Here is a 225,366-nt window from a genome sequence, read left to right on the forward strand (position 1 = left end):
GCGCCCACCGACCGCTGGAGCCAGTCCCTGACGCCCACGCTCCACATCGCCCTGCCGGACGGCACCCGCGTGCGCGGCCGCGCGCAGCAACTGGCCGCGACAAAGACCCCGGACATGGTGATCCGCGCGAAAGGCCCCCGGGAGATGCGCCTGACGATGTCCCTCTCCGCGTCCGGCCGGGCCCTGCTGCTGCGCCGCTGGGGAGACGAGGCGGCCGAAGAGACGCTGATCGTCGACAATCGCCCGGGCCGCTGCACCGGCCATGCCCAGCTTCTCGCGGAGATCCTGCGCGGCTGACACGTGATGCATCGCTCCCACACCCGCGCGCCTTGACGTCGCGCGCGGGCCTGCGCAAGAACGCTGAAAGCCGTACATTAAGCGGCGGGACCGGCCAAGACGACGCCGGGGGGACAAGGGAGCGACATGGATCTCGTGAACGCGCTGGTCGCGCTGACCAATTTCGTGCTCATACCGGGCGCGGCCTACGGAGCGCAGCTCGCGCTCGGGGCGCTCGGGGTGACGCTGATCTACGGCATCCTCCGCTTCTCCAACTTCGCCCACGGGGACACGATGGCGTTCGGCACCATGGTCACCATCGGAGTGACATGGTGGCTTCAGTCCGTTGGCGTTTCGCTCGGCCCCCTGCCGACCGCGCTTCTGGCCATGCCCGTCGGCATCGTCGCCACGATCCTGCTTCTTCTGGCCACCGACCGCGTCGTCTACCGCTTCTACCGCAAGCAGCGCGCGGCGCCGGTGATCCTCGTCATCGTCTCCATCGGCGTGATGTTCATCCTCAACGGCGTCGTCCGGATCTTCATCGGCACGGACAATCAGGTCTTCGCCGACGGCGCCCGCTTCGTGATCTCCGCGCGGGACTTCCGGGAGTCGACCGGCCTCGAGGAAGGGCTGGCGCTGAAGGTGAGCCAAGTCATTACCCTCGTCACCGCCATCGTCACCGTCGCCGCGCTCTTCTGGTTCCTGACGAAGACGCGGACCGGCACCTCCATGCGGGCCTATTCGGACAACGAGGACCTCGCGCTTCTCTCCGGCATCTCGCCCGAGCGTGTCGTCATCATCGCATGGGCCCTCGCCGGCACCCTGGCGACCATCGCCGGCGTCCTTTACGGGCTCGACAAGTCCTTCATGCCGTTCACGTATTTCCAGCTGCTTCTGCCGATCTTCGCCGCCGCCATCGTCGGCGGTCTCGGCTCGCCCATCGGTGCCATCGCCGGGGGCTTCGTCATCGCGTTCTCGGAAGTCACGCTGACCTATGCCTGGCTTAAGGTGCAGGGGTATCTCCTGCCCTCGTGGCAGCCGGACGGCCTTCTCCAGCTGCTCGCGACCGAGTACAAGTTCGCGGTCAGCTTCGCGATCCTCGTCACTGTTCTGATCTTTCGGCCGACGGGCCTTTTCCGGGGGAAATCGGCATGAGAGCGGGTCTTCTCTTCGCGCTGGTCGCGCTGCTCTACATCGCCACCGGATTCCTGCAGAGCTGGTCCCTGGCGCTCACGATCTTCAACATGGGCCTCGTCTCGGCGATCATGGCGCTCGGGGTGAACATCCAGTGGGGCTATGCCGGCCTCTTCAACGTGGGCGTCATGGGGTTCGTCGCTCTGGGCGGGCTTGGCGCCGTGCTCGTCGGCATGCCGCCCGTTCCGGATGCGTGGAGCGCCGGGGGCGTGCGCATCCTCGCCGCTTTGGCCGTCGGTGCGGCCGTCCTCGTCGCGGCGGTCCTTGCATGGACGCGGATGAAACGAGGATGGGGCCGCACGCTCGCCACGCTCGCGATCCTCGTCGTGGGCTTCTACGTCTACCGCATGGTCTTCGATCCCGCGCGGGACGCGATCGAGGCGATCAATCCGGCGGCCACCGGCTATCTCGGCGGCCTCGGCCTGCCGATCCTCCTGGCCTGGCCCGTGGGCGCGCTGATCGCCGCCGGGGCGGCCTGGCTCATCGGCAAGACGGCCCTTGGCCTGCGGTCGGACTACCTCGCCATCGCGACGCTCGGCATCGCCGAGATCATCATCGCGATCCTGAAGAACGAGGACTGGCTCAGCCGCGGCGTGAAGAACGTGTCCGGCCTGCCCCGTCCGGTTCCCTTCGAGGTGGATCTGCAGCAGGACCCGGACTTCCTCGCCCGCATCGGCTCGCTCGATCCCGTCACGGCCTCGTCCATCGCGGTCAAACTTGCCTATACCGCGCTCTTCCTCGTCGTGCTCGCGCTCGTGCTGTGGCTGTCGCAGGCTGCGCTCGCCTCCCCCTGGGGCCGCATGATGCGCGCGATCCGGGACAACGAGACCGCCGCCGAAGCAATGGGCAAGAACGTCGTGCGCCGGCATCTGCAGGTCTTCGTCATCGGCTCGGCGATCTGCGGTCTCGCGGGCGCCATGATGACGACGCTCGACGGCCAGCTCACCCCGGGCACCTACCAGCCGCTGCGCTACACCTTCCTGATCTGGGTTATGGTGATCGTCGGCGGGTCCGGAAACAACTGGGGCGCGGTCCTCGGCGGCTTCCTCGTCTGGTGGCTCTGGACGCAGGTCGAGCCGATGGGCGCTTTCATGATGTCCCTGCTGACCTCCCCCCTGCCCGAGACCTCGCCGCTCCGGATGCACCTGATGGACAGCGTGCAGTACACGCGGGTGCTCCTGATGGGGGTGGTTCTGCTTCTGGTTCTGCGGTTCAGTCCGCGCGGCCTCGTCCCCGAAAAATAGCGGTCGGGGCGCTTCTGGCGCCCCAACGCTCAGAACCCGTAGAGCGCGCCGAACTTCTCTTCGAGATAGGCAAGGAGCGGCTCCTCGCTGACAGGTGCGCCCGTCGCGCGCTCGATCAGGTCCCGCGGCGCGTGGAGCCCGCCATGGCGCCGCACCTTTTCCGCCAACCAGTCCGTCGCCGGAGCCGCACTGCCAGCGGCAAGCGCCGAATCGAGTTCCGGCAGATCACGACGCATCGCCGCGTGAAGGCATCCGGCATAGACGTTGCCGAGCGTGTAGGTCGGGAAATAGCCGAAGAGCCCGAGGGACCAGTGCACGTCCTGCAGGACGCCCTGCGCATCCGAACGCACGTCCAGACCGAAATCGCGGGCGAAGCGGGTATTCCACGCCTCCGGCAGATCGGCGACGGCGAGCCGCCCGGCGATCAGTTCCCGCTCCAGGTCGAAGCGCATCAGGATATGGAGGTTGTAGTGAACCTCGTCCGCCTCGGTCCGGATATGCCCCGGCGCCACGCGGTTCGCGGCGGCGTAGAACGCCCGGGCATCTGCAAGCCCGCCGGTGCCGGTCAGGCCCTCCAGACGTCCGAAAAGCCAGGACGTGAAGGCCGCCGAGCGACCGAGCTGGTTCTCGAAAAGCCGGCTCTGGCTTTCGTGGACGCCCATGGAGGCGCCGCCGCCGATCGGGGTCAGAAGATAGGCGGGATCGACCTGTTGCTCATAGGCGGCGTGGCCGACCTCGTGGATCGTCGAGTAGATCGACTCGAGCGGTGCATCCGGACTGATCCGGGTGGTGATCCGGACGTCCAGACCGGACCCTGAGCTGAACGGATGCACGGACCGGTCGATCCGCCCGCGTGTCATGTCGTAACCGAAGCCCGTCGCAACTTCGGCGGTTAGCTTCATCTGGACGTCTTCAGGTATCTCGGACGCCATCACCGGCGCCTGCCGCTCCGATCGCACGATCCTGTCCCTCAGCGCAACGAGCCGCGGTCGCAGCGCGCCGAACATCTCGTCCAGCTGCCCTGCCGTCGCGCCCGGCTCGTAGAGATCGAGCAGCGCGTCGTAAGGATCGCCACCATCGGCGAGCGCCTCGGCCTCCTGCCGGCGCAGGGCCACGACCTTCTGAAGAGTTGGCGCGAAAGCGTTGAAATTGCTGGCCTCCCGCGCTTCCGCCCAGATGCCCTGGGAGAGCGACGTGACGCGCGCCAGTTCGGCGGAGAGCGCCGCGGGAACTCTCGTCGCGTGATTCAGGTCGCGCCGGATCTGCCTGATCTGCGCCTCCTGAACATCACCCTCGGGGACCGCGTCAGCAAGCCAGTCCGCCAGTCGGGGATCGCTGCGACGGGCGTGAAGCACGGACTCCATCGCTGCCATCTCCTCCGCGCGCTGCGCCGCGGCGCCACGCGGCATCATGGTTTCCTGGTCCCATCCCAGTCGTCCCTGCACCTCGGAGAGCGCACGGGTCTCCCGGACGAACGCCATCATCGCGTCATAGCTCATGCCGGTGCGCCCCGGAGCGAGGTCACCGCCGGATAGCCCGCGAGGAACCTCAGCCGCAGGATCGAGACGAAGAAGGCGACCGCGCAAAGCTGGTGCAGGATCGCCAGCTGCCACGGTGCGCCGTAGATCACGGTCAGAATGCCGAGGAGGACCTGCACCGCCATGACGCCGGCCATCAACGCTCCGGCTCCACGGGTCCTTGGGTGCGGCGACCTTCGGGCGCGGAGCCAGACCACCACGGCGAAGGCGGCGACGAGATAGCCTACCATGCGATGAATGAACTGCACGAGGCCCGGATTCTCGAGGAAATTCCGCCAGACCGGTTCGAGATCGAAGGGATAGGGCGGGAGGAACCCACCGGCCATCAGCGGCCAGTCGGTATAGGTCCGCCCCGCATCGATTCCCGCCACGAGGGCGCCGATCAGGATCTGGACGAAAGCGAGGTGCATCAGGCCGGTGGACATGCCCCAAAGCTTGCGTTCGCGCGCCCGGCGCGCCTGCAACAGGTCCGTCCTCCGCCGCCCGAGCCGGAGGACGAACCAGGCGATCGTGCCGAGGATGCCGAAAGCGAGGCCGAGATGGACCGCCAGCCGGTAGGACGCGACGCTGAGCGCCTCACCGCCAAGCCCGGAGGACACCATCCACCAGCCGATGGCGCCCTGAAGACCGCCGAGTGCGCCGATGCCGATGAGGCGTCCGGTCCAGCCCGGGGGAATGTTCCGCGTCAGAAGGAAGCCGAAGAATCCGAGCGCCCAGACGAGACCGATCACCCGCCCGAGCTGCCGGTGACCCCACTCCCACCAGTAGATCGTCTGGAACTCGGAGAGGGTCATCCCCTCATTCATCAGCTCGTATTGCGGGATTTGCTGGTAGAGCTCGAACTCTGCCTCCCAATCCTCGGTATTCATGGGAGGAATCGCGCCCGTGACCGGCTTCCATTCGGTGATCGAAAGCCCTGAATCCGTCAGCCTGGTCATTCCGCCGATGGTGATCATCAGCGTCACGAGCAGGAAGAGCAGGAGCAGCCAGATCCGGATCCCGCGCGGCGCGCCCGGTCGGGCGCGGTCGATGAGCGAGCCGGGCGCGGTCGCCGCACCCTCGTCCTTCCGATTGACTTCTTCGAAGATGCTACGCTTCACAGCCATGCCGGCCCCCCGCTTCTCGTCCGCCCAAGAGCTATTCCGCGCCGCCATCTTCATCAATGCCGCGCCGCCGGGCCAGTTGACGCAGCATCCCGTGGAACAGCTGCACGTCGCCCTTGGTCAATGCCAGGCGCGAGAGCATGTTGCGCAGGTTCATCTTCATATGCGGCGCCTTGGCCGGCGGAAAGAAGAAGCCGGCCTGATCCAGCTTCTCCTCGAAATGATCGCCGAGCCGCTCGACATCAGCTCCTTCGGCACGCTCCGGAGTGTCTACCGCAGGCGTCTCGCCGGTTTGCCGCCGCCATTCGTAGGCCATGAGCAGCACGCATTGAGCAAGGTTCAGCGAGAAGAACTCGGGGTTCACCGGCACGGTCACGATATGGCTTGCGCGCGAGACATCCGCATTCTCGAGGCCCGCCCGTTCGGGGCCGAAGAGGAAGGCGACCTTGGCCCCCTCGCCCGTCAGGCGCCGCGCCTCGGTCATCGCGGCCTCGGGTGTCAGGACCGGTTTGGACAGCTCCCGTCCCCGCGCGGTCGTCGCGAAGACATGGGTTCGGTCCGCGATGGCGCCGGGAAGATCGTCGTAAAGGCCGGCCTCGTCGAGCAGACGGCCAGCGCCCGAGGCGAGCGCCACGGCACGCGAGTTGGGCCAGCCGTCCCTGGGATCGACAAGGCGCATGCGGTCGAGCCCGAAGTTCCACATCGCCCGCGCGGCACCGCCGATATTCTCGCCCATCTGCGGGCGGACGAGGACGAAGATGGGCTGTGACGGCGTGTCGGTCATGACGGGGCTCCGGCGGGCAAGGCGCGGGAGGGATAGGCCGCAGACGTCCGGCCGGCAAGCCCGTGCTCCGTCAGATGAGGATCGTGAGCGAGGTGTCCGTCGCCTCCGTCTTCGCCTCGCGCCTCGTTTCGGCAAGCGCGGCCGCGGCCATGGGAAACTGCACCCGGTCCGCTCCGAGCTCCGGCGGCATAGGCGCGCCTCCCAGAATGGACCAGGTCTCGGGCTCCATGGCGAGGCGTTTTCCCGTCGCGCTCAGTCGGTACCCGCTCTTCGTGGCCTCGACGGTTGCGGTTCCGCCGACGGGGAACGCGGTCTCGACGCAGAGCAGCATGAGAAAGACGAGGCGCGCCATGGGGCGCGGCAGCGGATCGCGGATCTGCCATCGGACGCAGAAACGCCCGCCGTTCCACATTCCGCCGAGGATCGCCGCCGCCTCCCCGGCCCCGAGCGCGGGCCCGCCGCCATGGGTCCGACCGAAGGCGATGCGGAAGAACCTGAGCCGTGCCTCCGCACTGGCGACGGATGCGGTGATCAGGTCGATCTCCGAGGTCGCCTCGTTCTCCATGGTGAAAAGCTCCATGCCATTGGCGATAGCCCCCACGGGAGAGATCAGATCGTGGCAGAGCCGGGAGCCAATCAGGCCCGCAAGCAGCGTCGCCTCTGGATTCGCGTCAGACATGCGCCATCTCCTCCGGCATGAGCAGCGATCTTCTCGACATCTTCGAACCCGGCATGTTCGTGACCAATCCGGACGCACCGGATTGGGGGCTCGGCCAGGTGCAATCCCGCATCGGCCACAGGATTACGGTGAATTTCGAGCAGATCGGGAAGGTTGTCATCGATGGCAGGCTCGTCTCCCTGATGCCCGTCTGGGAGTAGGACGGGCGCCCTGACCGATGATCGCCGTATAAAGTTAACGTAAGCTTAAGGCCGGCGCGACAATCCGCTTCACCGTTTGTGTTGCCAAGTGCGGCCCGTGCAGGGTACGCGACATCACCATGACGCGGTCCTATCGATCCCTGGTTCCGGGCGAGATGCCCTTCACGATCCGCCTCGCGACAAGCGAATCGGATCTCCTGGGTGCGCAGCGGCTGCGCTACCGCGTCTTCGTCGAGGAACTTGGCGGCGACGGCGATCTCGTCGATCACGAGGGCCGATTCGAACGCGACATCTTCGATCCCTATTACGATCACATGGTCCTCATCGATCCTCAGAGGGACGAAGCGACGCTCGATCACGTGATCGGGGTCTACCGCCTGCTGCCCGGCGATCGGCGGGCCCGGATGGGGCGCTTCTACTGCGAGAGCGAGTACGATCTGTCGCCGCTCGAGGCGTCCGGTCGCAAGCTGCTCGAACTCGGCCGGTCCTGCGTCGAGCCGGCCAATCGCGGCGGCGCGGCCCTGTTCCAGCTCTGGCAGGGCCTTGGCGCCTATGTCACCGAGCGCCAGATCGAGGTGCTCTTCGGTGTGGCCAGCTTCCACGGCACGGATATCGATGCCCTGCGCGCCCCGTTGTCGCTGCTGCACCATCGCCACCTGGCGCCGGAGGAGCTTCGCGTCCGCGCCATCGGGGACGGCGCCGTCGCGCTCGACCTCATGCCCGAGGCGGAGATCGACCGGCCCGCGGCGATGCGGACCGTCCCGGCGCTGATCAAGTCCTACCTGCGGCTCGGCGGATGCATCGGCGAAGGGGCCTATGTCGACCGGGCATTCAACACGACGGACATCTGTCTCGTAATGGATGTTTCGCATATCGGTGAGAAACAGCGTGCCGTCTACGCCGGCGCACCGGCCGGGCGGCGGGCTTGAGCGGACCGACCTGGGAGGGCGACGGACCTGGCGGGGTACCCACGGGGCCTCGCGGGATCGCCGGGTGGCTCCGGGTCCTCCTGCGGGGCAGTGCCCTGGGTCTCGTGACCTTCGGTGGCCTGGCCCTGCTGCTTCTCATCCGTCTGGCCGAACGCCCGCTCTGCGGCCTGCGCCGGCCCGTGACGCCCCATATCACCCAAGGTGTCTGCCGCGCCGCCCTGGTGATCCTCGGCCTGAGGCGAACGCAGTCAGGGGAGCCCATGCCGGGGCCCGGCGCGATCGTGGCCAACCATGCAAGCTGGCTGGACATCTTCGCGCTGAATGCGGGACAGCGCGTCTATTTCGTGTCCAAGTCCGAAGTCGCCGCATGGCCCGGGATCGGCTGGCTCGCGCGGGCGACGGGAACGCTCTTCATCAAGCGCGACAGGCGCGAGGCGAGAGCGCAGGCGAATCTCTTCGCGGAGCGATTGGCCGCCGGGCATCTCCTTCTGTTCTTTCCCGAGGGGACGAGCACGGACGGGCGCCGCGTCCTGCCTTTCAAGACGACCCTGTTCCAGGCCTTCCTCTCGGACGCGATCCGGGATGACATGGCGATCCAGCCCGTCACGCTGAGCTATCACGCTCCGGTCGGAGAAGATGCCCGCTTCTACGGCTGGTGGGGGGACATGGAATTCGGGGGCCATCTGTTGCAGACGCTGGCCGCGCGCAGGCAGGGACGCGTCCATGTCACCTACCATCCGCCCGTCCGTGCCGCGGATCATGCCGGTCGCAAGGATCTCGCCCGAAGCTGCGAGACGGCCGTGCGGGGGCCGGTCACCGCGCTCGTGGATGGCGCGGCCGACCGGGACCCGGCCTGAGGCAGGCGGCCTGACATTCGCCGCCCGGAGGCGCCGGTTCTCCTAGAAGAGTTCGACACGGCCCTGGTCCCTGGGGCGTGGTGGCGGCGCCTTGACGGGGACCGGCTCGCTGATGCGCTTCTGCTGCAACTTTCCCGTGACCGGCCAGAAGCGGAGGCGCCGGCCGGACGTTCCGCCGGTACAGGATGACCGGCAGACGATCCCCTCCCGTGCGAGAAAGTCCGTGGCGAAGGCGACGTTCCGCTCACCGATGTCGCTCAGCCCGGCCACCATCCTTGCGCCTCCGAAGAGCTTTGCCTCGAGCCGGTGCTTTGCTGCGCCTTTCCGAAGGAGAGCGTTGATCAGAACCTCCATCATGCAGGCCCCGAGGCGCGCCCCGTCATCACCCTGCTGCTCCGGCAGCAGGATGTGGTTCAGCCCACCGACCCCGGCGAGCGGATCGTGCAGGCACGTGGCGACGCAGGAGCCGAGGACCGTCGTGATGATAGCGCCCGGATCGGAGGACACGGCATGCCCGCCCTGCACCACCGTGATGAGCCGACCGGGCGACGCGGCGAGGCTCATGTGAGGCTTCGGCGACGCTGGGCGGGTCCGGCCGCGGCGCAGTTGCCGGTCAGGTCCATGAGGCGCCTCGGGATGCGGTCGAGAGGGATCTCTTCGATCGCCGCGCCGAGGGCCATGGCGGCGCCGGGCATGCCCGCCACGACGCAGGTGCTCGCGCTTTGCGCGATGGTGTGAGCGCCCGCTCGGCGCAGCCGTGCCATCCCTTCGGCCCCGTCCTTGCCCATGCCGGTCAGGAGCGTGGCGACGACGTACGGCCCGTACGGCTCGGCGGAGGTGAAAAGAGCGTCCACCGAGGGGCGGTGGCCTGATCTCTTCCCCCCGGACTGTAGGTCCAGCGTCAGCACGCCGCCGGACTGTCCGGCAACGACGAGGTGATGTGCCCCGCCGGGTGCGATCCAGACATGTCCGGGGCGAAGCTCGGCCCCCGGATGGGCGAGAGAGACGCGCACGGCACTTAACGCACCCAGGCGCTGTGCGAAATTCTCCAGGAAAGGCTTCGGCATATGCTGGACGATGGCGATCGGGGGGGCGTCCGCCGGAAGCGGTGCGAGAAGCCGCTCGATCGCTCTGACGCCGCCCGTCGAGGCACCGATCAGGATCGCACGGCCATCCCATCCCCTGCCGCGGCCGAGCAAGGGCTGGTTCGCGCGCGGCAGGGCATGGAGCTGCGCCGATGCGGCGGCATGGATTCGCGATGGCAGCCGCGCCCGGCCGATATCATGCGTGATCGAAGCCTTGTCGATGCAATCGACGGCGCCGAGGGACAGCGCCTCGACCGCGGCGCGACTTCCCGGCACCGTCAGACTGGATAGCATGACGACGGGCATAGGACGCAGGGACATCAGCTTGCGGAGGAAGGAGATCCCGTCCATCCGCGGCATCTCGATATCGAGTGTCAGAACGTCGGGAGAGGTGTTCCGGATGACCGCCCGCGCCTCGTAGGGATCGCCCGCTTCGCCAACGACGTCGAAGCGGCCGTCGCGCTCGAGCTCCAGGCGCAGGATCCGTCGCATCGCGACCGAATCCTCCACGATCACGACGCGGACGGGCGGCTCTGCCGGAAGAGGGGGCATCTTTTCGTTCATTCACACACGGATCGGATCTGGCATTCGCCACCGGTCTCGCAGAGGGCCGTGAAGAAGTCGTAAATCGGCTCAAGCCAAGCTCATCTCCTCGTGAGGAAACTTTCCCTTAGGGGTAGATGTTGTAAGAGCAGCTTGGGGAAGCACACCCAGAACGAAGAGGCACCGATGCAGACCAGACGCCAGTTCGCCGCCATGATGGCCGCGATCCCAGCCGCAGCGCTTCTGCCGGCCGCCGCGCGCGCCGCGGAAGGCCAGCAGGTCGCTCCCGAATTCATGCCGCGTTCCGTACGCGTCTCGAGCGACATCGCTCCGGGACAGATCGTCGTCGCGCCGCAGCAGCACTATCTTTACTACGTTACCCAGCCCGGTCAGGCGACGCGGTATGGCGTCGGCGTCGGCCGTGCGGGACTTGCGTTCCATGGCGATGCAGTGGTCGGCCGGAAGGCCGAATGGCCGTCTTGGCGACCTACGGACGAGATGATCGAGCGGGAACCGCAGCAATACGCCCAGTTCGCGGACGGTGTGCCCGGCGGGCCGGACAACCCGCTCGGCGCGCGCGCGCTCTACCTCTACCAGGACGGGGTGGATACCTATTTCCGCATCCATGGCACCACCGATCCCGGCTCCATCGGGCGGTCCGTGTCGAACGGGTGCATCCGGATGCTGAACGATCACGTCAAGGCGCTCTACGAGCAGGTCGCCGTCGGAACACGGGTCACCGTTCTCTGAACCTGCGGCTTCACGACTGCTTCAGAGGCGCCGGCGGATCTGTCTCCGCCGGCGCTTTTGTTATATCGCCGGTGGCGATGCGGATCCTCATGAGCCTCACGCGTATCATCGCCTGGACCGTCCTTCTCGCAGGGCTGGCCGTGCCTGCGGCTGCCGCGGAGACAGATGCGATCGAAGGCGATGGCGCCTCGATCAGGCTGATCACGGCGGAGGACGGGGTCGCGCCGGGAGCAACCACCCTCTCGGCCGGTCTCGACGTCGTCCTGAACGAGGGCTGGAAGACGTACTGGCGCTCTCCCGGCGAGGTCGGATTGCCGCCAGAGATCGACTGGTCAGCCTCCGAGAACGTCGCCACCGTCGAGATGCTGTGGCCCGCGCCGCATCGCTTCCGCGCCTTCGGGATCGAGAATTACGGCTACGACGAGCGGGTCGTCTTTCCCTTGCGCGTGACGCTCGAGGATCCCGGTGCGCCTGCGCGGCTTGAGGGCCACGGTAGCCTTCTCGTCTGCTCGGAGGTCTGCATCCCGCAGGACGTCTCCCTCGCGCTCGCCATAGAGGGCGGCACCGGGATCGACGACGCATCGGCGGCGCTCATCGCGGATCATGCCGCCCGCGTGCCGACGGAGGGAGAGGCATCCCCCTGGAGGATCGGGGCCGCAGCGCTGTCAGCGGATGGAACTGACTTCGTGATCACGGCGACGGGGCCTGGGGGCTTCGCGGCGCCGGAGGTCTTCCCGGAATGGGACGGCGCTTACCCTGCATCCTTCGGGGCGCCGGATCTGCGGCTGACGGAGAACGGGCTCTGGGCCGCGTTTCCGGTCCTCTCCCCGGGCGATCCGGGCGCGCCGATCCGGGTCACGCTGACCGATGGAACGGCCGCGGCGGAATTCGCGCCGAGCTGGGATGCCGCAGCGCCGCCGGGCCCAGATAGCGCGGTCGGTACAGGAACGGACTGGGCCGAGCTGGCCGTCTTCGCCGGAATCGCGCTTCTGGGCGGGCTTTTGATGAATGTCATGCCCTGCGTCCTGCCGGTCCTTTCGATCAAGCTCGGTCACGCGATGAAAGCGCGCGGCCACGGTCCGGCGCGGGTGCGGCGGGGGTTCCTCGTGTCCGCGGCCGGCGTCATCTCCTTCTTTGTCGCGCTTGCGGCCGTGACCCTGACGGCGCGGGGTGCGGGACTGTCCATGGGCTGGGGCCTGCAGTTCCAGAGCCCGGCCTTCCTTGCCGTCCTGATCGTCTGCCTCGCGGCGCTTGCGGCGAATCTCGCGGGGCTCTTCGAGATCGGCCTGCCGTCAGCCTGGCAAACGCGGCTGGCGCGGGCGGACGGTGCGCCCGGCTATGGCGGCGACTTCGCGACCGGCGCGCTGGCGGCGGTTCTTGCGACACCCTGCACCGCGCCCTTTCTCGGCACGGCGGTGGCATTCGCGCTCGCGGGGAGCGCGGTGGATGTCATTGTCGTCTTCATCGCGCTCGGCATCGGGCTCGCGTCGCCCTACCTCGCCCTTGCCGCGGCGCCCGGCCTTCTGACGCGTCTGCCGAGACCGGGGCGCTGGATGCTTCTCGTCAAGGTCGCCCTCGGCGCGGCATTGGCACTGACGGTGATCTGGCTTCTGGCCGTTCTTTCGGCGGTGGCCGGACCGGCGGCGGCGGCCGTCGTTGCCGCTCTCGCAGCGCTCTTCGTCGTGGTGCTCTGGAGGGGCTCGCGGATCCTGCCGCCATCCGCGATCGCCCTCGGCCTCGCGGCGATCCTCGGAGCGGGCATCGTCCTTCCACCGCGCCTCGTGACGGCCGCGCAAGGGCCGGAGGTCGCCTCCGGGATCTGGTCTGAATTCGACCGGGGACAGATTGCGCGGCGGGTTTCGGAAGGCGACGTGGTCTTCGTGGATGTCACGGCCGACTGGTGCCTGACCTGCCAGGCGAACAAGCGACTGGTTCTGGACCGGGCGGAGATGGTCGAGGCGCTGTCGGCGGAGGGAATCCTCGCGATGCGCGCCGACTGGACGCGACCGGATCCCGCCATTTCGCAATATCTCGAAACATTCGGCAGATACGGAATTCCGTTCAATGCCGTCTATGGCCCGGGTGCGCCCGAGGGGATCGCCCTGCCGGAGCTTCTCACACGGGATGCCGTCCTGTCGGCCCTCGATGCAGCGTCGGGCGGGCGAACGCAGGCGTCGAACTAGAGCGCGGCGCGGACCAGCTCGGGCAGGTCGGCCTCCAGCCTGTCCCAGCCGCCGGGACGCCAGCCAAGATCGCGGAGGCGGGAGCAGTCGGCTTCCGAAACGCGGCTCCTGTCGGCCTCATCCGGAAGCGGCCCGTCGATCCCGGTCAACTCCGATACCCGCCCCAGGAGGTCGCGCCTGTCGAGGACGAGGTCCGAGACGTTGAGCGGACCGGTCGCGCGCAGGTTCAGACAGGTGAGAACCGCAGCGGCGAGATCCTCCCCGTGAACTTCGGTCGCGACTCGCGGCGAAATGGGCGTCCCGGCAGCGAAGTCTCTGAAAAGCCCTGTCCACTTGTGCTCGAGACCCGGCCCTGCGGGGCCGTAGACGCCTGTCGCGCGAAGGCTCGCTCCCCCCTGCCCCAGGGCCTCCTCGGCGGCGAGCTTCACCTTGCCGTAGAGCGTGTCTGGACGCGGCGGCAGGTCTTCGGTCAGGCGGGTGCCGGGGGCGTAATCCCCGTAGACGGCGCGGGTGGAGAGAAAGGCGACATGCGCCCCGGCGCGCTCGGCCGCGTCCCAGAGGCGAAGCGTGCCATCGAGGTTGGCCCGTGAGAACCCTTCGGGATCGTCTCCCTCCCCGCCGCGATACCGGCCGGGTTCGTGACGGAAGGCGGCATGGATCAGGGCGTCGGCGCCGGAAAGGTCGGGGCGCTGGCCGAGCTGCCATGGCATGTACTGCGCTTCGGGGAACAGCTTCCCGGGTGGCGTGCGACCGAGGAGAATCACGTCGTGCCCCGCGTTCGTCGCCGCGCGTGTCAGGAAACGCCCGACGAGGCCGGTCCCTCCCGTGATCGCGATCCGCATCAGCGAGCGGGGTTCGGCAGGGACGCGATGTCCGGGATCCGGGCGCCGTCCGCGAACCGCGCCCAAAGGTCGATCAGCGGGCGGAGCTGGTCCGCCTTGGCATGATCCTGCCACGGCTTTTCGTACTGGAAGTGCAGGATGCGGATCGCGCGCCAGTCCCAGAGCTCGGGCATCGCGAACCAGACATATTGCAGCATGTTCCAGAACACCGGCAGGCCGTGCCAGTCCGGAAAATGACTTTCGAGGAACGTCTGGTCCGTGCGCCGCCAGAACGCGCCAGGCGCATCGAGCGCGCCGAGCATCGCCTCGAAGGTCGCGGGGTTCGGCCGCGCCGTGAAGACGCCGCTATTCATGCGATGAAAGTCTGCGACACTTTCGTAGACGTTGGGCGCGGCGCAGAACTCAGGGTATCCGAAGAGCTTGTCGCAGGGCGCCAGCATCAGCGTATCGGCATCGATGAAGACCGCGCGCTCGTAGTCGAGCTGCCAGAGCCGAAGCTTGGCGAAATTGTCGAGCGGTGTGTGGAAGGGCGGCTTCTCCCCCTTCGTGAACGGCGCGGCGCCGTGGAGCCTTGCCTTGGCGTGGGCCGCGTTGAAGGCGTCCGACGTGGGCAACAGATCCGCCTGGACGAGCCGGGCGCCGAGCGACGAAAGCTCGGACAGATCTCCCGCCTGACCGGTATGAAGGGCGACGAGATCGGCGTCCGTGCCGGCATGTCGGATGGAGCGCAGGAGCGCCTTGGCGCCAAGAGCGTAATCGGGATTCGTGACGAGGGTGACGAAGGCGCAGGACCCCCGCGCCTTCCGATCCGCGACAAGACCGTCGGGCAGGCTCACGAGACCGAGCGGATCCGGTTGCCCTCGGGGTCCTTCTCGGCTCGCGCGGCCAGGTCCTTGGTCCAGCCGGACACGGCCGGGATGCGCTTGCGATCGATCCGGTGCTCGTATCGCTTCGCGACCTCGACGACCTCCTCGAGGAGCCCCTCGGCCAGCGTGGTCGGCTCCAGTCCGAGCGCAAGGAACTGCTTGTTGTCGACGATCAGGTCGTTCTCGGCCGCTTCCTTGCGGGGGTTCGGCAGGTAGGCGATCTCCGCGCCAGACAGCTTCGCCACCAGCTCGGCCAGGTCGCGAACCCGGCGCGTCTCGGTCATCTGGTTGAAGATGCGGACCCGGTCTCCCCGCTCCGGCGCGTCTCCGAGCGCCAGCTCGATGCAGCGCACGGTGTCCTGGATGTGGATGAAGGCGCGGGTCTGCCCGCCCGTGCCGTGGACGGTGAGCGGATAGCCGATCGCCGCCTGGATCAGGAAGCGGTTGAGAACGGTGCCGTAGTCGCCGTCATAATCGAATCGATTGATGAGCTGTTCGTGGCGCTTGGTCTGCTCGGTATGCGTGCCCCACACGATGCCCTGGTGCAGATCCGTGATCCGCAGCCCGTCGTTCTGGGCGTAGAACTGGAAGAGGATCTGATCGAGGGACTTGGTCATGTGATAGACCGAGCCGGGCTTCGTCGGGTACAGGATCTCCTGCCCCTTCTTCCCGGAGGGCGTATCGATCTCGACGTCGAGATAGCCTTCCGGAATCGGCGCGCCGACGGAGGAATAGCCGTAGACGCCCATCGTCCCGAGATGCACTAGGTGCGCGTCGATCCCGGTTTCCGCCATGGCGGCCAAAAGGTTGTGCGTGCCGCGGACGTTGTTGTCGACCGTGTAGACCTTGTGGGAATCGGACTTCATCGAATAGGGCGCCGCGCGCTGCTCCGCGAAGTGTATGATCGCGTCCGGCCTCTCCTCGCTCAGCCAGAGCCGCAGGCGGTCGTACTGCTTGGCGAGGTCGATCTTGTGGAACTCGATGGTGCGTCCGGTAACCTTCTTCCAGATCCGAACCCGCTCCTGAATGCTGTCCATCGGCGTCAGGGATTGCACGCCAAGCTCGGCGTCGATCCAGCGGCGAGACAGGTTGTCTATGACATGCACATCATGCCCCTGATCGGACAGGTGCAGGGCCGTCGGCCATCCGCAAAACCCGTCTCCGCCTAAAACAGCGATTTTCATGAGCGAAACTCCTCAACTCTCGTCCGGCACCAGCCGGCTGGGTCACCGCCTATGACGACGCGGTGACGGTCATGTGACAGGCGCCGAGCCGGCTCAGGAAACGCCCAGTTTCTTCAGACGGGCATCGCGCAGGCGGGCGAAATCGTCGCCGGCATGATAGGACGAGCGCGTCAGCGGCGTGGCGGAGACCATGAGGAACCCCTTGCCATAGGCCGACCGCTCGTAGGACGCGAATTCGTCTGGCGTGATGAAGCGGTCCACACCGTGGTGCTTGGACGACGGCTGGAGATACTGGCCGATGGTCAGAAAATCGATATCCGCGGCGCGCATGTCGTCCATCACCTGCCGAACCTGCTCACCGGTCTCGCCGAGGCCGACCATGATGCCGGACTTGGTGAACATCGTCGGGTCGAGCTCCTTCACCCGCTGCAGAAGGCGCAGCGAATGGAAGTAGCGCGCGCCGGGGCGCACCGACGGGTAAAGGCCCGGCACGGTCTCGAGATTGTGGTTGAAGACATCGGGCCTCGCCGCGACGACCACCTCGAGCGCCTCGGGGGCGCATTTGAGGAAGTCCGGCGTCAGGATCTCGATCGTGGTCTCGGGCGAGCGCCGGCGGACGGCGCGGATCGTCTGGGCAAAATGCTCCGCCCCGCCATCCTCGACGTCGTCCCGGTCCACCGAGGTGATGACGACATGCGACAGTCCGAGCTTCTGAACCGCATCGGCGACGCGCCCGGGTTCGAACACGTCGAGAGCGTCGGGACGGCCGGTGGCCACGTTGCAGAAGGTGCAGCCGCGGGTGCAGATCTCGCCCATGATCATCATGGTGGCGTGACCCTGGCTCCAGCATTCGCCGACATTCGGGCAGCCGGCCTCCTCGCATACGGTGGAAAGCCGATGCGTGCGCATGATGTCGCGGGTCTTCTTGTAGCCCTCGCCGGTGGGGGCCTTGACCCGGATCCAGTCAGGCTTCTTGGGTTGCGCGTTGTCCGCGCGGTGCGCCTTTTCTGGATGGCGCTCTCCGGGGATCTTGAGATCGCGTGGCATCGGTGCCCTCTTCGGTTTCCCTCCACATAGGGACTTTCGGACGGATTGTCCAAAGGCGTTCGCACGGTGCGGCGGGCGCCTGCCGTGCGCTGCGTGCATGGCACGCGGCAAAGAGTGCCGGATCGCATCGTTGCGGTGAGCGCCCCATTCGCCCGCGCTTGAAGGTGGGGCGGAGGAGCCGCATAAGTCTCTCGGTATTTTCTGGACCGGACATCATGACCGAGACCGCCCCTCCCCTTCTCGACGCCGCCTTCTGGATCACGGCATCCGCCATTCTGGTGCTGCTGATCTGCTCGGCCTTCTTCTCGGGATCCGAGACCGCGCTCACGGCCGCCTCCCGCGGCAAGCTGCGCTCGATGTCCGACAAGGGCTCCGCCGGTGCGGGCCGGGCCCTTGCGCTGAAGGAAGACGACGAACGCCTGATCGGCGGCATCCTTCTTGGCAACAACCTTGCCAACATTCTGGCCACCTCGCTCGCGACGGCGCTCTTCACTCGCCTTCTCGGCGATGGTGGCGTGGCGCTGGCAACGCTGGTGATGACGGCGCTCGTGCTGATCTTTGCAGAGGTGCTGCCCAAGACCTACGCGATCACCGATCCCGAATCCGCGGCCTCCAAGACCGCGCCGATCATCCGCATCGTCATCCTGGTCCTGTCTCCGGCCGTCTCCGCGGTGCGGGCGATCGTCCGCGGCGTGCTGCGGATCTTCGGCCTCAGGATCGACCCGGACCTCGCCTTGCTGTCGGTGCGGGAGGAAATCGTCGGTGCGCTTCAGATCGGCCATTCCGAGGGCGTCGTCGAGAAGGAGGACAGGGACCGGCTCCTGGGCGCCCTCGACCTGGGCGACCGAACGGTGGAGGAGATCATGCTTCACCGCTCCAAGATCGAGATGATCGACGCGGATGATGAGCCCTCCGCGATCCTGTCGCAGTCCCTCGCCTCGCCGCATACCCGCCTGCCGGTCTATCGCGGCGATCACGAGAACATCGTCGGGGTCGTCCATGCCAAGGATCTGCTCCGGGCCATGCACAAGCTGACCACCTCGGAAGCCGGCGCCGAGGCGCTTGCGAAGTTCCGCGTGCTCGACGTGGCGATGAAGCCCTACTTCGTGCCGGAGACCACCACGCTGGATGACCAGATGCGGGAATTCCTGCGCCGTCACACGCACTTCGCCCTCGTGGTGGACGAGTACGGCGCGCTGCAGGGCCTGATCACGCTGGAGGACATTCTCGAGGAAATCGTCGGCGAGATCACCGACGAGTTCGACGTCTCCGGCGAGCGCCCGATGAGGCGCACCGAGACGGGCGACTGGCTGGTGGACGGAGCGATGACGATCCGCGACCTCAACCGCGCGCGCGACTGGAACCTGCCCGACGAGGAGGCCAACACCGTCGCGGGTCTCGTCATCCACGAGGCGCAGACAATCCCGACGCAGGGCCAGGTGTTCTCGTTTCACGGCTTTCGCTTCGAAGTGCTGGCGCGAAAGGACAATCGGATCACGCGGCTGAAGATCAGGCAGCTCTAGCGCAGGGCCCGCGCGAGGCGCCTTGATTCCGGCGCCCGTTCGGATGCAGGCTAACGATCGGCCGTAACGTCAAGCGGCCGGTCGCCGGAAGAATGCGATGCCCGAAGGCTTCAGCAGCAGGTCCGCGAAGACGCTCACCGAAGCGCCGGAGGCGGTGAGACTGGTTCCGCTCCAGCGTCTGACCCATGGCGGGCGCTGGCGGTCCGAGGCGATGCGCTCCCGTCGCGAGACGCTGCTCCTCTGGGTCACGCGCGGTCAAGGGCGGATCACGGTCGCCGGCACGACGCGGGGCTACGGCGCCCATAACGCGATCTACATCCCGGCCCGCACCATGCACGGCATCGAGGTCACTGCGCCCACCTTCGGCTCAGCACTTCGTTTCGGGGCAGATCTGTCGTCCCTGCCCGCTTCCCCGCATCATCTGAGGATTAGGGATGCCGGCGCGCAGGGCGAGATGACGAGCCTGATCGAGGCCCTGCAGCGCGAGATCGACGCCGATCGCCCGGAGCGGAAGCGCGCCATAGCGCTTCACGGCAGTCTCGTCGCTCTCTGGCTGGAACGGCAAATCATGAAGGACCACGGTGAGGCGCGAGACGGCGCTCGGCAAAAAGCCTCCGCCCTCGCCCGGGCCTTTACCGCACTTGTCGAAGACAAGCTCTATACCGGCCAGACCATCGCCGATTACGCCCTGAAGCTCGGCGTCAGCGCGGACGAGCTGACCCGAACCTGCCTCGAGACCTGCGGACACACGGCGGAAGATATCCTGGCGGACCGCACCGCCTTCGAGGCCCGCCGGCTTCTGGCGCAGACCGCCCTGCCGCCCGATCACATCGCGCTCATGTTGGGCTTCCGAAGCCGGGACGACTTCGCCGACGCTTTCCGGGCCCGAGCCGGGATCGGCCCGTCGGAATTCCGCGAAAGCAGCCGGTCCCGGCCCCTCTCGCCTGACTGGTGAGCCCGGGCGCGCGTCATTCAAGGGAACGTGAACCGCTTCCCGCGCATTGGTCCGCCAGAAAATTCTGAACGACGGGCAGGACAGACGCTATGTCACACAACGATTTCTCGTGGGCCATTCCGGTCATGCGGGCCGGTTATAGCGGCCGCGGGCTGATCTACACGGTCGTCGGCGGCTATTCGGCCTACGCCATCTGGCGCGGTGGCACCGCACAGGGAACGAGCGAGGCGCTGGCCCAGCTCGAGACGACGACATGGGGCGGCATCGTCCTCGCGCTGATCGCGATCGGCATGATCTGCTACGCCGCCTGGCGCGTGATCGACTGCATCTGGGACCTCGAGGATTACGGCTCGGACGGCAAGGGAATGATCGCCCGCACGGGCATGATCGTGACCGGCGTCATTCACCTCGCCTTCGCCTTCGTCGCGATTTCGCTCCTGTTCACCGGTGGCACGGGTGGAGGCTCCGGCAGCGGTAGCGGCTCTGGCAGCGGAAGCGGCGGCGGAGGCTCCAGCATCGTCGAATGGGTCGGCAAGATCATGGAAGCGCCCGCGGGCCGGTGGATCGTCGGCATCGGCGGCGTGATCGTCATCGGCGCCGGGCTCTACTATCTCGTCAAGGCGTGGAAGGAGAAGTACCGCGAGCACCTGATGGCCAACAAGTTCACCACGAATTACAACTGGCTGCTGAAGGCCGGTGTCGCGGCGCAGGGCGTCGTCGTGACGGTGATCGGCGGCCTTCTGGTCAACGCCGCGATGTCCGCCAACCCCAGCGAGGCCGGCGGCATGGAAGCAGCCTTCGGTTGGCTGTCCCAGCAGGCTTATGGCCGGGTCCTGGTCACGGCGCTGGCCCTCGGCCTTCTGTGCTTCGCGTTCTTCTGCTTCGTGAACGCCGCCTACCGGATCGTGCCGAAAGCGGCCGGCCCGAACATCACCTCGCTTGCACGGCAGGCCGAGTTGAAGGCGAAGGCGCACACCTGACCACTGGGCTACCGAACGAGAAAGGGCGCGGGGAGCATATGCCTCCCGCGCCCTTTTTCATGTCTACCCCGAAGGATCAGGCCGCGTTGCTGCTCCGACCCCGGCGGCGATTGCGCTTCGGCTTGGACGCGGTGACGCCGGGCTTGCCCCTGGCGCCCTGGCCCTGGCCTTGACCGCGACCGCCGCCACCACCGCCGGGCTTGCCACCGCCGCCGCCGCCGCGACGACCGCGACCGCCGCCATCGGCCTTCTTGGGCGCGGGACCAGTCGGACGCTCACCGCCGGCAACCTCGATCGGCAGCTTCGTGGTCTTCTCGATATCCCTCAGGAGGTCGATCTCCTCGGGCGAGCAGAACGCCACCGCCCGTCCGGACGCTCCGGCGCGTGCCGTCCGGCCGATGCGGTGGACATAAGCGTCCGCCACGTTCGGAAGGTCATAGTTGTAGACGTGGCGCACGTCCGGAATGTCGAGGCCGCGCGCGGCGACGTCGGTCGCCACCAGGACGCGGATATCCCCGTCGCGGAACCCGTCGAGTGCCCGCAGACGCTGACCCTGGCTCTTGTTGCCGTGGATCGACGCGGCCGCGAAACCGGACTTGTCGAGGCCCTTCATGAGCCGCTCCGCGCCGTGCTTGGTGCGGGCGAAGACGAGCGCGCGCTCATCGCGGTGCTCGTCCAGGAGATCGGCCAGCAGCGCGGGCTTCTCCGACTGGTCGAGGAAGTGGATATACTGCGCGATCTTGTCAGCGGGACGACCCGGGGGAGACACCTCGACGCGCACGGGATTGCGCAGGTAGGTGTTGGCCAGCTCGTTCATCTGCTTCGGCATCGTGGCCGAGAAGAGCATGGTCTGCCGGTCCTCGGGCAGGAGCCGGGCGATCTTGCGCAGGGCATGGATGAAGCCGAGATCCAGCATCTGGTCAGCTTCGTCCAGCACGAGGAACGGCGTGCCGGCGAGGTTCACGGCGCCCTGCTCCAGAAGGTCGATCAGACGGCCGGGCGTGGCGACGAGGACGTCGCAGCCCTTCTCCATCTTGCGGATCTGCGGCCCCGGCGAGACGCCGCCGGTGATCGTCTGGATCCGGATCTGGGTGCCTTGCGTCATGTGCGACAGCGTCTCGGCGATCTGACGGACGAGCTCCCGCGTCGGCGCGAGGATCAGCGATTTGGGCTGCTTCGGCGTGGGGCGGCCACCGTGAGTGGTCATCAGCGCGTGAACGAGCGGCAGGCCGAAGGCGGCGGTCTTGCCGGTCCCGGTCTGCGCGAGCCCGAGCACGTCGCGGCCGTTCATCGCGTGGGGAATGGCCTGGGCCTGAATCGGCGTCGGCTCGGAGATGTTGGTGCGCTTCAGCGCATCCAGAAGACGGGGGTCGAGCCCCAGCATGTCGAAATCCAAGAAAATGTCCTTTCGCGGCGCTCGGGGCCTTTGCGGCCCGGCGCGGCACCAGAGCGGCGAGGGCCGCCCCGGAATGGGGTTCTCCGACGCGAGTCGCGGCGCCGGACCGTCTGTCCGGAGCTGCCTGCGGCGGCGCGTGTCCCCAATGCGTGATGTCGGAAACTCAAATCGTCCGCCGGCCCGGCGTCCCACGAAGATGGGGACGTCTCACGCGGCCATGCTTGGCGAACGACGTGGGAGATGCCCTCTCGCCCGTCCGAAGTCAAGCCCGGGGGTCGCCGGGCGCTGGCGCTGCGAAGTGGCCGCCGGCGCCGTCAGCTGCCCATGATCTTGACGACGTACACCTTCGTTTCGGTGTAGGGCGGAATGCCGCCGTGCTTGTCCACCGCGCCGGGGCCGGCATTGTAGGCGGCAAGCGCGAGGCGCCAGTCGCGATACCGGTCGTACATCATGCGCAGGTAGCGTGCCCCGCCTTCGAGGTTCTGCTGCGGATCGTGCGGATCGACTCGCAGCCTCGCCGCCGTGCCCGGCATCAACTGGGCAAGGCCGATGGCGCCCTTGTGGCTGAGCGCGTTCGAGTTCCAGCCGCTTTCCTGCTGTACAAGGCGCAGAAAGAGGTCCTCCGGCACGTTGTACTTTCGGGCGGCGCCGCGGGCGACCTCGACGAACTGTCCCTGGTACCGTCCCGAATAGCTCGGCCCCTCGCTGTACTTGGACGGAGCGACGATGGAGGGCGGAGCGATGCCGACGGAGGCGCGGTACTGGACCGAGGCGCGATTATCGAGAAACCGCGTCTGCGCAGCGAACTGCTTGGAGCGCGACTTCGAGGAGACGATGGTGTCCCCAAGCGCCCCGGTCGGCAAGATGAAGGCGGCAGCGAGGGCCGCGGCAATGATCCGCTGCATTGTGGTTGTCCTGACTGTCCCTGTCGTTTGGACGCGATGCTAGACGATCGGGCAATGGCTCGCCACCCCGCGATAAGGGGAGGCGGGGATCCGCTCGGCGATGACGGCAGCAAGGAGCGCCCTGCCCGTCCGGTTTTGACTTTCCATGGCGGGCCGCAGGTGGTGTAACCGGCGGCATTCAACAACACCCGAAATCGGAGGGTCGCATGGCCGGATCGGTGAACAAGGTCATCCTGATCGGAAATCTGGGTCGGGACCCGGAAGTCAGGACCTTCCAGAACGGCGGAAAGGTCTGCAACCTGCGGATCGCGACGTCCGACACCTGGAAGGACAAGAATACGGGCGAGCGCCGCGAGAAGACCGAATGGCACTCCGTGGCGATCTTCTCGGAGCCGCTGGCGCGCGTCGCCGAGCAGTATCTGCGCAAGGGCTCCAAGGTCTATATCGAGGGTCAGCTCGAGACGCGGAAATACCAGGACCAGTCCGGCGCCGATCGCTATTCGACCGAGGTGGTGCTGCGGCCCTACACCTCGACGCTCACCATGCTCGACGGCCGCGGTGAAGGCGGCGGCGGCGGCGGCGGCAACTATGGCGGCGGATCCGGCGGCGGCAACTATGGCGGCGGATCCGGCGGCGGCGGCTACGGTGGTGGTGGCGGAGGCGGCGGCGGTTACGACGACCGCGGCACCGGCGGCTCCTCCGGTCCCGGCGGCAGCGATTTCGACGACGAGATCCCGTTCTAGAATTGCTTTCCGTCGCGGGGCCCGGTTGCGCGAATGCGCACGGGTCCTGCGCCGGGGCGCCAATAGCGGGGCGGCCGCACTTCGATGTACCTCGATCGCAACGAAACACTGCATCGGAGCAGATATCTCATGTCGACCGCCCTTACCGCCCACGCCCCCAAGATGCTCAGCGTCCTGCGCATCGTGTCCGCCCTCATCTTCCTGGCGCACGGAACCCAGAAACTGCTGAACTTCCCGGCCAGCGACATGAACCCCCCGCTTCTCTCCATGTTCGGCATCGCCGGCCTGATCGAGCTGGTGGGCGGCATCCTGCTTCTGATCGGTCTGTTCACCCGCCCCGTCGCCTTCATCTGCTCCGGCCTGATGGCCGCGGCGTACTTCATTGCCCATGCACCGCAGAGCGCGTTTCCGGCGCTCAACGGCGGCGACGCGGCGATCCTCTACTGCTTCGTGTTCCTGTACTTCGTGTTCTCCGGCCCCGGTGTCTGGAGCGTGGACGCCGCGCGCAGCAAGTCCACCCTCGCCTAAGCGGCCAGCGCGTCCTCGAGGAGGGCGCGCACCGCATCCGGCGGCACGTCCGACGTAACGAAAGCGTCCCCTATCCCGCGGGCCAGGATGAAGCGCAGCCGGCCGTCCACAACTTTCTTGTCCTGAGCCATCAGGGCAAGAAGCCCCTCCGCGTCCGGCAGGTCGCCAGGGATGTCCGAAAGACGCATCCGCATTCCCATCCGGTCGAGATGCGCGCGCACCCGGCTCGGCTCCTCCTGCGGACAGAGGTTCAGGCGCGCCGAGAGGTCGAAGGCCAGAGCGCAGCCGATCGCGACGCCCTCACCATGCAGCAGCCGGTCCGAGTACCCCGTCGCGGCCTCGAGCGCATGGCCAAAGGTATGGCCGAGATTGAGGAGCGCGCGGTCGCCCTGCTCGGTTTCGTCCCGCACCACGATATCCGCCTTCATCTGAACGGAGCGCCGAACCGCCTCCGCGCGGGCAGCCCCGTCGCCGCGCGCCAGCGCCTGGCCGTTCTCCTCGAGCCAGCCGAAGAAGCCTTCGTCCCCCAGAAGCCCGTATTTCACCACTTCGCCGTAGCCCGCGATGAAATCCCGCTCCGGGAGCGTCTCCAGCGCGTCCACGTCCGCCAGCACGAGGCTCGGCTGGTGGAAGGCGCCGATGAGGTTCTTCCCGAGGGGGGAATTGATGCCGGTCTTGCCGCCGACGGAGCTGTCCACCTGCGCCAGAAGACTCGTCGGAATCTGCACGAGGCGCACGCCCCGGCGCAGGATCGCCGCCGCGAATCCCGCAAGATCGCCGATCACGCCGCCCCCGAGCGCCAGGACGACGTCGCGGCGCTCGACGCGTTCGGCAACCAGCCATTCCGTGACACGCTCCAGTTGGGACCAGCACTTCGTGCCCTCGCCCGGTGGCAGGACAAGCGACGCGCAATCGATCCCGGCCGCCTCCAGCCCGTCGCGAAGCGGCCCCAGATGCAGCGCGGCCACATTCTCCTCGGTCACGACCGCCACCCGGCGTCGCGCCAGTAGAGGTGCGATTTCCTCGCCGGCGCGGGCGATCAGGCCCTGGCCTATGCGCACGTCGTAGGCGCGGGATCCAAGGGGGACATGGACGTCAGGCATGGGTCCTCTCCAGAATGTCGGTCCGCGTGGCGAGAATGCGCGTCACTTCCTCGGCCATATCGGCGACCGAATAAGACGGATCCGCCTCGGCGGTGAGATCCGCCAGGGCATAGACCGGCTCGCGCTCAGACGCGATGCGCTCCAGCGTGGCGCGTGGATCGGCGGTGCGCAGGAGCGGACGCGTGTCCTTGTGACGCACGCGGGACCAGAGCGTCGCGATATCCACCTTCAGCCAGACGGCAACGCCGTCGCGGGAGATGATGTCGCGGTTCTCCGCGCCCAGATACGCGCCGCCGCCGGTGGAGAGTATCGCGGGCTCGCCGGTGATCAGCCGCTGGAGGACCTGTCGCTCCTTCAGACGGAAGAAGGGCTCGCCGTCGCGCTCGAAGATCTCGGCAATCGACATGTTCGCCGCCTTCACGATCTCCGAATCGCTGTCCACGAACGGCACGCCGAGGCGGCGGGCCAGGGCCTGTCCGACCGCGGTCTTCCCCGCTCCCATCATGCCGACGAGGGCGACGGGTTTCCTCAGGCGCGCGCGCATCGTGCTTCCCCTTTTGCGGGCGCGATCCCGCGCAAATTGTCGTGTTGGCCCCTGAATGGCGTGAAACCGCCGTCGATGCCATATATAAGTTTCCACGGTCCGTCCGGAGAGGCGGCAAGGGACAGGCAAGGACGGGCGAAAAATGTGGCGATTGATCAAGCTGTTGTTCTTCCTCGCGGTGATCGGCGCCATCGGGCTGGTGGGCTTTGCCTATTTCGGTGACCTGACGCCGCAGCAGCAGGACGTGACCGAGCCCGTGACCCTTGATGTGGACTAGAAGCGCCCTTCTCTGCCTCCCGCTCCTGACCGGGCTTGCAGCTCCGGCAGCGGCTCAGGCGCCGCTTTCGGGCGTCGACTGGCTGTCAGACGTCCTCGCCGAGCCGACCCGTCCGGATGAGCCGCCGGTCTCGTCCGGCGCGGCTTTTCCCGAGGTGACCGTTCGGCCGCTGGACATGCCGATGCCCGACGCGATCGGGCTCGTACCGCGCTCCCAGACGGGCCTGCCGGCGGATCTCTGGGGCAAGTCCTCGACGGAGGCGCTAGCGCGGCGCATGTCCGGCTTTCCCGCCTCCGCCCTGCCCGCCGCTCGGGATCTGCATCAGCTTCTGCTGACGGCGGAGGTGGACCCGCCGAAGGACGCGGGCCCGGACGGGCGCCTTCTTCTGGCGCGGGTGGATGCGCTTCTCGCGCTCGGCGATCTGTCCTCCGCGGGGCAGCTTCTGAGAAAGGCGGACGCAGGCGTGCCAGCGATCTTCCGCCGCGGCTTCGATGTCGCCCTCCTGACAGGGCACGAGGACCGCGCCTGCGCGGATCTGCGGCGCACGCCCGGAATCGCCCCCTCGATTCCCGCCCGGGTCTTCTGCCTCGCCCGCACGGGCGACTGGCCCGCGGCGGCCCTGACGCTGGAGACTGCCGAGGCGCTGGGACAGCTCACTCCCGAAGAGGACGAGCTCCTCGCCCGCTTCCTCGATGCCGCGATCGCAGATGGCGCCGAGCCGATGCCGCCCATCGAGAATCCGACCCCGCTCGATCTGAAGATGCGGGAGGCCATCGGGGAGCCGCTGCACGGGCCCGCCCTACCCGTCGCCTTCGCCCATTCGGACCTGCACGGACCGAATTCCTGGCGAACCCGCGTCGAGGCGGGCGAGCGGCTGACGCGGGCCGGCGTCTATTCCCCCCAGGACCTCGCGACGCTTTATGCCGAGCGGGAGGCGGCCGCTTCCGGCGGGGTCTGGGACCGCGTGGCGGCGATGCAGGAGTTCGAGGCGGCCATGGAAGACGGGCGCCCCCGCCCCGTGGCCGAGCTTTTGCCTGGCACCTGGAACACCATGCGGTCCGCCGGACTGGATCACGCCTTCGCCTCGCTTTACGGAACGCGCCTTGCAGAGATGGATCTGCCCCCCGGCGCCGCGGATCTGGCGCTTCGGATCGGCCTCCTGACCCCGTCCTACGAGCGCATCGCCGCCTCGGCCGAACCGAGCGGCGCCGAGGCGATCTTTCTCGTCGCTCTCGCACGTGGCATGCCCGGCGCGGCCACGGCTATCTCTCCGCTCGCGACCGCCATCGCCGATGCGTTCGCCGAGGATCCGGCCCCCGACCTTCCCGCCACTCTCGAGAGCCTGCGAAGCGAGGGTAAACTTGGCGAAGCGCTCCTGGTCGCGGCAGGCCGCATCGCGAGGGGCCGTGGCACGGATTACGGCACGATCACCGGCACATTGGCGTTCCTGCGGGATGTCGGTCTCGAGAACCGTGCGCGACGTATCGGCCTCGAACTGATGCTGCTGGAGCGCGGGGCATGAGCGCGCCCGCCCGCGCGGCGGGCTGGATTTCCGCCTTTCTCGATGCGCAGGCTGCGGAGCTCGATGCCTCCCGCAACACGTGTCTCGCCTATGGCCATGACCTGAACGATTTCGCCTCCTGGGCTGGGAACAAGGGCCATGCGCTCGCCGACCTCGGGCGGGATGAGATTGAGGATTACCTCGTCCATTGTGACGCCCAGGGACTGGCCACCTCGACACGGGCACGGCGCCTCTCCTCGATCCGGCAGCTCTACCGTTTCGCCTATGACGAGGGATGGCGCGCGGACAATCCGGCGCTTCGCCTCAAGGGGCCTGGCCGCACGGTGCGCCTTCCGAAGACGTTGACCCATGCCGAGGTGGACGCGCTTCTCGCCGCCGCCGCCGAACAGGGCCGCACGTCGGCCGACCGCGCGCGGAACGGCTGCCTGATGCAGCTTCTCTATGCGACGGGAATGCGTGTCTCCGAGCTCGTCTCTCTTCCCGTGAGCGCGGCGCGAGGCGATCCGCGGATGCTGCTGGTGCGCGGCAAGGGGGAGAAGGAGCGGCTCGTCCCGCTTTCCCCTCCCGCACGGGAGGCGCTTCTGGTTTGGCTGCACCATCGCGACGCGGCCGAGGATCTGGCGAGGACGGAGCGCGGCGCGTCGGCATCCCGCTATCTTTTCGCCTCCTCGGGCTCGGCCGGGCACCTGACGCGCCATCGCTTCTATGCGCTCATCAAGGAGATTGCCGTGTCCGCGGGCGTCTCCCCCGCAAAGGTCACGCCGCATACCATGCGCCACGCCTTCGCAACCCACTTGCTCGCCGGTGGCGCGGATCTTCGTGCGATCCAGACGCTCCTTGGCCATGCCGACATCTCCACGACCGAGATCTATACCCACGTTCTCGACGAACGGCTCAGGGAGCTGGTGACGACGCATCACCCCCTCGCGAAGGGCGCATGAGCAGAGGTGTCCCGCTCCTCATTCTCGCGGCCGGAGCCTCTCGCCGCATGGCCGGGCGGGACAAGCTGATCGAACCGGTGGACGGTGTCCCTCTCCTGCGCCGGACCGCAACGGAGGCATTGGCCGCGTCGAGGGCAACCGGGTCGGGCCCGGTCACGGTCCTGCTGCCCGGCCTTGATCATCCTCGCGCCGCGGTGCTGGACGGGCTGGACGTGGCGCGCATGGAGGTTCCGGACCATGCGGAGGGAATTGGCGCGACGATCCGGACGGGCGCGGCCGCCTTCGCCTCCCTGCCCCGCCTGCTCATCCTCTTGGGGGACATGCCGGAAATCGGGCGGGAGGATATCGCAGCGGTCCTCTCGGCACCCGGCGAGGCGCCGGACGCCCTCGTCTGGCGCGGGGTCACGGAAGACGGGGAGCCCGGCCATCCGATCCTCTTCGACGCGTCGCTGATCCCGGAGCTATTGCGGCTTTCCGGCGATGATGGCGGGCGCGCGGCGGTATCCGCGGCCGGCAAGCGCCTCCACCTCGTCCACCTGCCCGGCCGCCGCGCGCTACGTGATCTCGACACGCCGGAGGACTGGGCAGCGTGGCGCAGGGAAACCGGCCGGTAAGGGGCGTCGCCGCGATCCGGCACAGCGCCGAAACAAGGGCGGCCCCGAACCGTCGGGACCGCCCTTTTTCGTTGTCGAGATCGCACCCGGCCGCGCGAGGCGGCCGCGCGGACGCGCTCACATCACATGACGAGAAGGCTTGCTTCCCGCTTTTTCAGGATCTTGCGCGCCGCCGCGTAATCCGTCCGTCCCGCAGAGGTCTTCAGGTCGGGGAAGATCGCGAAGATCTCCGCCCGCTGGGCTTCGTCGATGCCCTTGAGCGTGTAATCTCCCGGCTGGAAGCTCTCCGTCCATGTTCCATCCGACAGCACGACCTCGTGCTGCTCGAACATGAAGTGAATGTAGCTCGTGCCGAGAGAGTCCGCCTTGGCGATGCCGGGCGCACCGACGAGGTGCTTCGCGGCGACGAGAACCTCGTGCTCCTCGAAGTAGAGCGAGGTCATCTCGTTGGCGATCAGCATCCTGTGGTTCGGGCTGACGAGCATGTCCCGCTCCGGCAGACCGTGGCCGAGACTGCCGGCCCGGATCAGCACCGGACGAAGCGACGGATCGGCCTCGAAACCGGCGAGGTCCACATTCTTGCGGCCGGCCCAGGCGATCTCCTGAATGCCGTTGTCCCGCGTGATGACCTTGTCGCCGACGCGAAGCTCCTCGACAGGGCGCTCGCCCTGCGGCGTCGCGATCAGCGTGCCGGGCGTGAAGCAGGGAATGACGTTCTCGATCTCCTCGAACTTCATCGAGGAGCCGTCCTTGAACGTGACGGTCCCGTCCTCCCGGTCGTCGGACGTGTAGGTGATGAAGTCCACGTCGGAGCCGGTCAGGTCCAGCGTGTCGAAGTCGTCGCCGCCCGCGCCGCCATCTACGAAGTCACCGCCATTGCCGCCGAAGAAGGTATCCCTGTCGTCGCCGCCGGAGAGGCGATCCGCGCCGGCACCGCCGGTGATCGTATCGTTGCCCTTTCCGCCGTCGATGGCGTCATCGCCGTCTTCGCCGTAAAGCTCGTCGTCGCCGTTCTCGCCATAGATCGTATCGTTGTCGGCGCCGCCGTAGACGATGTCGTCACTGGCACCGGCGTGGATCGTGTCGTCCCCGTCGCCGCCATAGATGGTGTCTTCGTTGTTGGCGCCGTTGATCGTGTCGTTGCCGCCTTCGCCGTAGATGACATCATTGCCGCCCTGGCCGTCGATGATGTCGTCACCGTCACCGCCATGGATCTCGTCGGCCCCGGCGCCACCGAGCAGCGTGTCGTTCCCGGCGCCGCCGTCGATGTAGTCGTCGTCGCGACCGCCCTGGATCCAGTCGTCGCCGTCACCTCCCGACAGACGATCATTGCCGCCTTGGCCGTAGATCACGTCGTTGCCGGAGCCGCCCTCGATGGTGTCGTCGTCCTGATTGCCCGCGATGTAATCATCACCGGCGCCGCCATCGATGGTGTCGTTGCCCTCGTTGCCATGGATGGTGTCGTTGCCATCGCCGCCGAAGATGGTGTCGTCGCCGGCACCGCCGCGAATGGTATCGTCGCCCTGGCCACCGAGGAGCGTGTCGTTGCCATCGCCGCCGTCGATATAGTCGTCGTCGATCCCGCCATCGATATAGTCATCGCCGGCGTCGCCGTAGAGCTCGTCGGCATCGTCCTCGCCGAAGATCCTGTCGTTGCCGTCGCCGCCGTGAATGACATCCTTGCCGTTGTCGGTGACCTTGTCGCCCTGATCGTCGCGGACGTTGAGCTGGTCGAAGGGCACGGACGGGCCGAGCCCACCGTAGATCGTGTCGTCACCGGCACCGCCATAGACCTCGTCGGAGCCTTCGCCGGCGATGATGGTGTCGTTGCCCTCGCCGCCGTCGACATAGTCGTCGTCGAGGCCGGCATTGATCGTGTCGTCGCCGGTGCCGCCGAAGATCACGTCATCATCGTCGCCGGTGATGATCGTGTCGTTCCCGGCACCGCCTTCGACGTAATCCTTGTCATTGTCGGGGTCGGGATCGGACGGGAACAGGCCCGGATATCCCCGGTCCGGGAGGGGCTTCGAACTCAGGGGAGCGGAGGTGTCGATGTAATCGTCGCCATTGCCGCCAAAAACGGTGTCGTTGCCGTCGCCCCCGGTGATCTTGTCGCCCATGGCGCCGCCATGGATCGTGTCGTCGCCAGCCCCGCCATCGATGATGTCGACGTTGTTTCCGCCGGTGATCGTGTCGTTGCCGTCCTCGCCGTAGATCACGTCATTGCCACCGCCGCCGATGATCTCGTCATCGCCGCTGCCGCCGTAGAGCGTGTCGTCGCCGGATTTCCCGTCGATCTTGTCGTTGCCGGCGCCGCCGCGGATGATGTCGTTGTCCCGACCGCCGATGATCGTGTCGTCGCCGTCGCCGCCGTCGATCTCGTCGTCGCCGCCCTGGCCGAGGATTGTGTCGTTGCCGGCACCGCCCTGGATCACGTCGGCATCTTCGCCGCCTTCGATGTAATCGTCGCCGTCGCCGCCGTCGATGAAATCGCCGCCATCGCCGCCGCTGATCCGGTCGTTCCCGGCGCCGCCCTCGATATGGTCGGAGCCGTCGCCGCCACGGATGATGTCGTCACCCTCTCCGCCGTAGAGCGTGTCGTCGCCCGTGCCGCCGTCGATCGTGTCGTTGCCGTCCTCGCCGTAGATGACGTCATCGCCGTCTCCGCCGAAGAGGCGGTCGTCGCCCGGCTCTCCGGGGCCGGCGGGCAGGAACTCCGCCCCCGCCGTGAAGGCCACATCCGAGATGAAGATGCCCGAGGTGCCAGAGCCGACGTTGTCGTGGATCACCTCGATCCGGCTGACCGGCCCGGTGATGTTCACGGTGACGGAAGCATCGGGGTCCGTCTGGGTGTCGTTATCGGTGCTGTCCGCTGTGAAGGTGTTCCCGTCCCGGAGCAGCTCGTCACCGGGGGTGAAGTCGATATCGACCGGCTTGCCGTCCGCGTCGTAGGCGTTGATCGTGACGCTGCCCTTGTTCACGTCGATATCGGTGACGGTGAAGGACACGCCCGTGACCGCCTCGGAGAAGCCGAACTCGTACTTCGCGCATTCACCTCTCTCGGCCATCGACTGAAGGGCGGAGTTGGGGTTTGCGTCGCCGGTGACGAAGATACCGTCATCATCGAACTGGCTTTCGGCGCGGCCCCAGCCAGCGTGCGGAACCTTGGCCGTGACGGTGACGGAGCCGGTGTCCTGCGCAAAGGTGTGGCCGTCGATATGCTCCCCGTCGTCGACGGTTCCGTGACCATAACGGTCGGTGTCCGGCAGCTTGCTCCATTCGAAGGATTCCGCCGTGCCGCCCGTGGGGCCGCCTGCGGTGTCGGTTCCGGGGGCGACACTGTCGCCGTAGATCTCGTCGTCGCCCTGACCGCCGTAAACGGTGTCTGATCCGCCGCCGGCATAGACGATATCGTCGTTCGGGCCCTCGCCGGGAAGGATGGCATCGCCGTTGTCGATGCGGTCGCCCTCGGGGTCGCCGGTGTAGTTCTCGTTGATCAGGTCGTCGCCGGCGGTGCCCTCGACATAGCCGTCGAGGCTGTCCGAGGGGCCACCCGGCGTGTCGTCGAACTCGGTATCGCCGATTGTGTAGCAGACATCGTCGATGGCACCGGAGCCGTTCAGGGTAATCTCCATGCGGGAGACGTCCTCGACACCGAAATTGACCTCGCAGATGCCGCCATTGCCGGTATGCGGCAGCTCCGCCGACCTGATGAGGCTGCCGTCGGCGGCGAAGAATTTCACCGTGCCGCCTTCCTCGGTGTCGATCACCCGGAAGCTGTTGACCTCGGAGGGAGACGCGAAGTCGAGCGCGATGGTGCCGCCGCCGGCATTGTCGTCCGGATCGGAGCTGTCGCCGTCTTCCGAAAGGATGAGGGCCTTGCCCTGGTAGTGCGTTCCGAGATCGTAGTCGCCGCCGGTCGGATGCGCCGTGTCGAAGATCATGGGAGGATGGTTCGGATCGGCCGAACTGATGCGAACCCCGTACTCTTCGTACTGGTTCGAGACGAGATCCCCCTTGTGGAGGCTTTCGAAGACGATCCTGTAGGTGGTGTCGCCGGATGAATAGGTCATGTCCGCCTCCTCAAACTCACGTGGGCTGGCACAGGGCGGCGCCCGGCACGGTTACGTCACAGGGACCGATCGGTCCGTCGGGAACGAACAGACTTCCAAAAAATGATAGCATCATGGCACGTTTCGGCCCCGGGCATGTCTCGAACCCTCAGGGGGGCGAAGCACCGCGCGAATGCGGCCGGCACACGGATCGCTGAGCGCGCGGCGCGGGGGGGTGGGACGCCGGCAGATACACGCCAGGCGATTTGCAGGAACCTGCGGAGGAAGGCCGAAGCCCCCGTCATGCAAGGCGCTCGATACACGCGAGCTACACACTTCCCAAACCCCCCGCGATGCGTCGCACCGCGGTTCGAGTGCGGCCGCCCCCGCAGCCAGCAAACTTCGCCCCCCAGTCGGGCATGACCGATATACGCGCCAAGCTGCCGAAATCGAAAGTGAAAAGTGGCGCAATCATGGCGCGAGCGGAGCCCAATTGGGACGGCAAGAAGGCGGCGATCGGGACACTTTACCGCATCCTTGAGACGAACGTTTCCGATACGTAAACGTTGCCCTCTGTGCAATTATTGCAAAAATACATTCTTTTATAAGTGTCTACGCGAAGCCATGGTCTACCAGACGGCGAGAAGTGCTCCGGTCCAACGCAATACGGCAAATCGTAAAACATGGTTAAAACAAGGCGTCACAAAGTTTCCGGGACCTATCCGAAAAGACAGGTCACGAGCGAAGCGCGTCCAGTCAGCCGTTCATCAATCGCCAAGCTGATGCTCAATTGTTCACATTCTTTGCGCGCCGCGCGCCGCTTTCGCGAATCATCCCCGACACGATTGCCAGACGAGAGGCGTACCGGCATACTCTTCCCAAAGCGTGTGCATGACGTCTGACTGGAACGGTTTGCCATGGGTCTTTACGAACAGTGGAGCGATCTGACGGTCGCCGAGAAGGCCTTTCTGGCCATGAACCCTCACCTCGCCCCCACGATCTACCGAAGCAAGGACATCGCCTACAACGAGACCACGGCGCGGTTCGGCTACAACGGGCGGAATGACAACTCAGACGCGTTCCGCCACTGCTTCTGGTCGGCGTACCTGGCCCGGGAGATGGGCTATCTCAGGGCGTGGCAATATACCTCGGCCCATGAATACGGCAGCCCGCACCCCTCGGAGTCCCGGATGGACCTGCACAACAATTCCATCGGTCTGACCATCGGCGGCGGGGACCTGCGCAACATCCTGCCGGACTGGACCGGCTTTCCCGACAGCAATTCGCAGCTGTCGAACGCCTGCTATTCCGCGCTGAACGCGGGCAAGCTCCAGACCGCTCCGTGAAGGCGATGGCGCTCGGTATCCTGATCTCGATGCTGTCCGATTGCGGCGCCGGTACGGGGGCCGACTGGTCCGTGCTCGGCACGGAACCCTTCTCGCCGGATCGGTGGGAGGCCGCGGGGACGGAGACGCGCGGCACGATGGTGCACGAGTTTCTCGCCGATCACGATGTGGTCGGGATGACGCGGGAGGATGTCGTCGCGCTTCTGGGAGAGCCGACGGCATATTACGACCGGGACGAGAACCTCGGCTGGCTCGTCGGCCCGGCTACCGTCTCCTCTCCTTACGGGAGAGGCTACCTCCTCGCCATGCGGGTGAAGAAGGGCCGGGTGACCTCCGTGACGGCGATCCCGCAACTCCCCCGGCGGTAGCCCCCGCCGCACCGTCACCGCGCCGCACCGTCACCGAACCGGCTTCCAACCGGGCGCGCCCTGCCCTACGGTCCGAGCGCACTTCAGGAGGACCCATCCCATGACCGACAAACCCCTCGGTTTCGACACGCTCGCGGTTCATGCCGGCGCCGAGCCGGACCCGGCCACCGGCGCACGCCAGATCCCGATCTACCAGAGCACCTCCTACGTCTTCAAAGACGCCGATCACGCCGCGCGGCTGTTCAACCTCGAAGAGGTCGGCTTCATCTACTCGCGCCTGACGAACCCGACGGTCATGGCGCTGGCCAATCGCGTCGTCGCGCTCGAAGGCGGGGCCGGCGGCATCGCCTGCTCCTCCGGCCATGCGGCGCAGATCATGGCGCTCTTCCCGCTGATGGGACCGGGCTGCAACATCGTCTCCTCCTCGCGACTCTATGGCGGGACGATCACCCAGTTCAGCCAGACGATCCGCCGCTTCGGCTGGTCCGCCAGCTTCGTCGACACCGACGATCTGGACGCCGTCGAAGCCGCGATCGACGAGAATACCCGCGCGATCTTCTGCGAAACCATCGCAAACCCCGGCGGCTACGTGACCGACATCGCCGCGCTGGCCGAGATCGCGGACCGCAACGGCCTGCCGCTCATCGTCGACAACACCACCGCGACGCCGTGGCTCTGCAAGCCGATCGAGCACGGCGCGACGCTCGTGGTGCATTCGGCCACGAAGTACCTGACGGGCAATGGCACCGTCACGGGCGGGATCGTGGTCGATTCGGGCAAGTTCGACTGGAGCCGGAACGACAAGTTCCCGTCCCTCTCGCAGCCCGAGCCCGCCTATCACGGTCTGACCTTCGCCTCGCTCGGCGAAATGGCCTTCACCTTCCACTCCATCGCCATCGGCCTGCGCGATCTGGGCATGACGATGAACCCGCAGGGCGCCCATTACACGCTGATGGGGATCGAGACCCTGGGGCTCAGGATGGAACGGCACGTGAAGAACGCCAGGCAGGTCGCGGAGTGGCTGGAGAAGGATCCGCGGATCGAGCAGGTGACCTATGCCGGCCTTGAATCCTCTCCCTATTACGAACGCGCCAAGACCGTCGTGCCGAAGGGCGCCGGGGCGCTGTTCACCGTTGCGGTAAAGGGTGGCTACGACGCCTGCGTGAAGCTGGTCGACAGTCTCAAGCTGCTCAGCCATGTCGCCAACCTCGGGGACACGCGCAGCCTGATCATCCACCCCGCCTCCACGACGCACCGCCAGCTCGAGGCGGAACAGCAGGTAAAGGCCGGCGCCGAGCCGAACGTCGTGCGCCTCTCGATCGGCATCGAAGAGGCGGAGGACATCATCGCCGATCTGGACCAGGCGCTGACCGCCGCCACCTCCTGACCGCCAACACCCTGACCGATTGCCCCCCGCCCGCCCGTACGGATCGCGGGCGGGGGAGCTTCACGACCGCGTCAGCCTTCTCCCGTCGGGGTTGAGGCCGCTGACCGCACCGGCGCATCGTGGTCCCCGTAATGTTTCCCGCGCCCGGACCCCGCCTTTCGATGATGACCCGCAGATCGGCCTGCGCCTCTCTCGGCGCCGTTGCACTGGCGCACGGCGCTCTCCCCGCGCGCGCCGATGTCCCGGCCTGGCAGACATGGAAAGCCGCGTTCCTCGCGGCCTCGGGGCGGGTGACGGACGATCTTCAGAACGGGATCAGCCATTCGGAAGGCCAGGGCTATGCCCTCCTTCTTGCGCAAGCCCATGGCGATCACGAGGCGTTCGACCGGATCGAGAGCTGGACACGGACGCATCTTGCCGTGCGGAGCGATGCGTTGATGGCCTGGCGCTGGCGGCCGGAGGCTGGGACGGCCGACCCCCAGACCGCGACGGATGGCGACCTCTTCCGCGCCTGGGCGCTCCTCCGCGCAGCGCGGGATTCCGGGCGGGAGGCGTACCGACCGGAGGCCCTCCGGATTGCCCGGGACATTGCCGCGCTCTGTCTCGTTCCCGATCCCCGCGCCCCCTCGGAACGTCTGCTCGCGCCCTTCGCCAACCCTGAGGGGGATGGACGCGCGGTGCTCCTGAATCCGTCCTACTACATGTCCCGCGCGCTCAGGGAACTCGGCGAGGCGGCCGGCCTCCCGGTCCTCATTCGCGCCGCCGATCACGGCGAACGGCTCCTGTCGGAGATCGGGACCACGGATTGGCTGCCGGACTGGCTGGCCGTCACCGCGGATGGCGCGGTTACGGCCAGAGGCTATTTCGGCGGACTGGGCTACGACGCGCTTCGAATTGCGCTTTATCTCGTCTGGTCGGGGCGCGCGGAGCACGAGGCGGCTCAGGCAGCCCGCCGGATCCTGGTGCACGCCCTGCCCGGCCTGCCGCAGGGCCACGTTCCGACGAGGGTCACCCGGGACGGGATCGTCACGGACGCCAGCGACTATCCCGGATACCGGGCGCTCTGGCAGCTCGTCGCCGCGCCCGCCGGAGCCCCCCGGCCCGATCTCGAGCCGCCCCGGAACCGCCCCCAGCCCTACTACCCCGCGACGCTCGGCCTTCTTGCGGACATCGCCGCGCGGGAAGGCGGGCCGTGGGGCTGAATGGTGCGTGCCGCGGTAGTGCGGCATCGACGCCACGCCCTCCGCGCGATCGGGTCGACGCCTTTTTCGTGCCATTGCGATCTGCAATTCGAAGCGCAGAACCTACCCGACCTTCACCTGGAAAGCTGACCTAATGCGCATCATCCGTTTCGGCATCGGACTTCTTCTGATCATCGCGGCGATCTGGGTGATCATCGGGGAACAGCTGTCCGGCGCCAGCGCCAACGCCTTCGTCAACACGCGTCTCGTGACCCTGCGCAGCCCGATCGCCGGAACGGTCACGCTGGAGCAGGAAACGCTCGGCGCCCGCATGGAAAGCGCCGAGATGGTCGCTTCGGTCCAGGATCCGCAGGCAGACCGGGTCCGCCGGAATGATATCGCGATGGAGGTCGGCATCGCCGGCGCGGAGATTGCCCGGCTCGAGAAGGAACTGGTCGAGAACGCGTCTCACCGGGCCGATGCCGAGGCGCGCCTTGCGACTTATAGAGCGGCCCGCATCCGCGAACTGGAGACCGAGCTGGAGCATGCGACCGGCCGGCTGGACATCCTGCGCGAGCGGGGCTCCCTCGACCCGGAGGATCAGGAGCTTGCCGAGATCCTCGACGAAGACACCGTGCGCACCCGCGCCGAACCCACCACCTATGCCCTGGCGCTGAACTACGCCGAGGAGCGCTTCGAGAAAGCGCAAATCGCACTCGACGCCCTCCGCAGCGACGGCATTTTCCTCGGCGACGGCTATAACGATGCGCCCTATTCCGGCCAGCGCCTCGATGCGTTGCGGCAGGAGGAAGCCAGCTTGCGCCTTAGGCTGCAGGAAGCCCGCGCCAGCCGTCGCGCGCGAACGATTCGCCTCACCGAAGCGCGCGCCGCGACCAACAGGGCCGCGACCTCGGAGCTCACCTCGCCGGTGCAGGGGTTGCTCTGGGAACTTCACGTCGCCGACGGCGAGACGGTCCAGCGGGGGGACGCCGTGGCGACGCTGGCCGATTGCAGCTCGGTCATCCTGTCCCTCTCCGTGACCGAGAACGTCTACAACACGCTCCGCCTCGGCCAGTCCGCGACCTTCCGCCCCTCCGGCGTCAATCAAACGTTCGAGGGAACCATCTCCCGCCTTGCCGGCAGCGGCGCGGACACGATCTACCGCAATCTCGCCGTTCAGCCGGGGCCGCGCCATCTCGAGCGGTATGACGTGACGCTCCTCATCCCGCGCCTGGCGGCGGACCCGCAACTGGCCTGCGCGATCGGCCGGACCGGGCGGGTCTTCTTCGATGCGCGTCCGCTCGACTGGCTGCGCCGCGATGGCGGGCGCGGATGAACCTCTACCTCACGCCCACGCAATCCGCCTGCATCCCGATCCTGTTGATCCTCGGGCTCGGCCTCGTTCTCAAGGGGTCCGTGTCCCGCACCCGGACATGGCAGCGCGTGACGCTCTACGGCGTGTCGATCTTTCTGGCCTTACGCTATATCTGGTGGCGCGGGACGGAGACCCTGGCACCGCCGGGTCTTACCGTGGACTTCATCGCCAGTGGCGCGCTCTACCTCATAGAACTCGCCGCGCTCGTGGGCTCGATCAGCGCCTTCGTCCTGATGTCCCGCACCCGCGAGCGCAGTGACGAGGTAAACGCCAATCTGGATTGGTGGAAGAGCCGGAAACGAGCCCCCAGGATCGCCGTGCTCATCGCCACCTACAACGAGGATCTGGAGGTTCTGGAGCGTACGATCGCCGGCGCCCGCGCCCTCGCCTACGAGCGCAAGGAGATCTGGGTTCTCGATGACGGGCGGCGCGGCTGGCTTCGGGACTACTGCGCGGCGCGCGACGTGCGCTACCTGACCCGCCCGGACAACAAGGGCTCCAAGGCCGGCAACCTCAACCACGCGCTCGGCGTGCTGAACGCACAAGCCGAGCCGCCCGAGTTCTTCGCCGTGCTCGATGCCGATTTCGTGCCCCATCGCGGATTTCTCAGCCGCACCCTCGCGCTCTTTCATGATCCGACCGTCGGTCTGGTGCAGACGCCGCAGCACTTCTTCAACGCCGACCCGATCCAGCACAATCTCGGTCTCTCGCGCTCCTATCCCGACGAGCAGCGGTATTTCTTCGACCACATGCAGCCGGCGCGGGACGCCTGGGGCACGGCGATCTGCTGCGGTACCTCCTCGATGTCCCGGATGAGCGCGGTCAAGGCCATCGGCGGCTTCCCGACCTCGAGCGTGACCGAGGATTTCATGCTGACGATGTCCCTTCAGGAGAAGGGGTTCAGGACGGTCTACCTCAACGAGGCCCTGACCGAGGGGCTCGCGCCCGAGGGGCTGAAGGAATACGTCACCCAGCGCGCGCGCTGGTGCCTGGGCCTCATGCAGATCGCGCGATCGGACCTCGGCCCGCTCAGCCGCCGCAGGATGCGCCTGCGGGATCGATGGAGCGTCATCGACTCGGCCTTCTACTGGCTCTTCTCCTTCGTCTTCCGCATCGCCGCCTTCGTCTTTCCGCTGCTCTACTGGTTCTTCAACATCACCGTGGTGAACGCGGCGGTGCCGGACGTGATCTCCTATTTCGGCACGTACTACGCCTGGGTCCTCTTGACCTCGACGCTCCTGTCCCCGGGCATGGTCGTTCCGATCTTCCATGACGTGAGCCAGCTCGTCGGCGCCTTCCCGATCACCCGCGCCGCCATCACCGGGCTGTTGAGGCCCCATGGGCACCCGTTCAGCGTGACGGCCAAGGGCGGCGACCGATCGCGGATCGTCGTGCAATGGGCGATCATGCGGCCGTTCGCGATCCTGCTGGGCCTGACGGTGCTTGGCCTCACGCTCGGGATCTTCTTCGATGCCTTCGCCTATTACGACGCCGGCGACGGCAAGAGCGTCGTGCTGTTCTGGACGATCTACAATCTCGTCGTGCTGGTGATGACGGTCCTGGCTTGCGTCGAGCTGCCCCGGAGGGAGGTCCACATCGCCGACGCTCCGGAGCTGACGCAGGTCTCCCTTCCGGGCGGCGGGCGGCACAATGTCTGGATGAGTGAGCTGACACGGGATTCGGCGCGGCTCCGCGGCCAGGACCTTCCAGCGGGCAGTGTCCTGACCCTTCAGATCCGTGATGTCGGCGCGGTGGACGGCGTGGTCCTGTTGTGCCGGTCGGGAACCGTTCTCGTCCGGCTCGAGCCGGATGAGGCGGAGCGGGAGGCCCTGATCATTCGCCTTCACGCCGAGGACGAGGTCACGCCGGGCGTTCTGCGCTCCAATTACGGCGAACTGATCGGCGACTTCACGAGGCGTCTAACGAGCATCGGGCCCTCTCGGTGACCGGATCGGAGCCCGTCCAGGCGAACCTCTCCGAAATCCGCCGCTCCTGCCCGTCCAGCCCGCCACCGTCCGCGTAGGCTACGGGCCCCTCCATCGCCCGTCATGGTCGTCCGGCCGGAACGCTGACCGAGAGGTCGCCGCGCGAGGGACCGCGACACTAAAAAAGCGCCCCCGCAGATCCCCGCGGAGGCGCCTTGCGCCGACTGAGAACCGGGAGGGTCCCCTATTCGGCGGGAGTGATCGACTTGTCGAAGAGCCTGCTCTGGATCCTCACCAGCGCCGCCGAGAGCGCCGCGCTTTCGCGGGAGGACGTCCGCTCCGGCGGGTAGCTCGCATCCCCGTCGGCAATCTTGCCGGCAACGCGGGACAGCTCCTCGATGGGCCGCAGGAAGTGCACCGTGTAGAACACCGTGGCGCAGCCGAGCGCGACGAAGAGCGCGGCGATGGACCAGCTGATCTTGCGCATGAACGCGGCGAGGCTCGCCTGCCCCTGCAGCGCGGGCACGCGGACGACGAGGTCCCATCCGAAATGGGGCAGTTCGCCCTGAAGCATGCTCGGAAACACCCCGAGGACATGGGCCGGCTGATCGTTCTGTGCGGGGATGAAGCGGGTCAGGTCGTGGCCGATCTCGGACAGCGCCATGACATCCGGGTCGAGCGGGCCCTGGATCTGCTCGTCGAGTTCCAGGACCATCCGGCCCTCCTCGTCCCGGACCGCGATATCGAGGCCGAGTTCGCGCGCCGCATCGGACATGTAGGCCGTCAGCCAGTCGATCCGCAGGCTGTAGACCACGACGCCGATGCTCCGGCCCATCTGGTCGAGCACGGGGGCGGACATGTTGATGAGGCCGTCGCTGTCGTCACCGAGCGCCTCGCGGCGATAGACCGAGCTGACGCTGCCGCCCGCGCGGCCTTCGCGGAACCACCGCTCCTGGCTGGCATCGGATCCCACCTCGATGCCGCCGGTGCCGGCGACGATGCGCCCGTCTGCGGCGACGATTCCGGTCCAGGCGATGGCCGAGCTCGCGCGCGGAACGGCATCTGCGAAGTTCTGCATGCCTTTCTGGTTGCTCATGTCGACCTGCGCCGCGACGGCTTCGAGGCTGCGCCATTCGCGTTCCATGGTCTTGGAGACGGCCAGTTGCAGGGCGCGTCCGGCGCGCGTCACGCCTTCGGACTGCACGTTGCGCTCGAAGGCATTCACATGCGACCGGATCGGGAGCGTGACCACGAGGATCGCCAGCAGGAACGCCGCGATCGCCGAGCCGATCAGGGTAGTGGAGAGCTTGGGAAACTGGCTGAAGTTCATGGCACTGCTGATCCGCTGCGTGAGATTTATTGAGGCGAGTGCGATCTCCGCCCCACCTCCATAGGACGTTAACTATGATTGAGGCGGATTTGGGGCCGTGCCGGTCACAGTGACGATCAATGAACCTTGATGACACTCGACAGCCGGATATCGAAGCAGGCTCAGGTTCGTCGGGAACAGATGGGGCGCGAAGAGTGAACGGGGAAACCCAGTGGAAAACCGTCAGCGCCCGCCGGGCTGCCGCGTCCCGGTGATCGCGCTCGAACGCCGTTTTGTACAGGTGGTACCCGAGGTCGGATTCGAACCGACACGCCGCGAGGCGGGGGATTTTGAATCCCCTGCGTCTACCATTCCGCCACTCGGGCCTGCTGTTTGGTACCTAACCGAGCCGCGCGGGCGACGCCAGCCTCAACCCGCCAGCCAGCGCGGCAACCACAGGGAGATGGCCGGAAGTGCGCCGAGAATCGCAATCCGTACGACATCGGACAGGATGAAGGGCAGCACTCCGGCCCAGATCCGGCGCACGTCGATCCCGGGCGCCGCCGCCGACAGGATGAAGAGGTTCAGCCCGACCGGCGGCGTGATCAATCCCACCTCCACCGCCATCAGCGCAAGGATGCCGAACCAGATCGCGGCCTCACCGGGCTGGAGCCCGAAATCCAGCGCCTCGATCACCGGCAGGAAGACCGGCACCGTGAGGAGGATCATCGACAGGCTGTCCATGACGCAGCCGAAGATGAGGTAGGCCAGCAGCATCGCCGCAAGGACCACGACGGGCGCTATTCCGGCCGCCTCCACCCACCCCGCCAGCGCCTGCGGGGCCTGCGTCAGGGCGAGGAACCCCTTGAAGAGTTCGGCCCCGAGGAGGATCGCGAAGATCATCGCCGTCGTCCGGGCCGTTTCGAGGATGGCTTCAACGAGACCGGTGAGGTTCAGCCGTCCGGTCAGGGCGCCATGAAGGACGGTCGCCATCGCGCCGAAAGCGGCCGCCTCGTTTGGCGTGAAAAGAGCCTGGAGACCGGCACTCTGCCAGTCGAGATCGAGGAGCATGCCGCCCATGGTCAGCCCGAAGATCGCGAGGACCGGCCATGCCTGCGACAGACCTGCGAGCCGCGCCTTGAGCGGCGCGCGCGCTCCGGCTGGTCCTGCCTCCGGCGCGATGCGGACGTAGAGTGTGATGACGAGGGCATATCCGGCCGCCGCGAGAAGCCCGGGCAGAAGGGCCGCCGCGAACAGGGTCACGATGTTGGCCTCGGCCATGATGGCGTAGATCACGAGGATCACGGACGGCGGAATGAGGATGCCCAGCGTTCCACCCGCCGCCACGGTCCCGGCCGCCAGCGCGTCCGAATACCCCCGCGCGCGCATCTCGGGCAGCGCGACCTGCGCCATGGTCGATGCGGTGGCGAGCGAGGAGCCGCAGATCGCCCCGAAACCGGCCGAGGCGCCGATCCCGGCAAGCGCCATTCCGCCCCGGCGATGCCCGGCCCAGTCCCCGGCGACGCCGAAGAGCGCCGCGGAGAGGCCCGTCTGCGTGGCCACCTGCCCCATCAACAGGAACAGCGGGACGATGACGAGCGAGGGGGTCGAGAAGATATCGAACGGCAGCGTCTTCAACTGGCTCATCGGCCCCGCCGCACTGCCGAGGATCGCCCATGTTCCCGCGATTCCGGCACCGCCGATGGCGACGGCCACGGGGATACGCACCAAAATCGCGGCGATCACGCCGGCAAAGACGAGGGCTGCGAGCGCAGGCCCGGTCATGACATCGCCTCGGCAAGCGACACCCAGGCCGCCCGCACAGCCGCGACGAAGGTCATGATCGCGCCCGCCAGAGCCGCCGCGAGCAGCGCCCAGACCGGCAGGCCCAGATCGAAGGTCGTCTCGGTATAATACGGCCGCGCGGCGAGCCCGAGCGCGGCCCGCAGCGCCTCGGAGCCGTAGGGGAGCTTTTCGCCGAAGCCGAGCCAGAGCTGGCGGAGAATGACGAAGGCCGCGAGGGCCAGTGAAAGATCGCCGAGCGTGCCCAGGCCTTCCCGGAGGCGCGCCGGAAGCCGGGAGGCCGCGATATCCACCCTCACATGGGCGCGGGATAGCGTGGCCCAGGGCAGGACCCAGAAGACCGCGATGCCGCACCCGTTCGCCATCAGCTCGTAATCCCCGCGCACCGGCCCGAGCCCGAGGCCCGTCAGCGCGCGGCCGATCACCGAGACGCAGACCATGGCGGACAGGCCGAGAAGTCCGATCCCCGCAAGGACGGCCATGCCGCGCGCGGCCCGCTCGATCAGGACGCCGATCCCCCTCAACGCGCACCCTCCCGCGGCGGGTCTGAAGTGCTGCGCCCTCTAGCCGGTCGGCGCCGCGGGGACAATGCCGGGACATCGCAGCCGGACCGCCCCCTGCCGCCTTGCGTCCAAGTCTCAGCCTCAGCCTCAGCCTTGACCGCGGCTGCGGCGCGCGTCATGTCCACCGGACACTCCGCCCAGAGGAACGCCGCCCGTGCTCGCTCGCCTCTACAACTGGACGATGGCTCTTTCCGCCGGGCCTCGGGCGCTCTGGGCGCTGGCCGCCGTGGCCTTTGCCGAAAGCTCCGTCTTTCCGATTCCGCCCGACATCCTGATGATCCCGATGATCCTGGCACAGCGCCGCCGGGCCTTCCTGATCGCGACCGTCGCGACGATCGCGTCGGTTCTTGGCGGCCTCGCGGGCTACGTCATCGGTGCCTTCTTCTACGATCAGGTCGGGCAACCCGTGCTCGAAGCGCTCGGCAAGGCGCACAGCATGGAAGAGTTCAACACGCGCTTCAACGGCCTCGGCTTCTGGGCGGTCCTGGTGGCGGGACTGACGCCCTTTCCCTTCAAGGTCATCACGATCATGTCCGGCTGGACGGGGATGCCGCTCGGCACCTTTCTGGTCACCTCCATCGTGGCGCGGGGCCTGCGGTTCTACATCGTCTCGGCGCTTCTCTGGCGCTTCGGGGAGCCGATCCGGCACTTCATCGAGCGCCGGCTCGCCCTCGTCTTCACCCTCTTCGTCGCCGCCCTGATCGGTGGATTTCTCGCAGTGAGGTTCCTGTGACCCGCACCACGCTCGTTCTGCTCGCCACGCTCGGCTCCGCTGCGCTTCTCCTCGGCGCCTTCGCCTTTCAGCACATCGGCGGCTATGCACCGTGCAAGATGTGCCTCTGGCAGCGCTGGCCGCATGCGGCGGCCATCGCGATCGGCGTCGCTGCGCTGGCCCTCGGGAGCCGGGCCCTGGCCTGGTTCGGAGCACTCGCCGCAGCCATCACCGCCGGTATCGGCATCTACCATTCGGGCGTTGAATGGGGGCTCTGGCCGGGGCCGACGTCCTGCACGGGCGGTGGCGCCGGTCTCTCCGGTCTCGGCGGCGCGGATCTTCTGTCCACCGATGCGCCGACGGGCGTCGTGATGTGCGATCAGGTCGTCTGGTCGCTTCTGGGCCTGTCCATGGCCGGCTGGAATGCGCTTCTCTCCCTCGTCCTGGTGGTGCTCTGGCTCTCCGCGGCGCTCAAGCGCGAGGGCTGACGCTCACACCTCCACGAGCGTCCTTGCATTCTTCAGATGCCGTTCGGCGAGGCGCCGAGCGCGGCGGCCGGGCAGCGTCGTGCGTGCGGCCGGGGGCGTGCGCGTGCAGAGGCCCGGAAAGATCGCAGCGATCTCCCGCCGGGCGGCGGGACAAAGCGTCTCGAGGGCCATCGGCCCCGGAAGCAGGGATTCCGCCCGCGCGCCTTCGGCGAAGATGATCTGGTGCGCGTCGAACATCAGGTGGTGATACGTCACTCCGTCCGGCAGCTCCGCGACGGAGACCGCTGCGATTCCCGGCAAGCCCACGAGATGCTTCGCGGCGACGAGCGCCTCGCCTCCCGTCATGCGGCGGGAGATCCGAGAATCCACGAGGATGCGGTGCTGTGGCGAGACGACCAGGTCCTTCCGGGGCGTGCCCCCGCCAAGCGCGCCGGCCGCGATGCGAATGGGCGCAAGAGCGGGATTGGCATCGAGCGCGCGTGCATCCAGATGCCGCTCACCGCGCCAGACCACGCGCTCTGGCCCGGCATCCGCGGTGATCACCAGATCGCCGACCGCAATATCCTCGACGCCGCACTCTCCCCCCTCGCAGGCGATCCGGGTGCCGCCGGCGAAGCAGATGAAGAGCTGGCTGTAGGGAATGCTCGGACTGTTATCGAGCACCGAGATGATCCGGTAATCCTTGCCCGGCTCCAGCTGCGCGGTGGAGGCGAGGCCGTCAGCGTCATTGTCGAGCCCGAGTTCGTAGACGTAGATCTCGATATCCTGCGAGGCATCCACCGCATCAACGGGGCGAATGAGATAGGAATACTCGGGCGTGATCCGCTCTCCGGCATCCGCGATCTGTCCGTCCTGCTCCAGATCTGACACGAGATCCTGGGAGCCATCGCCATCCTCGAACCAGGTGTCCCCGTCCTCGACTTCGATCAGGTCCGGCCGTGCACCCTCGTTCAGGCGGATCACGACGCCAAGGGACGTGGCATGCGTGTCCGAGGAGAACGGATCGACCCCCGAGACAAGGGTCATGTCGGCGATATCGTATCCGGCAACCAGATGGCGCATGTCGTCCCTCTCCAAACCAGCCCGGCCGCAACGCTAGAAGAAGATCCTTGCCAAACCGTTGCTTTTGGACGTCCCGCCCGTGCCGCGCCGTTTACTCGCCTCGGGTCTTCCCTCTAAAGTTCGGCGCAATTGCAGGCGGTCCGCCCGCCGCCCACCACATTCGATCAGGGAGACATTTCGATGACGGATCGTGTTGAGAAGACCGGTTTGCAGGTCGCCACCGAGCTTGCAGTCTTCATCGAGGAGCAGGCGCTTCCGGGGACCGGCGTCGAGCCGGATCAGTTCTGGGCGGGCCTGTCCGGTCTCGTGAAGGCGTTCGGCCCGACGACACGAGCCCTCCTCGAACGGCGGGACGAGCTGCAGGAAACCATCGACGCGTGGCATGTCGAGCGTCGGGGCCAGCCGCACGATGCCGCTGCCTACCGCGCCTTCCTCGAAGAGATCGGTTACCTTCTGCCGGAACCAGACGGGGTCGAGGTCGACACCAGCCGCGTCGATCCGGAGATCGCCTCCGTCGCCGGTCCGCAGCTCGTCGTGCCGGCCACCAACGCTCGGTACGTGCTCAATGCCGCGAATGCCCGGTGGGGCTCGCTCTACGATGCGCTCTACGGCACCGACGCGCTTGGCTCGGAGGCTCCGAAGGGGGAGTACGACCCTGAGCGCGGCCGTCAGGTCGTCGCCTGGGCGAAGGCGCATCTCGATGCCGTGGTTCCGCTCACGAAGGGAAGCTGGTCGGACGTTCAGGCGCTGGCGCCCTCGGGCGGGAAACTCATGGTCATCGGCTCGATGGGCTCCACGACGCTCAAGGACGAGCGCCAGTTCGCGGGCTTCAATCGCGGCCCGGACAACAACGTCTCGGACGTGTTCCTGCGGGCGAACGGGCTGCATCTCGTTCTCTTCCTCGACCGCACGCATCCCATCGGCAAGACCGATCCCGCCGGCCTCGCCGATATCGTCTTCGAGGCCGCGGTGAGCACGATCGTCGACCTGGAGGATTCGGTTGCCTGTGTCGATGCGGCGGACAAGATCCTGGCCTACGGCAACTGGCTCGGCCTGATGAAAGGTGACCTCACGGCCGAGATCACCAAGGGCGGCGAGACGTTCACCCGCGAGTTGAACGACGATATCGGCTTCATTGGCCCGGACGGGCAACCGCGCCTCCTCAAGGGCCGCTCGCTCATGCTGGTGCGCAATGTTGGCCACCTGATGACCACCCCGGCGGTCCTCGACGAAGACGGTGCCGAGATCTCGGAGGGTCTTCTCGACGCCCTCGTCTCCACCCTCTGTGCGATCCATGACTTCAAGCGGGAGGGCGGTCCCTTCAACTCCCCGGCGGGCTCCATCTACGTGGTGAAGCCGAAGATGCACGGGCCGGAGGAGGTCGCGCTGACCTGCCGGATCTTCGATGCGGTGGAGCGGACGCTCGGGCTGCCGGCAAGGATGGTGAAGATCGGGATCATGGACGAGGAGCGCCGGACATCCGCCAACCTCGCCGCCTGCATCGAGGCCGCGTCGGACCGGATCGCCTTCGTCAACACGGGCTTCCTCGACCGCACCGGGGACGAGATCCATACCGCGATGGAAGCGGGGCCGATGAAGCGCAAGGCGGAGATGAAATCGGCGGAGTGGCTTGCTGCCTATGAAAGCCGCAACGTGGACATCGCCATCGCCTGCGGTCTGAAGGGGCGGGCGCAGATCGGCAAGGGCATGTGGGCGATGCCCGACAAAATGCACGCCATGCTGGAGGCCAAGATCGCTCATCCGCAGGCCGGGGCGACCTGCGCCTGGGTCCCCTCGCCCACCGCGGCCATCCTTCATGCCACCCATTACCACAAGGTCGACGTCTTCAAGCGGCTCTACGAGATCGCCGAGGAGACCGGCGGCGGGACCCGAGAAGGGCTGGACGCCCTCCTGACGATCCCGCTTCTGGAGACCGAACTGTCGGCGGAGGAGATCGCCTCCGAGACCGACCTGAACGCGCAGGGGATCCTCGGCTACGTGGTGCGATGGGTCGATCAGGGGATCGGCTGCTCCACCGTGCCGGACCTCGAGGGCGTGGGGCTGATGGAGGACCGGGCGACCTGCCGGATTTCATCGCAGGCGCTTGCGAACTGGATCCACCACGACCTGACCGATGCGCAGACCGTCATGGGAGCACTCCGCCGCATGGCACAGATGGTGGACGAGCAGAATGCCGGCGATCCGGCCTATTCGCCGATGTCACCGGAGTTCGACGGCCTCGCCTTCCAGGCCGCCTGCGACCTTGTCTTCAAGGGTCGCATCGCACCGTCCGGCTACACCGAGCCCGCGCTCCACGAGCGGCGGCTCCAGGTGAAGGCGAAGGGCGCCGCGTAAGCGGGAGGGTGCGCGCGACCTGACCTCGCGGTCAGGCCGGCGCGAGACAACCGAGCAAGAGGGGTGGCGAGAGGGGCGGCCGGAGCCGCCCCCTCCGGCGCCCTACTCCGCCGCTTCCTGCCCGGCCGTCTCGACATGGGCGACGCGGCCGCCTGCCTTGCTGGAGGTCACCACGCCGAGCGACTTGAGCTTGCGGTGAAGAGCGCTTCGCTCCATGCCGACGAAGGTCGCGGTGCGGGAGATGTTGCCGCCGAAGCGGTTGATCTGCGTCAGCAGGTACTCCCGCTCGAAAAGTTCGCGCGCCTCGCGCAGAGGCAGCGTCGCCAGCGCGCCCGACAGCACCACGCGGTCCTCCTCGTTGTCGCCGGTATCGCCGCCTTCGAGCTCCCGCGGGCCGATCGCCTCGCCGGTCTCGCCGAGGATCAGCGCCCTTTCGATCAGGTTCTTGAGCTGGCGGACGTTGCCCGGCAGGTGCATCGTCTGGAGAAGCGCGACGGCCTCGTCCGAGAGCTCCCGCAGCGGCAGGCTCTGGGTCTGGTTGAGCTGCTGGATGAAGTAGCTCGCAAGCTCGGGAATATCCTCCCGGCGCTCGTCGAGGCCCGGCACACGGATCGGGACCACGTTCAGCCGATGATAGAGTTCCTGCCGGAAACGGCCGGCCGAGATCTCGTTCGCAAGATCACGGTTGGTCGAGGAAATCACCCGCATGTCCACGCGAACGTTGTCCGTGCCGCCGACGCGCTGGAATTGCTGGTCGACGAGAACGCGGAGGATCTTGGACTGGGTGCCCGGTGGCATGTCCGCCACCTCGTCGAAGTAGAGGATGCCGCCATGGGCCCGCTCCAGAAGGCCCGGCTCGATCCCCCGCTCGGGGCTTTCGCGGCCGAAGAGGACCTCCTCCATCCGCTCGGGCTCCACCGAGGCGGAGGGGACGGTGACGAACGGGCCGTCGGCGCGCGCCGAATTCTGGTGGATGAAGCGCGCGGCGATTTCCTTGCCGGACCCGGCCGGCCCCGTCAGCATCACCCGACCGTTGGAGCGCGTCACCTTCTCGAGCTGGGATTTCAGCGTCTTGAAGGCATAGCTTGCACCGATCATCTCCGCGGCGACCACCTCCCGGCGGCGAAGCTGGGTATTCTCCCGGCGCAGGCGCGAGGTTTCCATCGCCCGGCGGATCACGACCATGAGCTGATCGATATGGAACGGCTTCTCGATGAAGTCGTAGGCACCCTGCTTGATGGCGGCGACGGCGATCTCGATGTTCCCGTGGCCCGAGATGATCACGACGGGGATGTCCGGGTTGTCCCGTTTCACGGTCTTGAGGATGTCGATCCCGTCCATCCGGCTGTCCTTCAGCCAGATATCGAGGATCATCAGCGCGGGCGGCTCGGCGTTGATCGAGGACATGCACTCGTCCGCATTCGCCGCGAGCCGGACCGAAAAGCCCTCGTCCTTCAGGATGTCGCCGACAAGCTCGCGGATGTCGCGCTCGTCGTCAGTGATCAGAATGTCGCCCATGATCCCTTGCTCCCTCTCATTTTTCTTTATTCTGCTGCCTGCTCGAACTGCACCGCGCGGGGCAGGACGATGACTGCCATCGCCCCGGCGCGGTCGGTTCCACCGAACGGCGGGGCGTCTTCGAGATCGAAGCTCCCGCCATGTTCCTCGATGATCTTCTTCACGATGGGCAGGCCGAGGCCGGTGCCCGTCTCGCGGGTCGTCACGTAGGGCTCGAAAAGCCGCGCGCGGTCTTCCGGGAGCCCAATGCCGTTATCCATGATGCGGATCGTCGCCGTCCGCGCTCCGGTCTCGCAGGAGACGCGGATCTCGGGGGAGAAGTCCTCGGGCGCGCCCGCCTCGCGCAGGCTCTCGATGGCCTCGCCGGCATTCTTGATGAGGTTCGTCAGCGCCTGCCCGATCATCGTCTCGTCGACATCCACCGGGATCGGCTCCGAGGGAATGTCGGCGGAAAGGGCTTCGTCGAGCTGCTGGGACTGGAGCGTCACCGCGTCGCGCAGGAGCACGACGAGGTCCGTGCGCCGCCGATCCGGCTCGGGCATCCGGGCGAATTTGGAGAATTCGTCCACGATGCGGCGCAGATCGCCGGTCTGGCGGATGATGACGCCCGTCAACTGCTCCAGGCTCTCGGCCTCCTCGGGGTCGAGCCGGGAGGAAAACTTGCGCCGGACGCGCTCCGCCGACAGCTGGATCGGCGTCAGGGGGTTCTTGATCTCGTGGGCGATGCGACGTGCGACATCCCCCCAGGCGGCCATGCGCTGTGCCGAGACGAGCTCGGTCACGTCATCGAAGGCCACGACGTAGCCCTCGAGGTCACCGTCTTCGGAGCGTCGCTCGGCCATCCGGACGAGCAGGTTCTCCAGCTTGCCGTTCCGCGACAGCCGGATCTCCTCCTGGGCAACGCCCCGCTCCCCCGACCTCAGGCGCGTCAGAAGACCGGCGAATTCAGGCACGGTCTGGCCGATCGCGTCGTGATGATCCTGCCCCTCCTCAATCTCCAGAAGCCTGAGCGCGGAGCGGTTCATGAAGTCCACCCGGCCCTCCGCATCGAGGCCGATCACCCCCGCGGTGACCGAGGACAGGACGCTGTCGAAAAGCCGGCGGCGGCGTTCGATCTGCGCGTTGGTGGACAGCAGCGCATCCCGCTGTCCCTTCAGCTGCCGGGTCATCTGGTTGAAGACGCGTCCCAGCATGGCGATCTCGTCCTCGCCGTCCGCCTCCACCACGCGCACGTTCAGATCGCCGTCGCCCACGCGCTGCGCGGCGCCCGCAAGACGGCCCACCGGCTTCGACAGACGCTCGGCGAAGATCAGGCCGAGCCAGATCGCCGCGAGGATCAGGATCAGCGCGAAGCCGAGATACAGGAGACCGAACTCGAAGAGGAGCCGCCCCCGCTCGCTTTCAAGCTGGTTGTAGAGCCGAACGGATTCCTGCGTGTCGTCCAGCAGGGCAAGGATCTCGCCATCCACCTCGCGGCTGACATAGAGGAACCGGTCGGCGAAGGCCGTCAGCTGGATCAGGGCGCGGAACTCGTTGGCGTCCCAATCCTCGATGATCGCGGGATCACCGCCGGCGGCCTGCGCGATTGCCTCCTCGCTCGGGCGTTCGTAATCGAAGAGATAGGATCGCTCGCCCCGCGCCCGGATCTCGCCGTCCGAGTCGATGACATAGGCTTCCCGAAGGCCGCGCTGCACCTGTGCCTGCCCTTGGGTCAGAAGCTGGCGTATCTCGCCGTCCGACAGGGCAAAGCGCGCCGAGCGGGCGACGTTGAGGTACCCGGCGAGCACCGCGGCATCCTGCGTCAGGTCCCGCCGGTGCTCGTCCTCGTAGGCCTCCGCTGCGGACAACGATGCACCGACGACGTTGCGAACCCGGTCCGAGAACCAGCCTTCGAGACCGACATTGATCGTCAGGACGGCGAAGACGGCGACAAGGACCGTGGGGATGAGCGCGATCAGGGCGAAGACACCGGTCAATCGCAGGTGCAGCCGGGATCCGGCCGACTTTGCCCTGCGCTCCGCGACCATGCGGGCGACCCTGCCAAGGACCAGCGTGGCAACGGCGAGGATGTAGACGAGGTCGATCAGGAGGACGACCCGGAGCCAGGGCGACGTCGCGCCCTGCCGCAATGGCCCGAGGACCCAGAACGTCCCGATGACGAGGACGGGACCGAGCACGACCAGCCCGAGGGCAGACCCCGTGCGGATGGCGCGCGTCCGTCGCAGGCGCGCGACTCTTTCCCAGCTCAGACGCTGTTTGTGGCTTGCCAAGAGACAGCCTCGCTCTTCCTCGTGTCGAGCGGGGCCGCCCCTTCTGAACGGGAGCGTGGCCGTCGCGCGACGTTCCGCCAAAATCCGTGATCGTTAGGGGGCCTTGGCCCCGATGTCACGGCTCTGTTGCAGCTTTACATCAATTTGCGGCGGCGTGTCACGCGAATATCGAGGTCCGTGATCTTCTTTCTCAAGGTATTGCGGTTGATGCCGAGAAGGTCGGCGCATTTGGCCTGATTCCCGCCAGTGGCATCGAGAGCGATCTCGATGAGCGGCACCTCGACCTCCTTCAGGATGCGCTGGTAGAGGCCCGGAGGCGGCAGGACGCCGCCGTGAAGGTCGAAATACCGCCGAAGATGCTTGGCAACGGAGGCGGAGAGCTTCTCCCCTGACCCGCCGCCCATGAGGGGTTCGATCTCGGGTTGGTTGCCAAGGACCTGCTCCACCTCCGTCCGGCCGATCTCCTCCTCGGGGGAGGTCACCACGAGACGACGGATGATGTTCTCGAGCTGGCGCACGTTGCCCGGCCAGGAATAGGCGCGGATCAGGTCCATGACCGGTTCGGCGAAGCGGCGCGTCGGCGCGCCGTCCCGTTCCGCTCGGGCTAGGAAATGCTCGGCCAGGAGCGGAATGTCGTCCACCCGCTCGCGCAGGGCGGGCACGGCGATGGTGACGCCGCCGAGGCGATAGAAGAGGTCCTGCCGGAACGCCCCCCGCTCCATGCGCTCGGTCAGATCCGACTGGCTCGTCGCCATGATCCGTGGCGCGGAATCGCCGAGGGCATCGAGCAGGCGCACGAGGCGCCCCTGGGTGTCCAGGTCGAGATCGGCCACCTCGTCGAACAGGATCGACCCCGCCCGCGCCTTGGCGACGATGCCCGAGGGGCCGTCGACGCCGGCGAGGTCCGATGCGCTGGCCACGACGAACGGCATCGACCGGCGGTCGGAGAAATCGTGGATCGCCCGCGCGATGAGGGACTTGCCGGTGCCGCTTTCGCCGGTGATCAGGGTCGCGAGATCCGTGTTCATCACCCGCGCGACGAGCCTGTAGAGCGCCTGCATGGCCGGCGTCCGGCCCACCAGCGGCAGGTCCGTCGCCGCCGCCTCCGGCCGCTCGACCGTGCCTCGCGCGCTACGGGTCTGGCCGGCATGGCGCTTCACCTCGAGCGCCTTCGCCGCGCGCTTCATCAGGTCAGGCAGGTCGAAGGGCTTCGGCAGGTAGTCGTAGGCTTCCGCCTCCGCCGCCTGAATCGCCGTCATGATGGTGTTCTGTGCCGAGATCACGATCACCGGAAGCCCCGGCCGCTCGGAGCCGATCCGGGGCAGCATCTCCAGCCCGTTCCCGTCCGGCATGACGACATCCGAGATCACGAGATCGCCCTTGCCCTCCTCGACCCAGCGCATCAGCGTCACGAGGCTGGACGTGGCATGGACCTTGCAGCCGGCGCGGGTCAGCGCCTGGGTGAGCACGGTCCTGATCGTGCGGTCGTCATCGGCGACGAGGATCGTTCCGTCCATTCGGTCAGGTCTCCTGGTTGGCGTCCGGGGCCCCGCCCTCCGGGGCGACGGGCAGCGAGATGCGGAAGGCGGTGCGGCCGGGAGCGCTCTCGACGCTGATCCAGCCGCGATGTTCGGTGACGATCTTGGAAACGAGCGCGAGGCCGAGGCCGGTCCCGTTCTCCCGTCCCGAGATGAACGGCTCGAAGATCTCGTCGGCGATCTCTGGCGGCAGGCCCGGCCCGTCATCGACGATCTCGACCTGCAGGGGCACCGCGAGGGCGACGCCGTCCGCGCCGCGCACCCTGAGGCTCGGCTCGTAGAACGTCCGCAAGCGGATCGTGCCGGTCCCCTGCCCGCTGCGCTGGACCGCCTCGGCGGCGTTCTTCAGAAGGTTGAGGAAGACCTGCAGCAGCTGATCGCCATCGGCCAGCGTCGGCGGCAGCGAGGGGTCGTAATCGTCGTGGATCTGCATGTGCGCGGCGAAGCCGACGCTGGCCGAGCGGCGGGCGCGGTCCAGCAAATCGTGCAGGTTCACCGGTTTGGTGAGCGGCGGACGCAGGTTTCCGAACTGCTCCACCTGCTCGAGGAGCTGCACCACGCGGCGGGTCTCCGCGACGATGAGGTCGGTCAGCTCCAGGTCCTCGCCCTCGAGGGACATCGACAGAAGTTGCGCGGCCCCCGAGATGCCCGCGAGCGGGTTCTTGATCTCGTGCGCCAGCATCTCGGCCATGCCGATGGCAGAGCGTGCGGCAGCGCCCGGCGCGCGGCCGAGGCGGCCCGCGATCTGGCGCGGCGCGATGACGACGAGCAGGATCTCGGGGTGGTCCGTGAGCGGCGCGATCTGAAGATTGCAGGCCACGCTCGCGCGCTCGTGCGTCCCAACGTCCGAATCGTTGATGAAGACCGGCGAGCGGTTCAGCCGGACCCGCGTCAGCGCGCCTTCGATCGGCGCATCGACGATGAGGCAATCGTGCACGGACCGGCCCTTGAGCGAGCGCAGGGAGGCATTCAGGAAGGCCTCCGCCTCGGGATTGAGCGCGTCGATCCGGTCCTCGGCGTCCAGAAGGAGAGCTGGCACTGGCAGCGACGCCCAGATCTCGCCCGTGAGCCGATGCCCCTCGTCGCTCATGCGGCTTTCCTCCGGGCCGGGGTGAAGGCGCGGGATATCTGCGACAGGACGGCAGCGGGATCTGTCTCGGTCATGAGAGCGCCGCGAAGGCCGGCGGGATCGCCGGCAGCCTCGAGATACCACCCGAGGTGCTTCCGCGCGACGCGCACGGCGAGCCCCGGCCCGTAGAACGACAGCATCTCTTCGTAGTGCTCGCGGACAAGGGCGGCGAGCTCGCCCGCTTCGGGCGCCGGACGCGGAACCCGGCCGCCGAGCGCGTCGGCGATCTGTCCCGGAAGCCAGGGCCTGCCCTGCGCGCCCCGTCCGATCATGACGCCGTCCGCACCCGACTGGGCCAGCGCGTCGCGGGCATCGCCGAGCGAACAGATGTCTCCGTTTGCGATGAGGGGCACGTCCGCCGGCAGCGCCTCGCGGACCGGCCTGATTGCGGCCCAATCGGCCCGGCCCTTGTAGAACTGGCAGCGCGTACGGCCGTGGACGGTGATGCGGGAGACGCCGAGCGCGGCGGCCCCGGCCGCGAGCTCCGGCGCCGTCAGGCTCTCCTCGTTCCAGCCGAGCCGCATCTTGAGGGTCACGGGAACTGTGACCGCCACGATCACGGCCTCGATCAGCCGCAGGGCATTCGGCACGTCGCGCATGAGGGCCGATCCCGACGCGCCATCGCCGGCCGTCGCCGTGACCTTCTTCGCCGGGCAGCCCATGTTGATGTCTATCACGCGGGCGCCCATGTCCTCGGCGATCCGGGCCGCCTCGGCCATCCAGTGCGCCTCGGCGCCCGCGATCTGTACCGCCGTTCCCGGCATGTCCGCGCCGAGCGCCTTGTCCCGCGTGCCGCGCCGCGCCGTCACCATCTCCCGGCTCGCGACCATTTCCGACACGACGAGGTCGGCGCCGAAGCGCATGGCAAGCCGGCGGAAGGGCCGGTCGGTGATCCCGGCCATCGGCGCGAGGGCGACGAGCGGGCGCTCCGCCCCGCCTCCTGTGATTTGTGCTTGGCGATGCGTCAAACGCTCAATCCTTGTGCGTGCGGTCTCTTATCCCGCGGTCCGGCGCGGACGGAAGCCTGACGCATGGCCATCAGCCTCCCGGTTTCTCATATGCCCGTTTTTTAAGCGCGTTGGGAGGGCAAAGGCTTCCGCGTTGCTCTGCTTCGAGCTCGCGGCTAATGAGGATTGCCATGATGATGCGTCCCGCGACACCCTCAGACCGCCCCCGGATCCGCCCGTGACCGATGTCGCGAGACGCGTGACGGACGCGATCCTCGTTGCCGGCGGCAAGGGGACCCGCATGGGCGGCCAGAACAAGGTGTACCGCCTGCTGGCCGGCCAGCCTGTCCTCGGCCGCTCCGCCGCCGCGTTCCTGTCCCATCCCGGCATCCGGCGCGTCGTCGCCGTCGTCGCCGCCGATGACGCGGAGGCCGCGCGGGCGATCCTGCCCGAGGAGGTGACGATCGCGACGGGCGGCGCAAGCCGTGCGGCCTCTGTCCGGGCGGGGCTCGCCGCGCTTTCGGATGCGCCGCCGGACCGTGTCATGATCCACGATGCCGCCCGCCCGCTGATCGACCGGGAGACCATCGCCCGCGTGAGCGAGGCCCTGGATGCCCACGACGGAGCGGCGCCTGCGATCGCGGTGACCGACGCCCTCTGGCGGAGCGCCACGGACCGCATCGAGGGCGCAGTGCCGCGGGAGGGCCTTTACCGCGCTCAGACGCCGCAGGGCTTTCGGTACGAGGCCATCGCGGCGGCCCATGCCGGGTGGGACGCGCCGGGCGATCCGGCCGACGACGTCACCGTGGCCCTTGCGGCGGGGCTGGACGTCGTCATGGTTCCGGGCGAGGAGCGGAACCTGAAACTGACCCTCGCCGCCGACATGAGGCGCGCGGAGGCTATGACCCGGGAAGGCACGCCGATGGATATCCGCATGGGCAACGGCTACGACGTCCACCGTTTCGGACCGGGGGACGCCGTGATCCTCTGCGGCATCCGCATCCCCCATGGCCGCGGCCTGTCCGGCCACTCGGACGCCGATGTCGGGATGCACGCGCTCACCGATGCGATTCTCGGCGCCCTCGCCGAGGGCGATATCGGGCGCCACTTTCCCCCGTCGGATCCGCAGTGGAAGGGCGCCGACAGCGAGATCTTCCTTTCGCGCGCCGCCGACATCGCCTCCGGTCGCGGCTTCCGTCTTTCGAACGCCGATGTCACACTCATCTGCGAGGAGCCGAAGATCGGCCCCCACGCGGCCGCCATGTCGGCGCGTCTGGCAGGGATCCTCGGCACGACGCCGGACCGGATCTCGGTCAAGGCGACGACGTCGGAGCGGCTCGGTTTCACCGGTCGCGGCGAGGGTATCGCGGCCATCGCCACGGCAACCCTCGTCTCGGAGACGTCATGACCCGCTTCATCGCCTCCTTCGCCTATTCGGGACTGATCTCCCCGGCGAACGGAACCTGGGGCAGCGCCGCCGCGCTCCTCGTGGGCTACCTGCTGCACGGTCTCGGTGGCTTTCCCCTGCTCCTCGTCGCTGCCATCGCGCTCTTTTGGGTCGGGCTCTGGGCCGCGCGGGCGGAGACCCGCTCCGGCGATCACGACCCGTCCTGGATCGTCGTGGACGAAGCGGTGGGCATGTGGATCGCGCTCCTGCCCCTGTCCGGCGGCCTCTGGTTTGCCGGGGCGGATCCCTGGCTCTTTCCCTGGCCGGGCTGGGTGGGCGCCTTCGCGATGTTCCGCCTTTTCGACATCTGGAAGCCCTGGCTCGTCGGGAGGGCCGACCGGATGGGAACCCCGGAGGGGCTGATGCTCGATGACGTTGCGGCGGGGATCATGGCGGCAATTGTCGTCGCGCTTGCCGCGGCCATCTCCCACGGCGTGCTGATGTCATGAGCCCGGCGGAGCAACTCCTCGAGGCGGCCCGCGCGCAGAGCGCGAGGATCGCCGTCGCCGAAAGCTGCACGGGCGGCCTTCTCGGCGGGGCGATCACCGCTCCGGCCGGGGCCTCCGGCATCCTCGATCGCGGCTACATCACCTATTCCAACGTCTCGAAGGTCACGGTGCTGGGCGTTTCGGAGCAGACTCTGCTCGCGCACGGGGCCGTGTCGGAGGAGGTCGCGCGGGAGATGGCGACCGGAACGCTCCGCCGGTCCGAAGCGGACATCGCCATCTCGGTGACCGGGATCGCAGGGCCCGGTGGCTCGCAGCACAAGCCCGAGGGCCGGGTCTGCTTCGGCCTCGCCCGGATCGGAGAGAGCACGCTGGGCCAGACGGTCGAGTTCGGCGCGATCGGCCGGGAGGCGGTGCGCCTGGCGGCCGTGGATCACGCCCTGGCCATGCTCATCCGCGTCCTGACGGACTGAGCTTCAGACGCTCCCCTTCGGCCCGTAGAGCTCGGCCGCCCGACGCTCGAAGGCGCGCACGATCCGCTGCATCGCATCGTTGAAGAACATCCCCGCTGCGCCTTGCAAGAGCCTGTTCTTAAACTCGAAATCGACGTAGAACTGGATCTCGCAGCCCCCGTCCACATCCACGAACCCCCACTTGGAGATCATGTGATGGAAGGGACCGTCGAGATACTCGGTGTTGATGCGCCCGTCCTCCTGCCAGAGCGTGACGCGGGAGCCGAACTTCTCGCGGAAGACCTTGAAGGAGATCACGAGATCCGCCTCCATGATCTCCGCCGTGCCCTCGTGGCGGCGAGAGCGGATTCGCGCCGCCGCTGTCCAGGGCAGGAATTCGGGGTACCGCTCGACATCCGCCACAAGGTCGAACATCTGCTGAGCGGTATATGGAACGGTGCGGGTCTCGGAATGCGTGGTCATGGCGCCGGTGCGTTGGTGGACTGTACCGGTTGATGTCGTATGGTGCGGGCGCAGATCAAGGACAAAAGCCGTGACAGACCGCCCATACGTCATCGATACGATGATCAGTGCCAAGACAGTGGCCGCCCGAATCGAGCACCTCGCCCGCGAAATCGAGACCGCGTTCAGGGGGACGGACCAGCTCGTCGTCGTCGGTCTGCTGCGCGGCAGCTTCGTCTTCATTGCCGACCTCGTGCGTGAACTTCACGACATGCCGGTGGAGGTCGACTTCCTCGAAGCGTCCTCCTACGGCTCAGGAATGACGTCGAGCCGCGAGGTGCGGATCCTGAAGGATCTTCGCGGACAGATCGGCGGACGGGACGTCCTCGTGGTCGAGGACATCGTCGATACGGGGCACACCCTGACCCACGTGACCTCGCTCCTCAAGAGCCGCTCCCCCCGGCGGCTCGAGACCATCGCGCTTCTCGACAAGCCTTCCCGCCGCGAAGTGCCGTTCAAGGCGTCGTGGACTGGCTTCGAGATCCCGGACGAGTTCGTCGTCGGCTACGGGATCGATTTCGCGCAGCGCAACCGCAACCTGCCCTTCATCGGCTCGGTCCGCTTCACGGACGAGACCTGATGCTGAACCCGCGGCACCTCCTGCGGGCCAAGCGGTTGGTGCAGAACCCGCCGTCCTGGGGCAGGTTCCTGCTGATTCTCAGCATCATCGCGGCCTGTCTCGCCCTCTTCGGGCTGGAGCATTTCGGCCTCCTGCCCGACTGGATGCAGGCTGACCGTATCGGACGGGGCGGCGGAATGCGGGTTCAGTGAGGATCGTGCGGGCCTGCGTGCCCCGTCCTCGCCGAGGGTCGGGCGCTGCCGGGCCTCGCCGTCACGATGCGGGCCGACAGTCCCTCAGAAGTCCCGCTCCTTGTACGCCTTGAGCGCAGCCTCACGGCCCTCTTTCGCACCGACGATGGGCTCTTCGGGATATTCATCGGCCGGGGACATCGTCCAGCGCCGGGGAATCGCCTCGAAGTAGTCGAGCGCGGTCTCGGGCGGATCCTCCTGTCCCTCGGCGATGAAGGCGCGGCGATAGGCGCCGTCCCGGTCGAACTTCTCGATCTGCGTTTCGGGATTGAAAACGCGGAAATAGGGCGTCGCGTCCGGTCCCGATCCGGCCGCCCATTGCCAGCCCATCGAGTTGTTGGCGATGTCCCAGTCGATCAGGCAGTCCTCAAACCATTTCATCCCGATCTTCCAGTGGCACATCAGGTGTTTCGTCAGGTAGCTCGCGACGATCATCCGTCCGCGGTTGTGCATCGTTCCGGTGACGAACATTTCCCGCATCGCGGCATCGACGAAGGGCATTCCCGTCCGCCCCTGCTTCCAGGCCTTTACCTCGGCGCTCCGTTCGTCCTCGTTCCAGGGAAAGGCGTCCCACTCCTCGCGCCAGTTGCCGGAGACGAGACGCGGCGTGTGGTAGAGCAGGTGATAGGCGAAGTCGCGCCAGACGAGTTCGCCGAGGAACGTTTCGGCGCCATCCTTGCCGTCCTCCCGCGCCCTCTGCGCGGCCTCCCAGCAGGCACGGATGCCGATCTCCCCATAGGTGAGATTCTCGCTGAGGCGGGACGTGCCGTCCTCGCCCGGCAGATCGCGCGATGCGTCGTAGCCCTCGATGATATTCGAGATGAAGGTGCCGAGGCGCTGCTGCGCCTTCTGCTCGCCCACGCGGGCATGTTTCGCGACCACGGCGGCGCCACGATCCATCGCGGCGCCCATGTCCCAGTCACCCAGCCGGTCGCTGTCGGGCCAGTGCTTCGGCGCCGCAAGTTCGCTCGGGGCGGAAGATGCCGTGCCCGGATCGCGATCCTTCACCGCGCGCCAGAACGGTGTGTAGACCTTGTAGTACCCGCCCTGCTTGGTTTCCACGGTCCACGGTTCGAAGAGAAGATGTCCGGCATGGCTCACCGCCTCGATGCCGTCACCCTTGAGATCCGACTTCACCGCCTCGTCGCGCTCGCGGGCGTCGGGATCGTAGAGGCGGGACCAGTGCACGGCGCCTGCCCCCGTCTCCTCCGCAAGCCCGCGCAGGATCGGCAGGGCGTTTCCGCGACGAAGGATCAGGCGGCTGCCCTTCGCCTCGAGCGCCTCCGAAAAGACGCGCAGCGCTTCCCCGAGCCGCCATTTCGGCGCGGCGCCGAGACCGTCGACGCTCGGATCGCAGATGAAGACCGGTATGACGGGACGGCCCGTCGATGCAACCTTGGACAGGCCGGGGTGATCGGACAGGCGCAGGTCCCGGCGAAACCAGAAGAGGATCGGGCTGCTCGTATCGCCGTCACTCATTCCGACAGGTCGACCACGACCCGGCCATGGGTCTTGTTCTGAAGCATGTCGCGCCCGATCTGCGGCACCTCCTCGAGGGTCGCCATGCGGATCGTCTGCTCCAGGAGCTCGGATGGCATGTCGCGGGCGAGCCGGTCCCAGGCCGTCACGCGCTTCGCGTAAGGTGCGGTCACGCTGTCGATGCCGAGGAGGTTCACGCCGCGCAGCAGGAAGGGAACCACCGTCGTTTCCAGCTTCGAGCCGCCGGCAAGGCCAACCGCGGCGACCGAGCCGCCATGCTTCATCTGCGACAGGACGCGGGCAAGCATCGTGCCGCCTACCGCGTCGACGCATCCCGCCCAGCGTTCGCTTTCGAGCGGCTTGCCGCCTTCGGACAGCTCCGACCGCGGAACGATGCTGCGGGCGCCGAGGGATCGCAGGTACTCCTCCTGCTCGGGCCGGCCGGTCACCGCCGCGACATGGTAGCCGAGGCGCGACAGGATCGCCGTCGCGACGGAGCCGACGCCGCCCGACGCGCCGGTCACGAGGACCTCGCCCCGATCCGGCGTGAGCCCGTGCTCTTCCAAAGCCATGATCGCCAGCATGGCCGTGAAGCCGGCCGTTCCAAGCGCCATCGCCGCACGCGCGTCCAGTCCGTCCGGCGCCGGGACGAGCCAGTCGGCCTTTACGCGCGCCTTTTCGGCGTAGCCGCCCCAATGGATTTCGCCGACGCGCCATCCGGTGAGGATCACGCGGTCTCCCGGAGCGTAGCGCTCATCGGAGGAGGTCTCGACGGTGCCGGCAAAATCGATGCCGGGCACATGCGGGTACGTTTTCACGAGCCCGCCCTGCCCCGCGAGCACGAGCGCGTCCTTGTAGTTCACGGTGGAATATTCGACCGCCACCGTCACGTCGCCGTCCGGCAGGCTGTCTTCGGCCGTCTCGCGGATTTCGGAGGAAACGTCGCCGCCATCGGGCTTGTCGAGAATGAGGGCTTTCATGGGATCTCCCTGTCCGTATCATCTTGCGCGGCAGAGGGCCGCTTCCCGCATGGAGGATAGGTCGGTCGTGCCCCGTGTCGCCCCCCCGCGGCGGTTGTCTCCGCCTTCACCGGCCTACGATGATTAGCGGAGCCACCCGAGGGGCGCGCCTGCAGGCCACGCGACGGGACACGTGGTATCGTCCGCAGGTCCACGCAAACGCGCGCTTCCGGCCGCGACTCGCGCGCCCAGATCTGCGGCAGCGTCGCGAGTGGCCCGGCCGAGCCTCTTACTTCAGCGCGCGCAGCCGCGCGACCAGCATGCGGGTCGATTCATCCTTGTCCGTACCGGCGTCCTGACCGGTCAGAACCGGCTCCAGCGATTTCGCAAGCTCCTTGCCGAGTTCGACGCCCCACTGATCGAAGCTGTTGATCCCGAGAATCACCCCCTCGACGAACACGCGATGCTCGTAGAGCGCGACGATCTGACCGAGGATTTCGGGGGTGAGCTGGGGATAGACCAGCATGGTGGAGGGGCGGTTTCCCGGGAAGACACGGTGGGCGGCCTGACGCTCCAGCTCGTCTCCCTCGAGGCCCTTCCCCCGCATGATCTCGCGCGCCTCGTCCATGGAGCGCCCCCGCATCAGCGCTTCGGCCTGCGCGAGGCAATTGGCGACGAGGAGCGTGTGCTGGTGCTCCAGCTCGTCCTCGAACCCGCGGGCCCCGACCATGAATTCGCACGGCACGACGCCGGTGCCCTGGTGGATGAGCTGGTAGAAAGCGTGCTGACCATTCGTGCCGGGCTCACCCCAGACGACGGGCCCGGACACCTCGTCCAGCGCGCTGCCGTCCATACGGACGCGCTTGCCGTTGCTCTCCATTTCGAGCTGCTGCAGATAGGCCGGAAGTCGCGCGAGGCGCTGCTCGTAGGGCAGGACCGCGCGCGTGGGATAGCCGCAGACCTGGTGGTTCCAGATGCCGACGAGGGCGAGGAGAACCGGCATGTTCTCCTTCATCTCGGCAGAGCGGAAATGCAGGTCCATCGCCTGCCCGCCGCGCAGGAAGGCACGGAACGCGTCCGGCCCGATGGCGATCATCAGCGACAGGCCGATCGGCCCCCACATCGAGTAGCGCCCGCCGACCCAGTCTTCGAAGCCGAAGACGCGGGAGGGATCGATGCCGAACTCCGCTGTCTTGTCCTTCGCCGAAGAGAGCGCCGCGAACTGGAATGCGGGATCGGAGACCACCTCGCCCATCCAGTCGCGCGCGGTCTCGGCGTTGGTCATGGTCTCGGCGGTGGTGAAGGTCTTGGAGGCGACGATGACAAGGGTCGTCTGCGGGTCGAGCCCCTGAAGCGCAGTTGCGATATCCGCGCCGTCCACGTTGGAGACGAAGTGGCACCGCGGGCCGTCATGGTAGGGCGCTAGCGCCAGCGTCGCCATGGCGGGACCCAGGTCCGAGCCGCCGATGCCGATATTGACCACGTCCGTGATCCGGCCGCCCTGCCCCTCGAACCGTCCCTCGCGGACCTCCTCGGCAAAGTCCGACATGCGGGAGAGCGTCTCCAGAACGCCGGGCATCACGTCCTTGCCGTCCACCTCGACCGCATCGCCGTCCATGTTGCGCAGAGCGGTATGCAGGACGGCGCGCCCTTCGGTCTCGTTGATCGCCTTGCCGGCGAACATCTCGTCCCGGCGCCGGGCCACGCCGGCGGTTTCGGCCAGCTGCCGCAGCAGCCACTGGGCCTCGGTGTCGATGCTCGTCTTGGAATAGTCGAACAGCAGATCCCCTGTTTCGACCGAAAAGCGGTGCGCGCGGTCCGGCGTCTCGAACAGGCTTGCGATTGTGCGGCCTTCGGTTTTGGCGCGGTGCGCCTTCAACTTGTCCAGCATGGTTACGGATCGGCTCCCTCAGGTCGTGGCGCCTGCAAGAGGGGTCCCTTGCCGCGGGCGGCGCCTTTGAAGTTCACGTATAGCGGGCGGGGCGGTCCTACGCCGCCCAATGCACCGTGGCGGCGCCGAGGAAGCCGCGGATCGGCGCCTCCAGCTCGGGCTTCTTCGCGGCGGCTTCCAGCACCTCGCGCTTCTCCGCGCCGGTGATCAGCACGTGCGTGCTCATCGCCGTGCGCAAGGCACGGGCGGACAGGGTGATCCGCGGCTCGTCCGCCCCTTCGGCGCGCATGGCCATGAGCGCCGGCGCATCCGGAGCGAAGGCGGCCTCGAGCTGGTCGGCGCCCGGAAAGAGCGAGGCGGTGTGCCCGTCCGTCCCCATCCCGAGGAGCAGGACCGTGATCGGCAGGTGCGCCTCGACATCGTCGGACAGTGCGCCCAGCCCCTCCTCCGGGGTCGGCACATCGGCATGGAGCGGCACCATCTGCGCGGCCGCGGCATGCTCCGTCAGAAGCCGCTCCCTCACGAGGCGCGTATTCGAGCGCGGGCTGTCCTCCGGCACCCAGCGTTCGTCGTTCAACATCACCGAAATACGGTCCCAGGGAAGCCGCACGCCGGACAGGATGTCGAAGGCCGGCCCCGGTGTGGAGCCGCCGGGAATGCAGAGCGTTGCCCGGTCATTGGTCAGCAGATGACCCTTGAGTTCACTCGAGATCCGGTCGGCCAGATCCATCATCAGGATCTCGCGGTCGGGATATTCCTGAAAGTTCATGCCTTGATCTCCCGCCATTTGCGTCCGTCGCGGTGCATGAGCATCAACGCATCCTCCGGCCCGCTGGATCCGGGCTCGTAGGGTTTCGGCACATCGTTGCGCGCCTCCCACCCCGCGATCAGGGGATCGGTCCACGCCCAGGCTGCCTCCACCTCGTCACCGCGCATGAACAGCGTCTGGTTGCCGCGGATCACGTCCATGATGAGCCGCTCGTAGGCCTCCGGAATGTCGGCGCCATCCGGGCCGAGGGCATCCGCGAAGGTCATGTCGAGCGGGACGTCCACGAGGCGCATGCCCCCCGGACCCGGCTCCTTGATCGTCACGCACAGTTCCATGCCCTCGTTGGGCTGGAGCCGGATCGTCAGGATGTTGCGGTGGCTCTTGCCGGTTTCGTCGAAGATCGAGTGCGGCGCGTCCTTGAAGACGACGGCGATCTCGGAGGTCCGCGCCTTCAGCTTCTTGCCGGTGCGCAGGTAGAACGGGGTGCCCGCCCATCGCCAGTTGGAGATGGCGAGGCGCAGGGCGATGAAGCTCTCGGTGCGCGAACGCGGATCGCCGGCATCCTCGCGGAAATCGGGCTCGTCTCCCTTCGCCTCGTACTGGCCGCGGATGATGTGATGGGGCTGCACCGGCTCGAGGGCCCGGATCACCTTGAGCTTCTCGTCCCGCACCTCGTCCGAGCCGAACCGGGAGGGCGGCTCCATCGCGATCAGGCACAGAAGCTGCATGAGGTGGTTCTGCACCATGTCCCGCATGGCGCCGGAGCGGTCGTAATACTCGCCCCGGCCGCCGACGCCGACGGTTTCGGCCACGGTGATCTGGATGTGGTCGACATATTGCGCGTTCCAGAGCGGCTCAAAGAGCACGTTGCCGAAGCGCACGGCCATCAGGTTCTGGACGGTCTCCTTCCCGAGGTAATGATCGATGCGGTAGATCTGCTCCTCGGAGAAGTGCTTCTCCAGCGTGGCGTTCAGTTCCTTGGCACTTGCGAGGTCGTGTCCGAAGGGCTTCTCGACGACGATGCGGCACCCGTCGCCCGCCATGCCGTAGGTATGCAGCCGCTCCGCCAGATCGCCGAAGAGCGACGGCGCGACGGAGAAGTAGAAGGCGTGGACGACGCCGTCGCGGATATGTCCTTTCAGTTCCTCCCAGCCGGCATCGCCGCGGGCATCCACCGCCTCGTAGGAGAGGCAGGCGAGAAAGGCCTCCAGCGTTTCGGAATCGATGTCCTTCTCCGGCACGAACTCGATCAGCGCGTCCCGCACGATGCCGCGGAATTCCTCGTCGTCGTGCTCCGAGCGCGCGGCGCCCACGATGCGGGCCTCCGCGGGCATCTGCCCCGCCTTCATGCGCTGATAGAGACCGGGATAGATCTTCCGCCGGGCGAGATCACCCGTTCCGCCGAAGATCACGAGGTCGAACGGGTCGACCGGAATGATGCGCGCTACCATCTGCGTTTAGCTCCTTGGCAAAGGGCTCCGTCCACCGGGCTGCCGGCGTCACGAGATGGAGCCGTTAGCGCAATCGAGGCGCCCGGGAAAGCCTAGGCACGCGACAGAAAGGGGCAGAGCCGCCGTCGACGGCGACTCTCTGGACAAGTGCCGGAAGATGCAAGGAACGAGCGGCGCCCTCCTGCCCTTTTCGAACGCGAAAACGCCCGCCGGAGATCCGGAGGGCGCTTTGATCGCTAAACTCTATGATCGGCGTTACTTGCGGCCGAGGAGTTTCCAGGCCGCAGGCACCAGAAGCGCGGCGAGAGCCAGCTTCATCGCGTCCCCGACGAGGAACGGCAGCGCGCCCCAGGCCAGCGTCTGATTGAAGACCGAGCTGTAGACCTCCGGCTGGTGCATCCCGCCCGCGATCAGGACCGCGAGCCATGCGAGGCCGGGCAGGTAGATCACGGCGTTCCCGATCAGCATCGCGCCGACCATCTTCACCGGCGAGCGGTCCCAGCCGCGGCGGGCCAGAAGCCCCATCGCGCCGACCGCAAGCACGTAGCCCACGAGATAGCCGCCGGTCGTGCCCATCATGTAGCTCACGCCGTTCATCTCGGCGGTGGAGCTCTGGAAGATGTCGAAGCCAAGCGCACCGATCGCCATGTAAAGCAGGATCGTGGTCAGGCCGAGGCGCGGCCCGTAGGCGGCGCCGATGGTCAGAACGGCGAACGTCCCGAGGTTCACCGCCACCGGGGAGGGCGGCACCGGCAGCTTGATCTGCGCCGCGACCGTCAGAAGGACGATCCCGACCGCGACGAGCAGCACGTTCTTCGTCTGCGCCTCGCGGCCCTCAAGCGGCCCAATCGATTCGGCCAGTGTCATCCGGCCGGTCATCGCTAATGCCATGCTCATTCTCCCAGGCAATCCTCTCGGTGAGCCAGCTTTGTCGCAAAGCGGCGCCCCGTTCAAGGCGAAGCGGCCGATGCGGCGACGGATCGCCGGGAATCACATCGCGTAAGCGGCGGATATCACGCCGCCTACCGCCTGTACCGACTGGTCATCGTGTAATCTTTCGCAGGTCCCGAAACGGTCCAGGTCGCCGTCCAGTAGGGCCAGCCGGAAAAGTCGTACGCGACCTCGTACCTGTCGGGACCGCAAAGATGTAACGCCTCCGGCGCGGTGTCGGAAAACCGGTGAAACGGCCGACCGTCCTCGAAGGTCACGGCGATCCCTCCGCTCGCTTCCCGCCAGACATACCGCCGCTCCGACCGCATCGCAGGCCCCTGCCCCAGTCTCAGCGATCCGGCCTCGCGGTAGATCAGACCGTCCGGCGACGCGTCGAACACGGCGTCGCCCTCGAACCGGCCGGTCTGCCCCGCGCGCCGATCCTCGATGGACCGGTCCAGGGACCAGCGCCCCTCGAACTTCGCAAGCTCCGGCATCGCCCCCCGCATCTTGCCGCCACAGGGAGGCGAGGCTAAGGACGAGCCGCCCCGTGCGAAAGCCCAAAAGCCAGCCTCAGAAAGGCGCCCACGATGATCCCCCGCTATTCCCGCCCCGAGATGACAGCCATCTGGTCGCCCGAGACCAAGTTCCGCATCTGGTTCGAGATCGAGGCCCATGCCTGCGATGCACAGGCGGCTCTCGGCGTCATTCCGAAGGAGAGCGCCGAGGCTGTCTGGACCGCCGAAGGCACCGAGTTCGACGTCGCCCGGATCGACGAGATCGAACGCGTCACCAAGCACGACGTCATCGCCTTCCTCACGCACCTGTCCGAAATCGTCGGTGAGGATCAGGCCAGGTTCGTACACCAGGGAATGACCTCGTCCGACGTGCTCGACACGACGCTGAACGTCCAGCTCGTCCGTGCCGCGGACATTCTCCTCGCCGACATGGACGGGCTTCTGGATGCCCTGAAGAAACGGGCGATGGAGCACAAGGATACGGTCCGCATCGGCCGCTCCCACGGGATCCATGCCGAGCCCACCACGATGGGCCTCACCTTCGCCCGCTTTCATGCCGAGATGGCTCGTGGCCGGGAGCGCCTCCTGCGCGCCCGCGAGGAGGTCGCAACCGGCGCGATCTCCGGCGCCGTCGGCACCTTCGCCAATATCGATCCGTCCGTCGAAGAGCATGTCTGCGCCAAGCTGGGGCTTGTTCCCGAACCAATCAGCACACAGGTCATCCCGCGCGACCGCCACGCCATGTTCTTCGCGACCCTCGGCGTCATCGCCTCCTCGATCGAGAACGTGGCGACCGAGATCCGCCACATGCAGCGTACAGAAGTCCTTGAAGCGGAAGAGTTCTTCTCGAAGGGCCAGAAGGGCTCCTCGGCCATGCCGCACAAGCGCAACCCTGTCCTGACCGAGAACCTGACCGGTCTCGCCCGCCTCGTCCGCTCCGCCGTGACGCCAGCGCTCGAGAACGTGACGCTATGGCACGAAAGGGATATTTCGCATTCCTCCGTTGAGCGTGGCATCGGGCCGGACGCGACGATCCACCTCGATTTCGCGCTCGCACGGCTGACCGGCGTGATCGAGAACCTCGTGGTCTATCCCGACAACATGATGGCGAATCTCAACAAGTTCCGCGGTCTCGTCCATTCCCAGCGTGTACTCCTCGCCCTGACGCAGGCCGGCGTCACCCGCGAGGGCGCCTATTCCCTGGTGCAGCGGAATGCCATGAAGGTCTGGGAGCAAGGCGCTGACTTCAAAGAGGAATTGCTCGCCGACGCAGAGGTGATGGATGCCCTCGGCACAGACGGGGTCGAGGCTGTCTTCGATCTCGGCCACCATACCAAGCACGTCGACACGATCTTCCGCCGGGTTTTCGGCGAGGTCTGATATTTGTCGTTTCGTGATAAGGAGTTGAACCTCCTGCCTCGGGACTTGCGATCTTTCCTCCGCTGGCCGTAACATCGCATTAAGGCGCCGTCGCTAAATCAGAGTCTCGTTTGAGACCTGACCTGGAGCGACGGCGCGTGCCGAACGACCTGCAACCCCTGGCGATCCCCATGGCCATGCCGCTGGCCATGCCCATTGGCGAAAATCCTCCGGCCGGAGATGCGCCGCTTCCGGCCCGTACGGGTGCGGGCGATCACCTGACCCGGAAACAAAAGGCCGCCATCGTCGTGCGGCTCATGATCGAAGGTGACGCGGCCCTCTCCCTCGAAGATCTCGCGGAGGGGCTGCAGGTCTCCCTCGCGCAGCAGATCGCATCGATGGGACTGGTCGAGAAGGACGTGGTGGAGGACGTGGCCGCGGAGTTCTGCGAGGTTCTGGGCCGCGTCGGCCTCACCTTCCCCGAGGGGCTCGCCGATGCCCTCGATCTCCTGGACGGACATATAAGCCCGGCGACGATCTCCCGGCTGCGCCGGGAATCCGGCGTCGCGGCCAAGGGTGACCCCTGGCTTCGGATCGCCGGGCTCGACAACGAACGCCTCCTGGGCGTGCTCGAAGACGAGGGGGTTGAGGTCGGCGCCGTCCTTCTGTCCAAGCTGGATGTCGCCCGGGCCGCGATCCTCCTCGGCAAATTGCCCGGCGAGCGGGCGCGACGGCTGTCCTACGCGATATCGCGCACGGGACGCGTCGCACCCGATACCGTCCGGCGTATCGGTCTCTCCCTCGCCCAGCAGCTCGATGCGGAACCCGCCACCGCATTCGACATCCGCCCCGTCGAACGCGTCGGCGCGATCCTCAATTCCTCCCGTGCAGCGACGCGGGACGAGGTTCTGGAATGGCTGGACGAAACCGATTCAGAATTCGCCGCGGAAGTCCGAAAAGCGATCTTCACCTTCTCCAACATCCCCGCGCGCATCGATCCGCGGGATGTCCCGAAAGTCGTGCGCGTCATAGAGCCCGGCGTTCTTCTGAAGGCCCTCGCCTTTGCCGTCGGCCCACTGGAGCCGTCGCGTGATTTCCTTCTCGACAACATGTCCAAGCGGATGGCGGACAGTCTGCGGGAGGAGATCGAGGAACAGGGGCCCATCAGCGACGACGACGGCGAGGAGGCGATAACGGCCGTCATCTCGTCCATTCGCGAGCTGATCGACGCGAGCGAGATCCTCCTACTGGCAGAGGAATGATCATGGCCGGCCCCGTGCCGGGCTCAGCGGTGCCGCGAGGATCGGTCCTCGAGCCGGCGCAGCACCGCCTCGGCTGCGCGGTCCCCGGGCGGCGGCCCGTCCGCCCCGAGCCGTTCCATGGTCAGCGCCATGGCGTCCAGTTGCGCTTGGCGGGCCTTGGCATCATCGAGCAGGTGCGCCAGCGCCCCCGCGATCCCGGCCGGCCGGCAATTCTTCCCGATAAACTCGGGAACGACGCGGCTTTCGGACACCAGATTGACCAGCGTCACCGTATCCACCTGCAGCATCCGCGATATGATCCAGCGGCTGAGCGGGGCCATGTCATACGCGATGACCATCGGCAGCCCCGCCCGGGCGAGTTCGAGTGACACCGTTCCCGACGCCGCGAGGGCCGCGTCGGATGCAGCGAGCGCAGCCCGCCGATCCTCGACCTCGTCCGGCGGAAGAAGAATCGGGGCGCCCGGCCAGTCCACTGTCGCCCGGGCGACCTCGGCGTCCTTGCCCGGGGCCACCGGAACGACCACGCGCAGGCCGCTGCGCCCCAGCGCCTTCAACGCTTCTCCGAACGGTTCTGCAAGCCGTGCAATTTCGGACGTCCGGCTGCCGGGGAGGACCGTTAGAAGGGGACCGTCGATGTCATGCCGTGCCCTGAACGCCTCCGCGGCCTCTGTCGAGGCGACCGGCGCGCGCGCCGCGGGATGGCCGACGACGTCGCACTCCATCCCGGCGGCTTCCATGTAGGGCGGCTCGAACGGCAGAAGCGCGAGAACCTGGTCGACATCGCGGGCCATCGTCCGCGCCCGCCCGGGGCGCCATGCCCAGACGGACGGCGCGACATAATGTACGATCCGCTGATCCGGACGCGCCGCGCGTATTCCGCGATAGGCCCGCAGGCAGAAATCCGGACTGTCGATCCCGATCACCACATCGGGAGCGGCCTCGACCCCGGCCGCAATCGTCTGTTTCAGGCGCCGCCTCAGAAGCGGATATCGCGCGAGCACCTCCGCCAGCCCCATGACGGACAGATCGTCCATGTCGAAGAGCGACGTCAGCCCCTCGGCCGCCATCTTCGGCCCACCGACACCAGAAACGACGAGGGAGGGATCGCGCGCCCGCAACCCGGCGATGAGGCCAGCCCCGAGGGTATCCCCGGACGCTTCGCCGGCAATGACGAAGACATGCGTCATGGGGCGATCCAGAGGAAGAGACCGGCAGCGTCGGCGCGGGCGACGATTTCGGGCAGATCGAGCACCAGGACGCCGCCGCTTTCGACCGCGATCCCGGCGAGACCGGCCGCCGCGGCGCGTGTCACGGTCTCGGGACCGATCGCCGGCATGTCCGCGCGCAGATCCTGGCCGGGCTTCGGCGCCTTCCAGAGAAGCCCTCGCGCCCCGTCCGGTCGCCCGGGAACCTCGCCGGCCAGACTGTCCAGCATCCAGTCGGTGCCGGGAGCGGCCTCGACGGCGAGCACCTGCCCCCCGGCAACCACGCAGGATTGTCCGAGATCGGAGGCACCGAGCGCGCTGACGATGGCAGCGGCACGAAGGCGGTCGGCCTCGATGTCCGGGCCCGGCGCCGCGCGGGTCGGACAACCGGCCGGAGGCAGAAGGTCCGGTGCAATCTCATGCGCCGCGATCGGGGTCAGGCCCGCCTCCTCGAACGCGGACAGAACGGCCCGGAGGGCGGCGTCGTCCCCCTTCGACAGCTCTGGTAGAAGGCGCTCGAGGATCGGGCGACTGACCTCGTCGACCGCGCTTCGATCGATGGCCGGGCGGCGCATGGCGCCGGCGAGGCAGACGCGGGTTGCCCCCATCGCCCGCATCTCGGCCATGGCGGATCCCATCGTCTCGATGCGGAAGACCATATCGGGCGCACGACCCAGCCCGGCGGCGGCGCCCTCGACCGCGCAGAGCAAAGCCTCCGGTCCCAGCCGCGCCTGAAGGATCGCCGGAAGGCGCCCAGACCCCGCGACCAGCGCGACCGTCATTCGGGCTTGAGGTAGGACCGGTCCGACGCGCCGGTGACGAACTCGACGATCTGGCGGACGTAGTCGCTGTCCGTCTCGTCGCCGAGGCGGCGGGCCCGTTCCTGGAATGCACCCTCGCCCTGCGCCAGCATCTGATAGGCGGCGCGAAGGGCTGTGATGTCCTCCCGCGGAACGCCGCGCCGCTTCAGACCGACGAGGTTCAGGCCGTCGAGCCGTCCGCGTGGCGCCTGCACGAGACCGAAGGGGATGACGTCGTGTGTGACCATGGAGACCGCGCCGATGATCGCGCCGCGGCCGAGACGCACGAACTGGTGGATGCCCGAGAGACCGCCGATGATGACCTCGTCCTCGACCACGCAATGCCCGGCTAGGGCGGAATTGTTCGCCATGATGATGTTGTTGCCGACCACGCAATCATGAGCGACGTGGCTCCCGGCCATGAACAGGCCGTCATCGCCGACAGAGGTCAGACCGCCGCCGCCGGCCGTGCCGGTGTTCATCGTGACATGCTCACGGATGCGGCAGCGCGCACCGATGCGCAGCTCCGTTTCCTCGCCGGCGAATTTAAGGTCCTGCGGGATCTCCCCCAGAACGGCGAAGGAAAAGACGACCGTGCTGTCGCCGATGCGGGTGCGCCCGGTGACGATGGCATGGCTGCGGATCTCGACATTCGCACCGAGGGTGACCTTCCCGCCGATCACGGCGAAGGGGCCGACCGTGGCGCCTGGGCCGATCTCGGCCCCGTCCTCGACGGCGGCCAGCGGGTGGATGCGGGCGGTCGGGTCAATCGCCAAGGATCAGGCCTCCGCGCCGGCGGCATCCGCCTTCGGCATGTCCATCATCGCGGTGAACTCGGCCTCGGCGGCCATCTCGCCCTCGACCGTCGCCCGGCCCTCGAACTTCCAGACCTTGCCGCCGCCGCGCTTGACGGTGACTGCAAGCTCGAGCACGTCGCCGGGGACGACCTTGCGGCGGAACTTCGCCTTGTCGATCGCCATGAAGTAGACGAGCATGTTCTTGTCCGCGAGATCCAGGGACACGCCGACCATGATCGCGGCGGTCTGCGCGAGCGCCTCGATGATCGTGACGCCGGGCATGATCGGGGCGCCGGGAAAGTGACCCTGAAAATGCGGCTCGTTGAAGGTCACGTTCTTGATGCCGACGGCCGTTTCGTTCGGAACGATGTCCCGCACCTTGTCGACCAGCAGGAAGGGATAGCGGTGCGGAATGATCCGCTGGATGAGAGCGAGATCGGCCTCGCGCGTCGTTTGGGGGTCCATCACTCGCTCCTTGGGATCGGCCGCGCCTTGACTAGCACCCGGACCGCGGGCGCGGCAAGTCGCGGTCAGTCCGCGGATCGTGCGGGCAGCTCGATCCTCGAGGGCTCCTCCGCTTGCGGCGGGGGATCGAGGCTGTCGCCGCTCTTCGGAACATCGCCTGTCACGGGCGGCAGGTCCGCGCCGTCGCCGAGATCCCTGTCGATCCGGCGGCGCGCCGCGTCGGTGACGTCGATGCTCTCCGAGGAGAGAAAAACGGCGCGGCTGTCGAGGATGGCGACGGCGCCGCTTTCGCGCACGAGCTCGGACAAGACCGGCAGGATGCGCTGCAGGAAGGCCTGCCGCTCCTGATCGCGTCGCGCTTGCAGCGTCCTGGTCTTGGTGTCCTGCCGACGTCGCAGGTCGACGACCTTCGCGTCGAAGGCATCGGCAAGGCGCCGGAACTCGTCCGCATCGAGCTGGCTACGCAGCTCGGTCAGGCGCTGCTCCTCGGCGGTCAGCTCCTCCTCGATCTCGCGATTTTCCTCGGCCAGGGCAGCGGAGGCGTCTTCGATCTCCGCCTCGATGCGCTGGCCGTAGAGGGACTCGTCGAAGAGCTCGTCCTGATCGAGGGTCAGGAAGGGCGCGATGACGACAGTCTGATCCTGCAGCGGCCCCTGCTGCGGACGGGGGATGGCGGCCTCTCCCTCCTGCGCGGCGGCAGCGAGGGGAAGACAAGCGGCGGCCACGAGGGCCGCCCCCGCTGTCAGGCGACGACCCATCAGAACCGGGTCGAGACGGTCAGCTCGAAGTTCTGCTCCTCGTCGTAATCCTCCATCTGGATCGGCCGGGAGAAGTTGAACCGAAGCGGACCGATGGGCGTGTCCCAGAAGAGCGCGACACCGGCCGCCGAGCGCAGCGCGAAGCCGTCGTCGACCTCCTGGTCACCGTCCGGACCGCCGCCGGTATTGTCGAGGCTCCAGACGGAGCCGACATCGGCGAAGACGCCGCCGGCGATGCCGTATTCCTCCGGCAGTCCGAGCGGGAAGTCGGCCTCGAAGCGGGCGACGGCGTAGATATTGCCGCCGAGCGCATCCTCGTTGGACACGTTCAGATCGCGCGGGCCGACGCCGTTCGGCTCGAAGCCGCGCATCTTTCCGTTCAGCGTGAAGCGGTCGATGATCCGGCTGTCGCCACCCTCGTAGGCCAGGACGCCGGCCTCGAACTCGGCGAGGAAGTTGACGTCAGGGTTCGGGAACGCCTTCCGCGCGCGAGCCAGCATTTCCGTCTTGATGAAGGTCGCCTCGTCGCGCACGCCGAAATCCTGGCTGAAGCGCAGCTGATAGAGCATGTTGGGATCGAGGCTGACGCGCTGGTTGCTGTAGGCCACCGTGTAGCCGAGCGAGAAGGCGTATTGCTCGCCGAGGTCCTCTTCCGCCCGAAGGATGGCGGAGGAGCCGGTGTCGTCCGGATCGTCGCTATCCTCGGGGAACCCCTGATCGACGCCGAAGACCTCGCCGTAATTCACGTCGAAGCGGACGCCGAGGCGGGTGCTCAGGGACACCGGGAAACTCAGCGAGGGCGAGAACGAGGCGCGGCGGGTGTTGTACCGGGCGTTGTCGTTGTCGCTTTCGCGGTAGTAGGCGGAGAGGCCCGCGGCGACGTCACGGCCGAGAAAGGCCGGTTCGGTGAAGTCGAACCCGAAGGCGCGGGTGGCGCCGGTGGTGTTCAGATCGACCGAGAGGGACTGCCCGCGTCCGAGGAAGTTGCGCTCGGCGAAGGAGATGTTGAAGCCGACGCCGCTGTTGGTGGAATAGCTCGCGCCGAAGCCCAGCGAGCCGGTGGGCTGTTCCTCGACGTCGACATCCACGATCACCTGATCGGCCGACGTGCCCTCGCGGGCCTCGACATTGGCGTTGGCGAAGAAGCCGAGGGCGCGGATCCGTTCGGCGGCCTCGCGGATCTCGCGCGGATTGAACGGATCGCCTTCGACGGTGTCGAACTGCCGCCGGATGACCCGGTCGAGGGTCGTCGTGTTGCCCTCGATATCGATCCGCTCGACGAAGATGCGCTCGCCGCGGGTGATCGCGTACTCGACGTTGAGCGTCAGGTCGCGGTCGTTGCGGGTGATGCGCGGGTCGACGCGGATGAAGTTGAGACCCTGCCGGGAGGCGAGCGTCTCGAGCCGGGCGATATCGTTCTCGATCTGCGCCGGGGAATAGACCACGCCTGATTTCAGCCGCACGGCCTCGCGGAAGCCGGACGTGTCCAGGCCTTCGATCTCGGACGACACGGACACACCGCCGACGCGGAATTGCTGGCCTTCCTGGATGTTGTAGGTCGTGAGAACCGCGCCGCGATCCCGCGTTACCTCGTTGTTGAGGGACAGGATGCGGAAGTCGACATAGCCGCGGGAGAGGTAGAAATCGCGCAGGACCTGCTGGTCGAACGCGAGGCGCTCCTCGACGAGCGTGTCGCGCTGCACGAGGCGGCGGAAGAGGCCCGCCTGCTTGGTGCCGAGAACGCGGCGAAGGCGACGGTCGGAATAGTCATCGTTGCCGACGAAGGAGATCCGCTCGATCTCGGAGACGCGGCCCTCGGTGATCTCGAAGACGAGGTCGACGCGATTGTTGTCCCGGCGGATGACACGCGGCTCGACGGAGGCCGCGAGGCGGCCGGACTGGCGGTAGCCCTCGGCGATGGCGGCTGCATCCCGCTCGGCCTGGGCCGGGCTGAAGACACGGCGGGTCTGGGATTCGACGATCGCACCCAGCTGCTCGTCGTCGATACGGCGGTTGCCCTCGAAGGAGATGACGTTGACCGTCGGCCATTCCTGAACGCGAATCACGAGGGTCGATCCCTGCGGAACGAGATCGACGCTTTCGAAGAGGCCGCTTTGCAGGAGCGCCTGATAGGCATCGTTGAGAGCGCCGCCGCTGACCGTCTGGCCCCGGCCGATGCCGGTATAGGAGGCGACGGTCGCGTCATCCACGCGTTCGTTGCCCTGAACGTCGATGGTGCTGAACTGGTAGCTCTGCGCGCCGGCCGGTGTCACGGCGAGCGACACCGTCAGGCAGGCGACCGCGCAGGTCGACGAAAGGCGGGACCAGTGCTTGCGCATCATGGAGAAGGGGGCCACGCGCCCCGTATCCGTCCGAGCCGGATCAATCATAGCCACTGCCCCCCGAAGGCATCGTCATTATTTGCGCTCTAGCTACCGGCAACCGCTAGCCTTGTCAAAACTGGAAAGCCCTTGATGAGACGGCAGCGGAGGATCGCCGGTCGAGACCTGACGGCCCCGCACCGAGCACGATGTCGGGGGGGCCGGCGCGGCGCAGGCCGTCCGTCGGATCCGACAGGGAAAGGGGCGCCCGAGGGCGGACGCCCCTCCAGCGGGAGGCAGAGCGAGGCGAAGGTGGGAGAGGGTCTCGTCCCGCCCTGCCCTCCCGCTCAACCGACGGACGAGGGAGACGCGCCGGTGTCGAAGAGCAGCAGGCCGACGCCCGCCGCGGTGCCGATCGCTGCCGCGACCACGACCAGGTAGACCGCGATGTCCCGATTGAGCTCGAAGAGGGTCGTTGCCGACAAGGAACTGGCGGATCGGGACAGCATCGCGCGCACCTGATGGACGGTTGTTACCGTATCAGGCTGGAGCTTCTTTGCGGCTCAAATGAGGCAGGAGGATGACGCCCGGGGGATGAGGGGGCGCCCTGCCCCTTCGGGATCAGTCGAGCTCGGCGATGCCGACGACGGCGCCGTGCCCGGCCACCTGGACGATCACCGCCGCATGCGCCTCCTCCGGCGCTGCCACATCGAGAGACAGCGGCGCGTCGCCCTGCCACTGCTCCAGCGTGGTCCAGGAGGTCACGATATTGGTGTAGGTTATGCTCATCCCGCTGTTCTCGCCATGGGCGATGTCGACCGTTTCCTGCGGCGTCCACGTCACGAGGTGAATGTCATAGGGGCCCGACACGACGCCACCTTCCGGCACCGGGGCCGCAATCCGCAGATCGGATCCGCTGCGGGTCGCGCCGATATCGAGATCCTGCCCGGCGCGGCGGCGTTCGATCGCGCCGGCGACCTCCATCGGGCGGGAGCCGACGATATGCTCGGTTCCGTCCACGATCATCTGGGGCGTGTAGATACTGCGCGAGCCGGCAGAGCGGGCATACTCCTTCTGCCGCGCCGTGAAGGCCGGGCTCGCGAAGCTGTCCTTCCAGCCGATGTAGTCCCAGTAATCGACGTGAAGTGACAGGGCGAGAACGTCCTCCTGGTCCGCCAGCCGGTGCAGGAGTTCGTCCGCCGGCGGGCAGGACGCGCAGCCCTGGGACGTATAGAGCTCGACCAGAACACGCGAATCGTCCGCGGACGACAGGGATGGCAGGACCGTCATCGCTACGGCGAGCGCCGATGCGATCAGGCGTCGTCTGGGAAGTGCCATGTTGGTATGCGTCCCGCGGCTTCGGTTTGAGGCCCTCTTCCTAGTCCTGACGTGCCGGACCCGGCCAATCAAGGTTCTGCGATAGGTCGCGAGGTGTTGCGCAAGTCACGCGGCCGGACGGTCAAAATGATGCATACCACGGTATACATTCCGGGCGATCGCGCGTATAGGACCCTTGAACAGCGCTGCCGCGTGTTACATTGACGGCGGCGAGCAACCCCTTGGCAGAGGAAGGCAGCCCCCCATGACAATCAATGTCGGCAAGGATACCGCGAAGACCCGCAAGACGCTGGACGCCGCAGGAACATCCTACGATTACTACTCCATCCCCGCGGCCGAAGAAGCGGGGCTTGGCAATTTCAAGCGCCTTCCCTCCGCCCTGAAGGTCGTGCTGGAGAACATCCTGCGCTTCGAGGATGGCGGCCGCACCGCGTCCGAGGACGACATCAGGGCCTTCTCAGACTGGGCCGAGAACGGCGGCAAATCGAGCCGCGAGATCAATTACCGCCCCGCGCGCGTGCTGATGCAGGACTTCACCGGCGTTCCGGCCGTGGTCGACCTCGCCGCCATGCGTGACGGTATCGTGGGTCTCGGCGGCGATGCCGAGCAGATCAACCCGCTCAGCCCGGTCGACCTCGTGATCGACCACTCGGTGATGATCGACGAGTTCGGCAACCCGCGCGCCTTCCAGATGAACGTGGACCGCGAGTACGAGCGGAACATCGAGCGCTACACCTTCCTCAAGTGGGGTCAGAAGGCGTTCGACAACTTCCGGGTCGTTCCGCCGGGCACCGGCATCTGCCACCAGGTGAACCTCGAGTACCTCGCCAAGACCGTCTGGTCGGACAAGGATCAGGACGGCAAGCTCGTCGCCTATCCCGACACCCTCGTCGGAACCGACAGCCACACCACCATGGTCAACGGCGCGGCCGTCCTTGGCTGGGGCGTCGGCGGCATCGAGGCCGAGGCGGCCATGCTCGGCCAGCCGATCTCCATGCTCATCCCCGAGGTCATCGGCTTCAAGCTGACCGGCAAGATGCGCGAAGGCACCACCGCGACGGACCTCGTGCTGCGCGTGGTGAAGATGCTGCGCGAGAAGGGCGTGGTCGGCAAGTTCGTCGAATTCTACGGCGACGGCCTCGACACCGTTCCGCTGGCGGACCGCGCCACCATCGGCAACATGGCCCCCGAATACGGCGCCACCTGCGGCTTCTTCCCGATCGACCAGGTCACCCTGCGCTACCTCGAGCAGACCGGCCGCGACGAGGACACCATCGCGCTCGTCGAAGCCTACGCCAAGGCGCAGGGCATGTGGCGGGAGCCGGGTTACGAGCCGGTCTATACCGACACGCTCGAGCTCGACATGGACACCGTCGTGCCGGCCATTTCCGGCCCCAAGCGTCCGCAGGATCACATCGCGCTCGACGACGCCGCGACGGCGTTCCACGAGTACATCCGAGGTCAGCGCGAGGGCAAGGACACCTCCGAGCGCTCCGAGGTCCGCTGGGAAGGCGAAGGCGGCTCCCCCGAACCGCAAGACATCCCGGGCGACCAGGGCCATCACAAGCGCGGTTTCGTGCAGACCGAAGACGGGCATTACCAGCTTCACGACGGCTCGATCGTGATCGCCTCGATCACCTCCTGCACCAATACCTCGAACCCGTACGTCATGATCGGCGCGGGCCTCGTGGCCCGAAAGGCGCGGGAAATGGGCCTCGACCGCAAGCCCTGGGTCAAGACGTCCCTCGCGCCCGGCTCGCAGGTCGTCTCCGCCTATCTGGAGGCCGCCGGTCTGCAGGAGGATCTCGATGCGCTCGGGTTCAACCTCGTCGGCTACGGCTGCACGACCTGCATCGGCAATTCCGGCCCGCTGGAGCCCGAGATCAGCAAGTCGATCAACGACAACGACCTGATCGCGGTCTCCGTCCTGTCCGGCAACCGCAACTTCGAGGGCCGGATCAGCCCCGACGTGCGTGCGAACTACCTCGCCTCCCCGCCGCTCGTGGTGCTCTACGCGCTCATCGGTGACATGAACATCGACATCACGCGGGAGCCCATCGGTCAGGACCAGAACGGCAAGGACGTCTTCCTGGCGGACCTCTGGCCGAGCCAGCAGGAGATCGCTGACCTCGTCGAGAAGACCGTGACGCGGGAGAGCTTCCAGGAGAAGTATGCCGACGTCTTCGAGGGTGACGAGAAGTGGCGCTCGGTCGAGACCACGGACAACCTGACCTATGACTGGCCGTCCACGTCGACCTACGTCCAGAACCCGCCCTACTTCCAGGACATGAGCCCGGAAGCCGGCACCATCGATGACGTCAAGGGCGCCCGCGTCATGGCGATCCTCGGCGACATGGTCACCACGGACCACATCTCCCCGGCGGGCTCCTTCAAGGAGAAAACCCCGGCGGGCAAATACCTCACCGATCGCCAGGTCGCCCCGCGGGAGTTCAACTCCTTCGGCTCGCGGCGCGGCAACCACGAGGTGATGATGCGGGGCACCTTCGCCAACATCCGCATCCGCAACGAGATGCTGGACGGCGTGGAAGGCGGGTTCACCAAGGGGCCGGACGGCGAGCAGATGCCGATCTACGATGCGGCGATGGCCTACCAGGAGCAGGGTATTCCGCTCGTGATCGTCGCCGGTGAGCAGTACGGCGCCGGCTCCTCCCGCGACTGGGCGGCCAAGGGCACTGCGCTTCTGGGCGTGAAGGCGGTCATTGCCGAGAGCTTCGAGCGTATCCACCGCTCCAATCTCGTCGGCATGGGCGTCGTCCCGTTCGAGTTCACCGGAGGCGACACCCGCGCCTCGCTGAACCTGACCGGCGACGAGACCTTCGATATCGAGGGCCTCTCCGATCCCGATCTGAAGCCGGCAGCGATGCTGAAGGCCCGGATCACCTATCCCGACGGGACGGAGAAGGAGATCGAGGTGAAGTGCCGGATCGATACGGAAGTCGAGATCGACTACGTCAAGAACGGCGGCGTCCTCCACTACGTTCTGCGCAGCCTCGCGGCGAACGCGTCTGCCGCCTGAGTCGGACGACGTCTAGAAACGATGAAAAGGGTGCGGTTCAGGCCGCACCCTTTTTGTTTCCAATACCGAAACGGAGAGCCGAATTGGATGTCAGGATCAGGCCGCTCGCACCCGACGACTACTACGATGCCGGGCGGATCTTCTTCTGCGCGATCCACGACGGGACGCGCGCGCATTATACCTCCGAGCAGCGCAGGGCCTGGGCGGGAGACACCATCGACCTCGATCACTGGAAGGCCCGCATGGCCGCTCAAGAGGGCTTCGTCGCCGTGGAGGGCGAGGAGACCGTCGGCCTGATGACGATCGACGGAGACGGTCTCGTCGATCTGGCCTTCGTCATGCCCTCCTGCGCCGGAAAGGGCATCGGCCGTCATCTGCTGAAAGCCTGCGAAGCCTGGGCGGCGGAGAACGGCGCCTCGCCGCTCCGGACCTTCGCAAGCAAGGCCGCCCGCCCCTTCTTCGAGGCGAACGGCTGGCGCGTGATCGCCGGGGAAACGGTGGAGCGCAGGGACGTGGAGCTGACGCGCTTTCGCATGGAAAAGCTCCCGGCGGAGTGCGGCTGACCGTCCCGCCCCGGGCCCCCGATCACCCGATCAGCGCGCCGCCCTTGCCGTAGGTGTCCTCGTAGTGCCGGGCGAGGCGCATCAGGGCGATGCGAAGCACGATCTTGCCGGACCGGGCCGACCAGTTCATGCGCTTCTCCGTCGCCTCCAGCCCCTCGAGGAAGCAGCAGCAGCGCAGTACCATGTCCCCGAGGCCCGGCCCCAGATCCCTCAGCGCCAGCGCCACGCGTTCCCGCGCGCCCTGCGGTCCGTTCGCCTGCTGGGCATGACCCGGGCCACCGCGGACGCCGGCGGTCAGGAACCGCTCCCAGTTCTGCGTCACCCGCGGCCCCATCTGCGCCAGCTCGAAATCCTCGCGAAGGCGCTCCGCCGCGGCCACGAGGTCCGGCGCGAGGAACGGGGTGCCATCCTTGTCCCGCCGCCGGGACAGCGCGACGACGGGGCTCTCGGCCATGTTGTAGCGCACCCGGCGGCGCTTGCCCGGGCTGTCCTCATCCTCGATGTCGGTCTCGGACCAATCCCCGTGCTGTGCGGCGAACGGGGTCTGCGCCTCGGCCAGTCCCGTCCGCGCGCGCTCCGCTCCGGCCAGCATCCTTTTCAGTGCGGAGCGTCCGGCATGGGTGATGCGGTAGGTCGTGACCTTCCCGTCCTGCACCACCGAGATCCAGTCCTTGAGCGCGAAGGCCTGCGCGACGGAGCGGTCCAGCGTTGCGATCCGCGTCGTCTGCCCGTCGCTCGCCTGGCGCAGGACCGCCGCCTTCTCCATGCCGACCGCGATGACGAGGATGGCCCCGGTCTCCGTCAGACGTCGCAGGATACGGCAGCCTTCCTTCTGCAAGGTCACCTCGTCGCACAGTTCCGCTTCGGGCTTGAACAGAATGGTCATGTTACGTCTCCCCACAGGTTCGTCGGTCTCATTCCCGGTTTCGGCCCGGGACACCGCCGTCACGGGAGCACAGCAGAGCGCCCCCAGATACGTGAGCGCTTCGTCCACCAGCGGATCGTCCCGGCGCAGCTCGTAACGCCTTATCCGCCGCATCACCGTCGAAGGATGGCAACCGAGCTGCCTCGCGAGGGCGCGAATCGGCAAGCCCATCTCGGTATGCGCAAGATATTCGCACGCCGCCGGCGGCACCCAGGCGGGACTCGGCAGAGCGGAACAGATCTCGTCATTGCACCTCATGCCGGCTCCTCCTTCCCGTTGGCGCGCCATCCACCCCGCTGATTCAACCTCAGGGTTACTGTTTCCATTATAGGAACTTTAGCGCCTTAAGGAGAAATTTGTTCGCAATATGCAAACTTTTCATTGTGCGTCCGAGCGGTTCCACCGCCGGGCGCGCAACGTCGTCGGAAATCGGATCAGCCTATGCGTGTGTCTGTCCCTGGGGAGAACGACCATGACCACGCTGCATGACGCCATCGCCACGCTTCGCCGCCCGTCCCTTCTCGTGAGGGCCGCGCGGATCGGGGCCGAGGATTATGATCGCCGCCGCGACCTGCCGCGCCTGTTCGGCGAGGAGGACGTGCCCGGCTCCGAAGCCGCGCTCGGCCGGCTTCTTGCCGAGGAAGCTGTGCTTGAAGAGGTGCGCTGCCGCCGAGACGCGGCCTACTCGCCCCTGCGCCATGTCGACGTGATGATCGCGCTCACCGCGGAGGCCCGGCTCATGGGCCGAACCCCGCCGCCTGCCGCCGAAGGCCCGCAGGAGCGAGCCGGCGCGATCTGATCGTGAGGCGGCCGGGCATTTCGCGCCCGGCCGGACCTTTTCAGCTCTCGGCGAGCTCTCCGCGGCGCCGGGCGACGAAGTTCTCGAGCTCCTCGGCCAGCGCGGCGTCGAGTGGCGGCGCCACGTAATCGCCAATCATCTTCTCGAGGCGCGCGGTGGCGAGGGCCATCGTGTCCCGTCCGCCTTCCTCGTCCCAGGTCTCGAACGGCTTGTAGTCCAGAACCTCGGTGCGCCAGAAGGCGTCGCGGTAATTGGCCTGTGTATGGGCGCAGCCGAGGTAATGCCCCCCCGGCCCCACCTCGCGCAGCGCGTCCATCGCCTGCGCCCCCTCGTCGTGCGGCGCGCCGCCTGCGAGCTTGTGCAGCGTCCCGAGCTGGTCGGCGTCCATGATGAACTTCTCCGGACTCGCAACGAGCCCGCCTTCCAGCCAACCGCAGGCGTGGAGCATGAAGTTCACGCCCGACAAAAGGCCCATGTTCAGCGAGTTGGCGCTCTCGTAGCCGGCCTGCGCGTCCGGCAGCTTGGAGCCGGTGAAGCCCCCGGCCGAGCGGAACGGCAGGCCAAGGCGCCGGGCGAGCTGTCCCGCCCCGTAGGTCACCTGCGCGGCCTCGGGGGTGCCGAAGGTGGGCGCGCCCGAGTTCATGTCGATCGACGTCACGAAAGCGCCGAATATCACCGGTGCGCCGGGCTTCACGAGCTGCGAATAGGCGACCCCCGCCATCACCTCGGCGAGGACCTGCGTCAGCGTGCCAATGGTGGAGACGGGCGCCATCGCGCCGCCGACGATGAACGGGGAGACGATGCAGGCCTGCATCGCCTCGGCATAGGTTTCGAGCGCGCCCATCATCGTGGCGTCGAAGGTCAGCGGGGAGTTGATGTTGACGAGGGACGTCATCGCCGTCCGCCCGTTCAGCCCGCCGAAGAGGATGTCCGCCATGGCCACCGAATCCGCCGCCCGCGACGGATCCGTGACCGATCCCATGAAGGGTTTGTCCGACAGCGTCATATGCGCCATCAGCATGTCCAGGTGCCGCTCGGCCACCGGGATATCGGTCGGCTCGCAGACCGTCCCGCCCGAGTGATGCAACCACTTGGACATGTAGCCGAGCTTCACGAAGGTGCGGAAATCCTCCATCGTCGCGTAGCGCCGGCCGCCATGGCCGTCCCGCACGAAGGGCGGCCCGTAGACCGGCGCCAGAACGAGATTCCGCCCACCGATCCGCACGTTCCGATCCGGGTTGCGCGCGATCTGCTCGAATTCCCCCGGCGCCGTCTCGCACAGCTTCCGCGCCAGCCCCTTCGGGATGCGCACCCGCTCGCCCTGCACGTCCGCACCGGCGTCGCGCCAGCGCTCCAGGGCCTTCGGGTTCTCCGAGAAGACGACGCCGATCTCCTGCAGGACCGTGTCGGCATTCGCCTCGATGACCGCGAGCGCCTCTTCGGGGTGGTAGTCCAGATCCGGGACCTTGCGCGTGATGTAGCCCGCGCAGTCGAAACGCACGGCCGTGCGCTCGGCGCGGCGTGCGGCGCCTCCGCCGCCCCTGCGGCGCGTTGCGGTCTCGGACATGGGCTGCGCCTCCTTGGCCTCGGTCGACTTCGTTCCTAACCTAGGCGGCAGGCTGCATTTGGAGCGTTTGCGCCGCCGCCGCGCGGAAAAGCGACATCTGCCCGACCGGGGGAGCGTGACTTCCCCGCGCCGGGCTGCAAGAAGCGCATGGCCCCGACGGCCGGCGCGAGCAACGAAGGCGGACCATGACGATAGAACATCAGGACGAGCTCGACGCGATGCGGATCATCGGCCGGATCGTCGCCGACACGATGCAGGCCATGGCCACCGCGATGGAGCCCGGCATGACCACGCGGGAGCTGGACGGGATCGGCTCCGAGATGCTCGAGCGCGAAGGCGCCCTCTCCGCCCCGCGGACGAGCTACGATTTCCCCGGCGCGACCTGCATCAGCGTCGGCGAGCAGGTTGCCCACGGCATTCCCGGAGACCGCGTCATCGCGGAAGGCGATCTGGTGAACATCGACGTCTCCGCGTCTAAGGACGGCTATTACGCCGACACTGGCGCCACCTTCGGGATGGGAAAGCTCGCCCCCTCCCTCAATCGGCTCTGCCGGGACGGCAAACGCGCGCGGCAGATCGGAATGGGCCAGGTCCGCGCCGGCCGCCCCCTCGCCGCCATCGGCGAGGCGATCGGCACGTTCGCCTCCGAGCGCGGCTACACCCTGATCCGGAACCTCGCGAGCCACGGCATCGGACGGGCGCTGCACGAATATCCCGAGGAGATCGCGACCTGGCCGACCCGCTCCGAGCGCCGACGCATCACCAAGGGCCTCGTCCTCACGGTCGAGCCCTTCCTGTCCCGCGGCGCCCTCTGGGCGACGAGCGGAGATGATGGCTGGACGCTCTACGGCGAACCCGCCGCGCCGGCGGTCCAGTACGAGCATACCGTCGTCGCCACGGACCGCGGGCCGATCACGCTGACCCTGCCCGGCTGAGCGCCCCCCGGGGGGCAGCTTTCTTCGGAAGACCCTCGCCGAAGCCGCGCGACCACCAGGCCGGGACCGGTTCCCTCCCGAGTACGGTCCCGTCACCGCCCGTGCCTCTTGCGCGCCGCGTCGCGGCGCCCTAATCGGGCGGACATGACCCAGCTTGAGAATTCCGCCGCGCCCGAGAGGGCCGAGGACGCCGCCACCCGTCACCAGAACATGCTGATCGTCGATTTCGGCAGCCAGGTGACGCAGCTCATCGCCCGCCGTCTGCGCGAACTCGGCATCTATTGCGAGATCCATCCCTTCAACGCGATGACGCCGGACTTCCTCACCCGCTTCGCCCCGCAGGCTGTCATCCTGTCGGGCGGTCCGGCCTCGGTTCCGGACGCGGACAGCCCACGACCGCCGCAGGAGATATTCGAGCTCGGCGTGCCGATCCTCGGTATCTGCTACGGCCAGCAGGTCATGACCCAGATGCTCGGCGGACGGGTCGAGCGCGGCGACCATTCGGCCGAGTTCGGCCGCGCCCGCGTCACCGCCTCGGACCTTCGCGATCCGCTCCTCGACGGCTGGTTCGAGGGAGGAGACGAACAGGTCTGGATGTCCCACGGAGATCACGTGGCCGAGCTTGCCACCGGGTTCGAGGTGCTTGCCACCTCCCCCGGCGCGCCCTTCGCGATCGTCGCCGACCGCGCACGGCACTTCTACGGCGTCCAGTTCCACCCCGAGGTGCATCATACCCCCCGCGGCCGGGCCCTCCTCTCCGCCTTCGTCCGCCTCGCGGGCTTCACCGGTGACTGGACCATGGCGGCCTATCGCGACGAGGCCATCGCTAAGATCCGCGAGCAGGTCGGCGAGGGGCGGGTCATCTGCGGCCTTTCGGGTGGCGTGGACAGCTCCGTCGCCGCCGTTCTTCTGCACGAGGCGATCGGCGACCGCCTCACCTGCGTCTTCGTCGACCACGGCCTTCTGCGCAAGGGCGAGGCCGAGGAAGTGGTCACCATGTTCCGCGACCACTACAACATCCCGCTGATCGTCGCCGAGGAATCGGATCGCTTCCTGACCGCGCTCGACGGCGAGTCCGACCCCGAGATCAAGCGCAAGACCATCGGCCGGCTGTTCATCGACGTCTTCCAGGACAAGGTGGCCGAGGCCGGCGACGCGGAGTTCCTGGCCCAGGGCACGCTCTATCCCGACGTGATCGAGAGCGTTTCGTTTTCCGGCGGCCCCTCCGTCACGATCAAGTCGCACCACAATGTCGGCGGACTGCCGGAGAAGATGGGCCTGAAGCTGGTCGAGCCCCTGCGCGAGCTCTTCAAGGACGAGGTCCGCGCCCTTGGCAGCGAGCTCGGCCTGCCGCCGAGCTTCATCGGCCGCCACCCCTTCCCCGGCCCCGGCCTCGCGATCCGCTGCCCCGGAGAGATCACCCGCGAGAAACTCGCGATCCTGCGGGAGGCCGATGCCGTCTTCATCGACCAGATTCGCAAGCACGGCCTCTACGACGAGATCTGGCAGGCCTTCGTGGCCATTTTGCCCGTGCGCACCGTGGGCGTGATGGGCGACGGCCGCACCTACGACTTCGCCTGCGCGCTCCGTGCGGTCACGAGCGTCGACGGGATGACGGCGGATTACTATCCCTTTACGCACGACTTCCTCGGCGAGACCGCCACCCGGCTGATCAACGAGGTTCGCGGCATCAACCGCGTGACGTATGACGTCACCTCGAAGCCCCCGGGAACCATCGAATGGGAATGAGGCGGCATGGGACCGGAAACCTCCGCCACTGAGCCCGCACGACACGCCCGCCCGCTCGAGTGGCCCCGTACCCTTTGCGCCCTCGGTCTGGACGGACACGGGCCGGCGCGTCAGCCCCTATCGGATGTGAGGCCCCCCGCATGACACGGGGCGCTCCTCATCTCGTTTACTTCTTCGATCCCGCCTTCGAGGGGTGCACGCTCGTGTCCCTCCTCACGGCGCTCGAGCGGACGCCCGGCCCGGTTCGGGTGTCGCTTCATCCCACCGGGCCGCCGGATCGGCTCGAAAGCGATGCAAGGACGCTTGCCGAGGCGTTCGGGGCCAAGATCGAGGTCCGGCCGGTGGACCTCTCGGCCTTTGCGCATCTGCCGCGGGGGCGATTGCCGCTCGCCGCGCGGGCACGGCTTCTGCTCCCTGCGCTCCATGACGGTCCGGTGCTCTATCTCGATGGAGACACCATCGTCCGCAAGGATCTGACGCCACTGTGGCAAACGAATATCGAGGGCGCCTGTCTCGCGGCCTGTCTCGCACCGGGCGTGACCGCGGCCCTCGCGGCACCGGCGAGGGGCCGCGCTGCCCGGGAGGCGGCAGCGAAGATCGCCAGGCGATCGGACCGGATGGGTGGCCTCGATATGAGCACCTACGTCAATTCCGGCGTCATGCTGCTCGATCTGCCGCGCATCCGGGCGGAGGGCCTCGACGCGCTCATGGGCGATATCGAGGCGACGGCGCGGGTCACGTCCCGCGATCAGGACTGGATCAACGTGGTCTTCGCCGGCCGCATCCACCTGCTGGACCCGACTTGGAACAGCGGCTGGGGCAATCCGCGGACGGACCGGCGCGCCCTCCCCCCCGAGCTGCGCGACAGGTTCAGGGAAAGCCGGACCGATCCCGCGATCTGCCACTTCACGGGCTTCGAGAAGCCTTGGCACTCCCCCACGGCGCCGGTTCGCCTGCATCTGCTGACGAAGCCGCGCGAGCGGCGCATGCGGGCGATGTTCTGGCGGGAGTTCCGGGCGGCGCGGGAGCGAACCGAAGCAAGTCTCGGCCACCCGCTCGACTTCCCTCCGGCCACCGTCTCGGGGGGCGAGTGATGTCCCTGATGAGCCACGATGATCTGAGCGTGGTCTCTGGCGCAGGCCTGGAAGGCGCGCCCGGCTTCACCGTCATCGCGGTGATGCGCAACGAGATGTACTTCCTGCCCGCCTTTCTCGATCACTACCGCAAGATCGGCGCGGATCGCTTCATCGTGGTCGACGACCGCTCGGATGACGGCTCAGCCGAATATCTCGGGGCGCAGCATGACGTGATGCTCCTGCGCGCCCGGGGCCGCTACGGAGATCCGGTGGACGGCCTCGCCATCGACCCGCGGCTCAAGGCCGGGCACCTTCGGCGGATGCATCTGTGGCGGTCCATCCTGATGCGGCGGTTCTGCGTCGGCAGGTGGGCGCTTCAGGCGGATCTCGACGAGTTCATCGCCCTGCCGGAGGGGACGACCCTTCCGGGCGTCGCGTCGCGGCTCGAGGCGGAGGGCGTACGGGGCGCCTGGGGCGTCATGCTCGATGTCTATCCCGAGCGGCTCGAGGAGCTGGGCCCGGGCGCTCCCGCCGCGAAGGGCGTCCAGGAGGGGCGCTGGCTCTTCGATGCGCGGCGGCACCTGCATCTCCAATCGGACGGCGGGACACCCAAGGTCGCCTATGCCGGCGCGCGGATGCGTCTCTATGCACGCCACGGCCTCGCCCCCCGCCCGCCGCTGCGGAGGCGGCTCGATGCGCGGATCAGGGGCGTGCGGACGCTGACCGACCTGACCCTCCACAAGCCGACGCTGGCGAAGTTCGGGCCGGAGGACATGTTCCTGCATTCCCACAGGGCCACCGTGCCCATGTCGGGCCGGATGCTGCTGCCGATCCTTCATTACCGCTTCACGCCGGCCCTCTGGTCTCGGGTTTCCTACGCGCTCGAAAGCGGCGCCTATGCGAAGGGCTCGTCGGAATATCACCAGCTCTCCGCCCTCCTCGCCGCGCTCAGCGAGACCGGCGAGGGCTTCGCGTGCCGGATCTCAAAGGATGCAGGCGATATCGCGGCGCTCCGCAAGAGCGGCAACCTCCTCGGCCTGCCCTGATCCATCGCTGACGTAGCGGGCGGGCCTGTGGCAAAAGCGTCGCAACTTACCCAGCGTACAGGATGTGACCCAGCGTCCGATTTGACCGAAATTCGCCCGCAGAGCAGGTTTGGCCATCGTAGACCGAGCGGTTCCGACCGGGCCCGCCGGCGTCTCTTGGGAGGGAGAGCACCATGACCAGGTACCTAGCGACGGCGTCCATCATTGCACTGGCATCCACTGCGGCCCATGCCGGCGGACTTGACCGCACCGGCCAGCCCATCGGCCTGCTGTTCAGCGAAGGCAATTATGCCGAGCTCTCCTTCTCCCGCACGAATCCCGACCTCAACGGCGAGGGTCTGGGCACGGACGCCACCGGCCTCGCGCCCGCAAGCCCCGCCACCGGGGGCTTCCCGCTGCTGCAGAACGCGATCGACGGCGGGACCGAGTACGACGACGTGGGCGAGAGCTTCAACACCGTCGGCGCCGGCATCAAGTGGCAGTTCAACAGCACCATCTCCGGCGCGCTCCTTTTCGACGAGGCGTTCGGGGCGGACATCGCCTATTCGGGCGACAATTCGACGACGGAACTCGGCGGGACGCGGGCCAAGGCCGACAGCTCCTCTCTCACCGCGCTCCTGCGCTACGCCTTCGACGATAACTGGTCCGCGCATGGTGGTATCCGCGTCCAGCGCGCCTCTGGTGACATCTCCCTGCGCGGGACGTCCTACGGCCCCGTGAACGGCTACAACGTCGAACTCGAGGACGACACGTCTGTCGGCTACGTCATCGGCGGCGCCTACGAGATCCCGGCGATCGCGCTGCGCGTCGCCCTCACCTACAGCACCGAGATCGAGCACGATTTCGACACGACCGAAAGCTACAACACCGCTCCGCTGACCGGCGTGGGGACGACCCTCGTCGGCGCGCCGGGGACGCCCCCGGGCGCAGGCGCAGGCGTCGCGGCCGGCGCGGCCGCTGCCCTCAGCGGCTCCTCGACCACCGAGGTCAAGACACCGCAATCGGTCAACATCGACTTCCAGTCGGGCGTCGCTGAGGACACTCTGGTCTTCGGTTCGATCCGCTGGGCGGAATGGTCCGAGTTCCAGATCAACCCCGAGAACTTCGAGGACCTGACCGGCGGCGGGCTCGTGGATCTGGACGATACCTGGACGTACACGATCGGCGTCGGCCGCCGCTTCACCGAACAGTTCGCCGCGCAGGCCTCCTTCACCTACGAGCCCGAGACCGGGGACGACGAGCTCGTCTCCCCGCTTGCGCCCACGCGCGGCCAGAAGGCCATCGCCATCGGTGGCTCCTACGATCTCGACGGCGGCGTGACGCTTGCGGGCGGGGTGCGCTACGCTTGGCTCGGCGACGCGACCGCCGAGACCGGCACGCCCGACGTGGCCCGCGCCGAGTTCCGCGACAGCACCGCGCTCTCGGTCGGCATGCGGATCGGCTTCGCCTTCTGAGAAATGCCCGACCCCAAGCCCGCCGCCATCGCGTATGGCGCGCCGGGGTAATCGAGAAAAGATGAAGGGGCGCCGGACCTGAAAGTTCGGCGCCCCGTCACGTTGCCCTTTGCGTCCCGGCGCGCGTCGTCCTAGATGCGGGGCATGACACAGACCCTTCATATCATCGGCGGCGGCATGGCCGGCTCCGAAGCCGCCTGGCAGGCCGCGGGCGCCGGCATCTCCGTCGTCCTGCACGAAATGCGGCCCCAGACGGGCACCTTCGCCCATCGCACCGGCAACCTTGCCGAGATGGTCTGCTCCAACTCCTTCCGCTCGGACGACGACGAGAGCAACGCCGTCGGCCTGCTTCATTGGGAGATGCGGCAGGCGGGCGGGCTCCTGATGGAGATGGCCGACCTGCACAGTCTCCCCGCTGGCGGCGCTCTCGCGGTCGATCGCGATGCCTTCTCCGCCGGCGTGACCGAGCGGTTGAAGGCGCACCCCCTGATCGAGATCCGGGCAGGCGAGATCGCCGCGCTTCCCACCGACGGGCCCGTCATCGTTGCCACCGGCCCGCTGACCTCGGGCACGCTTGCAGAGGACATCGCCCGCCATACCGGCCAGGAGGCACTGGCCTTCTTCGACGCCATCGCGCCCATCGTCTATGCCGACAGCATCAACATGGACGTCGCCTGGCGCCAGTCCCGCTACGACAAGGGCGAGACCGAGGAGGAGCGCCGCGCCTATATCAACTGCCCGATGACGAAGGACGAATACGAGGCCTTCATCGACGCGCTCCTCGCCGCCGACGTCACCGAATTCCACGAGGGCGAGACGGCGGGCTATTTCGATGGCTGCCTGCCCATCGAGGTGATGGCCGCGCGCGGGCGGGAGACACTGCGCTTCGGACCGATGAAGCCCATCGGCCTCACGAACACGCACAAGCCGGACGAAAAGGCCTATGCCGTCGTCCAGCTCCGGCGGGATAACGCGCTCGGCACGCTTTACAACATCGTCGGGTTCCAGACGAAGATGCGCTACGGCGCGCAGAACGAGGTCCTGCGCATGATCCCCGGGCTCGGGGAAGCGCGCTTCGCCCGGCTCGGCGGCATCCATCGCAATACGTTCCTCAACTCGCCGACGCTGCTCGATTCGCAGATGCGGATGAGATCGGCGCCTCACTTGCGCTTCGCGGGTCAGATCACCGGCGTCGAGGGCTACGTCGAAAGCGCCGCGATGGGACTTCTCGCGGGGCGTCTGGCCGCGGCGGAACTGGCGGGGCGCACCCTGCCGGAGGTGCCGCATGTCACCGCGATGGGCGCTCTTCTGAGCCACATCACCGGTGGCGCCGAGGCGAAGACGTTCCAGCCGATGAACGTCAATTTCGGGCTCTTCCCCCCGATCGATGCCAAGGGGGGCCGCAAGGGGCGCCGCGAGCGCTACAAGGCCTATACCGACCGTGCCAAGGCGGCGTGGGCGGACTGGCTGGAGACGACGGCACCGGTGACGGCCCCGGCATGAGCCTGCCCGAGGGGGCGGCGTTCGTGACCCGCTTCGCGCCCTCGCCCACGGGGCCGCTGCATCTTGGTCATGCCTATTCGGCGGGGCTTGCCTTCGAGATGGCAAAGGAGCGCGGCGGCAGCTTCCTGCTCCGGCTGGAGGATCTCGATCGGGAGCGCTCGAAGCCCGCCTTCGAGGCGCTCATCGCTGAGGACCTTTCCTGGCTCGGTCTGTCATGGCCGGAGCCGGTGATGCGTCAGTCGGAGCGCGGGGCAGCCTACCGGGGCGCCCTCCAGCAGCTCTGGGATGCGGGCCTTCTCTATCCCTGCACCTGTCGCCGGAAGGACATCCGCGCCGCTGCGCGCGCGCCGCAGGAAGGGGGCGATCCGCTGATCGGGCCGGACGGGATCGTCTATCCCGGCACCTGTCGCGGGGCACCCCGGACCGGGCCCGTCCCATGGCACGAGGCATTGCGGCTCGACATCGGGCTGGCGATGGAGCGTGCCGGGACGGCCCGGTTCGAGGAGCATGGCGAGGCGCCGGGGCCCCGGATCGCGACGTGCCGGCAGATGACGGAGGAGGTCGGGGACGTTGTCCTGTCGCGGCGCGGATGGGACGCGTCCTACCACCTTGCCGTCGTGGTGGACGATGCGGCCCAGGGCGTGAGCTGCGTCGTGCGCGGACAGGACCTCGCGGAGGCGACGCCGATCCACGTCCTCTTGCAGATCCTGCTCGGCCTGCCGCGCCCCGCCTATTTCCATCACCGGCTGATCCGGGACGACGCAGGCAAGCGGCTCGCCAAGCGGGACGATGCCCGCGCGATCTGTGCCTACCGCGAGGCTGGGATGAGCGCCGGCGAGATGCGCGCGCTCATCGGGCTCTGAGCGGTCAAACCTCCGGCTTCAATAGCTCCAGTTCCTCGCCGGCATTGATACCGGTGTAGAAGCAGCTGCGGCGCCCGGTATGACAGGCCGGACCGGTCTGGCGCACGACGGCGAGGAGGCAGTCCCGGTCGCAATCGATCCGCAGCTCGACCAGCTCCTGCGTGTGGCCCGATGTCTCACCCTTGATCCAGAAATCCTGACGCGACCGGGACCAATAGGTCACGCGTCCGGTCTCCAGCGTCCGGCGCACGGCCTCGGCGTTCATCCAGGCGAGCATCAGGACCTCGCCGGTGGTGGCTTCCTGGGCGATGACGGGAAGAAGACCGGCGGCATCGTAGCGCAGCGTTTCGGCATCGAAGGACATCAAGGCTCCTTTGAATTCCTCGCGCGCATGGCTATCTGTCGGACCAGCGCAGGAAGGCTCCGAATGACCACCGACACCGATCTCGTCAAGCTCTATTCCGGGCGTATCCTCGCCCTTGCCGCCGACATCCCGAACGTCGGCAGGCTCGACGCGCCGGAGGCCAGTGTCAAGAAACGCTCGCCCCTCTGCGGCTCGACCGTGACGGTGGACGTGGTCTCCGAGGCGGGCCGGGTGACGGAGCTGGGGCTGGACGTGAAGGCCTGCGCGCTCGGCCAGGCGTCCTCGGCGGTGTTCGGCAAATCCGCCATCGGAACCACGCGGGAGCAGATCGAGCGCGGGCGGGACCAGCTCCGCGCCATGCTGAAGGAGGATGGCCCGGTGCCGGATGCCCCCTTCGATGGGCTGGAAGCGCTGGTTCCGGCGCGGGACTTCAAGAACCGGCACGCCTCGATCCTGCTGGTCTTCGAGGCGGCGGCGGACGCGATGGCGACGGTCGAGAGCGCCGCCTGAGACGAAAGAGAGACCCGGGATTATCCGTGCGCGCTCCGGCGCAAGATTGCCCGTTTCATGGGAAAGACTGCCCCGGCGGCGGGGGCTGTCATTCCGGTTCGAATCTCTTATGTTGGACGTGACGCCGATTTCTGCGGCGCCGCAATTTCCGGGATACCAGATGTCGCGCACCATTGAATATGGGCACCTGATGCACGAGGCGATGCGCAGCCTCATCCGACAGGTCCTCCGGGACGTGGCCTCGGGCGGGCTGCCCGGCGAGCATCATTTCTTCATCACCTTCGACACCGGCCATCCCGACACCGAGGTCGCCGACTGGCTGCGCCAGCGGTACCCTGCTGACATGACCGTGGTCATCCAGCACTGGTTCTCCGGCCTCGAGGTGACCGAAGACGGGTTCTACATCACGCTCAATTTCGGCGACAGCCCGGAGCCGCTCTACATCCCGTTCGAGGCGATCCGCACCTTCGTGGACCCCTCCGTCGAATTCGGCCTGCGGTTCGAGACGCAGGATGCCGCGAACGACGACGACGAGGAGGACGAGTTCGTGGACGAGGCCGCCTTCTCCGACGGCTCCGTCGAGGAGGAGGCGCCGAAGGGCGACGCCGAGGTGGTCCGGCTCGACAGCTTCCGGAAGACCTGACCCGGCGCGGGCGTCGTCCGCGCCCGCATGGGTGCTGTTAGCGCCCGCATGGTGGCGGGGTGCGTTGCCCTGCCACGCTCCTGCGGGTAAACCCCCGGGCGACCCATTCGGAGGACGCCATGGCAGAGACCCGCACCGAGACCGACAGCTTCGGCCCGCTCGAAGTTCCCGGCGACAAGTACTGGGGCGCTCAGACGCAGCGCTCGCTCAGGAATTTCCCCATCGGCTGGGAGACGCAGCCCGTCGCCATCGTGCGGGCCCTGGGCGTGATCAAGCGGGCCTGCGCCGAAACGAACACGGCAAGCGGCAAGCTTCCGAAGGACATCGGCGAGGCGATCCAGAACGCCGCGCAGGAAGTCATCGACGGCAAGCTCGATGACAACTTTCCCCTCGTCGTCTGGCAGACCGGGTCCGGCACCCAGTCGAACATGAACGCCAACGAGGTGATCGCGAACCGTGCGATCGAGATGCTGGGCGGCACGATCGGCTCGAAGGATCCGGTCCACCCCAACGACCACTGCAACATGGGCCAGTCGTCCAACGACACCTTCCCCACCGCCATGCATATCGGCACGGCGATGATGGCGCGGGACGTGACGTTGCCGGGCCTTGAGAAGCTGGCGACGGCCCTCGAGGCCAAGGTCTCCGCCTTCGACGGCATCATCAAGATCGGCCGCACCCATACGCAGGACGCGACGCCGCTGACGCTGGCGCAGGAATTCTCCGGCTATGCGCATCAGGTCCGCATGGGGATCGCCCGCGTCGAGGGTGCGCTCGGGCGGATCTACGAGCTGGCACAAGGCGGCACCGCGGTCGGCACCGGTCTGAACACCGTAGAGGGCTGGGCCGAAGAGGTGGCCGAACGCATGGGCCGGATCACCGGCCTGCCCTTCGTCACCGCGCCCAACAAGTTCGAGGCGCTGGCCGCGCATGACGCGATGGTCGAGATGTCAGGCGCCCTCAAGACCGTCGCGGCCTCGCTCTTCAAGATCGCGAACGACATCCGCTTTCTCGGCTCCGGCCCCCGCTGCGGCCTTGGCGAGCTGATCCTGCCCGAGAACGAACCGGGCTCCTCGATCATGCCCGGAAAGGTTAACCCCACGCAATGCGAGGCGCTGACGCAGGTCTGCGCCCACGTCATGGGCAATGACGCCGCCGTCGGGTTTGCCGGCTCACAGGGGCATTTCGAGCTGAACGTCTACAAGCCGATGATGGCCTACAACGTGATGCAGTCGATGCAGCTTCTGGGCGATGCGGCCGTCGCCTTCACCGACAATCTCGTGGACGGGCTCCGGGCCGACGAGGGCCGGATCGACAAGCTGATGCGCGAGAGCCTCATGCTCGTCACCGCCCTTGCGCCGCAGATCGGGTACGACAACGCCACCAAGGTCGCCAAGACCGCTCACAAGAACGGCACGACGCTCCGCGAAGAGGCCGTCGCGCTCGGCTTCGTGGACGAGGCGACGTTCGACGCGGTGGTGCGGCCCGAAAACATGGTCGGCCCGAAGAAGGCCTGAGCCCATGGCGGATGTGCCGGTGAACCTCAACCGGGTCCGCAAGGCGCGGGCCCGGGCAGAGAAGAAGGAGGCGGCGGATCGGAACGCCGCTTTCCACGGCCTGCCCAAGGCCCGGAAGGAAGCCGCGCGCGCCGAGAACGAACGCGCGGGGCGGGCCCACGATGCCGGGAAACGGGAGGATGACCCCGAGTGAAATTGCGGCGCCCCTGCATCACCCATGTGCATGGTGGCCACATGTCACCCGGTCGTCCGTGCCGTCTGCTCCCATCCGCAGCGATTCGCGCTCATACTTGCGTCCATCTCGGAGACGGATGACGGCATGAGCTCCCTGCCCTCGCAGGCTTTCCACATCGCGCGACCCGTCCGGGACACTCCCGGGCGCCGGCGCCCCCTTCTCCTCAGCGAGGGCTCCGCCGAGGCGGCACGCCTCTCGGGCGCCTTCCTCGCCTCCGCCGTCGCGGCCGAGGCGCGGGTGATGACGCCGGAGGGCCCTCGTGCGGCCGGGAAACTCCGCGCCGGCCAGCACGTCCTGACCGAGAGCGGCCCGGTTCGCATCCTCTGGACCCGGCGGCACCCCCTGCCCGCCGAGCGTATTGCCGAAGGGCCGGGCCTTTCGCCCATCCTCGTCGCGGCCCATGCCTTCGGCGGCGGCGCCCCGCGCCGGCCCCTCCGCTTATCGCCCCGTGCCGGCATGGTGCGCCGGGTGGGCGGGCGTCGCATGATCGTTCCCGCCGTCGCCTGCCTGGACCTGGAGGGCGTCGGCATCGCTCCGGTCGCGGCGGTGACCTACGTGCAGATCCTGCTCGAGCGTCATGCCGTGATCTTCGCCGGAGGTGTGCCGCTCGAGAGCCTTCACCCCGGCGCACGGTACGGCCACCGCCGGGACAGGACGCTTCGCAGGCAGCTTCTGTCAGACCTTGCCGGGGCCGGGCGCGAGCTGAAGGATTACGGCCCAGAGATCCTGCCCCGCGCGATGCCGCGATGAGCCGCCCACGCAAACGCAGCCTGACGCTGGCCGGGCACCGCACGTCCGTCACGCTGGAAGATGAATTCTGGCACGCGTTCCGTGACTGCGCACGGCGGGAGGACCTGCCGATCAACACGCTCGCCGCGCGCATCGATGCCGAGCGCGACCCACAGATCGGTCTGGCCACCGCCATCCGCCTCCACGTTCTGCGCGACCTTCAAACCCGCCTCAGCGGGGCGTGAGCCTCAGCCAGATCCCGTCCCTCGCCCGCACCGTCAGATGCGCGACTGGCACGGGACGCTTCCCCTCCACGACGTCCAGCCGGTAGCGCCCCACGATGGAGGCAAGCAAAAGCACGCCCTCGATCATCGCGAACCCCGCGCCGGGGCAGACGCGCGCACCGGCCGAGAAGGGAATGTAGGCCTCCCGCTGGCAGGCCTTCCCGTTCTCGGTTCCCCAGCGGCCCGGGTCGAAGGCATCGGGCTCCGTCCAGAGGCGGGACTGGCGGTGAAGGTGCCACGGAGAGATGATGATCTGCGATCCCGCCGGCACGGGCCGGTCCCTGAACCGCTCCGGGCACCGCGCCTCGCGGACCATCATCGGCACGGGCGGGTAGAGGCGCAGCGCCTCCCGGAACACGTCCCGCGTCACCTTGAGACCGGCGATCGCTCCGAACGATGCCGCCTCGAGATCGCCGAGCCTGCGCCCTTCGGCCGCGACCCTCTCCTGCCAGTCCGGCGACGCGGCGAGAAGCCAGAGCGCCCAGCCGAGGGCGGAGGCGCTGGTCTCGTGCCCGGCGAGAAAGAAGATCGCCACCTGGTCCACCATCTCCGCCTCGTCGAAGCGCGCCCCCGTCTCCGGGTCCGGCGTCGTCATGATCTTCGTCGCGAGATCGTCCGCCGCGCGTTCGGCCTCGATCAGCGCGGCGCGCTCCCTGACGAGGCGCGCGATCAGCTCACGGATGTGCCGGGCGGAGCCGCGCGCGCGGCGCGAATGGAGGCGCGGCACCCAGCGGGGCACGGGCAGGAAAGCGGCGATGTTCAGAAGCGGCTGTTCCCGCTGATAGGCGCGGAACGCGGCGAAGACCTCGGCGGCAACCTCATGCTCGATGGGGATGGAGAAGAGCGTGCGGAAGATCACGTCCGCCGCCGCGTGGCTCGCCTCCGCCTCGATCTCGACCTCTGAGCCATCCGCGCGCGCGTCCAGCCGCGCAAGGGTCGCCACGGCCGCATCGCGCATCGCGGGAAACGTCTGGCGAAGCCGCCCGCCCTCGAAGGCGGGATCGATGATCCGCCGCTGCCGCGTCCAGTCCTCGCCATTGGTGACGAAGACGGAGTTTCCCAGAAGCGGCGCAAGCCCTTCCCGCACCCGGTTCGATTTCGGAAAATCCCCCGGCCGCTCCTTCAGGACGAGCTCGACGAGGGACGGCTGTCCGATCATGTAGGAGCGGAAGAACGGCGTGCGGAACTCCGCCATCCAGGCGCGGTAGAGCTTCTCCGGCTGGGCGGAGAGGATGTCAGCCCGGAACAGCCTGAGATATCGCAGAAGGGAGACACGCCCCTCGCGCGCGGCTGGCTTCGGCGGGATCATGCGATTTGCGGGTCCCTGCGGCGAACATGGGGGGAGACGGGTGTCTCGATCCGGCTGGCCGACGGGGCGCGGTGGGCGAAGCGGGCGGCGAGCGTGCGCGGACCTGCGGTGATGCGGAAGTAATCGTAATCGCCCGGGCGGTCGAAGGCGCAGAGATACTGGAAATGCAGCCGGAAGAATCGCCAGCGCAGAGCGGACCATCGCTCCGGGGACAGCGTCTGCGTGAAGGCCGCCGAGAGGACCAGCGGCCAGCGTTTCCCGGACCCTGCCACACCGCTGACCGCGACCGGATCGCAGAGCGCGAAGGCGCAGCCGTCTCCCGGCGCCGTGACGTCGATCCACGCGATGTCGCCCTGCTGTGACAGGCAGCGGAGATCCTCGCGGAGACGCTCGGCGTCCGGCAGGAAGGACACCATCGGGATCACTTGGCCGAGCGAGAGGAACGAGAGCGCCGGCCCCTCCGGACCCGCGCCGCCGCCCCGAACGAGATCCGCAAGGACCGAGACGCCGATATGCGCGCCCGACGAGTGGCCGACCACCAGAACCTCGTCCGCATCGCCGCGCAGAGCTTCCTCGATCGCCTCCCTGAACCCCGCCATGCGCGCCTCGAGAGCGGGCGGATTGGCCCCGCGATACTGCGCCGTGAACGCGTAATCGTGCATCAGGTAATAGGCGAAGATGCGGTTGTCGTGACTGCGGAACCACATCAGGACAGGCGGCATCGCGAGGATCCCGAGCCACGCAAGGGGCGCCGCGGCCAGCGACAGGAGCGCGCCGATCCCCGCGGCCACCGCGCAGGCGATCAGAAGCTGGCCGAGTAGGACGGCGACCGGATAGAGCGCCGCGATCACCGGGCCCTTGCGCAGCCGCATCAGGCGCCCAAGCGCGCCCGAGGCGATATAGGTCCAGGCCGTACGGCAAAGATCGAGATAGGTGCGCGCGATTCCTGTCCCCATGGAGGCCTTGACGATGTCGGCCCAGACGAGGACGCGGATCTCCGCCTCGGTCCGTTCGCCCTCAATGTCCGCCTGAACCGTCCAGCCGACCCCTCCCGACCCCGGAAGCTGCGCTTGGCGCAGCTCGTAGCCCGCGATCGCCGCCTGCGCCGCGCCCTCCTTTCGATAGAGTTCGCGGTAGCGGCGAGGGTGGAATGGATCGAAGCCCGGGATATAGAAGACCGTACGCCGCCTGACCGCACGATCGCCGCGCGTCGTCTCGAGGGTGGCGGGGGCATCGCTCATGGCGCTATCCTTCCTGCAAGGCCCCGGATGGCAAGCAATATCTGAGAGAATGGTGACGAGATGGGGACAGGCAGCAACGATATCGCCGAGGAGGTCGACGCACTCGGCCTGCTGTGTCCGCTGCCTGTTCTGCGCGCGCGCAAGCGACTTATGGCGCTGCCGGAGGGCGCCGCGCTTCGCATCCTGACCGACGACCCCGCTGCCCTGATCGACATGCCGCATTTCTGTGCCGAAAGCGGTCATACACTCCTCGGCGCGGAGGATATTTCCGGAGGGACGGCCTTCACCATCCGGAAGGGATCCGCCTGATCAGGAGCCGGTCAGGAACAGGATGACCGGAGCGGCACGGCCCGTCCGCGCGAGAAGAACGAGATCATCGGCGTCGGCCGAGACCTTTCGGAGCAGCTCCGGCGTCGCGTCGATGGGGCAAACCGTGTCGCTGAGAAGATCTACCGTGTCTGCCCCGCACAAGAGCCCGAGAGCTCCGAGCGCCTCGACGTAGGTTTCGCTCGACCTCTGATTGCGGGGATCCTTCGCGATCCGCAGGAGCGAGCCTGCAAGCCCGTCGCGCGGCTCGAGGATTGTCGCGATCATCGGCAGCCGGTGCGTGGCACAGGCATGATCGAGCGCGATCCAGCGGCGCCCGAGCGGAAGCGCAGGCACGAGATCGGTGAATGCGAGGCAGAGAAGCGAGTCGTCCGGACCGAGATGCGGGCTCGTGTCCGAAAAGCGCGTCAGCCCATCGTCGAGCAGGGCCTTGCGCCTGTGACGGCGGTCGAAATCGGCAAGGAGCTGCGGGAAGCCGAACCGATCCGGTTCCTCGAAATGGCGGATGCGGCAGAAGCCGTCCCGCCCGCTATGTGTCGCGATCTTCGCGGCGTCGACAATCAATGGCGCCTCCAACATACCTCGCGCCTCGGTCATAAACTGATCCGTGAGGCAAAGAACAGGCAACAATCGGATAAAAAAGGGGCCGCCGCGCCAGATGGCGACGGCGACCCTTGAGTTTGCGGTCCGGGACCGGGAGCGGACAGGGCCGAGGCGGGCCCTGGGGATACCGTCCGGGGGACTGGACAGACGAGGGGGAGGCAACCACCCCCGCTGACCCGGACCGCGGGCAGGCGGAGCGGCGGTCAGGCCGCTCCGGGCAAATCGGGCGCGGCGATCAGGCCGCGCCGGGCAAGTGAAGCGCAGCGATCAGCATCACGGCGAGGGACAGGGCGCCGAGCGCATCGACGAGAAGCGTGTTGCCGGAGCGGGCGATCAGCATTTTCAGGTCCGACATCATCATCAGGTCTTCTCCTCATCACGTTAACCGTTGCTCATTTGTTCTCATAGGGAGCCACCCAAAGCAAGAACTTTATGAGAACATACCGGGAAAAATGAGAACACAGGTGGAACGGCCCGGTCAGCCTATGTCGATCAGGCGGATCGCGCGGTCCTGTTCCATCAACCACAGAAGGATCTTGATCGCCCTGCCCCGCTGCCCCTCGAGCCGAGGATCGATCTCGAGCAATGCGCGGGCATCGCGCTGCGCCGTGGCCATGAGGCCGGACTGCCGTTCGGGCTCGGCGATACGAAACCGCGGCATGCCGGATTGCGCCGTTCCGATCAGATCGCCGGCGCCCCGGATCGCGAGGTCCTCCTCGGCGATGCGGAAGCCGTCCTCGCTCTGCCTCAGGATATCGAGGCGGCGACGGGCGGTCTCCCCCAGCGGCGCCCGGTAGAGAAGCAGGCAGGTCGAGGCGACGGCGCCCCGGCCGACGCGACCCCGAAGCTGGTGGAGCTGCGCGAGGCCGAAACTCTCGGCTTGCTCGATCACCATGATGGACGCGTTGGGCACGTTGACGCCGACCTCGATGACCGTGGTCGCCACCAGAACGGCGGTCTGCCCGGAGGCGAAGCGCGCCATGGCGGCGTCCTTCTCCGCCGGTGTGAGGCGCCCGTGGACGAGGCCGACCTGATCGTCGCCGAAGGCCGCCCGGAGCCGCTTGAACCGCTCTTCCGCGGCGGTGAGGTCCGCTGTCTCGCTCTCCTCGACCAGCGGGCAGACCCAGTAGGCCTGCCGGCCTTCGGCGATGGCGCCCCGCAGTCGCTCCACCACGTCCGGCAGGCGCGCCATGGGAACGGAGGAGGTGACGATCGGCGTGCGTCCCGGCGGTTTTTCGTCGAGGACGGAGACGTCCATGTCGCCGTATTGCGCAAGCGACAGGGAGCGCGGGATGGGCGTCGCCGTCATCACGAGGATGTCCATCCGCTCGCCCTTGGCGCCGAGTTCCATGCGTTGGGCGACGCCGAACCGATGCTGCTCATCGATCACGGCGAGGCGCAGGTCGCCGAAGACGACATCCTTCTGAAAGACGGCATGGGTTCCCACGAGGATCCGGATGCGGCCCTCCGCGAGGTCCCCCAGGAGGCGTGCGCGATCCGCGCCCCTGTCCCGCCCGGTCAGCACCGCGAGGCGGATACCGGCCGCTTCCGCGAGCGGGGCGAGGCTCTCCATGTGCTGACGGGCGAGGATCTCGGTGGGCGCCATCAGGACGCCCTGCCCGCCGGCTTCCACCGCGGTCAGAAGCGCGGCGAACGCGACGAGGGTCTTGCCGGAGCCGACATCGCCCTGGAGGAGCCGGTTCATCCGCCGGGGCGCCGCCATGTCCGCCGCGATCTCCTCCATGGCACGGGCCTGCGCGGAGGTGGGATCGTAGGGCAGCGCGCCCAGTACCCGGGCGCGGAGCGCACCGTCCCCTGCCGTCGCCCGGCCCGGCTTTTCCCGCCGCCGCGCCCGGGCAAGGGCCAGCGTCACCTGGTGCGCCAGCATCTCGTCATAGGCCAGGCGGCGACGGGCCGGCGCCTCGGCCGCCAGCTCCGCCATGCTGCGCGGTGCATGCGCCATTCGGAGAGCGTCTGCGAATGAAGGCCAGCCCTCTCGCGCCAGAACGCCGGGATCGATCCAGTCGTCCCCCTGCGGCAAGCGATGGAGCGCCGCGGCCGCGGCCTTCGACATCGCCTTCTGCGTCACTCCCGCTGTCAGCGGATAGACGGGCTCAAACTCCGGTATCTTCGCCGCGTCCTCTGGCCGGACGATGTGATCGGGGTGGACGATCTGCGCGACCCCGTCGAACAGCTCCAGCTTTCCGGACACGATGCGACGCTCGCCGGTGGGAAGCTGGTCCTCGAGCCACGGTCCGCCGCCGCGAAAGAAGACGAGGTCGAACGCGTTGCCGGCGCCGTCCTCGACCATGACCCGGTGCGGACCGCCCCGCCGTTGCGACGGGCGGTGACGGCCGATTGTCACGGCGATGGTGACGACCGAAGGGGGCACCACGTCGCGGATGGTGTCCACCCGGCGGCGGTCGATCCCCGACTGGGGAAGGGTGAGGACGAGGTCCCTCGGACGGGATATGGCGGCGCCCTCCAGCGCCTTGGCCATCTTTGGACCGATGCCGGGGAGCGTGTCGATGCCGGCAAAGAGCGGGAACAGCTCGGGCGGGCGGCCCGTCACGCCCCCTCGATCAGGCTCAGCCATCCGTCCTCGTCCAGCGTTTCGATCCCGAGCTCAGCCGCCTTCTTCGCCTTCGATCCGGCCCCCGGCCCGGCCACCAGGATGTCCGTCTTCGCCGAAACGGAGCCCGACACCTTGGCGCCAAGGCTCTCGGCGCGCGCCTTGGCTTCGGCGCGCGTCATCTTCTCGAGCGTGCCGGTGAAGACCACGGTCTTGCCCGCAACGGGGCTGCCGGCGGTGTCCGGCGCTTCTTCGGGCAGGATGTCGAGCTGGCTCGCGAGCCGGTCGATGGAGGCGCGCTCGGCCTCCTGGTCGAACGCGGTGACGATGGCATCCGCGAGCACCGCACCCACGCCCTCGATCCCGACGAGATCGTCCCATGCCGCCTTCGCGCCCTCTGGCAGATCGGCCCGCGACCAAGCGGCATCGCGGATCCGGGAGACCTGCGCCCGCCGCCCGTCCGCGCCCGCCTCAGCCCGCTCCGCCGCCACCTCCTCCTCCGCCTCGCGATAGGTGCGCGCGGCCGGCGCGGCGGCATCGAGGGCGGCGCACAGGACGGACCAGTCGCCGTAATGACGCGCAAGATCCGTGGCGGCGACCTCACCGGCATGGCGGATGCCGAGGGCGAAGATCATGCGAGGCAGCTCGATCCTGCGCCGCGCCTCGATGGAGGCTTCGAGGTTGGCGGCGCTCTTCTCACCCCAGCCCTCCAGCGTGCGGAGGTTCTCCCCGTGGCGCTCAGCAAGGGTGAAGAGATCAGCAGGCTCGGCAATCCAGCCCATCGCGTGGAAGGCCTCGACCTGTTTGGCTCCCAGCCCCTCGATGTCGAATGCAGGCCGGGAGACGAAGTGGCGGAGGCGCTCCACCGCCTGCGCCGGACAGGCCATGCCCCCAGTGCAGCGCCGGACGGAATCGCCGGGCTCCCGTATCGCCGCCTGTCCGCAAGCCGGGCAGGTTTCGGGGAAGACGTACGGCTCCGACGTCGCCGGGCGGGCCGAGACGTCCACATCGGCAATCTTCGGGATGACGTCGCCGGCGCGATAGACCTGGACCCTGTCGCCCTCCCGGATGTCCCGCCCCTCACGGATCGGAGCGCCCGTATTGTCCCACCCGGCGATGTAATCCTCGTTGTGGAGCGTGGCGTTCGACACCACGACACCCCCCACCGTCACCGGCTGCAGACGGGCCACGGGGCTGAGCGCGCCCGTCCGGCCGACCTGAATGTCGATCCCTTCGAGACGCGTCCAGGCCAGCTCGGCGGGGAACTTGTGCGCCAGTGCCCAGCGGGGGGTCGTGGAGCGAAAGCCGAGGCGCTCCTGCAGGCCAAGGTCGTTCACCTTGTAGACGACGCCGTCGATATCGTAGTCGAGATCCGCCCGCTGCGCCGCGATGGCATCGTAATGCGCGATCATGTCCTCCGCGGTCTCGCACAGCCGGGTGAGATCGTTCACCGCGAAACCGAGCGCTTCGAGCCGCTCGATGGCGCCCATCTGGGTGTCCGCGAGCGGCTCGGACAGGTCCCCCCAAGCATATGCGAAGAAGCGCAAGGGGCGGGTTCTGGTGATCGCCGGATCGAGCTGGCGGAGGGAGCCGGCGGCGGCGTTCCTGGGGTTCGCGAAGAGGCGCTGCCCCGCTGCCTCCTGACGCGAGTTCAGCGCCGCGAAGTCCGAGCGGGACATGTAGACCTCGCCCCTCACCTCGAGCAGATCCGGCGCACCCTCGATCGGGTCCGGGATGTCGCTCACGGTCAGCGCGTTGCGCGTGACGTTCTCGCCGGTGGCGCCATCCCCCCGCGTCGCGGCCTGGACGAGACGGCCACCCTCGTAGCGCAGGGAAAGGGACAGCCCGTCGATCTTCGGCTCGGCGGTGAAGGCCAGCGGAGCATCTGCCGCCAGCCCGAGGTACCGGCGGATGGAGGCGGCGAAATCGGTGACCTCGCCAGCCTCGAACGCATTACCGAGCGACAGCATCCGTCTGGAATGCTGCACCTTTTCGAAGCCCTCAGCAGGCGCCGCGCCGACCACATCCGTCGCGCTGTCCGGCCGCTTCAGCTCGGGAAACCGTGCCTCGATCGCCGCGTTCCGGCGCTTCAGCGCATCGTAGTCGGCATCGGTCAGAATCGGATCGTCGGCCTGGTGATAGGCGTCGTTCGCACGGGCCAGAAGGCCGGCAAGCCGCGCCAGCTCCTCCTCGCCTTGGGTGGCGGAGAGCTCCTCGACGGGGATGTCTTCAGTCTGTGCGGGCATGAGGCGGAGGGCGCGCTTCTTCAGGGGTCGGTCGGGCGGTGACGGTCTGGGCTTTCGAGATAGCGTCCGTGGCGGCCAAGCGCCAGCACCGGGCGCGTCTCAGGCCGCGAGGAAGGACAGGAGCGCCTCCTCCCCGGCGCGATACTCCCCCGAGGACGGCACGTCATGCCGCGCAAGGAGTGCGACCCGCTCCTCCCCGTCCATTTCAGCGAGGGCGATGATTTCGGGATGGATGTAGCTGTTGCGCGCGATGGTCGGCGTGTTGTGCAGCGCCTCCGACGCCGCCTTTGCCATGCCCGAAATCGTGAGCCTCTCCGCCCCGCAGGACAGCGCGTGGCGCCATGCCGCGAGGGTGCCGTTCCACGTGCGGAAGGTCTTGCAGGTCGCTCCGGATCCGCAAATTTCCGAAAGACGGTCGCTGAGCTGCTCGGACCGGACCGCGTGCCACTCACCGTGCCTGTCCGTCCATCCGATCAGCTCGGCGCCGGGCAGATCGTCGATCCGGTGGAGCGCGCGGGCAAGCGCGGGACCGTGGATCTGCGTCTCGACCTCCTGTCCGCCCTTGGCGGTATAGTTCAGCGCAATCCTGCCGCAGTCGAACTCGACATGCCTGCGGCGGAGCGTCGTGGCCCCGTAGCTCTTGTTTTGACTGGTATAATCGGGATGGCCGACGCGGATCGAGGTCCGGTCGATCAGCGCGAGCGTCGCCCCGATGGCCAGCTCCGGATCGCCCGCTTCGGCTCTGAGGGCATTGGAGATCCAGCGACGCAGGGACGGCAGATGCTCCCCGAACGCCGCGAGGTTCGAGAACTTGCGCCGGGCGCGGAACTCGGTCCAGTCGGGATGGTAGCGGTACTGCTTGCGTGACCGCGCATCCGTCCCCGTCGCCTGCAGATGGCCGTTCGGAAACGGACAGATCCACACGTCCATATAGGCCGGCGGAACGGCCAGCGACGCGATTTCCTTGCGTTTCTTGGCGTCGCGTATGCGCGTTCCGTCCGGTGCGATGTAGGAAAACCCCGTCCCGCGCTTCTCCCGCCGTATGCCGGGGCGGCTGTCAGGATAATAGACGAGACCCTGCTGCGGCATGACGGATCACGACGGGATGTAATGATCGGCGACATAGGCGCCACGTTCGCCGCGCGGTCGCGGCCGACCGACCGTGCTGTCCCGCCGCGTGCGCAATTCGAGCGCGGCGTTCAGGGACGCCCCGAGAAGAACCGCGAAGGCGCTGATGAAGAGCCACATCAGAAGCGCGATAACGGCGCCGATGGAGCCGTAGACCTGATTGTAGTTTCCGAAATTCGTCAGGTAAATCGAGAACGCGACGGACGCGCCCGCCCAGAGAAGCAGCGCGAGAAAGGCGCCCGGCGTGATCCAGGCCGCCCGCGCGCCGCGCCGGTTGGGCCCGAAGCGATAGACGAGGGCAAGCGCGATGAGCATCACGACCCCCGCGATCAGCCACCGCATGACCTGGGCGACGACCCCGGCGATGGGGCCGAGGGGGAAGAGAGCGAGGACGATGGGCGTGACGATGACGGTGCCGAGCGTGACGATGCCGAGCGCCACGAGCGACAGCGTCAGCACCACCGCCGCCAGGATATGCCGAAGACCGCCGCGGTTGCTCTCGCGGTAAACGGCGTTCACCCCCCTCATCAGGGCATCAACCCCGAGGCGGGCGGACCAAAGCGCGAACAGAAGCGACAGGACGGACGCCCAGGTCATCGTGTCGGTCGAGGAGGACGTAACGGCGCGGACCTGGTCGCCGATCAGCTTGTAGGCCTCGGCCGGCACGAAATTGGCCAGAAGGATCAGCTGCGCCTCGACGACGGAGGGATCCGACACCAGCGACCAGATCGCGATGAGGGCCGCGAGACCCGGGAAGAGCGACAGCATGGAGAAGAACGCGACACCGGCGGCCATCAGGAAGAGGTTCTTCTCGTCCATCGTCCGCAAGACATCGCCGCCCGCCTTGGTCCAGACGGCAACGCGCATGAACGCGCTCTTCCGGCGGCTGCGGCGTGGCGCCGGATCGTCGTCTTCCCTTGCGTTCATGCTTTCTTCACTTCGGACTCCGACTTCAGAACCTCTGTGCCATCCTCCTGCTTCAGCAGATAGGCCGGCTCGTCTTCACTCGCGTCGCGTGTGACCTCGTTGCCCTTTATCTTCTTGGTAATCTTCTGGGTGTAAACCTTGGAAACGGTGCCGGTGCCGGTCCCGTTGCCCCAATTCCATTGAAGTTTGTCGCCTTCCTTGTAGGACATGACAATTCTCCTTTCCTGAGATGTTGCGGACTGAACACGTTTCGGCGATCGTCCGTTCCCCCCCCTTGGGCCATGGCGGCATGGCCCGTCAGTGATTGCGCAGGGCCTCGATCAACTCGTCCTTGTCCATGTCCGACCGGCCCTCGATGCCGATGTCCTGGGCGCGCTCGTAGAGGTCGTCCTTCGTCCACTCCTCGTAGGGCGGGCTCTTGCCACCTTTCTTGGACGGAGACTGAGAGTCGTTTGCCTGCGCGTTGGCGATGCGGGCGGCCTTTTCCTTCGAAGCGCCCTCATCGCGCAGCGCCTCGTAGGTCTCGTCGTCCTTCACCTGCGGTCCGGGATCCTTCTTCGCCATCTGGCCCTCCTGTCGATCGGCTCTGGATCGGCAACGCCTGGGGCCGGTACTTGTGTTCCGCAGGGTTCCGCTTTGCCAAACGCGCCTGTCCCGCGCGCCGACCCGGCTGCATCAGGACGACGTCCCCCGTCCCCGAGCGGAGCGGTGACGGCTGGAACGCCCTACCGGTCCCCTTGACCCCCGGCCCCGCCTTGCCTAGCGTGCATCCTCGGCAAAGCTACAATATATGGGGGCAGGACATGCCGCGCGACCTTGTCACGCAGGCGTTTCTCGGCGTCGATTCCTCGCTGACGGGACGGCTCTGGGCCGGTCCCACCGTCGAGGAGGATCGCAAGGCCGAGGCGCTGGTCCAGGAAACCGGCCTGCCGGATGCCCTTTGCCGCATCCTCGCCCTGCGCGGCGTCGCCGGTCCTGATTGCGCCGCACATCTCGAACCGAAGTTGCGGGACCTGATGCCGGATCCGCGCAGTCTCAAGGACATGGAGATCGCGTCGGCCCGTCTCCTCAAGGCGGCGACGGATCGGGAGCGCGTGGCGATCTTCGCCGATTACGACGTGGACGGAGCGACATCCGCCGCGGTGCTGCACGACTGGTTCGCGGCGCATGGGCTCACGCCCACGATCTACGTGCCCGACCGGATCGCGGAGGGCTACGGACCGAATGCGCCGGCGATGGAGAAACTGGCCGCGAGCCACGACCTCATCGTCTGTGTCGATTGCGGCACCCTTGCCCACGAGGCACTGGAAGCCGCGGCGATGACCGATGTCGTCGTCCTCGACCACCACCTCGGTGGCGAAACACTGCCCCGCGCCGTCGCGGTGGTGAACCCGAACCGCCAGGACGAGAGCGGCGCCCTCGCCCATCTCTGTGCCGCCGCCGTCTGTTTCCTCGCCGTGGTCGAGGCGAACCGGCAGGCGCGCGGTGCCGGCCATCCCACACCCGACCCTGTCCCGCTTCTCGATCTGGTGGCCCTAGCGACGGTGGCGGACGTGGCACCGCTGATCGGGGTCAATCGCGCCTTCGTCCGGGCGGGTCTCGCCGTCATGCATCGCCGCGCGAGGCCAGGCCTTGCCGCACTGGCCGACGAGTCGGGACTGTCGGAGGCGCCGGCAGCCTATCACCTGGGCTACATGCTCGGCCCCAGGATCAATGCCGGCGGGCGAATTGGCCGCGCGGATCTCGGCGCCCGTCTTCTGACCACGCGCGACGGCCCCGAAGCGCAGTCCCTCGCCGAGAAGCTGAACGCGCTGAACGGCGAGCGCCGGGACATCGAGGCCCGCGTGACCGAGGAAGCGACCGAGCAAGCCATCGCGCGTGGCGCCGATGCACCGCTGATCTGGGCCTCTGGCGACGGCTGGCATCCCGGCGTCGTCGGGATCGTGGCCTCCCGCCTCAAGGAAGCCTTCGGCCGCCCAGCCGTCGTCATCGGCACCGATGGCGGGATCGGCAAGGGATCCGGTCGCTCCGTGCCCGGCATCGATCTCGGCGCCGCGGTCCATCGTCTCTCGCGCGAGGGGCTTCTCATCGCGGGGGGCGGCCACAAGATGGCGGCGGGCCTCACCGCCGAGGCCGGCCGGATCGATGCCGCGATGGAGCGACTGAGCGAGCTTCTGGAGGCGCAGGGCTCGGGCTCGGGTGCCGCGCGGGAGCTGCGGCTCGACGGCCTCATGATGCCGGGTGCCGCGAATGTGGAGATGATCGAAGCCCTCGAGAGCGCCGGGCCCTTCGGCGCCTCGGCCCCTGCCCCGCGCTTCGCGATCCCGGGCGCCGCGATCCATTCGGCACGCCGCGTCGGCGACGGACACCTGAAGCTCACGGTGTCGGATGGCCTCGGCCCGCGCCTCGACGCCATCGCCTTCGGCGTCTTCCGCTCCGATCTCGGCCCGGCGCTCGAGGCCCATGGCGGGGCGCGCTTCCATCTTGCGGGGCGGTTCGAGATCAACAGCTGGAACGGTCGCAGGAGCGCTCAGCTCAGGCTTGAGGACGCCGCGAAAGCCTGACTTTCCAGCCTCCCCCAAGGTCATGACAAGTTTCGCGAAAAATCTTCTTGCACCCGCCCGCCGCATTTCTTAGACACCGCCTCACCAAACGGCACGGCCCGTTCGTCTATCGGTTAGGACGCCAGGTTTTCAACCTGGAAAGAGGGGTTCGATTCCCCTACGGGCTGCCACTTGTCAAAATTATCTCTTGATATCCTAGCGTTAGGACCAGAAATAGTCCCACCGGTTGGTTGGGCTGTGAAAAGTGGGACACTTTTGGTGGCGGATGTCGGTCCAGTGAGCTTCCGAAACGCGCTGGCGGCGCGCAATTTTTGGGACGCCCCCTTGGTGTAGCGCGTCACCTCCTTGGACGTCTGGTGGCCAGTGATCGCCATGATCTCGAACTCGCTGCACCCGAGCTCCGCCAGCCGTGCAGCGGCGGCCTTGCGGAGGCCATGCACCGAGCAGTTTCCCAGGTTTGCCGCGTCACACCATTTGCGGAATCGATTGCCGAACCCGGCTGCAGTGAACGGACGACCAAAGTCGTTCACGAGGAAGGTTGTATCGCCGGTTCCCTCGGTTGCCAGGTGGCGCTGCAATTCCGGGATGATCGGGATCTCGAGGGTGATCGGATGGCGGTTACGTCCCTTGTGCTGGGTGAAAGACAACCACACGACCCCATCGCTGCTTTCCCGGAGATCTTGCCAGCCAAACCGAACCAGGTCGGATCGGCGTTGACCGGTGTAGAGCGCCAACGCCAACGCCAGCCGGGCCATGCTTCCAACTGGGTGGGTCGCCTCGTAGGCCTTAATTTCCTCGAGTGTCCATGAGTGATATCCATCGGCGTTCGTCGCAAGATACTCGACCTGCCCGGCTGGATTAGTGTCGTGAAGGTCGTAACGCGTGGCAAATCTAAAGAGCTGGCGCAGGGTCTTGATCATGGTGTTCGCCGCTGCCGGCGTATCCATCATCGCATCCCGCCGCGATCTAACGTGGCGCGGCAGGAGAAACGCATAGGGCTTATCGCCATCATTGTTCGTATCGCAAAATCTCTCGAGGATGGAACGACGGGTTCGGCGCGTCGAGGGATCAAGCTGCCGATACATCGGCGATTTGAAGTATTGGACGCAGAGCCAACGAAGCGTCTTCGGCTGAACCTTCTTGGCCCCCGTTGCAGCACGACTTCTGGAAGACTGTTTCTGTGCCGATGCGGCTGCCTGATAATCTGAAAGAAATTCGGGCGAACCGACCGGACCTCGCAACCTGGTCTTCCGCTGTCCCGGCGGCCGATAATAAATGCGAACGTTGCCATGACGATCGGTGTCCTCCACCACATATTTCATGCGGCGCATCTTCATATCAGCGAGAGGCCTAATTGTCCCACGGGTTATCTACCATTTCTGCTCCGCCTTCGAGACGATCAAAGGCTCGGTCGACCTGCTTTCGGTCCCAGACCCGGCGGCCGTCGATGCGCTTTGGTGGCGGCATCCGGCCATCCGCCGTCAACGCGTCGAATTTCGACGCACCCACCCCAATATACTCGGCAGCCTCGCGCCGGGAAAGGCCGCGCCGCTCCGGGGGTAAGCAATAGCTACTGTTCGCCGACTTTCGCTCCAGCATATCAAGCGTGCCTCCTTCGACAACCTCGATGGAGACTGTCGATCAGCTTGATCATTAAATCGAGAAGGCATCTCCCGTCGTGGTACGGAAACTGATCGTAGCGCGCGCGTTTCGGTCCGAGAGTCAGAGGCCTGCGGCTGTCGCCGTGACGGGTCTGGAGGTCGGGAGAGTTCCTCGCGGCCGCCCGTCACGGAGATCACGACATGACCGATATCGAACTTCAGGACGACCCTCGTGACGCGTCGAGCGGCTACAAGGTAGATGTATCCCGCGGCGGCCATGACGGTCGCGTCTCGTCGGAATGGTTCGCGCGGCCCGACGACCAGCGCTACCTCTCGCTGTCGACGCTGAAGGCGGCGGTCAAGGGCCGCGCGGATCGGAGCCGGACGCGCATCGTCGAGAGCGCGGCGATCCGCGTCTACGCGAGCCGCGACGATCCGGAGGCGCTGGCGCTTATCGTGCCCGGAGCCGACGGGCCCGTTGCCCCGACCCACTGGAGCTTCGGCCAGCTCACGAGCCTCGTCGGTGCACCTGCGACCTATCTGCGCCAGCTTCCTGCGGCACTTGCAGGGATCAACCTGCAATACGGCCTGACCTCGCATCGGGCCGAACAGGTCAAGATACTCGAGACCACCAACGGACGCGCTGAACTGCGGGCCGTCACTGGTCCCGATTACGGGCGCATCTACGACCACGAGCTGGTCGCGGCGGTCCAGCGGATCGCGGGCGACGGCGTCGGCGAAACGCGCTGGAAGGTCCCGGGCGTGCTCGACTGGTCGACCGGCCTCTACAATCCGAATGTCGACGTGACCAAGGATACGACGACGCTCTACGCTTCCGACCGCGACGTGTTCCTGTTCCTCGTCGACGATCGCAATCCGATCGAGGCCGGGACATTGCCAGACGGCTCGCCCGACCTGTTCTTTCGGGGGTTCTATTGCTGGAACTCGGAGGTCGGCGCGAAGACGCTCGGCATCGCCAGCTTCTATCTCCGAGCGGTCTGCCAGAACCGCAATCTCTGGGGCGTCGAGGACTTCCAGGAGATCAGGATCCGGCATTCCAAGCACGCGGCGAACCGCTTCGCGCACGAGGCGGCCCCCGCCCTTGCGACCTTCGCGGACTCCTCGCCCGCGCCCTTCGTCCAGGGCATCCGGGCCGCGCGGGAGCGGATCGTCGCCCGCACCGAAGAGGATCGGACCGACTTCCTGCGCAAGCGCGGCTTCGGCAAGGCGGAGACCTCGAAGATCGTCGAGACGGTATTGGCCGAGGAAGGCCATCCACCGGAAAGCGTCTTCGATTTCGTGCAGGGCATCACGGCGGTCGCGCGACGCAAGACGCAGCAGGATGCGCGGCTTGCGATGGAGGGGCGGGCGAAGGCGCTGCTCGAACGCGTGGGCTAAGCCCAAACTCCATCCGGTGCGTCGCTCCCCCCTCTGCCCGGCCTTCTCGGGCGTATCCTTCGCGGCTGGGTCGCGGCCGGAGAGAAAGAGGGTGGAGGGGGTTTTCGTGACGGGTTCGGAAGGTCGGGGGAGTGGCTCCCGGCCGATCCGTCACGGAGACGACCCATGACCGCCAAGACCAAGATCACCCTCAGCGCCTCGCGCGACATCCCCTTCGACAAGCTCCGTCTCAGCCAGGCCAATGTCCGGCACATCAAGGCCGGCGTTTCGATCGAGGAGCTGGCCGAAGACATCGCCCGGCGCACGCTGCTCGCCAGCCTCACCGTGCGGCCCCTGCTGGACGACAACGGTGCCGAGACCGACCTCTACGAGATCCCCGCGGGCGGGCGGCGCTTCCGGGCGCTGGAACTACTCGTCAAGCAGAAGCGCCTCAACAAGACTGCACCCGTGCCCTGCATCGTGCGTACGGATGGCGTCGCCGAGGAGGACAGTCTCGCCGAGAACATCCAGCGCGCGCCGCTGCATCCGCTCGACCAATTCCGCGCCTTCCAGGCCATGCGCGAGCGGGGCAAAGGCGAGGAAGAGATCGCCGCCGCGTTCTTCGTCTCGACCGGTGTCGTGAAGCAGCGGCAGAAGCTGGCCTCGGTCGCCCCTGCCCTGCTCGATATCTACGCCGAGGACGCCATGACGCTGGAGCAGCTGATGGCCTTCACCGTCAATCCCGACCACGAGCGGCAGGAACAGGTCTGGGCCGCCATCGCGCAGGGCTATTCGAAGGAGCCCTATACGATCCGACGCATGCTGACCGAGGCGACGGTGCGCGCGTCCGACAAACGGGCTCGCTTCGTCGGCTTGGAGGCCTACGAGGAGGCCGGCGGTGCGATCCTGCGCGACCTGTTCCAATCCGACGACGGCGGTTGGCTGCAGGATGCGGGGCTGCTCGACCGGATGGTCGCCGAAGGGCTGAACGACGCCGCGGCCGAGATCGCGGCCGAGGGCTGGAAATGGGTCGAGACCGCACCGGACTTCGCCTATGGCCACAGCTTCGGCCTGCGCCGGTTGATCGGCGATCCCATGGAGCCGACCGACGAGGAGACGGTTGCCTACGAGGCGTTGAAGGCGGAATTCGATCGGCTCGAGGAGCAGTACGACAGCACCGAAGAACTGCCCGACGCGGTCGACGCGCGCCTGGGCGAGATCGAGGACGCGATGGAGGCCTACCGGGACCGTCCCCTGAGCTTCGATGCCGAGGAGATGGCGCGCGCGGGAGTCTTCGTCAGCCTCGACCATGACGGCACCCTGCGGATCGAGCGCGGCTATGTGCGACCGGAGGACGAGGTGCCGATCGAGCAACCGGAGGCAGGTTCAGAAGACCCGGACGCTTCGGAGGCGGACGGAGACGCGGCGATGTCGCAGGGCACGGAGACGCCCGAGCCGGACGACGCGCCAGAGGAGGACGGCATCAAGCCGCTGCCGGATCGACTGGTGGCGGAACTTACGGCGCATCGAACGTTAGCGCTGCGCAACGCGCTGGCGGGCGATCCGGACCTGGCCTTCCGCGCCGCGCTGCACGCGATGTGCCTGAAGCTCTTCTACCGCTACGCGCCGGACAGCTGCCTCGAGATCGACGCCAAGTCGGTCGGGTTCGGCGCGCAGGCACCGGGCCTCGCCGAGAGCGCATCGGCGCAGGCGATAGATACGCGGCATGAGAGCTGGGCGGCACAGCTGCCGAAGGCCTCCGATGATCTCTGGGACGCGCTGGCGGGTTTCGATGCGGAGAGCCGGAGCGCGCTTTTCGCCCATTGCGTCGGGCTGACGGTAAATGCAATCGACGAGGCCTACCATCGCCGACCCGGTGCGCTTGCCCACGCCGACCGGATCGCGCAGGCGACCGGACTCGACATGGCGACGGCGGGGTGGCGACCCACCGTGGATACCTATCTCGGCCGGGTGACGAAGGCGCGTATCCTGGAAGCGGTTGCGGAGGCGAAGGGCAGCGCGCAGGCGCAGCTGATCGACCACCTGAAGAAGCCGGAGATGGCCGGCGAGGCGGAAACGCTGCTCGCCGACAGCGGCTGGGTGCCGGAGCCGCTGCGCACACCGAATGCCGACGTCGCAGAAACGGCGGCGGAGGACGGCGAACGGGCCATCGACCCAAACGCGGAGGACGGCGACGATGGGGACGAGCCCACGGATGCGCTCCAAGCGGCGGAGTAACGCCTCTCCCTCCCACTCCCTTTGGGCCCGCCGTCACCGACGGTGGGCCTTTTTTTGCCGAACGGAGGCCGATCCATGCAAAGCGCATCAGACCTCGCCGCCGATCTCGCGGCCCACGCCGAGGCGGTCTGCCGGGAATACCTGTCGAACGGCAGGCGTCAGGGATCCTATTGGCTCGTCGGCAATCTCGACAACGATCCCGGTCGATCCCTCTTCGTCCGGCTGACGGGGCCCGCCCGCGGCACGGGCGCGGCAGGGCGCTGGACCGATGCCGCGACGGGACAGCACGGCGACCTGCTCGACATCATCCGCGAGACCTGCCGCCTGACCGACTTTGCGGACGTGGCCGACGAGGCGCGGCGCTTCCTGCACCTGCCGAAGCCGGACGGCCGACCGACGATCGAGCGCGTGGCGTCCGGATCACCAAATGCTGCGCGACGCCTATTCGCCATGGCACGCCAAATCCGGGGCACCTTGGCCGAGACCTATCTCGCCGCGCGCGGCATCGCCGATCTTGCGGGCACTGATTGGCTGCGCTTCCATCCGACCTGCTTCTATCGCCCGGATCGGTATAGCCCGACCGAGACCTGGCCCGCGCTCATCGCGGCCGTCACAGATTCATTCGGCACCCTCACCGGCGTGCACCGGACCTGGCTCGACCCGGACGGGTTCAGCCGCGCCAATCTCGGCAAGGCGCCCATCGACACGCCGCGACGGGCCATGGGCCGGCTGCGCGGGGGTGGCGTCCGGTTCGGCACGACCGCCGATATCCTGGCCGCGGGCGAAGGCATCGAGACCGTCCTGTCGGTGCGGCAAGCCCTTCCCGCCCTGCCCGGCATCGCGGCGCTCTCCGCCGCGCATCTGGCCGCCATCGACCTCTCCCCCGCGCTCCGCCGCTTCTATATCCTGCGCGATGTCGATCCGGCGGGCGACGCCGCGATGAAGACATTGACCAATCGCGCCAAGAGCCTCGGCATCGATGCAATCCCGCTCACCCCGTCGCGAGAGGATTTCAACGAGGACCTGATGACGTTCGGTGCGGATGGGCTGCGGCATCACCTGCGGAGCCAGCTCGCGCCCGAGGATGCCGCGCGCTTCCTGCCGATCGGCGGGCAGCGCGACAAGACCGCCTGAGCGGACCGCGCCGATCCCGGAACGTTGCCGGCGTGGCGGCACCGGATCGAGGGAGAGCCGCGCCCACGGCCTTCAAAAAGGGCTGTGGTCTGCGGCAAGCGGGCCGGGCCGGCAATGGCGAGGGGCGGCTCTTTTCCGCCGCGCGGCGAGAGGCGCCGCGCTTTGCATCGCGATCCAAAAGAGCCGCCCCCCGCCATCCTCCGCTGCGCTCCGGCCGACGCGCCCATGGGGTAACCGCAAAGCATCCCTTCGGGGGCATGCGCCGGTGCAGGTCCGTCCCGCCGGCCGCGTCCCGTCGCCATGAAGGCCGCGCGAGGCGCGGTCCCCCGACGAGGAGCCACCCCATGACCGATTATCCCGACATCGCCGAAACCGCCCCCTCCGCCACCGCGCAGGTGCTCGCCGACCTCGAACTGCACGGATACCGACCCTCCGCCTCCGAGCCCGATCCCCGCGACTGCCCCGACGACGACGTGGCCGCCCGCGCCGCCGCCGACATCCTCACCGTCCTCGTCTCCGCGATGGCCGAGACCGCGCTCGATTGGGACCTCGACGAATTGCTCTGGTCGAGCGTCAACATGTTCCACCGCGCCGTCCTTCGCATCGAGCGCAAGCTCGACGACAACGAACAGGCGCAGAAGCGCGGGCAGCGGGAACAGGACGGGTCCGAGGTCGCCGCGGTCCAGCTCGAGACCCTGATCGAGATCGGACAGGGCCTCCTGCAGCGCCGCGACAGCCTGGAGGTCTTCCGCGACAGCGCCGCGGACCAGTATCTCCGGCTCACCGGATCGCCCTGGACGCCGCGCTCGGGCTCCCGGGTGAACCATCGGCATCTGACCGCGGCCACGATCGACAGCCGGGACTTTCTCTCGGCCAGGCGACGCGCCGACAGCACCCTGCTGATCCCCAAGGGCACGAAGATCGCCTTCGCGGGCGGCATGGACTGTCAGGATCACAATCGCATCTGGGCCGTGCTCGACAAGGTGCAGGCCAAGCACCCGGACATGGTGCTGCTCCATGGCGGATCGCCGAAGGGTGCCGAGCTCATCGCCGCCAAATGGGCAGAACATCGCGGCATCACCCAGATCGCGTTCAAGCCGGACTGGTCGCGACACGCCAAGGCGGCCCCGTTCAAGCGCAACGACAGTCTGCTCGACACCCTGCCGGTGGGCCTGATCGTCTTTCCGGGCACGGGCATCACCGACAACCTGGCCGACAAGGCCCGCACGCTCGGCATCCCGCTCTTCGACTTCCGTGACCGGGGCGGCGCGTAAGCGCCTCCTTGACCGCTACACCGTTGCATCAGCGGGATTTCGCGTCCCGCCGGTGCGGCGACATTCCCTTGCGCGCAATGTCCTCCGAAGAACCACGAAAATCTGTTAGGATGCTTGCAGGCGCTTGGCGGTGGAGGATGCGCGTTCGACAACCCATACGGGAGAACGCATCATGTTCATCGGCAGCCTCGTCAGTCTTCTCGGCCTCGGCATCCTGCTTTGGCTCCTCTTCACCCTCGCGATCCACGCGCTGCCCTTCTTCGTCGGCCTGACCGTCGGGATGTACGCGAATGAGAGTGGCGCGGGCCTTGCAGAGGCGCTCGGAGCCGGGTTCTTTGCTGGCATCGGAGCACTCGTCCTCGGCCAGCTCCTCATCGCCATCCTCCGCAATCCGTGGCTGCAGGCCGGTGTCGCGCTGGTCTATGCCCTCCCGGCGGCGCTCTCTGGATACTACGCCGTCCATGGGCTGTCCGGCATCGGGTTCGATGCCGAATTCTTTCGCGTCGTGCTCGGCGGTCTCGGCGGTCTTATCATCGGCGGCACGGCCTGGGTCCGCATGGGCAATCTCTTCGGCACTGGCCCCGATCCGATCGACGGGGAAGAGGCGACGATCCTTCCCCGTTGACCGGCAGGCTGGAACCAACGGGAGACGCCGCCATCCTCTCTGTCGAAGAAGGCCGGGATGGAGCGAGCAGCGGCCCGCAGCGCCCTGCCGCGACGGGAGCGGCTCTCCTCCGTCGAGGCCTCGCTGTGCCGGGTAATCTCGCTGCGTCTAGTGTCGATCCAGTTGCGGGAGGCATTCGGAGCGCGGCCGTTCTCCTCAGCGCTATCCGGCCCGTCTACACGCCGAGGCTTCTCTTTCTGCGACGGAATATTCGCCAGACTTGAAGCGGGGCACCGACGGCCGCCAGTCTCCCGATCGGGGCGTCGTCCCGGCACCCGCCCGCACGCGGACCTCTCGAGGTGTTGATCTGGCCGGGATCGGCTGGCGCCTCGATCGCCTTGGCCGCAACGGCTCCGCCGGAGCTTTCTTCCCCTGGCCTTCGGCCATTCCTCGCGGACGACCCGGGTGGGTCCAAGAAAGCCCCGGCTGCGCCGTCCTCCGCGGCGCTGCGGGCCGTACCGACTGCGTCGGCGCTCGTCCCGGCCCTGTCGATCACCATCGAGGCCGCGATGGGCGCGGGTTCGAAACAACAGCGATCAGGAGACACGACATGGCGACCATCGGCACCTTCAAGAAGTCCGGCAGCGAATATACCGGCGAAATCGTCACCCTCAGCGTCCAAGCCAAGGCGGTCCGCATCGTCCCCGAGGACAGCCGCACCTCCGACAACGCCCCCTCCCACCGGGTCTTCGTCGGCCGCGCCGAGATCGGGGCGGCCTGGTCCAAGACCTCGACCGAGGGCCGCGCCTATCTCGGGCTCAAGCTCGACGATCCGAGCTTCACCGCGCCGATCTACGCCAACCTCTTCGACGACGAGGACGGCGACGGCTACTCCCTCATCTGGTCCCGGGCCCGCCGGACCAACGGCGACTGAGGATCGCCATCGCCCCGCCCGAGCGATCGGGCGGGGCCACGCGCGTGAACAACCCGATGATGAACCCGCCGCAGGCGCGCGAGCAAATGCCGATGACATGCATCCTTAGCGCACTTCGTCGTCAGGCCTCAGCAAGTCCAAGTGATCGACGCCCAAGGCCTGAGCCAATTCGTAGAGCGTAATGATCGTGGGGTTCCGCCTTCCACGCTCGAGGCCGCTGAGATACTGCTGGCTGAACCCAGACAATTCCTCGACCTGTTCTTGTGTGAGGCCCCGCTCCTGCCGCAAGCGGGCAAAGTTTCGGCCGACCAGTCTCCGCATATCCATGCACGAGCGGTCGCAGCCTACATATTATAAGTTTATCAACTATAATATGTATTGCCTCTATAGTACCGTCCCGGCACGATGGCATAGTAGCGGATAACTGGCGGCATCTCGGAATTCGTGCCACGAACTCTGTCGGCAAAAGCACCTGAGTATCGCGACCAATGGCGTATAGAAGACATCAAAGCATTTGAGGAGCGGAAGGCCATTTCCCATACGCGAAACAACAAAACCGATCGACCTGAACTTGACCCGGAGATCGCGCCAGAGGCCCCCTCTGATCCCGATCTCACACCCTACGACCGGACCCACATGGTCACGTATCTCCGCCTGCTCGACGCCAACGCGGAGAATGCACCGTGGGACGAGGTGGCCCGAATCGTCCTCGGGCTCGATCCCGTCGAAGAGCCCCAAGCAGCGCGTCGCGCTTACGAGACCCACCTGAAACGGGCGCAGTGGATGACCGAGGCAGGCCATAAACTGCTCCTGCAGAACGCGCGACCGGGCTGATTTCCGCCGGAGAACGTACCGATTTCCTGCGCTATCGCCTTTTGCCTATGCCGCAATAGCGCGGTCACCCCTACCCCACATCTTTGCCGTTTCCGATGCTTGGTCTTTGCACGCCTGACGTGTGCTCACGACGATCGGGGATGGCCGATGACGCAGACCGGAGCCTGGCGCATTCCCGCGAGTTATCGCTATGCACTCGATCTCGACGATGCGGATTTTGCGTGGGAATTCCTGCGCCGGAACCCGGAGTTCCACGAAGACGTCGATCAGGCGAACGGCCGCGGTCAAATTGCCGTAGATGACAGTTCCGCGCCCGATCCTCCGCGACGGACCCACCGCAAACCACCGGAGAGCCCCCACCGCGCCGACGCCATCGCGCGGTGGGGGCTCTGGTTTCGCGCCGGACCGGCATCTGCGCGCGGACGAGGCCACGCCCCTCTGGCGGCCTGATCATATTATCGATTGCGTCTGCCTTGTGCCCGAACGGCGGCATGCGGGCGACCTGTCCGCATTTGCCTTCGACCTCGGGACTTGGCCCGGCCGAGCGGAGATCTTCTTCGCCGGGGACGGTCTTCACATCCTTGCCAATATTGGCTCCGCGCGACCGGCCCGGCTTTGGCTGCCGCAGCGAACGACCCTGCCGAAACCCGAAACGCGTTTCGGCATCTACATCCAGCCCGACGCCTACGCCCGGGAGCGCGCGGAGGTCGCGCTCCGGTTCTGGCGGGCGATGGCCAATCCCGCCGCCGCCCGGTCGCCTCCCGACGTTTCCTGGCCGCAACGCAATCACACCCGGCTGGCCGCGATGCTCTATGCCAGCGACCTCCGCGCGGCCGGGCTCGGGCAGCGGGCGACCGCGGAACGGGTGCTCGGCGCATCGCCGGGTCCGGACTGGGCGTCGAGCCACGAGCGCAGCGCGCTCCGCCGTCTGCTGCGCGACGGGACACGCTATATTGCCCGGGACTACCGCGACCTCCTGCGCCCGCCGAAACGTCAAGGTCGCTCCTGACCCCCTTCAACTCCGACCCTGAGCACGCCGTCTTCCGTCTCCGATGGTGCGCCTCGATGCGCTGCGGATGTCCCGCAGGCGCCGAGAGCCCTCAGGAGACACCCCCATGCCCGATCCCCTCGCCGGATTGCCGCCCCGCTATCTCAGAACGACCGAGGCCGCGCGCTTCCTCAGCCTTTCGGGCCGCACGCTCGAGAAGCACCGGACCTACGGGACCGGCCCGGCCTACCGGAAGATCGGCGGCCGCGTGGTCTATTCGGTCGAGGATCTGCAGGCCTGGGCCGACCGCGGACAAAAACGTTCGACGTCGGATGTCTGCGCCGACGAGGTACTGCCGGCGAAGCGCCACCCGGCACGGCTTGCGGCCTATGCCGGCGCGCCGCGTAGGGGCTGAGCCGGACGATGTCCTCGCACCGACACGCGTCCAGCGAACGATCGCTCCTCCTGCCCTTCGAGCCTATCCGGCAGGATGGCCCGCCCCGTCGGGACCAGCGCGACCTGATGGAGCGGCCGTTCTTCTCGCTGTCGAAGAGCCGCCGGGTGACGCCGATCCTCTACCGATCGGGCGGCGTCGAGGTGGAAGTCCACGCCGTCCCGGAGCACGGCATGGCCTCGATCTGGGATGCCGACATCCTGATCTGGGCCGGCAGCCAGCTGGTCGATGCCGCGAATGCCGGCCTGCCGACCTCGCGCTACTTCCGCTTCACGCCGTACCAACTGCTAACCTCGGTCGGGCGCGGAACCGGCAAGCAGCAATACGATCTCCTGAAGCGCGCGCTGACGCGGCTGCAATCGACCGCCGTCAGCACCACGATCCGGAACGGCCCGCAATGGCGCCGCCATCGCTTCTCCTGGATCAACGAATGGGAGGAGCGGATGCTCGCGTCCGGGCGCTGCGAGGGCATGGAGTTCGTCCTGCCCGACTGGTTTTACAGGGGCGTCTTCGACCACTCGCTCGTTCTCACGATCGATCCGGCCTACTTCCAGCTCAGGGGCGGGATCGAGCGCTGGCTCTACCGCGTCGCGCGCAAGCATGCGGGCCGCCAGCCTCGGGGCTGGGCCTTCCAGTTTCGCCATCTCCACGCCAAATCCGGCAGCCTGGCGCGACCCTCCGACTTCGCCCTCGACCTGCGCCGGATCGTCGCCCGCCAGCCCCTGCCCGGCTACGCGCTCAACATCGAGCGTGATGCCACCGGGGCCGAGATGCTCCGCTTCTGGCCCGCGAGCCCTGTGGATAAGGTCGCCGCGGTGCTGCGAAGTATCGGCAGATCAGGCGCAAACCATATCGGCAGATCGGGCGCATCCCTATCGGCAGATCAGGCGCACGGATCGCAACCAACCCTTTGGGACCAAACGCGGAATGGCGACCGTAAAGAATCTAAAGGAGAATCTAACTTCCGGAAGGCCAGCGACGCCCTGTGGAAAACCAGCCCCGATCGCGGCCATCCGCCGACCGCAAGGGGGCGCAAGGAATGAGCGTGCCGGGGAGTGCAGGCCTCACGGAAGTCACCCTGATCTGGGACGAAGGGCGCATCGAGCAGTGGATCCGCTTCGGTCGAATCGCGCGCGAACGGATCGTCGATCGGCATTGGCGGATCGTCGGGTTCGTGGATGGAAGCGTCTTCGCCTACGTCCGCTGGCAGGCCAACGCCTACGGGACAGTGCTCTCCCGGATCGACATCCTGCGCGCAGGCGGCGAGCGCGCAGAGCGCGTCGCGATTCCCGGCGTGACACCGGGCGCGCAATGCCTGCTGCGCCTCTCCGGCTGGCCGAAGGTCGAGGCGGCGCTGGAGACCATCGATCGGATCGAAGCGCTCGGCATCGCGCCGGAGCGCGTCTGCCCGGAACACTGGCGGCATGTCCACAACCGTCTGAGCCTCGGCCGAGCCGCCGAGCCCTACACGCTCGATCGGCATCGCGCCTGGCTGCTGCGCCAATCGGTGACGCCATGAGAATTGTCGCCATGCTCTCCGCCACCCTGTGCGCCGGTACGCTGTCGACCGTCGCAATCGACGTCGCTCCCCGAGTGATCTGGAACGCGAGCGCCAGCGTCCCCGTCGGTCTCTACGCCGTTCTCCCGACATCGTCGCCGCAGCTCGGGGATCTCGTCCTCGTCGAACCGCCGGAGGATTTGGCTCGCTATCTGGATCGGCGCGGGTATCTTCCGCGCGGCCTGCCGATGCTGAAGCGCGTCGCCGCGCTGCCCGGCCAGACGATCTGCCGAAATGGTGCGATCGTCCGGCTCGACGGGAAGGCGGTTGCTGCAGCCCGCGCCGAAGACAGTCGTGGACGCTCGTTGCCGAGCTGGTCCGGCTGCCATCGACTCCGGCAAGGTCAGGTCTTCCTGCTGAACGTGGACACGCCGGACTCGCTTGACGGGCGGTATTTCGGTCCGCTGCCGGTGTCGGCGCTTCGCGGTCGGGCCGTTCCGATCCGGACCCGGGCGACGCCATGATGCAGCGTAACTCGTCCGCACAATCCAGCCGCACAAAGCCCTGCCCTGCTGCAAGTCCGCGCCGCACGTCGACTGCGTTGGCGATGGTGCTGAGTCTGTGTGTCGTCGTTCTGATGGTCCTTCCGGTCAAGCCATCGACCGCTCAGACTGTATCTCCCGCAGCCGAGGATCGCACCGCTCGGGCCATTCATATCGCCGACGCGTCGCAGCGCTTCGGCATCCCGGAGATCTGGATCAGGGCCGTGATGCATCGCGAAAGCGGTGGCGACCCGCGCGCCGTGTCGCCGAAGGGTGCGATCGGCCTGATGCAGATCATGTCCGGCACCTGGGCGGAGCTTCAGGCGCGCTACCGCCTTGGGCCCGATCCGTTCGACGAGCGCGACAACATCCTCGCCGGCACCGCCTATCTGCGCGAGATGCACGATCGCTTCGGCACCGTCGTGAGGATGCTCGCCGCCTACAATGCCGGTCCGGCGCGCGTCGACGACTTGCTGCAGATTGGTCGCCCCCTGCCCCGCGAGACCCGCGCCTATATTGCCGCCATACTTCCATCGATGAGCGGCGACGCTGCCGCGATTGTACCGCCGGACAGCCCGTCGGATTTCCGCGACGCGCCAATTTTCGTGCAGCGCGGGAGCCCGCCGGGTGCGGACCGTCCACGATCCATCAAAGAAGGTTCGTATAGCCGCGAAGCCCGATCCGTCGCAGAAGATCCTGCGCCGTTCGGCCCCGACGAAGGGGTAGCAGAGGGCTCCGACAGCCTCTTCGTCCGCCGCGGTGCGGAGGATCGGCGATGAGGCATGCTTTTGCCCCCGAGCGTGCTGCCGCGTCCACAATCGTGCGCTGTTCGGCGTTCGGGCGGGAACCCGGAGACGGAAGAGCTGGATGGCAAGATAAAAGCCGCGAGGTGCGCGGGTGTGGGTCGGCCGCTGACGCGTTGATTTCACGAGGTATAGCGCGAGGTGCGAATTTCAGCCGCACCTTCAGCCAACCCGTAACGCTCTCGGATTGCACCCATTTCTGCACATCGCGAGGATTTCCCCATGGCTCACGAGGACGAGTTCAGCATTCGACCCGGCCGCATTCGCCAGGGCCGGTCGACGCGGACCAAGCCGTTCGTGGCACAGGCGCTGAAGGCCGCCAACCGGGCGGGTGGGGTCAAGCGCGGCGAACGCGCGCGATCAGGATCCAAGAGCAGTTTCGGGCGCGGGAGTTCCGCCAGCTTGCGCGCCGGCATCGGGCTCGGACCGCATGCCCGCCGCGTGGCCGTGAAAGCCAGGGTGGTGCGCCATAATCGGCGCTCGGCGCCGCTTTCCACCCATCTCGCCTATCTCAGGCGCGACGGCGTGACCCGCGACGGCGAACCCGGCCGGATGTTCGATGCGTACGAGGTCGATGTCGATGCCGGGGCATTCGCCGGACGTTGCGAGGACGATCGTCACCATTTCCGTTTCATCGTGTCACCCGAAGACGCGGCCGAGCTCTCGGACCTGCAAAGCTTCACGAGAGACCTGATGGCGACGGCCGAGAAGGATCTGGGCACCGAGCTCGACTGGATCGCCGTCGATCATTGGAACACCACGCATCCGCATATCCATGTCCTCGTCCGCGGGCGGACCGATACCGGCGAGGATCTCGTCATCGCACGGGACTATATCGGCAGCGGGCTGCGCGGCCGGGCGTCCGAACGCGCGACCCTCGAGCTCGGACCGCGAAGCGATCTGGAAATTCGATCCGGGTTGGAGCGCGAAGTCCAGGCGGACCGATGGACCGGCCTCGACAGGACGCTTCAACGCGATGCCGTCGACGGCGTCGTCGATCTCCGCCCCCGGTTCGGCGAGAGACAGGACGAGACCGCGCCGCTGCGAATCGGCCGCGTCCGCCATCTCGAACGCCTCGGACTCGCCGATCCGATCGAGAGCGGGCGATGGCGTCTGGCCGACGATGCCGAACAGGGATTGCGCCAGATGCAACGCCGCGGCGACATCATCGCGCGGCTGCACGACGCGCTCGGTGCCGAGGCCGCGACGCGCGGCACGGCCGGGCTGGTGCCGGACGGGCCGCCGGAGAGTGGATCGATCCTCGGGCGGATGGCCGCACGCGGGCTCGACGATGAGTTGACCGGCTCGGCCTTCGTCGTGATCGACGGTGTCGACGGACGGACGCACCATGTCGCCCTCGCCGATCTCGACGCGGCCTCCGACGCGCCGATTGGCGGCATCGTCGAGGCGCGCTGGACGCAGCCGGCACGTGGGACGTCGCGGCTGGTGGTTTCCGTTCGGTCAGATTTCGACCTGCAGCGTCAAACAATTGCGAACGGGGCGACCTGGCTCGACCGGCAATTGGCCGGAACGGCGCCGGCCGCGCTGTCCGGAACAGGGTTCGGCCGGGAGGTTCGGGATGCCCTTTCCGCTCGAGCCGACCATCTCGTCGGCGAGGGGCTGGCGATGCGGAGCGGGGACCGGCTCCGCCTCTCCCGCGATCTGATCGCGACCCTCCGGCAGAGGGATCTCGCTGCCGCTTGGGAACGGATCGGCAGGGAGACGGGACTGCCGCCCCTTGCCGCGGAAGAAGGCGCGCATGTCTCCGGTCTCCTGACGCGCCGCGTGACGCTCGCCTCGGGACGCTTCGCGATGATCGACAACGGGCTGGGGTTCCAGCTTGTGCCGTGGGCGCAGCCGCTGGAACGCCGGATCGGGCAGCAGGTGTCCGGGACGGTCACGGCGGCTGGCGGAATCGATTGGACCCCGGGTCGCCAGAGGGGGCCGTCGGTCTGACCAAGCCGCAAGTCGGTCCTCTCGCACCATCCGTTTTCTACGCCGTGCTACCCGGCACTTCGAGGTCTGTACCTTCATCCTTGTTTCCGCCCGCTGCTCGCGTCTGCTCCCGCGCATGCACGCGACCAAGATCCTCTGGGGCCAGATCCTCGCAGCCTGCCTGACCGCGTTCCTGTTCGTCTGGGCCGCGACGCAGTGGACGGCGTGGCGTCTCGGGTTCCAGGCGCAGCTCGGCGCGCCGTGGTTCGAACTGGGCGACTGGCCAGTCTATCCGCCGCCCTCTTTCTTCCTCTGGTGGTACTGGTACGACGCCTATGCCCCGCGCGTCTTCGTCGAAGGCGCAATCATCGCCGGCACCGGCGGTTTCGCGACAGTGGCCGTCGCCATCACCATGAGCGTCTGGCGCGCCCGCGAGGACAAGGATGTGGCGACCTATGGCTCGGCCCGCTGGGCGACAATGTCGGATGTTCGCGCCGCCGATCTGCTGACGCCCGACGGGGCCGTCTTGGGACGCTGGGAGCGCGATTATCTCCGCCATAACGGACCGGAGCATGTGCTCTGCTTCGCCCCGACCCGATCGGGCAAGGGCGTTGGGCTCGTCGTCCCGACCCTGCTGACCTGGCCCGGCTCGGCCATCGTCCACGACATCAAGGGCGAGAACTGGACGCTGACGGCCGGGTGGCGCGCGCGGTTCGGGCGCGTCCTTCTGTTCGATCCGACGAACCCGGCAAGCGCGGCCTACAACCCGCTACTCGAGGTGCGGCGCGGCGACAGCGAGGTCCGCGACGTGCAGAACATCGCCGACATCCTCGTCGATCCCGAAGGCTCGATCGAGCGGCGCAACCATTGGGAGAAGACCAGCCACGCGCTGCTCGTCGGGGCGATCCTTCACGTGCTCTATGCGCGCGCCGACAAGACCCTCGCGGGCGTCGCGACCTTCCTGTCCGACCCGGCCCATCCGATCGAGGCGACGCTGCGGAGCATGCTTTCGACGCCGCATCTGGGCGACCGGCCGCACCCGGTCGTGGCCAGCGCAGCCCGCGAGCTCCTCAACAAATCCGACAACGAACGCTCCGGCGTGCTCTCCACCGCCATGTCGTTTCTCGGGCTCTACCGCGACCCGGTCGTGGCCGAGGTGACCCGCCGATGCGACTGGCGCATCGCCGATCTCGTCGAAGGCGATCGCCCGGCGACGCTCTACCTCGTCGTCCCGCCCTCGGACATCGCCCGCACCAAGCCGCTCGTGCGCCTGATCCTGAACCAGGTCGGACGGCGGCTGACCGAGGAACTGGAGGCGAAGACCCGCAAGCACCGGCTCCTCTTGATGCTCGACGAGTTCCCGGCCCTCGGGCGGCTCGACTTCTTCGAGAGCGCGCTTGCTTTCATGGCCGGCTACGGCCTGAAGAGCTTCCTCATCGCGCAATCGCTCAATCAGATCGAAAAGGCCTACGGGCCGAACAATTCGATCCTCGACAATTGCCATGTCCGTGTGGCCTTCGCCACCAACGACGAACGCACCGCAAAGCGCATCTCCGATACGCTCGGCACGGCGACCGAGATGCGCGCGATGAAGAACTATGCCGGGCACCGGCTCTCGCCCTGGCTGGGCCATCTCATGGTCTCGCGTCAGGAGACGGCGCGGCCGCTGTTGACCCCGGGCGAGGTCATGCAGCTGCCATCGACGGACGAGTTGATCCTCGTCTCGGGCGCACCGCCGATCCGGGCGAAGAAGGCGCGCTATTTCGAGGACCGGCAGTTGCAGCGGCGCATTCTGGCTCCGCCCGATCCTGCGAAATGTGAGCGCGACGGCGTCCCACCGGCCGATGACTGGACCGCGCGCCCGACGATCGCCGCGGTCCGGGCTCGCCCTGCCGTGCCGGATGACGCGCAGAAGGCCGGAACCAAGGAAGAGGATGGCGGCGTCCGCCGCGCGCCCGACCTGCCGGTAGAGGTCGCGCTCAGCCCCGAAGACGTCCATGCGCGGGAAGAGTTCGACTTCGACGAGACGGCGTCCGGCGACGATGCCGATGAGGATGCGGTCCGCGCGAAGGCCCTGCGGCGCGAGCGCCAGCGCTTCAGCGCCGTGGCAAGGCAAGCGGCACTCGATCCCGGCGACGGCATCGACCTCTAGGAAACACCGATGCGCAAGGCCCGCCTCTCCGTCTATCTCGAGCCCGCCGTCATGGATGCGCTGACGGCCTACGCCGACCGGCGCGACCGGTCCCTCTCCCTCGTCGCGGAAGCCGCCATTGCGTCGTTCGTCACCCCCGATGCGAGCGAACGGCTCGAAGCGGCGCTTTCCGCGCGGCTCGACCGGCTGAACCGCACGCAGGACCGGCTGGAACGCGACCAGACCATCGCCCTCGAGACCCTCGCCCTCTTCGTCCGCCATTGGCTGACCGTGATCAAGGCCCATTATGCTCTGGGTCGTTTTAGCGGATCTAGAAAACAGCTGCGCAAGATGGCGGTGGTCGTAGTTCTGCTTACTACTGGATATCTTTCGATCGGTGCCTTTTCGGGTTTCTCAGCCTTGTTGGGTGTAACTGTATTGCTCTCGATATATGGACTTTTCAATCCTGCTTTCAGCATGCGCCAAACACGCGAGATAGAGGATCGCCGCAATGTATCATAGATTGCTAGATCGGTGGGATGAGCATCGGGTGCAGCGCGGAAATGCGCTGAAGCACAGGAGTGATTTCGCGCTTGACGCGGAACTAGCATGTCCAGGCGCGAGGAAAGTGAGGAGTATAAGGGAATTTTGCGCTCTTGCCGCCATGACTGCGGAGGACCCAACCTTTTTCGACGAACCGGACACGCAGAATTTGGGCGTTAAGTGGAAAGATGGATGGATTGAATTCCCGTCGTCGGTTTCAACTGACACCGAAGAGAACAACGTCGTCTCGGCGAAGGTAACGAAGACTCGAATAAACGAGCACGCGCTTTTGATCTTCCATCATTGGAATGCGGGAGCGCGTTACCGTCAACTTTCAAAATATCTCGCACGGCAAGGAATCACAGTCGTCGAGATTGCCATGCCGTATCACTTTGAACGAAGGCGTCATGGGTCCCTGCATGCGGATTACATGCTCAGCTCAAATCTCGGCCGTACCATCCAGTCCATGCGACAGGCTGTCTTAGACGGTAGAAAGCTCATACGGATTCTGGAAAGCGAAGGATATAAGAGTTTCTCGGTTCTTGGCCTTAGTCTTGGATCTTGGACTGCCGGCCTGGTAGCTGCCCACGAACAGACCGTCGGAAAGGCTGCGCTTGTCCTGACAGCCGGAAGCCTCCCGGACATGGTATGGACCGGTCGCGCCACTCAACACATTCGCGCCAGTCTTGAGAATAAGATCGAACTAGCCGACCTACGACGGGCTTGGGCTCCGATCAGTCTTGCAGCCTGGACACGAAGATTAGCGAGACCGGATCTTGATCTACTCTTGGTGGTGGCGAAAAGGGACACGGTCGTGATACCAGCGCTATCGAAGAAGTTTATAGCAAAGCTGGAGGCCGGAGGAGCAAAGCCGAACGTATTGGAACTCAACTGTGGTCATTACTCACTGTCACTGCCCCCACACATTATCTGGACTGGCTTATCTATTTCGCGTTTTTTGAGTAAGGGCCACTAACCTGTAAAGCGATACGGAACGGGAAGTATACCCAATAGCTCACCTTTTCCAATTTTGAAGGTGAAGGGTTTGACGACAATGAGGCATCACCATCCCTGTCTCGGTAGCCTCGTCGAAGCGAACCTTGGTGTTTTGGTAACGAAGATCGAGACTGGGTCCTCACCGGACAACGCTACACAGCGGACAAGTGGCCGTCTTGATGCCAGCAGTTTCTGCCGCAGTGCCGCTGCCGTGATCAGCGCAACCTGATGTATCAGCTTCAAGCTTCGTCTTTGGCACGGGCCTGCATTCTTTTTCAACCTGTAAGATTGACGATCGGGATCAGCAGGCCAAGCAGTATGGGTTGATGGATCAGGTAGATCGTCAGGCTGTGTCGGCCGAGCCATGCCAAAGATCGCGCCGTGTGTCCGTGCAACGGGCGAGCGTATCGGACCAAGTTTCGCGCGAAAGCGATCCGGGTTCCTGCGATGCCGAACAGCGTCAATCCGATCCACGGGAAGAAGGGAACGAAGTCGTTGCTGGGCGGTGGAGAGGCCGCGAAGCCGGTCCAGGCCAGCCATCGCGGATCGAAGGTTTCCGATGTCCAGAGAAAGCCCAACGCATAGGTCGCGAAGCCAAGCCCCACGATGACGGATGTGGAGAGCCGTGAAACGAGAACGCCGACCACGCTCGCGACCGCGATCGCGTGCAGGATGCCGAAATAGACGAAGTTCTGCGGGAAAATCACGCGGGTTACGACACTGATGATCAGCGCGGCCACAATCAGAACGACGAGACGTCGTAAGAATGCCTGTCGCCGGAAACCGCCCGCTGTTGCGAGTACGAGACTTATACCCACCAGGACCATGAACGTTCCCGCGAGCAAGCGACCGAACAGCAACCAGAGTGGATGGACGGAGACCGCCGAAGGAATGACGCCGAGGAAGGCGAGGTCCCAAACCAGGTGAAAGAGCACGACACCCGCGATCGCGATCCCTCGAACGACATCGACGATGTCGAGGCGCGGGATGCTGGTCTTCGAGTGGAGGATTTCCGATGCGGGCATTTCTCGCATGTACCGCTCTAACTTCCACGCACCCATTCGATTGCCGCATCCATCTGAGCCGGGTCGAAGTTGCGCATCTCGGCTTGGGTCAGGGCGTCGGCCAGTTTCGCGCCCCATTCCATAAGGACGCCTTCGCCAACGATGGCCACGCGGCTGAAGTCGTTCGCGTGGGCGGTGTCGATCTTCAGGTCTTCCAGCATCGCAGACGGGCCGTCGTAGCCGTCGAAGTCGGTCAGATCGAGAACGAAACCAGGTTTGCCTGGCCTTTCGAGCCGCTCGTGCAGAAGCCCGTGCATTCTCTCCAGATCGCTTTCGCTCAGCTTACCCCGGCAGGCGATGCCGATGACATTGCTGTCCGCCGTCTCGATTTCCGTAAACATGGGAATTTTCCTATTTGTCGGACTTGCCGTGGCCGTAGAGGTCGGCATTCTCGTGCGAGCGATTTTCATGCTCGAATTCGAGGCTTGAATGCCCGATGCCGAATTCATCTTTGAGTCGGCCCTTGATCGCGGCCTTGATGTCTTCGATCCGGTCCCAGCCCCCATCGGTCAGCACGACATGGCAGTCGAGCGCGGCCTCATTCTCCTGCATCTGCCAGAGATGGACGTGGTGGACATCGGCCACGCCGTCTACGTCGCGCATCGCGTCGATGACCGCCCGGTTGTCCATATCCGGCGGGCTTCCGAGCATCAGCGTGCGGATCGGGCCAACTATCTCGGTGATGGCGAGATAGAGGATATAGAGCGCGATACCGATCGTGATCGCGGGATCGACCCACCACATGTCGTAGAGCAGGATGAGTGTCCCGGCCACGATCACGGCAACCGATGCCAGTGCATCCGACAGGTTGTGCAGGAACAGCGCGCGGATGTTCACGCTGCCCTTCTGCATCGAATAGGTTAGAACCGCCGTCAGTGTATCCACGACCAGTGCCACTCCACCGAGTATCACTACGGTCCACGCACCGACCTCCGGCGGGTCGATGATCCGCATTCCTCCTTCGTAGATGAGGTAGAAACCAATAAGGATCAGCGTCGTGTAGTTGATGAGCGCGGCGACGATCTCGACCCGTCCGTATCCGAAGGTCATACGCTCATCCGCCGGACGCCGCGCGATCTTTCGTGCCACGAAGGCAATGACCAACGACGCCATATCCGAAAAGTTGTGCAGCGCGTCGGCGATCAGGGCGAGGCTGCCGGACAGGATGCCGCCCACGATCTGCGCGACCGTCAGAATACCGTTGGCCCAGATCGCTATAGAGACGCGGCGGTCGCCGAACTCAGGATCAAGGTGCGTGTGGCTGTGGTCGTGCGGCACGAAAGGGCTCCTCGAATCGTTCGAAGAGGGATGTAGGGGCTACAGCTACTGTAGGTTCAAGTCCTTTGATCACGTGCCACGCGGCGCGGCCAAAATGATCGTCGCCCCGATCAGGCAAATTGCGGTTCCAGCTAGGTCCCACCTGTCCGGTCGCTGTCCTTCTGCCAACCACATCCACAGAACGGATGCAGCAATATAAACCCCGCCGTAGGCTGCGAAGGCGCGTCCCGCTACGACGGTTTCGACCTGTGCGAGCAGCCATCCGAAGATCGCGAGCGAAAGGATTCCGGGCACCAGCCAGAGCGACGTGGCCCCAAGACGCCACCACGCCCAGATCGCAAAACAACCGGCAATCTCGGCCAATGCGGCCAGCGGATACGCAACAGCTGCGTGCATGTCAGTCCGGGGTTGCCTCGCGAGCCTTCTGACCGACAGGATCGTCGTGGACAGCCTCGTGATGCTCTCCATGCGCATCCTTCAATATCTCGATTCCGCCCCAGGCGGCCACGACGGCGACGGCGACACCGACCGCCAGATCGGGCCAGTTGGTCCCCAGCCAGGCGACGAGCGTGCCGGCGACGATAATGCCAGCATTTGCCAGAAAGTCGTTCATCGTGAAAATGTTGGCGGCGCGCACGTTGACATCCGGATCGGAGATCCGGCGCAAGAGAACGACGCAGACGAGGTTCACAGCGGCGGCGATCAGCGCCATCACGATCATCACAAGGCCCAGCGGTTCCGATCCTTCGAGGTAGCGGCGACCGGCGTCGAACAAGATACCGACGGCGAACAGGATCAGCACACTCCCGGAGACGGTCGCCGCGATCCGCTTCCATCTGGCCGACCGGGACAGCGCGAACAGGCTCAGGGCATAGACGAACGCGTCGGATGTGTTGTCGAGGCCGTTGGCGATCAGCGACGTGGAGTCGCCGAACGCGCCGGTTATGAAGAACGCCACCGCAATCGCGGCATTCAGCAAGAGCACGATCCACAGGACGCGGCGCTGGCGCGCGTCTTTCGGCTGGATGCTTTCGCTCAACGCGTGTCTCCCTGGCGGCGACGTCCAAACGGATCGACGAACTCATTGTTCCCGTACGGGAGGGCCTAAGCACCGATCTCGTCGTGATCGGTCAGGCACTCCGAATGGTCCCGCAGGACCTCAAGCACTCGACAATCGGCCGTTTGTCCGCCCGCGCATTCGCGCACCATGCGTTTCAACTCGGTGCGCAAGGCCTCGAGACGCGCGATGCGCTGCTCAACCTGGCGAAGCTGCCGACGCGCGATTGCGTCAGCGTTCTCGCAAGACCGGTCGGGTTCATCGCTTAGGTCGAGAAGCTCCCTGATAGCTTCGAGCGTGAATCCCAGCTGACGGGCGTGGCGCACAAAAGCCAACCGGTCGAGTTCGTCCTCCCCGTAGCGACGCTGACCGCCCGCCGTTCGTTCCGGCTCGGGCATCAAGCCGATCTGTTCATAGTAGCGGATCGTCTGGACCTTGGTCCCGGTCTTCTTGGCGAGATTACCAATCGTCAGCATGTCCAACATCTTTAAAGCTACAGCTTCGGTAGATTTCGAATCGTGGGCTGGCAAGCGTTCTTCGCTCCAATCACAGATTTGCGACGAAACGACTTATGCGACGGAAATGGCTTGAACCTCTAGCAGCTGGAGGATGTATCTCCCGCGCTAACAAGGTCCCAGAGATCCCGAGCCACGTTGAGAATGACGTTTCTGCAGAAATCCCTTTGGACGCTGGTAGGTATCGCTGCGCTTGTTTTTCTGTGGCTCCTGCTTCGGGTGGATTACCGCTCAGACACTGCGCGGAAGACCGGAAATGCGATCCAAGCCGAGTTCGAACTTTCGGATCACACCGGAATGGTCCGGACGCAAGATGATTTTGCGGGGCGATGAATGCTGATCTTCTTCGGCTTCACCTATTGCCCGGACGTCTGCCCGACCACGTTGGCGGATATCTCGGACTGGTTGGACGCACTGGGCGGCGATGCCCGACGGCTTGATGTCGTGTTCATCACGGTCGATCCCGACCGCGAGACGGTCGAGACCATGGCGGAATATGTCGACCACTTTCATCCCGCAATCGAGGGATCGACCGGCACCGACGACCAGATCGCCCGTGCGGTTGAAGGTTTCCGCGCAAACTACGAGAAAGTACCGACAGAAGGCGGTGACTACACGTTGAACCACACGGCGAGCGTGTTCTTGTTCGACGTCGAGGGCTGGTTCGTCACGACCATCGACTATCACGAACCGCGGGAATTCGCGGTGCCGAAAATCCGGCGCACGATGAAAAAAGAAACGGAAGAGGCGACATGAAGATCAGATATCTGGCGACAGGACTGTTCGCGGCGGGCGGCATCGCAACGGGCGGCATTCTTCTATTCGACAAACTGGGAAAGGAGCCTGTTCCGCCCTCCCTTCGCAATGCCGCCACCTGGATACCGGAGCCTATGCCTTTGCCCACTTTCTCCAACTCGGACGCAAACGATTTGGATATGGGTAAAAAAGAGGTAGCGCCGACTTTCACTTCTCCAGCTCCTCTTGCCTCCGCGATCGCCGAGACTTCCGCGCCAGTCATCGAGCCGCTTCTGGAGGTCTGGTCGCGCGAAATCGCCTCTGGCGAAACGCTCGATACCGTTCTGGCGGAAGCTGGCCTCGTAGCTTCAGAGCGAGCCGAAATCGCCCTGGCGCTTGCAGCGGAATACGATCTGCGTCGGCTGCGTCCGGGACATGGACTTACTGTCGAGACAGGGCATGACGGGCATTTGCAGCGGGTGGTGCTGGATGTCGACGACGGCGTTCGGATCGAAACCGTCTTCGGTGCGGATGTCGCGACCCGTGTTCTTTCCCCCGAATCCGAGCTGCTGATCCGCGCGGCAGAAACGCGCATCGAGAGCTCCCTCTTCGCGGCGCTCGCTGACGCCGGTATCCCCGCGCGCTTCGCAGTCGATCTGGCGCAAATGCTGGGCGGCACTGTGGACTTTCGGCGTGACCTGTCGGGCGGCGAAATCATGCGCTTGATGTGGCGCGAGGAACGTGTCGAAGGCGGGGTGATCGGGCAACCCGAACTGGATTTTGCTGTGCTCGACCTCGGCGATACGCAATTCGAGATTGTCTGGCCCGAAGACGGCACCGGCCGGGCCACGATCTATCGGGACGGCGAGACGATGCGCGTCTTTGCCCAGCCCGTCGAAGGTGCGCGTCTCAGTTCTGTCTTTGGTCGCCGTGCGCATCCGGTCTATGGCGATACCCGCATGCATACCGGGGTGGACTTCGCCGCGCCGCGCGGCACGCCGATTTCGGCGACCGCGCCCGGACGTATCAGCTTCATCGGGCGACGCGGCGGCTACGGGCGGGTTGTTGAAATCTCGCACGGCTCCGAGACCATGACTCGCTACGCGCATCTCAGCGCGGTTCCAGACGGGCTGGCGGTGGGCGATCGCGTCGCGGCGGGCGATACGATCGGCCGCGTCGGTGCAACCGGTACCGCGACTGGTCCCAACCTCCACTACGAGGTGCGCGTCAATGGGCGGCCGACCGATCCTCTTTCCGACGACCGTCTCGCCGAAGCCGTAGAACACGAAGAGCGGAACGACGATGCGATCATGCGTCTTGGCGCGGCGCGGACTTTGCTTGACGAGCACCTCGCCGGTCTTCTTCCGACGAATCCAAACGAAAGACTCTGACCAATGAAACGATCGATTATGGCCCTGTCATGCGCCCTTGCACTCTTTCCGTTTGCGAAGGTCTCCGCAGAGCAATCGCAGATCGACGTCTACAAGACCAACAGCTGCGGCTGCTGTGTCGCCTGGATGAACCATCTCGACGAAAACGGCTTCGAGACGACCGGGCACGACATGTTCGGTGGAACTCTTGTCCGCTTCAAGCTCGACAACGGCGTTCCTCAGCGGATGGTGTCCTGCCATATGGGCCTGATCGATGGCTACGTGATCGAAGGCCATGTCCCGGCTGCGGACATATCCAGATTGCTTGAGGAACGCCCGGAGGCCGTGGGCCTCGCCGTGCCAAAGATGCCGCTGGGATCTCCGGGCATGGATCAAGGCAGTCGCCGCGATGCCTACGATGTCTTTCTGATCTATGAAGATGGTTCGACAGAGGTTTTTGCCAGCTATCCCGGCAACTGACCAAGGACTAAAGGGAATCCGATTTGGAATCACTGTCTCCGATAGCGCTCGGCTTCTTCGGAAGCCTCGCGGCCGGTTCGCTGACCGCAATCGGCGCAGTACCGGTGCTGTTCGGTCGTATCCCGTCGCGAGCCACGAGGGACCTGTCGCTCGGCTTTGCAGCCGGCGTCATGCTGGCAGCGTCGTTCTTCTCGCTGATCATTCCGGCCCTGGACGCAGCCGAAGGTCAGTTCGAGAACGGTGCCGTGCCAGCCGCCATCGTCTGTGTCGCGATCCTCTTCGGCATGGGCGCCGTCGCTCTGTTGAACGAGAAGCTGCCGCACGAGCACTTCTCGACGGGCCGCGAAGGGCCGGACGCGATCGCCCTGCGGCGTGTGTGGCTGTTCATCTTCGCGATCACGATCCACAACTTCCCCGAAGGCCTCGCCGTCGGGGTCGGCTTCGGTGCCAACGGTCTTTCCGGCGGCCTGCCGCTCGCGCTCGGGATCGGCCTACAGAACGCGCCCGAAGGGCTCGCGGTGGCGGTTTCGCTGCTGGGCGAAGGCTATTCGAAGTGGCGCGCCTGGGGCATCGCTGCTCTGACCGGTATGATCGAGCCTGTCGGCGGGCTTATCGGTGCCGGCATCATCAGCCTGTCGCAACCGCTTTTGCCCTGGGGTCTCGCCTTCGCGGCCGGTGCGATGCTGTACGTCATTAGCCACGAGATCATTCCCGAAACCCACCGGAGCGGAAACCAGAACCGCGCGACGCTTGGCCTGTCGGTCGGGCTGGTTCTCATGCTGTTCCTCGACGTTTGGCTCGGATGAGATCATGACGAATATGAACAGCCCGCGCGCCCTGGGGCTGACCATCGCGACTGCTGCCATCATCGCCGATCAGGCAACGAAGGCAGTTGTCGTCGCGAATGCCGGTGCCTTGGGCACCGGAATCGCCGTTGGCCCAGGCTTCAATCTCGTCTTCGGGCGCAACGACGGCGTGACCTTCGGTATGCTTGGCGGTGTGCCATGGTGGGGCCTCGCGCTTCTCGCACTTGGTATCTGCCTCTGGCTGACCGTCATGTTGTATCGCTCGGACAGCCGGATCGAGGCATTGGCCTATGGGGTGATCATCGGCGGCGCGCTTGGAAACGTCATCGACCGCGTGCGCTTCGGCGGGGTCACTGACTTCCTGGATTTCTACGTAGGGCGGCTGCACTGGCCCGCCTTCAACCTGGCGGATGTCTTTGTGGTCTGCGGCGTCGGGCTGCTGCTTCTGGCATCTGTCCTCGAGCGACGCAAAGACAACTCGAGGGTTGGTCAGGAGTAAATGTCGATAGGCGTTCCATTCCGCACCATGGAGTAGATTTCCTCGATCTGCCGATCCGTCACCGAAATGCAGCCCGCCGTCCAGTCGCGCTTGTCGACCGGATCGATACCGGGACGTGGCCCACCGTGAATGAAGATGTCGCCCCCGGGCGATCTGCCTTCAGCGGCGGCGAAGTCCCGGTCCTGCGCGTTCGGATAGGAGATACCAATCGACAGGTGGAATCGGCTGTCGGGATTGCGCCGGTCGATGACATACGATCCCTCAGGCGTCCGTCCGTCTCCTTCGAACTGCTTGTGACCGATCGGTGCGAAACCCAGTCCGATGGGATAAGTGCGCAGCGCCCCTTCGGCGCCATCGAGAACGAGCAACCGCCTTCCCTTGAAGAGCCGCAGGCGCGTGACTTGTGGGCCATCATAGCTGCGGAACTTGGTCGCACAGGCCGACAGAAGCGTGGCCACAGCGCCAAGCAGCGCAATCCGTCTCGTGAGTCTGATATACTGCATCGATGGATGCCCCGTTTTCGAGGTTCTCTACTTCGTCGGATAAGCCACAAGAATGCGCCCGGATCAATGCCCGTGCGCCAGCGCGCCCTGTGCCATGCGTTCACCCACCGGCTCGCCACCCTCGGGCGGTGACTTGCGCCCGGCGGCGTTCAGCAGACGCAGAGCGTTGGCGACCACCAGCAGCGACACGCCGACATCAGCCGCGATGGCCCCCCACATCGACGCCAGTCCGAAGGCGGTGGCCACGACGAACGCGGCCTTCGTTGCCAGAGAGATGCCGATGTTCTGATGAATGATCGACATGGTGCGGCGCGAATGGCCGATCAACCACGGAACACGGGCGATGTCGTCGGTCATCAGGGCAATGTCGGCCGTCTCTATGGCCGCGTCGGATCCGACCGCCCCCATGGCGATGCCGTAATGCGCCCGCGCCATCGCCGGGGCGTCGTTTACCCCGTCACCGATCATCGCGACCATGTCGTGCCTGGCGACCAGTTCCCCGATGGCCGTGACCTTGTCTTCCGGCAGAAGCTCGGCGCGGACCTCGTCAATCCCGACTTCGGCCGCAACGGCCCGCGCGGTGCGTGCATTGTCGCCCGTCAGCATGACGATGGTGTTCACGCCCTGCGCGTGCAGTGCGGCGATGACGCCCTTGGCCTCCGGCCTGATCCGGTCACGCAATTCCAGAACGCCGACGACTCCGGCATCGTCGCCGACCGCCACGAGCGTGGATCCGCCCGCTTCGATTCGGTTCCGAAGGTCACCGGGGATCGCGTTGCCGAAACCCTTTTCCTCGGCGAAGCGATCGGAACCCAGCCAGATCGACCGCCCATTGACCTGCCCTTCCAGGCCCCGGCCGGGCACCGTGCGCGTCTCGTCCGCCGCGGTGACGGTCAGTCCGTCCTTTGTGGCACGGTCCAGGATGGCGCGGGCCAGCGGGTGCGAAGAACGCGCCTCCAGCGCGGTGGCAATGGAAAGCAGTTCGGCTTTGCTGGCATTTCCAAGCGGATGGATACCCGCCACCTCCGGCTCGCCCATCGTGATCGTGCCGGTCTTGTCCATCGCCAGCGCCGTCGTCCGTCCCGGTGCCTCGACATAGGCGCCGCCCTTGATCAGAACCCCTGCCCGCGCGGACGCGGTCAGCGACGCGACGATCGATACGGGTGTCGAGATCACCAGCGCGCAGGGGCAGGCAATGACCAGAAGCACCAGCGCATTGTAGAACCAGAAGTCCCAGGCACCGCCAAGAACGAGCGGTGGCAGCAGCGCGATTGCGACCGCCAAGAGCATGACGACAGGCGTGTAGACGCGCGCGAACTTCGCCACCCATTGCTCCACCGGCGCGCGGCGGGCATGGGCGTCGCCGACCATGCGGATGATCTTTGCCAATACCGTATCGGAGGCGAGTTTCGTCGCGCGCACTGTCAGCGTGCCTTCGCCGTTGATCGTGCCCGCATAAACCTCGTCGCCGGGCTCCTTTGCGACCAGCGCGCTTTCGCCGGTGATGGGGGCCTGATCGACCGCGCCGGCACCGTCCGTCACCTCGCCGTCGAGCGCGATGCGGTCACCGCCGCGCACGATGAAACTGTCCCCCACGGCGACTTCCGCCGCCGGAACATCCGCCTCGCTGCCGTCCGCCCGGATCAGCCGTGCCGTGGGCGGCGCCAAATCCAGAAGCGCCGAGACCGCATTGCGCGCCCGCCCGACACTCCAGCTTTCAAGATAGAGCGAGAGCGAGAAGAAGAAGGCCACCGTCGCCGCCTCGAAGAACTCGCCCAGGCCGATTGCGCCCGCGACGGCCACGACCATCAGCAGGTTCATGTCCGGCGAAAGCCGCCGCGCCGAGGACCACGCCTTGGGCGCGACCAGCCAGACACCGAACAGGATCGCGATCCCGAACAGCCCTGCCTCGGTCAGGGGCATCGGGGCATCGCCATGGCCCGAGAATATGCCGACTGCGCCGCCCAGCCCGGTCTCGATCAGGTGCCAAAAGAAGCCAGCGGCCCAGAAGCCGCCGCTGAGCATCGTGAACCATCTTTGACGCGCAAGATAGGCGGCCTGGTCTTCCGAAGCCGTTTTAGCATCCCAAAGACGAGCAGTCATTCCGGTGCTTGCCACCAGTTCCGCGACCCGATCGTCCGTGACGGGTCGGGCGCTGTCCAGAACGGTCATGCGCCCGTTGATGACGTCGAAGGCCAGATGTTCCTTTCCGCCGATCTCGGGTCCGATGGCACGGCTGAGAATCCCGATCTCTTCCGCGCAATCGAGACCGGACACCTGGAAACTGCGTCCTTCCACCGGTGTCGTCGCGGTTGTCGGTATCTCTTTGTCATCGTGAGCATGGCCGCAGCAACTACTAGCCTCTTGCCGACGTGCGGTGACGTGATCGTGAACAGGAGGATCGGAAGGCATTGGCGGACCTGCAAACTTGCGAATTCAGACATGGAGATAGCTCCTACAGCAGCTAGAGCTTCAAGGCCCAATCTCGTTTTTGCGTTGTTCATCGAACAGGGGAATGAAAAAGCTTGTCGCCGAAACGGGAAACGATGGGAAAATGGCCATGCGCGTCAGACTGATAGGCTTTGTGGTGGCAACGCTCGCCCTTGGTGGGTGCTCGACGCTTGACGGCACAGCCCGGGAGACGCGTCAGCAAGAGGCCGTTCAGGCCCAACTAGCTGCCTTGGCGGCACCGGATCAGGATGTTGCAACGGCGCGGCTGAGACCCGAAGACGGGTGCTACTGGTATCGCCATGCCGGGCGTGTCGAGACGACCGAGCTTCCGCTTCGCACACCGGGTGGCCAGCAGATTTGTGCACCCTCCGAAACGTGACCGCCGCTACCGGACGACTCGCAACCGTCTGATCGGACGACTTCCGACGACATTTTGCGCCGGAAGCCGTGGCTTCGCGTCTTCAACTGCGCGGGGATACGCTGTCGTCGGCCGAGTAAAGATACGCGGTCGAACCGAGTTCGACCCTTGGGTAAAGCTGATTGATGTGTGCCATGACCATGCGGACGCACCCTGAACTTGCCCGCGAGCCAATGGACCGCGGATAGGGCGTGCCGTGGATCCGCAGATAGGTATCCCGGTCTCCGACATAGAGATAGAGCGCCCGCGACCCCAAGGCATTGCTCGGACCCGGTTCCATTCCATCTTCGTACTGCGCGTAGACTTCGGGCTCGCGCTCGATCATCGACTGGGTGGGCGTCCAATGCGGCCACTCGACCTTGCGCTTGATCGTGTAGGTGCCCGGCTCGTAGAGATCGCCCCGCCCGATGGCCACCCCATAGCGCATCGCGGTCCCACCTTCCTCGATATGATAGAGATACCGCGCTACCGCGTCGACATGGATGTCGCCCGGTGTCAGTCCGTCATTCGCAACGACCCGCTGTGGCAGGAAGCGCGGATCCAGACCCCACGGATTGGAGGTCGCCGGATCAAAGCCCGGCGGCGTCACCTGCGCGTCCCAGGCGGCCTTTTCCGCTGCCGTCGGCTGGCTGCTGGAAAGCGCGGGGCCTGCTGCCGCGGCCGAAAACAGCGCGGAAGTCGTTATGATGAAATGGCGTCTTGTCAGCATGTTCTGCTTCTCTCTTCAATATCCAGCCCGGTGTCGCCGAAGAATTCGAGATACTTTGCAGTAGGATAGGACCTACACCAGCTAGAGGTTCAATGGTTCACGATCAGAAAATCGTGAGAGGTTTCTGAAACCGCGATCTATCGATTTTCATCGCGGGGCGCGAATGACGGCCAGGTAGACCGAAGCGGAGACGCGAGCGACAGTTTCCGACTGGCCGATGAGAAGTTGGCCAAACTTTCGCTTTTCCTCCTTGAGTCGCGCGGCAGCCTAGGGTCGAAGATTGACGATGATGATCTTGGTGCCTCAGAAGCCAGTACATCAGCCTGATGCCTTTGAATTCATAACGGTCTGGCGGGCCATGCTTTGCAGGATCGGACAATCGGGCCGATGGTCACCAGCGCATTCACGAACAAGGTGGTCGAGCGTCTGACGCATGTCTTGGAGATCCGCGATCTTGTCGTCGATCGCACTCAAATGATCTTTGGCCAATGCTTTCACGTCTGCACTGGCACGCGTGTCGTCCGCCCAAAGTGCAAGCAACTTGCGGCAATCCTCGATCGAGAAGCCGAGCGCCCGCGCGCGACCCAGAAACGTGAGCTTGTGCGCGTCGCGGGTCCGGAACGCGCGATATCCGTTCGTATCGCGCAGCGGTTTAACCAGACCGATATCTTCGTAATACCTGATCGTCTTGGCGGGCAGTCCCGACACAATCGCAACTTCTCCGATATTCATGCCTTGCCTCCTTTCTGTTTCATTCTGCGGGTTCGGGAACGATACTGGCGCTGTGCCGCTTGGGCGTGGCCTTGGCGGAGCCGGTTTGAACCCGGGTCAGGCGAAGCGCATTCGACAAGACGAAGACACTGGACAGCGCCATCGCGCCCGCGGCCAGCATCGGCGACAGAAGCATCCCGGTCAGGGGCCACAGAACGCCCGCGGCCACCGGGATTAGCGCGGTGTTGTATGCGAAAGCCCAAAACAGGTTTTGGCGAATGTTACGCATCGTGCGCTGGCTGACATCTACCGCACGCAACACGCCGGCCGGATCGCCCCGCATCAGCACGACATCGGCCGTCTCGATAGCCACGTCCGTACCGGTCCCCATTGCCACGCCGATATCGGCAGCAGCCAAGGCGGGCGCATCGTTGATGCCATCGCCGACAAAGGCCACCGGGCCTTGCTCCTGGAACTGCTCGATTGCGGCGACCTTGCCGTCGGGCATGACTTCGGCCGTCACCAGATCGATCCCGAGCTCCTGCGCGATGGCATCTGCCGTGGCGCGTGCATCGCCGGTCACCAGGGCGACCCTTAGGCCGCGGCCCTTCAGCTTCGACACGGTGTCCGATGCACTGGATTTGACGGGATCGGCAACGCCGATTGTCGCTGCCAGGCTGCCGTCGATTGCAACAAAGAGCGGGGTGCGCCCCCCTGCCCCGATTGCAGCCGCAGCTCGGTCCATCGCCGTGGTCGCGATGCCGTCGCGCTGCATCAGACGGGACGCGCCGACCAGAACGGTCCGCCCGTCGACCGTGGCGCGGGCACCGAGACCGGTGATGCTTTCGAAACCGCGCACCCCCGACAGGTCCAGACCGCGCAATTCGGCGGCCCGCACGATGGCCTCCGCGATCGGGTGCTCGGACATCGCCTCCACCGATGCGACCAGCCTCAGGACATCGTTCTCCTCAAAGCCCTCGCCGACCGACAGATCGGTCAATTCCGGACGGCCTTCGGTCAGGGTGCCGGTCTTGTCGAAGACAATCGTGCGGACTTCCTGAAGCCTCTGCAACGCATCGCCCCGGCGGAAGAGCACGCCCAGTTCGGCGGCGCGCCCGGTTCCGACCATGACCGATGTGGGTGTAGCCAAACCCATGGCGCAGGGGCAGGCGATGATCAGGACCGACACGCCCGCCACCAGCGCAAGACCAAGTGCCGGATCGGGGCCGAAGGTCAACCAAGCCACGACGGTCAGGACCGCGATCCCCAGAACGGCGGGGACGAACCAGCGCACGACGCGGTCCACCGCGGCCTGGATCGGAAGCTTCGCGCCCTGCGCGTCCTGCACCATTCTGACGATACCAGCCAGCACCGTGTCCTCGCCCACGGCCGTCGCGCGGAAGGTCAAGGCACCCGTGCCGTTGACGGTGCCGCCGGTCACACGCGCGCCTGCGAGTTTTTCAACAGGCAGCGGTTCGCCCGTGAGCATGGCTTCGTCGACGAAGGATCGTCCCGAAGTGACCTCGCCATCCGCAGCAATTCGTTCCCCGGGGCGCACGATGATCATGTCGCCCCTGACCACGTCGGCGACGGGAATATCGAGCGTTTTTCCCTGTCGCTCGACCCGAGCTGTGCCCGGTCTCAGGGCGATCAGCGACCGGATCGCCGCGCCCGTCCGCCCCTTTGACCTCGCCTCCAGATACCGTCCGGTCAGGATCAGTGTGACGATCACGGCCGCGGCCTCAAAATAGACCGCGACACTGCCGGGCGGCAGTATCGACGGGGCGAAAGTCGCGACTGTCGAATATCCCCACGCCGCCAATGTTCCAAGCGCCACGAGCGAATTCATGTCCGGTGCCGCACGGAGCAGGGCGGGCACACCCTTCGTGATGAAGCGCCGACCGGGCCAAGCCAGGATCAGCGTGACCAGCGCAAACTGCACGATCCAAAGGGTCTGGCGGCCGAATGTCGCGTCGAGGGTGTCGCGGAAGCCGGGAACCAGATGCCCCCCCATTTCAAGCAGGAAAACCGGCAACGTCAAAACGGCGGCGATTATAGTCTGACGCAACAGGGTTCGCGTCTCTTTCGTCGCCCGATCTTCGTGTTCGGTCGACAAGTCACCGCGAACGCGCAGCGCCGTTGGATAGCCTGCCTCCTCCGCCGCCCGGGCGATTTCCTCCGGTGTGGTCGCGCCAGCGAGCCATTCGACCTCCGCCGCATTGGTCGCAAGGTTCACGCGCGCCGCGATCACACCGGATACCGCCGCCAGCGCCCGTTCGACCCTGCCCGTGCAGGACGCGCATGACATGCCCTCGACCTCGAATGTTTCCACCCGTGTTTCCGCCGGATATCCGGCAGACCGAAGGGCTTCGGCAATGTCCCCCAGATCGGCAGCCGCCGGCGCGACCCGAGCGGTTCCGTCGGCAAGGTTCACATTCGCCGAATCGACGCCCGGAACTGATGCAATTGCCCGTTCGGCGCGACCGACGCAGGACGCGCAGCTCAGCCCGGTCAACTGGATCGTACTGAATGTTTGGGCCACGGGCGACGCTCCTTCGTAAGGCATAGGCCAGAGATAGGGCTTCCCCTTACTGGAAGGTCAAGGATGCAAAATCACATTTCCGTCCGCTTGACCCTCCAGCGCTGGAGCGTCCCATATATCCGGCAAGCGAAAGAAAGGACCGACCATGACCATCCTGAACGTTCCCGGCATGAATTGCGGCCATTGCAGGGCCGCGGTCGAACAGGCGATCGCATCCGTGGATTCTGCTGCCACGCCGCATATCGATTTGGGCAACAAGATCGTATCGCTGGAAAGCGCCGCAAGCGACCAGAAGATCATCGACGCGCTCGCGGCGAGGGGCTACCCGGCGACTGTCGCCGCCTGAGCACCCGCCCCGGCATTTCCTATTGCTGACGCGCGGCTTCGACCAGGTCTTCAAGCCGTTCCAGCGGCACCAGGCCGGGCACGAGTTCGTCGCCGATCACAAAGGACGGCGTCCCGTTGAAGCCAAGCAATTGTGCAAGCCGCATGGACGTTTCGATATGTTGATCGAGCTCGGCTGCGTCCATGTCGTCCCGAAGCTTGTCGGTATCGAGCCCCACGTCTTCCGCAGCCGCCATGACTGTCGCCTCGTCGGCCCGACCGGCCAACTCCATCAAGGCCCAGTGGAACGGCTCGTAAAGCCCTTGTTCGCGTGAGGCGAGCGCCGCGCGCGCCGCGAAGACCGAGCCGTCTCCCAGGATTGGCCATTCGCGATAGACGACCTTGAGATCTTCGTCGTGTTCGACGAGCGCTTTCACATCCGGCGCGACTCGTTTGCAGTAGGGGCAATTGTAATCGAAGAATTCGATCACCACGGCATCCCCGTCCGGGTTGCCAAGCACGGGGGCATTGGGATCGTTCTCAAGCAGATCGCGCTCCTGTTCGAGAACCTTGGCGGCAGCGGACCTTTGCGCCGCGGCTTCGCGCTGGTCCAGAAGCTGGATCGCCTGCATCAATATCTCAGGCCGCTCCAGAATGGCCTCGAGCGCCAGACGCTTGATATCTTCGTCCGAGCGATCTTGCGCAACGGCAGTCATCGGGGTCAGCGCCAAAAGCGCCAGAACGAGCAATTTCTTCATGGTTCAGTCCTTATGATTCCGAGGCGGTTCTGGCCGCTTGCACATCCCTGACGCGATCGGGCCAGGTCGATTTGAGGAACGCCATGATGTCCCAGATCTCCTGATCGCTCAGGATATCGCCGAAGGCCGGCATGCCGCTGTCGAAGTCATCGACCCCGGCTGCTTTCATCGTCTCCGCCCCGCCCTGTTTGGTGTAGGCGAAGATCATCGCATCGCCGTGGTGCCATGTGTGGCCAGTCTCGTCATGGGGCGGCGCCGGAAGGCGACCGTCGGGTCCGGGCGAACGCCAGTCGGCTTGCCCTTCAAGGTTCGCGCCGTGACAACTCGCGCAATTCTCGGCGTAGAGCTGCGCCCCCGCAACGGGGTCGCCGGTGGCGTTGGGAAGGTCCAGATCGGCCTGCGCAAACAGCAATCCCGCAGCCCCGGTGACCGCCGCCAGACCGGCCGCCATGATGATCCACACCTTCATACGACACGCACCCACTGCATCATTCCCGATGCGGCGTGGCCCAGCATGTGGCAATGGAACAGCCAGTCACCCGGATTGTCGGCGACGAAGGCGATCTCGCGCCGCTCTCTGGCAGCGATCAATAGCGTGTCGCGCATCGGGCCCATCGCGCCATCGCCGAGCACCTCTCTGAAATGCATGCCGTGCAGGTGCATGGCATGGGGAAAGACGGTGTCGTTCTCGATAGGGATGCGGACCGTCTCGCCCATGCTCGCGGTGACGAGCGGTGTGTCGTGCAGCCCGGCCTGCCCGGCCATGGCCCAGAACTGGCCCTGTCCGATCATCTCGCGGAATCCCATCTCGCGACCCTCGACACTCGCGCGCGACAAACGACCCATTGCGCCGCCCTCGATCTTCATCGGGACCGTCTGCGCCGAGCCGAGCGTGCCCATCGCATGGCCCGGATTCGGGGGAAGAGCGACGGGATCGGGCCGGCGGGTCAGGGACGCCCGTGCGGTCACGGGAAACGCCGCCTGGACCATGCCGCCGTCGTCGTCGAGCCGCACGAGATACGCTTCTCCGCCCTCGGCTGCGGTCACATCGACCAGCAAATCGATCCTTTGCGCAGGCCCCATGACAAGTTCGGAGGTCACCTTTTCCGGCTGCGCGAGCGGCATCCCGTCATAGGCGACGACCCAACCGTCCAGACCCTGAAGCGCCAGCGGGAAAATCCGCGCATTCGCCATGTTGATCAGCCGAAGCCGCAGCCGTTGGTGCTGCTGCACATCCTGCGTGAAATCATGGCGCGCGTTCGTGGTGACAAAGTTTCCGATCCGGCCGCCATGCGACATCTGCATCGGAATGGCGAAGTTGGGTTCGATCTGGGCCGCTTCGTTCAGAAGCCAGTCATCGAGTGCCAGGACCAGATCGGCGTCGATATCCGGCGCGCTTTCGGCCTCCTCGATTATCAGCGGGCCGTGCAATCCACGCCCAACCTGTTCAGGCGACGCCCAATGGGCGTGGTACCAGTAGGTGCCGGCATCGGGCACGTCGAATGCGTAGTCGAAACTTTCGCCCGGCGCGACGGCGGTTTGGGTCAGATCGGGCACGCCGTCCATGCCGTTGGGCACACGGATACCGTGCCAATGGATCGTCGTCGGCTGGTCGAGCCCGTTGACCAGCCGCCGCTCCAGCCGTGCGCCCTGCCCCAACCTTATTTCCGGCCCCGGCGACGCTCCGTCATAGGCCCAGACCGCCGTTTTCGGATAACCGTCCGGGGCGAGCTGGTGTGACACGGGCTTTGGCTCAATGACCTTTGGCGCCGTGGCCGCAATCGCAGGACCGATCAGAGGCAAGCCGGCCGTTGCGACGGCACCACCCAGAAACGCGCGTCTTGTCGCTCTCATCCGTCTTGCTCCTCGTTCAGAAGGTAAATCGCCATCGCTTCGCGGTCCGCATCGGTCATGAAGGATGTGCCATAGGTGACCACTTCGCCCATCGACCCGCCGAACGCATCGCCGTCCGGCATGATCCCGGTTTCCAGCGCATAGGCTAGGTCCGACACGCTCCAGCCCCCGTCTTGCAGCGCTTCCGGCGTGATGGCGGGCGACTTGCCTCCGCCGGGCAGCCCGTCATAACCGCGAAACTTCTCGTCCAGCACGCGCGCGCCGGCGATGTTCCTGCCCGTATGGCACGCCCCGCAATGGGTCACGCCTTCCACCAACAAGCGGCCGCGGTTCCACGCCTCGGACCGGCCTTCGACCGGTTTAGTGCGCGGCGGTTCCAGAAACGCCCCGCGCCAAAGCTTCAGGCCCCAGCGCTGATCGAACGGAAATCCCACCTCATGTGCCGGTGCCGGTTCGTCCACCGCTGCCACGGTCTGGAACGCGGCCCAGAGGTCCGCGATGTCCTGATCGGACAGATTGCGGTAAAACGGATAGGGGAAGGCGGGGTAGTATGGCTCGCCGTCCGGAGAGACGCCCTGCCGCAAGGACGCCGCGAAATCCTGCACGGACCAATCTCCGATCCCCGCGTCTTTCGACATCGTCAGGTTCGACGGATAGAATGTGCCGAAATCGGTCTTGAGCGGCGCACCGCCCGCAAGCGGCTTGCCGCCCTCCTCCCAGTTCGTGTGGCAGGCGATGCAGCCCCCGGCGCGCGCCAGATAGGCACCGCGCTGAGGATCACCGGGCTGATCGATCGACGCGACCTCGTTCTTGACGGGCCACGCGATCACAGCGCCCACGCCGATGACGGCCGCTGCGGAAAAGACCGCAGCGGTGATAAGCAATTTCCGCATGATCCTAGTCCTTCTCGAGCCGGAACCGCGTATGGCACGTCGAACAAGTGCGGCTTAGCTCGGAAAACACCTCGTCGGCAGGCATGTCCGCCATCTCGGCCAACGTGGTTTCGGCCGAGCCGCCACCCATCATGCCAGACGCATCGCCACCCATCATGCTGGCCGTGTCTCCGCCCATCATGGACCCCATATCCGCTTGCGCCGCCTCTTCATCGGCCAGACCGTTATCCGCCGCTTTCGAAAGCCCCTGGGCCAAGGTCTCCAGCCGCATCGCGATGCGTTCGAACTCGTCCCAATCCTCCCAGATCGCGTCTTTCACGTAGGATTTCTCGTTCGCGTTATCTTCTGGAAACAGCTCGGTCATCGCGGTGCCCGCATGTTCCTCGAACACGGCGGCGGCCTTCCTGACCGTGTCGGCGTCGTAGTTCTGTTCGCCCTTCATGATCGGCGTGACGGATTTCACCGCATCGCCCATCGCGCTCATGGCCTGCATCCGCTCCAGCACGATGCCGGTCGCACCCGTATGAGCCACTGCGCCGATGCCGATGCTAGTCGCGACCGAAGCCGCCAGAATGGTTTTCAGTTTCATCTCGGAGTTTCCTGTATTTCCTGGATCTTAAGTCTTGTGCTTCAAGACAGGGATCGTGGGACAGGAGGATCGGTCATGGAATACAGAAGCTTGAACAGGGACGGCGACACGCGGCGCTTTTTCGACGATGCCGCGATGTACGCTTGTCCGTGCGACGCCGACGAGAGAACTACCGAGATGTTGCACTCCGGCGCGTCGTGACAGTCATCGGCTCCGATCTGATCTTGGACCTTTGCTGCACCTGGTTCGCCAAGCTCGACGGCACTTTCCGACTGAGCGGCATGCAGCCCGCCTGCCTGCACGGGCGACCCGGCGGACAGGACCGCCAATACAATAACCGACGCGAAAACGAGAAAGAGCGTAGAGATGCGCACTATTGGATCCCGTTCTCACTTTGCAGGGCCCGCACATAGGCAACGATCGTGCCCACATCGGCGCGCGTCAGTCCCTCGATCGGTGGCATATTGCCGAAATCCCAATGGTGCGACCTGACGCCATTGGAAATGGCGCGATAGAACGCTTCGTCGCCGTGATGGCTAGGCTCATAAATCTTGTGGACCAAGGGCGGGGCCACGCCGTTCTGTCCCGCCGCGTTCTGACCGTGACATTGGGCGCAAGCCGCCTCGAACGCGCGCTTTCCCAACTCCTCTTTCTGGTCCAGTTCGCCCGGCAAGGAAACGTCCACGATGGGGGCGCCCAGTGCCAGTTCGGTCGTATCGGGGGGCGTCATCGAATGACCCGCCATCTGGGATGGTGCAGTCGCCCACCACAGAAGGCCCGCGGCTGCAACGACGATGGCGATCGTGACGGCGATGAGTTTGGTTGGCATTGTATGTCCCGACATTGGAACGGGGCAGCCATTGACCGCCCCGCAAACAAGTGATGTTCCGCCGGCGTCAGATCAAAAGCACCTGAGTGCCCACCTTCGCCATGCCGAAGAGTTCGGCGATATGTTCGTTGAACAATCCTATACAGCCGTTCGAGGACCGCCGCCCGATCTTGCGCGTGTCATTCGTTCCGTGCACCCGGTAATACTGCCAGGACAAATAAAGCGCATGGGTACCAAGCGGGTTGTCGGGTCCGGGCGCCCAGTAATCCGGCCATTCGGGATTACGCTCTTTCATCGACGGCGTGGGCCGCCAGCTTGGGCCTTCGACCTTGCGTATCACTTCTGTCCGACCGAGCCGCGTCAGCTCGTCGGATTCCGGAACGGAACTTGGGTAGACCTTGTGGATCGAACCGTCTTCGGACCAGTAGTTGACATAGCGCCCGACCGTGTCGCACAGGATGACACCGTTCCGACGCGTATCGAAGTAGTCCTGCCAGCCATGGGTACTGAAGCTGGACGCATTGCGGCGTAACGCCGGGGTCGCTAGTGACTGTGCGGCACCGGCCAACGGAAACGCCGATGCACTTGCCGAGGCAAGTCCGATAAGAACCGACCGCCGCGACGGTGGATTACCCTGGTTCATGACTGCTCCTCAATTCATTTTCTTTGCGCTTGCGGCCTTCCAACGCTGGAAGGTCAAACCCTTTCCGATCACGACAGAGTGACCGGTGGCGGCCTAAACCGCTTGACCTTCCCGCACTGGAGTTTGCCAGAATTAACATCGGCGAACAAAGGAGCTCTAAAAATGAACGACCAACCTTCCAGCGGCGGTATCCAGGCGCGCGTCATGAAATGGGGCATGATGGCGTGCTGCGCGATCATGCTCGTGCCGGTCGCGTCGTTTCTTCTTGCCGGCGGAACGATCGCCGGCTCGTGGAACAACGCGGGTGTTTTCGCGCCGATCGCGCTGTGTGTGGGTGCGCATCTGGTGATGCATCGCCTGATGGGCAAATCCTGCCACGGCAAGGGTTCTGAACAGGTCAAACAGGCAGAACGGGAGAGAATCGTCGCTGTTCCTGCCCAGGCGCGATCCACCGAAATGGACCGTCTGCGCGGCGCGTGACCATGCGAATGATTGTGCTCGCTCCGCTTCTTGTCGGCGCGTGCACGAACGCTTTTGCGAACTGCCCCGATAGGACCGAGTATTCTGGCATGGTCGACCTGCCACCGGGCTGCCGTGTTTCGTCCGAAGCGTACACTGGTCTGGCGACTGTCGTTTGCGCAGATGGCAGAAGCGGGTTCACCGCGATCGATCTGAATGGAGGTGCTCTGCAATGACCGACACCACTCATCCCACGACCCGTCGGGATTTTCTTTACTATGCGACTGCGGGAGCCGGAACTGTCGTCGCTGGGGCTGCCGCATTTGATAAATCAGATGAACCCAACGGCCGATGTCCAAGCCCTATCACAGATACGGGTCGACATATCGGAAATCACAGAGGGGGCTCAACTGACGGTGACATGGCGAGGCAAGCCTGTATTCATCAGGAACAGGACGGCGGCGGAGATCGAGGCGGCTCAACTTGAAGATCCGGCGACGCTACCGGATCCAAGCGCTCGGAACTCCAATCTCGAAGACGGTGCATTGGCAACCGATGATAATCGCACCATAGGTGAGCGTGGTGACCTCCTCGTTATGATCGGCGTCTGCACCCATCTAGGCTGTGTTCCCCTTGGCGAAGCCGGTGACTTCGATGGCTGGTTCTGTCCCTGTCACGGATCGCACTACGACACGTCGGGTCGAATCCGAAAAGGGCCCGCGCCGGAGAACTTGGCGATTCCCAAGACTTCACTCGGCGATGATATGATCCTGGTGATTGGGTAACCTCTTGATAGCACGTAGAAACCTTTTGCTGGCGGCGGGCGGCGTAGCGCTGGTCGCAGCCTTCCAGAAAGGTCCGGACATTCTGGCGGCGTTCGGGTCCGAATTTGAATTCGAACCATCCCCGGTCGATGGATTTCGCCAGATTGCCGGTGGAAGTTCATCGACGGGCAGCTTCGATCCGTTCGTCGGTCTGGACCGGGACAAGGTTGCCATCCCGGCGGAATTGGTCGCCACGGTCGAACGCAACCTCTGTTCGACCTTGTTCGAAGATACCGGCACTGGCGATGTCCCGGTCGCGTCCTTTTCGGACTACAACTGCCCCTATTGTCGGATCCTGACCCGAGACCTAGGCAGGATCGCGCAGGAGGGCGGCGTCACCGTGTCGTGGCACGAACTCCCGCTTCTGGGCGAAACTTCGATCGCGGCTGCGAAAGCCGCACTGGCCGCGAAGCGTCAAGGGGCATATACCGAATTTCATGAACGCTTGCTGCGCACGGCGTTCGTCACGACGCCGGAGTTTCTTCGGTTGATCGCGGATGACATCGGCGTCGACTATGAACAGCTTCGACGGGATATCGACAGCCCCAAAATCGAGGACGAACTGGAGCGTAGCAAGGCGCTTGCGCAGATTTTTCGATTTTCGGCCACACCAGCGATGGTCGTTGGGCGAACCGTGGTGATCGGCGTGGTTGGCGAAGCCAGGCTTCGAAGCCTGATCGAACTGGAACGACAGGAAGGACGCGTGGAAAGATGCTTTGTCTAGGGATCGCGTTTTGAAATGATGGCTCGAGACCTTGTCCGTTCGCTTTCGGTCGCACTGTTTCTGGCGTCTCCGATGCAGGCAGCGACATCGGAAACCGTATCGAGCGGGCCGATCGACGCACAGCTGTTCGTCGCGGAGGACGGCATCGCGCCCGATGCCTCGACCCTGTCGGCAGCCCTTCGCATCGACCTTCAGGACGGCTGGAAGACCTACTGGCGGTCGCCCGGCGAAGTCGGAATTCCCCCGACCGTGACGTGGGAAGCATCGCAAAACGTGGCCGAGGTCGAATTTCTCTGGCCCGCGCCCCAGCGGTTCCGGGCCTTCGGGATCGAGAACTTCGGCTACAAGGACGAAGTCGCCTTCCCGCTGCGGATTTCGCTGCAGGAACCGGGCGTGCCGACGCGTCTGGCCGGGACGGTCGATTTGCTGGTCTGTTCCGATATCTGTGTGCCCGAGAGCTTCGATCTCGCGCTCGATATTCCGGCGGGAACCGGCATCGACCGCGTTTCGGCCGAATTGATCGCGGCCGCGGGCAACCGCGTCCCGGACGCGGGGGGCGCGGGGATGGGGGACGCGCAAGCGTTTCTGGATGCCGATGGCCAGACGCTGATTGTCCAGATCCAGTCCGAAATCCCGTTCAGGACACCCGACGTCTTCGCCGAGCTTGGCAGCTTCACCGCCTTCGGCGCGCCGGATATCCGGCTGGGCGACGGCGACCGGACGATCTGGGCCAGCGTGCCGATACTCGCCCGTCAGGATGACGTCCGTGACATCGCCCTGACCGTCACCGACGGGGACCGCGCAAGTACCATCGTCCCCGATTGGACAGAACGCGCCCCGCCGCCGCCCTTCACAATCGCGACCGCCGCGCCCGGTATCGGAACGCTTGCCTGGATCGCCCTGGTGGCCCTGTTGGGCGGTGCCATATTGAACGTCATGCCCTGCGTCCTGCCGGTCCTGTCGATCAAGGTCGCATCGGCGATGCAGGCACGCGCCCGTGGCGAAGACCATGTGCGACGCGGCTTTCTTGTCTCGGCATCGGGCGTCCTGGCCTTCATGTGGCTGCTGGCGGCCGCCCTTATCGCGCTGAAGGCGGCAGGCTATGCCGTCGGCTGGGGGTTGCAGTTCCAGAACCCGGTCTTCCTGGTGGCGATGATCGTCGTGCTCGTCCTTTTTGCGGCAAATCTCTTTGGCGTGTTCGAGATCTCGCTGCCGCAATCCTGGATGACGCGGCTTGCCCGCGAAGAAGGCCGGTCGGGCCATGCCGGGGATTTCGCGACCGGTGCGTTCGCCGCGATCCTCGCGACCCCCTGCTCCGCCCCGCTGCTGGGCACCGCGGTCGCCTTCTCCTTGGCGGGCCGCGCGCTGGATGTCTTCGTCGTCTTCACCGCGCTGGGTGTCGGCCTTGCGCTTCCGCATCTTGCACTTGCGGCACGACCGGGCCTTGTGCGCCGTTTGCCGAAGCCGGGTCCGTGGATGATCGGCCTCAAGGCCGTGCTGGGGTCGCTGCTGGCGCTGACCGCGGCATGGCTGCTTTGGGTGCTATCAAGCGTGGCCGGCGTTTCGACGTTCCGTATCGTCGCGGGCGCTTCGGTGCTGTTGCTGGTCGTTCTCGCCCTGTCGTCGCGTCTGCCGCGCAATCTGGCCGTCGGCGCCGCCCTGACGCTCGTGGCGGGGACGTTGGCGGTTCCGGTCCTTGTGCCCCAGGACACCGCACAGGCGTCCATCGCCACAAATTGGGTGCCCTTCGACCGCGCCGAAATCCCGGTTCACGTATCCCAGGGCCATGTGGTCTTCGTGGACGTCACCGCGGATTGGTGCCTGACCTGCAAGGCGAACAAGGCGCTTGTCCTGGATCGCGGCGCGGTGGCCGGGGCGCTGGCCCGTCAGGACGTCATCGCGATGCAGGCCGATTGGACGCGACCGGATCCGGCAATCGGGCGGTATCTGGAGGCCAATGGCCGCTACGGCATACCGTTCGACGCCGTCTACGGGCCGGGCGCACCCGAAGGGATCGCCCTTCCCGAACTACTGACCGAAGCCGCCGTGATGAAAGCACTGGATACCGCATCCGATCGCGTCGTCGCGGAACACTGAGTCAGTCCCGTGAACCGAAGGGGTTCCGGCCGCTCATGATCTGAAGCAGGAAACTGCCCGAAGCGGTTATCAGAAGAAATCCGTGAAACGCTTCGAGCGCAGCCATGAAGCGCAGATGCCCGGACGGGATGAGATCGCCCCGACCAAGCGTCGTGTAATTCACCATCGAGAAATAGAAGTAGTCCATGAACGTCAGATCGGCACCACGATCGCGGCCGGTCGCGCGAAGATCGCCCAGCTCAAAACTATGCACCGCAACCCAAAACCCGGACGCATAGACCAGCGCCTCGACAAGGTGGGCGACGGTCAGCGCTGCCACGCCCAGTGCCAGACATCGGCCCGGATGCAGGGCAGGCTCGACCGCGTCCGCAATCCTCCGCAATGCCACGTAGTGGACCGCGGTGTTCACTGACATAAGGACGGCGGAGATCAGAATGGCGATAAGCATCCAGACGACCCAACACCACCGTCGAAGGAAGCTCAATATACGCCGAAATTTGAAGGTTGGGGATGCAGCACGACCCGCGTTCCGATCGGCACGCGATCGTAGAAATCGACGATCTGGTCGTTGATCAGGCGTGCGCATCCATTGGACACCGCGCGGGCCAGCGTTTCGGGCAGATGCGTTCCGTGGATCCTCAGAAGGGTATCCCCGCGACCGGGTTGGAAAAGATAAAGCGCGCGCGCCCCCAGCGGGTTTTCCAGACCGCCCGGAACGCCGTCACGGTACTTCTCGTAAAGTTCGGGCTCTCGGCGCAACATTCCGGGCGTCGGTGTCCAGCGGGGAAAACGCCGTTTCATTCCGACATGGAACTCGCCTTCCTCATACAATCCCGGTCGCCCGACACCGACGGTGTAGCGGATGGCCTGCCGATCCGGCAGCGTCCAATAGAGTGCGAATTCCCATGGATATACGTGAATCTCATCGGGGCGCAGATCCAGATGTTCGATTGAAACCCGCTGCGGAAGATGCTCGTCTGGCACGTCGTAGGTCGGCACAACCGGTTCGGCCTCGACATGCGCGGCGGCAAGTCCCGGCCGCAGGAGCGTCGCGGCAGCCGCACCGCGGATGAAGGTTCTTCTGTCGGTCATGAGCCTATTCATCGATTCGAGTTTCAGTTTCCGAGAGCTTCACGAATGACGATCCGCCGAGGGTCGTCGGGGGAAAGGTTCTCTATTAATTTCTGCGCGCTCTCATACGCCAAGATCGATTCCTCCAGCTCGCCGAGAACGTCATAGGCCCGCCCCAACCTCAGCCAGCCGTCAAGGTCGTCCGGGTTCTCTTCCAGACGCGCCGCCAGACCGTCGACCATCGACCGGATGAAGGCTCCTTGGTCCTCTTCGTTCAGTTCGGAGACGGCGGCGATGTCATCCTGGCTCGGGCCGCGCATCAGTGGCGCGTAGTCGGTCAGCGAGATCGGTTCGGCACCGACTAAGTCACCCAGATAATTCGCCCGCACCACGAAGCTTTCCATCCACGGCTGGAAGCCGTTCGCCGCATTCAGCCGGCTCAGCAACAGATCGCGCGCCTCCTGCCGGGCACCCGACTGTTCCAGCGCCACTGTCTTGTAGTAGGTCGCGGCCGGATTGCTCGGATCGAGAGCCGCCGCTCGGTCGATTGCCGTTTCCGCCGCCGGGGTGACGATGCCGCCCTCGGCTCCGATCAGGGCTTCGGCGTAAAGAGAGAAGGTGGCAGACGTCGCATCCGGTCGGTCAAGCACACGCACGTAGGCCTGCGCGGCCTGGTCGGGCTGGCCCAGCCGCGAGTAGACGCCCGCCAGAAGCAACCAACCTTCGGTCGGGCCGCCATCCGGATCGCTTTCCAGTCGTTCGAGCAACCGTTCGGAAAGTTCCGCGATCTCGGCGGCATCCGCGCGTTCGGCTACACGATCCGCGAGTGTCAGGCTTGGCACCTGTGGCGTCCCGGTAACCGCGTAAAGCGCGGCACCGAAAAGCGGTATCGCTATCGCCGCGGCCAAGACAGCCGCCCGCCCCGAACCTGTTGTTGACGGGCCGCGGTCCGGGCTGCGCGACAGGGCAAGCATCCGGCGCTTGATCTCCACCTCGGCAGATTGCGCCTCGGTGTCCGAGATCAATTCACGTTCGCGATCCCGACTCACCTCGGCAAGCTGGTCGGTCAGAATCGCCATCGCGCTTTTTTCGCGACTGACGTCGTTGCTCGGCCCGCGCAGCGACGGAAACGCGACAGCGGCTCCGGCGAGGATCGCGAGAAGTATCAGGAAGACCCAGATCATTGCCCGTCCCCCTGACGCGACAGGAAAGCATCCAGTTCCACGGTTTCTTCTTCGGACAAGGCATCGCCAGTCCGCTGTCGCCGCCCGCGCAGTGCCACGGTCACGCCGATCGCTCCCCCCAGGAAGATAACCGCCGGCGCCAGCCACAATGCATAGGTGGTCGGTTTCCAGGGAGGGCGGAAAAGAACGAAATCGCCGTAACGGGCGACGATGTAATCCAGAACCTCCTGATCCGTGTCTCCGGCGACAAGCCGTTCACGCACCAGAAGCCTCAGGTCCCGCGCGACACCCGCATTCGAGCTGTCGATGGATTCGTTCTGGCACACGACGCAACGCAACTCGGCCGAAAGACCGCGCGCTCGCGCCTCAAGCGCGGGGTCGTCGAGTATCTCGTCGGGTTCGACAGCGGCCGCGACGGTGGCGACGACCGCAAACAGGACGGCGCAGATCAGATGCCTCATGATGCCGCTCCGGCTGCCGCTGCCAACGCGGACCTGACCCTGGCCAGATCGTCAGCCGCCACGATCGGACCGACATGACGATAAACGACAGTGCCCGCCGTATCGATCACAAACGTTTCCGGGACGCCGGAAACGCCCCATTCGATCCCGGCCCGTCCCGACAGGTCCGACCCGATACGGTCGTAGGGGTTGCCAAGATCGCGCAGCCATTGGGCCGCATCCTCGGGCTTGTCCTTGTAGTTCAGACCCATGAGGGGGACCCCTTCTTCCTGAACCAGCCGCGTCAGGACCGCGTGTTCGGCCCGGCAAGGCACGCACCAGGATGCGAACACGTTGACGAGTGCCGGTCTTTCCAAGTTCGACAGATCGGCCCTGGAAAGACCGGGAACACCCGCGCCCTCGACCGGCGGCAAGTCGAATTCCGGGGCGGGCTGGGACAGCAGCACCGTTGGAACGGCACCGGGGTCGCGGTCGGGGTCGAGCCCCCAGAAAAAAGCCGCGCCGATGACCAAGGCGACCACGACAGGCAATGCGATCAGAAAACGGGCCATCCGATCATTCCGCCGGAGTGGCGCCGACCGGCGGCGTCGCGACCGTACGTCGCGGCGCACCGACCCGCAGGCGGCGGTCCGACAGGGACAGGATACCGCCCACGACCAACATTACGGTCCCGAGCCAGATGAACCCGACAAGCGGTTCGTAGAGGATGCGCAAGGTCCATTTTCCGGCCGCAAGCGATTTCTCATCCGACGGGGCGCTGATCGACGCATATAGATCACCCGCGACCGTCGAACGGATGGCCGCTTCGGTCGTTTGCGAATTCGCGACCGGATAGCTTCGCCGCTCGGGGCGCAGAACCGTGACAGGTTCACCGCCGCGCGTGACTATCAGCGTGCCGGTGTCGGAGATGTAGTTAGGCCCCCGCAGACGCTCGACCCCCTCAAAGCGGATATCGAAGCCCGCAATGGCGACTTCCGTGCCGGGTTCGCCGAACTTGATGACCTCTTCCTTCCAGGCGCTGGAGCCGGTGAAGCCAATGATGCAGACTGCCAATCCGGCATGGGCCAGCGTCATGCCATGCGCGGCGCGGGGCAGTCCCCTTGCGCGCCGCCAGCTGTCGATCAGAGGCACTGCGCCCAGCTTTATCCGAAGAGCCCATTCGCGGAGCGTGGCAGACAGAAGCCACACGGCCGCCGCTATCGCCAGAACAGCGAGAGCGGGGCCGTTGGTATCAACGTACCACGCCCCCAAAGCCGCCAGTGCCGTCAGACCGGCAACCCATTTCAACCGCGACAGCACGCCGGGCAAGTCGGCACGCTTCCACGACAGAAGGGGTCCGACCGCCATGATTGCGACCAGCGGCAGCATGATCGGAATGAAGCTTGCGTTGAAGAAAGGCGGCCCGACCGAAATCTTCTCGTCCGCGATTGCCTCGACGAACAGCGGATAGAGCGTGCCGAAAAGAACAACGGCCGTCGCGGTCGCCAAAAGCAGGTTGTTCACTAGAAGCCCGCCTTCGCGGCTGATCGGGGCGAACAGCCCTCCGCCCTCGAGTTTCGGTGCGCGCGCGGCATAGAGGGTCAGCGATCCGACCACGGTGATGCCGAGCAGGCCAAGGATATAGAGCCCGCGCTCAGGGTCCACCGCGAAGGCGTGCACGCTGGTCAGTAGTCCGGATCGGACGATGAAGGTGCCCAGCAGCGACAGCGAGAATGTCAGGATCGCCAGCAGGATCGTCCAGCTTTTGAAAGCATCCCGCTTCTCGGTCACGATCGCGGAGTGCAGCAGGGCCGTGCCCAGAAGCCACGGCATAAAACTTACATTCTCGACCGGATCCCAGAACCACCAACCGCCCCAGCCAAGCTCGTAATAGGCCCACTAGGAGCCAAGCGCGATGCCGGCGGTCAGGCTGGTCCACGCCGCCAGCGTCCAGGGTCGGACCCAACGTGCCCATGCCGGGTCGACGCGCCCTTCGATCAGCGCGGCGACCGCGAAACTGAAGACGATCGAAAATCCGACATAGCCGATGTAGAGAAGCGGCGGATGCAGGGCGAGCCCGACATCCTGAAGTAGCGGATTCAGGTCCTGGCCGTCCATCGGCGGCGGAAAGACGCGTTCGAACGGGTTCGAGGTGAACAGAAGAAATGTCAGAAATCCGACGCTGATCCAGGCCTGAACGCTCAGAGTCCGGGCTTTCAGACTGTCGGGTACGTTACGCCCCAGCGTCGCGACCCCTGCCCCGAAGACGGCAAGGATCAGAACCCAGAGCACCAGTGATCCTTCGTGACTGCCCCAAGTTCCCGCGACCTTGAAAAGCATCGGCTTCAGGGAATGCGAGTTCTCCACAACGTTCCGGACGGTAAAGTCGCTGACGACGAAAGACCGCATGAGCGCCGCGAAAGCTAGGCCTACCAGAGCCACCTGCACCACGGATGTGGTTACGGCGCTTTGCATCCACAGCGCGTTGTTCCGCGCGGCGCCCAGAACCGGAAGAATCGACTGCACCACGGCCGCCATCAAAGCAAGGATCAGCGCAAAATGTCCTAGTTCGGGAATCATGGTCTCTCCTCTTTCCGAGGGTGCCTGACAGGTTCCTTTGCGGGAAGGTCAAGTCGGCCTGTCGGCACGAAGTCCCCGAACAGAATGACAAGTCTGTGACCGTTCCGATCCTTGAGCTTCCGACGCTGGAAGCACCACGTCTCTGACCAGACATATGAAAAGGAACTTCCATGCGAAATCTGCTTCTTATGACCGCCACGACAGCCCTGACCGCCGGTGTCGCGTCCGCAGATATCTTCATCCCTGAGGGAAACGCGGATTCGATCCTGCACCTTGCCGATGATGGAACGGTCGTCGCGCGCATCGATGGGGTCGAAAACGTTCACGGCCTTGCGGTGGCCCCCGACGCGCAACTTCTGATCGCAGGCAGCTTGTCAGAGGCTCCGAGCGGAACCGGTTTACCGGTGTTGCAATCATCTCATTCGATCGGAATGGGGACCGTGTCCGTTGGTGGCGAAAATGCGGAAATGACAGTGGGCGACGATGAAAAGATGACCGATGCCGAACACGACGCGCATCACGGGGCGGCTGAGTCCGCCACAGGCTCCGGCGACACCAGCATCGTCACGATCCTCGATACCGACACCCACGAACCGGTCCGCAAGGTGACGGTGGCGGGCATCGTTCATCATGTAGCCGTCGATCCGTCCGAGACCTACGCGCTGGTCACCCACCCGTCCCTGGGCGGCGTTTCGATCATCGACATTGCGAAAGGCGTTGCGGCGGGACCGATCGCGACCGGTCCGAACCCGGAATACGCGGTCGCCGACCCGAAGACCGGTCGGTTCTTCGTGTCCAACGCCGGAAACGCGACGATCAGCGAGATCGATCCAGCCAAGGGTTTCGTCGCCCGGAACATCCCCTTGGAGACCGGACCGAAACATCTCCGGCTGCTTTCCGATGAACGGCTTCTGGTCGCGGCGGAAGCCGATGCCGGTTTCGTCAGCCTGATCGACGCGGATAGCGGCGAAATCGTCGAAAGATACCAGATCGGCGGAGAGCTTCATGGCGTTCAGGCCGACAGATCCGCGATCTACGTTAATGCGCTTGGCCAGGATCGGGTCGTCAGGATCGACCGGGCGACGGGTGCCCGCGACGCGGTCCGGATGGATGGTCCCTACCACATGGCCTTGACAGGTGATGGACTGATGGTCAGCAGCAACGCAGACGCGAGCGTGCGTCTGCTGGACCCAAATACGTTGGAAACAATATCGACAACGCAAACGAACGGCATCGCCCATCAGATCGTTGTCGCGCCGTCGATCTGACGATGCATACCGCATGACATCTGCCAGGACTCTTCGTTTCGGGGCCTTTTTGGCGCTCGCCCTGGCGGCCATCGCGGTGGCCGTCTTTTGGGACGCCCCCGTGATCGCAGACCTCCGCAGCTTCGCCGAACGCGAGAATATCGAAAGGTTGGTCGCCCGCGCCGGAGCTTGGGGCCCTGCCGTGATTGTCTTGGCGATGATCGTGGCGGTCGTCGCGTCGCCGATCCCCAGCGCGCCGATCGCCATGGCGGCGGGTGCCGCATACGGTCACGTCTACGGCACCATGCTGGTCGTTGCGGGGGCCGAAACCGGTGCCCTGATCGCGTTTGCACTGGCCCGCTTCCTCGGCCGGGAAACGATCCGGCGCTGGCTTGGCGACGGCGTCGAACGCGGCCTTGTCGGGTCGCAAAACGCATTGACGCTGGCGGTCTTTCTCAGCCGTCTCATGCCCTTCGTTTCGTTCGATATCGTCAGCTATGCCGCGGGCCTCAGCGCGATCCATTTCTGGCGCTTCGCCGTCGCGACCCTGGCCGGGATCGTGCCCGCCAGTTTCGTCCTGTCGCATCTGGGCACGGCGGCGATGAGCGGCGGCGATCCGATGACCTGGGTCATCGCGGCCCTTGGGCTGGTGACGGGCCTTCCCCTGATCTGGGCAGTTCTCCGGCGCAGACGGGGCTAAGGCTGCCGGCCTGTCGCGCGTGGCGATATTTTGTTCGGCGAATAAGTATCCGTCCGCATACCAAGAACAGCTTTGTCAATTCACAGGTTCACCCGTGCCCCACGATCCCGACACGATGTCTCTGCTCATTTCCATCGGTCACTGGCTGATCGGCGCGTTCTCGTTTCCCATCGCGGCGCTCGTCGTTTAGCAGGCGCAGCGGCGCGACGCGGCGGTTCCCGGGATCGGCATCCCGCTCCTTCTTTTGGCGGCGGGGGCGACGCTTGCACTTTACATCGTCTTTCAAGCCGGCGTCGACGATGCCCTTCTGATGCTGCACTGGGCTCTGCGCTAGCCGCAACAGCTTCATCACTTTGCGTTCGCGACATTGATTGCCGCCACGGGCGCGGGCGAATGGAAAGCGGGGCCTCGAGGGGGCCGTGCAACCCTGGTCTGGCCCATTGGCTACATAATTCTGGGAGCCACGTTCATCGTCCATGAACAGATCGGCAGCAACGCTCACGCCAAATGGCTTTATCATATGGCTCTGGGGGTGATGATCATAATGGCGGGAGCGCTGCGACTTGCGCAGCGTCGCGGATGGCTTCCTTGGCGGCGCGCCGGACTGGGGTTTGCGGCTTTGCTGTGCCCGATCGGTATCGTGCTGATTTCATATCGCGAAACCATGTCGCTGTAAGCGACACTTTGCATCTCTCGAAACCGTGACACGATGGGCATTTGAGCTTCCAGTGCTGGAAGGCCCATTTGCCCTTCCATGACCAATTGGCACGAGAGTCGTATGGTCACCGCCGCGATCCGCGATGTGTTCGATGCCGTCGATGGCAACGGCGGCCCTCTCTGCTCCGCCCGGTTCTTCCCCGGATCCAGTCCGACACACCCGCAACCGCCCACTCGATCTCAAATCCACTGAACGAAAGACGCAATCCATGGAAAAAAGCCCTTCTCATCGCATCCTTCAGCATTCTCGCGGCCACGACCGCCACCGCCGAAACGGCCATGACGGTATTCAAGGATCCCAATTGCGGATGCTGCACAGCCTGGGCGGATCACATGCAGGACGCCGGATTCGACATCACGATCCGGGAGCTTGAATACGACGCGATGCGCGCACACAAGGCGTCCGTCGGTGTTCCCGAGGACGCCGTGGCCTGCCATACCGCGATGATCGGCGACTTCGTGATCGAAGGCCATGTTCCTGCCGAAGACATCAGGCACGTGCTGGCCAATTACCCGGATGCAAGCGGTGTCGCCGTCCCGGGCATGCCCATGGGATCACCGGGCATGGGTCAGATGACGCCCGATACCGTGTTCGATGTGGTCCTTCTGCGGGATGGCGATATCGGTCAGGTGGTGACGTCGTATCCCACGGACGGGAACTGATCTGGTAGCCGCGATCCCTGAAGGACGCCGTTTCGCGGTGTCCCGCGCCGCACACTTGGCGCTTCGGGCTTACCGTTGACCACCTGCGCACGCGGGGCCGCCCCCGATCCGCGGCGATCCTGCGGGTCGGCTTGACCGGACCGGTCAGGCCGCCTGGCCCGGATCGCGCGACCAAACCTTCCAGCGATGGAACCTTTTTCCAGCGTTTTCCAAGCTTTAGCGGGAACTTTCGCACGCCCGCAGGTTTGACGGGTAAATCGACAGGGTATGCCGCGACATGCAGACGGTCATCGTGATACTCGGATGGACGGCCCTCGCGGTGCTGTTGGCGCGCGCGATGCAACCCGTCGCGGACAGCACCGCGCCGCAGGCGATGCCTTTTCTGGGCGGGGGGACGCCCGACACCCATGCCTGGCAACGCTATCACTTCCGCCCCTATTCCATGGCCCTTCTGTTCGTCGCCTTCGAAATGGAGATGATGTTCATGTATCCATGGGCTGTGGTCTTCGTCTCCGAAGGGATCAAGGCGCTGGCCGAGATGGGCATGTTCCTGGCGATCCTGTCTGTGGGCATCCTTTATGGTTGGCGCGAAGGGATCTTCCGATGGCAATGACTCGTCTTGCCCGTTGGGCGGCGCGGTCGCCCGCGCCCGTCTTCGCCGCCATCGGCCCCGGTCGGCAGGCCGAAACCGAGCGTCTGCTTGCCCGGCCCGGCCTGCGCCGGGCCGCGACCCCGCGCGATGCGGCGATCCTGCTGGTCGCCGGCGATCTGCCGGGCGACACGGCAGAGGCGCTGTCCCATGTGCACGACCAGCTTCCCCATCCGCGGGCCACGCTGCGGTGGCAGGCGGATGCCCCAGATGCCATCGCGGCGCGGATCGAAACGGCATGGCGCGATATTTGCGCGGGCGAACGGGACGAAGACGATCATCTGCCGGACGAGCCGCCGAACGCGTGGAAGGGCATCGGCCCCCACGGTCAGGGCGGCAAGGGGATGATGGGCGGCACGCCCTACGGGCGGCCCATGGCCATGACCGGCACGGACATTCGCGACGGGCTGCGACTCGACCGGTACACGGCGCGGTTCGGTCCGTTCCTGCCGATGCTGCCGCCGGGGCTGGTGCTTCAGGTGACGCTGCAAGGGGACGTGATCTGCGACCTTGACGTGCAAGCACCACCCCTCGCCCAGGCGGCAGATGCCGATGCGCCCGATCTCTGCGCGGCGCGGATGCTGCGGCTGCTGGGTCTGGACCGCGCCGCCCACCGCGTGATGCACGGGCAATCCGCCCGCGCGCTGTGGCTGCGGGGCGCGGTGCCGAAACGGATCGGCAGGATCGACGGCACCTCCGCACGCGACCGACTGATCGCCTGGCTGGCGGGCGACACGGTGTCGGTCGCGCCCCCCGATCTGCCCGCGCTGTTGCACGGTGCCGAATGGGCCGAGGCCATGCTGATCCTCGCGTCCCTGCCCCCATCGGCACTCATCCGTGCCGCGCGCGGCGTGGAGGCTGCATGACGGCGCTTCTGACCCTCGCGGTCCTTGCGACCTTGCTCGGCGGGACGCTGTTCGCCGTCGCCCTCGACCGTGCCTATCTGCCGCTCCTCGCGCTCTTCACTCGCCAGCGGGTCGAGACCGAGGCTCCCGACCGCCTGAACCGCGATCTGGCCCCCGCCTGGTATCTGGCGCTGGCCGCCATCGGCATCGCCGTCGTCCCCTTCGCGCCGGATCTGGCGCTGATCGACAGCCCGGTGGGCATCGTGATCTGGGGCAGTTGCGAAGCCCTGATCGTCGTCACCGTCTTCCTGCACGGCTGGTCGCCCAACGCGCCCTTTCCGCTGATCGGGGCCTATCGCTATGCCGCCATCGGGCTGCCGGTGATGCTGCCCTCGATGTTCGTGCTGATCGCCGCCGCCCTGCCCGCCGAAAGCCTGTCGCTGGTCGCCATCGTCGACAGCCAGCGCGAGGTCTGGAACGTGATCCGCCAGCCGCTGGGCCTGCCGCTGTTCATGGTGGTTGCCCTGGCGATGACCCTGCGCGGCCCGATGGATTACGCCGACGCCGCCGATATCGCGACGGGCACATCGGCCGAAGACAGCGGCGCCGGTCGCGCCGTCTGGCAGATCGCGCGGCTGGCGATGCTGGTTTCGGTCTCGGCCATCGCCGCGACGGTGTTTCTGGGCGGACCGCTAGGACCGGTGCTGCCCGGACCGGTCTGGCTGTGGCTGAAGACGGGCGCGCTGATGGCGCTGACCGTCTGGATCGGCAACCGCGTGGCGCGGACGACCCCCAGCCGGATGCTAACGATCCTGTGGGTCGTGCTGCTTCCGCTGTCCTTCCTCCACCTTCTGATTTCGGGGCTGATCGCGCTATGACCGACCTCATGATCGCCCTGCTAACAGCCTTTGCCGTCTGGACCGGCTGGCGGGTGTTCCGCGTCGACAGCATGGTGCGCGCCTCCTTCGCGCTGATGCTGTCCTTCGTCGCGGTGGGCGCAATCGGCGTGCTGCTGTCCGCGCCCTATATCGGTGTGGCGACCGTGTTCATGATGGCTGTCGAAATGATGGTCATGGCGATCTTCATGGTCATGTTCATGATGAACCCCGCGGGCCTCAATCCGATGGTCATGGTCCACCAGCACCGCCTGTCCATCGGCGCCGGCATTGTCGCCTTCATCGGCCTGTCTGCCGCCGTGCTGCTTTCGCCGCTGCCGTCGAACCCGGTCGCCGCCGACACCGACGTCGTCGCGCAGCTCGGCCACGAACTCCTTGGCCCCTCCATGCTGATCTTTGAGACCGCGGGCGTCACGCTTCTGGCCACGATGGTCGGCGCGGTGATCCTGTCCTCGCGACAGGGCCGTTTCGGATCGGCCGACGAAGGATCGCGTCCGCCCGGACTGACTGAGGGCGGCGATCCCGCAGGCCGCCAGCCGGAAGGCGGCGGCGGCCACGGCCATCACCATCACGAGGGCCATTGATGACCCTGATCATCGTCCTTCTCGGGGCCGCCGCGCTGATCGGCATCGGACTTTACGGCGCGCTCAGCCAGCAAAGCTTCGTCATGCTGATGATGGGGCTGGAACTGATGCTGAACGGTGCGCTTCTGGCGATCATCGGCTTCTGGTCCCTGTACCTGGGCGGCATGCCCGAAGGCCAGCTGCTGGCGATCATCGTGATGGCGGTCATGGCCGTGGAAATGGCGATCGGCTTCGCGCTGATCGTGGCGGTCTATCGCAAGCGGCAGGCCGACATGACCGAAAGCATCGGAACGCTGAAGCAATGATCTGGGCGCTAGCATACGTGCCGGTTCTGGCCGGTCTGGCGATCTGGGCCATCGGCGGCACGCGGGCGCGGCTGGCGACGCTGGGGGCCGGGGCGGCCGCCGCGACGCTCGGCCTGGCGCTGTTTTCGGGCGACCGGACCGGACGCTTCGTCTGGTCTGAGTTGCTCGTGCTGCAGGCCGCCCTGCCCCCGCTGGCCCATGCCGCGGCCCTTCTCGTGCCCGCGATCCTGCTGCCGATCACGCTCTACGCCGCATCGCACGAAGACGGTCGCGGCCTGCCCCGCCTCATCGGATTGATGCTGGTCTTCACCGGCGGCATGGAACTGGTCATCGTCGCCGCCGACCTAGTGACGCTGCTGATCGGGTGGGAAATCGTCGGTGCCTGTTCCTGGGCCCTGATCGGGCACAAGTGGCGGAGCCAAGCACCGGGCCTGTCGGCCAGTTTCGCCTTCGTCCTGACCCGCGCGGGGGATCTGGGTCTTTTCATCGCGCTGATGGCGACCGTCACCGCGACGGGCAGCGCCAGCTATGGGGCGCTCGGCACGCTCGACGGCTGGCCGCTGTCGCTGGCCGCGTACGGGCTGCTTCTCGCGGCGGTGTCGAAGGCCGGTCAGGTGCCTTTCGCGCCGTGGCTGTTTCGCGCCATGGACGGACCGACATCCGTGTCCGCCTTGCTGCACTCGGCCACGATGGTGGCGGCGGGGGCCTACATCCTTGCACGCCTGCATCCCCAGCTTTCGGCGGCACCGGGGTTCGGCCCGGCGGCGATGGTGATCGGACTTGCCACCGCGATCCTCGGCGGCGTCGTGGCCCTGCGCCAGACCCACGCCAAGAAGCTGCTGGCCGGATCGACCTCGGCACAGATGGGCCTGATGATCGCCACAATCGGCGCGGGCTATCCCGGTGTCGCGGTGCTGCACCTGATCGTCCACGCCGCGAGCAAGGGCGCGCTGTTCTGCGCCGCAGGCGTTGCCCATCGCGTCACCGACACGTTCGATCTGCGCCGGATGGGTCTGGCGCGCGCCCTGCCCGTCACCACGGCCCTCACGGTCATCGCCGCCCTGTCGCTGGCAGCCGTGCCGCCTCTGTCCGGTGGCTGGAGCAAGGAAGAAGTGGTCAAGGCGCTGGAACATGCAGGGCCGATCTGGGCCGCGGCGATCATCGTCGCAGGCGGGTTAAGCGCCGCCTACGCCACCCGCTTCGCCATCGCCGCCTTCGGGCCGGGCGAAGATCGGGATAGCACGGTCAAACGGGGCGAGCTGGCCGGGCTCGCCCTGCTGTCCGGTGCCGTGCTGGCGCTTTCGGCGCTGTGGTGGCCGCCCGTCCACGACGTTGTCGCCGCCCGGATCGGTGCGGACTTGCCCGAAGGGTCCCGCCTCGGACTTCTCGCGTCGCTTGCCGCCGTGGCGTTCGGTATCCTCGCGGGCCTACGCGCCGCGCGGTCCGATACCGAAGCCCCGGCGATGGAATGGCTGGGTCTGCCCGCGCTTTACGAACATGGCCTCATCCGGCCATTCCATGCTCTCGCGATCATGGCCGCGCGGGCGGATGACCGGGTTATTGACTTGATTCCGCGCGGCGCGGCGACCGTGGCGATATTCCTTGCCGACGGCCTGTCGCGCGCCGATGACGATACGCTGGACGGGCTCGCGCCGGGCGCGGCCGGGGCGGCGATGTCGACCGGCGGACAGATCTGGCGCGGCGCTGTCGGGACCGCGGTGCGCGCGACGTCCGGCCTTGCCGCACTGGGTGCCGGTCTGGGCGAACGGCTGAGCGACCTGATCCCGAACGGCAGCGGACGCATCGCGGGCATGGCGGGCGCGGACCTGCGACGGCTTCAGACCGGGCTTGCGCATCACTACTACTCCATCCTTGTGGCGGGCTTTGCCTTGGCCGTGGGGCTGTTAATTTTCGGAGGCTGAACCCGTGCTGACATTTGCCATTCTTATCCCGCTGCTGGCGTCCCTGGTCCTAGCCTTCGTCCCCTTAGGCGAGGTCGCATCGCGCTGGACCGCCACCGGGGCCGCCGCACTGTCGCTTGTGGCTCTGGTGATCGTCTGGGCGGGCGGCGGCGACGGCTTTCGCGCCGTGGCCGAAGTGCCGTGGATCCCGACCCTCGGGATCGCCTGGCGCGTGGGCGTCGACGGCATGTCGCTGGCGCTGGCGCTGATGAGCGCGCTGATCTTCGTCGCCGCGACCGCCTGGCCGCTGAAGCTGCACGATGCGCGCGCCTACTACGCCTGGATGGCGTTCCTTGCGGGCGTGTCCATCGGTCTCTTCGTCACGCTCGACCTGATCGTCTTTTACGTGTTCTTCGATCTCAGCCTTGTCGGCATGTATTTCCTCATCGGTCGCTGGGGCCATGGCGACGCGCAGCATGCGGCGCTCAAATTCTTCGTCTATACGCTCGCGGGCTCGCTGCTGATCCTGATCGGGATCATCGTGCTGGCGCTGAACATGCCGACACTGACCTTCGACATGCGCGCGATGATCGACAGCCCGCCGCTGGCCGCCGCGGGGATGGTGCCCGGTCTGGTGTTCCTCGCCTTCGTCATCGGCTTCGGGATCAAGACGCCGGTTTTCCCGGTCCATACCTGGCTGCCGCCCGCCCATGTCAACGCGCCGGGGCCCGCCTCGGCCATCCTGGCGGGCGTGCTGCTGAAGATGGGCACCTACGGGCTGATCCGCATCCCGCTGCAGATGATGCCCGACACCTTCGCCCGCTGGGCCCTGCCGCTGGCGATCGTCGGCGTAATCTCGATCCTCTGGGGCAGCATCGTCGCCTTCGCCCAAGACAACCTGAAGCGTCGCATCGCCTACACCTCGGTCAACCACATGGGCTACACCGTTCTGGGCATCGCGGTGGCGGGATCCGCGCTGGGGTCCGAGACCGCACGCCAGCTGGCCATGACCGGCGCGGTGGTCGAGATGATCGCCCACGGCCTGATCACGGGCGCATTGTTCCTGATCGCGGGCGCAGTCTGGCAGCGGACCGGGGATTACCACCTGCCCAATTTCGGCGGGTTGGCGGGCCCCGCCCCGCGGCTGACGGGTGCGGCCACGCTGGCGGCCTTTGCGTCGCTGGGCCTGCCGGGTCTGGCCGGTTTCGTGGCCGAGCTGCACATCTTCCTCGGTGCCTTCGGCGTCTATCCCTGGCTGGCGGCCATCGGTCTTCTGGGTATCCTGATCACCGCCGCGCTGTTCCTCCGGATGTTGCGGCAGATGTTCTTCGGCGACCTGCCGAAAGAACGCGCGGGTTTCACCGATCTCGACAGGACCGAAACGGCGCTTTTGGCGGGCGTGCTGATCCTCGTCGTGCTGATCGGTATCTGGCCCACATGGCTGTTGTCTCTCATCGACGCCGCTTCCCTGATCCCGACCCCCGGCGCGGGGGGCTGACATGCCCATCGGCGATCTCGCCCCGGAACTGGCGGTCCTGTTGACGGCGGTCGCCGTGCTTCTTCTGGCGATGGTCCTGCCGCAGCGCCGCCACGGCTGGTGCGCCCTGCTGGCGGCGGCGGGGCTGGCCCTGTCCATGGCTTTCGCCTGGGCACAGTCCGATGCGCACCGTTTGACCTTTTCGGGCACCTTCGCCTTGGACGGGGCCACGACATGGGCGCGGTTCGCCATACCGGGCCTGACGCTCCTGTGCGTCGGCCTTGCGCCGCGCTGGTTCGCCACCGACCGCCGACACGGCGAATTCTACGCGATGCTTCTGTTTTCGACCCTCGGCGCAATGGCGATGGCGGGGGCGGCGGATCTGATGCAGCTGGTGATGGGCGTGCTGCTGTCGTCGGTCACGGGATACGTTCTGGCCGCCTATCACCGCGACTGGGCGATCTCGCTGGAAGCGGGAATGAAGTATTTCCTGGTCGGCGCATTGGCCAACGCGCTTCTGGTGATCGGCGTGGTCTTCGTGATGGGCATGGCGGGCAGCACCGATTACCGCGACCTCGCCGGCGCGATCCCGGACAATCCCGTCGCGCTTGCGGGCCTGACCCTCGTGCTGATGGGCCTGTTCTTCAAGCTGGGTGCCGTGCCCGCCCATACCTGGGTGCCGGACGTCGCCGAAGGCGCGCCCGCCCCTGCGGCCGCGTTCCTGACCGTGATCCCCAAGCTTGCCGCGGCCGTGGCGCTCTACCGCTTGGTCGCGCTGACCCCCGAAACGCAAGCCCTGCCGCTGCTTGTCGCGCTGGTGGCTGCCGCGACGATGACGGTCGGCAACCTTTGCGCGCTGTGGCAGGACGATGTACGCCGCCTTGTCGGGTGGTCGTCGATCAGCCAGACGGGCTACGCGCTGATGGCCGTCGCCGTGGCGGGCGCGGTCCCGGACGCCCTGCCCGCGCTCCTGGCTTTCATGAGCGTCTATGGCATCGCCAACCTGCTCGCCTTCGCGGCCATCGTCGAATTGCGGGGACGCACTGCCATCGCGGACTACCGTGGTTTGATCAGAAAGCACCCCGGCCCGGCAATCGCCCTGACACTTGCCTTCCTGTCCTTCGTCGGCATCCCGCCGCTTGCCGGATTCCTGGGGAAGTTCGCGTTGTTCGTGGCCACGCTCGAAGCGGGTCTGGCCTGGCTCGTCGTTGTAGCCGTCGCCAACACAATCCTTTCGCTGTTCTACTACCTGCGTGTCATCGGGCCCGCGGTGTTTTCCCGACCCGAAGGCGCGATGGCGACGCTGGGCGGCACGGCGCGCGCCACGTTCTGGGCCCTGTTCGCGCTGCTTCTGGCCACCACATTCCTCTGGTCCCCCGTCTGGTCCGCCCTGCCCCGCGCCCTGCTGCCGTGAACGCGACCTTGCCGCACCGCACCGAACGGGTCAGACGTCCGGGGGCCGCTCCCCGTCCCCCGCATCCGCGCAGTAGATTCGGTAAAGCGCGTCGATCAGATCGTGCAGGCGCGGATCGGCGATGCGGTAGAAGATGCTTTGGCTTTCGCGCCGCGTCGCGACCATGCCCGCCGCGCGAAGGCGGGCAAGGTGCTGGCTGAGCGCCGATTGGCTAAGCGCAAGCTGGCCCTGCAGCGCGCCCACCGATCGCTCCTGGCGACGGGATCCTTACCGCAGCAGACCGTGCCAATTAACCTCTGGGGCATGGCGCTGGCCGGTCTTCTGGTCGGGTTCGGCACGGCCTTCGGGTCGGGTTGCACGTCCGGGCACGGGGTCTGCGGTCTGGCGCGTCTATCGCCGCGGTCTGCGGCGGCTGTCGCCACCTTCCTCGTCGCGGCCGTCGCGACGACCACCTTCATCCGCCACGCCATCTAGGGAGACCCGTCATGCGCAACGCCATGGGCTTCGTCGCGGGTCTGATCTTCGGGATCGGGCTGATCGTGTCGGGCATGTCCGACCCGGCGAAGGTGCTGAACTTCCTGGACATATTGGGGCCGTGGGATCCCAGCCTCGCCTTCGTGATGGGCGGCGCGTCGGTGACGGCCTTCCTGGGCTATCGTCTGGTCTGGCGTCGCGACGCGCCCGTGCTGGGTAAAACGTTCGACCTGCCGACAGGCACGACCATCGACGCGCCGCTGCTGACCGGCGCCGCGATCTTCGGTGCGGGATGGGGCTTGGGCGGCTTCTGCCCCGGTCCCGCCTGGACATCGCTGGCGATGGGGGCACCGGGCACGCTGGTGTTCCTGCCCGCGATGCTGGTCGGGATCGTGCTGGCCGATCTCGGCAAATCCGCGACCCGTCTCGCAAGCAAAGGAGCGTGATCCATGTCCGAACTGAACGACCCCATCGTCCGCCTTTCGGCCTCAACCGGTCCCGACAGCCCCGATGTCTGGGGGATCTACGAGCCCGATACCGGCTCGATCCAGTATATCTGCGCCGACCCGGCGACGAAGAAGGCGGTCCTGATCGACGTGGTACTGAACTTCGACCCCGCGAGCTTCGCGCTGAGCGAGCGCAGCATGGAGCAGGTGCTGGGCCTGGTCGAAAAGCATGACCTGCACGTCGAATGGGTGCTCGACACCCACCCCCATGCCGACCACGTGATGGCCTCGGCGCGGCTGAAGGAGCGCATCGGCGCTCCCAACGCTATTGGTGAAAAGGTGCGCGAGATCGCAGACCTCTGGCGCGACTATTACAACACGCCCGAGGCCTTCGATCCGGACCGCGATTTCGACCGGCTTTTCGAGGATGGCGACACGTTCCGCGTCGGCGATCTGGAGCTGCGCGTGACGCTGTCGCCGGACCACACACTGGGCTCGATCACCTATCTCTGCGGCGATGCGGCCTTCGTGCATGACACGCTGATGCAGCCCGACAGCGGCACGGCACGCGCCGACTTTCCCGGTGGCTCGGCCGACGACCTCTGGTATTCGCTACAAGACATTCTGTCCCTGCCGAAGGAGACGCGGCTGGTCGTCGGCCACGATTACGGGGCCGAAGGGCGCGACACGCCGGAATGGGAGGCCACGGTCGCCGAGCACAAGGCCCGAAACGTCCATGTCAAGGACGGCACCGACAAGCGCGACTATATCGAGAAGCGCGAGGCGCGGGACACCACGCTGGCCCTGCCCGACCGGATGCTGGCGGCATTGCAGATCAACCTGCGCGCCGGGCGGCTGCCCGAGGCCGAGAACGACGGTGCGCACTATCTCAAGATTCCGCTCAATAAGTTCTGAAAGGCGAAAAATATGGCAAAATCCCTGAAAGCCCTCGTGGCAGAGGCCCGGTCGCGCGTCGATGCGATCAGCCCTACGGACGCGCATAAAGCAGCGCGGGACGGCGACGTGATCCTCGACGTGCGCGAACCGGTCGAACTGGACAGCGACGGTGCCATCGCGGGCGCGATCCACATCCCCCGCGGCCTAGCCGAAGCGCAGGCCGACCCCGACACCGGCAAGGCCAACGATGCCCTGACCGCCAAACGCGGCGGCGGTGGCCGGGTCCACGTCCTGTGCGCCTCGGGCGCCCGCGCGGCGCTTGCGGCCGACAGCCTGCGACAGATGGGCTACGAGGCCACGGTGATCGAAGGCGGGCTTGAGGGCTGGAAAAAGGCGGACCTGCCGCTGAAGGACTAGCAGGGAATGCCGTGTCATCGAAGGCATCTGTCCCCTTCCCGCCCTCTCGAACCAAAACGCTGCCGACGCAAGTCTTCCCATGACGGAGCACTTCCAATGAAACGCCGCCAATTCCTGTCTCTCACCACCGCCGCGCTGGCTGCGCCCACCTTATTCGTCCGGCGCGCAAATGCGGCGGAACCAGGCGCGCCGCTTCCTGTGCCGGAGGTCATGGATGTTGGCCCCGGATCGGGAAACAACCTTGAAGCGATCAGAAGCACCCGCGAGTTTGTCGCTGGCGTCAGGTCGGACACTCTGGGATATTCGCAAGACTATCTGGGGCCGCTCTTGCGATTTCGACGCGGACAAACTGCCAATATCGACGTGACGAACCGCATCGACGCGCCGATCACAGCCCACTGGCACGGTATGCACGTGCCGGGTCATCTGGATGGCGGACCGCAACTCGCCTTCGGTCCGGGCGAGACCTGGTCGCCGGAACTGCCAATCGACCACCCTGCGGCGACCCTCTTCTACCACAGCCACGTGCACGGCCGCACGGCGGATCAGGTCTATCGCGGCCTTGCCGGACTGATCGTCATCGACGATCCCGATATCGACGATCCGTTGCCGCGCGATTACGGCGTCAACGATTTCCCGCTGATCGTGCAGGATCGCAGCTTCGACGGCGCGGGCCGGATGACCTACGACATCGGAATGATGGACCTGATGCAGGGCTTTCACGGGACCGAGATTCTGGTGAATGGGGCGATCCGCCCGAAGCTGACCGTCCCTGCGGGTTTGGTGCGCCTGCGTCTCGTGAACGGATCGAACGCGCGGATGTATAATTTCAGCTTCACGGATGGGCGGACTTTTCACCAGGTCGCCAGCGATGGCGGCCTGCCGACCGCACCCATCTCCATGACCGGCCTGCGTCTGGCCGCCGCCGAACGAGCCGAGATCGTGGTGGATTTCTCGGATCGCGCCGCGGTACGGCTGGTCTCTACCCGAGGCGGATCGGGCATGATGGGCGGTGGCATGATGGGCAACAGTGGCATGATGGGTGGCAACGGCGGCATGATGGGCGGCGGTGCCGAAGGTTCGCCGCTCGAAATTCTGTCCTTCGAAATCGCCGATGCCCGCAACCCCGGTCCCGCGCGCCTTCCCGAAGCCTTGCCCGCACCCGTCGTCGATCTGGGCGAACCCGTGCGTCGCCGCGACTTCACGTTGAACATGCATGCCGGGAACATGATGGGCAGCATGTTGAACAACCTGATCGGGCGCGACGGACAGATCATGGGGATCAACGACGAGTCCTACGACATGGGACGCATCGACCTTCAGGTGCCGCACGGCGAAACCGAGCTTTGGCGCATCAATGCGGACATGGCGATGCACCCGTTCCACGTGCACGGAACATCCTTCCAGGTCGTCACACAAAACGGGCGGTCTGTCGATCCGGCCCGGATCGGTTGGACGGATGTCGTGCACGTTCAGGGTCCGACCGAGATATTGCTGCGGTTCGACAAGCGCGCGACGGCAGATGCGCCGTTTATGTATCATTGCCACATCCTGGAACACGAGGATGCCGGCATGATGGGTCAGTTCACGGTTCTATGACGTCTGACCCGGTTTCACATCGAAACCACCGATTTTCCATCTGGTTGGAAAGAACAACTCCAAGGAAGAAAGGTACGATACTATGAATATGGCGCTGTTGCATGAAGCGTCTGAAGGTCAGAGAACCCCTTTCCCCGCCCGATTTCAGCCAACTGGCTGCGTGACGGGAGTGCCGAGGGCCGTAAAGCGGTTGAGGATGGCGATGCGGACTTGGAGTTCGGCGGTCTGACGACCGAAGTCGCGGGCGGCGAGTTTCTGACCGAGGAGCTTCATGCAGTTCATCTTAGTCTCGACGCGGCTGCGCCGATGGTAGCCGCTCCAGCGTCGCCAGATCGTGCGGCCGAGCCGCTCGATAGCCCGCAGTGCTTCGTTCCGTGCTCCTGCGCCGGGGCTGTCCTTCTTTCAGGGCTTGGCGTTGCGGCGCGGTGGGATGATCGCATTGGCGCCCCGGCCGGCGATGGCATCGCGGCAGGCCCGCCCGTCATATGCGCCGTCGGCGGTGACGAAGTCGATCGGCTCGCCCTCGTGGGTATGATCGAGCAGGCTCGGCAGCATAGGCGCGTCGCCCACCCCGCTGCCGGTGACTTCGACCGCTCGGACCTCGAGCGTCGCCTCGTCGACAGCCAAGTAAACTTTGCGCCAGACGCGCCGCTTGGCCTCACCATGCTTGCGTGCGTGCCATTCCCCTTCGCCCCGGGCCTTGATGCCCGTGCTGTCCACAAGCAGGTGCAACGGCCCGCCTGAGCCCCGGTAGGGCAGCTGCACGGCCAGCGTCTTCTGGCGTCGGCAGAGCGTCGAGAAGTCCGGCACTGACCAGTCGAGGCCCGCAAGCCGCAGCAGGCTCGCCACGAAGCCCGTGGTCTGGCGAAGCGGCAAGCCGAACAGAACCTTCACCGTCAAACACGCCTGGACCGCGGCGTCGCTGTAGATCGGCTGCGCGCCGCGCTTGCCTGAGGGTGCCACGTACCAGGGCGCCGACGGGTCGAACCAGACCCTCAGCGAGTCGCGCTCACGCAGCGAGGCATTGTAGGCAGACCAGTTCAGAGTGCGGCAGCGGGTGGGCGCAGGCTTGGACATGCCGCCCAGCTATGCCTCTGGACTCGTGATGTGAGTCCCGGGCAGCCTTCGTGCAACAAGGTCCCTAGTGATCCATTATCGATGATCTATTCGCTGACGGTCTTAGCCCGCCGAGAAACCAATCAACCCTGTCCATTGTTTGAGCCACCACTTAGAGCTTGCAATATGGTCGGATGTCCCACCGGCGCTCATACACCCAATCATACATCCTTTTCCCAGCGCCGATCATGCCGGTAGCCCGGGCCTCACCTGACGTGGGAAAACCTGAACATCCAGTGCGCACTAGACGTAGCAACCCATTGACAAGTTGAAACAATCCGTCAAGTCCATCAGTGGGACTTTTTCCTCAGAATGCTGCGGAAAACTATGAGAACTTTGAGTGTCCCACTTCGCCCTAACCTTCTGTTTCTTCGTCCTTACTCCCGCCCCCTACGGGCTACCACTTCCCCCAGAAGTATCAGCAGCTTATCCCCGTGCCGCGGGCGCCCCATCGGGGCGGGCTTTACTGTGGCTGCGATCGTTCCTCCGCTTACATCGCCGAATGTCGGACCCCGCGCCGTTGCGCGAGGTCCTCGTCCTGTTGCAGATGTGGCCGGCTCATCCCCGCAGGGCCATCGCCGCGCCGACATGATCGGCCAGGGCCGCCTTCAGATCGGCAATCCTCGGCCCCGCCGCCAGAACAGCGCGGGAGGAGGTCGGGATCACGCGGGGGAGCGCCTCGCCGAAAATGCCTTCGAGATCGCCGAAGCCCGCGCCCTGCGCGCCGATCCCCGGAACGAGGAAAAGCGAGGCCGGCAATCGTGCAACCGTGCCGGAGGCCGCTGCGCCGAGCGTTGCGCCGATGACCGCGCCGGCGGGACCGACGGGCTCTCCTGCGGCGAGGGCCGCGTTCTGTTCGGTTAGCGCGCCGGCCAGCGCGTCGGCGACCGCGACGTCCCCCTGCCGCGCATCCTGAAGGGCCGCGCCCTCGGGGTTGGATGACCGCACGACCGTGAAGACCCCCGCCCCGCAGGACGCGGCACGGGACAAAAGAGGCGCGAGGGTCCCCGCCCCGAGATAGGCGTTTGCCGTCACGGCGTCGGCGCCGAAGCCGCCCTCACCGATCCAGGCGCGGGCATAGGCTTCCATCGAGGACCCTATGTCGCCGCGCTTGGCATCGGCGATCACGAGGATGCCACTCGCCTGCATCCCCGTGATGAGACGTGCGAGTTCCGCGATGCCGGCGGGTCCGAAGGCCTCGAAGAAGGCGACCTGCGGCTTGACGATCCCCACGGCCCCTTCGGCCGCTTCCAGAACGATGTCGACAAATTGCGCCAGTCCGGCTGGGCCCGCCTCGAGGCCCCAGCTCTCCAGCGTCTCAGGGCTCGGATCGCAGCCCATGCAGAAGGGGGAACGTCGGGCGGAAATCGAAGCGAATCGTGACGCGAACGAGGGAGGTGCAGAGATCACGCGGGTGGTCCTTTCCCGGAGGCGAGTGGAAAGATGCCCCTGGGGCACCTACATAAAGGGTGGTTGCGACCGTCAGTAACGGCCCGTCATTACGGGGTATTGCAACTTGACGCTATTTTGAATGCTCATACGATAAGTCAAAGTAATCGACCGATTTCTAGTGCATATTAAACCAAGCAGTTCAGAACCACACCATGATCGACGCTACCTCATCAGCTGACAGGGATCGGCCGCTTTGCGCGGGTCGCGCCTATGTGTGTTCGGAGGAGGGTCCGTGGTGAAACTGCCGAATTTCGTCACCGGCCAGATTTCGGGTGCCGCCCGAGATGCCGGCGACGCGCCAGACCGCCCGGCCCCGCTTCCATCCCTGCCATCCTCTCCGAGCGCTCTCCTGAGGGTCGACCAACACGGATGCGTCCGCAGTTCCAACGGCGTGGCCGAAGGTATGCTGGAGCTGGACGGCAACGAGATCGTGGGGCGTGCCCTGTCGGATTTCCTGGGCGTCGAGGACGCCGCCGTGCTGCTCGGGCATAGTAGAGCCGGTTCGGGGCCGATCCAGATCAGGACCGAGGCGCGCCTGGGCACCCGGGTTCCGCTCGATGCCCAGTCCGACAACCTCGGCGTCGCCGGCACGGCGCTCACATTGCGCGTCTCGGACGTGACCCCCGCCCAGCGGTCTGCCGGCGAGCTCAGGCTGGCAGGGGCGCTCGAGGCCGGAGGGGTCGGCATCTTCGAGGTCGATATCCCGTCCGACAAGTCCGTCGTCACACCGAAATGGCTAGAGATTCTCGGGTTCGATACCGCGCCCGGCGCCACGTTCGACCCGCAGGCCGAATGGCTGGCCCGCGTTCATCCCGAAGATACCGCCCGTGTCGCCGCCTCCGATGCCGCATGCTACGCAGGCGAAACCGAGGTCACGGATACCACGTACCGGTTTCTCCGCCCGGACGGCCGCTGGATGTGGACGCGGTCGGTTTCGGTCGTCAGCGAGCGCGACCACAGGGGCAATCCGCAGCGCCTGACCGGCGTGCAGTTCGATCTGGACGATCACTACCGCCTGCAGGCCCAGCTGGCCGCGAGCCAGCGCAGGTTCCGCGAAAGCGTCGGCAATTCCCCGTCCCCGACCGCGCTGTGCAGCCTGGGCGGTGCCATCATCGACGCCAATAATGCCTTCTGTGAACTCGTCGGCTTCACCTACTCCGACATCATCGGTGTCACCCTGTCGACCCTGTCCTTCCCGGACGACCTCGAGGCCTCGCGGAACCGGATCGATGCGCTGAGGCGCGGCACGCTGCGCCGCTACGAGACGGAGAAGCACATCCGCAGGAAGGACGGTTCGGGCTGTTGGGCACGTCTCAGCGTGAGCTACGATCCGGGGACAGAAGGCATGGACGGCATCATCGTCGCCCAGGCGCGGGACATTTCGCGCGACAAGGAGCTCGACGAGGCGAAGGCACAATTCCTCGCCACCATGAGCCACGAGCTGAGAACGCCGCTCACCTCGGTCCATGGCGCGATCCGCCTGTTGTCGCAGCTCTATGCCGACGAGAGCCAGGCCGACGGGGTGAAGCGGCTCTTGTCGATTGCCGAGACCAACTCGAAGCGACTGATCGACATGGTCAACGACATCCTCGACGTGGAACGACTCACCGCGCCCGATACCGTCTTCGATTTCGAACCGTCTCCGGTCGCGGACATTGCCCGCGAGGCCGTGGAGAGCGTCGCTGCGGCCGCCATCAACAAGAACATCAGGGTGACGATCGCCGAGGAGGCCGAGGGGGAGGCGATGGTCGACGCGGCGCGTCTCGGCAAGGCAATGGAAGCGATCCTGTCGAACGCGATCAAGTTTTCCGACCCCGAAAGCGAGGTCATCCTTCGGGTTTGCTCGGACGAAAACGACGTCACCGTCTGGGTCGAGGACAGCGGCTGCGGCATTCCCGTCTCCTTCCGCGACAAGGTATTCGACCGCTTCACACAGGCCGACAGTTCCTCCACCCGCGAACAGGGCGGGTCCGGAATCGGGCTCTACGTGTCCAATCTCTCGGTCAACCGGATGGGCGGCCGGATCGGCTTCCAGAGCGAGGAAGGGATCGGCTCCAAGTTCTGGATCCGCCTGCCGCGGATCGACGCCGCCGGGACGACGGCCTCTCCCCCGGCCAAGAGCTCCCTGCCTTCGATCCTGCATGTCGAGCCGGAAAGCGGCTTCGGCGACATTTTCCGCAGTGCCCTCAAGGGACAGGCCGAGTACGTCCGCGCCGGAAGCTTCGCCGCCGCGGTCCGCCTGCTCGATTCGCACGCCTTCGATGTGATCATCGTGGACCTGGACCTGCCCGACGGGAACGGCCGGGACATTCTCGACTTCGCCGGCGATCCGCCGCCCGTCATCCTCGGCTTCTCCAATTCCGAGACGTCCTGGAGCGACCCGCGCGTGACGCGGAATCTCGTGAAGACGCGGACGAGTATCGACGATATCCTGTGTATTGCGCTGAAGGCCGCAGAGGATCATCAGTGACGAACGGGGCTCCGGATCGGCCGGGAGCGTCATTCACAACGCCAATGATTGAACACATTTTCGACCGACTATGACCGGCATGGCGGTCGATGAATACGACGTGCCATGGGCAACGCCCGCGAAAGTGCCGAGTTGAGTGTGTCGAACGTAAACGTGGGCAGATGACCATGCGAAGATTGATGTCCTTTCCCACGGCCTCCGCGTTTCTCGTCGGCGGGGCGATGACGTCGTTGGTCTACTTCCTCACCCCGGTCATCTGGGACCACGCGGACAGCGCGATCCCCCCGACCCTCACGCGCGAGACGCTGCTCTTCGGCATTCTCGCCTGTACCGGCTTTCTTCTTGCGTTCCTTCGCGGCATCCAGGCGATCCGCCTGCAGAACAAGCTTCTGCTGCGCAAGGACGAGGAACTCGTGATCCACAATCAGGCGATCAGCGAGCATGCCATCGTCGATTACTCCGATCCCACCGGCACGATCTTCGACATCAACGAGAACTTCGCTCAGGTCTTCGGGTATTCGCGCGAGGAGATCATCGGCAAGTCCACCGCGGTCCTCTATCCCGAGGAGAAGAGCGCCCTGTTCGAGGAGATCCTGGGGCACCTGGCAGCGGGCAAGACCTGGGCCGGCGAGCAGACGCTTGTCACCAAGTCCGGCGAGAGCCGCTCGATGCAGTGCTCCATCGTTCCGCTGAACGATTCCCGCGGCAATCATATCCGCAGCGTTGCCATCCGTACGGACGTCACCGCATCTCGCCGGGCCGAGGCCTACCAGCAGCAGACCACCCTCCTGGACGAGCTGTCGGACGAGGTCTTCATCATCTGCAGCGTGACCTTCACCCTGATCTACGCCAACGCCAAGGCGCGGCATCACCTGGCCGGGATAAACGGCTGGGGCGAGGACGAGTGGAAGAACAAGTCGGTCGAGGAGGCGTTCCACAATTTCGACCGGACAGAATTCCGTGATCGCGTCGCATCCCTTCACGACCGGACCAGGACGTCGCTGGTCTACGAGACAGATCACATGGGCGAACCTGTGGAAGTGAACGTCCAGATCATCAACGAGCCGTTCGACAAGCCCGCCTACGTCGCCGTGGTGCGGGACATCTCGGAGCGCAAGGAGGTCGAAGCCGCCAAGCGCGCCTTCGTGTCCACGGTCAGCCACGAGCTTCGCACGCCGCTGACGGCCATCAAGGGGGCGCTCGGGCTGGCCCGGGCCGGTGTCACCGGCCAGCTGCCGGAGCGCGCCCAGCCCGTGATCGACATCGCCTACCGCAACAGCGAACGACTGCTGCTGGTCGTGAACGACATGCTGGACCTCGAAAAGATCGAGGCCGGCAAGATGGACTTCGTCTGCCGCACCATGGACCTTGCCGGCTTCCTCAAGGAATCGATGGAGATCAATGGCGGGTACGGGGACGAATTCGGCGTCAGCTTCGAAGGTGAGGGGCTCGATGACGGGCCGCGCCAAGTCATCGCCAACGCCGATCGCCTAATGCAGGTCGTCTCGAACCTTCTCTCGAACGCCTGCAAGTACTCCTCCCCCGGCAGCGCGGTGAAGATCGCCTTGTCCGACGCCGGAATCGACTGGAGGATCTCGGTGACCGACACGGGCCCCGGCATTTCCGAAGATCAACGCGACCAGGTGTTCGAGAAATTCAGCCAAGTCCGGCCCACGGACGGCAAGCCCCGCGTCGGCACAGGCCTCGGCCTGTCCATCGTCAAGGCCATCGTCGAGCGGCATGACGGGCGTATCGATTTCGAGAGCGACGTCGGCTACGGCACGACCTTCTTCGTCGACCTGCCGAAAGCGGAAATCGGATCCGAGCGAAAAGTCGCCGCAGAATAACCCGATTTCGGCGCGACGGTTCCCGTACTGAGTCGGAATTCGAGGAAAGGGAATGACGCATGCAAGCATTACGTAAGATCCTTCACGTCGACGATGACGTCGACATCCAGTTCATCGCCCGGATGTCCCTGGAGAGTGTCGGCGGCTTCGAAGTCGCGCAAGCGTCGAGCGGTGCCGATGCCCTCGGCCTCGTGACGAGCTTTGCTCCCGACCTCATCCTGCTCGACGTGATGATGCCCTGCATGGACGGAGAGGAAACGCTGAGCCGGCTGCGTCAGATCCCCGGCCAAGAGAATACCCCCGTCGTTTTCGTGACCGCCAAGGCCCATTCCGAGAACGTCTCCCGGCTGCTCGGTCAGGGCGCCATCGACGTGATCACGAAGCCGTTCGACCCGATGACCCTGCCCCAAGTGGTGCAGAGGGCCTGGGATGGACAATCGGTGGCAGCGGCCTGAGGCAGGACCGTCCGTCCACGCAAAGTCGCGGGCGGGCAGAACGTCACGAAGGCCGCATTGTGCGGCCAGCTGCCGTACTTCGAGGCAAATCAGCTCTCCTGAGCTGTCCGCTATGCATGTGCGGGCCGGTGCGCGTCATCCTGCCGGTCCAGTTCCGGGTCATGCAAGCGCCCCTGCCTACGCTCCCGGTGCCGTCCGCCACACAGTGCCACAGGACGCTCGGGGCCTCGCAGTCGGCGTCGTTCTCCCGAGCCACCGGCATCTCCCCTCTCGGGCATCTCGGCCGTGTCATTGACCGCACCGCCGGTCTTGCGCTCAGCCCAGACGAACCACAAGGCGTCCCCCGGCGGGATCTGCGTGGTGGCGCCGATGGTGCGGGACCCGATGGAATTTTTTGCCGGCGACCTGAAACTCACCGTATAGGCGGTGATCTTCATGGTCGCACTGGCCCTGTTCCCCGCGTCCGCCCTGGTCTATTCGCTGTCTGGCGCACCGGTGCTCGATGGCGTCATCGCCTTCGATCACCGGCGCGCTCGATACATCGCGGATTGAGGACTTCGATGCCCCTGCCCTATCTCTATCTCGTGATCGCCATCGCGACCGAGACCATCGGCACGACGGCGCTTCAGGCGAGCCAGCAATTCACCAGGCTTACCCCGTCGATCGTCGTCTTCGTCGCCTATGGCGCATCTTTCTGGTTCATGGCGCTGGCCCTGAAGACGATGCCGATGGGGATCGTCTACGCGATCTGGTCGGGCCTCGGCATGGTCTTCATCGCGCTGATCGGCCTCGTCGTGTTCAGCCAGAAGCTGGATTTCTGGGCCGTGGTCGGCATCGGCCTGATCATGGCCGGCGTCCTTGTGATGCACCTGCTGTCGGACAGCGCGACGCATTGACGATCCGGCCTCACGCCTCCAGTTCGGCATCCCAGTAGAGAAAATCGAGCCAGCTTTCATGCAGGTGGCCGGGCGGAAAGCGCCGGCCCATGTTGCGCAGCTCCTCGGAGCCCGGCTGCCTCGGGGTCTTGCGCAGCGCCATGCCGACCTGCCGGAGGGATTTCGACCCCTTGCGCAGGTTGCAGCGGGAGCAGGCCGCGACGACGTTCTCCCAGCTCGTTATCCCGCCACGGGCCCGCGGCACGACGTGGTCGAAGGTCAGATCCCCCCGGCTGCCGCAGTACTGGCAGCAGAATTCGTCCCTCAAGAATAAATTAAAGCGCGTGAAAGCCACGCGCTTCTGGGGTTTGACGAAATCTCTGAGGACGACGACCGAGGGTATTCGGATCCTGGTCGAAGGCGAATGCACGTACTCGTCGTACTCCGCCACGATCTGGACCCGGTCGAGCCAAGCCGCCTTGACCGCCTCCTGCCAGGGCCAAAGCGACAGCGGGTAGTAGGAAAGCGGTCTGTAATCCGCATTGAGCACGAGGGCGGGATGTTGCTTGAGCCCGCCGGGCTCCCTCACGAACTGCGTTCTGAAGTCACCGTCCATCCGTCATTCGTCCCCGCATCCAGCGCCCTGAAGCGTCCGTCGCGGAAGCCGGGCCGCGCCGGAGTTCAGATCGACTATATATGGCGCTTTTGGTCCCGCAAGCCTCTTCATGAGGGGGGCGGCGCCCTATGGGAGACGTGATGCACCGGGGAGGTGACAGGGATATGACGAAGGGGGACTACGCCCGCCTTCGCTCAATCGATCCCGAAGACGTCCTGCAGGAAGGCGAGCGCCTGCCCCAGCCCGTCCGGAGCGATGCCGTGAGGCGTGCCCTCCATCGTGTAGGTCGCGACGGAAAAACCGGCCGCTGTGAGGTCCCGCTCCGCCTCGTCCATCGACGGATAGGGGACGACGTCGTCCTGGTCGCCGTGGAGCAGGAGGATCGGCGGAAAGGACAGCGCCTCGGTCGGCAGCCGCTCGGGCGCGACGAGACGACCCGAGAAGCCGGCGATCCCGGCGATCTGGTCCTCGCGCCGCGGCGCCACGTGAAGGGACATCATGGTGCCCTGCGAGAAGCCGACGAGGGCGAGGCGATCCGCCTCCAGCCCCTCGTCGTTCAGAACCCGGGTGATGAACGCATCGAGATCCTCGGCCGACGCGACGAGGCCTTCGGCGGCCTCCTCCTCGCTCGAGTCGTCGATCCAGGGGATCGGAAACCACTGGAAGCCGGCGGGATTGGCGGAGGACGGGTCGGGCGCGTCCGGGGCATAGAAGGCCGTATCGGGCAGATGCGGCGCAAGCGGCCCGGCGAGTCCCAGGAGGTCCGCACCGTCCGCGCCGTAGCCGTGCACGAAGATCACGATCTGTTTCGCGGTGCCCTTCGGCGCTCCCGCGCGCTTCGCATTCAGCTCTCGCATCATCGGATCCCTTCGCGTTGCTTGGCGATGTGGAAGTAGGCCCAGAGAAGCCGTGCTGCAACCGCCCGCCAGGGAGACCACGCCTCCGCCATATCCCTCAGCGCCTTTTCCCGCGGGCGGTCCTCCAGATCGAAGAGGATCCGGGCCGATTCCTGCAAGGCCAGATCGCCGGGCGCGAAGATGTCCGCCCGGCCGAGGGAGAACATCGCGTAGATCTCCGCCGTCCAGCGGCCAATGCCGGGCACGGCGGTCAGGGTCTCGACGACCTCCGCCTCCGGCGCGACACGCAGCGCGGCATAGTCGATCTTCGCCGCCGCCAGGGCGCGGCCGTAGCGGATCTTCTGACGCGAGAGCCCGCAGGCCCTCAGCTCCTCGTCCGTGGCGCCGAGGACCTTGCGCGGACCGGTCAGCTTAGCGGCTTTCAGCTTGTTCCAGATCGAATCCGCCGCGGCGACGGAGACCTGCTGCGACACGATCGCGGCCAGAAGCGCCTCGAACCCGTCCTTGCGCCGACGGAGCGGCAGCGGGCCGGTCGCCTTCAGCGCCTCGGCGAAGCGCGGATCCGCACTTGCGAGCCAGGCGGCGCCCTCGGCCACGCAGTCCTTGTCCACGATGATGCGACCCGCAACCGGGTGATGCCGTTCGCCTTCGATGTCGTTCAGCTCGTCCCTGCCCACGGGCGATCTCCTTACGTCCGGTGCGTGGCGCCCGGCATATCGCGCAGGCGGGCATTCGCCAACCGCCGCCCGGCCGCCGCTCAAATCACGCGGCGTTGCAGCATAAAGACTCGCAATGAAGCCGCATTCCGTGTAGGGGCCGCGCGACCCCTCCCGAAAAGGCGACCCCATGGACCTTCGCAATATCGCGATCATCGCTCACGTTGACCACGGCAAGACCACCCTGGTGGACCAACTCCTGCGCCAGTCCGGCGCCTTCCGGGAGAACCAGGCCGTTGCCGAGCGGGCCATGGACAGCAACGATCTCGAGCGCGAGCGCGGCATCACCATCCTCGCCAAGGCGACCTCGGTCGAGTGGAAGAACACCCGGATCAACATCGTGGACACGCCGGGTCACGCCGACTTCGGCGGTGAGGTCGAGCGCATCCTGTCGATGGTGGACGGCGTCGTTCTGCTGGTCGATGCCGCGGAAGGCCCGATGCCGCAGACCAAGTTCGTCACCTCCAAGGCTCTGGCGCTGGGGCTGCGCCCGATCGTGGTGCTGAACAAGGTCGACAAGCCGGATGCCGATGCCGACCGGGCGCTCGACGAGGTGTTCGACCTGTTCGCCGGTCTCGATGCGGACGAGAACCAGCTCGACTTCCCGACGCTCTACGCCTCCGGCCGCGCCGGCTGGGCGGACGTGGAACTGGACGGACCGCGCGAGAACCTCGACGCCCTCTTCGATCTCGTCACACACCACGTGCCCGCGCCGAAGCAGCAGGGCCGCTCGGATGAGGCCTTCACGATGCTTGCCACGACGCTCGGCGCCGACCCCTTCATCGGTCGCCTCCTGACCGGGCGGATCGAGAGCGGCCGCGTGAAGGCGGGTGATACGGTCAAGGCGCTGTCCCGCAAGGGCGACCGGATCGAACAGTTCCGCATCTCCAAGGTCATGGCATTCCGCGGCCTGCAGCAGCAGCCCATCGACGAAGGCGTCGCGGGGGACATCGTCTCCCTCGCCGGCATGGGCAAGGCCACCGTCGCCGACACGATCTGCGCCACCGATGTCGACACCGCGATCCCCGCGCAGCCGATCGACCCGCCGACCATCTCCGTGACGTTCGGCATCAACGACAGCCCCCTTGCTGGCCGCGACGGCAAGAAGGTCCAGTCCCGCGTCATCCGCGAGCGCCTGATGACCGAGGCCGAGCAGAACGTCGCCATCCGCGTCACGGACACGCCGGGCGGCGAGGCCTTCGAGGTCGCCGGCCGCGGCGAACTCCAGATGGGCGTCCTGATCGAGAACATGCGGCGGGAGGGGTTCGAGCTCTCGATCTCCCGTCCCCGCGTGATCATGCGCGACGAGGGCGGCCAGCAGATGGAGCCGATCGAGGAAGTCACCATCGACGTGGACGACGAGTTTTCCGGCGCTGTCATCGAGAAGCTGACCGGCGCCCGCCGCGGCGATCTCGTCGAGATGAAGCAGCAGACCGGCAAGACACGCATCGTCGCGCATGTCCCCTCCCGTGGCCTCATCGGCTATCATGGAGAGTTCCTGACCGACACGCGCGGCACGGGCGTCCTGAACCGCGTCTTCCACAGCTGGGAGCCCTACAAGGGCACGATCCCCGGTCGCCGCGCCGGCGTGCTGATCTCCATGGAGAACGGCACCTCCGTCGCCTACGCGCTCTTCAATCTCGAGGACCGCGGCAAGATGTTCATCGGCGCCCAGGAAGCGATCTACGAGGGCATGATCATCGGCGAACACAGCCGTGAGAACGACCTCGATGTGAACCCGCTGAAGGGCAAGAAGCTGACCAACGTCCGCGCCTCCGGCACCGACGATGCCGTCCGCCTCACCACGCCGGTTCGCATGTCGCTCGAGGAGGCCATCGCCTATATCGACGATGACGAGCTGGTCGAAGTGACGCCGAACGCGATCCGCCTTCGCAAGCGCTTCCTTGACCCGCACGAACGCAAGCGTCAGTCCCGCGCCGCGGGCTGACCGAGCATCGCCCGGCCGCGGTGACCGTGGCCGGGCGGTTCTTCTCTACCCGGGCGTCAGTCTTCGGCAATTACCACGACGGCATCGCCAGCGCCCACCCGGCCCGGCGCGACGACCTCGGCACACCAGCCCCCGTGGCCGCGCATCGCGTTGTAACCCCCCGGCCCCAGCTCCGCTTCCATCCTCGAGCACGGGGCGCAGGGCACCGTCAGCCTGAGCCGTGCGCCGCCGACATCGATCTCGCGCCCGCGCAGCGCCGACAGGTTGATCCCGGCCACGACGAGATTGCGTCGCAAGACCTCTGCCGCGACCTCCGTCCGCCCCGCCAGCGACGCGATCACCGGCAGATGCTCCCACTGGATCAACGTCACGGCTCTCTTGCCCGGCCGCGCATGATCTCCCTCGAGACCCGCCTCCTGAACCTGGACCTCCGGTACTCGAACAGGGTCCGACAGACGAACGGGCCGGAGGAGGATTGCCTCCACCCGGCCCGCTCTTGGAAACCGCGAAATCAGATCGGCCAGCGTGTCCACCGCCGGGTCAGATCGCTTCGAGATGCTTCTTCGCTGCAGCGATCGCGTCATCGGCGCGGGAGGCATCGGGACCGCCGCCCTGCGCCATGTCCGGCCGGCCGCCGCCGCCCTTGCCGCCGAGCTCGGCGACCGCCGCGCGCACCAGATCCACCGCGGAGACCTTTTCCGTCAGATCCGCCGTCACGCCGGCCGCGACCGCCGCCTTGCCGCCGGCATCCGCCACCAGCAGAATCGCGGCCGAGCCGAGACGAGCCTTCATCTCGTCGATGAGCCCGGGCAGGTCCTTACCGGTCACGCCCTGAAGCGACTGCGCCGCAAAGGGAATGCCGTTGACGGGTGCCGCCGACGCTTCGCCGCCGCCGGACGATGTGCCCATGGCAACCTGCCTGCGCAGGTCGGCGACTTCGGCCTGCAGCTTGCGCCGCTCGTCGACGAGCATGCGAACCCGGTCCACGACCTCGGCCTGAGACGCCTTCACGACGCCGGCGATCTCGGCCACCTTGCGGTCCTGATCCGCAAGGTAACGCCGTGCGGCCTCACCGGTCAGGGCCTCGATCCGGCGGACACCGGCAGACGAGGCGCTGTCCGCCAGAAGGACGAAGAGTCCGATATCGCCGGTTTGCCGCACATGGGTGCCGCCGCAAAGCTCGATCGAGTAGGTTTGTCTGTCCCAGCCCTTGCCCGTTTCGCCCTGCCCCATGGACACGACGCGAACCTCGTCGCCGTATTTCTCGCCGAAAAGCGCCTGAGCGCCGAGCGCACGCGCCTCGTCCGGCGTCATCACCCGGGTCTCCACGGCTGAATTCTGGCGGATGAGCCGGTTCACCTCGGCCTCCAGCTCGGACCTGTCCTCGTCTGACAACGCCGCGCCGTGGCTGAAATCGAACCTCAGCCGATCGGGCGCGTTCAGCGACCCGCGCTGCGCAACGTGATCGCCAAGCCGCTCCCTGAGCGCCTCATTCAGCAGGTGCGTCGCGGAATGGTTCGCCCGGATATCGTTCCGACGTGCCGAATCCACCATGAGTTCGGCCCCGGTGTGGAGCGCGAACGTGCCCGAGGTGATCTCGGCCTGATGGAGCCAGAGTCCAGCCGCCCGCTTGGTATCGACGACGCTCGCGGTGCCCTCTATCCCGGCGACCGTTCCGGTATCGCCGATCTGGCCGCCGGATTCACCGTAGAACGGGGTCTGGTTGAAGATCAGCACGACGCTGTCGCCTTCCTCCGCCTGCTCGACCTCGGCGCCGTCCTTGACGATGGCGACGAGCTGACCTTCGGCGCTGTCGCTGTCATAACCGAGGAACTCGGTGACGCCGACGCGATCCGCGATCTCGAACCAGACGCGCGCATCGGTTGCCTCTCCGGAGCCGGACCAGGCCGCCCGCGCCTTCGCCTTCTGCTCCTCCATCGCCGCATCGAAGCCGGCGGTTTCCACCTGCCGGCCGCGCTCCCTGAGCGCATCCTGAGTCAGGTCGAGGGGAAACCCGTAGGTGTCGTAGAGCTTGAAGGCCGTCCCGCCGGGCAGCGTCGCATCGGGCGCAAGCTTGTCGAGCTCGTCATCCAGAAGCCGCAGGCCCCGGTCCAGGGTCTGGCGGAAGCGCGTTTCCTCCGCTTCCAGCGTCTGGCGGATCAGGGACTGGGCCTGCCCGAGCTCGGTGTAATGCCCGCCCATCTGGCGGACGAGTTCCGGCACGAGGCGATGCAGGAGCGGATCGGCCGCGCCCAGAAGATGCGCATGGCGCATGGCGCGGCGCATGATCCGGCGCAGAACATAACCGCGCCCCTCGTTCGACGGCATCACCCCATCCGCGATGAGGAAGGACGCGGAACGAAGGTGATCGGCGATGACGCGATGGTGCGTGCGTCCCGGCCCGTCCGGATCGGAGGATGTCGCATGGGCGGATGCCTCGATCAGCGCGCGCATCAGGTCGGTTGCGTAATTGTCGTTCGTTCCCTGAAGCAGCGCCGCGACCCGCTCGATCCCCATTCCGGTGTCGATGGACTGGTTCGGCAGATCGCGCCGCGTGCCGTCCTCGAACTGCTCGTACTGCATGAAGACGAGATTCCAGATCTCGATGAACCGGTCGCCATCCTCCTCCGGACTGCCCGGCGGACCGCCCCAGAAGTCCTCGCCGTGGTCGTAGAAGATCTCGGAACACGGGCCGCACGGGCCGGTGGGCCCCATGGTCCAGAAGTTGTCATCGGTGGAAATGCGCAGGATCCGCTCGTCCGGCAGGCCGGCCACCTTCTTCCAGAGCTCGGCCGCTTCCTCGTCGGTGTGGTACACCGTCACCAGAAGCTTGCTCTTGTCGATGCCGAGTTCGCGGGTCACCATCTCCCAGGCGAATGGGATCGCATCCGACTTGAAGTAATCCCCGAAACTGAAATTTCCCAGCATTTCGAAGAAGGTATGATGCCGGTTGGTGTAGCCTACATTGTCCAGATCATTGTGCTTGCCGCCAGCGCGGACGCATTTCTGGCTCGTAGTTGCGCGAGTGTAGTCCCGCGTTTCGGCCCCGGTGAAAAGGTTCTTGAACTGCACCATGCCGCTGTTGGCGAACATGAGCGTCGGATCGTTCCGCGGAACGAGCGGCGAGGACGGAACCACGCGGTGGCCCTGCCGCTCGAAATAATCAAGAAAAGTCGTCCTGATATCGTTCAGGCTGGGCATCGTGGCTCCCTCCGCGTTTGCGCCGCAGAGCAATAACGGGGGCGCTCGGGGGTGTCCACATCGTGCTTACCGGCTTGGCTCCGGCGCGGCGAGCGTTGCGACATCAGCCGGCGTGCCGGCGACCGGGGACGGACCGGTCGCAGACTTTGGCAATGGGAGCGCCGAGCCGGATCGGCCGGCGCTCCCGATGCGTCAGCCTTCGACGAGATCGTCGCTGCCGCCCTCGTCGGACATGTGCAAATCGAGTCCATGCGCGGCGCGGATCTTTTCCTCTATCTCCTGCGCCGTCGCCTTGTTCTCCTTCAGGAAGGTCTTCGCGTTCTCGCGGCCCTGCCCGATCCGTTCGTCTCCGTAGGAGAACCACGAACCCGACTTGTCCACCACGCCGGCCTTCACGCCGAGGTCGAGAAGCTCGCCGGTCTTGGAGATGCCTTCGCCGTACATGATATCGAACTCGACCTGCTTGAACGGCGGCGCGACCTTGTTCTTGACCACCTTCACCCGGGTCGAGTTGCCGACCACTTCGTCCCGGTCCTTGATGGAGCCGATCCGGCGGATATCGAGGCGTACGGAGGAGTAGAATTTCAGCGCGTTGCCACCGGTCGTGGTCTCGGGGCTGCCGAACATCACGCCGATCTTCATCCGGATCTGGTTGATGAAGATCACGGTGCACTTCGAGCGGGAGATGGATCCTGTGAGCTTGCGCATCGCCTGGCTCATGAGGCGCGCGTGCACGCCCACGGAGCTGTCGCCCATGTCGCCCTCGAGCTCTGATTTCGGGGTCAACGCCGCGACCGAGTCGACCACGACCATGCTCACCGCGCCCGAGCGCACCAGCGTGTCCGTGATCTCAAGCGCCTGCTCGCCGGTATCCGGCTGCGAAATCAGGAGCTCATCGAGATCGACGCCAAGCTTCCGGGCGTATTGAGGATCAAGGGCATGCTCGGCATCGACGAAGGCGCATACGCCGCCTTTCTTCTGCTCCTCGGCAACGCAGTGAAGGGTCAGCGTCGTCTTGCCGGAACTCTCGGGGCCGTAGATCTCCACGATCCGGCCCTTCGGGATGCCGCCGATCCCGAGAGCGATATCGAGACCGAGAGAGCCGGTGGATGTCGACTCGATCTCGGGCAAGGCGTTCTCGCCGCCGAGTTTCATGATCGAGCCCTTGCCGAACTGGCGTTCGATCTGCGCCAGTGCGCTGTCGAGGGCCTTCTGCTTTTCGTTCGCGCGCTTGTCCGTCATATCGAAAATATTCGCCGTGGCCATTTCTGTCGCGTCCTTATCCCATGTGCCGCGCGGGGCGGCAATGACTGCCCGTGTTCACCACTTGTTCTATCCCCAGATGCCATCGCCCACGACCATATTCAAGATCTTTGTCACGCTCCATTTTCGCCCGGCACACGTTGAGATAGAGTAAATCCGCGATCCGAACCCGAGGGCAGCGCCATGGTGATTTTCTGGGATGCGGGGCTGGTGCTCCTGGCGGTGCCGAAGACCGGTACGCAGGCGCTCGAGGAAGCGTTCTCCCAGCGCGCCGACATCGTCTTCCGCCACCCGCCGCTGACCAAACACATGCCGCTGGGATGGTTTCGGCGGAAGATCCTGCCGCTCTTCGCCCCCGAGGATCAGGCCCGGCTGAAGAGCGTGGCGGTGATCCGGGAACCGGTGGACTGGCTTGGAAGCTGGTACCGCTACAGGACCCGCGGGGACATTCTCGGAACGCCGAACAGTACGGCCGGGATGGACTTTGCGACCTTTGCAGAGGGGTATCTGTCCGATGCGCAGCCATCTTACGCCACCGTGGGGTCGCAGGGGCGGTTCCTCCAAGACAACAGGGGCCGGATCGCCGTGGATCATCTGTTTGCCTACGAGCGAATGGACGAGCTGCTGGATTTCCTCGAAGACCGCGTCGGCCTTGCCGGGGTGACCCCACCTATCCGCAACGCCTCCCCCGAACGCCCGCTTGATTTGCCTGACCAGCTCCGAAAGCGACTTCGGGAAAGCCTGGCGTTCGACATCGAGCTGCACGCCGCGACAATGAGGAAATAGGTCCCGTCAGTGCAGCTGTCGGCGCACCATCTCGGTAAGCTCGTTCAGAGAGAACGGCTTGGACAGGAACGTCGAGTTCGGAATGCGGCTGCGCTCCTCGGCGAAGGGCTCCTCGGCATAGCCGGAAACGAAGATGACGCCGGTGCCCGGGCGGTTTGCGAGCGCGCGCCGCACCCAGGTCGGACCGTCGAGACCCGGCATCACGACGTCGGTGACGAACAGATCGATCTCGAGCGCCGGGTCCTCGAGCCGCGATAGGGCCTCTTCGGCGTTGCGCGCCTCGATGACCTCGTAACCTCGCATCTGAAGGGCGCGGGACGCGAACGCACGGACAGGAGCCTCGTCCTCGACGAGAAGGATCTTGCCCAGATCGGTTCCCGGCACGGGTCGGGACGTCCCGTCTCGCATCATGCCTGAAGATATCGATGATTGCGTCAAACTGTCGTGGATGACTTGAGGGGGATCGATGGCTGGAATGGCCGCTGGCATCAGCTCCTGAGGGTCTGGCTCCGTCCGGCTGGCATCGGCCGCCGAAGAGATGTTCTTGATCGCCCCTTCGACCGCCTCGACCACGCGCGCTTCCATCATCTGCTCCTCGACGGAGCTCGAAACCTCGCTCGGTGTCAGATCAAGCGGAGGAGGCGCGGTCGCTTCAGCCGGGGCGCATGCAGGGAACAGAAGAAGGAATGTCGTCCCGGACCCGAGTGCCGAATCGACGAAGACATAGCCGCCGGATTGCTTCACGATCCCGTAAACGGTTGCCAGCCCGAGGCCGGTTCCTTCGCCGGCGCGCTTGGTCGTGAAGAAGGGTTCGAAGATCTGCTCAAGCTTGTCGAGGGGGATGCCGACGCCATGGTCTTTTACGCGAACCGCGCAGTATCGCCCAGCCGGAACAGTCGCACGGTTCCGGCTCATGGGTTCCGTCAGGGTCAGCGCCTCGGTCTCTATGCAGATCTCGCCGCCCTCCGGCATCGCGTCGCGCGCGTTCACCACGAGGTTCATGATCACCTGTTCGAGCTGCCGCTTGTCCGCCCGTATCGAAGCGAGATCTTCAGCCTGTGCGAAGGTCAGTGAAACCCGTTCCCCAACGATACGATTGAGCAGATGGACGAGGTCGGAGAGTACATCCCGCAGGTCGATCCGCTCCGGCTGCATGGTCTGCTTGCGAGAAAACGCGAGGAGCTGGCTGACGAGACTGCTCGCTCGGTTCACGTTCTGTTCAATCTGGACCAGATCCGCGTATTCCGCGTCCCCAGCATCGTGACGCATGAGAAGGAGTTCGCAATGCCCGAGGATGGCCGTGAGCAGGTTGTTGAAATCGTGCGCGATTCCTCCGGCGAGCTGGCCGATGGCCTGCATCTTCTGGCTTTGCGTAAACTTGGCTTCGAGGGATTTGAGTTCGGTCGCATCCATCACGACAGCGGTCAGGCCGGCCGTGCCGGGCGGGATGCTGAGGGTCACCTGGACGAACTTCTTTTCGCCGCGGCGGGATTGCAGGATCTCGGGTGATCCCCGCGTCAGGCCACTGGCGGCGTCCCGCAGCCATTCGTTGACCGGGCGACCGAGGCCTTCGACCAGTTCGGCGAAATTCGCGCCCGGACCGGCTTCGGGCCCGATCAGACCGCGAGCGAGATCGTTGGCTCCGAGGACGTGCCCCTCCTGCGACAGTCGCAGAACCGCAACGGGCAGCATCTCGAGCGAAGCGGCCTCCTCCGGGCCCAGCGGATCGTCCTGCGCCGGAAGGAGGTACACCTCCCGGCGCCCGTTCGGCGTGCCGATCTCGACGATGCGGGCGCGGACGCTGCCATTCGGCGTGCGCACATTGTGCTGCGCGCCGCTTTGCAATGGCAGATCATCGAAGATCGCATCCACGGTGCGGGCCGAGGCACCGACGAGGCGACGCATCGCGGCGTTCCGGAACAGGATTGCGCCCGAATCGCCCAGCGTCATCATGGGAAGGCCAATGCCCTCAGCGGACCGTGAACCGGATTTTTCCGACAGATCCTCGATGCGCCAGAGGGTCATGCCGCCCCCGATCTCATGGGCCGCCATGCGAAGGTGGCCGCGCGTGCCGACGATGTCTTCCCGGCCCGCGCCGGACGCCGCGATCGAAAGCGAGAGGCGCGACAGGAGCGCGGAGGGGTCTGCGACAGTCCCTCGAAGAGCGCGGGCGAGCGTCTCGCCCTTGCCCCCGAACCGATGTTCAGCAGCGGGATTTCGCAAGGCGATGATTCCATCCGAGCGCGTTACGAAGACCGGAACGGCATCGTTACCCAAGAGACGCGAGAGAGACGCCGTATCAGGAACATCGCGTTGCGCGAGAGCGAGGATGACGGCGCGCAGGAGCATGAGCGCGGCCATGACACCCGCCGCGCTCAACGCGCAAAGTGCTGCGAACCCCGGCGGAAGGAGATACGCCGCGACGCAGGCGGCAAATGCCGCACTGGCAAGGGCTGGAAACCTTGGGAAGCGATCCGCAAGACCGGCAGGAGCGGCGTGGACAACAGTCAAGGGACCTCTCCCGAAGCTACGTGGTCCCTGCCGATATGACGCGCGAAGTGTTAACGGAGTCTTAAGCCCCGCTCTCCCTGACCAGGATTGCCGCGTAAAACCCGTCTCCGCCCTCGAGCGGACTGAAGCGGCGTTCCTCCCGGATGGTCCAGCCGTGCGTGTCACCGACGAACTGTGCGACCTGCTCTTCGTTCTCGGCGCGCAGCAGCGAGCAGGTAAGATAGGCGATCGCACCCGAGGAGAGCGCGGCGGCCCGGCGCAGAAGGCCGGCCTGGACATCTTTCAGTTCATCGAGCCGATCCGGGGTCAGGGACCATTTCGCCTCCGGCTGACGACGCCAGGCGCCGCTGCCCGAACACGGCACATCGAGGACCACGACAGGGTACCTTTCACCCTCCAAAATTCGTTTCACGACAGTGACTTTCGACCCGATCTTCGCGCGTGTCGCACGCTCCGGAATGTCACGCATACGGATCGGATCCGCATCATGGGCGACGATGGTGGCGCCGAGTGCGGCCAGCGCGAGCGCCTTGCCACCACCTCCCGCACAATAGTCGAGGATGGCGCCGTGCTCCGGAACGGGGATCATGGCGGCGGCAGCTTGCGAGGCGGCATCCTGAAGCTCGACGAGACCATCAATAAATGCGTTCGAATTCCGTATCTTGCGGGCGCCTTCTGTTACGCGTAGCGCTGTTGTGCATAAGGGATGAGGCTCGGTTTCGATCCCCTCTTCCGAAAGCCTCGCCTGAGCGGCCGCCCGGTCCATCCGGGCGATGTTTGCTCGCAAGGTTACCGGAGCTCTTGCCCGTAATTCATTGAGAACGGGGGAATAATCCTCACCTAAAGACCGGCGCAGATCGGTCATGAGCCAATCCGGAACGTCAAGCGTCTCGGCCTCCGTGACAGGACCCGTCGCGGACAGTTCCTCGTCGGTGGCGGGCGGCAGAGCATACGTCCCGCCGGTGAACCAGTCGGACGGCGCCTCGCCCCGTTCGCGCAGGAGGCCGAGGACGATCCCGCGGCCGGTTTCGCCGCCGCCGCGGGCCGCAGCCGAGCGTCGCCTGCGCAGACCGTCGAAGACGATGTCACGGATCGCTGCGCGATCCTTGGAGCCGGCGAAGCGGCTGCGGCGCGCCCAGTTGGTCAGCTCTTTCTCGGCGGGACCTCCCGCGAGGATGCGATCCAGTATCTCGACGGCGGCCGCGGCGCGCGCCGGCGGGGTCACGACCTCCCCCCGGCGTCGCGGCGGAGCGGTCTTTCATTTGACAGACGCGGCCCCGACCGGCCAGTGAGCGAGGCGAAGATGAAAAGCGAGTGGTACATGAAGACGATCTTCCTTCTGAACGGGCCCAACCTCAACCTGCTCGGTCAGAGGCAGCCTGAGATCTACGGCGCCGAAACGCTCGTGGACGTGGAACGGATCGCGCGGGAGGCCCTGGCCGACGGTTTCACGCTGAAGGCAATGCAGTCGAACCACGAAGGCGTCCTGATCGACAGCATCCAGGAGGCGCGGCAGAAAGCGGCCGGGATCGTGATCAATCCCGGCGCCTATTCGCACACCTCGATCGCCATTCTCGACGCGCTGAACGCCTTCGAGGGCCCGGTGATGGAAGTGCATATCTCCAACATCCACCGCCGCGAGAGCTTCCGCCACACATCCTATGTCAGTCTGCGTGCGGACGGGGTGATCGCCGGGCTGGGAACGGAAGGCTATGCCGCCGCCGTGCGGCGGATCTGCACCCTCGCCCCGGCCGGCCCTCAACCGATCCGGTAGTTCGGGCTCTCCCGCGTGATGGTCACGTCGTGGACGTGGCTTTCCTTCAGGCCCGCCCCTGTGATCCTGACGAACGAACAGTTGCGGCGCATCTCCTCGACGGTCGCCGCGCCGGTATATCCCATCGCCGCGCGAAGGCCGCCGACGAGCTGGTGCACCACCGCCTGAGCGGAGCCCTTGTAGGGAACCTGCCCCTCAATGCCCTCGGGAACGAGCTTGTCCGTCGCGGCATCCTTCTGGAAGTACCGGTCGGCCGAGCCGCGGGCCATGGCGCCGAGGGAGCCCATGCCGCGATAGGTCTTGTAGGATCGGCCCTGGTACAGGATGACCTCGCCCGGGCTCTCGTCCGTGCCGGCGATCATCGATCCGACCATGGCGCAGGAGGCGCCCGCGGCGATCGCCTTGGCGAAATCTCCGGACAGCTTGATGCCGCCATCGGCAATGATTGGCGTATCCCCCGCCGCCGAGGCGCAATCCATGACCGCCGTGAGCTGCGGCACGCCGACACCGGCGACCATCCGCGTCGTGCAGATGGATCCCGGCCCGATGCCGACCTTGATCGCGTCCGCCCCGGCGCCGATCAGCGCACGGGTGGCCTCGGCGGTGGCGACATTGCCGGCGGCGACCTGAACGTCGTTCGACAGCCGCTTGATCCGTTCGACGGCCTTGGCGACGCCCTCGGAATGGCCGTGCGCGGTGTCCACCACGATCATGTCGCAGCCGGCATCGATCAGCGCCTCGGAGCGCTCGAAACCCGAATCTCCGACCGTCGTCGCGGCAGCGACGCGCAGGCGCCCGAGGCGGTCCTTGCAGGCATTGGGATTGAGGACGGCCTTTTCCAGATCTTTCAGCGTCAGAAGCCCGGTGAGCTTGCCGGAGGCGTCCACCACGAGAAGCTTCTCGATCCGGCGGGCCTGCATCATCGACCGCGCCTCGTCGAGATCCGCAGGCTCGGTCAGGATCGCGAGCCGATCCGAGGTCATCATGGTGGAGACGGGCGTCTTGTCGTCCGAGGCGAAGCGCATGTCCCGGTTGGTGACGATGCCGACGACACGGCTCGAGGCGTCCACCACGGGGAAACCGGTGACGTTGTAGCGGGCCTGGAGCGCCTTGGCATCGGCCAGGGTCTGGTCGGGTGTCAGCGTGACGGGGTTGTAGACGGTGCCGCTCTCGAAACGCTTGACGCGGCGTACCTCCTCCTCCTGCTGTTCCAGCGTGAGGTTGCGGTGGATGACCCCCATGCCGCCCGATTGCGCCATGGCGATCGCCATGCGTCCCTCGGTCACGGTGTCCATCGCGGAACTCAGGACCGGAATGTTCAGGCGGATGGAGCGGGTGACGTATGTCCCGACATCGGCGGTGGAGGGAAGCACGCGGCTTTCCGCGGGCACCAGCAGCACATCATCGAAGGTCAGGGCCTCTCGAATCTCCATCTCACGCTCCTCGGGACGGTATCAATTGGCGCGTCCCTATTGCACGATGCCCGGCCGGGTGAAAGGCCCTCCGCTTCGGTCAATCCGCCGCGGCCCGTCCCGACCACGCTCGTCGCGCGCCGCCGAGGGCGGAGACCGGGAGCCATCCGCCCTGCCCGTCCGGCCAGAGGGCGAGCGTCCCGGTGCGGCCAAGCGCCTCGGGATCCAGCATCAGGCAGGGGCCGGCGCGGGGCGGGTCCGTGGCGGTGGTCACGACGATATGGGCCGTATCGCAGGCGGCCTCGGCGCGGGCGGCGTTCCCCCGGCCGGTGACGACGGCAAGGGTCTGCCCGCCGGGCAGGTCCGCACGAAGCTCCCCCGGCCGACCGGTGAAGCCGGGGCGACGGGCGGCGGCGTCCTGAAGCGAGGTATCGCCGTCATTCTCCAGCCAGATCGAGGCGACGAACCCGTCCCCGACGGGTTTCGACAGCGCGCGCCCCTCCTCCCCCATGATCCCGACGAGCCCCCCGGACGCGGCGATCAGCACGGGCGGACGCTCCGTCCCCCACCAGAGCGCGAGGGCGGCGGCCAGCAGCGGCAGGCCGGCGAGGCGCGCCAGTCCCTGCCAGAGGATCAGCCAGAGCGCCCCGAGTGTGATAAGCGGGAGAACCGCGCCGGGCCGGGCGCATGGACCGCGGTCACCGCGCCCGGCCAGGAGGACACGGTCTCGGCGACGCGAAGGATCCAGACGAGGCCCAGTTTCATCACGCCGAGCCCGATCCCCGAGAGGCCGAGAGGCCAGAGGCAGGCGGTCAGAACGGCCGCCGGCATGACGAGAAGACCCATCACCGGCACGCTGAGGAGGTTCGCGATCAGCCCGTAATCGGACAGGCGCCCGAAATGCGCGGCGGCGTAGGGGGCCGTCGCGGCGCCGGCGATGGCGGAGGACATGACAGTCGCGAGGATCGGGGCCGTGATCCGCGGCATCCGCGGGCCGATCTCCGGCAGTCGTCTCAAGCCGCCGAAGATGGCGACGAGGGCCGTCGTCGCGGCGAAGGACATCTGGAAGCCGGGCGACAACAGCTCTTCGGGCCTCCGCGCGAGGACGATCAGCGCGGCGATGGCGACGGCCCTGAGGGAGATCGCACGACGCTCCAGAAGGACGGCACCCAGCATCACGGAGACCATCACGAAGGCCCGCTCGGTCGAGACCGACCCGCCCGAGAGCGCCAGATATCCCGCCGCCGCCACCAGCGCGCCGGACGCTGCGATCTTCCGGCAGGGCCAGCGCAGCGCGGCGTAAGGCACGAGGGCGAGGCCCAGCCGGATCGCGCCGAGAACGACGCCTGTCAGAAGGCCCATGTGCAGCCCGGAGATCGCGAGAAGATGCGCGAGGTTGGACGCGCGCAGATGCTCCAGCCGCTCCAGATCGAGCCCGGAGCGGTCCCCTGTCAGGATCGCCGCGGCGAAGGCGCCGGACGGCCCGTCCATCCGGTCGCGGACACCGGTGCTGATCGACATGCGAAGGCGAAAGATCCAGGCGGACGGCCCCGTGTCGCGGCTGTCGTCCATCGCGAGGACCGGCGTGCGGGTGTATCCGACGGCGCCGAGCCGGCCGAAGAAGGCATGGCGCCTGAAATCGAAGCCCCCGGGCTCGGCCGGGCCGTTCGGCGGAGAGAGATTGGCGGTCAGCATGATCGCGCGGCCCGGCTCCGGCACGAAATAGTCCTGCGGCCCGTAGAGGGAGATGCGGACGCGCTCCGGCGTGCGGGCGGGCGGCAGGTCACCGAGATGGACCTCGGCCAGCGTGAGGCGGACCGCGTCCGAGGCGGAGCGGTCGATCCCGACGATCCGTCCCTCGACCGGGCCGTAATAGCGAAAGCCGAGGACGGGAGCGCCAACGTTGCGGGCCCGCAGGTCCGCCGCGATGCCGCCGGCGAGAATGAAGGCGAGCGCCAGGATCGGCGGCGCTCCCGGCCCCGCCCGCCCCGCGACGAGACCAAGCGCGACGCAGGCGAGGCTCGCCGCGACGAGCGCCGCCGGCGCCGGATCCGAGGGCAGCACGAACCAGATCGCGACGCCGACCCCGAAGGCCACCGGCGCCCAGTGCAAAAGGTGCCCCCTCTGGCGCTGAAGCGCGCGCGCCACTGACCCGTGCGGCCCGGTCCGCCGCGCGCCCTCGGCCGGAGCCTCCCTTGTTCCTGTCACGTCGCTTGCATACACGTCGCCCGAGTACCGGCGGACCGGTTAGCGCAAGGTTAACGCCGGCGCGGCCACCGCCCTTCAGAGATGACCCTGGACAGAGCGGAGAGCGGCGCCATGACGGACGAGACGAGAGCGACGGGCGGGACCGGGCAGACGGAGGTCGTCACCCGCTTCGCGCCCTCGCCCACCGGCGCGCTGCATATCGGCGGCGCGCGGACGGCGCTCTTCAACTGGCTCTTCGCGCGCGGCCATGGCGGCACGTTCCTGTTGCGGATCGAGGATACCGACCGGGCCCGCTCCACCCCCGAAGCCGAGCGCGCGATCTTCGACGGGCTGACCTGGCTCGGCCTCGACTGGGACGGCGACGCCGTCAGCCAGGCCGCTCAGGCGGAGCGGCACGGCGAGGTCGCGAAGGCGATGCTGGAGAGCGGCACGGCCTACAAGTGCTTCTCGACCCCCGAGGAGGTTCAGCAGGCGCGGGACGCCGCCCGAGCGGAAGGACGATCCACCAACTTCGCCAGCCCCTGGCGGGACGTGCCCGAGAGCGAGCACCCGGAGGGCCAGCCTTTCGTCGTGCGCATCAAGGCCCCCCGCGAGGGCCAGACGGTGATCGAGGATGCCGTCCAGGGCAGCGTCACCTGGGCGAGCCGCGATCTCGATGACATGGTCCTCCTGCGGTCTGACGGCACGCCCACTTACATGCTTGCCGTGGTCGTCGACGATCACGACATGGGGGTCACCCATGTCATCCGCGGGGACGATCACCTCGCCAATGCCGCACGGCAGAAACTGATCTACGACGCGATGGGCTGGACCGTCCCGGTCTTCGCGCACATCCCCCTGATCCTCGGACCCGACGGTAAGAAGCTGTCCAAGCGTCACGGTGCGACGGGCGCCGCCGAATACCGCGCCATGGGGTATCCCGCGGCGGCGATGCGCAACTACCTGGCGCGCCTCGGCTGGTCCCACGGCGATGACGAGTTTTTCACCGACGAACAGGCCAAGGACTGGTTCGACCTGGCCGGAATCACCAAGAGCGCCGCGCGTCTCGACTTCAAGAAACTTGAGCATATCAGTGGCTTGCATATCGCTGCCGCACCGGACGTCGCCCTCGTCGAGGAGGCGGACGGCTATCTCGCGGCCACCGGGGCGCCGCCACTTTCGGACGATCAGCGCGCGGCCTTCCTGGCCGCGATGCCGCATCTGAAGGAACGGGCCAAGACCTTCGGCGAGCTCTTTGAAAAAGCGCATTTCGCCCTCGGGAGCCGCCCCTTCACCCCCGACGAGAAGGCAGCCAAGGCGCTCGACCCGGACGCCCGCGCGCTTCTCGGCGATTTGACGCCGCACCTGCGAAACGCTACTTGGGAGCGCACCGCACTCGAAACGGCATGCGGCGATTTCGCCGCCGAACGGGGAATTAAATTCGGCAAGATGGCCGGCCCCATCCGCGCTGCCTTGTCGGGGCGGACAGTTACCCCGAGTGTCTTTGACATGATGCTCGTGATCGGCCGGGACGAGACCATCGACCGGCTCAAGGACGCGGCGGAGGGCTGAACCAAGGGCCCCCCGTTTGCAGCACCGATACCGCCCCGGCGGATTCGAAAGAGGACGATCCATGCCCGACGACAAACAGGACGCGAAAACGGCCACACTGACCTTCGACAACAAGTCGCTGGAGCTGCCCATGCTCTCGCCGACCTGCGGTCCGGACGTGATCGACATCCGCAAGCTCTACGCCCAGGGTGACATCTTCACCTATGATCCCGGGTTCACTTCCACCGCCGCTTGCGAAAGCAACATCACCTTCATCGACGGCGAGGAAGGCGTGCTCTTGCACCGGGGCTACCCGATCCAGCAGCTCGCGCAGCAATCCCACTTCCTCGAGGTCTGCTACCTGCTGCTCTACGGCGAGCTTCCCTCCGCCGAACAGCTCGAGGATTTCGAGAATCGTGTGACCAACCACACGATGATCCACGAGCAGATGAAGAACTTCTTCTCCGGATTCCGCCGCGATGCGCATCCGATGGCGATAATGACCGGCGTCGTCGGTGCGATGTCCGCCTTCTACCACGACAGCACGGACATCCACGATCCGTGGCAGCGCGAGGTCGCCTCTATCCGGCTCATCGCCAAGATGCCGACGATCGCCGCGATGGCGTTCAAGTACTCGATGGGTCAGCCCTTCGTCTATCCGCTGAACGAACTCGACTATGCCTCGAACTTCCTGCGGATGTGCTTCTCCGTGCCCGCCGAGGAGTATCATGTCGACCCGATCCTCGCCCGCGCGATGGACCGGATCTTCACCCTGCATGCGGACCACGAGCAGAACGCGTCGACCTCCACGGTCCGGCTCGCCTCCTCGTCGGGTGCGAACCCGTTCGCCTGCATCGCGGCCGGCATCGCCTGTCTCTGGGGCCCGGCGCATGGCGGCGCCAACCAGGCCTGTCTGGAGATGCTGCGGGAGATCGGCACCGTCGACCGGATCCCCGAATTCATCGCCCGCGCCAAGGACAAGAACGATCCGTTCCGGCTGATGGGCTTCGGTCACCGCGTCTACAAGAACCACGATCCGCGGGCCACGGTGATGAAGGAAAGCGCCGACGAGGTGCTGGAGCTGATGGGGATCGAGAACAACCCGACGCTCCAGGTCGCCAAGGAACTGGAAAAGCAGGCGCTGGAAGATCCCTACTTCACCGAGAAGAAGCTCTTCCCGAACGTGGATTTCTATTCCGGCATCATCCTCGATGCGATGGGCTTCCCGACCTCCATGTTTACCCCGATCTTCGCGCTGTCGCGCACGGTCGGCTGGGTCGCCCAGTGGAAAGAGATGCTGACGGACGACCACATGAAGATTGGCCGTCCGCGCCAGCTCTATACCGGCGCCGGAGCCCGCGACTACATCGAGGTGGAGAACCGCTAAGGGCGGCTTCCCGTCGATCCGCTCATGAAAAGGCCCCGCCTGTTGGCGGGGCCTTTTTTCATGTCAGGGTCACGAGACGATTTGGGGCCTCGCCGGAGCGTCGCTGTCGCCGGGGTGCCGGCCGGCAGGGTCGGAGGCGTCAGCGGCCCTCGAATGCGGCGGGACGCTTCTCGAGGAAGGCCATGACGCCTTCGCGGAAATCGCGGGTTCGGCCGCACTCGCCCTGTAGGCGCGCTTCGACGGCGAGCTGGCCCGGCAGGTCATTGGCGAGGCCCTCCCGGAACGCGGTCTTGATCGCCCGGTAGGCAGCCGTCGGGCCTGTCGCGAGCTGGCGGGCGCGGGACCACCAGAACTCGGCGAAGCTCTCCTCCGGAACCGCCTCCCAGATCATGCCCCACTCGGCCGCAAGGGCGGCAGGGACAGGCTCGGCCAGGAGCGCGGCGCCCATGGCCCGCGCAAACCCGATCTGGCGCGGGAGCCAATAGGTGCCGCCGGCATCGGGCATGAGACCGATGCGCGAGAAGGCCTGCGTGAAGCTCGCCGTCTCCGAGGCGATGACGATGTCCGCCGCGAGGGCCAGGTTGGCCCCTGCCCCGGCCGCAGCGCCATTGACGGCGGCGATGGTCGGGATCGGACAATTCGCGAGGCCGAGGATCATCGGCTCGTACTCGTCCCTCAGGACGCTTTCGAGATCGCTCGTGTCGAGCGTTGCGCCCTGCGCGAGGTCCTGCCCGGAGCAGAAGGCCCGGCCCCGGCCGGTCAGGACGAGCGCCCGCGCCTCGTCCGGCGCGCGCGTCGCCGCATGGGTGATCTCCGTGCGCATCCGGCTGTCGAGCGCGTTCATGACGTCCGGCCGGTCGAGGGTGACGATGGCGACGTCCTCGCGCAGCTCCCAGGTGATCGTCTCGTACTGCATCGCGGCCTCCCCCGGCGTGACTTCTGCGCCGGAAAGGATGTCCGAGGGCAGCTTCGAGGGGAAGGGAGCGCGAGGTGTGACACTGCGTCAGTGCCGGTCCTGCTCGCCCTCCGTCAGCTCGTCGAGACGGCGGCGCTCGGCGGCACTGAAATGGGTGGCACCGGCCCCGTCGTAGCCGCGCTGGCGGCGGATGTAGAACACCGACACGCCGAGCCCCGCGAGGAGCGCCAGCGGTCCCGCGGCCCAGAGAAGGAGATTCGCCCCCGAGGTGTCCGGGCGCAAAAGCACATACTCGCCGTATCGGGACACGAGATAGGCCTCGATCTCCTCGTCGGTGTCGCCGGCGAGGATGCGCTCGCGGACGAGGACGCGCAGGTCGCGGGCGAGATCCGCATTGCTCTCGTCAATGCTTTCGGAGCGGCAGACGAGGCAACGGATCCCGGTCGAGAGATCCCGCGCGCGGGCCTCGAGGGCGGGATCCTCCAGCATCTCGTCCGGCGTGACGGCGAGGGCGGGAAGCGTTGCGAGCGCGATCAGGACAGCGGCGAGGAGGTGTCTCATTCCGCTGGCACTCCGGAGGCCGGCGCGGCCTTGCGCCGGATCGCCGCGAGGCGCAGGCGGCGGTCTCCGAGCGACAGCGCGCCGCCGAGCGACATGATGATGGCCCCCGCCCAGATCCAGCTGGCGAACGGCTTGATGTAGGTGCGGACGGCCCAGCCACCGCCCTCCTGCTGCGCGCCGATCACGAGGTAGAGATCCCGCAGGATGCCACTTCGGATGGCGGCTTCCGTGGTCGGCATTCCGGCGACGGGATAGACGCGGCGTTCCGGGTGAAGGCGGGCGATCTCGCGGCCCCCCTTGTCGACGCGCATGTCCGCCATCGTGGTCGTGTAGTTCGGGCCGCGGCCTTGGGTGACATCGTCGAGGGTCACGCCGTAGCCCGCGACCTCGAAGCGCTCGCCGACCGCCGCGACGCGGATGTCCTCCACCTGCCAGCCCAAAAGCGCGGAGATGCCGAGGATGGTGACGCCAAATCCGGCATGGGCGACGCTCCGCCCCCAATCCGCGCCGGGCAAGCGACGGAGGCGGCCGGCGCGCTGCGCGAAGGACCCGCGACCGGTACGCTGCGCGAGATCGACCGCGGCGCCGGCGATCACCCAGACCGCGAGGCCGACGCCGAGCGGCGCGAGGATCGGCTTGCCGGTCCCGAGGGTCCAGGCCAGCGCGGCGGCGAGGAATGCGGCGGCGGCTGCGATGCGCAGGGGCCGGACAGCCTTCCCCGTGGCACGCTTCCAAGGGAGCACGGCGCCTACCGGCAGGATGAGCGCAAGCACGATCATGAACGGGGTGAAGGCCGCGTCGAAGAACGGCGCGCCGACGGAGAGTGTGCGGCCGAAGAACATCTCGGCGGCGAGCGGCCAGAGCGTCCCCACAAAGACGACGAAGGCGCCGACGGCGAGCAGCACGTTGTTCGCCACGAGTGCGCTCTCCCGCGAAAGCGTCGCGAAGGCGCTGCGGGCGGTCATCTCGCGGGCCCGGATGGCATAGAGGAGCAGCGCGCCGCCGACGAAGAAGGTGAAGATCCCGAGGATCACGTTGCCCCGGAGCGGATCCGTCGCGAAGGCGTGGACCGAGGTCAGAACGCCCGAGCGAACGATGAACGTGCCGAGGAGCGAGAACCCGAAGGCGAGGATGGCCAGAAGGACGGTCCAGCTCTTGAGCGTCTCGCGCTTCTCGGTGACGGCGGCGGAATGCAGGAGCGCGCCGGCGATGAGCCACGGCATGAAGGACGCGTTCTCCACCGGATCCCAGAACCAGAAACCGCCCCAGCCGAGCTCGTAATAGGCCCACCAGGACCCCAGGGCGATGCCCGCGGTGAGGAAGAGCCAGGCGGCCAGCGTCCAGGGGCGCACCCAGCGGCCCCAGGCGGCGTCCACCCGTCCCTCGATCAGCGCAGCGACGGCGAAGGAGAAGGACATCGAGAGCCCGACATAGCCCAGGTAGAGGAAGGGCGGATGGAAGGCGAGACCGGGATCTTGGAGGAGCGGGTTCAGATCCTGACCGTTCATCGGCGGCACGGCGAGCCGCTCGAACGGGTTCGACGTCAAGAGGATCAGCCCGTAGAACGCAACGCCGACGGAGGCCTGCACGGCGAGCACCCGGGCCCTGAGCGAGGTCCGCAGCCCCCGTCCGAACCAGGCGACGGTGGCACCGAAGAGCGCGAGGATCAGCACCCAGAGCAGCAGGGAGCCCTCGTGGTTCCCCCAGACGCCGCTGATCTTGTAGAGCATCGGCTTGTCGGTATGGCTGTTGGCGACGACCACCGCGAGCGAGAAATCCGACACGACGAAGGCCCGCATCAGGGCGGCAAAGGCAAAGCCGGTCAGCAGGACCTGCGCCGAAGCCGCGGGCCGGGCCGCCTCCATCCACCCCGCCCAGCCCTTGGCGGCGCCGATCATCGGAACGATCATCTGCACAACGGCCGCGATGGCGGCGAGGATCAGGGCGAAATGGGCGAGCTCTGTGATCATGGGGCGCAGCCTACAGGCCGCACGCGCCATGCGGAAGCCGCCCGAGCTCGTGCTGCGCGCACGTGACGCGGCGCCGGGCGAGCGGGGCCGGGACCGGGTGGCGCCGGGGATCGTGCGAAGGCCGGATCGTGCGTCCTTCCAAATGGCCGGGACCCTTTGGGGCTCCGCCCCCGCCTTCCTCGTGGAAGGCTCCCCCGGGGTATTTTCGGGAAAGGTGAAATGCCGTGGAGGCGCACCGGCCGGGACCTAGGCAGAAAGGGAGTGCGCAAGAGTTGCATGCGGGCGGAAGATGCCGAGGACTCGCTGCGCATGACGAGCGAGGGCGTCGGCGGCGCCCGTGATGACGCCTATGCGCTTCGGTTGGCCGTCGGTGCCGCCGCGGGCGGACCACGGGCCGCGCCGTCCTACCATCGCGCCTGCCCCTCGGCTCTTGACGCCCGCGCCGTCCACGGCTCTTCCTGCGCCATGATCGATCCCGACACCCTCCCCGCCGAGCCCCTTCCACGTCTCCTCGCCGTGATGGCGGCGCTTCGCGATCCCGCGGACGGGTGTCCGTGGGACCTCGAGCAGACCTGGGCGACCATCGCGCCCTACACGATCGAAGAGGCCTACGAGGTGGCCGATGCGATTGCGCGATCGGCGTGGAACGAGGTGCCGGGGGAACTGGGGGACCTGCTCCTGCAGGTCGTCTACTTCGCCCAGATGGGGCGCGAGGAAGAGCGGTTCGACTTCGGCGATATCGCCCGGATCGCGGCCGAGAAGATGATCCTGCGGCACCCGCATGTCTTCGGCACCGAGCGGATCGCGGACGAAGCGGCTCAGAACGCGGCCTGGGAGGTTCAGAAGGCGACTGAGCGCAGGGCGCGGGGCGAGACGCGGGTTCTCGATGGCGTTGCCATCGCCCTGCCCGCGCTCAGTCGTGCCCTCAAGTTGCAGAACCGCGCCGCCCGCGTGGGCTTCGACTGGCCGGACGAGGCCGGGGTCATGGACAAGATCGTCGAGGAGGCCGGAGAACTGGCCGAGGTCGCCCGCGACGGCGATGCGGGCAGGATCGAGGACGAAGCCGGGGACCTGCTCTTCGCCGTGGTGAACCTTGCCCGAAGGCTCGGTGTGGATCCCGAGGCCGCGCTGAGGCGCACGAATGCCAAGTTCGAGCGCCGGTTTGCGGCGGTGGAAGACGAGCTCGGCGCGCGCGGCCGCGCGCCGGCGCAATCGGACCTGCCCGAGATGGACGCCATCTGGGCGGAGGTGAAGGCGCGGGAAAAGTCCGATTAAAACAATCGGAATTACTTGCTCCGAGCCCGTTGGTTTGCCATCAATTGTCGGAATCAGGAGGAGGAGTTCCCCATGACCGACATTCGCATTTCCGTCGCCGCGATCCTCATCGGCAGCGCCGCGCTGCCGGCGATGGCCGAGGAGGTGAACGTCTATTCGAACCGTCAGCCAGAGTTGATCGACCCGATCTTCGAGACCTTCACGGAGGAGACGGGGATCGAGGTCAACTCGGTCTACATCGACACCGGCATCGAGGAACGCCTGCGCGCCGAAGGGGCGCGCTCCCCCGCCGATCTCGCCTTTACCGTCGATATCGGGCGACTGGACGCGCTGAAGCAGGCGGGCGTCCTGCAGCCGGTGGAGTCGGACGTTCTCGACGAGGCGATCCCGGCCGCCTACCGCGATCCGGACCGGGACTGGTTCGCCCTGACCACCCGCGCACGGGCCGTCTATGCCAGCCGCGAGCGTGTGGCGGACGGCGAGATTACGACCTACGAGGCGCTGGCGGATCCCGAATGGGAGGGGCGCATCTGCACCCGCTCGGGCCTTCATCCCTACAACATCGCGCTGACGGCGGGGATGATCGAGCAGCACGGGCCCGAGTTCACCGAGGACTGGCTGCGTGGGCTGAAGGCGAACCTCGCGCGCCGTCCGCAGGGCAATGACCGGGCGCAGGTCAAGGCGATCAGCGAGGGCGAATGCGACATCTCCCTCGGGAACACTTACTACATGGCGCTGATGCAGTCGGATCCCGAGCAGCAGGCCTGGGCCGACGCGGTCCGCCTCGTCTTTCCGACCTTCGAGGAGGGCGGCACCCACGTGAACATCTCCGGTGTCGCGATGACCGAGGCCGCTCCGAACCGTGAGAATGCGTTGCGGCTGATGGAGTACCTCGCCACGGCGCACGGCCAGGAGCTCTACGCCGAGATCAACAACGAATACCCGGTGAACGAGAGCGTCTCCCAGTCCGAGACGGTGAAGAGCTGGGGCAGCTTCGACGCCGACGATGCGAACCTGCAGGATCTCGCCGACCTGCGCGCGGAGGCGGTGCGCCTGATGGAGATCGTCGACTTCGACGGCTGACGGCTCCTAGCCCGGTGGCGTCGGTGGACGCCATGGGTGCCGGCCGCTCGATGGAGAAACACGTCGCGTCCGCCGCCGCTACAGGCCGTGGGCGCGATAGAGGTCGGGGATCCGGTCCGGTATGTCCTCGGCGATGAGGCCCGGACCGAAGCTGCGGGCGGCTTCGGCGTGGATCGAGGTGGCGCACTCGGCGGCGCCGTGAAGCCGCCCGTCCGGCGCGTGGGCCGCAAGGCCGGCGAGAATGCCGCAGAGCGTATCCCCTGCGCCGGCGGTGGCGAGCCAGCGCGTGTCCCGCTCGTAGAGGCCGGGATGAAGCGATGCGGCGCCGCCCGGTGAGGCGACGATCGTGGCCGCCCCCTTCAGCAGGATGACGCAGCCCGCCCGGTCAGCCGCGCGCCGGGCGGCGTCGATCTTGGACATGTCGCGGGACTTCAGCCCGAGGTCGGGGAAGAGCCGGGCGAATTCGCCCTCGTGCGGGGTGAGAATCGCGTCTTCGTGGAGCCGGTCGAAGAGCTCCTCGGGATGATCCGCGAACGAGGTCAACGCGTCCGCGTCGAGGATCGTGGCGCGCCTGGCATCGAGGCTCACGCGGACCATCGCCCGCGTACGCTCCCCGATGCCCAGCCCGGGACCAAGGACGAGGGCGGAAAGCCTGTCGTCCTCCAGCATGCCGCCAAGGTCGTCCGCGGTCTCGACCACCGAGAGCATGATCGCGTCGAGGCGGGCGGCATTCTCGGTGATCGCATCCGCCGGCACCCCGAGCGTGACGAGGCCGGCGCCGGTGCGCAGCGCCGCCCTCGCAGCCATGCGGGCGGCCCCGCCCTTGCCCGGACCGCCGCCGAGAACGAGGACGTGGCCGCGGGAGAACTTGTGGCCACCGGGCTCCGGGCGGGCCCACCCGGCCAGCCACTTCGCGGCCTCCGCGGCACCCGGCGCGACGAGGCGCGTGATGTCGCCCTCATGTGGTTCGGTCAGAGGCGGTGTGCGATCGTCCTGCGAAAGGCCGATCGAGGCGATCTCGAGGGTGCCGCAGAGCGCTGGGCCCTGCTCGAGGAAATGGCCGGGCTTGGCGGCGTGAAAGGCGATCGTTAGATCCGCGGCGAGGACCTCTTCGGCGCCGCCGGGCGCCAGAAGCGCGCCCGTATCCGACTGGATGCCGGAGGGGATGTCGGCGGCGACGATCGTGAGCGGCCCTGCCCCGGGAGCGGACCGGATCGCGGCGAAAGCTTTCGGAAGTACATCCGGAACCGGGCGGGAGAGGCCCGTGCCGAAGACCGCGTCGATCATCAGGGCGGGGCGCGGCCCCTGCCCCAGCGCCTCTGGATCGAGCGGAGCGATTGCCTCGCCCCATTCCTCGACAAAGAGTGCCGCGTCCCCGCGAAGGTTGCGAGGATCGCCGAGCGCAGAGACCTGCACATCGAGCCCCGCTTCGCGGAGGGCGCTGGCGGCGACATAGCCGTCACCGCCATTGTTTCCGGGCCCGCAGAGGACCAGCGCGCGGTCCCCCGGCCCTGCGCCGGACGCCTCGAGCGCGGCCCTGGCCAAGGCGCGACCGGCGCGCCGCATCATTTCCGCTCCCGTGGTAACGCCGTCCTTCATGGCGCTCGTTTCGATGGCGCCCATCTGGGCGGATGTCGGACAATCGCGCATCTGATGAATTTCCACGCTGCTCATTTATTGTGCGCCCTGATCGTATCTTGGGCATGAGGCATCATTCGCCCATATCGCGGCCGCACGGCGTTGCCTCTTGAATTGCCCCTTACCGGCGTTGATGGTCTCTCGCGAACCGGGACAGGAAAGGGAGTCGGCCACAATCATGAAAAAGATCGAGGCCATCATCAAACCCTTCAAGCTCGACGATGTGAAGGACGCGCTCCAGGAAATGGGCGTACAGGGTCTGAGCGTCATCGAGGTGAAGGGGTTCGGCCGCCAGAAGGGTCATACCGAGCTCTATCGCGGCGCCGAATATGTCGTCGACTTCCTGCCGAAGGTGAAGATCGAGATCGTCCTTGCCGAAGCTCAGGTGGAGCAGGCGATCGAGACGATCTGCACCGCAGCGAAGACCGACAAGATCGGGGACGGCAAGATTTTCGTCAGCCCCGTCGAGCAGGCGATCCGCATCCGGACCGGCGAGCACGGCGAAGACGCAATCTGAGCCGCGGCCCGACCGCTCGCGCCACGCCGCGCGGGCAGGTCGGGAAGCACATGCTCCGGCGGCCCCACCAAACGCGATCACGATCAAGGAAGGAAACACGGTCCATGACCAACGAAGTTCTCAAGCGAATCAAGGATGAGGACGTCGAGTACGTCGATATCCGCTTCACCGACCCGCGCGGCAAGCTGCAGCACGTCACGGTGATGTCCGACCAGGTCGACGAAGACTTCCTCGAGGAAGGCTTCATGTTCGACGGCTCCTCGATCGCCGGCTGGAAGTCCATCGACCAGTCCGACATGAAGTTGATGCCCAGCCTCGACAGCGGCTACATCGACCCCTTCTACGCCGAGAAGACCCTGTGCCTGCACTGCACCGTGGTCGAGCCCGACACCGGCGAGGTGTACGACCGCGACCCGCGCGGCACCGCGGAGCGCGCCGAGGCGTACCTGCGCGAGAGCGGCATCGGCGACCAGGCGTTCTTCGGCCCCGAGGCCGAGTTCTTCCTGTTCGACAATGTCCGTTTCCAGGTCGGCATGAACAAGGTGTCCTACGAGGTCGACGCGGCCGACGGGTCCTGGAACACCGACAGCGAGTTCGAGATGGGCAACATGGGCCATCGGCCCGGTGTCAAGGGCGGCTACTTCCCGGTGAACCCGGTGGATGACGCGGTGGACCTTCGCTCCGAGATGCTGTCCACGATGAAGCGCATCGGCATGAAGGTCGACAAGCACCACCACGAGGTGGCGTCCTGTCAGCACGAGCTGGGCCTCATCTTCGGCTCGCTGACTAAGCAGGCCGACGAGATCCAGAAGTACAAGTACATCATCCACAACGTCGCCCATGCCTACGGCAAGTCCGCGACGTTCATGCCGAAGCCGATCTCCGGCGACAACGGCACCGGGATGCACGTCAACATGTCGATCTGGAAGGACGGCGCGCCGCTCTTCGCCGGCGACAAGTATGCCGACCTGTCCGACGAGGCGCTCTGGTACATCGGCGGCATCCTGAAGCACGCCAAGGCCCTGAACGCCTTCACCAACCCGACCACGAACTCCTACAAGCGTCTGATCCCGGGCTTCGAGGCGCCGGTCCTGCGCGCCTACTCGGCCCGGAACCGGTCCGGCTGCGTGCGGATCCCGTGGGCGGAAAGCCCGAAGGCCAAGCGCGTCGAGGCCCGCTTCCCCGACCCGGCCGCGAACCCCTACCTCTGCTTCTCGGCCCTGCTTCTGGCCGGCCTCGACGGGATCAAGAACAAGATCCACCCGGGCGAAGCGATGGACAAGGACCTCTACGACCTGCCCGCCGAAGAACTCGCCGGCATCCCGACGGTCTGCGCGTCGCTGCGCGAAGCGCTCGAGGAACTGGAGGCCGACATGGGCTTCCTCACCCAGGGCGACGTCTTCACCGAAGACCAGATCGCCGGCTACATGGCGCTCAAGTGGGAAGAGATCTACGAATTCGAACACACGCCGCACCCGGTCGAATTCAAGATGTACTACAGCTGCTGATCGCGGCATGGCGCCCCGCTCGAACGGGGACCATCCGAAAGGCAGGAACGGGGCGCTTCGGCGCCCCGTTTTCATGTCGGCTCCCGGAATCTGCGAAATGTACAGCGCGGTGCCCTAAAATAGTCGTGATTGCGCGCAAGGTAGGACGGGCGCACCTCCTTACGGTGAATTGTCATGGGTGATCCGTCCTATTCCGCGAGTATTTTCGCAGCGCTGCTGGCAAAGCGTGTCGCCGCGCTCGACGCGCGTGTCCTGGCGGATGCGCTCAACCAGACATTCGCCGCCTCGGAGCTGGTCTTCTCTCGCGTGGAGGCCCCCGACGGGGTGGTCCTCGACGCTGGCGAGCTGCATGTCATCCTCTCCTCCGAAGCCGGCCCTCTGCCCTCCTGCCGCACCGCCGCCGCCCTGACCTCGCGCCTGCCGGACGTGATCGGCGAGCCCTGGGCGGACTGGGCCGCGGCGGAAGGCGTTGCCCTGACGATCCGCGTGGTCAGCGGCCCCTACGGCGCCTTACCGCACCTGCCCTCGGCCGACGCCTTCGACACCATGCTCAGCGTGCTTCATGTCTGCACCGGTTGGCTGGCCTCCTCGGGAGAGGCGGAGGCGATCTTCTGGTCCCAGTCGAACCAGTTCTTCTCGGCGAACCGGTTCCTCTGCGCCGTGGACATGCTCTATCCACTGCCGGTCTACCTGCATCCCCGGCCGCTGGCCCCCGAGGCAGAGGGCCCGCCGGACCGGGTCGGGTTCGACCTCGAGGGCGCGGCGCAGATCTGCGGCCACGCGATTCGGTTCGAGCCGAGCACGGCGCCGCTCTGCTGGATGGCGGAGCGGGCCTACGCGCTCGTGACGCACCTTCGCTGCGGCAACGACGTGCCCCCCGTCTTCGGCGTTGCCACGGGCGAGCGCATCGAGGTCGCACGACAGGCCGACGGGACGCTGAACCTGTCCCTGACCCTGCGGGACGGCGGTCCCGTCATGCCCCCTTCAGGGGACATTCCCTTACCCAGTGAAAAGGCGGCGTAACATGCAGGCCGGCAACTCCGATTCCATCGACATGTACTTCTCCAGCTCCTCCCCCGACGCGCTCGCCTTTACCGGCCGGGAGGAGGCGCCGCCCGCCCCGGCACCTGTGAGCTACGGCGAGCGGGCGCGCGCCCGCAGGGCCCAGGCGCTTCTGGTGACGCGCCAGGTGAAGCGGCGCAACCCGGCCATCGGAGCCTGGCTTCTGAAGCGCATCCGGAACGAGGACAGCGAGACCAACCTGCCGCTGGCGCTGATTCTGGTGTTCCTCCTCGCGCTGGTGCCGGCCCTCGCCATCGGCTCCCTTCTATTCACCGCCACGCTTCTCGCATTCGGCCTGATCTGACGCGTCAGTAACGCACCACGAGCCCCCTGTGGTCCGAGCCGAAAAGGCCCCTGAGCTCGCTCGCCCCGCGCTCCCCCCTCGGGATCAGAACGTTGTCGATCGCGATCGGCACGGCATCCGCGAGCCTGAAGCTTCCCCGCGCTCGGCCGGCCGGCGCCGTCCGGCTCGCACGCGCCAGGCGTCTGACCGCCGCCGACCACCGGACCATGTTGAAGTCTCCGGCCATCACCACCGGCCCGTCGAGCATGCTCAGGCGATCTTCGAAACGCCGGACCTGAGCCGCCTGCGCCCTCGGCCATGGCCAGCTGAGATGAACGGAGACGAGCCAGAGCGGTCCGTCCGGGCTTCGCACCCGCATCGCCGCGAATCCGCTGGCGCAAACCTCCGTGCCGTCGATCTTCGGCCAGCGCGACAGTACGGCGACGCCGCCCACCGACGGGCCCGGGCAGAAGGTCTGCGAAGGCAGCATGTCCGACAGGGCGCCGAGGATCGGCTGGTTCGCGTCGGACACCTCCTGCAGCATGACGATGTCGGACCCCGCGCTGCGGATGTCCGCCTCGAGCGGGCCGAGATCCTTCGGCCGGAACAGCATGTTCTTCTGGTAGATCGTCCGCTCGCCCCCGCCCTCCGGCGCGCCGTAGGCCCAGAGCACGGGCAGGATCGCCACGGCCGGCAGGATCAGCCAGGTCCATCTGCACAGGCCAAGACCCGTGCCGAGCAGGAGCCACAACGCGAGCGCGCCGGCGATCCAGAGGCGAAAGACGGCCAGCGAATCCCCGGCCGGGTGCAGCGCGCCGAGGAAGCTGCCCGCCAGCGCCAGCCCTCCGAGGCCGGCAACGAATGTCCAGATCAGTGCCATATGCCCTCCGGGATCTTTCGGTCAGAGCGATCCTGACGGGACTGGAGCCGGTCCGAAAGCCCCCGCCATCTGGACAAGCTGAGCGCCGCCGGTCATGTCTCGGTCATGACGCGGAAAATCATCATAGACACCGATCCCGGGCAGGACGACGCCGTCGCCATCCTGCTCGCCCTCGGCAGCCCCGAACTCGACCTGCTCGCCGTGACGGCGGTTGCGGGCAATGTCCCCCTGCCGCTGACGGCGGTGAACGCGCGCAAGGTCTGCGAGCTGGCCAATCGGCGCGACATCGCTGTCCATGCCGGCTGCGACGCACCGCTGTCCCAGCCGCTGGTGACGGCGGAGCACGTCCACGGCAAGACCGGCCTCGACGGCACCGACCTGCCCGATCCGACGATGCCGCTGGCCGAGGAACATGGCGTCGACGCCATCATCCGGCTGGTGCGGGAGGGCGCGCCCGGCGAGATCACCATCTGCGCCCTCGGCCCGCTGACGAACGTCGCGACGGCCCTGACGCGCGCGCCGGACATCGCCGCGCGGATTGGCGGCATTGTCCTGATGGGCGGGGCCTATTTCGAGGTGGGCAACATCACCCCCACGGCGGAGTTCAACATCTACGTGGATCCCGAAGCCGCCGAGATCGTCTTTTCGTCCGGCATCCCGATCACCGTCCTGCCGCTCGACCTGACCCACAAGGCGCTGATCGACCGCACCCGGCTGGACGCGATCCGGGCCCTCGGCACGCCGGTGGCGGAGGCGGCCTGCGGATGGCTCGACTTCTACGAACGGTTCGACGTCAAGAAATACGGCGGCGACGGCGGCCCGCTGCATGACCCTTGCGTGATCGCCTACCTGCTGAAGCCCGACCTCTTCACCGGCCGCGAGATCAACGTCGAGATCGAGACGGAAGGGCGCTTCACGCGCGGAATGACGGTGGCGGACTGGTGGGGCGTCACTGACCGGAAGGCCAATGCGACCTTCATCGGCGGGCTCGACGCGGACGGTTTCTTCTCCCTCCTCACCGAGCGTATCGGGCGACTCTGAGCGACATGACAACCCGTCTTCACCTGGGCGGCCCGGACGATCTGGCGCGCCTGCTTCCCATGGTTGCGGCCCATCACGAAGAGCTGGGCGTCAAGGGCGACGAGGAGAGTCGGGCGGGCTCTCTTTCCCCGCTTCTGGATGGCTCGCCCCATGGTGCGGTCTATCTCGTCGGTCCGAAGAATGCGCCGGTCGGCTATGCCGCGCTGTCCTTCGGCTGGTCCCTGCGCTGGGGCGGCATCTCGGGCCGCTTCGACGAGCTCTACATCCGCAAGGCCGTCCGAGGCCGGGGGATGGACACCGAGGCGCTGGCGGCCCTCATACCGGCGCTGAAGGAGGCTGGCCTCGTGTCACTGGCGATCGCCGCGACCGAGGGATCGCGAGAGGCGCTGGACTGGAATCGCCTCGGCTTCCGGTCTGAAGAGGGCGCCCTGAGGCTGGTGCGGCGGCTCTAGAGACGGAAAAGGCGCGCTGCATCCCGGGCGGGTCGGCGCATGCCTGTCGGTGCGCATGCGCTCTTGCACCCTCACCCCCTGTGCAACGCCCCGGTTCCGCCCTACCTGCCTCCCATGACACTGCACATTCCCCTTGAGAGCACCTATGCCGACCTGCCCGAGCGGTTCTACACCCGCCTGGAGCCGTCGACCGTCGCCGAGCCGCGCCTGATGCTCCTGAACGAGACGCTCGCCGGCGAGCTGGGACTGGACGCCGAGGCGTTGGCGTCCGACGACGGTGTCGCGCTCCTTGCCGGGAATACCGTCCCCGAGGGCGCCCGTCCGCTCGCACAGGTCTATGCCGGGCATCAGTTCGGCGGCTTCAACCCGCAGCTCGGCGATGGCCGTGCGCTGCTCCTCGGCGAGATCGTCGACCGCGCGGGACAGCGGCGGGATATCCAGCTCAAGGGATCCGGCCCGACGCCCTATTCGCGGATGGGCGACGGTCGGGCCTGGGTCGGGCCGGTGATCCGGGAGTACATCGTCAGCGAAGCCATGGCCGCCCTCGGCATTCCGACGACCCGCGCTCTCGCGGCAGTTTCCACGGGCCAGAACGTCATGCGGGAGACGGTCCTGCCGGGCGCCGTCCTCACCCGCGTCGCCTCCTCCCATATCCGCGTCGGCACGTTCCAGTTCTTCGCCGCGCGGCAGGATATCGAGGCCCTGCGCGCGCTCGCCGATCATGCCCGCGCGCGGCACTACCCCGAGGCCGAGGGAGCGCTCGGGCTGCTTAACGGCGTCGTCCGGGCGCAGGCGCGGCTCGTCGCGGACTGGATGGGGGTCGGGTTCGTCCACGGCGTGATGAACACCGACAACACCTCCATCTCGGGCGAGACGATCGACTTCGGTCCATGCGCCTTTCTCGACACCTACGTGCCGAACAAGGTGTTCTCCTCGATCGATCAACATAGCCGCTACGCCTACAACAAGCAGCCGGAGATCCTCGCCTGGAACCTCGCGCAGCTTGCGACCTGTCTTCTGCCACTGATCGAGGAAGAGGGCGGTTCCCTCGAGGATGCGCAAGCCGCGATGGACGCCTATCCGCCCGCCTTTCAGTCCGAATGGGCCCGGGTCTTCCGCCGCAAGCTCGGCCTCCTGGGCGAGGAGGAGGCGGATGTGGACCTCGCCGGGCGGCTGCTGACCCTGATGGCGAAGGGCGGCTCGGACATGACGCTGACCTTCCGGGCCCTTGGCGAAGGCGACGCGGCGGATCACGTGTCCGACCGGGACGCTTATGGAGCGTGGGAGACGGAGTGGCGCGAAAGGCTTGCGCGTCATGGCGGCGCGGAGGGGGCGGAGGGCCGGCTTCTTGCCGCGAACCCTGCGCTGATCCCGCGCAACCATCGCATCGAGGAGGCGATCCAAGCAGCCGTCGCCGGCGACACGGCGCCCGCCCGGCGCCTGGCCGCCGCCCTCGGACGCCCGTTCGACCCGCCTTCCGGAACCCGTGACCTCCGCCGGCCGCCCCAAGAGGGCGAGGTCGTGACCACGACATTCTGTGGCACTTGATCCGCGCTGCAAAACAAGGGTATTCCGTCGCGACAGCCGCCTCTACGCACAGGTCGGCATATCCGGACGCACGAATCTAGACGGGGCTGATGCCGCTTAACTCCAAGACCTGGACGACGGAGCACAGCGAGCGGCAATCCGAGCTGCGCGCGCTGCCGATGTCGTCTTCCACCAACGAGCATTTCGAGCGCCTCGCATGGCTCGCCGCGCGTATCTGCGAGGTGCCCATCGGGCTGGTCACGATCCTCGAGGCCAACCGGCAGGACTTCAAGGCCTCCTACGGCACCGATCTGGACGGAACTCCGCTCGACCAAGCGATCTGCGTCCACACCATCGCCAAAGGGGGCCTGCTGGAGATCCACGACACGCTCGAAGACGACCGGACGAAGAACAACGGGATCTGCACCGGCGAGCCGTTCGTGCGCTTCTATGCCGGCACGCCCATCCATTCTCCCGCCGGTGTCGCGCTCGGCTCGCTTTGCGTGCTCGGGCATGAACCACATACGCTGACCGAAATGCAGCGCGAAGCGCTCGTCGCCCTTGGCCGCGAGGTGGACGCACAGATCCAGCTCCTTTCGGCGATGGACACTCAGCGTATCCTGGCCAGCGAAATCGACCACCGGGTGAAGAATTCCCTGCAGATGGTCGGTGCATTCCTGCGGATGCAGGCGCGCCGGGTGAAGGGACAGGAAGCGAAGGCGGCGCTGGAACAGGCCGAGCGGCGGGTGGGGTCCATCTCCCTCCTGCACGACCAGCTCCATCTCTCCGCCTCCTACAATCGCGTGGATCTCAAGGCGTTCCTGCACCGCGTCGCCCGCCTGACAGAGGGTCAGCTGCCCTACCGCGTCTCGCTGAGCGTCGAGCTGGAGCCGTTCGAGCTCTTTGCCGGCCGCGCCTCGGGCGTCGCCATGCTGGTGAACGAGTTCGTTACCAACTCGGTGAAGCACGCGTTTCCGGACGGCAAGGGCGGGACGATCCGGCTTTACGGCAGGTACGAAGGGCCCGACTACCTGCTCGACCTCGGTGACGACGGCGTGGGAATCCCGGACGGCGCGGCGAAATCGGGCGGGCTCGGGCTATCCATCATGGAAGCGTCGGCCGGTCAGGCCGGCGGCGTCCTCACCCGCATCCCCTCCGAACACGGCGTCCAGTTTCGCCTGACGCTGCCCGCCCAGGAGAGCGGAGACGAAGCCTGAGGCCCCCCGGCCGCCTCGGACGTCGTCCTCAGAGCGGAGCGGGCCGTCTGGCGGGACGGTTGATGAGGATGAGGCCGGCGCAGACAAGGACAAGTGCCGCGCCGAGAGAAGGGCCGAGCTCTTCTCCGAGAAGCGCCCAGCCGAGACCCGCCCCGAAAATCGGTGACAGGAACGAGAAGGCCGCGACCTGGGCGGCCCGATATCGCGTCAGGATCCAGAGCCAGAAGAGATAGGCGCCGAAGGCGATGAAGCTCGCCTGCACGCCGAGGCCCGCCCAGTGCAGGGGGTCCGGGTCGCGCAGCACAGGCCCGAAGAGCGGCGAGATCGCCAGCAGGATGGGCGCGGAAATGCCGAGTTGGTAGAGAAGCTGGGTGTGGGGCGGCACCCGCACGAGGGCGGTTCCGCGAGCGCAAAGCGCGATCCCGGACCAGCCGAGCGCCCCGACGAGAGCGCAAAGATCGCCGAGGAGGGATGCCTCCCCGCCCCCGCTCCCGTCCCCGCGCGACGTCAACGCCACAACGACGCCGCAGAAGGCAAGGCCGATCCCGGCCCATTGCGGCGCACCGAGCCGCTGCCCCGGCAGGAACAGGTGGGAGAAGACCGCGAGCCAGAGCGGCATGGAGTAGAAGATCACCGAGGTCCGCGAGACGGTGGTCAGATCGAGCGCGATGTAGAGCCCGACGAACTCGACGGTGAAGCACATCGCGATCAGGACCCCGGCGGCCCTCGTGCCCTTTGGCAAATGCACGGGACCGTGCCTTAGCCGCATCCACAGGATCAGGAGAAGCCCCGCGCCGAGGGAGCGCAGGCCGGCGGCGAAGATCGGCTGGATGCCCTCGTTCACCACCGCGATGAGCACCTGGTTGAAGCCGAGAAGCACGGAGAAGGCGACAAGCATCCCCGCCCCGGAGAGGTCCATTTCGGACGGTCCGGACCCGGCCGCACCCCGCGGCGCCGCGGCAAATTTCGAAGAGGCTGTCATGCGCCATGGCATTTCCCGCGCGGGGGCCCGTGTCAAGATGGCGCGCATGGGGGCGGGACCGTCGCGCCCCGGCCACGCCTCACACATTGTTCATCCCGCGCGAAAGGGTCACGGTTCACCTGAGCTGCAGGGACCGCTAGCGTGACCACACCCACGCACCTTGCCTGCGAGTCTCACCAAGATGTCCCACGAGCCCGCCCTCGAGATCCGTCCGGCCCGGCCCGACGACACCGCGGCATGGCGCAGGGGCCGGCGGGCTAGCGACGGGATCCACGGCTGGGGCGTATCCGCAGGCACTTCGGGCGTCCTCCGCTTCGATTTGGCGGCCGCCGCGTGAGCCGCCGCCTGATCTCCCTCCTCCGCCGTCCTCTCGTCGCCGCGACCGCCGCACTCACGCTCATCTCCTGTGCGCCGCAGGCAAGCAATGTGGCCGAGCGGCGGGTCGTTCCGACCCTGCAGCTTCCGGCGATGAAAACCTTCGGACAGACCAAGGCCCAAGGCAGCGTCCGGCCCAATGCCCAGATCGCGGCCGATTTCCTTGAGCTGTCCTTCAAGATGGAGAGCGGGCGCGCCCTGCCCCGCCTGACCCGCTTTGAGGGTCCGGTGACCATCGGCGTGCGCGGCTCGGCCCCTGCAAGCCTGACCGGCGATCTGACCCGCCTCGTCTCCCGCTTCCGCAACGAGGCGGGGCTCGACATCCGCTTCGCTGGCGCGGGCGAGACGCCGAACATCGTGGTGCAGGTCCTCTCCCGCAAGGAACTCCAGCGCTACGTTCCGCAAGCGGCCTGTTTCGTCGTCCCGCGGGTGTCGAGCTGGGCGGAGTTCAAGGCCGACAGGCGCGGCCAGAGCGTCGACTGGACCACGCTTGAGCGGCGGGAACGCGCGGCCGTCTTCCTGCCCGGCGATGTCAGCCCGCAGGAAACCCGCGACTGTCTGCACGAGGAGATCGCGCAGGCCCTCGGCCCCCTCAACGATCTCTACCGCCTGCCTGAATCGGTCTTCAACGACGACAACTTCCATACCGTCCTGACCGGTTTCGACATGCTGATCCTCAAGGCGTATTACGATCCGGCCCTCGCGAACGGGATGAGCCGGGAGCAGGTCGCCGCGCGCCTCCCTGCCATCCTTGCCCGACTGAACCCCGCCGGGAACCGCCCTGTGGGGCGCCTCGAGAGCGAGACGCCGCGGGAATGGACCGAACAGATCGAACGCGCTGTCGGGCCGCGGACGAGCCCCCGCGCCCGCTCCGCCGCCGCCAAGCGCGCCGTCGCCATCGCCGATGCCAATCGCTGGACCGACTCGCGGCGGGCCTACTCGCTCTACGCCCTCGGCCGTTTGTCGCTGAACTCGGAGCCGGAGCTTGCTCTGGCTGCCTTCCTCGAGAGTTCCGCGATCTACCGCTCGCGCCCCGAAACCGCGATCCAGGCGGCGCATGTCGCGATGCAGCTCGCCGCGTATTCGCTCTCCGCCGGCCGGCCCGACACGGCCATCGACATGGTGGACGAGAGCCTGCCCGCCGTCGCCGCGGCGGAGAACGCGGCCCTTCTCTCCACGCTCATGCTGATCAAGGCGGAGGCGCTCGATGCTAAGGGCCAGGCGGCCCGCGCGGCGGCGCTGCGCAGCGATGCGCTCGGCTGGGCGCGCTACGGCTTCGGGCCGGACGGCGAGGTCCGCGCACGGCTTCTGGAGATTTCGACACTCAATCCGGGCGAGCCGCTGACGGTTCGTGGCCCGCAGGGATAAAGACCAAGCATGATTACACTACTGGCCGGCGTCATCGGCGCCGTATGGGGCGGCGTTCTGGCGAAGAAGCGCGGCGGCAAGGGGCTCGATATCGCGCAATACGCGGCCGGCTTCGGCATCGCCTTCGGCATCACCGCGCTCCTCGCGCTGACGATCCTGCGCCTCATCCTGAGTTGAGCGAAGCCGGGCGCGGGCGAACATGACGCCCGCCGCTCGTCTTCGCCTTGCACCCTCCGCCGGGGGGGATTATCGACGCCCTCGCGCGGCGTCGGCCGCTTCTGCCTGCCTGACACGCCGTGTGATCCGTCCATCCGGACCAGCCAGTCGAAAGCACCCGAATGTCATTCTCCATCGCCCGTCTCGCCCTTCTCGCCGCGCTCCTGCCAGCCGCCGCGGGGGCCCAGACGCTCTACTTCTCCGCAATCCCCGACGAAGACGACACCGCCCTGTCGGAGCGCTTCTCCAAGGTCGCGGAGTATCTCGAGGACGAGCTCGGCACCGATGTCGAATTCGTCCCGGTGAAGAGCTATCCGGCCGCCGTGACGGCCTTCCGCAACGATCAGGTCCAGCTCGCGTGGTTCGGCGGGCTCTCGGGGGTCCAGGCGCGGCGCCTGACCGACGGCGCAAAGGCGATCGCGCAGGGCGTCGAGGATGAGGCGTTCGTGACGTACTTCATCGCCAATTCGGAAACCGGCATCGAGCCGTCCGAGGAGTTCCCGGCCGACGCGCTCGAGGGGCTCACCTTCACGTTCGGCGCCAAGACCTCGACCTCCGGGCGGCTGATGCCGGAATACTGGATCCGGCAGGAAACGGGCGAGGCCCCGGACGAATTCTTCTCCCGTGTCGGCTATTCGGGCGATCACTCGCAGACCCTCCGCCTCGTCGCCTCGGGCGCATGGCAGGTCGGCGCGCTGAACTTCTCCGTCTACGACAAGGCGGTGACGGACGAGGCCCCCGAGGTGGAGGACGCGCGCATCATCTGGCAGACGCCGCCCTACCCCGACTACAACTGGACGATCCGGGGCGATGTGGATGCCCGCTTCGGCGAGGGCTTCACGGACCGCGTGCAGGAGGCGCTCCTGTCGATGGACGACCCGGACCTCCTCGCGTCCTTCCCGCGCTCGGGCTTCATCCCGGCGACGAACGACGACTACGCTCCGATCGAGGAGACCGGCGACGCGCTCGGCCTTCTGAGATGACGGCGCCGCTGCTGGACCGGGAGAGCGTCGGCTACGGTTCGGCAGCGGTTCTCTCGAGCGTGAGCTTTTCGCTCGCGCCGGGGGACCGTGTTGTGCTCCTGGGCCGCAGCGGCTCCGGCAAGACCACGCTTCTGGGCGCGATCCGGGAGCGTCTCGAGCGCGCGGGCTCTCGCGTCGCCCTCGTGCCGCAGGAGGCCGGGCTGGTG

General features: G+C 66.5%; 215 protein-coding genes, 2 tRNA genes and 5 pseudogenes (2 of these 222 cut by a window edge). 121 read left to right on the forward strand and 101 right to left on the reverse strand.

Annotated elements, in window-relative coordinates:
- The 3 genes from RM543_RS14630 to RM543_RS14640 all read left to right on the forward strand — a co-directional run.
- On the forward strand, positions 1 to 297 hold the 3' portion of the coding sequence (locus RM543_RS14630; protein ID WP_311692904.1) for a hypothetical protein. 123 nt of this gene lie to the left of the window's left edge; only the last 297 of its 420 coding nucleotides appear in the window; the start codon falls outside the window, past its left edge; its stop codon occupies positions 295 to 297.
- A 126-nt stretch (positions 298 to 423) separates the two neighbouring features.
- The gene (locus RM543_RS14635; protein ID WP_311692906.1) at positions 424 to 1,431 is read left to right on the forward strand and encodes a branched-chain amino acid ABC transporter permease; all 1,008 of its coding nucleotides are present in this window, start codon (positions 424 to 426) and stop codon (positions 1,429 to 1,431) included.
- On the forward strand, positions 1,428 to 2,714 hold the full coding sequence (locus RM543_RS14640) for a branched-chain amino acid ABC transporter permease (protein WP_311692908.1): 1,287 nt from the start codon (positions 1,428 to 1,430) through the stop codon (positions 2,712 to 2,714). The genes RM543_RS14635 and RM543_RS14640 overlap by 4 nt, the downstream gene beginning before the upstream one ends.
- 29 nt (positions 2,715 to 2,743) lie before the next feature.
- Here the strand turns inward: RM543_RS14640 and RM543_RS14645 are convergent, their stop codons facing one another.
- The 4 genes from RM543_RS14645 to RM543_RS14660 form a co-directional block, all read right to left on the reverse strand.
- Complete coding sequence (locus tag RM543_RS14645) at positions 2,744 to 4,213, reverse strand: carboxypeptidase M32 (RefSeq protein WP_311692910.1); 1,470 nt, start codon at positions 4,211 to 4,213, stop codon at positions 2,744 to 2,746.
- Positions 4,210 to 5,358 carry a heme A synthase gene (gene ctaA / locus RM543_RS14650; RefSeq protein WP_311692912.1) on the reverse strand — a complete coding sequence of 383 codons (1,149 nt, stop codon included), beginning with the start codon at positions 5,356 to 5,358 and terminating at the stop codon, positions 4,210 to 4,212. Before ctaA ends, RM543_RS14645 begins: the two co-directional genes overlap by 4 nt.
- A gap of 31 nt (positions 5,359 to 5,389) precedes the next feature.
- A complete protein-coding gene (locus tag RM543_RS14655; RefSeq protein WP_311692914.1) occupies positions 5,390 to 6,139 on the reverse strand; it encodes an RNA methyltransferase in 750 nt (249 codons plus the stop codon).
- Positions 6,140 to 6,209: 70 nt separating this feature from the next.
- Entirely contained in the window at positions 6,210 to 6,818 is a 609-nt protein-coding gene (locus tag RM543_RS14660) for a histidine phosphotransferase family protein (RefSeq protein WP_311692916.1), read from the reverse strand.
- Positions 6,819 to 6,835: 17 nt separating this feature from the next.
- Between RM543_RS14660 and RM543_RS14665 the strand changes: the two genes are divergently transcribed.
- The 3 genes from RM543_RS14665 (at position 6,836) to olsA (ending at position 8,804) form a co-directional block, all read left to right on the forward strand.
- Entirely contained in the window at positions 6,836 to 7,018 is a 183-nt protein-coding gene (locus RM543_RS14665; RefSeq protein ID WP_311692918.1) for a DUF3553 domain-containing protein, read from the forward strand.
- Between the two features lie 140 nt (positions 7,019 to 7,158).
- Positions 7,159 to 7,947, forward strand: a complete 789-nt coding sequence (olsB, locus tag RM543_RS14670) for an L-ornithine N(alpha)-acyltransferase (RefSeq protein WP_432280471.1) — start codon at positions 7,159 to 7,161, stop codon at positions 7,945 to 7,947.
- Complete coding sequence (gene olsA, locus RM543_RS14675; protein WP_311692922.1) at positions 7,944 to 8,804, forward strand: lyso-ornithine lipid O-acyltransferase; 861 nt, start codon at positions 7,944 to 7,946, stop codon at positions 8,802 to 8,804. The genes olsB and olsA overlap by 4 nt, the downstream gene beginning before the upstream one ends.
- 42 nt (positions 8,805 to 8,846) lie before the next feature.
- On the opposite strand, the gene RM543_RS14680 is transcribed toward olsA, so the two are convergent.
- Together RM543_RS14680 and cheB are read right to left on the reverse strand one after the other, a co-directional pair.
- Positions 8,847 to 9,368, reverse strand: coding sequence for a chemotaxis protein CheD (locus tag RM543_RS14680; RefSeq protein ID WP_311692924.1), 522 nt, complete (start codon positions 9,366 to 9,368; stop codon positions 8,847 to 8,849).
- Positions 9,365 to 10,441 (reverse strand): chemotaxis-specific protein-glutamate methyltransferase CheB, encoded by a 1,077-nt coding sequence (cheB, locus tag RM543_RS14685; protein ID WP_311692927.1) that lies wholly within the window; start codon positions 10,439 to 10,441, stop codon positions 9,365 to 9,367. The genes RM543_RS14680 and cheB overlap by 4 nt, the downstream gene beginning before the upstream one ends.
- A gap of 177 nt (positions 10,442 to 10,618) precedes the next feature.
- On the opposite strand from cheB, the gene RM543_RS14690 reads away from it, so the two are divergent.
- Both RM543_RS14690 and RM543_RS14695 read left to right on the forward strand, forming a co-directional pair.
- Positions 10,619 to 11,182, forward strand: coding sequence for a L,D-transpeptidase (locus tag RM543_RS14690; RefSeq protein WP_311692929.1), 564 nt, complete (start codon positions 10,619 to 10,621; stop codon positions 11,180 to 11,182).
- Positions 11,183 to 11,271: 89 nt separating this feature from the next.
- Positions 11,272 to 13,365: a protein-disulfide reductase DsbD family protein gene (locus RM543_RS14695; protein WP_311692931.1), complete on the forward strand. Its 2,094-nt coding sequence runs from the start codon at positions 11,272 to 11,274 to the stop codon at positions 13,363 to 13,365.
- Here the strand turns inward: RM543_RS14695 and RM543_RS14700 are convergent.
- The 4 genes from RM543_RS14700 to lipA form a co-directional block, all read right to left on the reverse strand.
- Positions 13,362 to 14,207 (reverse strand): NAD-dependent epimerase/dehydratase family protein, encoded by an 846-nt coding sequence (locus RM543_RS14700; protein WP_311692933.1) that lies wholly within the window; start codon positions 14,205 to 14,207, stop codon positions 13,362 to 13,364. The two genes, RM543_RS14695 and RM543_RS14700, sit on opposite strands and share 4 nt — an antisense overlap.
- Positions 14,207 to 15,037 carry a glycosyl transferase gene (locus RM543_RS14705; RefSeq protein WP_311693376.1) on the reverse strand — a complete coding sequence of 277 codons (831 nt, stop codon included), beginning with the start codon at positions 15,035 to 15,037 and terminating at the stop codon, positions 14,207 to 14,209. The genes RM543_RS14700 and RM543_RS14705 overlap by 1 nt, the downstream gene beginning before the upstream one ends.
- Positions 15,038 to 15,039: 2 nt before the next feature.
- A complete protein-coding gene (locus tag RM543_RS14710; protein ID WP_311692935.1) occupies positions 15,040 to 16,257 on the reverse strand; it encodes an NAD-dependent epimerase/dehydratase family protein in 1,218 nt (405 codons plus the stop codon).
- A gap of 93 nt (positions 16,258 to 16,350) precedes the next feature.
- Positions 16,351 to 17,304 carry a lipoyl synthase gene (lipA, locus tag RM543_RS14715; RefSeq protein WP_311692937.1) on the reverse strand — a complete coding sequence of 318 codons (954 nt, stop codon included), beginning with the start codon at positions 17,302 to 17,304 and terminating at the stop codon, positions 16,351 to 16,353.
- A gap of 215 nt (positions 17,305 to 17,519) precedes the next feature.
- On the opposite strand from lipA, the gene RM543_RS14720 reads away from it, so the two are divergent.
- The 3 genes from RM543_RS14720 to RM543_RS14730 all read left to right on the forward strand — a co-directional run bounded on the left by RM543_RS14720 (position 17,520) and on the right by RM543_RS14730 (position 20,762).
- Complete coding sequence (locus RM543_RS14720; protein WP_311692939.1) at positions 17,520 to 18,827, forward strand: HlyC/CorC family transporter; 1,308 nt, start codon at positions 17,520 to 17,522, stop codon at positions 18,825 to 18,827.
- A 97-nt stretch (positions 18,828 to 18,924) separates the two neighbouring features.
- Entirely contained in the window at positions 18,925 to 19,782 is an 858-nt protein-coding gene (locus RM543_RS14725) for a helix-turn-helix transcriptional regulator (protein WP_311692941.1), read from the forward strand.
- Positions 19,783 to 19,871: 89 nt separating this feature from the next.
- Positions 19,872 to 20,762 carry a DUF1206 domain-containing protein gene (locus RM543_RS14730; protein ID WP_311692943.1) on the forward strand — a complete coding sequence of 297 codons (891 nt, stop codon included), beginning with the start codon at positions 19,872 to 19,874 and terminating at the stop codon, positions 20,760 to 20,762.
- Between the two features lie 76 nt (positions 20,763 to 20,838).
- Here the strand turns inward: RM543_RS14730 and RM543_RS14735 are convergent, their stop codons facing one another.
- Both RM543_RS14735 and RM543_RS14740 read right to left on the reverse strand, forming a co-directional pair.
- Positions 20,839 to 22,158, reverse strand: a complete 1,320-nt coding sequence (locus tag RM543_RS14735; protein ID WP_311692945.1) for a DEAD/DEAH box helicase — start codon at positions 22,156 to 22,158, stop codon at positions 20,839 to 20,841.
- Between the two features lie 314 nt (positions 22,159 to 22,472).
- Positions 22,473 to 23,063 carry a lytic transglycosylase domain-containing protein gene (locus RM543_RS14740; RefSeq protein ID WP_311692947.1) on the reverse strand — a complete coding sequence of 197 codons (591 nt, stop codon included), beginning with the start codon at positions 23,061 to 23,063 and terminating at the stop codon, positions 22,473 to 22,475.
- 206 nt (positions 23,064 to 23,269) lie between these two features.
- Between RM543_RS14740 and ssb the strand changes: the two genes are divergently transcribed.
- Entirely contained in the window at positions 23,270 to 23,806 is a 537-nt protein-coding gene (ssb, locus tag RM543_RS14745; RefSeq protein WP_311692949.1) for a single-stranded DNA-binding protein, read from the forward strand.
- Between the two features lie 129 nt (positions 23,807 to 23,935).
- Positions 23,936 to 24,334 carry a DoxX family protein gene (locus RM543_RS14750; RefSeq protein WP_311692951.1) on the forward strand — a complete coding sequence of 133 codons (399 nt, stop codon included), beginning with the start codon at positions 23,936 to 23,938 and terminating at the stop codon, positions 24,332 to 24,334.
- Here RM543_RS14750 and aroB read toward each other — a convergent pair.
- Positions 24,331 to 25,437, reverse strand: a complete 1,107-nt coding sequence (aroB, locus tag RM543_RS14755; protein WP_311692953.1) for a 3-dehydroquinate synthase — start codon at positions 25,435 to 25,437, stop codon at positions 24,331 to 24,333. The genes RM543_RS14750 and aroB overlap by 4 nt on opposite strands.
- Positions 25,430 to 26,173: a shikimate kinase gene (locus tag RM543_RS14760; protein ID WP_311692955.1), complete on the reverse strand. Its 744-nt coding sequence runs from the start codon at positions 26,171 to 26,173 to the stop codon at positions 25,430 to 25,432. Before RM543_RS14760 ends, aroB begins: the two co-directional genes overlap by 8 nt.
- On the opposite strand from RM543_RS14760, the gene RM543_RS14765 reads away from it, so the two are divergent.
- From RM543_RS14765 to RM543_RS14780, 4 genes are read left to right on the forward strand one after another with little or no spacing between them, the layout of a single operon-like run.
- Entirely contained in the window at positions 26,124 to 26,258 is a 135-nt protein-coding gene (locus tag RM543_RS14765) for a hypothetical protein (protein WP_311692957.1), read from the forward strand. The two genes, RM543_RS14760 and RM543_RS14765, sit on opposite strands and share 50 nt — an antisense overlap.
- A complete protein-coding gene (locus RM543_RS14770) occupies positions 26,248 to 27,780 on the forward strand; it encodes a hypothetical protein (RefSeq protein WP_311692959.1) in 1,533 nt (510 codons plus the stop codon). The genes RM543_RS14765 and RM543_RS14770 overlap by 11 nt, the downstream gene beginning before the upstream one ends.
- Entirely contained in the window at positions 27,777 to 28,721 is a 945-nt protein-coding gene (locus RM543_RS14775; protein WP_311692961.1) for a tyrosine recombinase, read from the forward strand. The genes RM543_RS14770 and RM543_RS14775 overlap by 4 nt, the downstream gene beginning before the upstream one ends.
- The gene (locus RM543_RS14780; protein WP_311692963.1) at positions 28,718 to 29,335 is read left to right on the forward strand and encodes a nucleotidyltransferase family protein; all 618 of its coding nucleotides are present in this window, start codon (positions 28,718 to 28,720) and stop codon (positions 29,333 to 29,335) included. Before RM543_RS14775 ends, RM543_RS14780 begins: the two co-directional genes overlap by 4 nt.
- Positions 29,336 to 29,457: 122 nt before the next feature.
- Here the strand turns inward: RM543_RS14780 and RM543_RS14785 are convergent, their stop codons facing one another.
- Positions 29,458 to 33,408, reverse strand: coding sequence for a Hint domain-containing protein (locus RM543_RS14785; protein ID WP_311692964.1), 3,951 nt, complete (start codon positions 33,406 to 33,408; stop codon positions 29,458 to 29,460).
- Between the two features lie 398 nt (positions 33,409 to 33,806).
- Between RM543_RS14785 and RM543_RS14790 the strand changes: the two genes are divergently transcribed.
- The 7 genes from RM543_RS14790 (at position 33,807) to RM543_RS14820 (ending at position 40,990) form a co-directional block, all read left to right on the forward strand.
- A complete protein-coding gene (locus RM543_RS14790) occupies positions 33,807 to 33,950 on the forward strand; it encodes a hypothetical protein (protein ID WP_311692965.1) in 144 nt (47 codons plus the stop codon).
- 354 nt (positions 33,951 to 34,304) lie between these two features.
- Positions 34,305 to 34,733, forward strand: coding sequence for a DUF6973 domain-containing protein (locus RM543_RS14795; RefSeq protein WP_311692967.1), 429 nt, complete (start codon positions 34,305 to 34,307; stop codon positions 34,731 to 34,733).
- A 5-nt stretch (positions 34,734 to 34,738) separates the two neighbouring features.
- Positions 34,739 to 35,101, forward strand: a complete 363-nt coding sequence (locus tag RM543_RS14800) for a hypothetical protein (protein ID WP_311692969.1) — start codon at positions 34,739 to 34,741, stop codon at positions 35,099 to 35,101.
- Between the two features lie 100 nt (positions 35,102 to 35,201).
- Entirely contained in the window at positions 35,202 to 36,488 is a 1,287-nt protein-coding gene (locus RM543_RS14805; RefSeq protein ID WP_311692971.1) for an O-acetylhomoserine aminocarboxypropyltransferase/cysteine synthase family protein, read from the forward strand.
- A 164-nt stretch (positions 36,489 to 36,652) separates the two neighbouring features.
- The gene (locus RM543_RS14810) at positions 36,653 to 37,690 is read left to right on the forward strand and encodes a family 8 glycosyl hydrolase (protein ID WP_311692973.1); all 1,038 of its coding nucleotides are present in this window, start codon (positions 36,653 to 36,655) and stop codon (positions 37,688 to 37,690) included.
- A gap of 133 nt (positions 37,691 to 37,823) precedes the next feature.
- A complete protein-coding gene (locus RM543_RS14815; RefSeq protein WP_311692975.1) occupies positions 37,824 to 39,005 on the forward strand; it encodes an efflux RND transporter periplasmic adaptor subunit in 1,182 nt (393 codons plus the stop codon).
- Positions 39,002 to 40,990, forward strand: a complete 1,989-nt coding sequence (locus RM543_RS14820; RefSeq protein WP_311692977.1) for a glycosyltransferase family 2 protein — start codon at positions 39,002 to 39,004, stop codon at positions 40,988 to 40,990. The genes RM543_RS14815 and RM543_RS14820 overlap by 4 nt, the downstream gene beginning before the upstream one ends.
- A gap of 223 nt (positions 40,991 to 41,213) precedes the next feature.
- Here the strand turns inward: RM543_RS14820 and RM543_RS14825 are convergent, their stop codons facing one another.
- The 4 genes from RM543_RS14825 to RM543_RS14840 form a co-directional block, all read right to left on the reverse strand.
- Complete coding sequence (locus RM543_RS14825) at positions 41,214 to 42,299, reverse strand: HAMP domain-containing protein (RefSeq protein WP_311692979.1); 1,086 nt, start codon at positions 42,297 to 42,299, stop codon at positions 41,214 to 41,216.
- 281 nt (positions 42,300 to 42,580) lie between these two features.
- A tRNA-Leu gene (locus RM543_RS14830) sits at positions 42,581 to 42,664 on the reverse strand.
- Positions 42,665 to 42,707: 43 nt separating this feature from the next.
- Complete coding sequence (locus RM543_RS14835) at positions 42,708 to 44,063, reverse strand: TRAP transporter large permease (protein ID WP_311692981.1); 1,356 nt, start codon at positions 44,061 to 44,063, stop codon at positions 42,708 to 42,710.
- On the reverse strand, positions 44,060 to 44,605 hold the full coding sequence (locus RM543_RS14840) for a TRAP transporter small permease (RefSeq protein ID WP_311692983.1): 546 nt from the start codon (positions 44,603 to 44,605) through the stop codon (positions 44,060 to 44,062). Before RM543_RS14840 ends, RM543_RS14835 begins: the two co-directional genes overlap by 4 nt.
- A 193-nt stretch (positions 44,606 to 44,798) precedes the next feature.
- Between RM543_RS14840 and RM543_RS14845 the strand changes: the two genes are divergently transcribed.
- On the forward strand, positions 44,799 to 45,377 hold the full coding sequence (locus RM543_RS14845; RefSeq protein WP_116082033.1) for a YqaA family protein: 579 nt from the start codon (positions 44,799 to 44,801) through the stop codon (positions 45,375 to 45,377).
- On the forward strand, positions 45,374 to 45,844 hold the full coding sequence (locus RM543_RS14850; RefSeq protein WP_311692986.1) for a disulfide bond formation protein B: 471 nt from the start codon (positions 45,374 to 45,376) through the stop codon (positions 45,842 to 45,844). The genes RM543_RS14845 and RM543_RS14850 overlap by 4 nt, the downstream gene beginning before the upstream one ends.
- 3 nt (positions 45,845 to 45,847) lie before the next feature.
- On the opposite strand, the gene RM543_RS14855 is transcribed toward RM543_RS14850, so the two are convergent.
- On the reverse strand, positions 45,848 to 46,906 hold the full coding sequence (locus RM543_RS14855; protein ID WP_311692988.1) for a Hint domain-containing protein: 1,059 nt from the start codon (positions 46,904 to 46,906) through the stop codon (positions 45,848 to 45,850).
- 180 nt (positions 46,907 to 47,086) lie between these two features.
- On the opposite strand from RM543_RS14855, the gene RM543_RS14860 reads away from it, so the two are divergent.
- A complete protein-coding gene (locus RM543_RS14860; protein WP_311692990.1) occupies positions 47,087 to 49,261 on the forward strand; it encodes a malate synthase G in 2,175 nt (724 codons plus the stop codon).
- A 102-nt stretch (positions 49,262 to 49,363) separates the two neighbouring features.
- Here the strand turns inward: RM543_RS14860 and ntrX are convergent, their stop codons facing one another.
- The 5 genes from ntrX to dusB all read right to left on the reverse strand — a co-directional run bounded on the left by ntrX (position 49,364) and on the right by dusB (position 56,618).
- A complete protein-coding gene (gene ntrX / locus RM543_RS14865; RefSeq protein WP_311692992.1) occupies positions 49,364 to 50,779 on the reverse strand; it encodes a nitrogen assimilation response regulator NtrX in 1,416 nt (471 codons plus the stop codon).
- A 26-nt stretch (positions 50,780 to 50,805) separates the two neighbouring features.
- Positions 50,806 to 53,049 (reverse strand): sensor histidine kinase NtrY-like, encoded by a 2,244-nt coding sequence (locus RM543_RS14870; RefSeq protein ID WP_311692994.1) that lies wholly within the window; start codon positions 53,047 to 53,049, stop codon positions 50,806 to 50,808.
- Between the two features lie 134 nt (positions 53,050 to 53,183).
- Positions 53,184 to 54,566, reverse strand: a complete 1,383-nt coding sequence (locus tag RM543_RS14875) for a response regulator (RefSeq protein WP_311692996.1) — start codon at positions 54,564 to 54,566, stop codon at positions 53,184 to 53,186.
- 4 nt (positions 54,567 to 54,570) lie between these two features.
- Entirely contained in the window at positions 54,571 to 55,677 is a 1,107-nt protein-coding gene (locus RM543_RS14880; RefSeq protein ID WP_311692998.1) for a two-component system sensor histidine kinase NtrB, read from the reverse strand.
- Complete coding sequence (dusB, locus tag RM543_RS14885) at positions 55,674 to 56,618, reverse strand: tRNA dihydrouridine synthase DusB (protein ID WP_311693378.1); 945 nt, start codon at positions 56,616 to 56,618, stop codon at positions 55,674 to 55,676. Before dusB ends, RM543_RS14880 begins: the two co-directional genes overlap by 4 nt.
- A 283-nt stretch (positions 56,619 to 56,901) precedes the next feature.
- Between dusB and RM543_RS14890 the strand changes: the two genes are divergently transcribed.
- From RM543_RS14890 to RM543_RS14900, 3 genes are read left to right on the forward strand one after another with little or no spacing between them, the layout of a single operon-like run.
- On the forward strand, positions 56,902 to 58,071 hold the full coding sequence (locus RM543_RS14890; RefSeq protein WP_311693000.1) for a bifunctional 2-C-methyl-D-erythritol 4-phosphate cytidylyltransferase/2-C-methyl-D-erythritol 2,4-cyclodiphosphate synthase: 1,170 nt from the start codon (positions 56,902 to 56,904) through the stop codon (positions 58,069 to 58,071).
- On the forward strand, positions 58,068 to 58,559 hold the full coding sequence (locus tag RM543_RS14895; RefSeq protein ID WP_311693002.1) for a phosphatidylglycerophosphatase A family protein: 492 nt from the start codon (positions 58,068 to 58,070) through the stop codon (positions 58,557 to 58,559). The genes RM543_RS14890 and RM543_RS14895 overlap by 4 nt, the downstream gene beginning before the upstream one ends.
- On the forward strand, positions 58,556 to 59,029 hold the full coding sequence (locus RM543_RS14900; RefSeq protein ID WP_311693004.1) for a CinA family protein: 474 nt from the start codon (positions 58,556 to 58,558) through the stop codon (positions 59,027 to 59,029). Before RM543_RS14895 ends, RM543_RS14900 begins: the two co-directional genes overlap by 4 nt.
- Before the next feature lie 3 nt (positions 59,030 to 59,032).
- On the opposite strand, the gene RM543_RS14905 is transcribed toward RM543_RS14900, so the two are convergent.
- Positions 59,033 to 59,491, reverse strand: coding sequence for a type II toxin-antitoxin system RatA family toxin (locus RM543_RS14905; RefSeq protein ID WP_311693006.1), 459 nt, complete (start codon positions 59,489 to 59,491; stop codon positions 59,033 to 59,035).
- Positions 59,492 to 59,561: 70 nt separating this feature from the next.
- Between RM543_RS14905 and hpt the strand changes: the two genes are divergently transcribed.
- Positions 59,562 to 60,110, forward strand: coding sequence for a hypoxanthine phosphoribosyltransferase (gene hpt, locus RM543_RS14910; protein WP_311693008.1), 549 nt, complete (start codon positions 59,562 to 59,564; stop codon positions 60,108 to 60,110).
- Positions 60,110 to 60,301, forward strand: a complete 192-nt coding sequence (locus tag RM543_RS14915) for a hypothetical protein (RefSeq protein WP_311693010.1) — start codon at positions 60,110 to 60,112, stop codon at positions 60,299 to 60,301. Before hpt ends, RM543_RS14915 begins: the two co-directional genes overlap by 1 nt.
- Before the next feature lie 84 nt (positions 60,302 to 60,385).
- Here the strand turns inward: RM543_RS14915 and RM543_RS14920 are convergent, their stop codons facing one another.
- The 7 genes from RM543_RS14920 to RM543_RS14950 all read right to left on the reverse strand — a co-directional run bounded on the left by RM543_RS14920 (position 60,386) and on the right by RM543_RS14950 (position 68,316).
- Positions 60,386 to 61,819 carry a cryptochrome/photolyase family protein gene (locus tag RM543_RS14920; RefSeq protein WP_311693012.1) on the reverse strand — a complete coding sequence of 478 codons (1,434 nt, stop codon included), beginning with the start codon at positions 61,817 to 61,819 and terminating at the stop codon, positions 60,386 to 60,388.
- Complete coding sequence (locus RM543_RS14925; protein WP_311693013.1) at positions 61,816 to 62,799, reverse strand: MDR family oxidoreductase; 984 nt, start codon at positions 62,797 to 62,799, stop codon at positions 61,816 to 61,818. Before RM543_RS14925 ends, RM543_RS14920 begins: the two co-directional genes overlap by 4 nt.
- Positions 62,800 to 63,067: 268 nt before the next feature.
- A complete protein-coding gene (gene pgi / locus RM543_RS14930) occupies positions 63,068 to 64,669 on the reverse strand; it encodes a glucose-6-phosphate isomerase (RefSeq protein ID WP_311693015.1) in 1,602 nt (533 codons plus the stop codon).
- A 97-nt stretch (positions 64,670 to 64,766) separates the two neighbouring features.
- Entirely contained in the window at positions 64,767 to 65,438 is a 672-nt protein-coding gene (gene pgl, locus RM543_RS14935) for a 6-phosphogluconolactonase (RefSeq protein WP_311693016.1), read from the reverse strand.
- Entirely contained in the window at positions 65,435 to 66,889 is a 1,455-nt protein-coding gene (zwf, locus tag RM543_RS14940) for a glucose-6-phosphate dehydrogenase (protein WP_311693017.1), read from the reverse strand. Before zwf ends, pgl begins: the two co-directional genes overlap by 4 nt.
- Positions 66,890 to 67,144: 255 nt before the next feature.
- On the reverse strand, positions 67,145 to 67,780 hold the full coding sequence (locus tag RM543_RS14945; RefSeq protein ID WP_311693380.1) for a biotin transporter BioY: 636 nt from the start codon (positions 67,778 to 67,780) through the stop codon (positions 67,145 to 67,147).
- 131 nt (positions 67,781 to 67,911) lie between these two features.
- Positions 67,912 to 68,316 (reverse strand): DUF6314 family protein, encoded by a 405-nt coding sequence (locus RM543_RS14950; protein ID WP_311693019.1) that lies wholly within the window; start codon positions 68,314 to 68,316, stop codon positions 67,912 to 67,914.
- A gap of 93 nt (positions 68,317 to 68,409) precedes the next feature.
- Between RM543_RS14950 and purB the strand changes: the two genes are divergently transcribed.
- Both purB and RM543_RS14960 read left to right on the forward strand, forming a co-directional pair.
- The gene (gene purB, locus RM543_RS14955) at positions 68,410 to 69,717 is read left to right on the forward strand and encodes an adenylosuccinate lyase (RefSeq protein WP_311693021.1); all 1,308 of its coding nucleotides are present in this window, start codon (positions 68,410 to 68,412) and stop codon (positions 69,715 to 69,717) included.
- Positions 69,718 to 69,854: 137 nt separating this feature from the next.
- Positions 69,855 to 70,958 carry a flagellar motor switch protein FliG gene (locus RM543_RS14960; RefSeq protein WP_311693023.1) on the forward strand — a complete coding sequence of 368 codons (1,104 nt, stop codon included), beginning with the start codon at positions 69,855 to 69,857 and terminating at the stop codon, positions 70,956 to 70,958.
- 23 nt (positions 70,959 to 70,981) lie between these two features.
- Here the strand turns inward: RM543_RS14960 and lpxB are convergent, their stop codons facing one another.
- The 8 genes from lpxB to RM543_RS15000 all read right to left on the reverse strand — a co-directional run bounded on the left by lpxB (position 70,982) and on the right by RM543_RS15000 (position 78,642).
- On the reverse strand, positions 70,982 to 72,145 hold the full coding sequence (gene lpxB, locus RM543_RS14965) for a lipid-A-disaccharide synthase (protein ID WP_311693025.1): 1,164 nt from the start codon (positions 72,143 to 72,145) through the stop codon (positions 70,982 to 70,984).
- Positions 72,142 to 72,945 (reverse strand): LpxI family protein, encoded by an 804-nt coding sequence (locus RM543_RS14970; RefSeq protein ID WP_311693027.1) that lies wholly within the window; start codon positions 72,943 to 72,945, stop codon positions 72,142 to 72,144. Before RM543_RS14970 ends, lpxB begins: the two co-directional genes overlap by 4 nt.
- Positions 72,942 to 73,739, reverse strand: coding sequence for an acyl-ACP--UDP-N-acetylglucosamine O-acyltransferase (lpxA, locus tag RM543_RS14975; protein WP_311693029.1), 798 nt, complete (start codon positions 73,737 to 73,739; stop codon positions 72,942 to 72,944). Before lpxA ends, RM543_RS14970 begins: the two co-directional genes overlap by 4 nt.
- Before the next feature lie 3 nt (positions 73,740 to 73,742).
- Positions 73,743 to 74,225 carry a 3-hydroxyacyl-ACP dehydratase FabZ gene (fabZ, locus tag RM543_RS14980; RefSeq protein WP_311693031.1) on the reverse strand — a complete coding sequence of 161 codons (483 nt, stop codon included), beginning with the start codon at positions 74,223 to 74,225 and terminating at the stop codon, positions 73,743 to 73,745.
- A 65-nt stretch (positions 74,226 to 74,290) separates the two neighbouring features.
- A complete protein-coding gene (locus RM543_RS14985; RefSeq protein ID WP_311693033.1) occupies positions 74,291 to 74,983 on the reverse strand; it encodes an OmpH/Skp family outer membrane protein in 693 nt (230 codons plus the stop codon).
- On the reverse strand, positions 74,983 to 77,373 hold the full coding sequence (bamA, locus tag RM543_RS14990; protein ID WP_311693035.1) for an outer membrane protein assembly factor BamA: 2,391 nt from the start codon (positions 77,371 to 77,373) through the stop codon (positions 74,983 to 74,985). The genes RM543_RS14985 and bamA overlap by 1 nt, the downstream gene beginning before the upstream one ends.
- A 278-nt stretch (positions 77,374 to 77,651) precedes the next feature.
- Positions 77,652 to 77,813, reverse strand: a complete 162-nt coding sequence (locus RM543_RS14995) for a hypothetical protein (RefSeq protein WP_311693037.1) — start codon at positions 77,811 to 77,813, stop codon at positions 77,652 to 77,654.
- A 112-nt stretch (positions 77,814 to 77,925) separates the two neighbouring features.
- A complete protein-coding gene (locus RM543_RS15000) occupies positions 77,926 to 78,642 on the reverse strand; it encodes a DUF1223 domain-containing protein (RefSeq protein ID WP_311693039.1) in 717 nt (238 codons plus the stop codon).
- 244 nt (positions 78,643 to 78,886) lie between these two features.
- On the opposite strand from RM543_RS15000, the gene acnA reads away from it, so the two are divergent.
- Together acnA and RM543_RS15010 are read left to right on the forward strand one after the other, a co-directional pair.
- On the forward strand, positions 78,887 to 81,679 hold the full coding sequence (gene acnA, locus RM543_RS15005; protein ID WP_311693041.1) for an aconitate hydratase AcnA: 2,793 nt from the start codon (positions 78,887 to 78,889) through the stop codon (positions 81,677 to 81,679).
- A gap of 83 nt (positions 81,680 to 81,762) precedes the next feature.
- Positions 81,763 to 82,242, forward strand: coding sequence for a GNAT family N-acetyltransferase (locus RM543_RS15010; protein ID WP_311693043.1), 480 nt, complete (start codon positions 81,763 to 81,765; stop codon positions 82,240 to 82,242).
- A 22-nt stretch (positions 82,243 to 82,264) separates the two neighbouring features.
- Here RM543_RS15010 and RM543_RS15015 read toward each other — a convergent pair whose 3' ends face one another.
- Positions 82,265 to 83,425 carry a DUF6456 domain-containing protein gene (locus RM543_RS15015; RefSeq protein ID WP_311693045.1) on the reverse strand — a complete coding sequence of 387 codons (1,161 nt, stop codon included), beginning with the start codon at positions 83,423 to 83,425 and terminating at the stop codon, positions 82,265 to 82,267.
- A 214-nt stretch (positions 83,426 to 83,639) separates the two neighbouring features.
- Between RM543_RS15015 and RM543_RS15020 the strand changes: the two genes are divergently transcribed.
- Positions 83,640 to 83,966, forward strand: a complete 327-nt coding sequence (locus tag RM543_RS15020; protein ID WP_311693047.1) for a DUF6477 family protein — start codon at positions 83,640 to 83,642, stop codon at positions 83,964 to 83,966.
- A gap of 40 nt (positions 83,967 to 84,006) precedes the next feature.
- On the opposite strand, the gene RM543_RS15025 is transcribed toward RM543_RS15020, so the two are convergent.
- Positions 84,007 to 85,533 (reverse strand): trimethylamine methyltransferase family protein, encoded by a 1,527-nt coding sequence (locus RM543_RS15025; protein WP_311693049.1) that lies wholly within the window; start codon positions 85,531 to 85,533, stop codon positions 84,007 to 84,009.
- A gap of 185 nt (positions 85,534 to 85,718) precedes the next feature.
- Between RM543_RS15025 and map the strand changes: the two genes are divergently transcribed.
- The 7 genes from map (at position 85,719) to gluQRS (ending at position 94,159) form a co-directional block, all read left to right on the forward strand.
- On the forward strand, positions 85,719 to 86,468 hold the full coding sequence (gene map / locus RM543_RS15030) for a type I methionyl aminopeptidase (protein ID WP_311693051.1): 750 nt from the start codon (positions 85,719 to 85,721) through the stop codon (positions 86,466 to 86,468).
- 144 nt (positions 86,469 to 86,612) lie between these two features.
- Positions 86,613 to 88,217, forward strand: a complete 1,605-nt coding sequence (gene guaA / locus RM543_RS15035) for a glutamine-hydrolyzing GMP synthase (protein ID WP_311693053.1) — start codon at positions 86,613 to 86,615, stop codon at positions 88,215 to 88,217.
- 140 nt (positions 88,218 to 88,357) lie between these two features.
- On the forward strand, positions 88,358 to 89,311 hold the full coding sequence (locus RM543_RS15040; RefSeq protein WP_311693055.1) for a glycosyltransferase family 8 protein: 954 nt from the start codon (positions 88,358 to 88,360) through the stop codon (positions 89,309 to 89,311).
- An 8-nt stretch (positions 89,312 to 89,319) separates the two neighbouring features.
- A complete protein-coding gene (locus RM543_RS15045; RefSeq protein ID WP_311693057.1) occupies positions 89,320 to 90,339 on the forward strand; it encodes a glycosyltransferase family 2 protein in 1,020 nt (339 codons plus the stop codon).
- Between the two features lie 173 nt (positions 90,340 to 90,512).
- Entirely contained in the window at positions 90,513 to 91,793 is a 1,281-nt protein-coding gene (locus tag RM543_RS15050) for an OmpP1/FadL family transporter (protein ID WP_311693059.1), read from the forward strand.
- Between the two features lie 144 nt (positions 91,794 to 91,937).
- Positions 91,938 to 93,296 (forward strand): methylenetetrahydrofolate--tRNA-(uracil(54)-C(5))-methyltransferase (FADH(2)-oxidizing) TrmFO, encoded by a 1,359-nt coding sequence (trmFO, locus tag RM543_RS15055; protein ID WP_311693061.1) that lies wholly within the window; start codon positions 91,938 to 91,940, stop codon positions 93,294 to 93,296.
- Positions 93,293 to 94,159: a tRNA glutamyl-Q(34) synthetase GluQRS gene (gluQRS, locus tag RM543_RS15060; protein WP_311693063.1), complete on the forward strand. Its 867-nt coding sequence runs from the start codon at positions 93,293 to 93,295 to the stop codon at positions 94,157 to 94,159. The genes trmFO and gluQRS overlap by 4 nt, the downstream gene beginning before the upstream one ends.
- Before the next feature lie 4 nt (positions 94,160 to 94,163).
- Here the strand turns inward: gluQRS and hisI are convergent, their stop codons facing one another.
- Positions 94,164 to 94,523 carry a phosphoribosyl-AMP cyclohydrolase gene (gene hisI / locus RM543_RS15065; protein WP_311693065.1) on the reverse strand — a complete coding sequence of 120 codons (360 nt, stop codon included), beginning with the start codon at positions 94,521 to 94,523 and terminating at the stop codon, positions 94,164 to 94,166.
- Positions 94,524 to 94,586: 63 nt separating this feature from the next.
- Here hisI and RM543_RS15070 point away from each other — a divergent pair, with 63 nt between their 5' ends.
- From RM543_RS15070 to RM543_RS15095, 6 genes are all read left to right on the forward strand, one after another.
- Positions 94,587 to 95,033: an iron-sulfur cluster assembly scaffold protein gene (locus RM543_RS15070; protein ID WP_311693067.1), complete on the forward strand. Its 447-nt coding sequence runs from the start codon at positions 94,587 to 94,589 to the stop codon at positions 95,031 to 95,033.
- Positions 95,034 to 95,193: 160 nt separating this feature from the next.
- On the forward strand, positions 95,194 to 95,676 hold the full coding sequence (locus RM543_RS15075; protein WP_311693069.1) for an SspB family protein: 483 nt from the start codon (positions 95,194 to 95,196) through the stop codon (positions 95,674 to 95,676).
- A gap of 119 nt (positions 95,677 to 95,795) precedes the next feature.
- On the forward strand, positions 95,796 to 97,193 hold the full coding sequence (fumC, locus tag RM543_RS15080) for a class II fumarate hydratase (RefSeq protein WP_311693071.1): 1,398 nt from the start codon (positions 95,796 to 95,798) through the stop codon (positions 97,191 to 97,193).
- A 4-nt stretch (positions 97,194 to 97,197) separates the two neighbouring features.
- Entirely contained in the window at positions 97,198 to 97,386 is a 189-nt protein-coding gene (locus RM543_RS15085; protein ID WP_311693073.1) for a DUF4169 family protein, read from the forward strand.
- A gap of 126 nt (positions 97,387 to 97,512) precedes the next feature.
- Positions 97,513 to 98,178, forward strand: a complete 666-nt coding sequence (locus RM543_RS15090) for a Hint domain-containing protein (protein WP_311693075.1) — start codon at positions 97,513 to 97,515, stop codon at positions 98,176 to 98,178.
- Positions 98,175 to 98,402 (forward strand): ribbon-helix-helix domain-containing protein, encoded by a 228-nt coding sequence (locus RM543_RS15095; protein WP_311693077.1) that lies wholly within the window; start codon positions 98,175 to 98,177, stop codon positions 98,400 to 98,402. The genes RM543_RS15090 and RM543_RS15095 overlap by 4 nt, the downstream gene beginning before the upstream one ends.
- On the opposite strand, the gene RM543_RS15100 is transcribed toward RM543_RS15095, so the two are convergent.
- Both RM543_RS15100 and RM543_RS15105 read right to left on the reverse strand, forming a co-directional pair.
- Complete coding sequence (locus RM543_RS15100) at positions 98,389 to 99,750, reverse strand: cytochrome P450 (protein WP_311693079.1); 1,362 nt, start codon at positions 99,748 to 99,750, stop codon at positions 98,389 to 98,391. The genes RM543_RS15095 and RM543_RS15100 overlap by 14 nt on opposite strands.
- Entirely contained in the window at positions 99,747 to 100,991 is a 1,245-nt protein-coding gene (locus RM543_RS15105) for a hypothetical protein (protein WP_311693081.1), read from the reverse strand. The genes RM543_RS15100 and RM543_RS15105 overlap by 4 nt, the downstream gene beginning before the upstream one ends.
- Before the next feature lie 60 nt (positions 100,992 to 101,051).
- On the opposite strand from RM543_RS15105, the gene RM543_RS15110 reads away from it, so the two are divergent.
- The gene (locus RM543_RS15110; protein WP_311693083.1) at positions 101,052 to 101,300 is read left to right on the forward strand and encodes a sulfurtransferase TusA family protein; all 249 of its coding nucleotides are present in this window, start codon (positions 101,052 to 101,054) and stop codon (positions 101,298 to 101,300) included.
- On the opposite strand, the gene RM543_RS15115 is transcribed toward RM543_RS15110, so the two are convergent.
- The 8 genes from RM543_RS15115 to RM543_RS15150 form a co-directional block, all read right to left on the reverse strand.
- A complete protein-coding gene (locus RM543_RS15115; protein WP_311693085.1) occupies positions 101,301 to 101,882 on the reverse strand; it encodes a hypothetical protein in 582 nt (193 codons plus the stop codon).
- A gap of 274 nt (positions 101,883 to 102,156) precedes the next feature.
- Entirely contained in the window at positions 102,157 to 102,282 is a 126-nt protein-coding gene (locus tag RM543_RS15120) for a hypothetical protein (protein WP_311693087.1), read from the reverse strand.
- Between the two features lie 117 nt (positions 102,283 to 102,399).
- Positions 102,400 to 104,517: an ATP-dependent DNA helicase RecG gene (gene recG / locus RM543_RS15125; protein WP_311693089.1), complete on the reverse strand. Its 2,118-nt coding sequence runs from the start codon at positions 104,515 to 104,517 to the stop codon at positions 102,400 to 102,402.
- Positions 104,490 to 106,739 (reverse strand): NAD-dependent DNA ligase LigA, encoded by a 2,250-nt coding sequence (gene ligA, locus RM543_RS15130; protein ID WP_311693091.1) that lies wholly within the window; start codon positions 106,737 to 106,739, stop codon positions 104,490 to 104,492. The genes recG and ligA overlap by 28 nt, the downstream gene beginning before the upstream one ends.
- Before the next feature lie 99 nt (positions 106,740 to 106,838).
- Positions 106,839 to 107,828 (reverse strand): DNA topoisomerase IB, encoded by a 990-nt coding sequence (locus tag RM543_RS15135; RefSeq protein ID WP_311693093.1) that lies wholly within the window; start codon positions 107,826 to 107,828, stop codon positions 106,839 to 106,841.
- 6 nt (positions 107,829 to 107,834) lie between these two features.
- Positions 107,835 to 108,734: a YihY/virulence factor BrkB family protein gene (locus RM543_RS15140; RefSeq protein ID WP_311693096.1), complete on the reverse strand. Its 900-nt coding sequence runs from the start codon at positions 108,732 to 108,734 to the stop codon at positions 107,835 to 107,837.
- A 56-nt stretch (positions 108,735 to 108,790) separates the two neighbouring features.
- Positions 108,791 to 109,003 carry a hypervirulence associated TUDOR domain-containing protein gene (locus RM543_RS15145; RefSeq protein WP_311693098.1) on the reverse strand — a complete coding sequence of 71 codons (213 nt, stop codon included), beginning with the start codon at positions 109,001 to 109,003 and terminating at the stop codon, positions 108,791 to 108,793.
- 88 nt (positions 109,004 to 109,091) lie between these two features.
- Positions 109,092 to 109,358 carry a DUF7218 family protein gene (locus RM543_RS15150; RefSeq protein WP_311693100.1) on the reverse strand — a complete coding sequence of 89 codons (267 nt, stop codon included), beginning with the start codon at positions 109,356 to 109,358 and terminating at the stop codon, positions 109,092 to 109,094.
- 239 nt (positions 109,359 to 109,597) lie between these two features.
- Between RM543_RS15150 and recJ the strand changes: the two genes are divergently transcribed.
- Both recJ and RM543_RS15160 read left to right on the forward strand, forming a co-directional pair.
- Positions 109,598 to 111,358, forward strand: a complete 1,761-nt coding sequence (recJ, locus tag RM543_RS15155; RefSeq protein WP_311693102.1) for a single-stranded-DNA-specific exonuclease RecJ — start codon at positions 109,598 to 109,600, stop codon at positions 111,356 to 111,358.
- 95 nt (positions 111,359 to 111,453) lie between these two features.
- Positions 111,454 to 111,528, forward strand: a tRNA-Glu gene (locus tag RM543_RS15160).
- 159 nt (positions 111,529 to 111,687) lie between these two features.
- Here RM543_RS15160 and RM543_RS15165 read toward each other — a convergent pair.
- Together RM543_RS15165 and RM543_RS15170 are read right to left on the reverse strand one after the other, a co-directional pair.
- A pseudogene (locus tag RM543_RS15165) lies at positions 111,688 to 112,695 on the reverse strand (tyrosine-type recombinase/integrase); the annotation flags it as partial.
- Positions 112,696 to 112,708: 13 nt separating this feature from the next.
- Positions 112,709 to 112,957, reverse strand: a complete 249-nt coding sequence (locus tag RM543_RS15170) for a helix-turn-helix transcriptional regulator (protein ID WP_091846690.1) — start codon at positions 112,955 to 112,957, stop codon at positions 112,709 to 112,711.
- A 203-nt stretch (positions 112,958 to 113,160) separates the two neighbouring features.
- On the opposite strand from RM543_RS15170, the gene RM543_RS15175 reads away from it, so the two are divergent.
- The 6 genes from RM543_RS15175 to RM543_RS15200 all read left to right on the forward strand — a co-directional run bounded on the left by RM543_RS15175 (position 113,161) and on the right by RM543_RS15200 (position 120,520).
- Positions 113,161 to 114,357, forward strand: coding sequence for a DUF932 domain-containing protein (locus RM543_RS15175; protein WP_311693105.1), 1,197 nt, complete (start codon positions 113,161 to 113,163; stop codon positions 114,355 to 114,357).
- Between the two features lie 165 nt (positions 114,358 to 114,522).
- Complete coding sequence (locus tag RM543_RS15180; RefSeq protein ID WP_311693107.1) at positions 114,523 to 116,574, forward strand: ParB/RepB/Spo0J family partition protein; 2,052 nt, start codon at positions 114,523 to 114,525, stop codon at positions 116,572 to 116,574.
- A 75-nt stretch (positions 116,575 to 116,649) separates the two neighbouring features.
- On the forward strand, positions 116,650 to 117,708 hold the full coding sequence (locus RM543_RS15185; RefSeq protein WP_311693109.1) for a DUF7146 domain-containing protein: 1,059 nt from the start codon (positions 116,650 to 116,652) through the stop codon (positions 117,706 to 117,708).
- Positions 117,709 to 118,052: 344 nt separating this feature from the next.
- Positions 118,053 to 118,982, forward strand: a complete 930-nt coding sequence (locus tag RM543_RS15190) for a DUF2493 domain-containing protein (RefSeq protein WP_091846694.1) — start codon at positions 118,053 to 118,055, stop codon at positions 118,980 to 118,982.
- A gap of 172 nt (positions 118,983 to 119,154) precedes the next feature.
- Positions 119,155 to 119,607 carry a hypothetical protein gene (locus RM543_RS15195; protein WP_091846695.1) on the forward strand — a complete coding sequence of 151 codons (453 nt, stop codon included), beginning with the start codon at positions 119,155 to 119,157 and terminating at the stop codon, positions 119,605 to 119,607.
- A gap of 589 nt (positions 119,608 to 120,196) precedes the next feature.
- Positions 120,197 to 120,520, forward strand: coding sequence for a DUF736 domain-containing protein (locus RM543_RS15200; protein WP_091846696.1), 324 nt, complete (start codon positions 120,197 to 120,199; stop codon positions 120,518 to 120,520).
- Positions 120,521 to 120,625: 105 nt separating this feature from the next.
- Here RM543_RS15200 and RM543_RS15205 read toward each other — a convergent pair whose 3' ends face one another.
- Positions 120,626 to 120,847 carry a helix-turn-helix domain-containing protein gene (locus RM543_RS15205; RefSeq protein ID WP_091846697.1) on the reverse strand — a complete coding sequence of 74 codons (222 nt, stop codon included), beginning with the start codon at positions 120,845 to 120,847 and terminating at the stop codon, positions 120,626 to 120,628.
- 309 nt (positions 120,848 to 121,156) lie between these two features.
- On the opposite strand from RM543_RS15205, the gene RM543_RS19000 reads away from it, so the two are divergent.
- The 12 genes from RM543_RS19000 (at position 121,157) to RM543_RS15265 (ending at position 131,224) form a co-directional block, all read left to right on the forward strand.
- Positions 121,157 to 121,354 (forward strand): hypothetical protein, encoded by a 198-nt coding sequence (locus RM543_RS19000; protein WP_432280463.1) that lies wholly within the window; start codon positions 121,157 to 121,159, stop codon positions 121,352 to 121,354.
- Between the two features lie 147 nt (positions 121,355 to 121,501).
- Positions 121,502 to 121,804: a transcriptional regulator domain-containing protein gene (locus RM543_RS15215; RefSeq protein WP_311693114.1), complete on the forward strand. Its 303-nt coding sequence runs from the start codon at positions 121,502 to 121,504 to the stop codon at positions 121,802 to 121,804.
- A 25-nt stretch (positions 121,805 to 121,829) separates the two neighbouring features.
- On the forward strand, positions 121,830 to 122,363 hold the full coding sequence (locus tag RM543_RS15220) for a DUF2285 domain-containing protein (RefSeq protein ID WP_311693116.1): 534 nt from the start codon (positions 121,830 to 121,832) through the stop codon (positions 122,361 to 122,363).
- 106 nt (positions 122,364 to 122,469) lie between these two features.
- The gene (locus RM543_RS15225) at positions 122,470 to 122,757 is read left to right on the forward strand and encodes a helix-turn-helix transcriptional regulator (protein WP_311693118.1); all 288 of its coding nucleotides are present in this window, start codon (positions 122,470 to 122,472) and stop codon (positions 122,755 to 122,757) included.
- An 8-nt stretch (positions 122,758 to 122,765) separates the two neighbouring features.
- Complete coding sequence (locus RM543_RS15230; RefSeq protein ID WP_311693120.1) at positions 122,766 to 123,839, forward strand: replication initiator protein A; 1,074 nt, start codon at positions 122,766 to 122,768, stop codon at positions 123,837 to 123,839.
- Positions 123,836 to 124,315, forward strand: coding sequence for a DUF2840 domain-containing protein (locus RM543_RS15235; protein WP_311693122.1), 480 nt, complete (start codon positions 123,836 to 123,838; stop codon positions 124,313 to 124,315). Before RM543_RS15230 ends, RM543_RS15235 begins: the two co-directional genes overlap by 4 nt.
- Positions 124,312 to 124,818 (forward strand): S26 family signal peptidase, encoded by a 507-nt coding sequence (locus RM543_RS15240; RefSeq protein ID WP_311693124.1) that lies wholly within the window; start codon positions 124,312 to 124,314, stop codon positions 124,816 to 124,818. The genes RM543_RS15235 and RM543_RS15240 overlap by 4 nt, the downstream gene beginning before the upstream one ends.
- 83 nt (positions 124,819 to 124,901) lie before the next feature.
- A complete protein-coding gene (locus RM543_RS15245) occupies positions 124,902 to 125,615 on the forward strand; it encodes a lytic transglycosylase domain-containing protein (protein ID WP_311693125.1) in 714 nt (237 codons plus the stop codon).
- Positions 125,616 to 125,861: 246 nt separating this feature from the next.
- Positions 125,862 to 127,595, forward strand: a complete 1,734-nt coding sequence (locus RM543_RS15250) for a relaxase/mobilization nuclease domain-containing protein (protein WP_311693127.1) — start codon at positions 125,862 to 125,864, stop codon at positions 127,593 to 127,595.
- Positions 127,596 to 127,710: 115 nt separating this feature from the next.
- Entirely contained in the window at positions 127,711 to 129,726 is a 2,016-nt protein-coding gene (locus RM543_RS15255) for a conjugal transfer protein TraG (RefSeq protein ID WP_311693129.1), read from the forward strand.
- A 9-nt stretch (positions 129,727 to 129,735) separates the two neighbouring features.
- Positions 129,736 to 130,227 carry a hypothetical protein gene (locus RM543_RS15260; RefSeq protein WP_311693131.1) on the forward strand — a complete coding sequence of 164 codons (492 nt, stop codon included), beginning with the start codon at positions 129,736 to 129,738 and terminating at the stop codon, positions 130,225 to 130,227.
- On the forward strand, positions 130,217 to 131,224 hold the full coding sequence (locus RM543_RS15265; RefSeq protein WP_091846708.1) for an alpha/beta hydrolase: 1,008 nt from the start codon (positions 130,217 to 130,219) through the stop codon (positions 131,222 to 131,224). Before RM543_RS15260 ends, RM543_RS15265 begins: the two co-directional genes overlap by 11 nt.
- A gap of 295 nt (positions 131,225 to 131,519) precedes the next feature.
- Here RM543_RS15265 and RM543_RS15270 read toward each other — a convergent pair whose 3' ends face one another.
- From RM543_RS15270 to RM543_RS15295, 6 genes are all read right to left on the reverse strand, one after another.
- The gene (locus RM543_RS15270; protein WP_311693135.1) at positions 131,520 to 132,269 is read right to left on the reverse strand and encodes a heparan-alpha-glucosaminide N-acetyltransferase; all 750 of its coding nucleotides are present in this window, start codon (positions 132,267 to 132,269) and stop codon (positions 131,520 to 131,522) included.
- A gap of 17 nt (positions 132,270 to 132,286) precedes the next feature.
- On the reverse strand, positions 132,287 to 132,649 hold the full coding sequence (locus RM543_RS15275) for a SpoIIAA family protein (protein WP_311693137.1): 363 nt from the start codon (positions 132,647 to 132,649) through the stop codon (positions 132,287 to 132,289).
- Positions 132,650 to 132,659: 10 nt separating this feature from the next.
- Positions 132,660 to 133,586 (reverse strand): cation diffusion facilitator family transporter, encoded by a 927-nt coding sequence (locus RM543_RS15280; RefSeq protein ID WP_311693139.1) that lies wholly within the window; start codon positions 133,584 to 133,586, stop codon positions 132,660 to 132,662.
- A 69-nt stretch (positions 133,587 to 133,655) separates the two neighbouring features.
- Complete coding sequence (locus RM543_RS15285) at positions 133,656 to 133,982, reverse strand: YnfA family protein (RefSeq protein ID WP_311693141.1); 327 nt, start codon at positions 133,980 to 133,982, stop codon at positions 133,656 to 133,658.
- A 1-nt stretch (position 133,983) separates the two neighbouring features.
- Positions 133,984 to 134,625: a cation efflux transmembrane domain-containing protein gene (locus RM543_RS15290; protein ID WP_311693143.1), complete on the reverse strand. Its 642-nt coding sequence runs from the start codon at positions 134,623 to 134,625 to the stop codon at positions 133,984 to 133,986.
- 65 nt (positions 134,626 to 134,690) lie between these two features.
- Positions 134,691 to 135,119, reverse strand: coding sequence for a MerR family transcriptional regulator (locus RM543_RS15295; protein ID WP_311693145.1), 429 nt, complete (start codon positions 135,117 to 135,119; stop codon positions 134,691 to 134,693).
- Between the two features lie 336 nt (positions 135,120 to 135,455).
- Between RM543_RS15295 and RM543_RS15300 the strand changes: the two are divergent.
- The 5 genes and pseudogenes from RM543_RS15300 to lspA all read left to right on the forward strand — a co-directional run bounded on the left by RM543_RS15300 (position 135,456) and on the right by lspA (position 139,048).
- Positions 135,456 to 135,914, forward strand: a pseudogene (locus RM543_RS15300) (SCO family protein).
- Complete coding sequence (locus RM543_RS15305; protein WP_311693147.1) at positions 135,911 to 137,284, forward strand: M23 family metallopeptidase; 1,374 nt, start codon at positions 135,911 to 135,913, stop codon at positions 137,282 to 137,284. The pseudogene RM543_RS15300 and the gene RM543_RS15305 overlap by 4 nt, the downstream one beginning before the upstream one ends.
- A 3-nt stretch (positions 137,285 to 137,287) precedes the next feature.
- Complete coding sequence (locus tag RM543_RS15310) at positions 137,288 to 137,743, forward strand: DUF411 domain-containing protein (RefSeq protein WP_091846716.1); 456 nt, start codon at positions 137,288 to 137,290, stop codon at positions 137,741 to 137,743.
- Positions 137,744 to 137,766: 23 nt separating this feature from the next.
- On the forward strand, positions 137,767 to 138,549 hold the full coding sequence (locus RM543_RS15315) for a ZIP family metal transporter (protein ID WP_091846717.1): 783 nt from the start codon (positions 137,767 to 137,769) through the stop codon (positions 138,547 to 138,549).
- A gap of 13 nt (positions 138,550 to 138,562) precedes the next feature.
- Entirely contained in the window at positions 138,563 to 139,048 is a 486-nt protein-coding gene (lspA, locus tag RM543_RS15320) for a signal peptidase II (RefSeq protein WP_091846758.1), read from the forward strand.
- On the opposite strand, the gene RM543_RS15325 is transcribed toward lspA, so the two are convergent.
- Positions 139,039 to 139,551, reverse strand: coding sequence for a L,D-transpeptidase family protein (locus RM543_RS15325; protein WP_091846718.1), 513 nt, complete (start codon positions 139,549 to 139,551; stop codon positions 139,039 to 139,041). The genes lspA and RM543_RS15325 overlap by 10 nt on opposite strands.
- A 63-nt stretch (positions 139,552 to 139,614) precedes the next feature.
- A complete protein-coding gene (locus tag RM543_RS15330; RefSeq protein WP_432280464.1) occupies positions 139,615 to 141,963 on the reverse strand; it encodes a heavy metal translocating P-type ATPase in 2,349 nt (782 codons plus the stop codon).
- A 103-nt stretch (positions 141,964 to 142,066) separates the two neighbouring features.
- On the opposite strand from RM543_RS15330, the gene RM543_RS15335 reads away from it, so the two are divergent.
- The gene (locus RM543_RS15335) at positions 142,067 to 142,381 is read left to right on the forward strand and encodes a hypothetical protein (RefSeq protein ID WP_236737129.1); all 315 of its coding nucleotides are present in this window, start codon (positions 142,067 to 142,069) and stop codon (positions 142,379 to 142,381) included.
- Positions 142,382 to 142,463: 82 nt separating this feature from the next.
- Here the strand turns inward: RM543_RS15335 and RM543_RS15340 are convergent, their stop codons facing one another.
- From RM543_RS15340 to RM543_RS15350, 3 genes are all read right to left on the reverse strand, one after another.
- A complete protein-coding gene (locus RM543_RS15340; protein ID WP_091846720.1) occupies positions 142,464 to 143,129 on the reverse strand; it encodes a L,D-transpeptidase in 666 nt (221 codons plus the stop codon).
- Positions 143,130 to 143,447: 318 nt separating this feature from the next.
- A complete protein-coding gene (gene cueR / locus RM543_RS15345) occupies positions 143,448 to 143,861 on the reverse strand; it encodes a Cu(I)-responsive transcriptional regulator (protein WP_108892401.1) in 414 nt (137 codons plus the stop codon).
- A gap of 19 nt (positions 143,862 to 143,880) precedes the next feature.
- Complete coding sequence (locus RM543_RS15350) at positions 143,881 to 146,382, reverse strand: heavy metal translocating P-type ATPase (protein ID WP_311693155.1); 2,502 nt, start codon at positions 146,380 to 146,382, stop codon at positions 143,881 to 143,883.
- Between the two features lie 145 nt (positions 146,383 to 146,527).
- Here RM543_RS15350 and RM543_RS15355 point away from each other — a divergent pair, with 145 nt between their 5' ends.
- On the forward strand, positions 146,528 to 146,728 hold the full coding sequence (locus RM543_RS15355; RefSeq protein WP_108892403.1) for a heavy-metal-associated domain-containing protein: 201 nt from the start codon (positions 146,528 to 146,530) through the stop codon (positions 146,726 to 146,728).
- Between the two features lie 19 nt (positions 146,729 to 146,747).
- Here the strand turns inward: RM543_RS15355 and RM543_RS15360 are convergent, their stop codons facing one another.
- The 7 genes from RM543_RS15360 to RM543_RS15390 all read right to left on the reverse strand — a co-directional run bounded on the left by RM543_RS15360 (position 146,748) and on the right by RM543_RS15390 (position 152,272).
- Positions 146,748 to 147,464: a DsbA family protein gene (locus tag RM543_RS15360; protein WP_108892404.1), complete on the reverse strand. Its 717-nt coding sequence runs from the start codon at positions 147,462 to 147,464 to the stop codon at positions 146,748 to 146,750.
- A gap of 10 nt (positions 147,465 to 147,474) precedes the next feature.
- Entirely contained in the window at positions 147,475 to 147,933 is a 459-nt protein-coding gene (locus tag RM543_RS15365) for a c-type cytochrome (protein WP_219928885.1), read from the reverse strand.
- Positions 147,930 to 149,207, reverse strand: coding sequence for a multicopper oxidase family protein (locus tag RM543_RS15370; RefSeq protein WP_311693160.1), 1,278 nt, complete (start codon positions 149,205 to 149,207; stop codon positions 147,930 to 147,932). The genes RM543_RS15365 and RM543_RS15370 overlap by 4 nt, the downstream gene beginning before the upstream one ends.
- 107 nt (positions 149,208 to 149,314) lie before the next feature.
- The gene (locus RM543_RS15375; protein WP_091846727.1) at positions 149,315 to 150,211 is read right to left on the reverse strand and encodes a c-type cytochrome; all 897 of its coding nucleotides are present in this window, start codon (positions 150,209 to 150,211) and stop codon (positions 149,315 to 149,317) included.
- 4 nt (positions 150,212 to 150,215) lie between these two features.
- Positions 150,216 to 150,800: a c-type cytochrome gene (locus tag RM543_RS15380; RefSeq protein ID WP_091846728.1), complete on the reverse strand. Its 585-nt coding sequence runs from the start codon at positions 150,798 to 150,800 to the stop codon at positions 150,216 to 150,218.
- 373 nt (positions 150,801 to 151,173) lie between these two features.
- Complete coding sequence (locus RM543_RS15385; protein ID WP_108892407.1) at positions 151,174 to 151,629, reverse strand: c-type cytochrome; 456 nt, start codon at positions 151,627 to 151,629, stop codon at positions 151,174 to 151,176.
- A gap of 67 nt (positions 151,630 to 151,696) precedes the next feature.
- Positions 151,697 to 152,272 carry a L,D-transpeptidase gene (locus tag RM543_RS15390; RefSeq protein ID WP_108892408.1) on the reverse strand — a complete coding sequence of 192 codons (576 nt, stop codon included), beginning with the start codon at positions 152,270 to 152,272 and terminating at the stop codon, positions 151,697 to 151,699.
- A gap of 162 nt (positions 152,273 to 152,434) precedes the next feature.
- Between RM543_RS15390 and RM543_RS15395 the strand changes: the two genes are divergently transcribed.
- The 4 genes and pseudogenes from RM543_RS15395 (at position 152,435) to RM543_RS15410 (ending at position 156,376) form a co-directional block, all read left to right on the forward strand.
- Positions 152,435 to 152,752: a DUF2933 domain-containing protein gene (locus tag RM543_RS15395; RefSeq protein ID WP_311693166.1), complete on the forward strand. Its 318-nt coding sequence runs from the start codon at positions 152,435 to 152,437 to the stop codon at positions 152,750 to 152,752.
- Positions 152,753 to 152,963: 211 nt separating this feature from the next.
- A pseudogene (gene petA / locus RM543_RS15400) lies at positions 152,964 to 153,516 on the forward strand (ubiquinol-cytochrome c reductase iron-sulfur subunit).
- A 25-nt stretch (positions 153,517 to 153,541) separates the two neighbouring features.
- Positions 153,542 to 154,279 (forward strand): DsbA family protein, encoded by a 738-nt coding sequence (locus RM543_RS15405; RefSeq protein ID WP_311693168.1) that lies wholly within the window; start codon positions 153,542 to 153,544, stop codon positions 154,277 to 154,279.
- Positions 154,280 to 154,351: 72 nt separating this feature from the next.
- Complete coding sequence (locus RM543_RS15410) at positions 154,352 to 156,376, forward strand: protein-disulfide reductase DsbD family protein (protein WP_245897484.1); 2,025 nt, start codon at positions 154,352 to 154,354, stop codon at positions 156,374 to 156,376.
- Position 156,377: 1 nt separating this feature from the next.
- On the opposite strand, the gene RM543_RS15415 is transcribed toward RM543_RS15410, so the two are convergent.
- From RM543_RS15415 to RM543_RS15440, 6 genes and pseudogenes are all read right to left on the reverse strand, one after another.
- Positions 156,378 to 156,824, reverse strand: a complete 447-nt coding sequence (locus tag RM543_RS15415; RefSeq protein ID WP_311693172.1) for an ion channel — start codon at positions 156,822 to 156,824, stop codon at positions 156,378 to 156,380.
- Positions 156,825 to 156,856: 32 nt separating this feature from the next.
- Positions 156,857 to 157,468, reverse strand: coding sequence for a L,D-transpeptidase (locus RM543_RS15420; protein WP_108892413.1), 612 nt, complete (start codon positions 157,466 to 157,468; stop codon positions 156,857 to 156,859).
- A gap of 23 nt (positions 157,469 to 157,491) precedes the next feature.
- Positions 157,492 to 158,631 (reverse strand): c-type cytochrome biogenesis protein CcmI, encoded by a 1,140-nt coding sequence (ccmI, locus tag RM543_RS15425; protein WP_108892414.1) that lies wholly within the window; start codon positions 158,629 to 158,631, stop codon positions 157,492 to 157,494.
- Positions 158,628 to 159,092 (reverse strand): cytochrome c-type biogenesis protein, encoded by a 465-nt coding sequence (locus RM543_RS15430; RefSeq protein ID WP_091846737.1) that lies wholly within the window; start codon positions 159,090 to 159,092, stop codon positions 158,628 to 158,630. Before RM543_RS15430 ends, ccmI begins: the two co-directional genes overlap by 4 nt.
- Positions 159,089 to 159,643 carry a DsbE family thiol:disulfide interchange protein gene (locus RM543_RS15435; protein ID WP_091846738.1) on the reverse strand — a complete coding sequence of 185 codons (555 nt, stop codon included), beginning with the start codon at positions 159,641 to 159,643 and terminating at the stop codon, positions 159,089 to 159,091. The genes RM543_RS15430 and RM543_RS15435 overlap by 4 nt, the downstream gene beginning before the upstream one ends.
- Positions 159,644 to 159,647: 4 nt before the next feature.
- Positions 159,648 to 161,651 (reverse strand): annotated as a pseudogene (locus tag RM543_RS15440) (heme lyase CcmF/NrfE family subunit).
- Between the two features lie 170 nt (positions 161,652 to 161,821).
- Here RM543_RS15440 and RM543_RS15445 point away from each other — a divergent pair.
- The 11 genes from RM543_RS15445 (at position 161,822) to RM543_RS15495 (ending at position 173,049) form a co-directional block, all read left to right on the forward strand.
- Complete coding sequence (locus RM543_RS15445) at positions 161,822 to 162,919, forward strand: YncE family protein (RefSeq protein WP_311693178.1); 1,098 nt, start codon at positions 161,822 to 161,824, stop codon at positions 162,917 to 162,919.
- Between the two features lie 13 nt (positions 162,920 to 162,932).
- Positions 162,933 to 163,598, forward strand: a complete 666-nt coding sequence (locus tag RM543_RS15450; protein ID WP_311693180.1) for a TVP38/TMEM64 family protein — start codon at positions 162,933 to 162,935, stop codon at positions 163,596 to 163,598.
- Positions 163,599 to 164,594: 996 nt separating this feature from the next.
- Positions 164,595 to 164,978: a DUF411 domain-containing protein gene (locus RM543_RS15455; protein ID WP_311693182.1), complete on the forward strand. Its 384-nt coding sequence runs from the start codon at positions 164,595 to 164,597 to the stop codon at positions 164,976 to 164,978.
- Between the two features lie 277 nt (positions 164,979 to 165,255).
- The gene (locus RM543_RS15460; protein ID WP_091846743.1) at positions 165,256 to 165,591 is read left to right on the forward strand and encodes an NADH-quinone oxidoreductase subunit A; all 336 of its coding nucleotides are present in this window, start codon (positions 165,256 to 165,258) and stop codon (positions 165,589 to 165,591) included.
- A complete protein-coding gene (locus RM543_RS15465) occupies positions 165,582 to 166,493 on the forward strand; it encodes a hypothetical protein (RefSeq protein WP_108892419.1) in 912 nt (303 codons plus the stop codon). The genes RM543_RS15460 and RM543_RS15465 overlap by 10 nt, the downstream gene beginning before the upstream one ends.
- Positions 166,490 to 167,350, forward strand: a complete 861-nt coding sequence (locus RM543_RS15470; RefSeq protein ID WP_311693185.1) for a complex I subunit 1 family protein — start codon at positions 166,490 to 166,492, stop codon at positions 167,348 to 167,350. Before RM543_RS15465 ends, RM543_RS15470 begins: the two co-directional genes overlap by 4 nt.
- A complete protein-coding gene (locus tag RM543_RS15475; RefSeq protein WP_108892421.1) occupies positions 167,347 to 167,952 on the forward strand; it encodes an NADH-quinone oxidoreductase subunit J family protein in 606 nt (201 codons plus the stop codon). Before RM543_RS15470 ends, RM543_RS15475 begins: the two co-directional genes overlap by 4 nt.
- Positions 167,952 to 168,257, forward strand: a complete 306-nt coding sequence (gene nuoK / locus RM543_RS15480) for an NADH-quinone oxidoreductase subunit NuoK (protein ID WP_108892422.1) — start codon at positions 167,952 to 167,954, stop codon at positions 168,255 to 168,257. The genes RM543_RS15475 and nuoK overlap by 1 nt, the downstream gene beginning before the upstream one ends.
- Complete coding sequence (locus tag RM543_RS15485) at positions 168,254 to 170,179, forward strand: NADH-quinone oxidoreductase subunit 5 family protein (RefSeq protein ID WP_311693188.1); 1,926 nt, start codon at positions 168,254 to 168,256, stop codon at positions 170,177 to 170,179. The genes nuoK and RM543_RS15485 overlap by 4 nt, the downstream gene beginning before the upstream one ends.
- Before the next feature lie 4 nt (positions 170,180 to 170,183).
- Complete coding sequence (locus RM543_RS15490) at positions 170,184 to 171,656, forward strand: complex I subunit 4 family protein (protein ID WP_311693189.1); 1,473 nt, start codon at positions 170,184 to 170,186, stop codon at positions 171,654 to 171,656.
- A 1-nt stretch (position 171,657) separates the two neighbouring features.
- Positions 171,658 to 173,049: an NADH-quinone oxidoreductase subunit N gene (locus tag RM543_RS15495; RefSeq protein WP_108892425.1), complete on the forward strand. Its 1,392-nt coding sequence runs from the start codon at positions 171,658 to 171,660 to the stop codon at positions 173,047 to 173,049.
- Positions 173,050 to 173,079: 30 nt separating this feature from the next.
- On the opposite strand, the gene RM543_RS15500 is transcribed toward RM543_RS15495, so the two are convergent.
- Complete coding sequence (locus RM543_RS15500; RefSeq protein WP_311693190.1) at positions 173,080 to 173,292, reverse strand: ArsR/SmtB family transcription factor; 213 nt, start codon at positions 173,290 to 173,292, stop codon at positions 173,080 to 173,082.
- A gap of 39 nt (positions 173,293 to 173,331) precedes the next feature.
- Here RM543_RS15500 and RM543_RS15505 point away from each other — a divergent pair, with 39 nt between their 5' ends.
- Genes RM543_RS15505 through RM543_RS15525 form a run of 5 tightly spaced genes read left to right on the forward strand, consistent with a single transcriptional unit; the run spans position 173,332 to position 176,882 of the window.
- Positions 173,332 to 173,523 carry a YeeE/YedE family protein gene (locus RM543_RS15505; protein ID WP_311693191.1) on the forward strand — a complete coding sequence of 64 codons (192 nt, stop codon included), beginning with the start codon at positions 173,332 to 173,334 and terminating at the stop codon, positions 173,521 to 173,523.
- A gap of 11 nt (positions 173,524 to 173,534) precedes the next feature.
- Positions 173,535 to 173,969 (forward strand): DUF6691 family protein, encoded by a 435-nt coding sequence (locus RM543_RS15510; protein ID WP_091846753.1) that lies wholly within the window; start codon positions 173,535 to 173,537, stop codon positions 173,967 to 173,969.
- A 3-nt stretch (positions 173,970 to 173,972) separates the two neighbouring features.
- The gene (locus RM543_RS15515) at positions 173,973 to 174,884 is read left to right on the forward strand and encodes an MBL fold metallo-hydrolase (RefSeq protein WP_091846754.1); all 912 of its coding nucleotides are present in this window, start codon (positions 173,973 to 173,975) and stop codon (positions 174,882 to 174,884) included.
- A 12-nt stretch (positions 174,885 to 174,896) separates the two neighbouring features.
- Positions 174,897 to 175,283, forward strand: a complete 387-nt coding sequence (locus tag RM543_RS15520; protein ID WP_091846755.1) for a rhodanese-like domain-containing protein — start codon at positions 174,897 to 174,899, stop codon at positions 175,281 to 175,283.
- Between the two features lie 6 nt (positions 175,284 to 175,289).
- Entirely contained in the window at positions 175,290 to 176,882 is a 1,593-nt protein-coding gene (locus RM543_RS15525; RefSeq protein WP_311693196.1) for a multicopper oxidase family protein, read from the forward strand.
- Positions 176,883 to 177,026: 144 nt separating this feature from the next.
- Here RM543_RS15525 and RM543_RS15530 read toward each other — a convergent pair.
- Positions 177,027 to 177,959, reverse strand: a pseudogene (locus tag RM543_RS15530) (IS5 family transposase).
- A gap of 597 nt (positions 177,960 to 178,556) precedes the next feature.
- Positions 178,557 to 179,456, reverse strand: a complete 900-nt coding sequence (gene pyrF, locus RM543_RS15535; protein ID WP_311693198.1) for an orotidine-5'-phosphate decarboxylase — start codon at positions 179,454 to 179,456, stop codon at positions 178,557 to 178,559.
- Positions 179,457 to 179,841: 385 nt separating this feature from the next.
- Between pyrF and RM543_RS15540 the strand changes: the two genes are divergently transcribed.
- From RM543_RS15540 to RM543_RS15555, 4 genes are all read left to right on the forward strand, one after another.
- Positions 179,842 to 181,920: a sensor histidine kinase gene (locus RM543_RS15540; RefSeq protein ID WP_311693200.1), complete on the forward strand. Its 2,079-nt coding sequence runs from the start codon at positions 179,842 to 179,844 to the stop codon at positions 181,918 to 181,920.
- Between the two features lie 179 nt (positions 181,921 to 182,099).
- The gene (locus RM543_RS15545) at positions 182,100 to 183,767 is read left to right on the forward strand and encodes a PAS domain-containing sensor histidine kinase (RefSeq protein ID WP_311693202.1); all 1,668 of its coding nucleotides are present in this window, start codon (positions 182,100 to 182,102) and stop codon (positions 183,765 to 183,767) included.
- Between the two features lie 59 nt (positions 183,768 to 183,826).
- Complete coding sequence (locus tag RM543_RS15550) at positions 183,827 to 184,222, forward strand: response regulator (protein WP_311693204.1); 396 nt, start codon at positions 183,827 to 183,829, stop codon at positions 184,220 to 184,222.
- A gap of 560 nt (positions 184,223 to 184,782) precedes the next feature.
- Entirely contained in the window at positions 184,783 to 185,118 is a 336-nt protein-coding gene (locus RM543_RS15555; protein ID WP_311693206.1) for a DMT family transporter, read from the forward strand.
- A gap of 10 nt (positions 185,119 to 185,128) precedes the next feature.
- Here RM543_RS15555 and RM543_RS15560 read toward each other — a convergent pair whose 3' ends face one another.
- The 3 genes from RM543_RS15560 to RM543_RS15570 all read right to left on the reverse strand — a co-directional run bounded on the left by RM543_RS15560 (position 185,129) and on the right by RM543_RS15570 (position 187,247).
- Positions 185,129 to 185,713: an HNH endonuclease gene (locus RM543_RS15560; protein ID WP_311693208.1), complete on the reverse strand. Its 585-nt coding sequence runs from the start codon at positions 185,711 to 185,713 to the stop codon at positions 185,129 to 185,131.
- A gap of 194 nt (positions 185,714 to 185,907) precedes the next feature.
- Positions 185,908 to 186,573, reverse strand: a complete 666-nt coding sequence (locus RM543_RS15565) for an alpha/beta hydrolase (RefSeq protein WP_311693210.1) — start codon at positions 186,571 to 186,573, stop codon at positions 185,908 to 185,910.
- The gene (locus RM543_RS15570; RefSeq protein ID WP_311693212.1) at positions 186,570 to 187,247 is read right to left on the reverse strand and encodes a DNA-3-methyladenine glycosylase family protein; all 678 of its coding nucleotides are present in this window, start codon (positions 187,245 to 187,247) and stop codon (positions 186,570 to 186,572) included. Before RM543_RS15570 ends, RM543_RS15565 begins: the two co-directional genes overlap by 4 nt.
- Positions 187,248 to 187,416: 169 nt before the next feature.
- On the opposite strand from RM543_RS15570, the gene typA reads away from it, so the two are divergent.
- Entirely contained in the window at positions 187,417 to 189,234 is a 1,818-nt protein-coding gene (gene typA, locus RM543_RS15575; protein WP_311693214.1) for a translational GTPase TypA, read from the forward strand.
- Between the two features lie 56 nt (positions 189,235 to 189,290).
- Here typA and RM543_RS15580 read toward each other — a convergent pair whose 3' ends face one another.
- The 3 genes from RM543_RS15580 to recA form a co-directional block, all read right to left on the reverse strand.
- Entirely contained in the window at positions 189,291 to 189,605 is a 315-nt protein-coding gene (locus RM543_RS15580) for an MOSC domain-containing protein (protein WP_311693217.1), read from the reverse strand.
- 169 nt (positions 189,606 to 189,774) lie between these two features.
- Positions 189,775 to 192,435: an alanine--tRNA ligase gene (gene alaS, locus RM543_RS15585; RefSeq protein ID WP_311693219.1), complete on the reverse strand. Its 2,661-nt coding sequence runs from the start codon at positions 192,433 to 192,435 to the stop codon at positions 189,775 to 189,777.
- 192 nt (positions 192,436 to 192,627) lie between these two features.
- Positions 192,628 to 193,701 (reverse strand): recombinase RecA, encoded by a 1,074-nt coding sequence (recA, locus tag RM543_RS15590; RefSeq protein ID WP_311693221.1) that lies wholly within the window; start codon positions 193,699 to 193,701, stop codon positions 192,628 to 192,630.
- Between the two features lie 180 nt (positions 193,702 to 193,881).
- On the opposite strand from recA, the gene RM543_RS15595 reads away from it, so the two are divergent.
- Positions 193,882 to 194,484 carry a gamma-glutamyl kinase gene (locus tag RM543_RS15595; protein ID WP_311693223.1) on the forward strand — a complete coding sequence of 201 codons (603 nt, stop codon included), beginning with the start codon at positions 193,882 to 193,884 and terminating at the stop codon, positions 194,482 to 194,484.
- 6 nt (positions 194,485 to 194,490) lie between these two features.
- Here the strand turns inward: RM543_RS15595 and RM543_RS15600 are convergent, their stop codons facing one another.
- Positions 194,491 to 196,845 (reverse strand): hybrid sensor histidine kinase/response regulator, encoded by a 2,355-nt coding sequence (locus RM543_RS15600; RefSeq protein WP_311693225.1) that lies wholly within the window; start codon positions 196,843 to 196,845, stop codon positions 194,491 to 194,493.
- 211 nt (positions 196,846 to 197,056) lie between these two features.
- The gene (locus tag RM543_RS15605) at positions 197,057 to 198,220 is read right to left on the reverse strand and encodes an RsmB/NOP family class I SAM-dependent RNA methyltransferase (RefSeq protein WP_311693227.1); all 1,164 of its coding nucleotides are present in this window, start codon (positions 198,218 to 198,220) and stop codon (positions 197,057 to 197,059) included.
- A 96-nt stretch (positions 198,221 to 198,316) separates the two neighbouring features.
- Between RM543_RS15605 and aroQ the strand changes: the two genes are divergently transcribed.
- The gene (aroQ, locus tag RM543_RS15610; protein ID WP_311693228.1) at positions 198,317 to 198,769 is read left to right on the forward strand and encodes a type II 3-dehydroquinate dehydratase; all 453 of its coding nucleotides are present in this window, start codon (positions 198,317 to 198,319) and stop codon (positions 198,767 to 198,769) included.
- Here aroQ and guaB read toward each other — a convergent pair.
- The 3 genes from guaB to RM543_RS15625 form a co-directional block, all read right to left on the reverse strand.
- Positions 198,754 to 200,202 carry an IMP dehydrogenase gene (guaB, locus tag RM543_RS15615; protein ID WP_311693230.1) on the reverse strand — a complete coding sequence of 483 codons (1,449 nt, stop codon included), beginning with the start codon at positions 200,200 to 200,202 and terminating at the stop codon, positions 198,754 to 198,756. The two genes, aroQ and guaB, sit on opposite strands and share 16 nt — an antisense overlap.
- A gap of 79 nt (positions 200,203 to 200,281) precedes the next feature.
- Positions 200,282 to 200,728 (reverse strand): hypothetical protein, encoded by a 447-nt coding sequence (locus tag RM543_RS15620; RefSeq protein WP_311693232.1) that lies wholly within the window; start codon positions 200,726 to 200,728, stop codon positions 200,282 to 200,284.
- 86 nt (positions 200,729 to 200,814) lie between these two features.
- Positions 200,815 to 202,389, reverse strand: coding sequence for a ComEC/Rec2 family competence protein (locus RM543_RS15625; protein ID WP_311693234.1), 1,575 nt, complete (start codon positions 202,387 to 202,389; stop codon positions 200,815 to 200,817).
- Between the two features lie 111 nt (positions 202,390 to 202,500).
- Here RM543_RS15625 and gltX point away from each other — a divergent pair, with 111 nt between their 5' ends.
- Complete coding sequence (gene gltX, locus RM543_RS15630; protein WP_311693384.1) at positions 202,501 to 203,940, forward strand: glutamate--tRNA ligase; 1,440 nt, start codon at positions 202,501 to 202,503, stop codon at positions 203,938 to 203,940.
- A gap of 61 nt (positions 203,941 to 204,001) precedes the next feature.
- Complete coding sequence (locus RM543_RS15635) at positions 204,002 to 205,306, forward strand: citrate synthase (protein ID WP_311693236.1); 1,305 nt, start codon at positions 204,002 to 204,004, stop codon at positions 205,304 to 205,306.
- Between the two features lie 139 nt (positions 205,307 to 205,445).
- Here RM543_RS15635 and RM543_RS15640 read toward each other — a convergent pair whose 3' ends face one another.
- From RM543_RS15640 to RM543_RS15650, 3 genes are all read right to left on the reverse strand, one after another.
- The gene (locus RM543_RS15640; protein WP_311693239.1) at positions 205,446 to 206,222 is read right to left on the reverse strand and encodes an enoyl-CoA hydratase-related protein; all 777 of its coding nucleotides are present in this window, start codon (positions 206,220 to 206,222) and stop codon (positions 205,446 to 205,448) included.
- An 87-nt stretch (positions 206,223 to 206,309) separates the two neighbouring features.
- Entirely contained in the window at positions 206,310 to 206,783 is a 474-nt protein-coding gene (locus RM543_RS15645) for a cytochrome c-type biogenesis protein (protein ID WP_311693241.1), read from the reverse strand.
- On the reverse strand, positions 206,780 to 208,753 hold the full coding sequence (locus RM543_RS15650) for a heme lyase CcmF/NrfE family subunit (protein ID WP_311693243.1): 1,974 nt from the start codon (positions 208,751 to 208,753) through the stop codon (positions 206,780 to 206,782). The genes RM543_RS15645 and RM543_RS15650 overlap by 4 nt, the downstream gene beginning before the upstream one ends.
- A 465-nt stretch (positions 208,754 to 209,218) precedes the next feature.
- Between RM543_RS15650 and mazG the strand changes: the two genes are divergently transcribed.
- Together mazG and RM543_RS15660 are read left to right on the forward strand one after the other, a co-directional pair.
- Positions 209,219 to 210,028 carry a nucleoside triphosphate pyrophosphohydrolase gene (gene mazG, locus RM543_RS15655; RefSeq protein WP_311693386.1) on the forward strand — a complete coding sequence of 270 codons (810 nt, stop codon included), beginning with the start codon at positions 209,219 to 209,221 and terminating at the stop codon, positions 210,026 to 210,028.
- A 72-nt stretch (positions 210,029 to 210,100) separates the two neighbouring features.
- Positions 210,101 to 211,111, forward strand: coding sequence for a Fe(3+) ABC transporter substrate-binding protein (locus tag RM543_RS15660; RefSeq protein WP_311693245.1), 1,011 nt, complete (start codon positions 210,101 to 210,103; stop codon positions 211,109 to 211,111).
- 78 nt (positions 211,112 to 211,189) lie between these two features.
- Here RM543_RS15660 and RM543_RS15665 read toward each other — a convergent pair whose 3' ends face one another.
- The gene (locus RM543_RS15665) at positions 211,190 to 212,785 is read right to left on the reverse strand and encodes an NAD(P)H-hydrate dehydratase (protein ID WP_311693247.1); all 1,596 of its coding nucleotides are present in this window, start codon (positions 212,783 to 212,785) and stop codon (positions 211,190 to 211,192) included.
- Between the two features lie 142 nt (positions 212,786 to 212,927).
- Between RM543_RS15665 and RM543_RS15670 the strand changes: the two genes are divergently transcribed.
- The 4 genes from RM543_RS15670 to RM543_RS15685 all read left to right on the forward strand — a co-directional run bounded on the left by RM543_RS15670 (position 212,928) and on the right by RM543_RS15685 (position 216,140).
- A complete protein-coding gene (locus RM543_RS15670; RefSeq protein ID WP_311693249.1) occupies positions 212,928 to 213,266 on the forward strand; it encodes a P-II family nitrogen regulator in 339 nt (112 codons plus the stop codon).
- Positions 213,267 to 213,370: 104 nt separating this feature from the next.
- Complete coding sequence (glnA, locus tag RM543_RS15675; protein ID WP_311693251.1) at positions 213,371 to 214,774, forward strand: type I glutamate--ammonia ligase; 1,404 nt, start codon at positions 213,371 to 213,373, stop codon at positions 214,772 to 214,774.
- A gap of 174 nt (positions 214,775 to 214,948) precedes the next feature.
- A complete protein-coding gene (locus RM543_RS15680; RefSeq protein WP_311693253.1) occupies positions 214,949 to 215,797 on the forward strand; it encodes a hypothetical protein in 849 nt (282 codons plus the stop codon).
- Position 215,798: 1 nt separating this feature from the next.
- The gene (locus tag RM543_RS15685; protein WP_311693255.1) at positions 215,799 to 216,140 is read left to right on the forward strand and encodes a hypothetical protein; all 342 of its coding nucleotides are present in this window, start codon (positions 215,799 to 215,801) and stop codon (positions 216,138 to 216,140) included.
- 4 nt (positions 216,141 to 216,144) lie between these two features.
- Here RM543_RS15685 and RM543_RS15690 read toward each other — a convergent pair whose 3' ends face one another.
- Positions 216,145 to 216,999: an endonuclease/exonuclease/phosphatase family protein gene (locus tag RM543_RS15690; RefSeq protein WP_311693257.1), complete on the reverse strand. Its 855-nt coding sequence runs from the start codon at positions 216,997 to 216,999 to the stop codon at positions 216,145 to 216,147.
- Positions 217,000 to 217,104: 105 nt separating this feature from the next.
- Between RM543_RS15690 and RM543_RS15695 the strand changes: the two genes are divergently transcribed.
- The 4 genes from RM543_RS15695 to RM543_RS15710 all read left to right on the forward strand — a co-directional run bounded on the left by RM543_RS15695 (position 217,105) and on the right by RM543_RS15710 (position 221,236).
- Entirely contained in the window at positions 217,105 to 218,040 is a 936-nt protein-coding gene (locus RM543_RS15695) for a nucleoside hydrolase (protein WP_311693259.1), read from the forward strand.
- A gap of 5 nt (positions 218,041 to 218,045) precedes the next feature.
- Positions 218,046 to 218,492: a GNAT family N-acetyltransferase gene (locus tag RM543_RS15700; protein ID WP_311693261.1), complete on the forward strand. Its 447-nt coding sequence runs from the start codon at positions 218,046 to 218,048 to the stop codon at positions 218,490 to 218,492.
- Between the two features lie 114 nt (positions 218,493 to 218,606).
- Positions 218,607 to 220,040: a protein adenylyltransferase SelO gene (locus tag RM543_RS15705; RefSeq protein WP_311693263.1), complete on the forward strand. Its 1,434-nt coding sequence runs from the start codon at positions 218,607 to 218,609 to the stop codon at positions 220,038 to 220,040.
- Positions 220,041 to 220,129: 89 nt separating this feature from the next.
- The gene (locus RM543_RS15710) at positions 220,130 to 221,236 is read left to right on the forward strand and encodes a histidine kinase dimerization/phosphoacceptor domain -containing protein (RefSeq protein ID WP_311693265.1); all 1,107 of its coding nucleotides are present in this window, start codon (positions 220,130 to 220,132) and stop codon (positions 221,234 to 221,236) included.
- A gap of 28 nt (positions 221,237 to 221,264) precedes the next feature.
- Here RM543_RS15710 and RM543_RS15715 read toward each other — a convergent pair whose 3' ends face one another.
- On the reverse strand, positions 221,265 to 222,218 hold the full coding sequence (locus tag RM543_RS15715) for a DMT family transporter (RefSeq protein ID WP_311693267.1): 954 nt from the start codon (positions 222,216 to 222,218) through the stop codon (positions 221,265 to 221,267).
- Between the two features lie 333 nt (positions 222,219 to 222,551).
- Between RM543_RS15715 and RM543_RS15720 the strand changes: the two genes are divergently transcribed.
- From RM543_RS15720 to RM543_RS15735, 4 genes are all read left to right on the forward strand, one after another.
- The gene (locus tag RM543_RS15720) at positions 222,552 to 223,961 is read left to right on the forward strand and encodes a DUF2927 domain-containing protein (protein ID WP_311693269.1); all 1,410 of its coding nucleotides are present in this window, start codon (positions 222,552 to 222,554) and stop codon (positions 223,959 to 223,961) included.
- A 9-nt stretch (positions 223,962 to 223,970) separates the two neighbouring features.
- The gene (locus RM543_RS15725; RefSeq protein WP_311693271.1) at positions 223,971 to 224,138 is read left to right on the forward strand and encodes a hypothetical protein; all 168 of its coding nucleotides are present in this window, start codon (positions 223,971 to 223,973) and stop codon (positions 224,136 to 224,138) included.
- Between the two features lie 161 nt (positions 224,139 to 224,299).
- Positions 224,300 to 225,160 carry a putative selenate ABC transporter substrate-binding protein gene (locus RM543_RS15730; protein ID WP_311693273.1) on the forward strand — a complete coding sequence of 287 codons (861 nt, stop codon included), beginning with the start codon at positions 224,300 to 224,302 and terminating at the stop codon, positions 225,158 to 225,160.
- Positions 225,157 to 225,366, forward strand: the beginning of a protein-coding gene (locus RM543_RS15735; RefSeq protein ID WP_311693275.1) for an ATP-binding cassette domain-containing protein. It continues 456 nt past the right edge of the window; the window shows 210 of its 666 coding nt (coding positions 1-210); it begins with the start codon at positions 225,157 to 225,159; the stop codon falls past the right edge of the window. Before RM543_RS15730 ends, RM543_RS15735 begins: the two co-directional genes overlap by 4 nt.

The organism is Tropicimonas omnivorans, assembly GCF_031846565.1.
GTDB lineage: Bacteria > Pseudomonadota > Alphaproteobacteria > Rhodobacterales > Rhodobacteraceae > Tropicimonas_B > Tropicimonas_B omnivorans.

Bases quoted from the DNA above. Each gene is read 5' to 3' on its own strand.
- RM543_RS15640 (WP_311693239.1), bottom strand. From the start codon at position 206,222: ATGCAGTACGAGACGATCACCTGGGAGCTGCGCGAGGACGTCGCCATC.
- RM543_RS15375 (WP_091846727.1), bottom strand. From the start codon at position 150,211: ATGCGGAAATTGCTTATCACCGCTGCGGTCTTTTCCGCAGCGGCCGTC.
- RM543_RS14780 (WP_311692963.1), top strand. From the start codon at position 28,718: ATGAGCAGAGGTGTCCCGCTCCTCATTCTCGCGGCCGGAGCCTCTCGC.
- RM543_RS15265 (WP_091846708.1), top strand. From the start codon at position 130,217: ATGTATCATAGATTGCTAGATCGGTGGGATGAGCATCGGGTGCAGCGC.
- RM543_RS15100 (WP_311693079.1), bottom strand. From the start codon at position 99,750: ATGATCCCGCCGAAGCCAGCCGCGCGCGAGGGGCGTGTCTCCCTTCTG.
- RM543_RS15730 (WP_311693273.1), top strand. From the start codon at position 224,300: ATGTCATTCTCCATCGCCCGTCTCGCCCTTCTCGCCGCGCTCCTGCCA.
- RM543_RS14760 (WP_311692955.1), bottom strand. From the start codon at position 26,173: ATGGCGCCGATCACCGCGAGGAAGAACAACAGCTTGATCAATCGCCAC.
- RM543_RS15565 (WP_311693210.1), bottom strand. From the start codon at position 186,573: ATGATGCGAGAGCTGAATGCGAAGCGCGCGGGAGCGCCGAAGGGCACC.
- RM543_RS14640 (WP_311692908.1), top strand. From the start codon at position 1,428: ATGAGAGCGGGTCTTCTCTTCGCGCTGGTCGCGCTGCTCTACATCGCC.
- trmFO (WP_311693061.1), top strand. From the start codon at position 91,938: ATGACACAGACCCTTCATATCATCGGCGGCGGCATGGCCGGCTCCGAA.
- RM543_RS14995 (WP_311693037.1), bottom strand. From the start codon at position 77,813: ATGCTGTCCCGATCCGCCAGTTCCTTGTCGGCAACGACCCTCTTCGAG.
- RM543_RS15435 (WP_091846738.1), bottom strand. From the start codon at position 159,643: ATGGCCCGTTTTCTGATCGCATTGCCTGTCGTGGTCGCCTTGGTCATC.
- RM543_RS15250 (WP_311693127.1), top strand. From the start codon at position 125,862: ATGGCTCACGAGGACGAGTTCAGCATTCGACCCGGCCGCATTCGCCAG.
- fumC (WP_311693071.1), top strand. From the start codon at position 95,796: ATGGCAGAGACCCGCACCGAGACCGACAGCTTCGGCCCGCTCGAAGTT.
- RM543_RS15230 (WP_311693120.1), top strand. From the start codon at position 122,766: ATGTCCTCGCACCGACACGCGTCCAGCGAACGATCGCTCCTCCTGCCC.
- RM543_RS15285 (WP_311693141.1), bottom strand. From the start codon at position 133,982: ATGCACGCAGCTGTTGCGTATCCGCTGGCCGCATTGGCCGAGATTGCC.
- RM543_RS15325 (WP_091846718.1), bottom strand. From the start codon at position 139,551: ATGCAGTATATCAGACTCACGAGACGGATTGCGCTGCTTGGCGCTGTG.
- map (WP_311693051.1), top strand. From the start codon at position 85,719: ATGACGATAGAACATCAGGACGAGCTCGACGCGATGCGGATCATCGGC.
- RM543_RS14655 (WP_311692914.1), bottom strand. From the start codon at position 6,139: ATGACCGACACGCCGTCACAGCCCATCTTCGTCCTCGTCCGCCCGCAG.
- RM543_RS15240 (WP_311693124.1), top strand. From the start codon at position 124,312: ATGAGAATTGTCGCCATGCTCTCCGCCACCCTGTGCGCCGGTACGCTG.
- RM543_RS14860 (WP_311692990.1), top strand. From the start codon at position 47,087: ATGACGGATCGTGTTGAGAAGACCGGTTTGCAGGTCGCCACCGAGCTT.
- RM543_RS15430 (WP_091846737.1), bottom strand. From the start codon at position 159,092: ATGAGGCATCTGATCTGCGCCGTCCTGTTTGCGGTCGTCGCCACCGTC.
- hisI (WP_311693065.1), bottom strand. From the start codon at position 94,523: ATGTCCTTCGATGCCGAAACGCTGCGCTACGATGCCGCCGGTCTTCTT.
- typA (WP_311693214.1), top strand. From the start codon at position 187,417: ATGGACCTTCGCAATATCGCGATCATCGCTCACGTTGACCACGGCAAG.
- RM543_RS15020 (WP_311693047.1), top strand. From the start codon at position 83,640: ATGACCACGCTGCATGACGCCATCGCCACGCTTCGCCGCCCGTCCCTT.
- RM543_RS14815 (WP_311692975.1), top strand. From the start codon at position 37,824: ATGCGCATCATCCGTTTCGGCATCGGACTTCTTCTGATCATCGCGGCG.
- RM543_RS15710 (WP_311693265.1), top strand. From the start codon at position 220,130: ATGCCGCTTAACTCCAAGACCTGGACGACGGAGCACAGCGAGCGGCAA.
- RM543_RS15420 (WP_108892413.1), bottom strand. From the start codon at position 157,468: ATGACCGACAGAAGAACCTTCATCCGCGGTGCGGCTGCCGCGACGCTC.
- RM543_RS15465 (WP_108892419.1), top strand. From the start codon at position 165,582: ATGGCAATGACTCGTCTTGCCCGTTGGGCGGCGCGGTCGCCCGCGCCC.
- RM543_RS15450 (WP_311693180.1), top strand. From the start codon at position 162,933: ATGACATCTGCCAGGACTCTTCGTTTCGGGGCCTTTTTGGCGCTCGCC.
- RM543_RS15510 (WP_091846753.1), top strand. From the start codon at position 173,535: ATGCGCAACGCCATGGGCTTCGTCGCGGGTCTGATCTTCGGGATCGGG.
- RM543_RS15145 (WP_311693098.1), bottom strand. From the start codon at position 109,003: ATGTCCTACAAGGAAGGCGACAAACTTCAATGGAATTGGGGCAACGGG.
- RM543_RS15380 (WP_091846728.1), bottom strand. From the start codon at position 150,800: ATGAAACTGAAAACCATTCTGGCGGCTTCGGTCGCGACTAGCATCGGC.
- RM543_RS15390 (WP_108892408.1), bottom strand. From the start codon at position 152,272: ATGAACCAGGGTAATCCACCGTCGCGGCGGTCGGTTCTTATCGGACTT.
- RM543_RS14945 (WP_311693380.1), bottom strand. From the start codon at position 67,780: ATGGCATTAGCGATGACCGGCCGGATGACACTGGCCGAATCGATTGGG.
- RM543_RS15340 (WP_091846720.1), bottom strand. From the start codon at position 143,129: ATGCTGACAAGACGCCATTTCATCATAACGACTTCCGCGCTGTTTTCG.
- RM543_RS14660 (WP_311692916.1), bottom strand. From the start codon at position 6,818: ATGTCTGACGCGAATCCAGAGGCGACGCTGCTTGCGGGCCTGATTGGC.
- glnA (WP_311693251.1), top strand. From the start codon at position 213,371: ATGACCAACGAAGTTCTCAAGCGAATCAAGGATGAGGACGTCGAGTAC.
- ssb (WP_311692949.1), top strand. From the start codon at position 23,270: ATGGCCGGATCGGTGAACAAGGTCATCCTGATCGGAAATCTGGGTCGG.
- RM543_RS15365 (WP_219928885.1), bottom strand. From the start codon at position 147,933: ATGAAGGTGTGGATCATCATGGCGGCCGGTCTGGCGGCGGTCACCGGG.
- RM543_RS15270 (WP_311693135.1), bottom strand. From the start codon at position 132,269: ATGCCCGCATCGGAAATCCTCCACTCGAAGACCAGCATCCCGCGCCTC.
- RM543_RS15410 (WP_245897484.1), top strand. From the start codon at position 154,352: ATGCAGGCAGCGACATCGGAAACCGTATCGAGCGGGCCGATCGACGCA.
- RM543_RS19000 (WP_432280463.1), top strand. From the start codon at position 121,157: ATGGTCACGTATCTCCGCCTGCTCGACGCCAACGCGGAGAATGCACCG.
- RM543_RS15330 (WP_432280464.1), bottom strand. From the start codon at position 141,963: ATGCCTTCCGATCCTCCTGTTCACGATCACGTCACCGCACGTCGGCAA.
- RM543_RS15075 (WP_311693069.1), top strand. From the start codon at position 95,194: ATGTCGCGCACCATTGAATATGGGCACCTGATGCACGAGGCGATGCGC.
- purB (WP_311693021.1), top strand. From the start codon at position 68,410: ATGATCCCCCGCTATTCCCGCCCCGAGATGACAGCCATCTGGTCGCCC.
- recG (WP_311693089.1), bottom strand. From the start codon at position 104,517: ATGGCTGAGCCTGATCGAGGGGGCGTGACGGGCCGCCCGCCCGAGCTG.
- RM543_RS14925 (WP_311693013.1), bottom strand. From the start codon at position 62,799: ATGAAAGCCCTCATTCTCGACAAGCCCGATGGCGGCGACGTTTCCTCC.
- RM543_RS14720 (WP_311692939.1), top strand. From the start codon at position 17,520: ATGACCGAGACCGCCCCTCCCCTTCTCGACGCCGCCTTCTGGATCACG.
- RM543_RS14855 (WP_311692988.1), bottom strand. From the start codon at position 46,906: ATGCGCCATCTGGTTGCCGGATACGATATCGCCGACATGACCCTTGTC.
- RM543_RS15135 (WP_311693093.1), bottom strand. From the start codon at position 107,828: ATGCCGCAGCAGGGTCTCGTCTATTATCCTGACAGCCGCCCCGGCATA.
- dusB (WP_311693378.1), bottom strand. From the start codon at position 56,618: ATGGCCGGGATCACCGACCGGCCCTTCCGCCGGCTTGCCATGCGCTTC.
- cueR (WP_108892401.1), bottom strand. From the start codon at position 143,861: ATGAATATCGGAGAAGTTGCGATTGTGTCGGGACTGCCCGCCAAGACG.
- RM543_RS14765 (WP_311692957.1), top strand. From the start codon at position 26,124: ATGTGGCGATTGATCAAGCTGTTGTTCTTCCTCGCGGTGATCGGCGCC.
- RM543_RS15305 (WP_311693147.1), top strand. From the start codon at position 135,911: ATGAAGATCAGATATCTGGCGACAGGACTGTTCGCGGCGGGCGGCATC.
- RM543_RS14950 (WP_311693019.1), bottom strand. From the start codon at position 68,316: ATGCCGGAGCTTGCGAAGTTCGAGGGGCGCTGGTCCCTGGACCGGTCC.
- guaB (WP_311693230.1), bottom strand. From the start codon at position 200,202: ATGGAGATTCGAGAGGCCCTGACCTTCGATGATGTGCTGCTGGTGCCC.
- RM543_RS15600 (WP_311693225.1), bottom strand. From the start codon at position 196,845: ATGGCCGCGCTCATGCTCCTGCGCGCCGTCATCCTCGCTCTCGCGCAA.
- RM543_RS15680 (WP_311693253.1), top strand. From the start codon at position 214,949: ATGGGTGATCCGTCCTATTCCGCGAGTATTTTCGCAGCGCTGCTGGCA.
- zwf (WP_311693017.1), bottom strand. From the start codon at position 66,889: ATGGTAGCGCGCATCATTCCGGTCGACCCGTTCGACCTCGTGATCTTC.
- RM543_RS14785 (WP_311692964.1), bottom strand. From the start codon at position 33,408: ATGACCTATTCATCCGGCGACACCACCTACAGGATCGTCTTCGAAAGC.
- pgl (WP_311693016.1), bottom strand. From the start codon at position 65,438: ATGAACTTTCAGGAATATCCCGACCGCGAGATCCTGATGATGGATCTG.
- RM543_RS15690 (WP_311693257.1), bottom strand. From the start codon at position 216,999: ATGGCACTGATCTGGACATTCGTTGCCGGCCTCGGAGGGCTGGCGCTG.
- RM543_RS14790 (WP_311692965.1), top strand. From the start codon at position 33,807: ATGACCGATATACGCGCCAAGCTGCCGAAATCGAAAGTGAAAAGTGGC.
- RM543_RS15310 (WP_091846716.1), top strand. From the start codon at position 137,288: ATGAAACGATCGATTATGGCCCTGTCATGCGCCCTTGCACTCTTTCCG.
- RM543_RS15525 (WP_311693196.1), top strand. From the start codon at position 175,290: ATGCCGTGTCATCGAAGGCATCTGTCCCCTTCCCGCCCTCTCGAACCA.
- RM543_RS15515 (WP_091846754.1), top strand. From the start codon at position 173,973: ATGTCCGAACTGAACGACCCCATCGTCCGCCTTTCGGCCTCAACCGGT.
- RM543_RS15225 (WP_311693118.1), top strand. From the start codon at position 122,470: ATGCCCGATCCCCTCGCCGGATTGCCGCCCCGCTATCTCAGAACGACC.
- lspA (WP_091846758.1), top strand. From the start codon at position 138,563: ATGAACAGCCCGCGCGCCCTGGGGCTGACCATCGCGACTGCTGCCATC.
- RM543_RS15255 (WP_311693129.1), top strand. From the start codon at position 127,711: ATGCACGCGACCAAGATCCTCTGGGGCCAGATCCTCGCAGCCTGCCTG.
- RM543_RS15260 (WP_311693131.1), top strand. From the start codon at position 129,736: ATGCGCAAGGCCCGCCTCTCCGTCTATCTCGAGCCCGCCGTCATGGAT.
- RM543_RS15085 (WP_311693073.1), top strand. From the start codon at position 97,198: ATGGCGGATGTGCCGGTGAACCTCAACCGGGTCCGCAAGGCGCGGGCC.
- RM543_RS14750 (WP_311692951.1), top strand. From the start codon at position 23,936: ATGTCGACCGCCCTTACCGCCCACGCCCCCAAGATGCTCAGCGTCCTG.
- ntrX (WP_311692992.1), bottom strand. From the start codon at position 50,779: ATGGGCGACATTCTGATCACTGACGACGAGCGCGACATCCGCGAGCTT.
- RM543_RS15395 (WP_311693166.1), top strand. From the start codon at position 152,435: ATGAACGACCAACCTTCCAGCGGCGGTATCCAGGCGCGCGTCATGAAA.
- RM543_RS15595 (WP_311693223.1), top strand. From the start codon at position 193,882: ATGGTGATTTTCTGGGATGCGGGGCTGGTGCTCCTGGCGGTGCCGAAG.
- RM543_RS14985 (WP_311693033.1), bottom strand. From the start codon at position 74,983: ATGGGTCGTCGCCTGACAGCGGGGGCGGCCCTCGTGGCCGCCGCTTGT.
- ctaA (WP_311692912.1), bottom strand. From the start codon at position 5,358: ATGGCTGTGAAGCGTAGCATCTTCGAAGAAGTCAATCGGAAGGACGAG.
- RM543_RS15215 (WP_311693114.1), top strand. From the start codon at position 121,502: ATGACGCAGACCGGAGCCTGGCGCATTCCCGCGAGTTATCGCTATGCA.
- RM543_RS14905 (WP_311693006.1), bottom strand. From the start codon at position 59,491: ATGACCACGCATTCCGAGACCCGCACCGTTCCATATACCGCTCAGCAG.
- RM543_RS15550 (WP_311693204.1), top strand. From the start codon at position 183,827: ATGCAAGCATTACGTAAGATCCTTCACGTCGACGATGACGTCGACATC.
- RM543_RS15475 (WP_108892421.1), top strand. From the start codon at position 167,347: ATGACCGACCTCATGATCGCCCTGCTAACAGCCTTTGCCGTCTGGACC.
- RM543_RS15105 (WP_311693081.1), bottom strand. From the start codon at position 100,991: ATGAGCGATGCCCCCGCCACCCTCGAGACGACGCGCGGCGATCGTGCG.
- cheB (WP_311692927.1), bottom strand. From the start codon at position 10,441: ATGCCCCCTCTTCCGGCAGAGCCGCCCGTCCGCGTCGTGATCGTGGAG.
- RM543_RS15670 (WP_311693249.1), top strand. From the start codon at position 212,928: ATGAAAAAGATCGAGGCCATCATCAAACCCTTCAAGCTCGACGATGTG.
- RM543_RS15455 (WP_311693182.1), top strand. From the start codon at position 164,595: ATGACGGTATTCAAGGATCCCAATTGCGGATGCTGCACAGCCTGGGCG.
- RM543_RS14680 (WP_311692924.1), bottom strand. From the start codon at position 9,368: ATGAGCCTCGCCGCGTCGCCCGGTCGGCTCATCACGGTGGTGCAGGGC.
- RM543_RS15660 (WP_311693245.1), top strand. From the start codon at position 210,101: ATGACCGACATTCGCATTTCCGTCGCCGCGATCCTCATCGGCAGCGCC.
- RM543_RS15485 (WP_311693188.1), top strand. From the start codon at position 168,254: ATGATCTGGGCGCTAGCATACGTGCCGGTTCTGGCCGGTCTGGCGATC.
- RM543_RS15355 (WP_108892403.1), top strand. From the start codon at position 146,528: ATGACCATCCTGAACGTTCCCGGCATGAATTGCGGCCATTGCAGGGCC.
- RM543_RS14875 (WP_311692996.1), bottom strand. From the start codon at position 54,566: ATGGACGGAACGATCCTCGTCGCCGATGACGACCGCACGATCAGGACC.
- RM543_RS15335 (WP_236737129.1), top strand. From the start codon at position 142,067: ATGAAAAAGCTTGTCGCCGAAACGGGAAACGATGGGAAAATGGCCATG.
- RM543_RS15000 (WP_311693039.1), bottom strand. From the start codon at position 78,642: ATGGCACTTCCCAGACGACGCCTGATCGCATCGGCGCTCGCCGTAGCG.
- alaS (WP_311693219.1), bottom strand. From the start codon at position 192,435: ATGCCCAGCCTGAACGATATCAGGACGACTTTTCTTGATTATTTCGAG.
- aroQ (WP_311693228.1), top strand. From the start codon at position 198,317: ATGAAGACGATCTTCCTTCTGAACGGGCCCAACCTCAACCTGCTCGGT.
- RM543_RS14775 (WP_311692961.1), top strand. From the start codon at position 27,777: ATGAGCGCGCCCGCCCGCGCGGCGGGCTGGATTTCCGCCTTTCTCGAT.
- RM543_RS15685 (WP_311693255.1), top strand. From the start codon at position 215,799: ATGCAGGCCGGCAACTCCGATTCCATCGACATGTACTTCTCCAGCTCC.
- RM543_RS15695 (WP_311693259.1), top strand. From the start codon at position 217,105: ATGACGCGGAAAATCATCATAGACACCGATCCCGGGCAGGACGACGCC.
- RM543_RS14725 (WP_311692941.1), top strand. From the start codon at position 18,925: ATGCCCGAAGGCTTCAGCAGCAGGTCCGCGAAGACGCTCACCGAAGCG.
- RM543_RS15360 (WP_108892404.1), bottom strand. From the start codon at position 147,464: ATGAAGAAATTGCTCGTTCTGGCGCTTTTGGCGCTGACCCCGATGACT.
- RM543_RS15645 (WP_311693241.1), bottom strand. From the start codon at position 206,783: ATGAGACACCTCCTCGCCGCTGTCCTGATCGCGCTCGCAACGCTTCCC.
- RM543_RS14835 (WP_311692981.1), bottom strand. From the start codon at position 44,063: ATGACCGGGCCTGCGCTCGCAGCCCTCGTCTTTGCCGGCGTGATCGCC.
- RM543_RS14900 (WP_311693004.1), top strand. From the start codon at position 58,556: ATGAGCCCGGCGGAGCAACTCCTCGAGGCGGCCCGCGCGCAGAGCGCG.
- RM543_RS15120 (WP_311693087.1), bottom strand. From the start codon at position 102,282: ATGATGATGTCGGACCTGAAAATGCTGATCGCCCGCTCCGGCAACACG.
- RM543_RS15415 (WP_311693172.1), bottom strand. From the start codon at position 156,824: ATGCTTATCGCCATTCTGATCTCCGCCGTCCTTATGTCAGTGAACACC.
- RM543_RS15045 (WP_311693057.1), top strand. From the start codon at position 89,320: ATGAGCCACGATGATCTGAGCGTGGTCTCTGGCGCAGGCCTGGAAGGC.
- RM543_RS15050 (WP_311693059.1), top strand. From the start codon at position 90,513: ATGACCAGGTACCTAGCGACGGCGTCCATCATTGCACTGGCATCCACT.
- RM543_RS15090 (WP_311693075.1), top strand. From the start codon at position 97,513: ATGAGCTCCCTGCCCTCGCAGGCTTTCCACATCGCGCGACCCGTCCGG.
- nuoK (WP_108892422.1), top strand. From the start codon at position 167,952: ATGACCCTGATCATCGTCCTTCTCGGGGCCGCCGCGCTGATCGGCATC.
- ligA (WP_311693091.1), bottom strand. From the start codon at position 106,739: ATGCCCGCACAGACTGAAGACATCCCCGTCGAGGAGCTCTCCGCCACC.
- RM543_RS14800 (WP_311692969.1), top strand. From the start codon at position 34,739: ATGGCGCTCGGTATCCTGATCTCGATGCTGTCCGATTGCGGCGCCGGT.
- RM543_RS15700 (WP_311693261.1), top strand. From the start codon at position 218,046: ATGACAACCCGTCTTCACCTGGGCGGCCCGGACGATCTGGCGCGCCTG.
- RM543_RS14740 (WP_311692947.1), bottom strand. From the start codon at position 23,063: ATGCAGCGGATCATTGCCGCGGCCCTCGCTGCCGCCTTCATCTTGCCG.
- RM543_RS15150 (WP_311693100.1), bottom strand. From the start codon at position 109,358: ATGGCGAAGAAGGATCCCGGACCGCAGGTGAAGGACGACGAGACCTAC.
- RM543_RS15665 (WP_311693247.1), bottom strand. From the start codon at position 212,785: ATGAGCAGCGTGGAAATTCATCAGATGCGCGATTGTCCGACATCCGCC.
- RM543_RS15185 (WP_311693109.1), top strand. From the start codon at position 116,650: ATGCAAAGCGCATCAGACCTCGCCGCCGATCTCGCGGCCCACGCCGAG.
- RM543_RS14730 (WP_311692943.1), top strand. From the start codon at position 19,872: ATGTCACACAACGATTTCTCGTGGGCCATTCCGGTCATGCGGGCCGGT.
- RM543_RS15175 (WP_311693105.1), top strand. From the start codon at position 113,161: ATGACCGATATCGAACTTCAGGACGACCCTCGTGACGCGTCGAGCGGC.
- RM543_RS15095 (WP_311693077.1), top strand. From the start codon at position 98,175: ATGAGCCGCCCACGCAAACGCAGCCTGACGCTGGCCGGGCACCGCACG.
- guaA (WP_311693053.1), top strand. From the start codon at position 86,613: ATGACCCAGCTTGAGAATTCCGCCGCGCCCGAGAGGGCCGAGGACGCC.
- fabZ (WP_311693031.1), bottom strand. From the start codon at position 74,225: ATGGACCCCCAAACGACGCGCGAGGCCGATCTCGCTCTCATCCAGCGG.
- RM543_RS15205 (WP_091846697.1), bottom strand. From the start codon at position 120,847: ATGGATATGCGGAGACTGGTCGGCCGAAACTTTGCCCGCTTGCGGCAG.
- RM543_RS15460 (WP_091846743.1), top strand. From the start codon at position 165,256: ATGCAGACGGTCATCGTGATACTCGGATGGACGGCCCTCGCGGTGCTG.
- RM543_RS14915 (WP_311693010.1), top strand. From the start codon at position 60,110: ATGCTGAACCCGCGGCACCTCCTGCGGGCCAAGCGGTTGGTGCAGAAC.
- bamA (WP_311693035.1), bottom strand. From the start codon at position 77,373: ATGATTGATCCGGCTCGGACGGATACGGGGCGCGTGGCCCCCTTCTCC.
- RM543_RS15070 (WP_311693067.1), top strand. From the start codon at position 94,587: ATGACCACCGACACCGATCTCGTCAAGCTCTATTCCGGGCGTATCCTC.
- RM543_RS14920 (WP_311693012.1), bottom strand. From the start codon at position 61,819: ATGAGTGACGGCGATACGAGCAGCCCGATCCTCTTCTGGTTTCGCCGG.
- RM543_RS15555 (WP_311693206.1), top strand. From the start codon at position 184,783: ATGCCCCTGCCCTATCTCTATCTCGTGATCGCCATCGCGACCGAGACC.
- RM543_RS15245 (WP_311693125.1), top strand. From the start codon at position 124,902: ATGGTGCTGAGTCTGTGTGTCGTCGTTCTGATGGTCCTTCCGGTCAAG.
- RM543_RS15705 (WP_311693263.1), top strand. From the start codon at position 218,607: ATGACACTGCACATTCCCCTTGAGAGCACCTATGCCGACCTGCCCGAG.
- RM543_RS15725 (WP_311693271.1), top strand. From the start codon at position 223,971: ATGATTACACTACTGGCCGGCGTCATCGGCGCCGTATGGGGCGGCGTT.
- RM543_RS15180 (WP_311693107.1), top strand. From the start codon at position 114,523: ATGACCGCCAAGACCAAGATCACCCTCAGCGCCTCGCGCGACATCCCC.
- RM543_RS15560 (WP_311693208.1), bottom strand. From the start codon at position 185,713: ATGGACGGTGACTTCAGAACGCAGTTCGTGAGGGAGCCCGGCGGGCTC.
- RM543_RS15445 (WP_311693178.1), top strand. From the start codon at position 161,822: ATGCGAAATCTGCTTCTTATGACCGCCACGACAGCCCTGACCGCCGGT.
- RM543_RS14795 (WP_311692967.1), top strand. From the start codon at position 34,305: ATGGGTCTTTACGAACAGTGGAGCGATCTGACGGTCGCCGAGAAGGCC.
- pgi (WP_311693015.1), bottom strand. From the start codon at position 64,669: ATGCTGGACAAGTTGAAGGCGCACCGCGCCAAAACCGAAGGCCGCACA.
- RM543_RS14700 (WP_311692933.1), bottom strand. From the start codon at position 14,207: ATGCGGATCGCGATCACGGGAGGGACCGGCCTCGTCGGGCGTTTCCTG.
- RM543_RS15190 (WP_091846694.1), top strand. From the start codon at position 118,053: ATGACCGATTATCCCGACATCGCCGAAACCGCCCCCTCCGCCACCGCG.
- lpxB (WP_311693025.1), bottom strand. From the start codon at position 72,145: ATGACGCATGTCTTCGTCATTGCCGGCGAAGCGTCCGGGGATACCCTC.
- RM543_RS15545 (WP_311693202.1), top strand. From the start codon at position 182,100: ATGTCCTTTCCCACGGCCTCCGCGTTTCTCGTCGGCGGGGCGATGACG.
- RM543_RS14810 (WP_311692973.1), top strand. From the start codon at position 36,653: ATGACCCGCAGATCGGCCTGCGCCTCTCTCGGCGCCGTTGCACTGGCG.
- acnA (WP_311693041.1), top strand. From the start codon at position 78,887: ATGACAATCAATGTCGGCAAGGATACCGCGAAGACCCGCAAGACGCTG.
- RM543_RS15715 (WP_311693267.1), bottom strand. From the start codon at position 222,218: ATGACAGCCTCTTCGAAATTTGCCGCGGCGCCGCGGGGTGCGGCCGGG.
- RM543_RS14895 (WP_311693002.1), top strand. From the start codon at position 58,068: ATGACCCGCTTCATCGCCTCCTTCGCCTATTCGGGACTGATCTCCCCG.
- RM543_RS15275 (WP_311693137.1), bottom strand. From the start codon at position 132,649: ATGTTTACGGAAATCGAGACGGCGGACAGCAATGTCATCGGCATCGCC.
- RM543_RS14665 (WP_311692918.1), top strand. From the start codon at position 6,836: ATGAGCAGCGATCTTCTCGACATCTTCGAACCCGGCATGTTCGTGACC.
- RM543_RS15140 (WP_311693096.1), bottom strand. From the start codon at position 108,734: ATGCGCGTTGCCGTCTGGACCAAGGCGGGCGGCGATGTCTTGCGGACG.
- RM543_RS14710 (WP_311692935.1), bottom strand. From the start codon at position 16,257: ATGAAAATCGCTGTTTTAGGCGGAGACGGGTTTTGCGGATGGCCGACG.
- RM543_RS15635 (WP_311693236.1), top strand. From the start codon at position 204,002: ATGCCCGACGACAAACAGGACGCGAAAACGGCCACACTGACCTTCGAC.
- RM543_RS15235 (WP_311693122.1), top strand. From the start codon at position 123,836: ATGAGCGTGCCGGGGAGTGCAGGCCTCACGGAAGTCACCCTGATCTGG.
- lipA (WP_311692937.1), bottom strand. From the start codon at position 17,304: ATGCCACGCGATCTCAAGATCCCCGGAGAGCGCCATCCAGAAAAGGCG.
- gluQRS (WP_311693063.1), top strand. From the start codon at position 93,293: ATGAGCCTGCCCGAGGGGGCGGCGTTCGTGACCCGCTTCGCGCCCTCG.
- RM543_RS14825 (WP_311692979.1), bottom strand. From the start codon at position 42,299: ATGAACTTCAGCCAGTTTCCCAAGCTCTCCACTACCCTGATCGGCTCG.
- RM543_RS15200 (WP_091846696.1), top strand. From the start codon at position 120,197: ATGGCGACCATCGGCACCTTCAAGAAGTCCGGCAGCGAATATACCGGC.
- aroB (WP_311692953.1), bottom strand. From the start codon at position 25,437: ATGCCTGACGTCCATGTCCCCCTTGGATCCCGCGCCTACGACGTGCGC.
- RM543_RS14820 (WP_311692977.1), top strand. From the start codon at position 39,002: ATGAACCTCTACCTCACGCCCACGCAATCCGCCTGCATCCCGATCCTG.
- RM543_RS14695 (WP_311692931.1), top strand. From the start codon at position 11,272: ATGAGCCTCACGCGTATCATCGCCTGGACCGTCCTTCTCGCAGGGCTG.
- RM543_RS14645 (WP_311692910.1), bottom strand. From the start codon at position 4,213: ATGAGCTATGACGCGATGATGGCGTTCGTCCGGGAGACCCGTGCGCTC.
- RM543_RS15025 (WP_311693049.1), bottom strand. From the start codon at position 85,533: ATGTCCGAGACCGCAACGCGCCGCAGGGGCGGCGGAGGCGCCGCACGC.
- RM543_RS14970 (WP_311693027.1), bottom strand. From the start codon at position 72,945: ATGACGGTCGCGCTGGTCGCGGGGTCTGGGCGCCTTCCGGCGATCCTT.
- mazG (WP_311693386.1), top strand. From the start codon at position 209,219: ATGATCGATCCCGACACCCTCCCCGCCGAGCCCCTTCCACGTCTCCTC.
- recA (WP_311693221.1), bottom strand. From the start codon at position 193,701: ATGGCCACGGCGAATATTTTCGATATGACGGACAAGCGCGCGAACGAA.
- RM543_RS14880 (WP_311692998.1), bottom strand. From the start codon at position 55,677: ATGAGCGACGAGGGGCATCGGCTCACGGGCGAGATCTGGGCGTCGCTG.
- RM543_RS15495 (WP_108892425.1), top strand. From the start codon at position 171,658: ATGCCCATCGGCGATCTCGCCCCGGAACTGGCGGTCCTGTTGACGGCG.
- RM543_RS15385 (WP_108892407.1), bottom strand. From the start codon at position 151,629: ATGCCAACCAAACTCATCGCCGTCACGATCGCCATCGTCGTTGCAGCC.
- RM543_RS14805 (WP_311692971.1), top strand. From the start codon at position 35,202: ATGACCGACAAACCCCTCGGTTTCGACACGCTCGCGGTTCATGCCGGC.
- RM543_RS15520 (WP_091846755.1), top strand. From the start codon at position 174,897: ATGGCAAAATCCCTGAAAGCCCTCGTGGCAGAGGCCCGGTCGCGCGTC.
- RM543_RS15110 (WP_311693083.1), top strand. From the start codon at position 101,052: ATGGGGACAGGCAGCAACGATATCGCCGAGGAGGTCGACGCACTCGGC.
- RM543_RS15650 (WP_311693243.1), bottom strand. From the start codon at position 208,753: ATGATCACAGAGCTCGCCCATTTCGCCCTGATCCTCGCCGCCATCGCG.
- RM543_RS14690 (WP_311692929.1), top strand. From the start codon at position 10,619: ATGCAGACCAGACGCCAGTTCGCCGCCATGATGGCCGCGATCCCAGCC.
- RM543_RS15470 (WP_311693185.1), top strand. From the start codon at position 166,490: ATGACGGCGCTTCTGACCCTCGCGGTCCTTGCGACCTTGCTCGGCGGG.
- RM543_RS15040 (WP_311693055.1), top strand. From the start codon at position 88,358: ATGACACGGGGCGCTCCTCATCTCGTTTACTTCTTCGATCCCGCCTTC.
- RM543_RS15195 (WP_091846695.1), top strand. From the start codon at position 119,155: ATGTTCATCGGCAGCCTCGTCAGTCTTCTCGGCCTCGGCATCCTGCTT.
- RM543_RS15295 (WP_311693145.1), bottom strand. From the start codon at position 135,119: ATGCTGACGATTGGTAATCTCGCCAAGAAGACCGGGACCAAGGTCCAG.
- recJ (WP_311693102.1), top strand. From the start codon at position 109,598: ATGCCGCGCGACCTTGTCACGCAGGCGTTTCTCGGCGTCGATTCCTCG.
- gltX (WP_311693384.1), top strand. From the start codon at position 202,501: ATGACGGACGAGACGAGAGCGACGGGCGGGACCGGGCAGACGGAGGTC.
- RM543_RS15015 (WP_311693045.1), bottom strand. From the start codon at position 83,425: ATGAGGTGCAATGACGAGATCTGTTCCGCTCTGCCGAGTCCCGCCTGG.
- RM543_RS14770 (WP_311692959.1), top strand. From the start codon at position 26,248: ATGTGGACTAGAAGCGCCCTTCTCTGCCTCCCGCTCCTGACCGGGCTT.
- RM543_RS15170 (WP_091846690.1), bottom strand. From the start codon at position 112,957: ATGCTGGAGCGAAAGTCGGCGAACAGTAGCTATTGCTTACCCCCGGAG.
- ccmI (WP_108892414.1), bottom strand. From the start codon at position 158,631: ATGATCTGGGTCTTCCTGATACTTCTCGCGATCCTCGCCGGAGCCGCT.
- RM543_RS14635 (WP_311692906.1), top strand. From the start codon at position 424: ATGGATCTCGTGAACGCGCTGGTCGCGCTGACCAATTTCGTGCTCATA.